The organism is Mesonia ostreae (genome assembly GCF_031845265.1).
In the GTDB taxonomy this organism is placed as follows: Bacteria; Bacteroidota; Bacteroidia; order Flavobacteriales; family Flavobacteriaceae; genus Mesonia; species Mesonia ostreae.
The window spans coordinates 1-221,087 of the sequence record NZ_JAVRBG010000005.1; the positions used below are offsets into that span (position 1 = coordinate 1).

Consider the following 221,087-nt stretch of genomic DNA (forward strand, 5'->3'; position numbering starts at 1 on the left):
GAAATAATCCCTTCTTTCCTTCTGAAAAATAATTATATTATTTCCGCTAAAAGTTGCGTTTATAGGTTGAATTCAAGTTTTAAATAGATAAAACCAATTTAATTTTGTAATGTCTTATAGAAAACGAAGTTGCCTTTTCGCTCTATGGCGCTGCGTTTGGTTTGCATAGCCACTCGTGCTGAGCCAAGTGGAAGTATAGCTATGGAAAATATGAGCAACCCATCCTACCGGCACGGGCGTGGGAAATAATCCCGAAGCTTCGGGAGGAAAATGAACGAGTTTAAATGCCATATGACATTGTTAATTTGTTTTAAACCCCTTCCCAAAAGCATAAGCTATTTAGAAAGGGGAAAAACTAACCAACCAAAACTAACATTTATCTTCTGCGGGTAGCAGAAGCATGTCTGTTTAATGTACGTGTTTTATGCGTATTTGGTTTTGTTCTACCGCGGTCATTTCGAGTAGAAACGCTTTGTTTTTGTGCAGTTGGAGCTTGTATTGCTCTTGATTGTTGCTTGTTTCTACTCGTAGAAACTGAATTTCTTTGTGAAGAAGTAGTGCTTCTATTGACACTTCTTTCGCTATTGCGGATTACTTCTCTATTTCCATTACGCGCATTCGCAGAATTTCTACGGGTACTATTTTGAGTCGACCTTCTCGTGGTTTGTGCATTAGAGTTTCTATTGTTTGCAGCATAGTTAGCATCTTTTCTAGTGCTATTACGTGCTAAACTTCTTCTTTTAGTACTGGTTTCTCCTCTTCTATAATGCGCAACATCTTGATTTGGGCTATAAAAATCCCTATGGGTTCGACGTACATAATGATTTCTATAGTACTCATAATTTACTCTATGCGGATGGTAATAAGCTCTGTAAGGCCTGGCATAGACGATGCAATGATTTGCTAACGGTATGGTGTAATACCTGTGCCAAGGTCTATATACATATGCTCTATTATATGGATTAATATATCCTCTAAAATGAGAGAAATGACCATAACTATCATAATAAACGTGCAAACCACCTACATTAACTAATCTTCCAGAATTATTATAATTAACATTTACATTTCCGGCTTGTATGATTCTTCCATAATAATCATAATAAATAGGAACATTTTCTATCTGAACAATCGCTCCATAATCATCATATTGAATATACGGATCATAATCGTAACCGCTGTTAAAGCTGATGTTAACATTAGAAGAATGAATATTGACGTTCGTCGTTGCTGGCTGATAATGAAAATCGAATTGCCCATCGGGATAAATGGCAAATTCTATATGATTCTCAGTAAAAATAATAGATTTACCATAATCATAATGTACAGCGCTATTCACTTTATTTTCTTTTGCGAAAACACTTGCAGTTACACATAGCAACAGCATTAGATTTAAAAACTTTTTCATGAGTATGGATTTAATAGTTATTCGCACTATAAAAACCAATTAATGTGCCAAACTCACTAACGTCTGTATATCAGATTTATAACTCCATAAAAAAGGGCTCTTTTTCAAGAACCCTTTAAACTAACTAACCAAAATTATGTTATTATGAAATACATAATCAGTTATAAATATTCAATAACTATACCATTAAAGCTTTTCAGCTAGATAAGAAGCCGTAAAAGATTTTTTATCCTTAGCGACTTCTTCAGGCGTTCCTTTAGCGATTAAATATCCGCCGTTTTTTCCTCCTTCTAATCCAAGATCAATAACATAATCGGCGCATTTTACGAGATCCATATTATGTTCTATCACCACAACCGAATGTCCTTTCTCTATCAAGGCCTGAAAAGATTTAAGTAATTTTTTAATATCATGAAAATGCAATCCTGTTGTAGGCTCGTCAAAAATAAATAAAGCCTTATCCTTTGTGGTAGCTTTGCCTAAAAACGATGCCAATTTAATACGCTGTGCTTCGCCTCCTGAAAGGGTAGAAGAGCTTTGTCCTAAAGTTACATAGCCTAAACCAACATCTTGTAGCGGTTGTAATTTTTTTACAATTTTGGCTTGTTTTTCTTCCGTAAAGAAAGCAATAGCATCATCAATAGTCATGGTTAAAATATCGTCAATATTTTTTCCTTCAAACTTTATTTCTAAAACTTCTTTCTTAAAGCGCTTTCCATTGCAGGTTTCACAAACCAGATGCACATCGGCCATAAATTGCATTTCAATAGTTACTTCGCCTTCGCCTTTGCAGGTTTCACAACGGCCACCATCTACATTAAAACTAAAATGTTTCGTTTTAAAATTTCTTACTTGTGCTAATTTTTGTGCCGCAAAAAGCGACCTAATCACATCGTAAGCCTTAATATAAGTCACAGGATTGGAGCGAGAAGACCTTCCTATAGGATTTTGATCTATAAACTCCACGTGTTTTACATTTCCATATTTCCCTTTAATGGTCGTCATTTCGCCCACCTTAGCACCGTAACCACCCGTTTCCTTTAAAATAGAAGGGTAAAGAAGTTTTCTTACCAAGGTACTTTTTCCACTTCCAGAAACTCCCGTAACTGCTGTAAAAACACCTAGTGGAAACCTAACATCTATATTTTTTAAGTTATTTTCTCTAGCACCAATGAGGTCTATATAATATTTATAATCTCTACGCTTTCGCGGAATTTCAATCTTATATTCTCCATTTAAGTATTTGGCAGTAAGCGAATCTGCTTTTAAAATTTCTTTATAATTTCCTACAGCTGAAACTTCTCCGCCCAAAGTACCAGCTTCAGGCCCAATATCTATAATTTCATCGGCGGCTTTCATCATGTCTTCATCGTGTTCTACCACAATGACCGTATTCCCCAAATCTCTTAAGTCTCTTAACACCTGAATTAGTTTCTCTGTATCTTTGGGATGTAAACCAATAGAAGGTTCATCTAGAATATACATAGAACCCACCAAACTAGAACCTAAAGAAGTTGCTAGATTTATACGTTGAGATTCCCCGCCAGAGAGACTGTTAGATTTTCTATTGAGCGTTAAATAATCTAAACCCACATTAGATAAAAACTGCAACCGACTATTAATTTCTTTTAAAAGTCTTTTCGCAATGGCTTCATCCTGAGTATCTAATTTTAAGTTTTTAAAGAAGTCTCTTAATTCTTGCAGAGGTAACTCTACTAGAGAAGTAATGGAATGATCATCAATTTTTACATATTCTGCTTCTTTTCGCAGTCGCTTACCTTTACAGGCTGTACATTTTGTTTTTCCGCGGTAACGAGAAAGCATCACTCTATTTTGTATTTTATAAGCTTTGGCTTCCATTTTTTCAAAAAAGGCAGTTAATCCTTTAAAATAGGAGTTTCCATCCCATAAAAGTTGCTTTTGATCTTCGGTTAACTCAAAGTACGGCTTGTGAATAGGGAAATCGAACTTATGAGAGTTATTCACCAATTGATCGCGATGAGAACTCATACTTTCTCCGCGCCATGGAAAAATAGCATTTTCGTAAACAGAAAGCGAAGTGTTAGGAAAAATTAAATCTTCGTCCAATCCAATTACATCTCCATAACCTTCACATTTAGGACAAGATCCATAAGGATTATTAAAACTAAATAAATGTACATTGGGCTCTAAGAATTTTATTCCGTCAAGCTCAAATTTATTACTGAAATGCTTCTGGTTTTCCTGAGTTAAGTTTTCTACAAAAAGCTCTCCTTTTCCTTCATAAAATGCGGTTTGGACGGCATCGGCTAAACGATTAAAGAAATCTTCATCGTCTTTTATTACAATACGATCTACCACCAAAAAAGTTTCTCCTTTAATATCTTTAGGCGCTTCTTCAATACGTAAAACTTGATCTTTCCATTTAATTCGGCTAAAACCTTGTTGTTGTAAAACCTTGAGTTTCTCTAATAAAGTTCTTCCTTCTTCTATATGAATAGGAGCGAGGAGGAGCAATTTCTCTTTTACAGCTAGGGATTTGAAATGAGAAACCACATCGGTTACCGTATCCTTTTTGACTTGATTTCCAGAAACGGGAGAAAATGTCTTTCCTATTCTGGCATATAATAATTTGAGGTAATCGTAAATCTCTGTAGACGTACCCACAGTAGAACGCGGATTGGTAGAATTCACTTTTTGCTCTATCGCAATCGCAGGCGCAATTCCCTTTATATAATCTACTTTAGGTTTGTCCAATCTTCCTAAAAATTGTCTCGCATAAGATGAAAGACTTTCTACATAGCGGCGTTGTCCTTCCGCGTAAAGCGTATCAAAAGCTAAACTGGATTTCCCCGAACCCGATAAACCAGTAATTACCACCAGTTTATTGCGAGGAATCACCACATCTATGTTTTTAAGATTGTGGAGTTTGGCTCCTTTTATAATAATATTTTGTTTGGGATTTATTTTTGAAAGGTCTCTTGTCATCACTGTTTATAATGCTTTGTCGCAAAGGTAATTAATAAACGCACGTTATAAAAGGATTGATTTGGCAGAAAATATGTTAAAATAATTAACTATTGTGTGGTTGTCTCAATTATATTTATATATTTACCCCCGAACAAAAAGATTTATACTGCCTATTGCATACTGTTACTCAAAAAATCCTAAATTTTTAATTTAGACATACCTATATCATTATTTGTGTGTTTAACTAAGTAACTTGTATGAAAAAAATCAAAACCCCTACAGACGCATATCTGGTTAGTTGCTATATGAAAGGCGACGAATTAGCTTTATCTAAATTAGTGAATCGCCACCAGCAGCGGCTATATAATTTTATCTATTCCAAAGTATTTGACCGTGATGTAACTGAAGATATCTTTCAGGATACTTTTATTAAGGTGATTAGAACCTTGAAAAAAGGGAAATACAATGAAGAAGGTAAGTTCTTACCTTGGGTGATGCGAATTGCTCATAATCTTGTGATTGATTACTTCAGAAAGAATAACCGCATGCCTAAATTTGACTGCAGCGGTGATTTTAATATTTTCGACGTTTTGAAAGATGATAGTTTAGATGCAGAACGTGTGATGGTGAAAGATCAAATAGAAAAAGACGTAAGAAATTTAATTGAGGAACTTCCAGAAGATCAAAAAGAAGTGCTTAAGATGCGAATCTATAAAGACATGAGCTTCAAGGAAATTGCAGAACGAACCGATGTGAGTATTAATACTGCTCTTGGAAGAATGCGTTATGCATTAATTAATTTAAGAAAGGTGATAGAAAAGCATAATATTGTTTTGATCAATTAATGCAATAAGTCCAATTTATTTCCGTTATTTTAAAGGACTAACTAAAATGACGGCTAAATGGCAAAACTATACGTAAATAAACCTTCTAAAAAAGAAGAATTGGGAAACCTACAACCTCGCAAAGAAACGATTGCTTTTTTGCTGAATTATTCTAAAACTTTAAGCATTATTAATTACAAAAATATGAAGTTTGAAACACTTCTTAACTAAATACTTTAGAACCCGTTGTAACTAACGGGTTCTTTTTTTTGTTTTAGCATACTCTTCAAGTACACTTTTTCTACCAATTGTTTTGGTGATGATATCTTTCTCTAAATCCCAGCCTCTAGCCGGAGAATATTGCCTTCCATACCAAATGATTTGTAAGTGTAATTCGTTCCAAATATTTTTAGGGAACAAGCGTTTTGCATCTTTTTCTGTTTGTTTTACGTTTTTTCCATTGGTTAGATTCCAACGATACATCAATCTATGAATATGCGTATCTACAGGAAATGCTGGTATTCCAAAAGCCTGAGAGACCACAACACTTGCCGTTTTATGTCCTACAGACGGGAAGGTTTCCAAGATTTCGATATCTTCTGGTACGATGCCGTGATGGTCTTCTATCAACATTTTAGACAAACCATAAATTCCTTTTGCCTTCATAGGCGATAAACCTACGGGCTTGATGATTTCTCTTATTTCCTCTACTGATAGTCGAACCATATCATAAGGATTATCTGCTCTTGCGAAAAGAATGGGCGTAATTTGATTTACTTTTTTATCTGTACTTTGCGCGGAAAGTAAAACAGCAATTAATAAAGTGTAAGGATCTTGATGGTCTAAAGGTACGGGAATCGTAGGATAGAGTTCCTTTAACGTATTTATAACGAAGCTTACTTTTTCTTGCTTGTTCATTTTGTGTATTTTTAAACAAAAATAACAATTATGACCACATTACAAGAAGGAGATCAAGCTCCAAATTTTTCGGCAAAAGATCAAGATGGAAACATGCATCAACTCAGCGACTATAAAGGTAAGAAACTAGTCGTTTTTTTCTATCCAAAAGCGAGTACTCCAGGCTGCACTACAGAAGCTTGTAACCTTAGAGATAATTGGGAGACATTTCAAAAAGAGGGTTATGAAATTTTGGGCGTTAGTGCAGATACTCCCAAAAGACAGCAAAACTTTAAAAACAAACACGAATTGCCCTATCCTTTATTAGCCGATGAAGAAAAGGAAGTTATCAACGCATTTGGCGTTTGGGGACCTAAAAAATTTATGGGGAAAGAATATGAAGGCATTCATAGAACCACTTTTGTGATCGATGAAAACGGAAAAATAGCAAATGTCATTTCTAAAGTAAAAACCAAAGCCCACGCAGAGCAAATTTTATAGTTACTCGATAATTGAGATTTAAATGCTCCGAGGTTTATCTCGAAATTAAGAGAGGCTTGTCTCGAAATTAAAATATGATTTCAATAATGCTTCGTGGGCTTGCTACCGAGGTGGTTTACTCACTATAAAACTGAAAGCTTTTTTCAATTAATTCATTAGAGACTTGGCAATCTATAATAGGTTCTCCTATGGCTGATAACAGAACAAAATTGATTTTACCATGACTGTTCTTTTTATCATATTTCATGAGTTCTATAATAGGAGCCAGGTCTTTTTTATGAAACTCAACCTTTGAAAAGGTTTTTAAAACAGTCTCTTTTATTTCTTTAGTTGGCAAGTCTCCTAAGCCTTTAAGCTGGTTAGAAAGGTATGCAGCGAGAATCATTCCTACAGCAACAGCTTCCCCGTGTAAAAGCGGTTTTTCTTTATGTTCTAAGAAATAACTTTCTATGGCATGTCCTAGCGTATGACCAAAGTTTAAGGTTTTTCTAATTCCGTCTTCGTTTAGGTCTTGGGTAACAATTTTGTTTTTAATGTGAATGGATTCATAAATTAACGCATCCAAATCTTCTAGCGTAAGTTGCGACAAATCACTCATTTTTTTCCAATAGGCGAGGTCATAAATAAGTCCGTGTTTAAGCATTTCTGCTAATCCGCTTCTCATTTCACTAGCACTTAAGGTATTTAAAAAGCTGGTATCTATAAGAACCATTTCGGCATTACTAATCACACCAACTTGATTCTTTAACTTCCCTAGATCTACTCCAGTTTTTCCGCCAATAGCTGCATCCACCATTCCTAATAAGCTAGTTGGTATATTAATATAAGCAATTCCTCTTTTAAAGGTAGAGGCAACAAATCCGCCAAGGTCAGTTACTACACCCCCTCCTAAATTGATACATAAAGACTTTCTATCGGCATCCAATTCAGATAAAGTTTCCCATATTCCATTGCAAGTAGTTATATTTTTCTCTTGTTCTCCAGGATCAATTTCAATAATCTCTATGCTGATATCTGTAACTAATAGTTGTAAAAACTGTGGTAAACAAAGCTCGTTGGTATGCGAATCTACCAATATAAAAATTTTGGAAGGCTGAGACTCTTGCAGATACGTATTTAAAGATTGGTATGCTGTTTCGCCAAAGTGTATACAATTGTTAACAGAAGCTATCGATTTCATTAAAGTTGGTGTTAAATGAGTGCCGAAATTAAATAGAAAAAAGAAAATAGTGTTACTTCGCAGCTTATATTTGTAAAAAAAAATAGCGTTAATGGTTACTAAGATTTTTAATAATACGAAGAGAGCTTTTGCTTTAAAAGATGATAGTGAGTTAAAAAAATCTTTATTTATCTTCGGAATGATGAATAAAGGATTTTTGGTTGCGATAGGAACTAGACTTACCAATCTTGCTCTTAAATTGCATTTGCCTGTAGAAGGACTTATCAAGAAAACTATTTTTAAAATGTTTTGTGGAGGAACATCTAAAGTAGATTGCTTGCCTATTATAGAAAAGATGCACGAAATGCACGTGCATAGTGTGCTAGATTTTTCTTCGGAAGGAAAAGAGGAAGAAGCGCAATTTGATAAAGCCTTAGAGGTAAAATCTGATTTGGTGGAGTTTGCAGATGAGCAAAAAGCAATTCCGTTTACGGTATTTAAACCCACAGGAATAGGAAGTTTTGCTATTTGGGAAAAGGTTTCTAGTAAGAAGGAACTAAATAAGAAAGAACAAGAGGAGTGGGAACGAGTTCGAAATCGTGTAGATGAAATTTGCAAATTAGCACATCAAATGAACGTGAGAATTTTGGCCGATGCCGAAGAATCTTGGATGCAAGATGCCTCTGATGATTTGTTGGAAGAAATGATGACCAAGTACAATAAAGAAAAAGTAATTGTCTACAATACATTACAATGTTACCGCTGGGACCGACTTCAATACGCAAAAGATCTTCATAAACGCTCTAAAAACGATGGTTTTAAAATAGGACTTAAAATTGTACGCGGGGCATACATGGAAAAAGAAAACGCCAGAGCAAAAAAGATGGGGTATCCTACTCCCATTTGTGAAGATAAAGAAGCTACTGATGTTAATTTTAACACGGTTATTTATTATGCAATGCAAAATTTAGAGGATATTTCACTTTATATAGGAACTCATAATGAAGTAAGTACCTACTTAACGATGCAATTAATGGATGAAAAAGGTATTAGTAAAGATGATGAAAGAATTTGGTTTAGTCAGCTTTTTGGAATGAGTGATCATATTTCTTTTAACTTAGGCCTTAACGGATATAATGCAGCAAAATTGGTTCCTTTTGGTCCCATTAGAGATGTAATCCCTTATTTGATTAGAAGAGCACAAGAAAATTCTTCTGTACAAGGACAAACAGGTAGAGAATATGCTTTATTATTAGAAGAAAAGCATCGTAGAGAAGGACAATTTACTAAAACCATAGCCTAATTTTTTTATTTTGAAAAGAAATTATTCATACTAATGAAAGAAAAACTACTAGTTCTCAAAAAAACTTATCAAAGTTGGATGAATAATGAGCCATTTGAGCACAGTGCTGTAGTGGCTTACTATACCCTCTTTTCATTGCCTTCTTTATTATTAATTATCACTTGGATTGCAGGATATTTTTTTAAACGCTCCAATGTTGAGGAAAAATTAATTGCTCAAATAAGTGACATTACGGGACCCGAAACGGCAAATTCCATTCAATCTATGATAGGAAGTGCTGCTATAGAAGAAGGAAGTTTTATAACCTTAATTATTAGCATAGGTGTTTTAGTTTTTGGTGCTACAGGAGCATTTTTTCAGCTTAAAAAAGCGATGAATAATATTTGGAGCGTTCGTCCTAAAAATGATAACATAATGGGAATTATTCTAGACAGAGCTATTAGTTTAGGAATGATTTTCGTGATTGGTTTTTTAATGCTCATTTCTTTAGTGATTTCCACATTAGTTTCTTATTTGAGCGATTACATCAGCGTTTATGCGCCCAAAATTACCTCTTATGGGGTAGGAGTACTTAATTTTATATTGAGCTATATATTTATAGGATTTTTATTTGCTAGTATAATTAGATTATTACCCGATATAAAAATTAAATGGAAAACTACTTTCATTGGGGCTTCTTTAACCACACTTTTGTTTTTAATTGGTAAGTATTTATTAGGATTTTATTTTAGTGAAAGTGATCCTGCCTCGGCTTATGGTGGAGCGTCATCTGTCGTTTTAATTTTATTATGGGTTTATTATTCTTGTCTTATTTTGTTTTTTGGAGCAGAATTTACCGTACAATATGCCTTGTATAAGAATGAAGATATTGTACCTAGTAATCTAGCAGAACCTGCCTATTATCAGGAGCTAGAAGAATTAGAAGAAAAGCGTCGAGAAATTGAACGTAATAAAAAAGACTTAGATAAACTTTCAGAACCTAGAGATTAATTTATCGTTATGATTTTTTAACGGATTGTGCATTAAAGTTTAAGCTTACTTTAGGAAAAAATAAGCATCTTCTTTTTAACTTAGTATAAAATAAAACACGAATTTAAAAAAGAATATTATGAAAAAGAAAGTAGCTATTTTAGCCACCAATGGATTTGAAGAAAGTGAATTAAATTCTCCTTTAGAAGCATTAAAGAATGAAGGTTTTGATGTAGATATAGTAAGTTTAAAAAGCGGAAGTATAAAAAGTTGGACAGATGGCGATTGGGGAAAAGATTTTAAGGTAGATAAAACCTTAAGTGAAGTTTCTTCTAAAAATTACAATGCTTTGGTATTGCCAGGCGGAGTGATTAATCCAGATAAATTAAGAATTGACGAAGATGCAATAACATTTATACAAGACTTCTTTAAAGAAGGTAAACCAGTTGCAGCTATATGCCACGGTGGTTGGCCACTTATTAACGCAGAAGTAGTTAAAGGCAGAACGATGACTTCTTTCAAATCTATTAGGAAAGATTTAGAAAATGCGGGAGCCAATTGGGTAGATAAAGAAGTAGTTGTAGATCAAGCTTTGGTAACGAGTAGAAATCCTGGCGATTTAAAAGCTTTTAATGCTAAAGTGATTGAAGAAATTCACGAAGGAAAACACGAACTACAACACGCGTAAAATGTAGAAATAGTTTAGATGTTTTCATCTATACAGAGAAGGTTTGACTTAATTGTCAGACCTTTTTTTGATTTAATTAGTAAATTTATTTATTCTCGAATCTCTTTTTTAGATTAAAGGTGATTTTTGTCATTAAATATTCTTTTATGAGTTCAATCATAAAATTATGACTTAATAAAAAATACTTTTGTTGCTGATTCTTTATAGACAAAATGAATCGAGCAAATGCTCTATTTTAAACTAAAAACGTTTAATGTCGTTATTTATGAAAAACAGTAAAATCTATTTTCTTTCCACCCTTATGTTCTTCCTTAACTTTATTGGAAACGCGCAAAACAGTCAAATGACTAAGGATTGGGAAACTAGTCCCGGTATTATTGGTACCGTTGTCCTTATAATAATTGTATTATTTGTTGCCGTGGTTATTTTTCTGGCCAAATTAAATGCGTATCTCGATAGGTTAAAACAAAGGAAGCTAGACCAGGAGCGTATGGCTTTTAGCGATGAGTTGGTTTCTTTAGATAATGAAGAAATTGATACTATTCTTGAAAACCGAAAGAAAGCATTAAAGTACAAGCTGAAAGGAGATGAACTGGGAAGCACAAATAGAGCAGTAGATAAAAAAGGATTGGTAAAACGTGTTCGAAAAGATCCTAACAACTCATTTTTTGATGAAAAGAAGAAAACACCACTTAGCATTGAAACTCCAAAAAAATTAAAAAAGATAGTGACCTATTATTTGGCAGCTGCTACATTTTGGTTAGTATTTGGAACTTTGGTTGGAGAATATCTAGGGCTTAAATTTATATGGCCAGAGTTAGACAAAATTTCTTGGCTTTCTTTTGGTAGACTTAGACCTGTACATACCAATACCGTTTTCTGGGGCTGGGCTTCTTTGGCTATGATTGGATTAGGTTATTTTGTAATTGCCAGAACCTCTAATACTAAGATTTATAGTTATGCCAAAGCAAAAATCGCTTGGATTCTTATCAACTCAACGGTATTATTAGGTAATCTAGCACTTATGGCTGGTATCAATAATGGAGGAGGAGAGTATAGAGAGTACATTTGGCCCATTATGCTTTTATTTGCCATTGGTTTAATTCTTACCTTATATAATTTTTATAAAACGGTAGCGACTAGAAAAATAAGTGAGATTTATATTTCTAATTGGTTTATTATAGCCTCTCTAGTTTGGACGATTGTACTTGCTATTATTGGCTATTTGCCTTTTTATCAAAATGGGATGGGAGAAACCGTTATTCAAGGATATTATATGCACCAAGGTGTAGGAATGTGGTTTATGACATTTACCTTGGGGCTAGTGTATTACTATCTTCCAGCTACCTTAAACAAGCCCATCTACTCTTATTCCTTAGGAGTATTAGCCTTCTGGACGCAAATGTTATTTTACACAATGATAGGAACGCATCACTTTGTCTTTAGTCCATTACCTTGGTGGCTACAAACTGTCGCTATTGTATTTAGTGCGGGAATGTTTATTCCAGTAATTGCAGGAACTACAAATTTCTTAATGACTATGCGTGGTGCTTGGAATCACATTTCAAAAAGTTATGTGTTACCGTTCTTTCTAGTAGGAGTTATATTTTATTTTGTAGGATCTAGCCAAGGAAGTTTTCAAGCCTTCCGATTTACCAATTTCGTTTGGCACTTTACAGATTTTAATGTAGCCCACTCTCATATGACGATGTACGGCATTATCTGTTTTTTACTATGGGGTTGTATTTATACGATTGTTCCGAAATTAAATGGAATAGAGCCATCTCAATTATTGGTTGGAGGTCACTTTTGGTTGGCATTTATAGGTCTTTTTGCGTATATGATATCATTGATGTATGGAGGTACTTTAAGAGGGTTAAGTTGGATGGAGGGTAACGCATTTATGGAATCGGTTACCTTGATGCAACCGTACTGGGTATGGAGAGCCGTAGGTGGAACCTTAATGTTTATTTCGCATATAGTTTTTGCTTATAACTTCTATTATATGGTTAAAAAAGAACGAGAAAAGCCTATCAAAAGAAGTAAAAAATCAGAAATTATTAAAGGAGAATCGGTAACCGTTTAAAAAATAAATATGTTAGATTTTAATACAAATCATAAAGCTTTACTGCTTACCGTTTTTGGCGTGTTTGCAGTACTTAGTATAGGAGTTGCGATTATACCTGCTTTTCAAATGGAAGGGTATGAACCACTACCAGAGCAAGAAGAATTAACAGATACAGAACTTAAGGGTTTAAACGTTTACATAAGCGAAGGCTGTGTAGCCTGTCATACGCAACAAGTAAGAAATATTGAAATGGATGCGATGTGGGGAGATCGTCCTTCTATTCCAGAAGATTATGTGTATAGTAAACAACGTTTAGACATTTGGCGCCAATCGGCTTCTTTACTAGGTAGTGAGCGTACGGGGCCAGATTTGACTAATGTTGGCGTAAGACAACCAGGAGCTGCTTGGCAAATGCTTCACCTATATAATCCAAGAGCGGTTTCAGAAAAATCTATTATGCCTAGTTTCCCTTGGTTATTTGAAGAGGTAGATAGTACTAGGGTAAGAGAAGATGATGTGGTCGTTGCCGTTCCTAGTCAGTTTTTAGACAATCCCAATAAAAAAATAGTTGCAAGTGAAGAAGCCAAGCAGCTCGTTGCCTATCTTCAAACCTTAAAACAACATAAAATGCCAGAGAACTCTGCGCCAGATTTTATTCCTTTTTCTAAAATAAAAGAAGCTACAGTTGGACGTTCTGCTTCTGCTTCAAAAGGTTTAGATGGGAAAAAACTATTTAAGAATAATTGTGCTGCTTGCCACCAAGATAATGGTAAAGGTGTTCCGGGAGCATTTCCGCCTTTAGCGGGAAGTGAAACGGTAAATAATGAAGATTCAGAAAAAATGATTCGAATTATATTAGAAGGTTACAATGAAATGGAAGGTTATGGTCCTATGCAAGCTTTTGCAGATCAATTAACCGATGCAGAAATTGCAGCCATCATGAATTATGAAAGAAACAGCTGGGGTAATGAAGCCCCAGAAGTAACAGAAGAAGACGTTAGAAAAGTTAGGGATTCTAAATTATAGAACGAAATGAATAAACTTATGAGACATAAGAGTTTTTTAGTACTGCTTATCTTATTATTTACCACTCCCACATGGGCGCAATGGTATTGTGAACCTACAGCGGCAACAAATGGAGATCCTCTTGAGTCCAATGCCGTAGTGGATGCTGTAATTATTTGGGTAGCTGTAGCTATTGTTGTATTTACTTTATTCTTAAGTATTAAATTTTTAGTAAAACCAGAAGAAAAGAACCCTAACCACATTAAAAATATTATCAAAGATGAAGGACTCTCATAATATAGAAGACAATAGAATTATTAAGGTATTCTTAGATGAGGAGGTACAGCCTTTTGCTGAGTTTGCTCCGCCTGTAAAGTTTGTTTTAGACACTACAAAAATACCTGACGGGAAGCACCAACTCAAAATTATTGCCAAATCATCCAATCATATAGAGGGAATTAAACTTATTCCTTTTGAAGTTAAAAATGGTCCAGAAATTTCTGTGATAGGTTTAAAGGATAATGAGGTGATAGATACGCAAACTTCTATCACTATCAATGCCTATGGTAGTGAAACCAATGATAAGTTTATTATTAGAGGTTCAGAGAATCCAAGAGCCATTCCATCGTGGATTTGGGCTTTATTGATTGTTGTTTTTGCGTTTGGTCTATTCTACTTTGTAATGTATTTAAAGCAAGATTTATATGAGTCTTTCTTTTAACTAAAAAGGTATATTTTTTTTTGCTGAAATCTATCCAGAATTAAATAAATTTAAGGTAATTTTGAATCATTCTAAATAAGTAATTAATATTTTAAATTAAACATAGTATGAAAACTGCATCATTAACATCCAACCTAGAATACAACGAGAGTCGTCCAAATATAAAAGTTTTATTGGATACCGAACATGGAAAAGAAATAAGGATTGTCTTTAAGAAAGGACAAGTTATGAAAGAACATAAAACACCTTTTCCCATTGTAGTAGAAATTTTTGAAGGAGCTATAGACTTTGGTGTTCACGGCGAAATGCATACGTTAAACAAAGGAGAATTGCTAGCTTTAGAAGGTAATGTTCCTCACGATTTAACAGCGCAAGAAGATAGTATTGTTAGGCTTAGTTTAAACAAACAAGATACAGCGAAACGCGTGGAAGATGTAGCCAAAAAATCCTGATGAAAAATAAGAGGATAGATAGAGAGCAGAGGCATTGGATTTTGGCCAAAATGGGCAAAAAAGTATTGCGTCGAGGCGGAAAGGAACTCAGCTTAAAGATCATTGATGATTTACAAATTAGTACAGAAGATGCTATGGTAGAGTTTGCACCAGGAATTGGTTACACCGCAAATTTATTGCTTCGGAAAAACCTGAAAACCTTTACAGGAATTGAATTAAATGAGGAAGCTTTTCGTAAATTAACCCAAAAGATTGGCGGTATAAATCGCAAAATCATTCATACTAATGCAGCCAATACGGGTCTAAAAGAAGGCTATGCGAATAAACTCATTGGGAGAAGCGATGTTAACGATGCAAGCCGATCATCGAAAATCTGAAATAATTGCTGAGGCCTATCGTATTCTTAAAAAAGGAGGACTTTATGGAATTCACGAATTAAGTTTAATTCCAAGTGAAATCTCTAATGAAACCAAAGCTAGTATTCAACGCAAATTAGCCCAAAGCATGCGGGTGAATGCCAGACCTCTTATAAAAGTAGAGTGGTGTAAACTTTTGAAAAAAAAGGTTTTAAAATACGAGAAGTTTTTGAATCACCCATGCATCTTTTAAAACCAGACAGAGTGATAAAAGACGAAGGTTTTTTTAGAACTTTAAAAATAGGTTTTAATGTATTAACGCATCCTAAAGAACGTGCTCGCATCATCAAAATGAGAAATGTATTTAAAACGCACGAGTCACAAATAACTGCTTTTGGTATTATTGCTGAAAAATAATAATGAAAAAGCAAATTTCCTGAATAATATTTCAGGGAATAAGAATCTGAAAAAAAATATAAAAATTCGAGCTCAGCCTCGATAAATAACCCCTCTTTGAGGGAAAAACAAATACATATGAAACGTACAGCAACAGCCGTTTGGAACGGTTCTATAAAAGAAGGAGAAGGAAAAATCTCTACCCAGAGTAAAGCTTTAAACGAGGCGGCATATTGTTATACTTCTCGTTTTGAAAACGATAATAATACGAATCCAGATGAATTGCTGGCAGCTTCTCACGCAGGATGTTTTGCAATGGCTTTAACCTTAATTCTAGGAAAAGAAGGCTTTACGCCAGATTCTTTGGAAGTATCTGCTACAGTTACCATGAACCCAGATGCCTTAGAGCTTACAGAATCTCATTTAAAACTAAAAGCGAAAATACCACATATAGATAATGATAAGTTTATGGAGTGTGCCAACGCTGCAAAAGACAATTGTCCCGTGAGCAAAGCATTAGCTTTAAACATTAGCTTAGAAGCAGAATTAGCGTAATCAATGAAAAAACTAACTTTTGCTAAGAATAGTATACCATGCTCTTTGCCGTTTTGGCAAAGAGCATGGTAACTTTAGGATCAACTTCTAAAACCCATTAAAAATGTCTACTACTAAAAGAAAATATATATATACCATTGGACACTCAACTCATTCGTTAAAAGAGTTTCTAGCGATGTTAACCTCGGTTGGAGTAGAAGTGGTAGCAGATGTACGAAGCTTGCCTGGATCTAGAAAATTTCCGCAGTATAATCAAGATGCCTTAGCGGATTCTTTACGGAAGCATACAATTGAATATACCTATTTTGAAGATTTAGGCGGTAGAAGAAAAACAACCCCCGATTCAAAAAATAAGGTTTGGCGCAATGAATCTTTTAGAGGTTATGCCGATTATATGGAAACGGATAGCTTTAAAGCCGAATTAAAAAAGTTAGAAGAAGTTGCCAGCAGTAAAAAAGTAGCTGTTATGTGTGCAGAAGCAGTTTGGTGGCGTTGTCATCGCTCTATGATTGCCGATATTTTAAAAGCAGAATCTTGGGAAATTTTACATATTATGGGCAAAAATAAAACAACAGAACATCCCTATACCCAACCAGCGAAAGTAACGAAAGGTAAACTTACTTACGAAGAAGACTAATTTTCAGATAAAAGATTATGTATGCATATTCAAAATAAAATAGCCATCGTAACGGGCGCTAGTAGTGGATTAGGGAGAGCATTCTCAAAATCACTAATCGAAAAAGGCGCATTGGTGTACGGTCTTGCTAGAACAGAAAAAGTCTTACAAGAATTAAAACAAGACTTGAAAGAAAAATTTATTCCGGTGGTGTTGGATATTTCCGAAGAAAAAAAAGTAGAAGAATGGGTGACCACTACATTTTCTAAGGAGAATATTCCGCAGATATTGGTGAATAATGCCGGCTTAGGTTCCTTTCATAAAATCGAAGAGACTTCTTTTAAAGAATGGTCGGGAATGATCAATTCGAATTTAAACGGGATGTTTCTTATTACCGCCGCTATTGTTAAGCTTATGAAAACTACTGCGGAAGTAAAGCATATTGTAAATATAGGATCTGTTTTAGGGAAAGTTGGTCGACCAGAAAGCGTGGCCTATTGCACTACAAAATTTGGGGTGCAAGGATTTAGCGCTGCTTTACTCAAAGAATTGCGGGAAGATCATATTAAAGTAACATGTTTAAATCCGGGTTCTATTGCTACAGATTTCTTTAAAACTTCAGGAATTGAAGCGCATCAAAATATGCTTCAACCTAAATATTTAGCCCATACTTTAATGCATATTTTAGAAACTCCAGATAATATGCTAATAGACGAAATTACTGTGCGCCCTTTAAATCCGAAGAAACCAGAAGAAGAGTAAGTATTCGTCATAAAGAGCGAAACTGAGCAAAGCCAATTATTTTATCGTTGTGAAAGTTTAAAAATTCTACAAAAATCAGAAAAAAATCTAATTTTTTTCTTCAGATAAGAAACGTCCTAAACCCAAACGTCTCAACATTTTCTTCTCAAAACCCCAAAAGAATTTAAATTGGCCAAAAAGCCATCCGAAGCAAACCAATAAAACTTGGTAAATAGGAAATATAATGGCGATGCGCAGGATGTAATAGAGTAATCCGCCCCAAAAAAAAGCATCAGGAAATTGGTCACGACTTAAGTGAATAAAGCTTAATAAAGGTTTCGCTGCAAAAACGGCTGAAGAACCAGTAATTGAAAAAACGAAAAATATAATGACGAGCTGAAAGTTGGATTCAATTCCCCAACGTTCTTTCAGTTTCTTCATAGTAGATTTTTAAAGGGTTTGATTGTATTTTTCTTGAAAGTAGAGGAAGTAAGTATATAAAGAATAATTTACCTCTAAACCGTACTTTAAATTAGGATCATAATTAATCTCCCAAGGATAAAAATCTTGATTGTAATTTTTATTAGCAACTCTATCATTATAAGAAGAAGAGAACGAAGCATTTTTCTTTTCTAAGAAGTTTAAATGATACGTATTTTTAGGTTGCTGTTTGCTAAGCCAAGCATTATATCCCGGCTCACCAATAATTATTTCGTAGGCTAAATTGTTATTCGTAATTGTTAAAGTGCCCTTATTCTCATTAGAAGCTACTTCTGGATTGGATTCGCTAAGTTTTGCAGTACTACTACAGCTATACATTGCAAAAATTAGAACACATATATAGATAAAATTCTTCATAGAAATAAAAATTAATTATTGAAATTGAGAAAAGTCTACGATAAAGCTTCCTGGATACTGTTTAGAAATTTTATCTCTAAACTTTTCGGCTTTATCTCTCGCTTTAAATTTACCAACAACTAGCGTATACACTTTGATATCCTGAATTACTTTCACCTGCACGATAACATCCTTCTGATAACTAGCTTTTAGGTTATCTGCCAAACGAATTAAATTAGCAAGTTCTTGAAAACTTCCTATTTGTACGCCAAACCAATCTGGTTCAACCTTATTGATGTTTAATTCATAAAATTCTAAAGGCTCTACTTGCGCTACAGCAGCATCGGGATTAGAAGTTGCTGTCTCTTCATTATCTGCATCGGTGGGAGTAGAAACATCGGCAATAGCATCGTTATCACCCCCAATTACTTCAATAGCCACATCGGTGACACCCAAACCTATATAGCCCAATTTCTGGGCCGAGGACTTAGAAAGATCAATAATTCTCCCGCTTACAAAAGGTCCTCTGTCATTAATTTCTACCACAGTTGTTTTATTATTAGCCAAATTGGTAACTCTTACTTTGGTGCCAAAAGGAAGGTGGCGGTGTGCAGCGGTTGGTTTATTATGGTGATATTTTACTCCACTTGCAGTTCGTCTTCCTTCAAATTTATCTGCATAAAATGATGCTTTCCCGGTTTGAACTTGTGCAAAGCTAAACGCAGTTAAAAGTAAAAAGATACAAGCGAAGATGTATTTTTGCATAATAAACTCTATTAATTAATGTTTTGCGAATATATTAATTATTTGTTTACTAAGTTGAACTGCGCTCTTATCTTGAGCTTCTTGCGTAGAACCAGCAATATGCGGACTTAAGGAAATATCTGGATGCATGAGAATCTGAATTTCTGGATTAGGCTCCTTCTCGAAAACATCTAAACCGGCAAATGCTATTTTTTTATCGTTTAAAGCTTCCACCAAGGCAACTTCATCTATAACGCTGCCGTGAGAAGTGTTGATAATTCCTGCGGTGGGTTTCATAAGTTCTAGTTCTTCTTTTCTGACCAAGTATTGATTTTGCGCTGGCACATGAAGTGTAATAATGTCTGCCGTTTTTAATACTTCCTGCAAAGAAGCATAGGGAATAGCAAAAGAAACCTCTTGTCCGTCAAAAAATTGAAGCTTAATACTCATTTCTTCGGAAGCCTTACTATTCACAAGCACTTTCATTCCTAAACCTAACGCAATTTTGGCAACTTCCTTTCCTGTTCTTCCAAAACCAATAATTCCTAAAGTTTTTCCCTGCAATTCAGACGCATTGCTGTAACCGCTCTTAAGTTCCTTGAAACGAGAATCGCCTTCCAACGGCATATCTTGATTGGTGTTTTTTAAAAACCGAATGCTGCTAAAAATATGCGCAAAAACCATTTCGGCAACACTTTGGCAAGTTGCATTTGGTGTATGAATCACTTGAACATCTTTTTTTTCCGCGTAGACGAAATCTATATGATCTAATTCTGCGCTGCTACTACCAATAAGTTTGAGCTGCGGACATCCATCTATCAATTCTTTACGAATTTGTGTATTGCATTTCACTAGAATTATCTCAATAGCATTCTTGTTGATATAATTCGCTAATTGAGACTGCGCCACCTTAATTTGAAAGACCTTAAAATTTGCTTTCTCTAAGGCGGCTATTCCTGCGGAAGAGAATCCGTCGTTGATTAAAATATTCATCTTATGCTTTTCTTTCTAATTGGTTCATTACTTCTATCAAAATTTCTACACTTGAAATAGGTAAGGCGTTATACATAGAAGCTCGGTAACCACCAATACTTCGGTGACCGTTAATCCCGTTAATATTGGCTTCTTGGCACATATCATTAAATAGAGGTTCTAATTTTTTACTCTTTAAATTGAAGGTTGCATTCATAATTGAGCGGTCTTCTTTGGCTGCGTAACCGGTAAATAAAGAATTATTATCTATTGCTGAATACAAGAGTTGAGCCTTTTTATGATTTGCTTTTTCAATAGCCTTAATTCCGCCTAAAGATTGCAACCATCGTAGATTAAGCAAAGAAACGTAAACTGCATAAACCGCTGGAGTATTAAACATGCTCTCTTTTTCTATTTGAATTTGGTAATCGAATAGTGAAGGAATTTCTCGGCTTACTTTCCCTAGAATAGACTCTTTTACGACAACTAAAGTAGTTCCCGCAGGCCCCATATTTTTTTGAGCTCCGGCATAAATTAAATCGAAATTTTCAAAGTTCAATTCCCGTGAAAAAATGTCGCTACTCATATCACAAACCATCGGAATTTCTACGGAAGGAAACTCTTTTATTTGTGTACCATAAATGGTATTGTTGCTGGTACAATGAAAATAATCAAAAGATTGATCTACGGAATAATTTTTAGGTATACAATTGAACTGTTTATCTTTAGAAGACGCTACTTCAATTATTTCTCCAAACAGTTTTGCTTCCTTAATTGCTTTAGAAGACCAGGTTCCCGTATTTAAATAAGCTGCTTTTTTCTCTAGTAGATTGTAAGCAACACTTAAAAATTGCGTACTAGCGCCACCGTGTAAAAACAAGGCTTGATAGCCCTTATTTTGTAAACCTAAAAGGTCTAAAACCAAAGTTCTTGCTTCTTCAATGACACTAACAAAATCTTTGCTGCGGTGAGAGATTTCTAATATGGATAAGCCAGAATTATTAAAATCTAACACCGCTTGTGAAGCTTCTTTAAAAACCGAAGATGGCAAAATGCAAGGTCCTGCACTAAAATTATGCTTTTTCATCACTTTTAGTTTTAACTATAATTCTAATAAAAATTTCATAGTATTCACATTGTCGGCGTAATCATACAATCTTGGTTGCTGAGTTTTTCCGAAGGGAATATGCGAGGCGTCTAATCCATTAGAAACAATGCATTGTATATTTTCTTGCTCTTTTTCTAAGGTTAACTTTAAGGCTTCAAGGTCTTCATATTCTTCATAAAACAAAGAAGCGATAGGAGAGGAGAAGGATTCGTCTTTCTTCAGAATTAAAAATCCGTTGTCTAAGATTTTAAATTCGCTCATTAAATAAACTGCCTTGTTATAATCGTAATTATTAGCATATTTGTTAGAGTCAATAATAGGATGCCAATCATAAACCGCTTTAAAAAAGTAATCTAGCTTTTGTCCTTTAGGAACATATATTTTTGAAACATTACGACAACCTAATCCGTAGTAACGAAAAATATCTTCACCTAGAGGTTGTAATTCTTCTTTAGACTCATTCCCAGTCAAAATAGCCACAGAGTTTCTATTCTTTCTAATAATATGCGGCTTTTTAGAGAAATAATATTCAAAATAGCGGGCAGTATTATTGCTTCCCGTGGCGATCACGGCATCAAAGTCATTTAAGCGATCTTTAGAAAAGGCAATTCTTTCTTTAAAGCTTGGTTCAATTTCTTCTAAATACTGCGTAATCACAGGAAGAAGTTGATTGTCGTTAGAGGATTGCTTAATTAAAACCTTGTTTCCGCTAAGTAAAACACAAAGGAAATCGTGAAATCCTACTAGAGGAATGTTTCCGGCCATAATGATGGCAACCCTTAAATTTTTATCTTTGGGTTGCTTATAACTGGAGAGCCAATTCTCTAATTCCTTTTTTTCTAAAGCTTCACTCCATTGTTGCAAAGAGAAAAGAATATTTTCTTTTGTAAACCAAGCGTTGTAATGTATGGCATGATTTACTTTTTCTTCTAATAGGTTAAAAAAGTTTTCTTCGGAAGGAGAGGAGGCTTTTTCATGATTTAAAAATCGTTTTAACGAATTTCCTAGTAAATAAAAAGATTTGATACGTGCTTCTACATTCATATTATTTGGTTATCTACTTGAATGGCTTTATTTTTGTGCAAAGTTACATATATAAAAAGAATAAAATGGCTATAATTATAACAGACGAATGTATTAATTGCGGAGCTTGCGAACCAGAGTGTCCAAATACCGCCATTTATGAAGGTGCAGATGATTGGCGATATGCCGATGGAACCAACCTTAATGGTGATATTGCACTTCCCAATGGGAAAGAAGTAAACGCAGATGAGGCCCAAGAGCCAGTAAGTGATGAGTTTTACTTTATCGTAGCTGATAAATGTACAGAATGTAAAGGTTTTCATGATGAACCACAATGTGCTGCGGTATGTCCTGTAGATTGCTGTATACCAGATGATGATAATGTAGAAACAGAAGAAAAGCTCTTAGAGAAACAAGCATTCATGCACGATTTATAAACACTATAACAAAAAATCCCATTCGTTTTGAATGGGATTTTTTTAAAATATTAGTTTGTAAAATTATCTTGTGGGTCTATTAATTTTATACTTTTTTGAAACTACCCCATCAACTTTAGGATCATAGTTTCCAACTACAAAATTTCCTTCTTTATCAAAGTAACCAAAAGAATCATATTCTTTTGTATGTAGTATGTACATTTCTTTTTCTGGCATTTTTCTAATAACAGCGTATTCCTCTTTTTTATTTCCATTCATCTTATGTACAGTATAGCCTTTTCCATCTGGCATAATTAAGAAACTATCTTCTGCGGTCACAAATGAAGTAGAACTAGAAATTTGAGGCTTATATCTCATTACCGCTTGATTGGTTTCGCTATTGTTTTCTACCCCCAGCTGTTGTTGAGATTTTATATTTCTTTTTTTAATCGCTACTTTTTCACCTTTACTGTCTTTTACCGTAGTTTTTGTAGTAACAGTTTTCTCTAAGTTATCCTCTTGTGCATAGTTAGCCAAACCAAAAGTAAGACACAATGCTGTAATCACTAGTTTTTTCATCATTAGTTGTTTTTAAGTTTATAATACTTTCTAATTACTGTAAAAATAAGCTTATCATATGTTAATTTTTAATAAGACCTAGGTAATGTTTACTTAAAGAAAGATGAGCATTATACAATATCCCTTCTTTATTCATGCTTTATTAAACAAAATCATTCTGTATATTTGCCGCTTGAAAAATGTATTTTAAAAAAATATGAAAGCAGGAATAGTAGGATTGCCTAACGTTGGAAAATCAACCTTATTTAATTGTTTGTCAAATGCTAAAGCACAAAGCGCCAATTTCCCATTTTGTACTATAGAGCCTAATATAGGGGTAGTGAATGTACCTGACTCTAGATTGGAAAAATTGGAAGAATTGGTAAAACCAGAGCGAGTTTTACCAGCAACTGTAGATATAGTAGATATTGCAGGTTTAGTAAAAGGAGCCAGTAAAGGGGAAGGTCTAGGTAACCAATTTCTAGGAAACATTAGAGAAACCGATGCCATATTACACGTGCTTCGGTGTTTTGATAATGATAATATAGTTCACGTTGACGGTGATATAGATCCTATTCGTGATAAGGAAACTATAGATATAGAATTGCAATTAAAAGATTTAGAAACAGTTGAGAAGAAACTTGAAAAAGTAAAACGTGCTGCAAAAACTGGAAATAAAGAAGCGATAAAAGAACAGGATGCACTATTAAAACTTCAGAAGGGTTTAGAGTCTGGAATTTCTGTAAGAGCTATTCAATTAAATGAAGAAGAACGCAAAGATTTTGTAACTCCTTTACAGTTTATCACCGATAAGCCAGTACTTTACGTATGTAATGTAGATGAAGATGCTGCCGTTAACGGAAATGCATATGTTGAAAGAGTAAAAGAGGCGGTAAAAGACGAAAACGCAGAAGTTTTGGTATTGGCCGTTGGTACCGAGGCAGATATTACAGAGCTTGAAGATTATGAAGAGCGTAAAATGTTCTTAAATGATATAGGTTTAGAGGAAGCTGGTTCCGCTAAGTTAATTAGATCTGCTTATAAGTTATTGAAGCAACAAACATACTTCACGGCTGGAGTAAAAGAAGTGAGAGCTTGGACGATTCCTGTTGGAGCGACCGCTCCGCAAGCTGCAGGAGTTATCCATACTGATTTTGAGAAAGGTTTTATACGTGCTGAAGTAATTAAGTACGATGATTTTGTTTCTTATGGAAGTGAAGCTAAGGTTAAGGATGCAGGAAAACTAAGCGTAGAAGGCAAAGAATATGTAGTTTCAGATGGAGATGTTATGCACTTTAGGTTTAACGTGTAAAACGAAAATTAGAAGATATAAAAAAAGTCGAGAATTAATTTCTCGACTTTTTTGTTTTTATATGTAAAGAGCGTTTAGAACGTATATCTAAAAGCCATTCCGCTGTAACGATCGCCTGTAAAGTTATTGATACCCGAAGTAGGATACACATCAATATTATCGCCTTTTACTTTATGTAATTCTGGAACTAAAATACCAACACCAGCTCCTAAAGCATAACCTAGAAGAACATCGGTTAAAAAATGTTGACCAGCTTCCATTCTATAAAAACCTACTGCTGCTGGCAAGGCGGCTGCTCCAGCCCAAATAAATCCTTTTCCTTTAGTATCTGGATTAAAATCAAGGTATGCTTTTGCCGCAAAAAAAGTTGCGGTCGCGGTCGCTGCCACGTGTCCCGAATAAAACGAACGTTGTCCATTATTTTTGGTACGTCTATCCAATTCTGTATCCCCACTTTCATCATATACATATGGTCGTGATCTATTAACTAGGCCTGCCGTAACCGTATATAAAGATGCTGTTGTCGCTAAACTTTGTACATAAATACCTACATATTGTAAGGTATGATCGTTAATATCACCATCTAATAGTAATGCAAACGGAGCTGCAAAAGAAATTAAAAAAGGGATATCACTAATTTTATTCGCATTTTCAGAATGATTGCCAGCAACCCACTTGTCCATAAAATTAATGTCCTCTTTTTCGGACACAATGGTCGCGAGTTCTGCTTCGGTAATGTTATCTTTATCTGTAATTAAACTTAATCCAAAGGCACTAACGCCTAGACCAGCGCCTGTCCAGATACCATCTCTTACCCAATCCCACTTATAGGGAGAAACCGATTTTTGCGCTACGCTGGTCAAACTAAAAAAGGCTACCAGACTAAATATAATCATGTTTTTCATAGCGACAAATATATATGAATACTTAACTCTCAAAAAAAAAATTAACATTCTATTGGCAGAAATGTAAGCTAATAAAGGAATGTTCCTGTCTTGAATTAGCATAAAAATACGTTTCTATTCTAAAATTTTATGGTATATTAAAAAAGACTGATTTTGATTACCATCATTGAATAGCAGAAAGAGTCTATAAACACACTTTTGGTTATAAAATTTTAAAGTAAATATTTCTATTAATCTTTTAAACGTCCAATCCAATCGATAAATGGTTCTAAAATCAGCTATAGCTTCAATCCATAAGAATTCATTTTGTTTTGAAGTCGAAAGGCTTTTGCTGAAATTTTGATTGTACTGAAGCTGACCAGAAGTTAGTTTTGAGATGGTAAAAGAATACCCCATTCATACTTTTTTTCGATTAAAACATTGTCGAAAGTGAAAATTTTTATTCTTGTAACAGCCACGTATCAAATTTCCATAATCAGTAAATATTTGGTTTCTAGCCAATAAAATTATTTTTAATAGTTAATTTATGGTAAATTCAAAAAACTCTTAGTTTATTTTTAACAAAATAAATTCAAAAGTGTAAATTTACCGCCATAACGCTCGATTCTTGATTAAAATTATACTCTCCTTTTTTTTATGTTTTATAAGTTATATTTCTGTAGCACAAGAATCTTATGAAAAAGAAAACAATGTATTTCAGGAAATTCCCCATTTACAAAAATTACTTGATGATAGTATAGAGGAGTATTATGATTACGATTTTAATACTTCCAGGAAATTAGCTCTTCGTCTTTTAAAAGAATCTTTTGATACGAAACACGCGTATTATTCTGCGAACGCTTATAGTCTTATGGCGATGAATGATGAGGCTATAAGAGATTATCCTTCCGCCAAAGAAAAATACATAAAGTCTAATATGATATGCCTAGAAAATAATTTCGCAGAACTTCTTATGTTTAACTATAATGGTATAGGTAGTACGATTGTGTTAGAAAATCAAGATTATGAAAAATCAGAATCATTTTATAAAAAAGCATTACATATAGCAGATTCTTTAAGAGATCCATTTAAATACGATATTATCGTAAATATTGCTTGGAATCGTTTAGACAATAAGCAAGCCAAAAAAGTGACAAGATATGAAGAGGATTTAAAATTTAGCACCACTATAAATGTAGAAAAACATACTCACAATAGAACATTAGTTTCTACTTCCCACTTATTATTAGCTCGTTACTACGGACAAATGCAGAAATTTGCCTTGGCTGATTCTAATTTTAGAAAAGCTATTGAAGTGCTAAATGAGCAACCTTTATACGAGCAATTGAGCGAAATTTATCTGTATAAAAGTAACTATGAAAAAGCTAGAAGAAATTACGAGAAATCTTATGAATATCTAAATTATCATATCAAAAACAAAGAAAAGTTTATAGATGAAGACATTAGAAAAAGACTAATGATAGAGAATGCTCGCTACAAATTAAATGAATATGAGCGAGCCTTGGTGATGTCTAATCGGGAAAAAGTTCTTATGGAAGATTTGGCAGAATCTAAAACTAGAACTGTTTGGCTTTATTTTGTTATTTCCTTTATTTTATGCGTTGTGATTCTTATTATCTTCCGAAAAAATAAGGTTAAAAATAAATTAATTCGTACTTTAAATATAAGTAATGAAGAAATAAAAAAAGCTAAAAAAGAAGCGGAAATCGCTGCCGAAATTAAAGCAGAATTTATTTCTAATATTAGTCACGAAATAAGAACACCATTACACGGCGTGGTTGGAATTACATCCTTACTCTTAGAAGAAAGTGAAATTTCAAAAAAAAACAAAAAGCTTCTTGATTCTTTAAGGTTCTCGGGAAATTATCTACTTCATCTTATCAACAACATTCTGTTTTTAAACAAGATTGATAGAAATAAAATAAAAGTAAAAAATGAAGTCATAGATTTACCTTCTTTTTTAGATCATATTTTTGCCGCCGTTCAATTTTCAGCAAAAAAACATCAGTGCGAAGTAGTACTTAAAACAGATGCTAATCTTCCGCAGCAAATCATATCAGACAGTAGTATCTTATATGAAATCTTACTTAACTTAACGGAAAACGCTATAAAATTTAGTCAAGGTTCTGTTAGGGTAGAAGTAAATGCTATACAAGACACAAATCAAAATCCTAAATTACAATTTAAAGTGATAGATAACGGTGCGGGGATTCCAAAGGATAAACAAGAGATGATTTTTGATGATTTTTCTCAAATTTCTATGGATAAGAGTATTATGGAAGGTACGGGAATAGGCCTTTCTATTGTTAAAAAACTGCTTTCTTTAATGAATAGTGAAATACAATTAGAAAGTGAAGTAGGCAAAGGATCTATTTTCTTTTTTGAAATCGCATGTAAAGAGGACTTGATTAAAGAGATTGCTAAGAAAAAATCACTTCCCTTAAATTCACTTCCCTTAAACTCACTTAAAGGTATAGAAGTGATCCATATTGAAGACAATCGCATTAACCGTTTGGTCGTAGAAAAATTCTTAGCAACTGCAGAGGTGAACCTAAAAACTTTGGAAGACGGACAATTAGGCTTAGAAGCTTTGCAACATGACAATTGGGATATTGCATTAATAGATATTAATATTCCCAGTTTAAACGGTTATCAAATTGCAAAAGCAGTAAGAGAAATTTATCCTACAAAGCCTATGATTGCCGTAACCGCTTCTGAATTAAATGAAATTAAAGAAAAGGCCAAAGATGCTGGGATGACAGATGTTTTAATAAAACCTTTTAGCAAAGAATGCCTCCTAGAAATGATTCGTAAATATGTTTGATTATAACTTTCTATTTTTTGTTAATTAATTTACCTAGTATGGGTTTTATTTTTTGTTAAATCGTGGTATCTTAGCTACCCATCTATTTATCTATGACAGAAGAAACAAAGTATACTGAGGATAACATACGCTCATTAGACTGGAAGGAGCACATAAGAATGCGTCCAGGCATGTATATTGGGAAATTAGGTGACGGTTCTAGCGCAGATGATGGTATTTACATCTTATTAAAAGAAGTTCTCGACAATTCTATAGATGAATACGTTATGGGCGCTGGTAAAACTATTGAGGTCTCCATACAAGGACAAAAAGTAATCGTTAGGGATTATGGTAGAGGTATACCATTGGGAAAAGTGGTGGATGTAGTTTCCAAAATGAATACAGGAGGAAAATACGATAGCAAAGCCTTTAAGAAATCTGTAGGACTAAATGGGGTTGGTACCAAAGCCGTGAATGCACTTTCTGGATATTTTAGAGTAGAATCTACAAGAGATAATAAATCAGCTTCCGCGGAATTTGAGCAAGGAGAGCTAAAAGATGAAGAATTTTTAGAGGAAACTTCTAGAAGAAAAGGAACCAAGGTTTCTTTTGTCCCCGATGAAGTGATCTTTAAGAATTACAAGTATAGATCTGAATACGTAGAGAAAATGTTGAAAAACTACGTGTATCTTAATCCAGGTCTCACTATTATTTTTAACGGAGAGAAATTCTATTCAGAAGATGGATTAAAAGATTTACTTTCAGAAAGTATTTCAGAAGAAGATCGCTTATTTCCTATTATTCATTTAAAGGGAGAAGATATTGAAGTAGCAATTACTTACAGCAAAGCACAATATAGTGAAGAATATCACTCCTTTGTTAATGGCCAACATACGGTACAAGGAGGAACACACCATGCCGCTTTTAGAGAATCTATCGTTAAAACAGTAAGGGAGTTTTTTGGTAAGAATTATGAAGCCAGTGATGTTAGAAAATCCATTGTTTCTGCGATTAGTATTAAAGTGATGGAACCCGTTTTTGAGAGTCAAACCAAAACAAAATTAGGCTCTACGGATATGGGGGGAAAATTACCAACGGTACGAACCTACATTTTAGATTTTGTAAAACGTCAGTTGGACAATTACCTGCATAGAAATCCGGAAACGGCAGAAAAAATTCAGAAAAAAATCCTACAAGCCGAAAAGGAGCGAAAAGATTTATCTGGAATTAGAAAATTAGCTAAAGACAGAGCAAAAAAAGCAAGTCTTCACAATAAGAAATTAAGAGATTGTAGAATCCACTTAGGAGACGTTAAAAAAGAGCGCAACCTAGAAAGTACCTTGTTTATTACCGAGGGAGATTCTGCGAGTGGAAGTATAACCAAGTCTAGAGATGTAAATACGCAAGCAGTTTTTAGCCTTAAAGGTAAACCCTTAAATAGTTACGGTCTTACTAAGAAAATTGTATACGAAAATGAAGAGTTTAACCTTCTTCAGTCGGCATTAAATATAGAAGATTCTATGGAGGAGCTTCGTTACAACAATATTGTAATCGCTACAGATGCCGATGTAGATGGAATGCATATTAGATTACTTTTAATAACATTTTTCTTGCAATTTTTTCCAGAATTAATAAAGGAAGGTCACTTGTATATTCTCCAAACGCCCTTGTTTAGGGTTAGAAATAAAAAAGAAACCATGTATTGTTATTCGGAAACTGAAAAGAGAGATGCCATACAAAAACTTACAGGCAAACCAGAAATAACACGATTTAAAGGTTTAGGAGAAATTTCTCCAGATGAGTTTAAGTATTTTATTGGAGAAAATATTCGATTAGATCCTGTGATGTTAGACAAGGAAACTGGAATAGAAGAGTTGCTAAGTTTTTATATGGGAAAAAACACTTCAGACCGACAAGAATTTATCATTGAAAATTTAAAAGTAGAATTAGATATCTTAGAAGAAAAATAAAGTATGCGGTTTAATAATTCTCAAAATATTAAACTTATACCTATGGTTTATTTTTTTATTTTGATAGGCATAGGTTTATTCATTTTTTTAGGTATAGAATTGAAGCAGATTTATAGAAATCAATACTTATTTTTGTCTTTTATTATCCCTTTAATATGTTTGCTTGTATACATTTATAAAACTAGTAAATATTTTGAATATGATAGTGATGGGGAGACACTTTGCTTGACCAATAGAGGAGTTTTACTTTCTGAAAGGTACAATTACAGAGAACAAAAGGCAGAGTTTCCAAAATATAAATTAAAAAGTTTCGAGATTTCTAATTATTACTTTTTCAAATGTTTGAGTATAAAAATAAAGTCTAAAAACTCTAAAAAGTTTAAAATTATTAAGTTTAATATTACGTTTATCAGTAACAATAAGATTAAGATTTTAAAGAAATCATTACAAAAAATAGTGTACCAGAATAAGCATCGTTGAGGAAATGGATACAGAGAATGAAAATAATTTAGACGCTAAACAAGAACCAGAAGAACAACATCCTAAAGAAGTAATTACCAAGATTACAGGGATGTATAAAGACTGGTTTTTAGATTATGCGTCTTATGTAATTTTAGAAAGAGCCGTACCCGCGTTAGAAGATGGTTTTAAACCAGTACATCGCCGTATCATGCAGTCTATGAAAGATTTAGATGATGGGCGCTACAACAAGGTTGCAAATATTGTAGGTCATACCATGCAATATCATCCCCACGGTGACGCCAGTATTGGTGATGCTATGGTACAATTGGGTCAAAAAGAGTTGTTAATAGATACCCAAGGAAACTGGGGTAATATTTTAACAGGAGATAGAGCTGCAGCTTCTCGATATATAGAAGCGCGTATTTCTAAATTTGCATTAGATGTAGTTTATAATCCTAAAATTACTGAGTGGCAGGCTTCATATGATGGCCGGCGTAAAGAACCCGTTAATTTACCCGTAATGTTTCCTTTATTATTGGCCCAAGGTGCAGAAGGGATTGCGGTAGGATTAAGCACAAAAATTCTTCCCCATAATTTTATAGAGCTTATAGAAGCAACTATAAAACATTTGCAAGGCAAAAAATTTACTATTTATCCAGATTTTCCCACTTCTGGGGTTATGGATGTGAGCGATTACAATGACGGCTTACGAGGAGGAAAGTTAAGAGTAAGAGCAAAAATAAGTCAGCGAGATAAAAACACGCTGGTTATTAATGAAATACCTTATAGTACTACCACAACAACTTTAATAGAATCTATCATTAAAGCCAATGAAAAAGGTAAAATTAAGGTAAAACATATTGAAGACAACACGGCAGAAAATGTAGAGATACTTATTCATTTGCCTAATAATATTTCTCCAGACCGCACGATAGATGCTTTATATGCGTTTACCAATTGTGAGATTTCTATCTCTCCGTTGAGTTGTATTATTATGGATCATAAACCTCATTTTATTGGGGTTTCAGAAATACTTAGGTTAAGCACAGACCATACGGTAAAATTGCTTAAAAGTGAATTAGAAATTAAGCTGGATGAGTTTCAAGAGCAATGGCATTTTGCTTCCTTAGAGAGAATCTTTATTGAGAATAGAATTTACCGAGATATTGAAGAAGAAGAAACTTGGGAAGGTGTTATACAAGCTATAGATAAAGGTTTACAACCGCATATTGGTCATCTTAAAAGAGCTATTACTGAGGAAGATATTATTCGGTTAACCGAAATTAGAATTAAAAGAATTTCCAAATTTGATATTGATAAAGCACAACAAAAGATTGAAGCTTTAGAAGATGAAATTGCTCAAATAAAGCATCACTTAGAGCACCTTATTGAATACGCTATCAATTATTTTAAAAAGCTGAAGAAAAATCACGGCGAGGGCAGAGAGCGTAAGACAGAATTACGTCTGTTTGAAGATATTGAAGCCACAAAAGTAATTATACGAAATACCAAGCTTTACGTTAATAGAAAAGAAGGTTTCGTGGGAACCGCCTTAAAGAAAGATGAATACGTAACTGATTGTAGTGATATTGATGATATTATTTGCTTTACGGAAGACGGAACGATGAAAGTCACCAAAGTAGATGACAAAACCTATATTGGTAAAAACATCATTCACGTTGCAGTTTTCAAAAAGAAAGACAAAAGGACCATCTATAACCTAATTTATAAAGATGGTAAAAATGGTAATTCTCATGTAAAGCGTTTTGCGGTAACCTCTATAACTAGAGATAGAGAATACAGTGTAGGGAAAGGAAAACCAGGTACTAAAGTACATTATTTTTCGGCTAATCCTAATGGAGAAGCAGAGGTGGTGACAGTGTACCTGCGCCAAGTGGGAAGCATTAAAAAATTAAAATTTGAAATTGATTTTGCCGAAATTCTTATCAAAGGAAGAAACTCTAAAGGAAATATTGCCAGCAAGCATCCCATTAAAAAAGTAGAGTTGAAAGAAGAAGGAGTTTCCACTCTAAAGCCAAGAAAAATTTGGTTTGATGAAAGCGTTAAACGTTTAAATGTAGATGAAAGAGGAGATTTGTTAGGAGAGTTTAGAGGCGAAGATCGGATTTTATTAGTTACTCAAAATGGAATTCTTTCTACCATCGTTCCAGAGCTCACTACTCGTTTTGATCTGCCCTATATTGTGATGGAAAAGTGGCAACCCAAAAAACCCTTGACTGCTATTTACTGGGAAGGAGAGAAAGAACGTTATTATATTAAACGCTTTTTAGTCGAGAACCAAGACAAGGAAGAAAATATCATTTCAGATCATCCCAAATCCCAATTAGAATTGATTTCTACAGATCATATTCCCGTCCTAGAAATTGTATATAGAAAAGCGAGAGGAAAAGAGCAAAAACCTAATGATGAAATTAATTTAGAAGAATTTATTAGCATTAAAGGGATAAAAGCGCAAGGAAATCAACTTACTACCGAGTCGGTGAAACAATTAAATCTTTTAGAGCCTATCGCTTTCGAGGAAGATGAAAAAGAAGAGCCAATTGAAGAAACAAATCAATTGAAAGATTATACCCAAAATATAGAAAAGAGAGATGAGGATGACCAATCTCAAACTAAATTATTTGATGATTAATTAGTATGAAAAATAGTTTTTTAAAAGAGTTTAAAGAGTTTGCCGTTAAGGGTAACATGATTGATATTGCCATTGGAGTAATCGTAGGAGCGGCCTTTAATAAGGTGGTTGATGTACTTGTAAAAAAAATAATTGCTCCTCCTTTATCATTATTAACTGGTGATCTCAATTTCGAAAATCAAAAAATGATTCTTCGGAATGCGATTACTACCAATGGAGAAATTGTAAAGGAAGAAGTGGCTATTGGTTACGGTGAGTTGATTACGGTCATGATTAATTTTCTTATCATATCTCTTACCGTTTTTATTATTGTAAGATTATTTAATAGACTGAGAGCAAATGCAGAAGATACTGGCAATAAGAAAGTTACTACGCCTAAAAATATTCAATTGTTAACAGATTTGAAAGAGATTATGCAAGAGCAAAACGAGTTGCTTAAAAATCAGAAGAAGTAAAGTTTATCTAATTGCGAGATTATTTTTTCTAGTATATCCGTTTAGGTTACCGTTACTCAAATACGAGTGGATAATTTCTCGTCAAGTGCTAGCCCATACGAAATCATTCTGGCGTGGAGTCGAGACGCTCTGTTTGAGCTTTCGAATAAAACATTCTTGAGCGGCAATGAATAGGTTCTTTTGATGCTTCGGAAGTTATAAGAACTAATTTGAAATAAATGCAGCTAAACAAACATTAGTCAATTCTCTTGGCAACTCCCTTCTGTTTTTTATCCTCTCCCACCACAGAAAATTCAAATGTGTAGGTGTTTCCTTCTGTAGTAAGAATTTTCATGTGCAAAGGTTTTTCTTCGGCCATATTCTTAGGATTCAGGTTGGTAAGAATGTATTCACAGTCATTGATCCAACGAACCGAAGAAGAATCTACATTATTTTTATAATAATCTACTTCTATCGAATCATTTCTTACAAAACGTGTTTTCTCCAACTCTCCGTTTAAGTACGATTCAAATACAAATGTGCCAGTTTTAAAGTCATTACAGTTTCTCTCTGGGTTGTAACAACTACATAAAAATAAGGTAAAAGCAATTAAAATAAGATTTCTCATTAATGAAGGAATTTTAAACAGTAAAAATAAACAATAAACCCTTATTAATAGCTTACATAGAACCAAATTCCTAAGATTTTAAAATAGAATTGTATTTGTGTTCAAAGCGCATTTTTTAGATTCAATTTAGTAATTCAACTAGCCAGATTTAATTATTAGTTCACCTATTTTATCCCATAATTTTAAAAGAACTCCCAGTTGGTATTTTCGATGTTTAGATATTTTGATTTTATTTTCATTACATAAATTAAGAACTTAACTAAAATAACTTGGAAACTCCCTCCAAGTGATTTTAAATTGCACATATCAATTGAACTTAGAAAAGTTTAATGAACTATATCTTTTAATTATCTTTCTAAAAATTTACATTTGTTGAAAATCACTCATGGCAGGAAATTCTTTCGGAAATTTATTTAAACTCACCAGCTTTGGAGAATCCCACGGGGAAGCCTTAGGCGGTATAATTGATGGTTGTCCCTCTGGAATTGCAATCGACTTTGATTTTATACAACAAGAATTAAAACGAAGGAAGCCGGGCCAATCTAAAATTGTCACGCAACGAAAAGAAGCCGATGAAGTGAAATTCTATTCGGGTATTTTTAAAGGCAGAACTACAGGAACTCCCATAGGTTTTGTGATTAAAAATACCAATCAAAAGTCTAAAGATTACGACCATATTAAAGACGTCTATAGACCCAGTCACGCAGACTTTACTTACGACGAAAAGTATGAGAATCGCGATTATAGAGGAGGAGGTAGGTCTAGCGCGCGAGAAACCGTTTGTCGCGTTGTAGCAGGTGCTATCGCTAAGCTATTTTTAAAAAACATCAAAATTACAGCCTATACCAGTAGCGTTGGAAATATTCAGCTAAGGAAAGACGATCAAATTGATTATAAAGAAATCGAGCAGAATGTAGTGAGATGCCCCAATGCAGAGGTGGCATCAAAAATGGAAACCTTAATCACTTCCGTAAAGAAAGAAGGAGATAGCCTTGGCGGAATTATTTCTTGTGTCATAGAAAATGTTCCCACAGGATTAGGAGAACCCGTTTTTGATAAACTTCACGCCAATTTAGGAAAAGCCATGCTATCTATTAATGCTGTAAAAGGTTTTGAATATGGAAGTGGCTTTGAAGGTACAAAATTGAGAGGTAGCGTACATAACGACATTTTTGATACCCACAAAAAGACAAAAACCAATTATAGTGGAGGCATTCAAGGAGGTATTTCTAATGGAATGCCTATTTACTTTAAAGTCGCTTTTAAACCCGTAGCTACGATAATTCAGAAGCAAAATACAATCAATACAAAGGGCGAAGAAATAGAAATGCAAGGCAAAGGAAGACACGATCCTTGTGTTGTTCCTAGAGCTGTACCAATAGTAGAAGCAATGGCAGCTCTGGTTTTGGCAGATTTTATATTGTTACAACGAAGATTCAATTCAACTCAATAAAAGTATCACATGAAGAAATTAGCATTACACTGGCAGATATTAATAGGAATGGCTTTAGGGGTTGTTTTTGCATTGATATTAAGCAATTTTGAATGGGGAGCCGACTTTATTGGAGATTGGATAAAACCCTTCGGAACTATTTTTATCAATTCTTTAAAATTGATTGCCGTCCCATTAATCCTGGCTTCTTTAATTAAAGGAGTTTCCGATTTAAAAGATATTTCAAAGCTATCGCAAATGGGCGTTAGAACTATTGGAACCTATGTGATAACTACTATTATTGCTGTATCTATAGGATTAACAGTAGTAAATGTAGTAAAACCTGGAAGTACAATTTCAGAAGAAACCCGAGAAGAACTGGTAGCAAATTACGGCGGGGAAGCCGATTTAAAACGACAAGATGCCGAAAAGCAAAAAAATGCAGGTCCGCTGCAGGCTTTGGTAGACATCGTTCCTAGTAATATTGTGGGAGCTTCGTCTAATAACGCCAATATGTTACAGGTAATTTTCTTTGCTATTTTCTTCGGAATTGGACTTATTCTTATTCCTGAAAAAACGGCTGAACCGGTAAAAGCATTTTTTGATGGCTTTAACGAAGTTATACTTAAAATGATAGATATAATCATGCTTGCGGCTCCCTATGGAGTATTTGCTTTATTGGCAGCACTGGTCGTCGAATCTCCAAGCGCCGATTTATTTGCGGCTTTAGCTATGTACGCTTTATGCGTAATTTCAGGATTATTATTGATGATAGGTGTGTATATATTGATCGTATGGATTTTTACTAAAAGATCACCTAAGTTTTTTTTGAACGGAATCTCGCCAGCACAATTATTAGCCTTCTCGACCAGTTCGAGCGCAGCAACTTTACCCGTAACGATGGAGCGCGTAGAGGAGCATTTAGGAGTGGAAAGGGAAGTTTCTAGTTTTGTGCTGCCTATTGGAGCAACGATTAATATGGACGGAACTAGTTTGTACCAAGCAGTAGCAGCTGTATTTATCGCACAAGCATTTGGGATGGATCTTTCTTTTGCCACCCAATTGGGAATTATTGCAACAGCAACATTAGCTTCTATAGGTTCTGCAGCAGTTCCTGGCGCGGGAATGGTGATGTTAGTAATTGTTCTAGCACAAGCCGGAATTCCTGAAGCAGGATTAGCCTTAATTTTTGCCATAGATAGACCTTTAGATATGTGCAGAACGACCGTAAATGTTACGGGAGATGCATCGGTATCTATGTTGGTGGCTAAAGCCGTAGGAAAATTAAGAGATCAACCTTTAGTGAAAAATTGGGATGATAATTATAAAAAGTAATTTAAAAGTTTAGGTTTAAAAGTAGAAAAGAAGCTTGCACTTTATCGGAATTAAATTATATTTAAGCGTAATTATTTGTAAATAAAGTATTTAATTTATTGAAATGAAAGTTATTTAGAGATTTTTAATTATATTAAATCTTAAATAACTCTCTATGAAACTTTTTAAACCCTCACTATTCTTTATTCTACTTTTAAGCAAGGTTTGTTTTTCTCAAGTTGGAATTAATACAGTTAATCCCAGCAACGCTTCGGTGTTAGATGTTAAAAGTTCTTCAAATAATATAACTTTTGGAGGATTCTTACCTCCAAGAGTCACTTTATCTCAACGAAATGATATTCCCGCGTCAAGCTCGGATGACGGAATGATTATCTTCTTAACAGAACCTGGTTTGCGCTGCTTGCAAATTTATAATGCACAGGAAGCCCAATGGGAAGATGTATATTGTATGCAAAACGATACGTTCGCTACTGTGTTGCAAGATTTTGATGGTAATACAGATTGGACTTATACGAATACTCCGGCATTTTATAATGCAGGCAATGATGTTTGGGACATTGTAAACAACCTTATCCATATCAATAATTTTGGAGGTAACTTTTTAGGATGTAGAGATTTAAATAATACTAGTGGAGGAGGAGGTTTTGCTCATCGTATTTTATTTGAAAATGTAGATATTACTGGGCAGACGAACATAAAGCTAGCTTTTGATTACAATATTTACCAGTTTGATAATGCTGACGATGTAACATATGAAGTCTTTTATGATGATGTTTCTCAAGGGGAAATTATATTACTAGAAGGAAATGCTAATTTAAGCAGCAGCGGTACTGTTACTTTGAATATTCCAGATAACGTAAATTTTGTGAAGCTTACCTTAAGTATTTCACAAAATGGAGATGATGACCAAGCTGGGTTTGATAATTTTAGAGTATTTCGAGAGTAATTTTTAAAAATACTTATTCTATAAACTTTGCCTTCTCTTCAGGCGTAGGCATTCTACAAGTTTCTTTTTTTCCAAACCATTGGTAACGGTTTCTAGCAATGAGATCATAAACGCTGTCTCTAAAACCTTCTGGCAAGGGTAAAAAAATCCGCGAAAGCGAAACCACTCCACTTAAACGTTTAAAGATTTGTAATGCCGCTGTAGACTTGATGTAATAGGCTTCTCCCGGAATAATTAGGATCATCGAATCTATTTGAGACGTGTCAATTCCTCGTTCTGCCGTCAGCTTTTTACCGATATCACTTTGCAGAGAAGCAAAGACAAACTGATCTTTTTGATCTTTTTTGATAATATAATCGATGGCGTTATTGCATAAGGTACACACACCATCAAAGAGAATTATTTTTTTATCCTTTGGGAGATTCTTCATTATTTTTTAGCTCTTTGTACCAATTCTACTTGTTCTAGCGGAACCGATGATGTAAACATTCCATAATTTATAATAGCTTTGCCTTTTTCGATTTTATCAATCGTACCTACAGATCTACTTCCTTCTAAGCGCACACGATCATCAATTTTAAAAGAAACTATTTTCTTTTCTGCGGCTTCTTTTTCCACTTTTTCCTGCTTTACCTTTTCCTCTTTCTTTTTTTGTCTAATTACTTTAATCTTGTTTACAGCCTCCTTTTGAATGGCTTCATCTTTTTTCTTTTTTTCTTGAGCTTTCTTTTTACTTTCCTTTTTTTTCTTTGAATTCTCTATCGCAACCAGCTTTAAAAACTCAGCAATAAGATCTTTCTTTTTATTATTTCTGAAGAATTTATCGGCCAAATCATCAAACTTTTGTCCTAGATAAATATGCTTTTGATTGGCATCATACAGTTCTTGAAAGCCTTCTAATTTTTGCTGAACTCGGGTATTGATCTCGTCTAGTTTTTGCTGCTCTTCAGAAGCTTTTAACTCCTTTTCTTTTAAACTGGATGTAGTTTTTGCCAACTTAGAGCGTTCTTGTTGTAGTTTGGCTATACTTTTATCAAATCTAATTTTTCCGCGTTCCACCTTCTTTTTAGACCGATTGATTAAACTATACGGAATTCCATTTTTTTGAGCGACCTCAAAAGTAAACGAGCTTCCGGCCTCGCCAAGATGTAACTTAAATAAAGGTTCTAATGTTTGTGAATCAAACAACATATTGGCGTTGCTAATGGCTTCGGTTTCTTGCGCCATTTTTTTAAGGTTGGCATAATGGGTAGTAATAATTCCGAAGGATTCTTTTTCAAAGAAAACCTCTAAAAATGTTTCGGCCAATGCTCCGCCCAATTCTGGATCACTGCCCGTACCAAATTCATCAATTAAAAAGAGGGTTTTGTCATCACATTTCCTTAAGAAATACTTCATATTTTTCAATCGGTATGAATAAGTACTTAGATGATTTTCAATACTTTGATTGTCACCAATATCGGTTAAAATCTTATCAAAGAAACAAACTCTAGAGTATTCGTGCACAGGAATAAGTAAACCAGACTGCAGCATAACTTGCAATAATCCCACAGTTTTTAAAGTAATACTCTTACCACCAGCATTGGGACCCGAGATGACAATAATGCGATTGTCTTTTGCCAGTTTAATGCTTTGCGGATATGTTTTTTGATTCTTTTTTTTATTGTTTAAATAAAGTAGTGGGTGGTAGGCATCTCTTAAATCTACTTCTCTATCGTTGCTAAGTTTTGGCAACACCGCATTCATAGATTTCCCGTATTTTGTCTTAGCCGAAATAAGATCAATATCACTTAAAAGATTTTGATAATCTATTAATAATTCCCGGTAAGGCCTAATGATTTCGGTGAGTTTTTTGAGAATGCGATTTATTTCTTCCTTTTCTTCATATTCTAAATTGTTGAGCTCACGGGCATATCTTAACGTGTTCTCGGGTTGCATGTAAATAATACTCCCAGTTTTTGACGTTCCTAGAATTGAACCTTTAACTTTTTTTCGATACATCGCATTCACCGCCAAAACACGTATATTATCTACAACAGATTCTTTGATGTCATCTAAATAGCCATAACCTTGATATTTAGATAAATCGCTAATAAAACTAGAGTTTATTTGTGAACGAACACTATTAATGGAACGCCGAACACTTTTTAATAGGGGAGAGGCATTGTCTTTAATCTCCCCAAATTTATCGATGACCAACTCAATATTCTCTGTAATTTCCTTTGTGAATTCTACTTCCTGTGTAGTTTTATACAAACTAGGATAGATTTCTTTATATTTCTTAAAAAATAAAATATGGGAATTTGCAGTTTGAGAAATAGAAGAAATTCGTCTAAATCCCAAGAGCTCCAAAGTGGTATTTTCTATGGCTAGAAGTTTAATTTCAGTGGCAATAGGATCAAAACCGTGGTTGGGAATTTTAGCTTCCTGCAAGTCAGAAGAAAGATATTCTTGGGTTTGATACAAGGAAAATATAGCTTCTTGTTGGGAAGAAAAAGGTTTTAAATGCAAGGCTTTCTTTTTACCCAAGTTGGTGAGGCAATATTCCTCAACTTGTCTACAAACCGTAGTAAATTCTAAATCTTTTAAGGTCTTTTCTGTAATTTTTATCATAGCAATTTTCTACTTTCGTAGTTGTGCAAATTTAATGATAATTTTATGAACGTAAATATACCTAAGGCTTGGAAAGATAAATTAAATGAAGAATTTGATAAAGATTATTTTATAGACTTAGTTGCGTTTGTTAAAACAGCCTATAAAAACCATACCTGTTACCCAAAAGGAAAAGCTATTTTTGCCGCTTTTGAATACTGTGATTTTGAAGATTTAAAAGTAGTGATAATAGGACAAGACCCGTATCATGGCGCAAATCAGGCTAATGGTTTGTGTTTTTCGGTACAAGATGATATCGCTATCCCACCTTCTTTAATCAATATCTTTAAAGAAATAGAACAAGATTTAAAACTTCCTTTTCCCAAAACTGGAAATTTAGAACGATGGGCTAAACAAGGAGTTTTATTATTAAATGCAACCTTAACGGTGCAGGCACACGAAGCGGGAAGTCATCAAAAGCAAGGCTGGGAAAAATTTACAGATCAGGTGATTTCTACGATTTCAGAAAATAAAGAGGGAGTTGTTTTCTTACTTTGGGGCGGATTCGCTAAAAAGAAAATAAAATTAATTGATACCTCTAAGCATTATGTTTTAACCTCTGGACATCCATCGCCATTAAGTGCAAATAGAGGATATTGGTTTGGAAATAAACACTTTAGTGAAACCAATAAACTTTTAGAAAGCTTAGGTAAAACACCAATCGACTGGTGATTACTTTACTTCATATTTATCGGTATCTACCACATCTGTTTTATTTCTGCTGAATAGAAATAAGGCTAGATTGATAATAAGGAGACTTAATAAAACAATTAAAAATACAAACATAACTATGCTCTTTATTCTGTAGATGTAAAAAAACCGCAAAGGTTGCGTCTATTTCATTAATTTTCTTTAGAATGTATGATTATTTTGCTGATGTTTATCTTTTTTTCTTCAGAGGAAGCGCTATTCACCTTATCCCATCTTGTAGCAGGTTCTACAAGTATGGTTAGTTACAATTAGCTTACAGACTGACAAATATCTTCATAATCAGATTTTTGCGCAATCAAACCCAAATCATACAATTGGTTTTGAACGGTTAACACTTCTTCTGGCTTAATTTGTTTTTGACTCCATTCCGTTAAGTCTAACCATTTCAAAATATCTTCTTCGTTTTGCTGATATCTCTCCGCAAGAAGCCGACTAATTCTAGGAATTTCTTTAAAATCTTTAGAAACGCCATTGATTACTTCTAGCATTTCTTTTAATTCCGTAGAATTTTTAGCTATAAATTGCTCTGTACTTACGATCATAAAACAAGGCCATGGCGTAGGACAATCTGCAATTCTTCTAAACGTACCATTATCAACCAAAGGTTTGGTGGTAAAATGTTCCCACATAAAATATTGAGCCTCATCTTTTGGTAAAGCTTCTACAGCACCATCTAGATTATTTACTACTTCAAACTTTAAATTTTTAGGATCCCATTGCTGATATTTTGCATTAACGTAGGTCATAAGATGCGAACCAGAGCCATATCTACTAATTGCAGAAGTGGTTTTTTCCAAATCATTCATATGTTGATAGCTAGAATTTGCTGCCACATGAATTCCCCAGATAAGGGGAGAGGCGATATATTCTTGTATTATTTTAAACGGAGAACCATCTTCTATTTCTTTAATAATTCCTTCCGTTAAGACTAAGGCTACATCAATTTCTTTAGCGTGCAAAGCTCTGCATAATTCTCCCGTGCCGCCGTCAAAATCTGTCCAAGTGACATCTAAATTTTGTTCTTTTAATAAACCTTTTTCTAAACAAATATGCCACGGAAAATTAAAATGTTCTGGTACTCCACCAACTTTTATTGATTTCATGCGGTATGCTTTTCTTTTAAATATTGATAAATTTTATACTGAGATCTAATTTTTTCTTCCCCAGGCTTAACTTTTACATACCTGTTTTCTTCGGAAGCATCTTGTATTCTTGCTTTTTGATTATCGTTTAACTGTATGTAGAGAATATCTTTAAACTCTTTAAAAACGTGCTCTTGCATTACAGGAGCCAAAACTTCAATTCTTCTGTCTAAATTTCTGGTCATCCAATCTGCGCTACCAAAATACATTTTTTCTTCCCCCTTATTATGAAACAGGTAGATACGACCGTGTTCTAGAAAACGATCAATAATACTAGTAATATAAATATTCTCACTTATTTCTGGCATTCCCGCAGTTAAGCAAGTAAATCCTCTAACAATCAACCTTACTTTTACACCACTTTGACTTGCTTTATATAAGAGGTTGATGATTTCTGGATCTTCAAGACTGTTCATTTTGGCCGTAATCTTGGCTTCTAAACCTTCTTTCGCATAATCTATTTCTTGCAAAATTAATTTGGTAAAATCTCTACGGGTATTAAAGGGAGAAATTAATAAGTTTTTGGCTCTTGGAATAATCAAATCACCCTCTAAAACTTTAAACACGCGTTCTAGTTCTTTAGTAATTTTCTTATTTGCGGTAAATAAACCGTGATCACAGTAAATTTTACTGGTTTCGCTATTAAAATTCCCTGTACCTATATACGCATACCTGAGTTTTTCTCCTTTCTCTATGCGTTCTACGAAAAATACTTTGGAGTGTACCTTAATTTTAGGATAACTGTAAATAACTTTTGCACCGTTTTCTTCAAATTTTCTTCCCCAAGTGATATTATTTTCTTCATCAAACCGTGCTTTAGCTTCAATAAAAACAGTAACTTCTTTTCCGTTTTTTAAAGCTTTGAGTAGGGAAGTGGTTAAATTGGATTCATCTGCTACGCGATAAAAAGAGATTTTAATGCCGGTTACATCATCATCGTTAGCCGCCATTTCTATAAATTTTTCTACGTAAGAAAAAGACATATATGGAAAATGTACCAACATATCTTTCTCCTTAATCGAGTCAAAATAATTATCAGATTTTTCTAATTCTTTATGAGGAATAGGTTCTAAATCTTCATAGACTAAATCTTTAATATTTGTGGGATTTGGAAAACTGAAAAAATCACTAAAATTATGATACCTTCCTCCAGGCATCATATCTATTTTTCCTAAGCCTAAATGTTTTCTCAATTTCTTCTGAAAGTCTTTAGGCATATCCGCATCATAAAGGAGTCGCGTAGGTTGACCGTCTGTTCTTTGCGCAAGCGAATCGTATATTTTTTCAGCTAGAACTCCGTCGTACTGATCATCAATATAAAGCTCTGCATCTCGAGACATTTTTATTTCATAAATTCCTGTAATTTCTTCTTCAGAAAAAACAGAAGGCATTTTATAGCGAATAATATCATCTATAAACGTAATGTAAAATTCTCCTGAAGATGAAAAAGTATAAAAACGACCGTGATCGTTTAATGGAATATTCACAAAGGCAACTTTTTCGCTTCCTTTAAAAGTAACGAAATAATATATGGTATTATTTTCAATAAAAATACGTTTCTCTTTTGCGAAGTCCACGATTTGAGGCTGAAGAGAATTTTCTACATTTTTGCGATAAAACTCCTCTACTTCGTTTTGCTGTTGCTGTGTAAAATCCTCATGAGTAATAAGGTAAATTTTATTCTTTGCTAATTCTGGAATAATTTGATCATGAAAGATCGTTCCAAACTCATGCTGCTGCTTAGAAACTTCATGAAGAATTTCTTTCACTTTCTTAGAAGGCTTTAACGCCAATTTTTTACGAAGGCTCTTCTTGATTCTCTTAATTTGTCTAAGCTGCGATACTCTAACTCTAAAATATTCATCTAAATTGGAAGAGAAAATAGCCAAGAATTTTAATCTTTCGTAAACCGGATTTTCACTATCATCCGCTTCTTGTAAAACACGTTTATTAAAGTTTAACCAATCAAGGTCTCTGTGTTTTAAGTGATTAAATTCTGGGTCTAGCATGAAATATAATTTTGTTAAAACTACAAATTACAAAAAGCTTGATCGGCTAAAATTCTGTTAAATAAAAGACTTATAAAGTGATTATTTTGTCTAGCGTGTAAAGAATAAGATGTTCAACAGCCTTTAAAGAATCTTTGCTAAAATCTCCAGTTTCTCTATTGGCAATAATTGCATTCATAGAAACGGCTTTGTGTCCTAAAAGTTTTGATAAACCATAAATAGCACTAGTTTCCATCTCTAGATTGGTGATTCTATAGTCTTGGAATTTAAAGGTCGTTAACTGATCTATAAAATTAGGATCTTGTAAACCGGCTCTTAGTACACGTCCTTGAGGCGCATAAAAACCCACATTGGTTCCTGTAACTCCTTTAAAAACGCGTCCATCTTGAGAAAAATGATCTACTAAATCTTGATCTGCACTCACTACATAAGGTCTTGCTTTATGCGGATGCAAATCTAAATATTCATGAAGATGTTCTGCAAACTCTTTTTCCAAGAAAGCATCACTTTGATAGTAATAGAGAAGCCCATCAAAACCAACGGCTTTTTCTGAAGCTAAAAATGCGTCTACAGGAATTTCTTTTTGTATAGAACCCGAAGTACCAATTCTTATAATGGTAAGCTGCTGCTGCTCTTCTTTAAATTCTCTGGTTTTTAAATTAATATTAGCCAAAGCATCAAGTTCATTGAGAACAATATCAATATTATCGGTTCCTATTCCTGTAGAAACTACGGTTATTCTCTTATTTTTGTAGGTTCCCGTTTGGGTTTGAAACTCTCTTTTTTGTGTTTTAAATTCAACCGAATCAAAATGTTTGGTAATGCTGTCTATGCGATCTGGATCGCCAACTGTAATTATAAGGTTAGCTATATTTTCTGGTTTTAAATTTAAATGGTAAACGCTACCATCTGCATTTAAAATAAGCTCTGATTCTTTAATCATGTATTATAATTTTAAAAGTTTGTGAGATTCTTTATCGTAAAGAAAATCGTATTTATAAGCCGCCCCATAAACCGTATCATCTTTCATCTCCCTATAAAAATTTTCACTTTTTTCTATCACAGCTTTTCCCTTTTCATTTAGAATAAGCCTATGCTTTTCTAAAGTTGTAAAAAAGCTAAGTTTATGTATAAACTTTTGCATTTGGATATCGCCATATCCATAATATCCTTGATATTGTAAACCGTAGCCCAACCATTGATTGATGCTTGTAATATGATTGTTTTCTATTAAATGCAATAGGTTTTCTTCTAAGACATTTAATCCTGTTTCTGAATTTGGAAAGCGTTTTAAATGCGCTCTTAGGCAATTGGATAAATACTCAAAATTTGAGCTTTTGCTTATATAGGGAACTAATCTCTTAGGATTTTTCTCATTGTAAAGCGTCCAAATATCTTGGGCAAGTTGCATATCATCTTCTTGGAGGAGAACACGATTCTCATATGCGGTTTTAAATTCTTGCGGAGTTAATTCAGCTAGACCTTTTAATTTACTTTCTCCTTTAAATCTTCCGCTACAAATTAAGCAAATTGGTACGTTTATTTTTAATTCTGCTAAAAATTGAATAGCAGCCAACATATTAATATGGCAGAATAAATCATATTCAAACCATAGGTATACTTCAGAAAACTGTTGTTCTTCAAAAATAGAAAACTGAGCTAAAAACTTATTTTCGTATTCTTGAAGCGGAATATCATAATAATCAGATAAAAACTTAGTTCGTATTTCTTTAAACGAAAAGGAATTAACGTATTTGTAGGTAGGACCATCGCAAAGCATCTCCCGCCAAACGAATATTTTTCCGCCAAGATTCAAATTCTTCAATGGTGCCAACGCACTATCTCCATTTATGATATGTAAAGTCTCGCGCTTATCCACCTACGCGCTTTACTTGAAAGCCTTTTTCTTTAAGAATCTTCATAATCTCTGGACGGTAATCGCCCTGAATAATAATTTGGTCGTTTTTAGTAGATCCTCCAACTCCCAATGTGGTTTTCAATTCTTTGGCTAAGATTTTAAAATCACTATCGGCACCTGTATAGCCTTCAATAATGGTATTGGCTTTTCCTTTTCTTTTCTCATACTTACATATAAGAGGGTCATCTTGTAACCAAATGTCTTGATTTTCTTCCTCAGTGGTTTCTAACTCACTAGGCTCATGGTCTGGAAATAAATTTTTTAATTGATCTTTTAAGTCCATAGGTGTTAAGCTTTATCTTCTTTAATTAAACCAATTTCAACTAGACGTTGGTGTAAAAACTCACCTGCCGTAATATCTTCGTACTGTTTTGGATTATCTTCATCAATACATTCTTCCAAACAATTTAACTTCATTTCGCTTCGTGGATGCAGGAAAAACGGAATAGAATAACGAGGATTACCCCATTGTTCTTTTGGCGGATTTGCGACACGGTGTATGGTAGACTTTAATTTATTATTGGTAAGTCTTTCTAACATATCACCCACATTAATCACCAATTCGTCTTCTGCCGGGATGGCATCAATCCACTCTCCGTCTTTTCTCAATACTTGCAAACCTCCAGAAGAAGCACCCATTAATAAAGTAATCAAATTAATATCGCCATGAGCTCCAGCTCTTACAGCACCTTTTGGTTCTTCAGTAATAGGAGGATAGTGAATAGGTCTTAAAATACTATTTCCATTACTTGCCCAATGGTCAAAATAATGTTCTTCTAAGCCAATGTATAAAGCTAGAGCTCTAAGTACGTAAATACCAGTCTTCTCTATCATTCTGTAGGCTTCCATTCCCGTTTTGTTGAAATCTATTAGCTCTTCTACCTGAACATTTTCTGGATATTCTTCTGTTAAATTTGCATTTTCTTCAGGTTCTTGTCCAAAATGCCAAAATTCTTTTAAATCTCCTTCCTTCTTTCCCTTGGCATGTTCTTTTCCGAAGGAAATATAACCTCTTTGTCCGCCCAATCCTTCTATTTCATACTTTTCTTTTTCTTCTATAGAGAGACCAAAGAAAGCTTTTACTTCCTTATAAAGCTCATTTACAAGATCATCGTTTAAAAAATGGTTTTTTAAAGAGACAAAACCTATTTCTTCGTAAGCTCCTCCAATTTCTTTAACAAATTTTTCTTTGCGTTTGGCGTCTTTAGATAAAAAATCTGAAAGGTCTACACTGGGTATATTCTTGGACATAGTATGATTTACATTCTGGTTATCTAACAAAGTTAATTAATTTCTTTCAGTTTAAGATAAGAGTTCACAGCCTAAAAATAAGCTTTACGGAATTTTTCTTCGGAAAAAATTAGATTTCATAGAACAATCCATAGAAAGGAAAATTATAATTGAATAAAGCGCACTAGCTAAGTAAATCTTTTTAAATTTGGGTTATCTTAAAAAGTAATTATTCAACTATGCTTCCCGAAATTAATTATAAGTCAACTACTTTAGACTCCAATCAACTTAGCCAACTTTTCTTTAAAATGCTCAAACCGAGACTTATTGAAGAAAAAATGCTCATTCTTCTTCGTCAAGGACGTATTTCTAAATGGTTTAGCGGGATTGGCCAAGAAGCCATTTCTGTAGGAGTAACCAGTTGCTTGCAAAAGGATGAGTATGTGCTTCCTATGCACAGAAACCTTGGAGTTTTTACCACTAAGGAAGTTCCTTTATATAGATTGTTTTCACAATGGCAAGGAAAAAAATCTGGGTTTACCAAAGGTCGTGATCGTAGTTTCCACTTTGGAACTCAAGAATATAAAATTATAGGAATGATTTCGCATCTAGGTCCGCAATTAGGAGTTGCAGATGGGATTGCATTGGCACATCAATTCCGTAAAGAAAAGAAAATTACTGCCGTTTTTACAGGAGAAGGAGGAACCAGTGAAGGAGATTTTCACGAAGCTTTAAATATCGCTTCTGTATGGGATTTACCGGTATTATTTTGTGTAGAGAATAACGGTTACGGCTTGTCGACACCCACAAGAGAGCAATATAATTGTGAAAATATAGCCGATAGAGGTAAAGGCTACGGAATGGAGTCTCATATTATTGATGGAAACAATATTATTGAAGTGTACAGCAAAGTGAGCGAGATTGCCGAGAGCATGAGAGAGAATCCGCGTCCTGTGTTAATAGAATTCAAAACTTTTAGAATGCGCGGGCACGAAGAGGCCAGTGGAACTAAATATGTGCCTGAAGAGCTCATGGATTTTTGGGAGAAAAAAGACCCTATTGAAAATTTTAAAAAGTATCTATTATCGGAAGGGATCCTTACCGAAGAAAAAATTGCAGAGCAAGAAGAACTTATTAAAGCCGAAATTAGCGAACATCTAAAAATGGCCGATGAAGAGGAAGCAACTTCTTCTAGTTTAGAGAATGAGTTAAAAGATGTGTACAAAGAATTTGAATACGAAGAAATTTTACCAGAAACTTCTGAAAAAGAAGAAGTACGGTTTATAGATGCGATTTCTCAAGGCTTGCGCCAAGGAATGCAACGCAACGAGAACCTTATTTTAATGGGACAAGATGTGGCAGACTATGGAGGTGTTTTCAAAATCACCGAAGGTTTCTTGGAAGAATTTGGAAAAGAACGTATTAAAAATACACCCATATGTGAGTCTGGAATCATCAGTACAGCGATGGGACTTTCTATTAACGGAGTCAAATCTGTGGTAGAACTTCAGTTTAGCGATTTTGTGTCTTCTGGTTTTAATCCCATTGTAAATTATTTGGCAAAAGTGCATTATCGCTGGAATCAAAACGCCGATGTGGTGTTAAGAATGCCTTGCGGAGCAGGAGTAGGAGCTGGTCCTTTTCATAGTCAAACCAATGAGGCTTGGTTTACCAAAACCCCTGGATTAAAAGTGATTTATCCTGCGTTTCCTTACGATGCAAAAGGTTTAATGTCTACCGCAATAGAAGACCCTAATCCAGTCTTGTTTTTTGAGCATAAAGCCTTATATAGAAGCATTCGCCAAGAAGTTCCTAAAGATTATTATACGCTTCCTTTTGGAAAAGCATCTCTTATTAAAGAAGGCGAGGAGGTAAGTATAATTACGTATGGCGCTGGAGTTCATTGGGCGATAGAAGTTTTAAATGAGAATGCAAATATAAAAGCCGACTTGCTAGATTTGCGAAGTTTGCAACCTTTAGATAGGGAAGCCATTTTTAATTCCGTAAAGAAAACAGGAAAAGTAATTATTTTACAAGAGGATAGTTTATTTGGAGGAATTGCCTCAGATATTTCTGCAATGATTTCTGAAGAATGTTTTGAATATTTGGATGCTCCGATTAAGAGAGTGGCGAGTAAAGAAACTCCAATACCTTTTTCAAAAAATTTAGAAGATCAGTATCTCGCTAAAGCGGAATTTGCTACGGAACTAGAATTGCTAGTTGCTTATTAGAATTACTCCTATTTTTAGCGGTTTTTTAACAAAAATTAGTTAATATTTCTTAATTAAGAATTTTGATGTCTTTTTCGTAATTACTTTTGGCTCTATTAACAACCAAAATACTATTATGAAAAAGACAATTTTATTGCTTTTAGTGGCTATTGTCGCAGTTTCCTGCGGAACTACTAAAATAGAAAGACAAGCAGAACGTACGTTTAAAGGAGATTGGACGCTTACAAAAGTTTCTTATCCCAATAATTCTGGTTTTGTAGATGTTACCTTGTTTCAAGATGCAGCAACCAAATGTTTCTCCAATTCTAGTTGGAATTTTGTTTCTAACAACAATAAAGGAAATTATATGTTAAATGGCTCTGGATGTGATACTTCAATGAGAAGTTTTGTATGGTCAGTTCAAGAAATCGATCAAACCACAGGACTTTATAATTTTACCCTTAAAGTAGTGGATGAAGGTGAAAATGCCAGAAAAGTGGATACAGGATACAGATTAAAATTAGCGAGTCTTTCAGAAAATAATATGACATGGGAACAAACTGTTTCTTATGAAGGAAAGCCTTTTTTAATTAGAATGGATTTTATAAAAAGTTATTAATCAATTATAAATATTAAAAGAAAACAAAGATGAGATACGTAAATAGACCCTTAGCATTAATCTTAGTTCTTGCATTTTTAATGACAGGATGTGAGGCAATAAAAAATTCAAATAACACTCAAAAAGGAGCTGCAGGTGGAGCTGCTGGAGGAGCTGTTATTGGTGGAGTAATTGGTAACAACGTAGGAGACGGTAATAACACTGCTTTAGGTGCAATTATTGGTGGAGTTGTTGGTGGTGCCGCTGGTGCTTACATAGGGAATAGAATGGATAAGCAAGCGCAACAAATTGAAAATGAAATTCCAGGTGCAGAAGTAACAAGAGTAGGGGAAGGGATTAGCGTAACATTTGATGAGAATAGTGGTGTATATTTTGCGACTAACAAATCTGATGTGAATGCAAAATCTCAAGAAACTTTAAATACCCTTATCGGAATTTTTAAAGAATATCCAGATACCAATGTTTTGGTAGAAGGGCATACAGATAGTACAGGAAACGCAGATTATAATTATACACTTTCAGAAAAAAGAGCAAGATCTGTAACCAATTATTTAACTGCTAGCGGACTTTCTTCTGGAAGATTTACTACAAAATGGTACGGACAAACTCAAGCAAAATATGACAACAGTACTGTTGAAGGTAGAGCAAAAAATAGAAGAGTTGAGTTGGCTATTGTTGCAAGTGAAGACTTAAAAGAAGAAGCGCAACAAAACACGAATAACTAAAAAAATAGAATGCCTTTTAAAGGTAACTATTTTATTTTTTAAAAAGCCTAGTGATTTTTCACTAGGTTTTTTTTTGTGGATGTAATGTAATAAGGTGAGATGATCATATTTCAATAGGGCTCATTAACCAATATTAAAATATTTCTTAAAAGATACTACGCCTCTGTTTTGGAGTTGGTTTTTTTTATACCTTTAGTAACGTGAAGAAACCTAGAGTCATTATTATTGGCGGCGGACTGGCAGGCTTAACGGCAGCCATACACTTATCTAAAGAAAATTTTGAGGTGTTACTTTTTGAAAAAGATGCCTATCCTAAACATAAAGTTTGTGGAGAATATATTTCTGCGGAAATAATTCCGTATATGAACAACTTAGGAATAGATTTAGAAGATTTGAAACCCAAAGAGATTCATCAACTTCTATTTTCTACGCAAAGCGGAAAAAAAACAAGAGCTACACTTCCCTTAGGAGGTTTAGGGATTAGTCGGTTTGCTTTAGATCATTTTTTAGTACAAAAAGCCATTCAAAATGGAGTGGAAGTTATTCAAGAACAAGTTTCTTCTGGTGAATTTATAGAACAAGAATTTCAGGTAGAAACTCAGTCAGGTGAGAAATATCTGGCAGATTTAGTTCTGGGAGCTTTTGGCAAACGTTCTATACTCGATAAAGAACTGAATCGTGATTTTATACAGCAAAAATCTTCATGGCTTGCCGTAAAAGCACATTATCAAAATGATCATTTTCCAAAAAATCTTGTAGCTTTACATAATTTTAAAGGAGGTTATTGTGGTCTTTCTGCCACCGAAAATGGAGCCATAAATGTTTGCTATTTAAGTACCTACCAAAGTTTTAAAGCGCACAAGAATTCAGAAGATTTTAAAGAAAATATACTCAGGCAAAATCCGTGTTTAGATCTATTTTTTAAAGAAAGTAAAGCTTTATTCGAAAAAGATTTAAGCATTGCCCAAATCTCTTTTCAACCCAAACCTCAAATAGAAAATCACATGTTGATGTTGGGCGACGCCGCAGGACTTATTCATCCGCTTTGTGGAAACGGTATGGCGATGGCTATTCATAGTGCAAAATTAGCATCAGAAGCAATTATTACTTCCGTAGAAAAAAACAAGTTGAATCGGAAAATGATGAAAACCGAATATCAAAATAATTGGGACCTGCACTTTAAGAGTAGAAATTTAATGGGTAGAAGATTACAGCGGGTTTGATTAAGTCCCAATTTGGCATCAGCGTCTCAAAAAATAGTTCATTATTTTCCTAGCGTACTTCCCAAAATAATAGCTAAAACCCACGGGCAACCTATTTTATGAAGAAATTGAATACAAAAGAACGTTCTAAAGAAGTTGAAATCATGGATGATTTTGACTTAAAAGGGAAACAATTGGAAAGAACGCTTCGGGATTTAGAGCATATAAATGCGTGGTTGGGAGGCAACCAAATTACAATTCAAGGTTTAGCCAAACATTTAAAAAACCAGCCTAAAGACAAAGAAATTAGTATCGCCGATATTGGCTGTGGCAACGGAGCTATGCTTCGAGAAATTGCAGTTTGGGCAAAAAAAAATAAGTATAGATTAAAACTAATTGGGGTAGACGCAAATACCCACGGAATAGAAATCGCAGATAAATTAGCAAAAAATTTTCCCGAAATTGAATTTTTAGCTTTAAATCTATTTAGTGAAGATTTTAAACAGATAAAGTTTGATGTTATTTTATGTACCTTAACACTTCATCATTTTAAAAATGAAGAAATCATAAATATTTTGAAACTGTATACGCAGCAAGCTCGCTTGGGAGTAATTGTAAATGATTTGCAGCGAAGTAAAATAGCTTACCGCTTGTTTAAGGCTTTTTGTGGAATCTTTATTAACAATGAAATCGCAAGAAAGGATGGTTTAATTTCAATTTTAAGAGGATTTAAAAAAGAAGAATTGATAGCTTTTTCAAAACAATTACCAGCCCAAAAGCATTCGATTAATTGGAAGTGGGCATTCCGTTACCAATGGATAATTCAAAACTAAATGAGCGTACATATTACTTGTGTAGAAAAACAATTACCTCCTTATTCTAAGGAGACTAAAGATATTTTGCCACTGGTGGAAACTTGGCTTTCGGGACAAGAAACACGTTTTCAGCGAAAAATTGCTAAAATATTTGAAGGCGCCCAAGTAGATAAACGTTATTCCATTATGAATCCTGAAGAGGTTTTTGTAGCAACTTCCTTTGAAGATAAAAATAATATTTACGTCAGAGAAGTAAAAAAACTAGGAAGCGCTGTTTTACAAATAAGCTTGAAAAAAGCGGCTTGGAAGCCAGAATCACTAGACTTTATCATCACGGTAAGTTGTACGGGAATTATGATTCCGTCGCTCGACGCGTATTTAATCAATAAACTGAATTTAAAACAAGACATCGTTCGGCTTCCCGTAACCGAAATGGGTTGCGCCGCAGGAATTTCGGGAATTATTTACGCTCAGAATTTCCTAAAAGCTAATCCCGGCAAACGTGCTGCGGTAATCGCGGTAGAAAGTCCTACCGCCACTTTTCAACTTCAAGATTTTAGTATGGCCAATATGGTGAGTGCTGCTATTTTTGGTGATGGCGCTGCTTGCGTTTTACTTTCTTCGGAAGAAAATGCAAAAGGTCCTAAAATTATAGGAGAAGGAATGTACCATTTTTATGATACACCCAATATGATGGGTTTCGACCTGACCAATGAAGGCCTAAGAATGATTTTAGATCCTGCAGTACCAGAAACGATTGCAGAACATTTTCCGAAAATAATACACCCATTTTTGAAAGAACACGGGAGCTCCATTGAAAAACTGAATCATCTTATCTTTCATCCCGGCGGAAAAAAAATTGTAGAAACTGTAGAAAGTTTATTTAGTGAAATGGATAAAAATATAAACGACACCAAAGAAGTTTTAAGGCTTTACGGAAATATGAGTAGCGCAACCGTTTTATACGTTTTACAACGCTTTATGGAAAAAGAAATGAGTAAAGGAGAACAAGGCTTAATGCTGAGTTTTGGGCCGGGGTTTTCTGCACAACAAATTTTATTAGAATGGTAAAAGAATTTAAAGATAAAAACCAGTGGGCAGTAATTCTTGGCGGAAGTAGTGGTTTGGGCTTAGCAAGTGCCAAAAAATTAGCATCACACGGAATGAATCTTATCATTTTGCATAGAGACCGTAAAACTAATTTAGCTGCTATTGAAAGAGAATTTGAAGTTTGTAAGAAAGAAGGAATTCAGTTGAAAAGCTTTAATATAGATGCGACCAATTCAGAAAAAATTCAAGAAAATTTATCAGAGATTAAAAGTTTACTTTCAGATAAAGGAAAAATAAAAATTTTACTGCACAGCATTGCCAAAGGAAATTTAAAACCTATGCTAGGTGAAAAAACCACCTTATCGTCAGTAGACTTTCAAATTACAATCCAAGCAATGGCGCTTAGTTTATACGATTGGGTAAAAGCCATTTTTACGGAAGAACTTTTTCATCAAGATTCGCGCATCATCGCATTTACCAGCGAAGGAAACTCAAAAGCTTGGAAAAATTATGCCGCGGTTTCTGCCGCTAAAGTTGCGTTGGAAGCGATTACTAGAAATATAGCCTTGGAGTTTGCTGCTTACGGTATAAAAGCAAATTGCATACAAGCAGGAATGACGGATACGTTCTCTTTTAGACAAATCTCTGGAAGCGAGCAATTAAAGAAATATGCGCTTATGCGTAACCCAAATCAGCGTTTAACTACCGCTGAAGATGTAGCAAACGTGGTTTATTTATTAAGTAAAGATGAAGCCAAATGGATTACAGGAACAACTATTCCAGTAGATGGAGGAGAACATTTGTCTTAAAACATGGAGACTCTTTCTCAAAAGCAATGTGAAATTTTAATATGGAAGAAGTTTATAATTTAGGCTGTAGTTTAAAACTACATTGATAATTTGAAATTTTACACTCACTTTCCTCTGGAAAGGGTTGGGGATAGGATGAGTTATAATATTTATTCTCTCATCCCTTCCTAAATCCTCCCCTGAGGGGAGGACTTAAAAACACCCTTCCATTAAAACTAGGAGAGCCTTAATGAGCATTAATCAAAACAAAATTTAAATTAAAACTTCGATGAATAAATTTGAAGATATCATTGCCCAACTTCCCTACACAGAGCCTTTTCTTTTTGTAAATGAAATAGAATGGGTCAATGAGGAAGAGATTAATGGAAGTTATCGCTTTCCTAAGGATTCTTATTTCTATAAAGGTCATTTTAAAGAGCATCCGGTGACACCCGGAGTTATTTTAACCGAATGCGCTACACAAATTGGAGTGGTTTGTTTGGGTATTTTTCTAATCTCAAAAGAAGAAACTCCATTTGAAAAAGAAAAATTTCAAATAGCATTAACCTCTACCGCAATGGATTTTTTTCTTCCTGTATATCCAGGAGAAAAAGTAAGGGTTCATGCCAAAAAAATGTATTTGAGGTTTAATAAACTTAAATGCGAAGTAAAAATGTACAATGAAGCAGAAAAGTTAATTTGCAAAGGAGAAATTGCTGGAATGATGAATCTTAAGCCATGAAAAAACGTGTTGTAATTACTGGAATGGGCGTGGTAGCACCAAATGCGGTTGGAGTAACTAACTTTAATCAAGCCATAAAAGAAGGGAAAAGCGGCATTCGTTTTTTCCAAGAATTGGCAGATTTAAATTTTAGTTGTCAGATAGGAGGAAAGCCAGAAATTACGGATACTTTATTAGGTGAATACTTTACATCTTTACAATTGCGCGGTTTAAAAGCCAGCGGAATAAAGTATGGAGTAATAGCAGGAGTAGATGCTTGGAAAGATGCAGGTTTACCAATTTTTGAAGACGCTGCTCCAGATTATGAAAGCGGAATTATTTTTGGAACTGGTATTTTGGGTGTAGATAAATTTAGAGAAGCCGTTCATTTGATTGATGAAGGAAAAACCCGCAGATTGGGAAGTACCAGTGTAATTCAAACCATGGCCAGTGGAATTAGTGCTTATTTGGGCGGAATATTAGGTTGTGGAAATCAAGTGACTACCAATTCTTCGGCATGTTCAACAGGAACTGAAGCTTTAATTATGGGTGCAGAACGCATTCAGCAAGGAAAAGCAAAACGTATGTTGGTAGGAAGTTGCGGCGATCACGGTCCGTATGTTTGGGGTGGCTTTGATGCGATGCGTATTTTACCGAGTAAATTTAATTCAGATCCAGAAAACGCATCTCGGCCTATGAGCGTCAATGCCACGGGTTTTGTGCCCGGAAGTGGGGCAGGAGCATTACTTTTAGAAAATTATCAAACCGCCAAAGCTAGAGGAGCAAAAATTTATGCGGAAGTAATGGGAGGTGCTATAAATAGCGGCGGACAACGCTTGGGAGGAAGCATGACAGCAGCCAATAATGAAGCTGTGCAACGTTGTATTAAATGTGCGATGGAAGAAGCGCAACTTCATTCCGAAGAAATAGATACCGTAAACGGACATTTAACAGCGACCACCAGAGATGCTGTAGAGATAGAAAACTGGACGAAAGCTTTGCAAAGAAAATCAAAAGATTTTCCCTATATCAATTCTTTAAAAGGGATGACGGGACATTGTTTAAGTGCCTCTGGAAGTATAGAATTGGTGGCGAGCGTGCTTCAGTTAAAAGAACAATTTATATTTGGGAATGTAAATTGTGAAGAAATTCACTCAGAAATTACAGAGTTGATTTCCGAAGATAAAATTCCGCGGAAAACCATTTCAAAGGAAATTAATATTTTGGCTAAAGCTAGTTTTGGTTTTGGAGATGTAAATGCAGTGGTGATGTTAAAAAAGTTTAGTGAATAATTGAAAACTCTTAATTAAGGAGTGATTAAAAATATAAAAAATGATAGAAAAAGAACTTGTAGAAAAGATTAAAAGCATTGTAAAACCCTATGTACAAAGAGAAGATGGTTTAAAAGATTTTTCTAAAGAAACAGAATTTATTAAAGATCTAGAAATTAATTCGGCTAATTTGGTAGATGTAATTTTAGATGTAGAAGATGAATTTGATATTGAAATAGACAATGATTCTATGGAAGGAATGAAAAGTGTGGGCGATGCTATAGCGATTGTAAAGAAAAAATAAAAGATGATAGGAAACGATGTGGTAGATCTTCATATGACTAAACAAGAAAGCAATTGGCAGCGCCCAAGATTTCTTGAAAAAATTTTTACAAAAGGGGAACAAGCCAAAATTATTTCTGATAAAGATCCAAATTTCTTAGTTTGGTTGTTTTGGAGTATGAAAGAATCGGCTTATAAAGCCAATCAGCGTATAGAAAATTTAGCGCCTTAATTTAATCCTTGGGAATTGGAGTGTTCTGTTCTAGGTATTGCAGCAAAAAATATTAAAGGTATAGTTAGTTTGGGAGCAGCTCAGTTTTATACATTTTCAACTTTTAGTGACAATTGTATATATACTTGGTGTACTTCAGAAAAACATAAACAAGTCATTCATCGAAAAATAGTCTGTAAACATGTAAAAGAAGCTTTACTGAAAAGCATTTCAGAAAAAGAGCAAATTCCATGGAAGGATTTAAGTATTGTCAAAGATCAAAATCAAATTCCGCAGTTATATCTATTGAAAAAGCCATTAGGTATATCTTTTTCCATTTCTCACCATGGCGATAAGGCAGCTTTTGCATTTTAAAATAAAAAAGCCGCTTATAATAAAATAAGCGACTTTTCAAATTTACATATACTCTTATTACATATGAGTACTCATTTTTTCTTTTCTTTTTTGAAGTTGTGTTTTTAAATCATTTACACATTTACTAATTGCAGCATCAAAATTTTCTTCATTAGCACCTGCAAATATCTGTGGGCCCGGTAGACTTAATTTTATTTCGCAAAGTCGTCCTTCTTCATTTGTAGAAGATTTTTCTGTTTTAAAATAAACTTCGGCTGCTACCAAAAAGTCAAACCTGGTTTTAAGTTTATCCATTTTTTCTTTTACAAGCTCTTCTAAACGTGGACTTGCTTTTACGTGTACATAATTAAAATTAGTATCCATAGTTAAGTTTTTTGTTGCTTCTAAGATACGTCCATTAGAGGATTTTTCCTAGAAAATTGTCAATATATTAATGTTCTTAATGTTTAAAAAAAACCTTTAGTTTTTCTCAATCTCACCAGTATCAAAACTAAAGAGTTTTGTGATGTCTGCAGTTTTACTCGCTTGTAAAGCTCTGTTACCACGTATGGCTATGGGAAAATATAAAACCTGAGGATTATTTTCTAAAACTCTTATGGCATCATCCTCGTCTAAGCTAACTTTTTCGGTACCAAATTTTTCCTTAAAGGCGGGATGATCTTGTTGAATAAGATCAAAGACATCTTTTCCTAACATTTTGGCAATTTCTGCCCATTCTGTACCTGTTAGTTTTGTCTTTTTTAAATCTATAGTTAATGTATCTGCTTCAGAAGCTTGTGCTGTTGCTTTACATTGTTTTCCTAATTCACTATCTGAATGAAAAATAACCAATAGTTGTCTTTCACTTTTAGCTAATACGCCCATAATTATCATTTTATATTTATCTACAAGAACGTTGAATTCTACTTTTTTTCCTAATCATTTATAAAACTATTAAGAATTTAATTGTCTTAAGTTGATTCAATAACTTCAAGACGGTATGAACTATATGATTAAATGCGATATTTATGATAAAGTAAGATTCAGCTTGAGTTTTTAACTATTAAACGCTTTTGTGAAAACATTTGGTTTAACTTTGCAAAAAAAAGAAATGAGCACATTTTTAGAATTAGGAGTAGAGGCCAACATTATAAAGGGTCTAAACGAATTAAAAATTTTTACCCCAACCGAAATTCAAGAAGAAGCAATTCCATTATTGCTAAATAATGAAACCGATTTTGTTGGGTTAGCTCAAACTGGAACTGGAAAAACTGCAGCTTATGGTTTACCTGTTCTTCATAAAATAGATGCAGAAAAACCTCAAATACAAGCTTTAATTCTCTCTCCTACAAGAGAATTGGTGCTTCAAATAAAAAAACAACTCTTTAAGTTTACCAAATATAGCGAAGATAAAATCTTTACGGAAGCCGTCTATGGCGGAGAAAAAATAGATATTCAAATTAAAAATTTGAAACGTCCCACACATATTGTTGTTGCTACGCCTGGGAGACTCGTAGATTTAATGGAACGCGGAGATATTAAGCTTACCAGTGTGACAACCTTAATTCTTGATGAAGCCGATGAAATGCTTAGTATGGGCTTCAAAGACGATTTAACCAAAATCATAAGAGAAACAGGAAGACAAAAATCTACTTGGTTGTTTTCTGCGACGATGCCTGAAGGAATTCAGCAAATCGTTAAAAAATATATGTCTCCTAAGGCGCCACGAGTAGAAACCAATAGGAAGTCGCTCATTAATGAGAATATCACGCATCAATTTATACGAGTTACTAGATCGAATAAAGAAGCAATTCTTGTCAACCTTCTTGACTCTAAGAAAGAAGAACGCGGAATCATATTTACTAGAACTAAAGCCAACGCACAGCAAGTCACTAAACTGTTAAAAGAAGAAGGTTTTTCTGTGGAAGCTTTAGAAGGGAATATGCAGCAAAAAGAACGCGAAAAAGCGATGCGAGCTTTTAAGAAGGAAAACATTCAGTTTATGGTTTCTACAGATGTTTCTGCACGAGGAATAGACGTTCAAGATTTAGGTTTTGTAATTCACTACCAATTACCAGAACAGTTGGAATATTACACGCACCGAAGTGGAAGAACTGCAAGAGCAGGTAAAACTGGTTTCTCTATCGCATTGGTCTTACCACACGAAATTGAATTGATGAAGGATATTAGTAAAAAACTAGAAATTCAATTTATAGAAAGAAAGTAACGAGATGCTTTAATGTTAATACTTAGGAAAAATCAAATAATTTGAAAAATAAGGTCGTAAAATATTATTGGATTTTAGAAGGAGTAATATTTGGAATTATTATGCTTTTTTTCTCAAGCATTTTTTTGACTTGAGTATTGATGAATCTTTCTTTGATGGTTTTCGGAAAAAAATTCTAATATGGCTGATTGGAGGTTTAATATTTGGATTAGTAGTGAAATATATTAGAAGTAATAAAGTTTCAAAGTAACTAAAAAATCTACAACCTCTTTAAGTTTATGGAATCTAAAAGTATTTTATATTGCAATTCTTACTTTCCGAAAATTATTTCATTAAGAGCAGAAGTTTATTTTAAACTGCTGGCGTTTCTCAATTAGTTAAAATTAAGTCTTGTTTCTTGATTCTATCAGCGCCCGCCCGATCAGGAATGGGCGGGTAGCGATTTTGGTTCAATCTTAACTCCTATCAATCACCGCTAAGGCCAATCTTATGCTGTGGTACGAAACTTTTTCATCAAAAAACTCGAAATATTCTTTAAGTCCGTCCGGGGAATTTAGTTTTGTTTTGGCTAGTTTCACCCGATTTACTTCTTCAGAACTCACATAATTATGAATAGGAATTTCTTTACCATCACCATAAAGTTTAGCGATATGCGAATAAATAGTGGTAGCGCTTAATCCTCTTTCTTTGGCAATATTTTCTACTGATTTCTCTTCTTGTAATAAGCTAAGCGTTTTAAGGTAAGTATTGCCTTTCTTTTTTTTGGGTGCAGGCTTAGATTATAAAAAATCTCTAATTTCTGCAATAAACTCATCACCATAAACTTCTAGTTTGCGTTGCCCTACACCGCTAATTTTTAAAAATTCTTGTTCACTTAGCGGACGCTCTCTTTCAATTTCTTTTAACGTAGCATCGTTAAAGACGAGGTAAGCAGGAATGTCTTCTTCTTTAGAAATTTTATACCTCAGCTTTCTTAATTGCTCAAATAAACTATTGGTTACAGGTTTTCCTGCTTCTTTAGCCACTTTTTTCTGCTGTGCTTTTTGTTCTTTTAAGGTTGTTGGTTTCGTCAAAAATACTTTTTGATTTTCAAATAATACCTTCTTAGAAAATGGGGTAAGTTGTAAGCTGTTATGGAGATGAAATGCGATTTCGCAATACCCCTGATTGATTAACTGCGTTAAGTAATGTTGCCAATCTCTCCAAGAAATGTTGTTTCCAATCCCGTAAGTTTTTAAATTCTGATAACCTTTATCTAATATCGTTTGATTTTGAGCTCCACGCAATACATCAATTACCGTTCCGGCTGCAGCGGTTCCTTTTAAGCGAGCGATACAAGACAATAATTTTTGAGCGATTACAGTTCCCTCAAAAAATTCAGGAGGATTTTTACATACATCGCAATTCCCACAATTTTCTTCCAATAACTCTCCAAAATAGCCTAATAAAATTTTTCTTCGGCAATCGGTAGCTTCAGAAAATTGTGTCATTCGGTCTAATTTTGCATTTTGAAACTCTTCATTACTGGCGCCTTCCGTAAAGCGTCTTAACTGAATCACATCTGCATAGGTATGAAAAAGTAAAGCGTTGGAAGGAAGTCCGTCTCGGCCCGCTCTTCCAATTTCTTGATAGTATCCTTCCAGGTTTTTGGGCATATTGTAATGAATCACAAACCTAACATTAGATTTATCTATTCCCATTCCAAAAGCGACGGTGGCACAAACCACTTTGGTTCTGTCAAATATAAAATCTTCCTGTACTTTAGAACGCTCTTCAAAACTTAATCCTGCATGGTAGGCGGTTGCTTCAATTCCTTTATTTTTTAATTTTTCAGCAATACTTTCGGTACCTTTTCTGCTTAAACAATAAATAATGCCCGACTCTCCTTCTCGTTTTTGAACAAAATCTAAAATTTGAGAAACCCTATTGGTAGCAGGTCTCACTTCCAATTCTATATTTTTTCGATCAAAAGAGCTTATAAATTGCTTGGCATGCGGAATGTTTAATTGGTCTACAATGTCTTTTCTTGTGGCTTTATCTGCGGTAGCGGTAAGGGCGATAATAGGCGTGTCTGGAAAAGTTTTCTTTAAAAAACCCAATTGCTGATAAGAAGGCCTAAAATCGTGTCCCCAAGAAGAAATACAATGAGCTTCATCTATGGCAAGGCAGTGAAAATATTGAGGTTTCAAAATATCGCTCAAGGCGGAAAGACTCTCGGGAGCTACATATAATAGTTTTAATTTTTGCTGATAAACCTGCTTGATAATTTCTTGTTGCTCGCCACTACTTTGACTGCTATTGAAATAGGCAGCAGCAATTCCGTTCGCCTTTAAACCATCTACCTGATCTTTCATTAACGCAATAAGTGGCGAAATTACTAAAGTTGTGCCGTCAAATAATAATGCGGGCAGTTGAAAACAAATAGATTTTCCTCCCCCCGTAGGCATAATCACCAATGCATCTTGATGGTTGAGAACACTTTCAATAATCTCTTCTTGCTGGGGTCTAAACGTGTCGTAACCAAAATACCTTTTTAGCGTAGGGTAGAGTTTTGTTTGGTAGTTTTCGGCAATCATGAAGTGAGTCATTTAAGCAGCAAAGTTAACGAAAACAAATTTCTTATCTATAAAAAAAGCAACTCGTAAAGGTTGCTTTAATGGTGGTAATATGTGATTTGTATAAAAATTTTTAGTTCTTGTCATTGACTCCGCTATGATCTTCTTCTAAATCATTATTATTTCCTCCTTGGCTATACAAGCCATTCTCTTCGTCTTTTAAGCCTTCTGGACCGTGGTCTTTTTTTGCCGTATTTCTACCAGGAATATCTAAATCTTTCCCTTCGAAATCGGTTTTACGCTTCCTATCTCTCAGCATCTCATCGTCACCGTTATCATCATGTACGTTTTCAGTATTAAGACGCTCTTTTTCTCTCTCTGTCACATCGCTATTATACAAAGGCTTATTTTTCTCTTTCTCTTGATCTTTCATAATTTTTTTCTTTTAAATTAATTATATTTTGACTTTAAGCGATTAGCTTTAACTTCTTTTAACAACCATATCTTAAAATAAGTTTACAAAAATTGCTCGTTAGGTTTAGCTTAAAACCTTTAATTTTGTGTTCTAAAATTTGACGAATTTCTTCTATGGCTAAAAATGATCCTTATGCTGCGTTGCGTTATAAAGAATTTAATATTTTTTTACTGGTAGGATTTGCCATGGTTTTTGCGTGGTCTATGCAGTTTATTGTTATCGAGTGGGAAGTCTACAGCCTGACTAAGAATCCGCTTTCTTTGGGAATCATCGGACTTATGGAAGTGATTCCGGCAGTTTCTATGGCGCTTTTCGCCGGTCATATTGTAGACCAAAAAGAAAAGAAAGCTTTATTGTTTAAGTGCCTACTAGGTTTTTCGGTGATTAGTATAGGTTTGTTTCTATTAACTTGGCCTAGAATAGTTTCTGGTTACCAACAAAATCATATTTTATATTCAATTTATGGGTTGGTTTTCCTTGGCGGAATTGTTCGCGCTTTTATGGGACCTACGATTTTTTCTCTATTTTCATTAATTGTTCCTAAAAAAGTATACCCCAACGCAGCTACTTGGAGTAGTTCGGTTTGGCAAATGGGGGCAGTTCTAGGTCCGGCATTAGCAGGTTTCTCTATACATTGGATAGGCGTTCATTGGTCGATGTGTCTTATTTTTGGATTTTCGTTAGTGGCATTAATCGGTTTATCTCAAATCTCAACAAAACCTATTTTAAATCCTAATATTGGAGAAAATGTATTTAAAAGTCTTCGAGAGGGAGTAAAGTTTGTTTTTAATACTAAAATAATTTTAGGGGCTTTAACCTTAGATATGATTGCCGTTCTTTTTGGAGGAGCAGTAGCTTTATTACCCGTTTTTGCGCAAGATATTCTAAAAGTCGGACCCGAAGGTTTTGGAGTTTTACGAGCAGCTCCAGCGGTAGGTGCATTACTCACTATGTTTACATCGGCTTATTTTCCTTTAAATAAAAATGCAGGATTAAAACTCTTATTAGCCGTATTTTTATTTGGAGCAAGTATTGTTACTTTTGGAATGTCTAATATTTTCTGGATTTCTGTAATGGCTTTATTTTTTAGTGGTATTACTGACGGGATTTCTATGGTAATTCGCCAAACCATACTTCAATTGAAGACACCAGACCATATGCGAGGAAGAGTGGCGTCAGTCAATTCTATGTTCATCGGTTCTTCTAATGAATTAGGTGCTTTTGAAAGTGGCTTAACTGCAAAACTTATGGGAACGGTAACCGCAGTGGTGTTTGGAGGAACCATGACTATGATAACTGTAGTAAGTACAGGAGTTTTCTTTCCTAAATTAAGAAAATTAGATTTACAAAAAGAAATGGAGGATCATAATAAAAACAATATGTAAATGAGTAAAATAATATCTCATGTAGAAAAAATAATATCCCTTTCCGATAAGGAAAAAGAAGAATTTCTTAGCATTTTACAACACCTTAGCTTAAAAAAGAAAACACTTCTAATCAGTCCTGGAGAAAAAGTAGAACACGAATATTATATCTTAAAAGGAAGTTTAATCGCTTATTATCTAGACCAAAACGATAACCAACATATCATTCAATTCTCTATAGAAGACTGGTGGATTAGTGATTTTGAAGCTTTCTTTAAAGAAGAACCTGCAAAGTTATATGTACAGGCAAATGAAGATTGTGAACTTCTAGCCATTCATAAAGAAGCTTTAGAAACCCTATACCAACGCATACCCTCGTTCGAAAGATTTTTTAGAATAAAAACTACAGGTGCGTTTGTATCCTTAAGACAACGTATTTTATCTTCTTTACAAAAAAACGGTAAAGAGCGCTATGTAGAATTTTGTAAACAGTATCCCACTATGGAAAAACGTTTCGCAAACTATCACATTGCTAACTATTTAGGTATTAAAGCAGAAAGTTTAAGTCGCATTCGTAAAGAATTAGTATAGATTAACATTTTTTAACGCTATCACCTAACTTAAGTCAACCTCAAAAACAGGTTATTCTTCCTAAATTTGTCTAAAAAAAAATTGACTATGAAAAAGATTTTATTTGTACTTACAAGCAACGATAAATTAGGAGATACTGGGAATAAAACTGGTTTTTGGATTGAAGAATTTGCAGCTCCATATTACATGTTAAAAGATGCAGGTTATGAGGTAACTTTATCATCACCTAAAGGAGGACAACCTCCAATAGATCCAAGCAGTGAATCTGAAGATGCCCAAACAGAAAGCACAAAACGTTTTTATAATGATAAAGAGACGCAAGAAACTCTTTCTTCTACACTTCAACTTTCAGAGGTAGATCAAAAAGATTACGATGCTCTATTTTATCCAGGCGGACACGGAGTTTTATGGGACTTAGTAGAAGATAAAGATTCTAAAGAAATTATAGAAAGTTTTTACAACAACGACAAGCCTGTGTCTTTTGTATGTCATGCTCCAGCGGTTTTAAAAAACATTAAAAATTCTAATGGTGAGCCCTTAGTAAAAGGTAAAAAAGTAACTGGGTTTACGAATCAAGAAGAAGATGCGGTTCAGCTTACTAACGTTGTTCCTTTCCTTTTAGAAGATATGCTAATTGAAAATGGGGGAGAATATAGTAAAATTGAAGATTGGCAACCTTATGCCGTTCAAGACGGATTGTTGATTACAGGTCAAAATCCTGCATCTTCTGAAAAAGTAGCCGATTTACTTATGAAAACTTTAAGCTAAATGAACAAACAAGCATTATTACAAGATTACAACCTTAACGGATTAAAACTACCCAATAGAATAGCTATGGCTCCCATGACAAGGAGTAGAGCTACTAATCCTGAAAAAAAAGCTACGGCAGATTTACAAGGTGAATATTATAAGCAGCGATTCTCTGCTGGGTTGTTAATTACTGAAGGATCTCAAGTCTCAGAAGAAGCTGTAGGCTATGTAAATACGCCTGGTATTTATTCTAAAGAGCAAGTAGAAGGTTGGAAAGAGGTGACGCAAATGGTACACGAAGCCAATGGAAGAATTTTTATTCAACTTTGGCACGTAGGTAGAATGTCTCACCCAGATTTTCATAATGGTAAAAAGCCCTTATCTTCTTCAGCAATTAATCCCAACTCGCAATCATACACTCCAGATGGTTTTAAAGATACGGTAACACCTAAGGAAATGAGCTTAGAAGATATTAAAAGAACTATTAAAGATTTTGCAAACGCAGGAAAAAATGCGATGGATGCAGGCTTTGATGGGGTAGAAATTCATTCTTCTAACGGATATTTATTTCACCAATTTTTTAATGCCACTTCCAACACGCGAGAAGATGAATATGGAGGAAGTATCGAGAAAAGAGCTAAATTTTTATTTGATGTCATCGATGCGATGAAGGAGGTAATGCCAGAGCAAAAAATAGGATTACGTCTAAATCCCTCTTTACACGGTATTTTTGGAATAGAAATGGACGAGGAAACCATCCCAACTTTTGATTATATTGTTTCTAAACTTAACGATTACGATTTAGCGTATTTGCATTTATCAGAACCTTTTAATGATGTTTCTGATGTTCCTTACGCGGTAGAAGAAATCGCTAAACATTACCGTCCGCTTTATAACGGAACCTTGATAATTAACACAAAGTTTGATCAAGAAAATGGGAATAAAGTTATTGAGGACGGCTACGCTGACTTGGTAGCTTACGGCAAGCCTTACATTTCTAATCCAGATTTGGTAGAGCGTTTTGAAAAAGGAATCACCTTATCAGATTGGGATGAAGATACTTTCTATGTACCTGGTAAAAAAGGCTATTTAGATTATGAAGTGAAAGCGAGAAACTCTTAAGAAGACTAAAAGCTCTCCTAAGCGTTAAGATATATACAAATTAAAGGCTTTAAAAGATAGTTCTCTTTAAAAGCCTTTAATTTTACCATTAGGCAACATAAAAATGGCTTTATGGAAAAGAAAAACTACAAAATATCTATTGTTGGTGCAGGAATAAGTGGGTTGATTGCTGCTCAAATACTTGAGAATTTTGGTTATCATCCCACGATTATAGAAAAGACCGATGCCGTGGGAGGTAGGGTTAAAACTGAAGTGGTGAACGGTCATCGATTGGATGTAGGGTTTCAGGTTTTATTGGAAGCTTATCCCAAAGCAAAAGAATATCTTGAGTTGGAGAAATTAAACTTGCAAGCTTATAAACCCGGAGCAAGCATTTATCTCGATTGTAAGTGGCAAAATATTGGAGACCCCTTAAGAAGTTTCGACTTATTAATTCCTACGCTTTTCAATACAGGTGGTTCTATTTCAGACAAATGGAAGGTGTTTCAGCTTAGCAGTCACTTAAAGTCAAAATCTATTGAGACTATTTTTCAGCAAGAAGAATTAACCACGTATGATTATTTAATAAAGTACGGTTTTTCTGAAAAGATCATTCAGTGCTTTTTTCAGCCTTTTTTTTCGGGAATATTTTTAGAAGATAAGTTAGAGACCAGCAGTAGAATGTTTCAGTTTATTTATAAAATGTTTTCAGAAGGAAAAACAAGTGTTCCTAAAGATGGAATTGGAGCAATTCCGCTTCAGCTAAAAGAAAATTTAAAGCATACGCAGTTTAAATTTAATACTTCCGTAAAGTCAGTTGAAGAGCAAAAAATCACCTTAGAGAACGGAGAGGTTATCGAAAGTCATTTCACCATTATCGCGACAGAAGCGAGTGATTTGGTTTCTAATTTAAACAACCAAGCTACTGAATGGAGAAGTTGTGATAACCTTTATTTCTTAACGGATGAAAACCTTTTAAGTACCGATTTAATAGGTCTTTTACCACATCAAGATACATTGATCAACAATTTTGTCTTTGTAGAAGATGCTAAAGCCAAAGAATTGGGGAAACATTTATTGTCGGTTACCGTGGTGAAAAAACATGACCTTTCCCCAGAAGATTTGGTGAAACGCATTCAGAAAGAGTTGAAGAATTATTTAAGCATTCAAAAAGCCAGTTTCTTAAAGCATTATTACATTCCGCGTTCTTTACCTAAGCTCACACATACGGCTTATGAAATTATGGATACTGAAACTCAACTTACGCCCTCCATTTATTTAGCAGGCGACCAGTTGCTTAACGGATCTTTAAATGCGGCGATGATGAGCGGAGAAAGAGCTGCCTTGGGTGTCATTAAAACCTTAGAAGATGGGTTGGTGGTGAACGAACTCACTTCAGAATACAGATAAATTAAAATAAATTAAACTAAAACAAACATTTATGAGCAATATAAAAGCATACGGAGCAAAAGATAAAGATGCAGATTTAAAACAAATCGACATTGAGCGCCGAGAAGTAAAAGATAAAGATGTAAAAATACAAATCACGTATTGCGGAGTTTGTCATAGCGACATTCATACGGTTAGAAACGATTGGGGCGGCGGAAAATATCCTGTGGTTCCTGGACACGAGATTGTTGGGAAAGTAATGGAAGTAGGAAGCAAAGTGTCCAACTTTAAAGAAGGTGACTTAGTAGGCGTAGGTTGTATGGTTGATTCTTGCCGAGAGTGTGATCCTTGTAAAAAAGACTTGGAGCAATTCTGCGAAAACGGAATGGTGGGAACCTATAATGGAAAAGACAAGCATTTAGGCGGACATACCTTTGGAGGTTATTCTGAAATGATTGTAGTTGAAGAGCATTTTGTATTGTCTATTCCAGAAAATTTAGATGCAAAAGCTGTAGCGCCATTGCTTTGTGCAGGAATTACTACCTATTCTCCCTTACGTCATTGGAATGTGAAGGAAGGTGATAAAGTGGGAGTAATTGGACTAGGAGGTCTAGGACATATGGGAATTAAATTAGCGCACGCAATGGGAGCTAAAGTAGTGATGATTACTACTTCTCCGGATAAAGCCGAGGATGCTAAACGTTTAGGCGCCGATGAGGTATTGATTTCTAAGGATCAAGAGGAGATGAAGAAGCATAAGAATTCTTTCGATTTATTACTGAATACCGTACCGGTAAGCCATGATATTAATCCGTATTTAGCTTTATTAAAAATAGATTCTACTATGGTGATGGTTGGAGCCATTGAACCTTTAGAACCCATGCACGGCGGAAGCTTAATTATGGGAAGAAAACGTGTTGCTGGTTCGTTGATCGGCGGAATTAAAGAAACACAAGAGATGCTTGATTTCTGCGGAAAGCATAATGTGGTTAGTGATGTAGAGATGATTGACATTCAAAACATTAACACGGCGTATGAACGTGTAGTCAACTCTGATGTAAAATACCGTTTTGTCATTGATATGGAATCTTTGAGAACGGCATAGATTATTTGATTACAAGTAAAGATAATTATAACGGAGCGAGATTTATACTCGCTCCGTTTTTTTATACACACAATTTCAGCAGAACCCCTGAAAAATACCATATTTTTCGTAATTTTATGCTAAAATCAAAAGATGCATATTCATCACCTTTTAGACGGAAACTCAGTTGCAAATACCTTTATTAGCGAATTACGAAATGTAGATATTCAGAAGGATCAAATGCGCTTTCGCAGAAATATTGAACGCTTAGGAGAAATTTTAGGTTACGAGCTGAGTAAGAAACTGTCCTATCAACCGCAAACGATGACCACTCCGCTAGGAAAATCTACTCACCAAACCATTCAAAATGAATTGGTGGTCTGTTCTATTTTAAGAGCAGGATTACCATTGCATCAAGGATTGCTCAATTATTTTGATAAAGCAGAGAACTCTTTCATTTCGGCGTATAGACATCATCCAAATCCTCAAAATGATGCTGATTTTCAGATTAAAGTGGAATATTTGGCCTCCCCATCTTTAGAGGGGAAAACCTTAATTTTAGCAGATCCTATGTTAGCCACAGGCCGTTCTTTTGTAAATGTATATAAAGCATTAGAAAATATGGGAAAACCGAAAGAAATTCATTTGGTAGCTGTGATTGGGGCGGAAGAAGGAATTGAACTTTTAAAACAAGAATTTCCAGAAGATACTCATTTATGGATTGCTACTATCGATCCTAGTTTGAACGAAAGAGGTTACATAGTTCCCGGTCTCGGAGATGCAGGCGATTTATGCTACGGAAGTAAAATGCAACATTAAATGGATTATTACCACATAAAAAGTGAACGTCTAAACTTTAGAAAATTAACCGAACAAGACATTCCTAGTTGGGCAGAATTTTTTGTGAATAATGCTGGATTACAATATTTCAATTTTGATCTTTCAAAAAGTAAGGAAGCCTTGGCGGAAGAGTGGATTCAAATTCAGTTAAAGCGTTATCAAAACAATAATTACGGTCATTTGGCAGCAGAACTTAAAACCGACGGAACTTTTATTGGAATCGCGGGATTATTACCTAAACAACTGAAAGGAAAACAAGAATATGAAGTTGCTTATTCTTTAAAACCCGCTTATTGGGGAAAAGGTTACGGTACAGAAATGGCTACCCGCATGAAAAATTTCGGATTGAAAAATATGGATGTTAAACGTTTAATTTCGATGATTTCTTTTGGAAATGAGGCTTCTATTAGCGTGGCCAAAAAGAATGGAATGAAATTTCTTTTTGATACAGAATTTGATGGTGAACTTTTACACATTTTTGGAATTACGAGGTAGAATTGTGGTTGTAAGGATGTTTTGAAGGTTGGAGGTAAAGCTACGCTTAAAGTGTTTCCAACCTTTCCATCCGCTAAAGCGGCCACCTTCCCTTGCTAAGGTAAGGAGCTTTTAAGTTGTTGTCTTGATTAAACGAAGCTCTAAATAAATCATTATTTTAAAAGCACGATAGTCGATCGAATCCTCACCGATTGGTCTATCCTCTAGGTTATAACAGCTCAGCGGTCTTATGTCTTACGTCTTGTTTCTAACAGCGCAGCGGTCTTGATTCTTGATCAGATAATTATAAAATTAACTTTAACTTCTATTATCTAAAAGCACCAGATTATTTTCAAAAAGATTACTTTTGCAAAAAATTGATTGAATGAGTTCTTTTGAAGATTTAAAATTATCTAAGCAATTAGGCTACGCCATTGAAGATTTGGGCTTTTCCCAACCTACGCCTATACAAGAGGAAGCTTTTCCTGTGATTAGATCTGGGAGAGATGTGGTTGGAATCGCACAAACTGGTACCGGAAAAACTTTGGCTTATATGTTGCCATTGCTACAAGATTTAAAATTTTCTAAGCAAATAAATCCGCGTGTTTTAGTTATGGTTCCCACGCGAGAACTTGTGATCCAAGTGGTAGATGAGATCAATAAATTTGCGAAATACCTCAATTTACGTGTTTTAGGAATTTATGGGGGCGTCAATATGAATCCGCAAAAAGAAATTCTTCTACAAGGTTGTGATATTGTGGTGGCCACACCCGGTAGACTTTATGATCTCGCTTTAGGAAGAGCAATTCAGTTTAAATCGATTAAGAAATTAGTGATTGATGAGGTCGATGTGATGCTCGATTTAGGTTTTAGATTTCAGCTAAAAAATATATTTGAGTTGCTACCCGTAAAAAGACAAAACATCATGTTTTCGGCGACTATGACTGAAGATGTCGATGCACTTATGGATGATTATTTTGTGAGTCCGCATCGTATTGCCATCGCTTTAAGTGGAACACCGCTAGATAATATTTCACAAACGGTGTATGCTGTACCTAATTTCTACACCAAACTTAATTTACTCACGCAGCTATTAGAGGACAAGGAAAATTTTCAAAAAGTATTGATTTTTGTTCCTAATAAGAAGAGTGCAGATAGAGCTTATGATGCCTTAAAAGAAGTCTTTCCAGATGAGGTTTGTGTCATTCATTCCAACAAAACTCAAAATTACAGGATACGATCTATTCGTCAATTTGATGAAGGCGACAATCGTATTTTGGTCACTACCGATGTGATGGCACGCGGACTCGATTTAAACGAGATTTCGCACGTTATTAATATCGATACCCCAAAATATGCCGAAAATTATATGCACCGTATCGGAAGAACGGGTAGGGCAGAGAAAGAGGGACGTTCTATTTTATTGTTTACGGAGAAAGAAAAAGATAACAAAGAGGCGATTGAAACTTTAATGGATTATCAAATCCCTGTGGAAACACTTCCGGACACGGTAGAAATTAGTAAACAGCTTATTCCTGAAGAAAGACCTGTTATTAAAGAACATAACAATCCTCATAAAATTTCTGAAGGAGACGAACCTGGCGCTAGTTTTCACGAAAAAAAGGAGAAAAATAAAAAAACCAATCAAGGAGGTTCTTATAAAAGAGAGATTGCCAAAAAGTATAAAAAACCCAAAACGAGAGGAGATAAAAATTACAATAAACACAACAAAAATAAACGTAAGTAATGGAATCACAGCCTAACAATCCGTTGCATGGCGTAAAATTAGCCGAAATTGTAGAATTCTTAGTCGATCATTATGGCTGGGAAGAATTATGGAGACGAATTCGCATCAATTGTTTTCAATCGAATCCTTCGGTAAAATCTAGTCTTAAATTTTTACGACGTACGCCTTGGGCTCGTGAAAAAGTGGAATATCTATACTTAAAGACTATCAAGAAAACTTCCAAAAAGTAAAAAAATCCGCGGAAGCGAAATCAACCTATTTCGTCTTCTTCATAAAATCTAGAATCTCATCATACCGCTTACTCCAAGGCCAGAAATATTGAATGACCATTGGTACGTGTTTTTTGTTTAAAACAATAGGTTTTAGCTGTGGCTGAAATGCTTTTAGCTTTGTATAAAAATTTTGATTCGCTTTGATGATAGAAGCGTAAGATTTGCTTCCCCAATACATCAAAACCAGAGGTGTTTTTCATCAATATAAGTAATGGGTGATGCTTTTTTCCAAGTATCAGGATTTTTCGTCCAAGTGCTTAGGTAATGATTTTCGCTCGTTGGCGGAAATTTTTGCAGGTACGAATACATATCTAGGCCCGCAGCATCATTTAGAATAATTCCGGCGATATCTTTTTTATCAATTCCGTGACTAGAATCCATTGTCGCCAAAGCGACGAGATGTCCGCCAGCGGAATGCCCCTTCACATAGATTTGCTGGGGATCTCCACCATAATTCTTTATATTATTCTTGATCCATAAAATGCTTTTCGCTATGTCTTGCGTCATCTGTCTATAATCAGCTTCTGGACTCAAGGTATACTCTGAAATTACTGTCACCACTCCTTTCTTGGCAAAATTTCTTCCTAGAAAACCATAAGTTTCTTTTTTCCCGCTGTCCCAATTTCCGCCGTGAACAAATAGGAGTACAGGCAGAGGTTTCGTTTTCTTCTTGGGAACAAAAATATTGGAGGTTAGCTCTTTGGGAGCAGTGGTGTAGGGAATGTCTTTGTGTTTTTTCACCGCACAACTAGAAAATAAAAGTGAAATACTTAGGAGAATAAGAAATATGCGCATCGATGAAAGTTGATGTTAGAAAGTTAAAATTCTAATAGGTAAATATAGGATAAAAGCGTATCTTTTTTCTCTACGAAAAATTAAAGTATGTCCGTACTTTCCAAAATAGCACTCGGCGGAGGTTGCCATTGGTGTACTGAAGCCGTATTCCAATCCTTAAAAGGGGTAGAGGAAGTAAAACAAGGTTTTGTCGCTTCAGAAGCAGAACATAGTAGCTTTTCTGAAGCCGTAATTGTTCATTTCTATCCTAGAGAAATTTCATTATTCCAATTAATCGAAGTGCATTTAATGACGCATCAAAGTAGTTCATTACATAGTATGCGTTATAAATATAGGTCTGCAATTTATACATTTGATGCCCTGCAAGAAGAACGTGCAAAACTCTACTTGACTGAATTTAAAAAAGGGAATTCTAAGATTATTACAGAGGTATTGGCGTTTAAAGAATTTAAGGCCAGCCGAGAAGAAATACAAAATTACTATTTAAAAGGTTCTCAAAAACCATTTTGCACACGCTATATTTCTCCTAAACTAAAAAGTTTAGAAAAGAATTTTAAAGATTTATTAGCTTAGAAGATTCTTGTTTTTTTTGGATCAAAACTTTCGTTATATTCATTTCATCCTAACCTATGTACAACTCAGCAGTTTTAATTCTTTACGGAAAGCTTTTTTACTGAATTTTGAATGAATACTTAAAATTTCATTCAGATGGAAAAAACAATACAAATCTTAATTTACATCCATGCCGCTTTTGGAGGAATTGCTTTACTGGCAGGAGGTATTTCCTTGTTAGCTGAAAAAGGAAAGACGGTTCATAAAAAATCGGGTTTATTATTTTACTACGCAATGATGATTTCGGGATTACTCGCTATGTTTGTCGCGGTATTGCCCAATCATGAAAGTCCGTTTCTATTTTCGGTAGGAATTTATAGCTTATATTTTGTAATTATGGGCAAAAGAGCCGTGAGTTATAAAACCAATCAATCTAATCTTAGCTTAGACCGGTTCATTTCTCTCATAATGATATTTACAGGTTTCCTCATGATATTCTTAGGACCTCTACTTAACAATACGATAAATCCCGTCTTAGTGGTTTTTGGAAGCTTAGGTATTATACTCTCTACGAAAGATATGATCGTATTTAGAAAACCCAATGCATTAAAAAAAGTATGGTTAAAGCTACATTTAAGTAAAATGTTGGGAGGTTATATTTCGGCTACGACCGCATTTGTAGTTGTAAATGAGTATTTTCCTAATGTATATGCTTGGTTTGTTCCCAGTATTGTTGGTGGATTTATAATTGCGTATTGGATTCGGAAGATCAATAATAAGACGCAGACTAGTAAAATAATGTAGCAAAGTTTACTTGATATGCATTTATTACAACTTTCAAATAAGTACTGTATACTTAACGCACTTCACAAAAAGCCGTGAATTAATAAGAATCAAGTTATAGACTGGATTTTTTATTTAGTATGCCATCAAAACAAGTAGAAGTTCGGGTCTTTTTTAATAGTTTTCTAGTGAAAAAAGTTTCTTTTCGTTCTAAAGCTAGATTTTTTCGTAGCAAAACCTGATTAACTTAAAAACATTTTTAAAACGTAAAAACTCCTGTTTATAGGACTTAAGATAAATTAATGTCTTTTTTTAACGGATGGATTAAAATTTTGTTTAAAATAATTGATCCTAATGGTAGGATTACTAAAAATTAAACTTATATTTGTCGATAATAAATAACAATTTTTTAATTACATTACAATGAATAAAGGAACAGTAAAATTCTTCAACGACACTAAAGGTTTTGGATTTATCACAGAAGAAGGTGCAGACAAAGATCATTTTGTACACGTATCAGGATTAATCGATGAAATTCGTGAAGGTGACGAAGTAGAATTTGATTTACAAGAAGGAAATAAAGGTTTAAATGCAGTAAACGTAAGAGTTCTGTAATATATATCTCTTTAAGACACAAGTAAGGCCTATCTTTTTTAAGATAGGCTTTTTTCATTTTAATTTCAAATCAACTAAAACCTATTCTTTCCTCAAAAATTTAACTTCACAACCCTTACTTTCTGTCCATTTATGTTCCATTTCACTCTAAACTAGAAATCCTGATGAAATCACTCTTGGTATTGCTGAATGCAATAACCCAGCAGAATAAAAATAAGAGCAAATATTTTATAAAGCCTGATGAAATTTTTCTTTTTGCCTTAATTTTTACTAGTATATTTGCGTCCTGTACATTCGAATTTTCTTAAGAGATGGAATGTACTTAGCTTCATTAATTATTTTTCAATTTTTCCTATGTATGAAATTTAACAACTGTTTTACTACCTTCTTCTTTAGCGTCTTTTTCTCAGTAGTAATATTTTCCTCTTCGGTTTCTGCACAGAAGGCATTTACCAGACAGGAAATCAATGATTCTATTCAAGAATTACCTTATTTTTCTAATCATTTAGATAATTATTTTATTACTGGAGTTCCTACTAACCAATCTATTGATCGTGCTTCTGCAAATGCCAAATACCAAATCAGTTTTAAGCAAATATTGTCTAAAGAATCATTGCCTTATGATACGTATTTGATCCTTACCTATACTCAAAAAGCCTTTTGGAATATTTATGAAGATTCTTTTCCTTTTAGAGATCTTAACTTTCATCCTACCATTAGTTTGGGGAAGTTTGTTTATAAGAAAAATGATGAACTCGCAGGAATTGCGACATTATCTTTTGAACATGAATCGAATGGACGAGACAGTATTTTCTCAAGAAGTTGGAACCGCTTAAGCTTAGGCTATACTACTAATATTTTTAAAAATACGACTGCCAGCTTTAAAGCTTGGCTTCCTTTCGCTTATGAAGAAGGAAATCCAGATTTGTTAGATTATGTAGGATTGGCAGAAATAAAGATTTCTCATGAGCTCATTCATGATAAATTGAGCTTTGCCGTAATGGCGCGCAAAGGATTAAATTTTAAAAACGGAGCTTTACGCTCTCGAATTTATTACAATCCATTTAAACGAAATATCGCTAATCAATACATTATGTTGGAATGGTATCTAGGACAAGCCGAAAGCTTGCTTGATTACCAACAATCTCAAAGTATGATCAGGATAGGTTATGTCATCAAAAGTAATGAATTTAACTGGTTTAGAGGAAAAAAATAGAATGTTGTAGCTAGAGACCCAACTTAATAACCAAAAACGAGCTTAAAGTAACTTCCTCGTACTATATTATATAATGTGTTTTGATTTTGATAAGGCTCAAGATGAATTTATACTTTAAAAAAAAACCGCTCTTGGTGCTTGACTGTTTTATAAAAAGTATCCTCTTAGATCTAATTCAGTTTTCTTAGAAACACTTCTATCTTATATCTGATTAATATTAGTAAGAACAAACCTATTTCATAGTATTTGCGGTAAAAGTGTGGTTATCTTTGCACAAAATAAAAAATATGTCCAAACAGTTTTCAGCATTAGGAATTAAGGAAGAAATTCAGAAGAGCTTAGCCGAATTACAAATTTCTGTACCTACAGATATTCAGAAAAAAACAATTCCCCTAGTTTTAAATCAGAAAGAAGACCTGGTTGTCTTAGCAAAAACAGGAACAGGAAAAACGGCCGCTTTTGGATTGCCTTTAATTCAATTGATAGATGTTGAAAATACGAGTTTACAAGGATTAATATTAGCTCCTACAAGAGAATTAGGTCAGCAAATTTATGAGAACTTAGTTTCTTTTTCTTCTACAAGTCCGCAAATACAAATCGCATCTGTATGTGGCGGAATTCCTATAAAACCACAAATAGAACGTTTAAAAAACACTACACATATCGTGGTCGCTACTCCAGGTCGTCTCATTGATTTGATAAAACGCAATGCGATAAATATAAAAAGTCTAGACTATTTCGTGCTAGATGAAGCTGATGAAATGCTGAGTGCTTTAAAGGAAGAAGTAGAGCTAATCATTAAAGAGATTCCGAAATCAAGAAGAACCTTTTTGTTTACTGCAACGCTGCCAGGATATATTAAACAATTGGTTCAAAATTATATGTCCAAACATGTGGTGCATATAGAAGCCGATATGCAAACGCTAGGTCACCAAGGAATAGATCATAGATACGTAGTCGTAGATCCTATAGAAAAGCTAGAGGTTTTACTTCATTTTTTAAGTACTAAAGAGGGAGAACGCGGCATTATATTCTGTAAAACTAAAGCTGCGGTGAATAAATTAGCCAAAAAGTTAGCGATCAACAAGTTTTCTTCGGGAGCCATCCATGGAAGTTTAGCACAACCTATTCGAGACCGAATTATGGGACAGTTTAGGGAAGGTCATATAGATATTTTGGTAGCTACAGATTTAGCTGCTAGAGGTATTGATGTGAAAGAAATTTCTTATGTGGTTAATTATCATCTGCCAGATACTTATGAGGCTTACGTTCATAGAAGTGGAAGAACGGCTAGGGCAGGAGCAAAGGGATTTTCATTAAGTATTATTCAAGACGAAGAAATAGAAGATATTCCTGAGTTTGAGAATGAGTTGGGACTGGTTTTTAAAGAATTTAAGAAAGCAGATCCACAAAGCATCGAAGAAAATAATGCTTTGTTATGGGCTAAGAAAATTTTTAAAACCAAACCTAATCGCGAGGTTTCTGAAGATTTTAAAGAAAAGATAAAGACCGTCTTTCATCATTTAACCAAAGACGAACTCGTAGAAAAAGTATTGGCGAATTATTTGGCACAAACCAAAACTTCAATTTCCACTTCAGAAGAATCTAAAAAGAAAAAAAAGAACTTTTAGTATGGCAAATTATATGAAAACTCAGCAGGAAATTTTAGAAAAATTAAATATTCATGAATTAAACTCTATGCAAGAAGAAGCGGTTTCTGTGATTGAAACCACAAAGAATACTATTTTATTATCTCCCACAGGAACAGGAAAAACCTTGGCTTTTTTGTTGCCTTTAATCAATACTTTAGATCCTGAATCTACAGAAATACAAGCTTTAATTTTGGTACCTTCAAGAGAATTGGCCATTCAAATTGAGCAAGTAATACGCTCTATGGGTTCTGGTTATAAGGTTAATGCCGTTTATGGTGGCAGACCTATGTCTAAAGATAAAATAGAACTCAAGCACAATCCAGCAATTTTAATAGGAACACCCGGAAGAATTTTAGATCACTTTAATAGTGATCGCTTTTCAAAAGCGACTATTAAAACACTTATTCTAGATGAATTTGATAAATCTCTAGAAGATGGTTTTGAGGATGAAATGAAGGGGATTATAAATGAATTGCCAAGTCTTAAAAAACGTATTCTTACTTCGGCAACTCACGGAGTGACTGTTCCAAAATTTGTGCAATTGGACAAACCAAAAACTATCAACTATTTAAAAGAAAAAATAAGTTCTAAATTAGCGCTTAAAACTGTGATTTCTCCAGATAAAAATAAGTTGGAAACTTTGTTAGAATTGCTTCAGCATATAGGTCGTGAGCCTGGAATTATTTTTTGTAACTTAAAAGAAAGCATCTCTCAAGTAAGCTCTTTTCTTCAACGAAATAAAGTGAATCATGAGTGTTTTTTTGGCGGGATGGAGCAAAAAGATAGAGAGCGAGCTTTAATTAAATTTAGAAACGGAACTTGCCAAGTATTAATAGCTACAGATTTGGCTGCAAGAGGTATTGATATTCCTGAAATGAAGTATATTATTCATTACGAATTGCCACGACTCGAAGAAGAATTTACTCATAGAAACGGAAGAACAGCAAGAGTAAATTCAAAAGGAACTGCTTATGTTCTAAAATGGAAAGACCAAGCATTGCCCGAATTTATTAAAGGCAGTGCCCAAATTAACATTTCTAAGAAAGCACCTCAAAAAGCTCAGTACTGGGAAACTTTATTTATTTCTGGCGGAAGAAAAGATAAAATTTCTAAGGGAGATGTTGCGGGTTTATTCTTTAAACAAGGCGGACTTCATAAAGATCAATTAGGCACTATTGAGCTAAAGCAAGATTGTACGTTTGTAGCTGTTCCTCTAAATATTGCTGAGGAGTTGATAGAGAAACTCAACAATACAAGATTAAAGAAAAAGAAAGTTAGAATTTCTATTCTTTAAGAATCCTTGGTTGTCTGGATTGTAAATTGAGAAGTTTTTAGTATAACAATTGTTCTTAGTATAAGATTTCTTTCGCTTCGCTTCGAAAATTTCACTCTGGCCGAGATTTAAATGAGGGTATCTCTCTTGTTAAATTTCAGAAAAACCTAAAGCTAATACTATTTATGTATATCCGTTATAATTTCTAAAATTGATTTTTCTCTTATTGAACTTAATAAAAAAAAATGTATCTCGACTCTGCTCCATGTGACATCATAACTTAATTTAATCAAATTGCACATTAAACAGATATACAATAAGGTTTTCAACCTTCACTTAATTTCAGAAAAAAATCGTCTTGACAGAATATACTATCTTTTGAATAGAATAAGGGCTATATTCGCACTTTAAAATTTTATCTATGCAAGCCAGAAGTGAAGCGGAAGTGGAAATCCTTAGTCAGGAGCAAATTGACCAATGTATCGCTATATTAGAAACTCTGAATGCCGATACGGATCAGATATTTGAAATTCCGAAGAAAAAAAGAACTGCTTTAATCAAAGCTGCTGGATTATTTTCTAGACCCAATAGAGAAGAATTTCAGCGTAGAAAAAAAGATGCTAAGAAAGCTGCCAAGCGAAAACAAGCAGCCAGAGATAAAAACGCTCGTAAAGAAACAGGGATTCGAAGTGCTCGAGAAGCGCATATTTTTGTGGCTCCCAAGTTGCTTGCGGCGGCAGATTTAGAAAGTAAAGAAACCTTAGAATTAGCAACGCCAAGAAATTGTTATGTATGTAAAACGCTATTCACCAAATTGCATCATTTTTATGATACGATGTGTACTGAGTGCGGTGATTTTAATTACGCCAAGCGTTTTCAGACCGCAGATGTTAACGGGCAAGTAGCCGTAATCACAGGCTCAAGATTAAAAATAGGTTATCATATTACGCTAATGTTACTACGAGGAGGTGCTACGGTAATTGCGACGACCCGCTTTCCAGTAGATTCTGCCTCACGATTTTCTAAAGAAGAAGACTTTCACCAATGGAAAGATAGATTGCACATTCATGGCTTAGATTTAAGACATATTCCTAGTGTAGAAATTTTTTGTAATTATATAGAGCAAAAATACGATCGCTTAGATATTTTAATTAATAATGCGGCTCAAACCGTGAGAAGGCCTGCAGGATTTTATGCGCATTTAATGCCAAAAGAAGAACAAGCTATAGATGAGCTGCCACAAAATATTCAAGATTTATTAGCAGAACATTCAGATTGTTTAGGAGAATTAAAATCTTTTTCAAAAACAGCATCGCCAAATAAAAATATGCCGGTCACTTGGCACGGACCAGAACCGGGAATTGGATTAAGAGCTTCGGCAAAGTTATCGCAAATTCCTTATAGTTTTGACAATAGTCTTGTAGCACAAGAAATATTTCCAGAAGGAGAGTTAGATGCAGATTTACAGCAAGTAGATTTAAGAAAAACCAATTCTTGGCGATTAAAATTGGGCGCTATTGAAACTACGGAAATGATAGAAGTACAATTGGTAAATTCTGTAGCACCATTTGTATTATGTAATCGCTTAGCGGAATTAATGAAGAAAGAAAATACAGGTCAAAAACATATCATTAATGTAACTGCGATGGAAGGAAAATTTCATCGTTTTTTCAAAGAATCACGTCATCCGCATACGAATATGGCCAAAGCGGCCTTAAATATGTTAACGCATACAGCGGCTGGAGATTTAGCGAAAGACGGAATTTTCATGAATGCTGTAGATACCGGCTGGGTGACTGATGAAGACCCGGCAGAATTGGCTAAACGAAAAAAAGAGCTTCACGATTTTCAGCCTCCATTAGATATTGTAGATGGTGCTGCAAGAGTAATGGATCCTTTACTGGACGGAATCAATACTGGAAAACACTGGTGTGGCAAGTTTTTAAAAGACTACAGACCTATAGATTGGTAGAGAGGATTATCGAATCTAGACCGCTGACCGCCCTATCCGGAACGGGCGGGTAGCGGTATTGACTCTTTATGAGACATCAATGTTATTAAATTAATAATTAGTTACAAACAATCGTCTTTCGTTTCATTTTATCGCGTACTTTCGCGCCCTGAAATAAAATTTGAATATGAAGCGTATAAATGAATACAAGAAACTCTTTAGCGTAGAGAAAGAAATTGAGTTAAAAGCCTTAAAGAAAACCTACCGTGATTTGGTAAAAGAGTGGCATCCTGATAAATTTCAAGATAGTGACGCTGCGAAACAAGAAGCAGAGATCAAAAGTCGAAAAATTATTGATGGGTATCATTTTCTAGTGAGTATTTCTCCAGAAACCAAGGCAGCCAATTTAGAAGAGTATACAGAAACAATTACTAATTCTGGTATTGCAGATTACCAACATAAAGGATTATTACTAGAAATTACCTTTTTGGATGGATCTACATATGAATATTTTGGAGTTACCAAACCTGTTTATATAAAGATGGTGAATGCTAATAAGTTAAACCGTTTTGCTAAACGTTCTATTTATCCAAAATATATCTACAGAAAATCAAAACGCACGCTAGAAAACGCTTAAAGCTTTAATAATTTTTATGTGCTTATGTAAAAGCCTAAGCACATAAAAATTATTACAATTAAGCGGATTTATCCCCAAGTTATTACATTTACTTTTTAGCAAATAAGTTTTCTTTTTTCAACTTTTTGATAAATTTTTTAGTGTATAATCTTACTCCCGCCTGAACAAGATAATCGGTATCAAAGGCTTGTTTTAGTTCGATGGTATTTCTCCAAATTAAATCTTCTTCCAAATCTCTTTCGCATAAGCAGTATAAGTTAGAAGCCACCTGATGAATATAAAAGTCTTTGAATCCTTCTTCTTCAGAATATAAATTTTCATTCTTCATGACATCTTCTTCAAAGCTTGCAAAAATAGTATTGTAATAACGTACAATTCCAGAATTTGCTTTTCTACCTTCTACACCAACTATTTTAGTAACTAATACAGCATCAAAGTTATCAGATTTTAATTGATCAATAAGAGGTCTCCAGGCTTCTAAAGTTTTGGGAACTGTCAACAATTGATTGCCAAAAAATTCTATACTTCCTGTTGCATTAATTCCATTTTTATTTAAACTTTTAGACAGTTTATCTTCAAAAGTGGTTCTTACATCAACATCTTCACCCATACCAATCACTAAAACTTTATGGTATTGCTCATTTTGAGTATTGGCTTTACGCCAATTACTTAATTCTTTAGTAGAAGAGCAAGAGGCGAAAAAAATGCATAATGTAAGTAGGGATAGGTAAGAGAGGGTAGTTTTTATATTCATATTCTTATGTTTTGAGTTATGGAAAGTTCTGTCTTTTTCAAAAATAAGAATTAACCATCTAGTATTGTAATAAAAAAATGCTAATGTCTTCTGTGGTAAGATTATTATTTATCTATAAGGTGTACAGATGCTTTATGGTACATGTGATTGGTAATCTTGAAATTTAATTTTTGATCAGAATATAAGCATTTAAGGAAGTAGCAATTAGTAACCAAATAAGATACGGAGCTATTAATAAGGACTTTAGCTCTAAGTTGGACCAAAAATAAAACAGAAAAAATACTACAACCATGGTGAGTCCGCTAATTACAAATAATCCAGCGGTGAGCTTATGGTAATAAAAGAAAGTGGGGTTCCAAGCTAAATTGAGTACATATTGAAGAATTAATACGCCAAGAAGAAATTTTTTATTCTCTACGGAAGGCCATAAATAGCTTAGGTAAACGCTAAAACAAATCATAATTATTGTCCAAGAAAGACCAAAAACCCAGCCTGGTGGAGTCCAAGGTGCTTTATCTAGATTCGCATACCAATCTGATCGCGGACCTTTGCCGGCTAATAAACTGCCAGCACCAATAAGTGCAAAATTGAGTATTAGAAATACTATAAGTCGGTAAATCATTCTAGAATTTTATAGTCAATAGATAGTTTTCGAAGGGCTCTTAAAGCAGAACTTGAACTCTTGTCATCTACCTCAATGTCAACAGGATCACCTTCTAAAAGAAAACCTGTAAGTTCCATAGACCTAGGAGAATCACAATTTAATGAGATCTCTGTGATACAGTTGGCTATTTCCCTCTGATCGGGGCGTTGAGATTCACAAGACAATAAACTTAATTTCATAATTTTTATTTGTTCTTACAAGGTAGTATTTTAAAACTAGACTTGTTTAAATTGTGGAAATATCATTAAAAAAGAAGTGCAAATCCAATTAGTTAGAAACGTGGGTAAAGTTTGTGAATTGTTGGAGAGTCTATCGAAGTCATATACGATTAATTTACAAGTCAAAAATCATGCAAAAACATCCATTAGATCACTTAAAACTATGACGTTGTTCATCAATTACAGATGCGTTTAATAATTGATTATAGGTTCTTATCACATTAAAATTGCGTGTAATTTCGTCAGCTACTGCAAGTCCAGAAATACCGATTTCCAAAATATCTTTCACATCTTCTGTAGTGATACCGCCAAAGCCAATAATGGGAGTTTCTGTATTTAAAGTTTCAGCAATAGCGGTGAATCCATTTAAACCTAAAATAGAATTACTTATATCCGCGCAGTTTATCAATCTAAACGGACCTAATTCAATATAATCGACTTCTTTCTCTAGAAAATATTCACAATCTTGTAAAGTATTTGCTGCGCCACCAATAATTTGCCAAGAGTAACTATGTTTTCTTACAATATTAGGGCAGGAGTCGGTTTTTTCTAAAAATACACCGTCTGCTTTAATTTCTTTAGCTATTTTATATTTCGACTTTAAGATTAATCGAGTCTGAAATTGAGACGTAATTTCTCTAGCTTCTTGCGCAAATTTTAAAAACTTCTTTTCCGAAGAAATAGCTAAGCCCAATTGAACCAATTCTATCCCAGCAGTACAAGCTTGCTGAATATTTTCTAAGTGTTCTTTAGGCGAATTCCCTTGGGAAATATAATGTAGTTTAGGAATCATAATGTCTAGTTTGGAATTTTTATTTAAATCATTATTGTTGGTAAAGATACAAGACCGCTTCGCTTTTAGAACCAAGAATCAAGACTTGATTGTAACTAATACCAAAATAGCAATATAATGTCGGATTAAAACTCGTTCATTTTTCGTTCTATTATCTTGTAGCGCCAGCCCGAAAGAATTCATTCTGGCGGGAAGCAGTCTTATTTCCTAATCGAACATTACTAATTTTACATAGAAACTGTCTTCGAGTATTCCATAAAGTAATTCTCAAAACGTTTTAATTTTGGAGTCATTTTTTCCGCGTAAAGCACATACTGACATTTTTTAATGCTTTGTGTAATCGACAATATTGCGGCATAATCCGATTGCTGAGATAGAAATTCGGCATCATCTATACTAAAAATCTTAAGTTCAGCAGTACTTACTCCGTTCAATAAAAATAACTTATTCATATTCTTTGGTGTAGAAATAAGAATATCTAATCCTTCCAAGATTTCTGATTTTTGCAGATCGATATGCATCTTTTCGTAGGCTACATAAACGCGCAATGAATTATATTTCGTGTACGCTAAGAACTGATCATAAAGTGCTAAGGCTTTTTCTTTATTCTCTACAAGAACTACTGCTCTTGGGGCATCACCAACCGCCTCACATTTTAATGTTTGCAAAGTGGTAAGAATAAGTGTAGTTGTTTTACCGCTTTCTTTTGGAGCAGTGCAAAAAAGATTAGATCCGCTTTTTATAATTGGAATACTATCACTTTGAACCGGAGTAGGAGTCGTGATTTCTAGAGATTCCAATTTCTCTAAAATGTTAAGATGTAATTTCTTAAATGGCTTGGGAAACATAAAGGTAATCGTTTAAGGCAGTAGGTATTCTACAAGCAACAAATATACAACCTGAAAACGATTTATAGAGGCGTAATCCCGTTTTCTATTGAAATAGAAGAGGAAGAAAAAGACTTAAGACCGCTGCGCTGATAGAATATAGAATATAGACTTGATGGAGAATAGCCGATGAAGAATATCTTAATTAGCGTATTAAATTTCAACTGAAAACGCATTAATAAGTTTTAAAAACGGCAATATTGAACAATAAGCAATTAAGAATTTAAATTTTATTATATTTTCTATGCTAAGTAAAGACTTTAGACCGCTCTGCTTATAGATTATGGAATATAGACTTGATGGTGACTAGCCGATGAAGAATATCTTGATAAGCATATTTCATCTCAACTCAAAACCCAGAAAAACCTTAAAAAATGATTGTAAGGATGTAAGAGAGAGTAAAACTATTTCGATTTATGCTGTTGAAACCTGATTCTTAGTTTCAGAAATAAAAATTCTTCATAAAAGTTAAGATTTTTTATCAATTACGGTGGAAAGCACTTCCCATACATTATGTGCTACTATTTTATGTCCCTTTGCGGTGGGATGAATACCATCATTCTGATTTAATTCTTTAACTCCGCCTACACCTTCTAAAATAAACGGAATAAAAGCAAGTTGGTTTTCTTCGGCTAAATCATGGAAAATTGCTTTAAAATTAGAAGTGTATTCCTGTCCCATATTGGGAGGCATTTGCATACCTGCCAAAATAATTTCAGTACCTGGGCTTTTAGCTTTTACAGCATCGATAATGGCTTGTAGATTGGTTTTGGTTTCAGATAAAGCAACGCCACGTAAACCATCGTTAGCACCAAGTTCTAAAACAAAAATATCTATATCTTGTTTGAGAACCCATTCAATCCTACTTTTTCCGCCAGCGGTAGTTTCTCCGCTTAAACCAGAATTAATCACTTCGTAATCTAATCCTAAAGAGTCAATTTTTGCTTGAATTAACCCCGGGAAAGCTTCATTGGTATCGTCTAAACCATAACCCGCAGTGATGCTATCCCCAAAAAACAAGATGGTTTTACTGGTCTTCTCTTGCGAAATTTCACTTTCAGTAGTAACTGTACTATCTTGTTCTTGCTCTTTAGAGTTCGTTGTATCGCCACAAGAAATCATCACTAATGCAGTGAAGAAATAACAAAACTTTAATAGGTTTCGATGCGTAGAAATCACACTTTTAAAAAGCGATTGTGTAGTTTTGAGCTTCAGCATAAGTTCTATAATGATTACGAAAAATTAGATGGCAAAGATATTAAAGATTAACGGGTTAGAAAAGACTTATACGAGTGGTTCTAAACAATTAACAGTGCTCCAAAATATTTCTTTTGAAGTGGAAAAAGGTCAGACTTTTTCTATTGTGGGACCTTCTGGAAGCGGAAAAACCACTTTATTGGGATTATGTGCAGGGCTTGATGAGCCTAACTCGGGAGTTATAGAATTATGCGGTTATACTTTGAGCAATCTTAATGAGGATGAGTGTGCAGAATTACGTAACAAAGAAGTAGGTTTTATTTTTCAAAATTTTCAATTGCTTCCCACCTTAACGGCTTTGGAGAACGTAAGCGTTCCTTTAGAATTACAGGGAGCGAAAGACGCTGCTAGCAGAGCTAAGGAATTGTTAGAGAAAGTAGGCTTGGGAAATCGCACGCAGCATTATCCTTCACAATTATCTGGAGGAGAGCAACAGCGCGTCGCATTGGCGAGAGCTTTTTCCAATAGACCTTCTATTTTATTTGCCGATGAACCAACGGGGAATTTAGATGAAGAAACCGGTGAAAAAGTAATTCAATTACTTCTTGAACTCAATAAAGATGCAGGAACTACTCTAGTCATTATTACGCACGATTTAGATTTGGCGGCAAGAACACAGCAGATATTGCGTTTAAAAGGCGGTCAGATTTTAACCAATGAAACAACGCCAAACTCTTGAAGAACTCCCCTTTAAAATCAAAAAATAATCTTGTTTGGCTTTTTAAAATGGCTTGGCGCGATGCAAAAGCAAGTCGCGTTCGTTTATTGCTTTTTATGGCTTCCATCATTTTAGGAATTGCTGCGGTAGTTTCTATTCAATTATTTGGTGATAATCTTAAGAATAATATTCAGTTGCAATCCAAATCTTTGATGGGTGCCGATTATATTATTGATACAAAACAAGTGCCTACGCAACGAGCACAAGAAATTATAGATTCTTTACAACCTGATGCTTCCGAAGTGAATTTTGTATCCATGGCTAGTTTTCCCAATAACGAGGGGACAAAATTAGTCCGAATACGAGGTTTACAGGGAAAATTTCCATTTTATGGAGAGTTAGAAACGCAGCCTATTGAAGCGGCATCGCAATATCAATCTTCTGGCGGAGCTTTGGTAGATGCCACTTTACTATTGCAATACAATATTAAACCTGGAGATTCTATAAAAATAGGTGAGATCAGTTTACCAATAACGGGCGCTTTAAAAGCAATCCCTGGCAATACAGCAATTTCAACTTCGGTAGCACCATTGGTAATTATTCCGCAGCGATTTATAGAAGATACCAAACTCTTACAATTTGGAAGCCGAAGAGAATATCAGTTTTATTATCATCAGCCTCAAGTCGATTTAGTGCGTTTAGAAGCGCAATTGCAGCCTTTGTTAGCTGTAGAAGAAGCCGACTTAGATACGCATACCAGCACGAGCAGTAGGCTTGGACGCCGCTATGATAATGTAGGCTCATTTTTAAACCTCACAGCATTTATAGCCTTATTATTGGGTTGCGTGGGGATTGCCAGTTCTGTAAATATTTATATCAAAGAAAAAATAAAAGCCATCGCCATCCTAAAATGTTTGGGAGCTTCCAGAAAGCAAAGTTTTTTAATTTTTTTAATTCAGATTGCGGGGATAGGAATTTTAGGAGGTTTTATTGGAGCGGCTTTAGGAGTAGGACTTCAAGAGCTTTTCCCATATATATTGAAAGAATTTTTACCTTTTGATTTACAACTAAGTATCAGTCCGCAACCTATACTTATGGGTGTTTTTCTAGGTTTGGTGATGTCGGTATTATTTGCGTTGGTTCCTTTATTGCGCACTTGGTACGTCTCGCCATTAGAAGTTTTGCGCTTTAGTGGAGATACCTTAACAGAATCAAAAAATGCACGTCGCATTGCCATTGGCATCATCCTAGTATTTTTATATGGTTTTTCTTTTTGGTTGCTTAAAGATTGGCTGTTTGCACTTGCTTTTATGCTTGGTGTTTTAGTAAGTTTTGCGTTGCTGGCGGGCACGGCAATTCTTACGATAAAACTAGTTAAAAACTTTTTTCCGAAAACTGCACAATTTACCACAAGGCAGAGTTTACTTAACTTATCTCGCCCTAACAATCAGACTGTAGTATTATTGGTAGCGATTGGTTTAGGTACTTTTCTAATTAGTACGCTCTATTTTACCAAAGATATTTTACTCGATAAAACCGAAATAGATACAAGTTCTAAAAGTGCGAATCTCATCATTTTAGATGTGCAACCAGACCAAATAGGGGAGGTGGCGGAAACATTTAAGTCGAATGATTTGCCCGTCCTAGACAATATTCCCCTGGTCACGATGCGGATGCACAGCATAAAAAATAAGCTGGTAAATAAATTACGAACCGATAGCACAACACAAGTAAAAGAATGGATTTTAAATCACGAGTTTAGAACTACTTATCGCAGCGAACTTATTGCTTCTGAAGAAATCGCGGAAGGCGAGTGGGTGGCGTCGCAAAGTGAAAGTGATTTCGTTCAAATCTCGATTTCAGATAATCTTGCCAAAGATGCGCATCTAAGTCTTGGTGATTCTATTGTTTTTAATGTACAAGGAGTACTTATGGAAACGGTGGTAAAAAGCATCAGAAAAGTAGACTGGGCAAATCTTCAACTCAATTTTACGATTGTATTTCCAGAAGGAGTTTTAGAAAAAGCACCACAATTTAATGTCTTAACGACCTATGCCGCCACCGAAGAAACCTCGGCAGTATTGCAAAGAGATTTGGTTAAAAAATTCCCGAATGTATCTGTGATCGATTTAAGACAAGTCTACACAGTCGTAGAAGATATTTTAGACAAGGTATCGTGGATCATCAATTTTATGGCATTTTTTAGCATTTTTACGGGAATTATTGTTTTGATAGGTTCTGTACGAACTAGTAAATACCAGCGCATAAAAGAAAGCGTTTTACTGCGGACATTGGGCGCAAAAAATAAACAAATATTAACGATTACCGCACTCGAGTATTTATTCTTGGGAGTTTTAGGAAGCTTAATAGGAATTCTTTTGGCGCTAGTAAGTAGCTTTTTATTAGCCTTCTTTGTTTTTAAAGAGTCTTTTGTTCCATCGTTAGTTCCGTTTTTGGTATTTCTACCTGGCATTTCGCTTTTGGTAGTTGTCATAGGTCTTAGCAATATTCGGGAAGTTTTAAAAAGCTCGCCTTTGGAAGTTTTGAGGAAGAGTGCTTGATGTGGATTAAAATAAAAGACCGCTTCGCTGTAAGATTTAGGACGTAGGATAAAAGACTAAATTTATATGAGCCTAATCAACAAGGTAATAATGATAAACAGTTGTTTTATTAAAATTCATGGGAGCCAATTAATTCATCTAAAACTCTTGAATCCTTCTGTATGTCTAAAATCTAATAAAATTTAAGATCGGCTCCTTGCTATTTGAAAATCGATTTAATCGAAAATTTGAAGTTTTTTTCACATTAAACATATTCTGTTTATCAGGTAGTTAGCATTAAGTCTTTCTTCTTATTTTTTGCTTCTATAAGCGTAGCGATATTTATTCCTTATTCTCTGCTTTTTATTCTTTGTTCTTGCTTCTAGCATCTCGTTTCTTGTCTATTTGCTTCTCACTTCTAACAATCTCTTTAAGTACAATACATAGAGATTACTTAATTTTGTACTTTATAAAAGCTGAAAAATTTTAAGATTTGTTACAGAAAAGACATCAATTACCTCAAGAACACTATAGCGAAACAGAGTATTTTATCTATTGTTTAGAAGCGGTAGATGACGCTGAAGCGGAAAATAATACCGAAACACAACAAAATTTAGAACAACTTTCCTTGCAATACGGAGTAGCCAGTATTTACAAAACCTGCGACAGCATTGAAGAGCTAGAAAATAGTTTAAACACGTTGATTCTGGATGACCATAATTTTAAGGATTATGAAATTATCTATATGGTGTTTACAGGCGAAGCAAATAGTATTTGTTTACACGGATATTTATATAGCTTACAGGAAATTGCTGAAATTTTTGAAGGAAGATTAACCGGAAAAATAGTGCATTTTTCCAATGCAAAAGTATTGGATTTAGATGCTGAAGAAGCTCAATATTTCTTAGACATTACTGGCGCAAGAGGTGTTTCTGGGTACGGAAATGAATATGCAGCCATCACCAGTTCAAACCTTGATAAAGCCTTCTTTAATTTGTTTAAGGAAGATGACGATATGTTTGAAGTTGTAGAAGAATTGCACAAAAAACACTATAACCTCTGTAAACTACTCGACTTTAGACTCTACTATTAAAAACTATTCCCCAATCCATTGACTTTATAAATTTAACACTAAATCCCATCCATCAAACTGAAAAATCAATTCTTAGAAGAAGCCAAACGCGAACTTATATATGGATATTCAAAAAAGAGGCATCCGTTTCATTATTTTGTTTTGGCTACTATAGAAAACGGCGTACCACGACAACGTACTGTCGTTCTACGCAAAACATTGGCAGATTTGAGTATCGTATTTTACACAGATAAACGAACTCAAAAATTAAATGATATCCAACAGAATCCAATGTGTAGCGCCTTATTTTACTGTCCTAAAAAATTGTTGCAAGTTCGCATTAACGGCAAGGCTTCGTTAATTAACAATAAGGATGAGATTGCAACTTACTGGCAAGGCATACAACAAGCTGCTAAAAACGATTACACCACTAAGTTAGCAAGTACACCAATAAAAAATCCTGATGATATAAGTTACAATGCTGAAAAAGATTTTTTCTGTGCCCTAAAGATTGTCCCAGATACCATAGAATATTTACGATTAAAACGACCCAACCACTTGAGAGTTTTATTTTCTAAAATCGATTCGGACTGGTCTGGAGAATTTTGGTGCCTTAATTTTAAATATAAATTATTGATACAGCCTAATTCAAGAAGTTAAAAAAATCTTCTTTAGAAGTACTGCGGAAAATGTTTTGGTTATAGTGGAGTAGAAGAGGAGGTTGTTTTTTATTTCACATTTTGAAATAAGCAAGGAGGTGACTGAGTGAAATTCTGAAAAGAATTTGTATCGAACCCATGAGCCACGATTTCGATATACGTGCTAACGCAAGCAACCCATCTCCTTTATTTCCATACATTTTAGAATTTAAATTCTTAATTTTAAAATATGTAAAAGCGGCGGAAAAGTGAATTTTCAAGAGAAAATTATATCGAAGCTTCAGTTCATTACTGAGTAAGACAAACTCTACACTTTTTGCCAAATTTGATCGGCGTTAAGGTAAAAACTACCAAGAGAATTAAAATTGCATTGTTCCGGTGAAATAAGAGAGAGAAAAGATTCTCCGTTTTCTCGTTTATACAAATGATAAACTTCTCCTATAATTGGCTCAAAAGAAAACTTCGCATTAAAAATAAGTCGGTTGTACTCAAACTCCTGCATGAGTTGGTCGTATTCTTTTTTTAATTCCTGAATCTTGGTTTCTACCTTTTGATTTACTTTATGAATGCTTCTATTTTTCCACGCTACCGTATCGTTGGTGGTAATTACTGGTGCGCTTACGTTGGTAGCGTAAGACTTTAGCGCTGCATCATATTTTTGGGTTTCAGGATTAAAAACTACTTGATCTGGCTTTTTCTCTTTGCTCATCTTTTAAGATTTAACTAAGTTTTTCCAATTTTTTCATCACTTCCTCTGCTTCATAAGCTTTTTGATCACTCATTTTTCTGTTGGTCGTGGATAAGCTGTGTGATTCTTTAAGTAACTTTTCATACTCACTCTGCAACTTTTCTTTTTCTGATTTCTTCTTAAATAGTCCGAACATGTTTTATATTTTAATTGATGCGATATAACATCTGAAAGACACAAAATGTTTAACGATTTATAGTTTTAATTAAACAAAATATCACAAACCTGATTTTATACTATGGACAATAGATAGATTTTTAGAAAATACTGAACACTCAGAACTAAATACTCAATTTTGAATAAACTTGACTAAATAGGCGGCTGAGTGAATTCCTGAAAGGAATTTGTACCGAAGCCCCAGTGAAGAATCGCAATACCTTTGAAAAAATAACTCAATTTTCTTCTTCTCGCTTGTTCTGATCCTATTATTGATGCTTAGTCTATTTCTGTTTGTAACTATTTTAGAATGATAGAGAGCAAAAATAAACTTGCAGCTTAACTTTTATTTTTGTAATGTAAATAACGCTGTTCCAAAACAATAGAACAACTTCATTATCTCTTTCGTATCTCTGCAGTACGCATTAAAAACTGCTCCCAAATCTTTATAAAATATGAACATACACACATCTAAAAGACAAACAAGCTTAACACTTTTAATTACAGCAGCCATCAAAACCATGCATCTACCTAGCATAAAAAAGCATTTGAGCGCACTTGATTTAGAACACAGAGATGACATTAAAGAATTGCTAAATTACTTAAAACCTATTTTTAAGGCTTGGCAAAAAGAAGATCAAAATTCTAAATTAATAGCGGAGGTATTAACCGGAGAGAGTAGGTGTGTAGCTTGTATGTTTGGTAAACAAATTATTCGGTTTGATTTTAGTTACAAGCATAGATCAGCTCCTGCTCCAGAAAATCAAATTGTTTATACCCAGAGTTTTGGAGTACGCATCGAAGTAGAAGACGATCAACTACAACATATTCAGGTTTGCAATGCCTTTCTTAATAAAATAGAAATGGAAAAATTTAGAAATTAGAGGGTGAAGTAATTTAATTGGCTGAGTGGACTTCTGGAAGAAATTTTTATTGAAGTCTTAGTATAGAATTGCAATGCTTTGAAAAAATTTATTCTTAAAGTTTCTTTTAGGAGGTGATGAATCACTTTTTATGCGATGACGTAAGAGGGAAGCGTAATATGTGTGGAATGGTTTTTTAAAAAGCAAATGACAATTTGGCATTGAATCATCTTTCAAAGCAAAATATGCATAATTATTGACGATTGTGTTAAATGGTATAGATATTGACACAATAATTGCTTTATAATTAACAGTTTAGAACATGAAATATATTACTTCAACAGACATAAAACATTGGGCAGATACTCTTGAATGCAAAAGTACTTTGCCTTTATTGATTAGAAAATTAATACTTGCTGGAGTAGAAATTGAGCATATAAAAAAAATTGAATTTCCATTTGGAGATGATGTTCAAACTGGCGGTTATGATGGTGATTTAGAAACTAAAAAAGGAAATCCATTTATTCCTTTAGGGAATTCAGTTTGGGAGTTCGGAGTAACAGAAAGAAAGAGAGGAAAGGCTGATGAAGATTATGAAAAAAGAAAAAAGAATACATTAGGAAAGGTGCCTAAAGACACTACATATGTAAGTGTTACAGCCAAAAAATGGACAAAAACTAAATCTTGGGCAGCTGCCAGAAATAAAGAAGGATTTTGGGCTGAAGTAAGATGCTATGACGCCGTAGATTTAGAGCATTGGCTAGAATTAGCTCCTTCAGTAGAAATATGGTTAGCAAAACATTTAGGAAAACCAGTAAAAGGTGTTTTTTCAGCTGATGATTATTGGAAAGATTGGGCAACAAAAGGTCCGATGAAATTTCCAGCAAGTCTTTTGGTTGATTCTAGAGAGTTACAAGCCAAAAGCCTAAAAGAAGCTGTTTTAAGTAATAGTCCAACAATAAATTATATCCAATCTAATACAAAAGAAGGTTCTCTAGCTTTTATTTTAGCTTCTATTCAAAATCTGGATGAAAATATTAGAGATAGTATTCAATCTAGAACTTTAGTTGTAGAAAATAGAGATAGTTTCACTCAATTAATAGAAAATAAACAGCCTTTAATACTCTTACCAAAATTCGATGAAGAATATCTTGATTTGAATAAAGCAATAACAAATGGACATACTGTTATAGTTCCTGTAAGTAATAGTTTTTCAACTAATAAAAATAACTTAATTAGACTGCCAATACTTGAGCAAGAATCAATAGTAAATTTCCTGAATCAAATGGGAATTGATAAAGAAAAAGCTCGACTTTTATCTAAAAATACAGGTAGAAATATTTCTGTTTTGAGAAGAAGTTTAGAATACACTTCAAAAAAACCAGGTTGGTTAGATAATCCAGATTATTTAAAATTCATTCCTTTTTTATTATTAGCAAGATTTAACTCTTATTCAGAAGAAGATAAAAAGTTAATTGAAGATATTTCTGGAGTAAATTATTCTGACTACGAAAAATTTCTAAAAAAATTAGAATATAGTGATGAAAGCCCTATTTATAATATTGGCGAAAATTGGAGACTAATTTCACATTCGGACACTTGGGTATATTTAGCTAAATATATTTCTAGAGAGGATTTAGAAAAATTTAAAACAATATGCATTCAGATATTAACTGAAGAACATCCAAAATATAAGCTTACAACAGGTAAACGTTATATGGCATCTTTTTATAACGCAACACCAAAATATTCTAATGAAATTAAAAAAGGTGTATCAGAGACTCTAATTATTTTATCTGTTTTTGGTAAAAAATATGGGATAACTGCATTAGATAATCCGAAGGCTTTTGTAGACCAAATTGTGAATTCAATATTGAATAATGCTAATGGTGAGTTATATAGGTCTTTAGGGTATAATCTAATGTTATTAGCTGAAGCAGCTCCAGAAGTATTTTTAAATCAAGTACAATCTATTATTGATGATAAACGAGTTATGGCATTTTTTGAGGAAGAAGGAGGCATTATGGGTTCTTCCAATGATTTACCTTTTCTCTTGTGGTCTTTGGAAAGCATTGCTTGGATACCAGAACTGTTAACAAAAACTAGTTCCATACTCTGTCAATTAGTTGAGCTTGCTCCAAAAAAATTACCAACATCAAATACTCCATATAATACCCTTAAGAGTATTTTTAAAACTTGGCACCCGCAAACTAACGCAACTTTTGAAGAAAGAAAGCAGGTGCTTGAAGTTATTGCTCAAAAACATTCTACAGTTGGATTTCAATTATTAAATAGTCTAATATTCGGAAGAAATGATCACGCAATGCCAACTCATAAAATGCAATGGAGATTATTTGAAGAAGCTAGGGCAGTTTCTATAACAAATCTAGAAGTTTTTGAAACAGAGAATTTTGCGGTAGATAAAATGTTAGAAATAATAAATCAAAGTAATGACATCAATCAAATATTATCTTTAATAACGAAGTTTGATTCATTAAGAAAGAACAATATTGATAAATTTTTAGATTGCCTGAAAAAATTAGATAAATCTGAAATAGAAGACAGCTCTAAAATATATCATGCCTTTAGAGAGATTATTGGAAGGCATCGTACTCATTCGGTTCAAAAATGGGCTATTCCCGAAAATATATTATCTGAAACACAAAAAGTTGCTGACTTATTTGAACCCGAAGATTTAATTTTAGCTAATGAATATTTATTTGGTCATCATCCTATTCCAATGGAAGGAAATGACAGTAAACTTAATTTTGAAGATAGAGCGAAAGAGTTAAATAATAAACGAAAAGAGTTTATTGAAAAATTAATAAATGAACATTCTATAGAAAAAGTAATAGAAATTGCAAATAATCTAGAAACACCTGGATTTGTTGGACACGCTTTGGCTGGAATAACATTATCTGAAGAAAATGAGAACAAATTATATGAACTTCTAAAATCAGATAAAAACGAAGATATAAGTCTTATTCAAAGCTATATCTATCCTAAAGATTTTAAACTAGGGCAAGAAAAAACATTAGAAACATTTAATAGACTATTAAATGATGGAAGTTTTAATAATGAAAGTTTAGCAAAGTATCTTTTAGCTTTAAGATTTGATGTTAAACTTTGGAAGTATATTGAAGGTATTGACAACCCAGAAATTGAAAAATATTACTGGGAAAATTTTAATCCACAATACGTAGGTGAAATTGATCAAATAGAATTTAGTATTAATAAATTAATTCAGTACAAACGTACAATAGCAGTATTAAATCTTCTCGGTCAGATTACTGAAATTAAAAAATTAGATAGTGAATTCGTTATGACAACTTTAGAAAAGTTATCCTTAACAGATTATGTTGAGCACTCAAAGCGTAATCTGGACCATTATGGATTAACATATGTTTTTGATAATTTGTCCTCTAGAGACGATATAGATTCCGATAGGATGGCCAAAATAGAGTTTAAATATCTTTTTGTTTTTGACTCAACTGGTCATGGAATTTTACCGAAATTTTTGTTCACTGCAATATCGAAAGACCCAGTTTTATTCATGGACTTAATCCAAAATGTCTATAAACCCGAGAATAGAGAATTCACAGAAGAAGAGGAAGACAAACTGAAGGATCCAAACCAAAAAGTATTTATTGAGTATTCAAATACTTTACTGTGGAATTTCAATCTAATTCCAGGACTATCTGCTGATGGCAATATTGATTCAGATGAATTAAATAATTGGGTCGACAAGGTTCGTGAAATATCAAAAGAATGCGATAGAGTAGGAAGTACTGACGAAAAAATTGGTCAAATATTGGCAAGATATCCTAATAAGGAACAGGATATTTTTTTTCCTGATGAAATATGTGATACTATAGAACGAATTAATAGCAAAGACGTTTATCTAGGGTTTAGAATCCAAATATCAAATAGACTTGGATTCACATCAAGAGCTGCTGGAGCTGGAGGAGACATAGAAAGAGCTAGAGCAAAGCATTTTCATAGTCTTGCAGAAAAGAGGAAAATTTCTCATCCAAATGTAGCTTCAGTTTACCGTTACATAGCTGAAAATTATGAAAGAGATGGAGAAAGAATGGATAATAGAGCAATACAAGATAGTTTAAGTTAATAAATGATATGGAAAATAAGGTATGGGTATTTGCTTATGGGTCATTAATTTGGAATAATGAATCTTTTCAACCTTTAGACACAATAAAAACAACATTGAAAGGAGCAAAGAGAAGTTTTAATAAAAAATCAATTAAATCTAGAGGAACTAAAAGTAAACCAGGGTTGGCTTTAGGTCTTGAATTAGGTGGGGAATGTTTAGGAGCTGCAATACAGATATATGAAAAGCATTTGCCAGAATTAAAAAAAAGAGAAGGAGGTTACTTACCAATTGAAACTCCTAATAAATCACTTGAAGTAATTGATGATGAAGGGAAGTCTTTAAAATGTTTGGTCTTTTTTCCTGATAGTAAAGGCAAAAATTATTTGAGCAAAGATGTAAATATTGAGGAAAAGGCAAAAATAATTAAAGAAGGTGAAGAAGGAGATAATGGCAATGCTAGAGATTATTTAAAAGAGATTCATGGTTTTTTGCAAGAATATGATATTGAGGATGAAAACATTAATCAATTGTACAAATTAGTTTTTGGATAATATTATGTAAAATAGAATCATGATGTTAACCTTGGCCTCATAAAATTTTGGTTAAAACAATAGGAGAAATGAGCGTCCATATTTTAGGGGGTTTAGTAATACAGTTTCTTAAGAGTTTCAATTATACAAGGGATTTCCAAACAATGTTAACCAATTACAATATTTCCTAAAATATAGCGAATGAGCCGTCAATTGTTTCCAAAATTATATGCAGCCTTGAATTTTTGTTTCTTTTGTTTCAAGACAAAAGATAATGAAACATTAAAAAAAGATTAATAGAAGTTCAAAATATAACAAGTGCATAGAATTTTATTTTTACTCACTTATTTAATTATTTGCAGAAACTTCAAATGTGTTCGTGAATCTCCTAAAAAGTCGATTTCTTAAAATTTATGCTCTTGTGGCAAGCTTACGAGAATTGTCTAAAATTTTTTTTGACGTACATTTTATCGAATACGCGATTTTTAATAACAGCAAAAAGGTTAGTTTTTATTTTGGCGTTGGCAAGCGTTGGATAATTGTGTGTAAAATAAATTGCCAGAGCAATTTAATTTTATAAAACAATCGAGCGTATGGCAGCGGCTATTTTACATAACGGCTAATTATAGCTATCAAATGGATAAACCACTCTTGTTAACTAAACAATACATTTGTACTATAATTTATATTATGTAAAATAGAATAATTGATGACCTACTTCCACATTTCCGTCATCAATTAGAATCTTTTTCAAATCGTACTTTAGTCTATTCTATTCCTTCTTTCTGTAATCGTATATAGAAAAATAAAATACTTACAATTTTCTGTTACAAGAAACGCAACCTACTTTATTCAATTAAAAATCTCACCAAATGGTATACAACTTGGTGAGATTCTAAAATCAACTTATGCACAAAAATCTATTTTCTAAGAGCGTATTCTTGTGTGTTTTTAAAAATCACTTCTACTTTTCGTCAGATAAAAGATCGTCTAGCGTGTCATCAATTTTCTTCTTTTCGGCTTTCTTTTTCATTTCTTTGTCTTTTTCCGCTTTAAGTTGGCCATCGCCTTTTACATTAAGTTCGTCTTCTTTATCTGCTCTTGTTTTGCCAAGATTAGAATCTCTTCTATATCCATCTTGAAAATCTGCATGTTTCTTTTTTTTACTCATAATTTTATTTTTATTTAGTTTGAAAATTTCCGTTAAAAGCAAATTCCTCTTGTGATTTCCTTTCTCGGGTTTCTTTTACTTCTTGTTTCTCTAAATCTTCAGATAATTCCTCTGGCTCGCCACCAAAATAACCAAAAGCTACCGCCGTGGCAACGTGATACTCTTCGGGAAACTGAAATTCTTTTTGCGCTTTTTTAAAGTCTATTCCGGCCATTTGGTGTACTGCCATTTCCATACTGTTCGCTTGATGAATCACATTTCCCATAAATAAACCTAAATCGTGAAGCGCATGAAAATTCTCTTGCTCTCCATTATTCATCGTTTTTTTAAAGGCATTAAGCCATAACATTTGCGAATTTCCTGCCCAACTTTGATTAAATTCATCTAAGCAGTTAAATATGCGATCGTAGATTGGAGTTCCTTTTATTCCCCAAATTACTCGCCAAGGTTGAATGTTAGACGCACTTGGTGCCCACCTACCCGCTTCTAATAATATTTTGGCATCTTTCTCTGAAATTGGTTTTTCGGCAAAGACTCTTGGACTCCATCTTTTTTTTATGCTACCTAATATGGAATAATCTACTGGAGTTTCCTTTTTAATATCTGATTTTTTTTTCATTTTTTCTTTTAAAAGTAAGCCGATTTTATTGCAATTAAAAATTCTAGGACACTAAAAATAATGGAATTTACTTTTATACTAGCGCAGAATTTATTTCAGGAATTATTTTTTATAGAGATCACATACTTTTTCTGTTGAAAAACATTTAATATGTCTGGTTGAGCCTGCCTGAGTCAAAGAAAGAAGCAGTCAAAACCTAATTTGAGCTGACGATTAGTTCTCGACTGCGCGCGAACAGACAATAACATACCATAGGAATACCTCTATGTACATAAGCAAAATTTATAAGGATATGGATGTGAATTTAACTACTTACCTCTACTCTTTTAATTCCATTTGGGAGTTTGCCGCATGTTGTTTCATGGATTTTGAAACTTAAGGTATACGGAGCTTTAAAATCTAGAGCAAGAAAACATGATAAAAACTAAAAGCAAATTCGCGTAAGCGAAATACTTATTCTTTTAATTTTTTAGCTTTTCCATTATAGCTAATTCCGTCGCGTTGAGAGCTGTTAATGAGTACTTGTACGTTTTTGGTTGGGTAGATTTCAATTTGTATTTGAAAGACTTCGCTAGATTTTTTTTGAGAGATTTCAAAAGCAATATGATGTATTAGCGTTTTGGGATCTAAATGTTCGCTGTAATTTTTTGGAATGTCATGAAAATTAATACTTCCGTTTTCTCCTAATCTTCCAGCGGTTTGACGGGTGCCATAATACGGTAAATAGCCTTGAATACTATCTTGGTGAATCTTAATAAAGCTTTTACTGCTGGAAAGATTGATCACATTAGAGGTATTTCCGGGAGCTAAAAGTCCGTTATCTGCTAATTTCTGTAAAGCGGAATTACTTCTAGGATATGCCGTATTTAGATCAATATGTACTTTTTGGAGATCTAACCAAAGGGCAATCTCTTTAGTATTGTTCTCTTTTTGTACGCTAGAAAGGGAAGAACAACTCCAAACGCCCAAACTTAAGAGGCTCACACATAAAATTTTATAGACGAAATGCTTTCTCACTCTTCTTCTTTTTCTTTTACAATAATCATAGAAGCTTTGAATCCTGTGGCTAGATTCCAGATATTTTTAGCGATTAAATCGCCCATATCGTCATACACCTTAAATTCGGCGGTATTTGGACCAGACATTCCTTGATTTAACGCCAAGACTTCTATTTTATTGAAACCTTCTTCTAAATTGATATACACATTAGTATAACTGCCTTGTAGAGATATTTTTGAAACTTGAACTTTTCCGTTTACAACAACCTGCACCATATCGCCGTCTACCGCCATATGATCTCTACAAAGTATTTTGACAAATTTTCCGTTGCTTTTAAAATCTCCGAAGTATTGATTCTTTTTAAATTCTTCTGGTGTCTTATCCCCTTCCTTCTTCGCTAAGTATTTGGGATCAAACTTTTTTGTAGGATCTAGAAACTCTTCTTGATCTGTTATATCTAAACTTTCCTCTTTTGGCGAAAGTCGGTCTTTGTTCTTACCTGCATAAAAAGAATTATTCGGTTTGCTAAGTCCGGGAGTAGATCGTGTAAATCCGCCGCTATTTATTGTATTTCCGCCAAGGCGACCTCCTGTAGTTGTGGTAGTAGGATTATCTAATTGGGCGTGAGAAATTCCGCAAACGGCAAAAATTCCGACAAGACTAGCTATATATTTCATATTTTTTTCTTTTTTATAGCCCTACATTATATTATCAAAATTAAAGAGCTGTTTTTTAAGTATTTAATATCAAATCTAATTTTTTTCTAAAAGCTGTAGCGTACGAACATCTTTATCTATTACAAAGATATTGTAAGTAATTGTGATACAATAATCAAACCAAAGCATTAAGAATTTATAAACTATTTTTAACAAAACTATAGTAAGACAAAGATAACAAAACCAAAAACAAGGGGTTAATATTGACATCACCAAAATCTAAACAAATTATGAAAAAGGTATTATTGTTAAGCGTAATTTCTGCGACACTATTTACTTCTTGTGTGTCTAAGAAAAAGTACACCGAATTAGAGACGGAATTGGATGACACGAAGAGTGTTCTTATGAAAACTCGGGTAGATAAAGAAGATTGCGAAGAGAAATACGCAAAAATTGAAGAGCGGGTATCTAACTATTATGCAAAAATTAATAGGTTGCAAGACGAAAACGATGATAAGTTAGAGATGGTAGATAATATCGCTGCGATGTCTAACAAAAATAAAAAGTCGATGCGTAGAACTCTTAAAAACGTGGATCCTACTTTAGTTGCAGGAGCAAAAACTTTAGGAGATTCTATAGATTTAGCGGTATCACATAATTTAAAGAAATCACTTTCTGGAGACGATGAAGGAATTGAAATTGATGTAAACCAAACGGTAGTCCAAATTACCGTATCTGATAAACTATTATTTAAAAGTGGTAGCTATTGGGTAAGTCCTAGAGCTCATAAGCTTTTAGGTAGAATTGCAGAGGTAGTTAATTCTGAGTCTGCTATGGAAGTCATGGTAGAAGGACATACCGATAATCAAACCATTAAAAAAGAATCTTACTTAGAAGACAACTGGGATTTGAGTGTGCGTAGAGCAACTTCTATCGTTCGTTTGTTACAAGATAAATATAATGTAGATGGGAAACAGTTAATTGCTGCGGGAAGAAGTAGTTTTTCACCGATAGCCGATAATGATTCTGCAGATGGTCGTGAAAGTAACCGTAGAACAAGAATTATTATCTTACCTAACTTGGATAAATTTTTATCTATGTTGGAAGAGTCTTAGAACTAAATAAAATATTTTAAGTGTAAAAGGAGCTGAATGATCAGCTCCTTTTTTAGGTCTTAATTCTTAAGCAATATCAATTAGTTTTTAAATTAGGGTATTAAAAGTAATATGGATTTTATGTGGTTTTGATTATTTTTGGGTTTCAAAACCATTCAAAGTAAAGTCCAGATAAGATTACTCCAAGAATTAATACAATTAAGAAAACAATAATAATGCCTGCACCAATTTTGGTTTTTGCATTGTCTTTTAGAATATATTCTTCGTTATTCTGGTTTTTTTTAGGATCCTGAGCCATGATTATTTATCTTTTGATGGGTTAGAAAATACAATATAGCTAAAGATAATGTAGCGTTTTTCTTAAATTTTGTTAAGCTTTCTTTAAATACAAGAGATTAATAGTCTAAACTCTTGGGATTCAATAGAATTCTTATAATTTTGCAAGTTCTAAGATGAAAGTGAATCTACAAATTTCATTTTCAATAATTAATAAATTAGAAAAAACAATTTTATGAGTCAAGTTAAAAAGAATGACACGGTAAAAGTACATTACACAGGAAAGTTAGAAGACGGTCAAGTATTTGATAGTTCGTTAGAAAGAGAGCCTATCGAATTTACATTAGGACAAGGTCAAATAATTCCTGGATTTGAAGATGGCCTTATCGATATGAAAGTGAATGATAAGAAGACGGTTCAAATTCCACATACAGAAGCTTACGGAGAAGTACAAAAAGAACTTTTTCAAGAAGTTCCAAAAAGTCAGTTGCCTCAAGAAATTGAGCCACAAGTTGGAATGGGATTAGTTTCTAAAAACCCTGACGGAACAGAAAGACAATTGAGAGTTGCAGAAGTAAAAGATGAGTCTATAATCATTGATGCAAACCATCCTTTGGCTGGTAAAGATCTTACTTTTGATTTAGAAGTAATGGAGATTAAGTAATTTCCTTTATAGTAAAACGACTAAAAACGCAGGTTATTGAAGCAATAATCTGCGTTTTTTATGGTTTATACAAAATTACATTCTAATTAGCTTGTTTTATTGACTTAATTGTCGTATAATAAAACTTATTACAAATCACAAACATAAGTAGAGATATATGAGGCAGCTTAAAATTACCAAACAGGTTACTAATCGAGAATCAAAATCGTTAGATAAGTACTTACAGGATATTAGTAAAGTAGATCTAATTACTGCGGAAGAAGAAGTAGAATTAGCACAACGTATTAGAGAAGGTGACCAAATTGCATTAGAAAAATTGGTGAATGCTAACTTGAGATTTGTTGTTTCAGTAGCAAAACAATATCAAAATCAAGGTTTAAAACTTCCAGATTTAATTAATGAAGGAAATGTGGGCTTAGTGAAAGCAGCCAAGCGTTTTGATGAAACTCGAGGATTTAAATTTATTTCCTATGCCGTTTGGTGGATAAGACAGTCTATCCTACAAGCATTAGCAGAACAATCTCGTGTAGTTCGTTTACCGCTAAATAAAATTGGAGTAATTAATAAAATAAACAAAACTTTTTCTCATTTAGAGCAAGGTTTACAACGTCCACCTTCTGCAGAAGAAATAGCAAAAGAATTGGATATGCCTACAGCTCAGGTAAAAATTGCGTTGAAAAACTCTGGCAGGCATTTATCTATGGATGCTCCATTTAAGGAAGGAGAAAATGACTCTAACTTATATGATGTATTAAGTTCTGGCGAGTCCCCTACTCCAGATGATAATTTGATGAGAGATTCTTTAAGCATAGAGATCAGTAGAGCTTTAGATACACTCTCTACAAGGGAAGCAGATGTAATTCGTTTGAATTACGGAATAGGAAACCAACCCGCAATGACTTTGCAAGAAATTGGAGATACGTTTGATTTAAGTAGAGAACGCGTGAGACAAATTAGAGAAAAAGGAATTAGAAGATTGAAACACCAATCTAAAAATAAAATTCTTAAAAAATATTTAGGTTAAGATAACCTGCTTATTATGGAAAAGGCTGCCAGATAATTCTAGCAGCCTTTTTTTGTTGATAACACCATATATACGCTATGATTGTCAAAAATTAAAGTTTACTTACTTCGTCCAAACGCCTCATTTCTTCAGCGTTAAGTTGTATTTCCATAGCTTCGGTAAAACTTTCTAAATGTTTAGATTTTGTAGCACTCGCAATTGGTGCAGTGACCACATTTTGCTGCATAAGCCAACGCAGAGCAACAGCGGCATTATCTACTTGATGATTTTCAGATATTTCATCTAAAGCATCTAAGACTTGCAATCCAGTTCTATTCAAGTATTTTTGCACAAAATCCTTTCTGGAAGAACCTTCCATATCCTTTTCGCTGCGGTATTTTCCTGTAAGAAATCCGCTAGCGAGAGAAAAATACGGAGTAACTCCCAATTGATGTCTTTTACAAATGGGCTTTATTTTTTCTTCAAACTCCTTTCTAGACATCAAATTGTATTCGGGTTGAAAAACTTGATACTTAGGTAAATTGCTTCCGGTAGAAGCTTGTAAAGATTCGCTTAAGCGTTTGGAAGATAAGTTAGAAGCGCCTACAACATTCACTTTTCCTTGCTGAATAAGTTGTTGGTAAGCCTCCAAGGTTTCTTCTACTGGAGTTTCTTCATCATCCCAATGCGTGAAATACAAATCTATATGGTCTGTTTGCAATCTTTTTAAAGAATCCTCTACCCGCTCTAATATGTACTTTTTAGAAATATTTCTAGACCCTTTTCCCATATCGGCACCTACCTTGGTGGCCAGAGTAATTTGATTTCTGTTTTTCCTATCTTTAAACCATTTTCCTATAATCCTTTCAGATTCTCCGCCTTCATTACCATCTACCCACCGCGAATACACATCGGCAGTATCAATCATGGTAATGCCACGATCTAGCATTTCATCTAATATTTTAAAGGATTCTTTTTCGTTGAGCGTCCATCCAAAAACATTCCCTCCAAAAATAATGGGGGATGATTTTAAAGAAGATGTTCCTAATTGTAAAGATTTCATAACTTACTTTTTTGGAGGTTGTGAGGGTCTAATTTCCACTTTACTTGGTAAACTTCGTTTGTTCATTTTAAATAAATCTACCACTAGTTCTCCAATATCCTCTTTTTGAATCTTCCAAGACTCTTTATTTTCATTTTGATCTGGATCGTTGCCATTAAAATGCGTAGAAACTGATCCTGGCATAATGGTAGAAACACTTATTCCATCCTCTCTCAAATCGAGCATCATCGCCTGTGTAAATCCAGTTACTCCAAATTTACTAGCGTTGTAAGCCGCTCCTCCTGCAAAAAAGTTGGTACCTGCTAAACTAGAAATACTTATAAAATATCCTTTAGATTTCTTTAAAGCTTCAATGCTCGCTTTCGCGGAATAAAAAACACCTGTAAGGTTGGTGTCAATAGTTTCACGCCAATCGTGATCTGTAAGTTCAGCTATATTTCCATAATGTCCAATTCCTGCATTTGCAATCACATAATCCAACTGTCCAAATTTTTCGATCGTATGCCGCACTGCTTCCTCTTGGTCTATCAAATTTCTTACATCGGCTTTTATTCCCAAAGCTTTTCCACCTGTCTTTTTTTCTAAGTCTTCCGCAGCGGTTTCTGCATTGGTTAAAGATCTACTAGTAATTGCCACATGCACTCCAGCTTTCATCAATGCTTCGGCAACACCAAAACCTATTCCTTTACTTCCGCCAGTAATTAGCGCTATTTTATTGTCTAATTTTTCCATAGTTTTATTTTTTAGTGCTTAAATATAAGTAGAAACAAAAGGTTTCGTAAACTATTTCATAGGTTTTAGAACACTTTAACGCATAAAATAAACTCCTGTTAATCTTAACCTAAATAATCTATCTTTTTCTTTTTATGAATTTATATTTAAAAAAAATGAAATGAAGAAAGAATACAAAATGATTGCTAAGGTTGGTACATTCTCTAAAGGAGTAACCTACTTTTTAAGTGGAATATTGACCTTAATGGCGGCAATGCATTTGGGGGGATCTACCTCTGGAAAAAGTCAAGTGTTTGATTTTATCAACAAACAGCCTTTTGGGAAAGTTTTATTAATTGCAATTGCATTAGGATTAATTTGTTATGCCTGCTGGAGATTTATACAATGTTTTATTAATCCTGAAGAAATAAAAGACGATTGGAAAGGTAAAGCAAAACGTGTGGTTTTTTTCTTCGGTGGCATTATTTATTTAGGGATTGCATTTTTAGCAGCTAGAAATTTATGGAGCTCGTCTTCTAGTGGCGGCGGTGGTTTATCTAGTTTTTTAAGTCCGACGCTTATGAGCATTCTTTTCTTCATTATCGGAATTTTTTTAGTTCTTATTGCAGGATATTACATCAAGCAAGCTTATCAAAAAGAGTTTATGAAAAAGTTTAGTATAGATGATAGAAGTTGGCACAAAGCGGCTAAGAATGCGGGCTATTTCGGGTTTTATGCTCGCGCTTTTGTGATACTCATTTTAGCATATATTTTTATTAGAGCCGCCATGTATTCTGGAACCAATGAAGTGAAGGGAACCAAAGAAGCATTTTTCTTTTTACAAGATTCGGCGTATGGAAGTATTTTAATGGGAGTTGCTGCAGCAGGATTAGCCGCTTACGGTTTATTTGTTATGCTATTGGCAAGATATAGAAGGTTTGATGGTTAAAATACTTTTATTTCATTTACAAAACCATTCATACGCGTGATTAGAGTTGAAAACGTTATAAATAAATTAAAATCAGCGCTTCTCGCCCAACTTATTCGTTAATTTGTGCTCTTTATTTTTATATAATTTATGAGTTACAGGGCCTTTTTAAACAAAAAGTGGGTGAAGTGGACGCTTTATACAGCTTCTACTCTATTGCTTCTACTATTTCTTTTTTATGGTAGTATTTATTTTGGGATGTGGGGAAAAGTCCCAAATAAAAAGCAGTTGGCTAGTCTTAAACAAAGTCAGGCGACTCAAGTATTGGACAAAAATGCCGATTTGATAGGTAAATTTTATATTTACGATAGACAATCTATTAAATTTGAAGGATTTCCGCAGCACCTTATCGACGCTTTAATCGCTACGGAAGATTCCAGATTTTATGAACATGATGGAGTAGATAATAAAAGTTTGCTACGTGTATTTTTTAAGACCATTTTAATGTCTGACGAATCTTCTGGTGGCGGAAGTACCATAACCCTTCAATTGGCTAAAAATCTTTACGGAAGAGAGGATTACGGCTATTTAAGTATCGTTGTAAATAAAGTACGTGAAAGTATTGTAGCAGAGCGTATTGAAGACATTTATTCTAAGCAAGATATTCTAACCCTTTACTTAAACACAGTTCCGTTTCCAGACAACACCTATGGTATTGAAAGTGCCTCTCAGAAATTCTTTAATTCAACTACACAGAAGCTAAGTTTAGCACAATCGGCTACCCTAATCGGTTCTTTAAAAGCGAATCATAGTTACAATCCTAGGCTTTTTGCAGAGCGTTCTCAATTGCGACGCGATGTGGTGATTAATCAGATGTTAAAGTATGATTATATTAATTTGAAGCAGGCCAATAAAGCGAAGCAAAATAAAATTGAGTTAGATTATCAGTATTACGCTCCCAATCAAGGTCTAGCACCTTATTTTAGAGCGCATATCAAAAAACAATTGGATACTTTACTTCAGCAAGAGAAATTTAAAAAACCAAACGGAGAAGTTTACGACATCTACCGAGACGGATTAAAAGTCTACACTACCTTAGACAATACGCTGCAAAAATATGCAGAAGAGGCCATGCGAGAGCATATGACTAACTTGCAGAAACAATTTGAAAAAGCTTACGGAGAAAATGCACCTTGGTTAAAAAACAAAAAAACATTTCTTGCGGCAAAACAACGTTTAAAGATTTATAAAAAATATGTGTCTCAAGGTCTTTCCGCGGAAGCGATAGAAGATTCTTTAAACCAAAAAAAAGAAACCGAATTGTTCTCTTGGGATGCAACCGAAGTGAAATCTATGTCCGTATTGGATAGCTTAGAATACTACTCTAAATTTTTGAATGCAGGAATGGTGTCTTTAGAACCGTCTAGCGGAGCAGTTTTAGCCTACGTAGGCGGAATTGATTATAGATACTTTCAATATGATCACGTATCGCAGAGTAAACGTCAGGTAGGTTCTACCTTTAAACCTTTCGTGTACACGGCAGCTTTAGAAAGTGGAATGGATCCTTGTACCTATTTTCCATTAGAAGCAGTCACCTACACCGATGTGGATAATTGGAGGCCCACCAATGCTTCTAAAATAGAAGATAGTGAGAATGTTAATTTTTCCTTAGAGAAAGCTCTAAGCAACTCTGTAAATACCATTGCGGTAAAAGTGCTTTATGAAACGGGTGTAAATAGCGTGGTAGAGCAAGCGCACGCTATGGGAATTGAGAGTGATATTCCAAGGGTACCATCTATAGCTTTAGGATCTTCCAACGTAAAACTGATAGAAATGGCTACAGCATACACCAGTTATGTGAATCACAGTGTTCCCTCCTCTCCTATTTTTATATCCAAAATAGAAGATAAAGATGGCAATGTAGTGGCTTCATTTGAAGATTTGCATCCTTCCTTAAAAAATGATAGACAAAAAGCTTTTAGCGACGACACAAGACAAGTAATGTTAGAGTTTATGAAGGCTACCGTAAATGAAGGGACAGCAACGCGATTACGCTCTACCTATGGCTTATCTAATGAGATTGCAGGAAAAACGGGAACTACACAAGATAATAAAGATGGCTGGTTTGTTGGCATTACGCCAAATCTAGTGACACTAACTTGGGTAGGAAACGACAATCAACAAATTGGTTTTAGCAGTACTGCAATAGGACAAGGCGCCAACTCAGCTCTCCCTATTTTTGCAAAATACTATCAAAAAATTAGCGCAGACGATGACTATAAAGATATTGCAAATGCACATTTTGAAAAAGCTTCTTCTGAAGTTTTATCATCTTTAGATTGTGAGGTCATTAAAAAAGACGGCTTTTTTAAACGTCTCTTTGGCAGCAATAAAACGGAAAAGAAATTCGATAAAAAAGAAAAGAAAAAGAAGAAAGGGATTTTTGGTTGGTTAAAAAAAGATAAATAATCCTACACCTAAATTTGTGAGGAAGGGTCATCTATAAATTCATCTAAATTACCGTTTTTATTACTGTTTTCGCTAGATTGCTTTTTACTAGTTTTCTTTTCCTCCAAGCTAACGTGTAAAATATTAGAAGATTTTAGATCTCCTTCGTTGGCAATAAACATATCTCCATTGGTATTGAAACTAAGTCCTTCAGGTTGCAAAAATATTTCGGGATCGAGTACCAAAAGCTCTTGTGCCTCCCAGTTTTTATTCAGAATTAAGATTTTAGGAATAGCTCCATCGAGTAAATAGATATCTTTGGTTTTGGGATGAATAGCAATTTCTGAAGTTCTAAACAGCTTTTCATCCTTATCTTCCTCAAAATTATCAAAAATAGGATTATCATACGTTAGTTTATAAATAGGTTCTTTTCCAACTTGTTTCGTTTTTAAATCGAATGCATAAATAGATTTAAAATTACCACGATGATCTGGGTTATCTTTGCAAGCCAATAACAATCTATTCTTGGTTTTATCCAAACATAAACCTTCTACATTGTGATCCTCTGTCAAAAAATTTTCATAAATGATCACTTCAAAATCTTCTTGTTTAAAATTTCTAATTTCAAAAAGTTTACCTGCACTATTCACAACATAAGCACTTTCACTAACGATAGCAATGCCTTCGTAATCATCCTGTTCTCCAAAATTGATTTCTCTTTCTACCCCTTCATTTTCTAAATTGTAGAGAAAGATAATTCCCTCTTCATCTTGCACGCAAGCAATAATATTATCATTAACGTGAGAAATTCCCGAAACTTCTTCTAATGCACGCGGTAAAGGCCATTTCTTATTAACCACCACTTGTGAAGGATTGTCATAATCTAATACATACTTATCTTTAAAGTTAAAATACATAAAGGTGACAAACGCCATGATGATTAAAGTAATATAAAATGGCGGACTTTTAAAATACGAGGTCATACTTTTCTACTTTTGGCTACATTTTTTAAATTTAAGGAAATCTCATAAAGCCATTTTAATTGCTCTGAAATAAGTTGCACTTCTTTGCGATGCGCCTGCAATTTCTCTTGTTGCTCTGGATTTTCCTTTTGTAAATATTGCAAATTTAATCGAATCGTTTCATTTTCTAAAAAAGTAGAAGCTCTTTTTAGATCTTCTTTAGAAACTGGATGCATCTCTACATTTTTCTTTTCTATCTTGTATATACATTTATATAGATTTGCTTCAATATGTTCCATATACGTACCAAACGCATTGGATGCTTGCGTGGTTGTGTTATTTCTAATAAAAGTTCCTAAACTAGCTAAGGAGGATAAAAACGTATAGTTAAGTGCATTATACTCGTACAGTCTTCTATATGATTTTCGTTTAGATTTTGGCTCTTGTGCCATACGTTGAAAGGTTTCACTTAAATTCCCCATAGCGATAAAAGCCTTTTTTCTAGCTACTTTATAACTGTTAGGTAAATTTCCTTTTTTCTGATAAAAACGATCTATCTCTTTTAGGTAATTGATATTTGCTTGTAAAGCGTCTACCACATTATTCTTATAAAATGAAGACTCCCAAGAAGGCCAAAGAATAAAATTACCAAAAAAAGCCAAGCCAGAACCTATTATGGTATCAATTACGCGGTATTGAATTACATCTAAAATATTTGGCTGCATGAGCGCATAAATAAAAACGACGTTCAGCGTGATAAAAGCAGCGGCGCCCACATAGTTTTTTTGAATCATGGAGAAGGCAAGAATCAAACATACAATTCCTAAAATCATAAACACCAATTGGCTTTGTACAAACAAAACGATGATAAAAGCCACCGCCCCACCAATAAAAGTCCCCAAAATTCTTTTTTTAGATCTTTCTTTAGTTAGGCCGTAACTAGGTCTAAGAATTACAATTAAGGTAAGTAAAATCCAATAGGCGTTTTGTACTTGAAAATAATGGCCTATAAAAACGCCAATTACCATAAGGAAAGCCAGCCTTAACGCATGTCTAAAAGTGGGTGAACTTAAGCTAAGCTGTTGTGTTAGGTTTCTAAAACTATAGTCTATAGGCGTTAAAAACTGCTGAATCTCTTCTTTAGACTGAATTTTAAGCTTATTTCTTTTATTGATATTCTTTAAAACACGTTCTATAGAATTGATTTTTTCAATTTGCTTCAATTCAAAATCAAAAATATTTTGTAAGAATAAAAACTGAGGCTCATCCAATACCGCCGACTTCTCCTCCATCAATAAAGCTTCAATTTCTTTGAAAGATTTAGACATATTAAGGGAAGAACTCACTTTAGTGTTGTCTATAAATACTTCAGAAATATGAAACATCTGTTTGCTCATTTCAAAAATAAGCTCTTGGTATTTAGCAATAATTGAAGGCTCCTTCTCACCTATTTCGTCAATATATTTATAGTTGATAGGATGCGCCATAATAAGCTCTAAGAGATCTACCAAATCAATAAAAATAAGTAGCTTTCTACGGGAAGAATTAGAAACTCCAGATGCTTTTCTAGAGCTCAATAAGGCCTCCCTTAAATCTTCGTGCTTCTCATTCATACTTACTTGCAGCTTTAACTGTTGGTCTTGTAGAAGTTCACGATTGTTTTCTTTAAAAAGTAATTTTCCTCTTAAAATTAAAAAGTCTCCCGTAAGCTGAGCGGTTTCTCCTAGAAGTAATTCTGTATGTTTATTGGGTCTCAAGTAAAGAAATAGTGAACTTAAAAGAATATACCATAAACTTCCCAAAGCAATATAAACCGTGTGTAACCAAATCGCTATATCACCAAAATTTGCATAAGATAAAACGATAGCAATTAATCCTGTAAAAATAACCAAAGAAGCTCTAAAACCATATACAGCGAGCAACGAAATCGTAAATACGAAGACAAAAACAACGATAAGATTGAGCCAGAAGATTTCTTGAGAATAACCTCCTAGTAGAGTTCCTAATACCCCCAAAACTATAGCAGAAAGCATTCCTAATAGTCGGTGTTTTAAATTTCCAGGAACATCACTGGGAGCCACCATTAAAACTCCCAACGTCATAGCGATTCCAATATCTAAAATATCGAATATGTTGGTGATATACAGCGGAAGTACCATCGCCAATGCCAATACATAGCCTTTGGCAAAATCTAAGCCTGTTATATACCTAAGCGTATTCTTTTTTATGTTCTCTAGATTATTCAATTGCTAGCTTAAATTTGAGACAAAGATAATTTTTCTACAAAGTTTATGAGCAGCTTTAAGAATAGTTTTGGGATTTAGAATCAAAAAGACAATTTAGATTTTGTTTAAGCAACGAATCCCTGTACTTTTGCAGAAAACCTAAGGGATGAGCACCACCAAAATTACACATAGTTTTTATCGTCTTTTTAAAGATTGGGGATGGCAGAATAACCTGGCTGTATACGGGAATCTCATCGCTAATTTTATAATTCTTATCCTCTTGGTTTATATCTTTGATTTTATTCTTAGAAATACGCTAAGAGAGTTTATAAAACGACTTACAGAGAAAACAAAAACCGAGTTTGATGATCTTCTATTTAAAAATAAAGGGATTTATCACTTTTCACATTTACTAACTTTATTTTTGGTGAGGTGGCTAACTCCTTTGGCCTTAGTAGATTTTAAAGGCTATAGCAATGATGCAGAAAACCTGATAGATGTTCTTAGCATTATCGTCATTATTCTATTCATTAGAAGTATTATTCGCACGTGCAGAGATTTTATTAGAACCCTAGATGGTTTTAAAGATAAGCCTATAGATAGCTACGTACAAGTATTTACAATCTTCACATGGTTTTTTGGCTTTATGATTATTTTCTCGCTACTTACCGGTAAAGATGTGTGGACCTTTTTAACCGCTTTAGGAGCACTTTCCGCAGTAATTTTGTTGATTTTTAAGGATACTATACTGGGTTTTGTTGCTAGCATACAAGTTTCTGTAAACGATATGGTGCGCATTGGAGATTGGATTACGATGGAAAAATATGCAGCCGATGGGGATGTTTACGAGATTAATCTAGCCTCTGTAAAAGTTAGAAATTTTGATAATACCATCACTACCATTCCTACCTATTATTTAATTTCTGATTCCTTTAAAAACTGGCGAGGAATGAGTGCTTCTGGAGGTCGAAGAATTAAAAGAGCTATCTTGATTAAATCCTCCAGTATTCATTTTTTATCAGATACGGAATTCGAAGAACTTAAGAATGTTCAATTGATTAAAGAGTATTTAAATACCCGTCAAGCGGAAATAGATACGTATAACCAAAAAAATCAAGTGGATAAATCTACTTTGCTTAACGGAAGAAATCAAACTAATTTTGGCGTTTTTAGAAAATATATAGATGCTTACTTAAATCAACATTTGGCAATAAATAAAGAAATGATGATTATGACGCGTCAATTAGAGCCTACCTCTAAAGGAATTCCTTTAGAAATATATGCATTTTCGAAAGATAAAGTTTGGAAAAATTACGAACACATTATCGCCGATATTTTTGATCACGTTCTTGCTGCGGTTCCTTATTTTAATTTAGAAATTTTCGAAATTCCTTCAGGAGATAACTTTAATGTCTCTGTAGAAAATAGAGATATAAAGCTGAATGATACAGATAATACAAGTTCAAAAGCTAAGAATTAGGCATTTCTCATACTTTGAAAATATTAACTATATCTTACAGGAATAGACTTGTACACCGTGTGGAAAGCACTTAAATTTGCAACTTTTAATACTAGGATGGCACAAAAAAATAAATCTAATAAAAAACCGAGGTGGAAATTGCTCCACCAATATTACTCGTATACAGGTTTTTATTCGTTTGTAGGTAAGAGTTTGATCAAAGCAGCTTTACCTATCGTTATTTTTATTATCGCATTAATTTGCGTGCACTTTTTTGTGATAGATATCAATGATATTTTGACTTATGTAACCGATAATTTTCCTCCAATTGGTGTATTAGCGGTATTTTTTGCTTCCGAATCTATTTTAGGACTTATTCCGCCAGAAATTTTTATCGCTTGGTCCGGTAAAACGGCACATCCCAATTTATACTTAACAGCTATCGCCTTTCTTTCTTATTTTGGAGGAATTGTTTCTTATTTCGCTGGCCGTGGTATTGCAAGTATTCCTTCTGTATTTGTTTACCTCGAAGTAAAAATGGCTAAGCATATTAAAAACATGCGCAAATGGGGAGGTTTTTTAATTGTGGTAGGAGCACTTCTCCCAGTTCCTTTTGCTATTTCTAGTATTGCCGCAGGAGTTATTAAGTTTCCGTTTGGAAGTTATTTGCTTTTTGGGTTATTGCGTTTCTTACGTTTTTTCCTTTACGGAGTTATGATTTTTGGGGCGTTGAATTAAAGATTATACCCTATGCTAAACAATAAAATTCTTGGTAAAATATAGGTTCTTGAGTCTGCTATAATATAAGATGTAAAGGTGTTTTGATTTTTGAACTGAACATCAAATAAGTTTTGAGCTTCTACTTTAAAACTCCAAGCACTACTTTCTTTTTGATAAAACAAAGAGGTATTGGCAATTTCGTAACTGTTTCTCTGGTCTAAAGTTTTATTTTTGTAGGTATAAGAGATAAAATCGGCTGAAAAGATAAATCCATCTAGAAAGTCGTAATCAAGATTCACAAAAGGCTCTAGAGTTACAAAATTCGTGGTGTTGTTGCTCAATTTAAAATTACCAAAGCTTTGCCTCCAACCCACTTCTAGAATTGGCAAATTGTCGAAAATTGTCTTTGCTGAAAAATTGTAGGAAGTGTTGATGTTTTGGTTTTCAAACGAAAGATCATTAACAAATTGCAAATAGGTTCTATGATTGTAGCGGAATCCTGTTTGAAAGTTAATTTCACTAATTTTTTTACTCAAACGACCGTTTAAACTCCAAGTTTCTGAAGAATTGTCAACAAACAAAGGTGAAATAATTTGATTCGTGTCTTCGTAGTTTATTTGATTTGTGATTCCCTTTATTTGTTTAGAATAGTTGGCGGTGGCATAAATTCCAAAACCCCGGTATCCCTTAGATTTTGTAAAACGTAAATTAAAATGATGCTTTAAGGTATTTTCTAAAGTTGTATTTCCTCTAAAAATGCTATTATAACTCTGCAAATAAAACCTATTCGCAAATTGAGAAGCATCAGCGAAAGAAGATTTTAATTCATAATTAAATCGCAAATTTTTACTTCTATTAAATTCCGCTTTAGCGGTTAAGTTTGGTAAGAGAACCAACTTTTTCTGAATTTTTGTGGATTTTTGATTAGGATTCCATCGGTAATGATGTACAAACGCTCCTTGATCAAAAGTAAAAATACCCGTTCTAAATTTATAAAAAATACCTGCAAAGGCATCATTCAGTCTAAAATTAAAATCATTATTAAAACCTGCTTCGCTAAAATTATTTACACTTCCGTCATGTAGCTTTTGTGCGTCATCCGTAAAAAAAGTCTGATTCAAATTAATATTTCCTAGAGTTGAATAGATATGATTGTTTCTATTGAGCACCCAATAATGTTTAAAAATAGCTTTAACTTGATTTTTCTCTGTTTCTTTAAATTGATGTATTCTTATGTTTGACTCCTCTATAATAGGAATAAGTCCCATTAAAATAGCATCGTTAGTCTCCCAAATGCTCTTGGGGGTTAATTTATTGTAAGTGTAATCTACAGCCGCAGAAAAAGAATGTTCTTTAGACTGTTTTCTATGCCATTCTATAGCTTGATTAAAAAAAGTTTGCTTACCAAAACGATTGTTCAAAATAGCATTAAAAGCAGTATCAATTTCAGAATTAATTCTGTTATAATACTTATCATTCGCCTTTTTAAACTGAGAGTTAACATGCCATTGATCAGTATAATTTGGAAGATAAATAGCATTGAGACTTCCCATAGCCAATTGGTTATTGGTCGCTGTGCTTATAGCGTTTTCTTCTGTAAATGTGTTATACCTATTTGTAGATTCTATCAAAGTGCTCTCTTTTGTTTTAGAAAAAATCCCGTAGCCCGTAATATTTAATTTATGATTGACTTGTTGCGTAAAATTTATAGCTCCAAATTCACGTACACTTTTAACGACATCTTCTTTTTCTAAAAAATCTGAAAAATCGTGATAAGAATCTTCAAAGCTTGTACTTCCTTTATTAAATATTGAATTTATTCCATTTTGAAAATTAAAATATTGATCATAAGTAAAAACACGTTCTCTTATATTGTTTAGATTTCCGATTGCATTGAGTGTGGTTTTTGGACTGTAATAAAAGAGGTTGCTATGGGCATTATAAAACTAATCGTTACCCAAACCAGCAACTATATCTCCAAAAATAAAATTTTTTTTATCGTCCTCCAGTTTAATGTTCATAGCCATCTCTTCACTTTCCTGAAAGTCTTTTAGCATAGCTATTTCGTTATAATTGTCTAAAACCACAACTTGTTTTACTGCATCTGCAGGTATATTATCTACTGCTAAATTGGTGCCTCCGTTAAAAAATTTTTTATTTTCAACAAGCATTGTGGTTACCTTTTTACCGTTAATGGTAATTCCACCATCTTTATCTACTTCAACACCAGGAAGTTTTTTAAGCACATCTTTAAGTTTGCGCTCTTCCCTTGTGATAAGTTTATTGACATTATAAATTATAGTATCTTTTTTTACCACCATAGGCATTTCTAAAACAACTTCTTCTAGGCTTTCTGCCTTTTCTTGTAAAACAATGTTTTTAACCAGATCTTTATGTAGTTTTATATTGAATTTTTTTTTAGCGTAGCCCAAGTAATTAACTGTAACGGTATAAGGCATAGACTTTAAACTTAAATGATACCTCCCTTTTTGATCAGTGATAGAAAATTTAACTTCCTGTAAAGAGTCTTTGGGCACAGCCAAAAGGTTTGCAGAAGTAAGTGGTTTATCCAAGCTATCGGTTATTACACCGCTTAAAATCTTTTGAGCATAAGATTGAGAGTTAAAAAAAATAAAAAGTAAAATGAAAAATTGGTAAGGTTTACGCATAAAAACTTAGTTTTTCTTGCGGTCTTTCATCATTTCTGCAATTTTCTTATAGGATTCTTTTTGCGAGGTTATTTTCTCATCTTTATCTACACATTTAATTTTTAACCTATCTTCATTAGGGTTTAAATTGATTTTGGTAGCAGTAATGGTAAACTCTTTTCGTTCTACCTCGAGTACCAAACCTGGGAGACCACTGTAATTGCTGGGTCCAAATTCTACTGGATACTCTGGTGCAAACCAAGCCACGATATTTCTATCGTAAAAATTACCTTGTCTGCTATATAGTGTTTCTGTAGTTGTGGCCTTAAAACAGGCTACATCACCTATGTTTTTTTGCTCATTGGTAATTTTCCAGTCTAAGGGTTCGTGAGAAATAAAACTGAATATACGGTTATCTTCAATAATAACATTAGTATATGTATTAGTGTAAAATGGCATTTGACCAGCTTTACTCCCCATTGTATAGCCCTCTTCTTTTTTTAGTGATTCATCTTTAAAGTAATAAGACTCACTTTCATTAAAGTGCAATTCAAAATAGTCTGGTTCTGCATTTTTATAAAGATCTATTACCTGTTGTTTCACGCTCATCGTTACCTTTTCATCTTTTTTCAACTCTTCTATAAACTCTTTTTGGTGCTGAAGATTCATTTGAGCAGTATAATTAATTATACCGCTTTGGGCATAAGAAAATAAGGAGGAACTTATACATAATAATAAAATAATTTTTTTCATAATAAAAACATTAACCCTTACTTAAAGATAAGTAAGGGTGTTTAATAATTAACCTAAAAGAGCACAACCATTATTAATCATACATTGATCAAATTGTGTAAAATTATGTGGGAATGCACGATCACACACAGTAAAAACAGTATTGCAGTCTACTTTTTTACGCATCTCTGCGTCTTTTGCTGTATTCGAGGTCGCAGCAATTGATACTGACCCTATTGAAAATAAAAATATTGCTCCTAAAAAGGAAGTTTTAAATAATTTCATAATTTAATTTTTTTTGAACAAAAGAATTTTTGTCCGATTAAACATAAGTTTTAAATAACAACCTATAAATCCAATTTACTTTATAAGTTGTCAAAAACAGTACTGCTAGCGTTGCAACGCTATGTAATAAATACACCTAAATTGGAAAGGTCATTAATTTACACTAGTAAGCTAAAAAAAAAACGGTTGCGAGAATGGAAAATAAAAATTAACAACATTTTAACTAAGAGAAGTAAAAATACAATTGTCTCTTGTGGCGTTACCAAGATTTTCTAAAAGCTCCATTAACTGTAGTTCTTAATAATGTTAGGCTCTAAACAACAAAAACCCCCAATAATTTAAAATATTGAGGGTTTTATATTTATCTGCGTATTAGTGCTAAAACCTACTCTTGGAATAATTCATTAATTTTAGAGCGTAATTTGCGATTGTAATCTTCAAACAGCCAATCACGGTAATTTTTGGTGTTGTTAATAATACAATAAGAATATCTTTTTATACGATCTCTTATATCCTCTTTTAGCTCTCTAGCCAAGATTCTTGCATCAAAGACATCTTCGCTATTCTCTACACACATCTGAGCGTGTTGCGCGATTGATTCGTCTAAGACGGCTTTAGATTTTTGACCATTATTCACCGTTTTGTTATAAGCTTCCTTTACATCAAAATCTATATTTTCTGAATTTTTAAAAAGCTCTCTAACTTCATCAGGCATTTTATATTTAAACTCGCGCTCGATATCTTCATCTCCCGTAATATTTTCTAAGAAATAATCTGGATTTTTAAAGATTTGCTGCCAGTCTACGGGAGCATCCCAAAGTCCAAAACGCGCTGCATTATTTCCTAAATCAATCACGGTGAAAATATCTTTTTGAGGTAGTTTTCTAGATCCTCTACCAATCATTTGATAATAAAGTGTCAAAGATTTAGTCGCTCGGTTAAGGATAATATTTTCTACCGTAGGTTCATCAAAACCTGTAGTTAAAATACTTACTGAAGTAAGAATAGCATCCGGTTTATTTTTAAACCATTTTAAAATTTCTTTTCTTTCTTTCTTGCTATGTGTATTGTCTAAGTGCCTAATCTCGTACCCAGCATCTTTAAAGGTTTGGTATACGTACCAAGAGGTATTGATACCATTATTAAAGATAAGCGTCTTCTTGCCCTTACAACGTTCTTCATAGGCCTGCACCAATTTCTCTTGCATCGACATATTGGTATATAAATCTTCGGAAGATTTTACAGTGTAATCTCCATTAATCCCTATTTGTAACGAAGTTAATCCCACATCATAGCTATAGGTTTCCGCTTTAGCGAGAAAACCTTTTCCTATTAAAGACGGAATAGAATTTCCTACAATAAGCTCTTGGTAGTTATCCTTCATAGGTAACTTGATGTTAGAACTTAAAGGCGTAGCAGTTACTCCCAGAATAAAGGAGTCTTCAAAATACTTAAAAAGTTTGGTAAACGAGTTGTAGTGTGCTTCATCAATAATCACTAAGCCTACATTATCTACTTCTAGCTTTTCATCGTTAAGACGATTGTTAAGCGTTTCTACCATCGCCACAAAACACTGATATTCGTCTTGATCTGGTAATTCTTTTACTTTACTGTTTACAATCTTATTGCGTACCCCAAAACCATCCAGCATTTTAGAAGTCTGCTTGCACAATTCTATACGGTGGGTTAAAATAACAACCTTCTTATTGGTTTGTTCAATATATCTTCTTACAATTTCAGAAAAAACCACAGTTTTACCTCCACCTGTAGGCAGTTGATACAACAAATTAAAGTTGTCTGGAGCATCGTTTAAATAAGAAAAGATTTTTTCTAAATCTTTTTCTTGATAGTCGTATAATTCTTTTTCAATTACTTTTTCACTCATAAAGCTTGGTATCCTCCTTCTAAAAATTTTCAACTTAAAACCCTGCAAAATTACGCAGTTTAAAGGGTTTATTGAAATTATTTGCTATAAAATAATAATTAATTTATTCTTTTGTTACTCAATCCTTTAAAATGAGTGAACTAGCAGTTTAATTTTTTATGCAATCTTTATGTGATTTTTTTCAAATAAGTAGGTATAGTTAGGATTGAAAAAATTATTTTTGCAGTGAACGTTAATTAAAAAACTATCCATTTTGAATAACTCCAAAGCCCAAAAAATTATAAAAAAAATTCTTCAAGACTTAGAGCACGCAGGAATTATCACCAATACGCTTGTAGCCGATTTAAAAGAATTAAGACCCTACGCCGTAGAAGAAAAGAGACCTGTGATTGCCAAAGCAATTAGGCTTACTTATGAACATATTGAAGAGTATTATACTTTTGATATTCCCATTCCTGAAGATGATCCTGTTGACGAAGAGGATACAATTGTAGATGAAGACGGAGAAATGGAAGAGGTTGAACAAGAAGAGACCGAAAAAAGAGAGTTTAATGCTGATGAAAGCTTGATCTACTTCATTAATCTAATCAAAGATGCAGATAATAAGCATAATATTGAAGAGATAAGAGAATACAATAAAGCGCTTAGCGATTATGAGTTTTAAGTAGCAAAACGCTCTAATAAAAAAAGAGGGATTTTAGAAAATCCCTCTTTTTTTATCTTCTCCTGTCACATTTAATCTGCCAGAATTGAATTTCATAGGTTGTTTTTTTAAAATAATTTTATCCAGAGTGAGGGCATATTTTTATTTTAAAACACTACTGTTTCTTAACGAGTTACAATTAAGTCTTGGTTCTTGTTTCTAAAAGCGCCCGCCCAATCCAGAACGGGCGGGTAGCGGTCTTGGCTCTTTACAAAACCACAATGATTTTATATTACTCCTGTTTCAATTGCCATTCCCAGGCGCTTTTTAAAGAATCTTCTAAGCTTAATTCTGCTTTCCAACCTAGGACGCTGTTTGCTTTTTGAGTATCGGCGTAAGCTGCAGTAATATCTCCTTCTCTTCTATCTACAATCTTATAAGCTAACTTTTGCTGACTCACTTTTTCAAAAGCTCTTATAACTTCTAGCACGCTATTTCCTTTCCCCGTTCCTAGATTAAAAACTTCGTAGTTTTCTATATTCTTAGAATTGATAAGTCTTTCTAAAGCTACGATATGCGCTTTGGCTAAATCTACTACGTGAATATAATCTCTAATTGCAGTCCCATCTGGAGTAGGATAGTCATCGCCAAAAACAGAAAGTTCTTTTCTCTTGCCTGCTGCAGTTTGCGTGATAAACGGAATTAAATTTTGAGGTAAACCAATAGGTAATTCTCCAATTTCGGTAGATTTATGAGCGCCAATAGGATTAAAATAACGCAACGAAATTGCACTAAACTGCGGATTTGTTTTTGCGTATTCTTGAATGATCTCCTCTCCTATTTGTTTGGTATTTCCATAGGGAGATTCTGCTTTTTTAACGGGAGCTTCCTCTGTAATTGGTAATTCATCGGCTTGACCGTAAACTGTACATGAAGAACTAAAAATAAAATTACTAAGCTCTCTTCTTCGCATTTCTTGCAATACTAAAATCAAAGTATTAATATTGTTTTCATAATACAAAAGAGGCTTCTCCACACTTTCTCCCACTGCTTTCGAAGCCGCAAAATGAATAATTCCGTCAAGGTCATCGTTTTCTTCAAAAAACTCACTTAATTTAAGTTTATCTTTTAAATCTAATTTATGAAACTGAGGTGATTTTTGTGTGATGGATGTAATCCCCTCCAAGACAGAAATGCTTGAATTAGAAAGATCGTCTAGAATGACTACTTCATAGTTTTTATGAAGCAGTTCTACCACGGTATGAGAACCAATAAAACCAAGCCCTCCCGTTACTAATATTTTCATGATTTAGAAATTGATGAGCAACAAATTTAGAAAATTATGAGGAGATAGGATTCATTTAAAATTTAATTTTAAGAAGTAAATGAGTCTAAATGTTAAAAAAAATAATATTAAAAATAACGTCGCTGTCACTGCTAAATAGGGTATAATAAGACTTAATTTACTGCACTATCTTGTTCTGTATCTTAAAGATTAAAGTATCTTCGCAAAAACTTTATTTCATGGATAATTCAATCAAAGTCTTTAGACTTATTAGTGTTTTAGAAGCCATTTCTTTTTTGGTTTTACTCCTAATTGCAATGCCTTTAAAATACATTTGGGATATGCCAGAAATGGTAAGAATTGTGGGTATGGCACACGGTGTTTTATTTGTTCTTTATGTAATAGGTGCGTATTGGATGTATGAAAAATTAAACTGGTCTTTTAAAGTTTTAATGATTGTTGTGCTTTGTTCTATCTTACCATTAGGACCTTTTTATGCAGATAATAAATACTTACCAAAAAATTGAAACTCAAAAATTTTTTAATAGGATTTGGAGTAATTGCCATTATTTTAACCTTAATTCCTCTATTTTCAGGTAAATATTGGTGGATTAGAATGTTTGACTATCCACACGTGCAATTAACTATTTTAACCTTTACGGCATTTATTTGCTATTTTATTCGGTTTGATATAAAGAAATGGAGTGATTATGTTTTTGTTGTAGCTATTTGTGCTTGCCTCGTCTTTCAGTTTTATAAAATCTATCCTTATACAGCTTTTGCTGAAACTCAGGTAAAAACAATTAAAAGTTTTGAGCAAAACAAAAATTTAAAAATTTTTGTTTCTAACGCATTGCAAACCAATAAGAAAAAAGATTTATTGCTGAAAGAAATTAAGGTTTATAATCCAGATCTAGTGATGCTTTTAGAAACAGATCAAGATTGGTATAAGGCCACGAAACATCTTCAAAAAGAATTTAAATATACCGTTATAAAACCATTACCAAATACCTATGGGATGATTTTATATTCTAAAAAAGAGCTTATTGAGCCTAAAGTAAATTTTTTAGTAGCAGATTCTATTCCTTCAATAGAAACTCGATTAAAGCTTAATAATCAAGACACGATTCAAGTTTATGTAATTCACCCAACCCCACCTATGCCACAACATAACCCTAAATCTACAGATAGAGATAAGGAGATGATGATGGTTGGTAAAATGGCAAGAGAATCTAAATTACCCACCTTGGTTATGGGAGATTTTAATGACGTTGCATGGTCGCATACTACATTAAAATTTCAGAGGTTAAGTAAGTTGTTAGACCCTAGAATAGGTAGAGGTTTTTACACTACATATAATGCGAATAGTTTTCTCTTTAGGTGGCCTTTAGACCATGTTTTTATGTCGAAAGATTTTCTGGTCGATGATATAGGAAAAGGAAACAATATCAATTCTGATCATTTTCCTATGTATATAAGCATCGTACTTGATAAGAATAACAATAGGAATAATAAAGTGCAAGAGCTTACCGAGCAGGCAATGGAAAGAATTAATAAAACTTTAAATGAGAATTGAAAAAAAAATGTTTATCCGCTTTCATTCCTCTAAGTAGTTTTTGTCACCTTGAGCGGAGTCGAATGGTTAAACAAAAGCGTCTCGACTCCACTCGACCTGATATTAAAACTATCATTTGATTATACTGGAAACTAAACGAATATGCAGAAAAAAAATTAGTTTTCTAAACGGTCTTTAACAAATTCTATTTTAGTTTTTCCGTGAGGTTTTACTTTACCTTCCGAGTCTAAGCTTACCATAACAATTTTTTCGATGCTAATAATGGTCTCACGAGTCATCTTATTTCTTACTTCACATTTTAAAGTAAGAGAAGCGTTTCCAAATTTTATCACTTCTATTCCTATTTCTACAATGTCTCCCTGTTTGGCCGAGCTTTTAAAGTCAATTTCGCTCATAAATTTGGTCACCGTTTTGGGGTTTTCCAACTGAATAATTGCATATAAAGCGGCTTCTTCGTCTATCCACTCCAATAATCTTCCTCCAAATAAAGTTCCGTTAGGATTTAAATCTTGGGGTTTAATCCATTTTCTAGTATGAAATCTCATCGTTTTTTGTTTTACTGAAATATAACTCAATTCGTTTAAAATTCCGTTAAGGAATCATCGAGTATTATGATAAGGTTATGTGCAAAAGCTTTGCAGCGTCTTTAATAATTTGCAAATGATCAAATGCTAACTTGGGCAATTTTTTTACTGGAAACCACTCCGCTTCTTCTGCATCATCTTTTGCTTTCACTGCCGTGGAATTCTTTACGGAAGCTGTAAAAGCCACCGAAATCATTCTTCCCCGAGGATCGCGATCTACAGAATCATAAACTCCTACTTGCTGAAGAGAATCCACCTTTAAAGAAGTTTCTTCCTCCAATTCTCGTTTACAGCCATCGATCAATACTTCGTCTTCTTCTAAAAATCCGCCAGGCAAAGCCCATAGTCCTTTAAAAGGTTTATTTTTTCTTTTGATAAGTAAGATTTGATATTTTTTTTCTTCCGAAGAGAAAATAACAGCATCTGTAGTTAAAGCAATTTTGGGTTTCGACATTATAGGGTTTTTGGAATTCTGATTTCCGTAGAAAAACGTTCGTTAAACTTTTCAATAAAATAAGCAGAAAGTAAAGGTGAAGACTCTTCGATATTTTGATGAATAAAAAAGTATAGATTTTTTAAGCCGTGTGTATACCAATTTTCAATACGATCCAGCCAATCATCCAATCGATCATAATCTGAACTATGGTTCGCGCCGTTATAACGAATAAAAGCCGTTTGGTTGGTAAGACGCATATGGAGTAAATCTCGTCTTCCTGCGCTATCCGTAATAAGATTACTGACGTTATATTTTAATAAAATGGAATTAAAATCATCTTCTACGGCTTTATCTTTAAACCAGTTTTCATTTCTAACTTCTATAGATAGCGGAATTTCCTTAGGCCATTTTTCAAAAAACGGTGCCAATCGATCCATATCTTTAGGAAGAAAATTATCTGGCATTTGTAGAAATACCATTCCTAATTTATGCTCCAAACCGGTAAGATTTGCGGTAAAATCTGTGACTAAATCATCACAATCTTGCAATCGCTTTAAGTGACTTATAAGCCGCGGTACTTTAGGGAAAAACTTAAAGTCTTCTACAGTCTTTCCTTTCCACTTTTCAAACTGCTCAAAAGGCCACATTCTGTAAAATGAAGCGTTGAGTTCTATGCTGTTAAACTGAGTGGAATAATAGGTTAGTTCTTCTTTGGTTCCCCTAGGATAAAAACCTTTTAAGTCTTTCTTATTCCATTTGGCACAACCTATTCTCACATCATTCCAAGTATTAGGTTCAAACTTATGTAGAATATTATGCGTTTGCTCATGATCTTTTGGTAAACAAAAATCAATGTCTTCGGGATGGTCTACTTTTCCAAATTTCATAGCGTAGATTTATTCTGGATATTCAATTCTTAAGTGGTATATGTTTTTAAGTTTTCTCTTTAAAATCTTTTTAATATTCTGTATTTCTTTAAACGTAATATTAGCGTTTAAAAACTGGCCTTCATCCATTTGCTTATTGATAATCTTCTCTACAAAACTATCAATTAATGTTGCCGTAGGTTCCTTTAAGCTCTTACTCGCCGCCTCTACGCTATCGCTCATCATTAAAATAGCGGTTTCTTTACTAAAAGGAGTTGGGCCGGGATATCTAAAATCTTCCATATTTACCCCTTCGTCGTTTTCTTGCGCCTTTTTGTAGAAATAAAACACCACACTGGTGCCATGATGGGTTCTAATAAAGTCTATTAAACGATCTGGCAAGTTATTTCTCTTAGCCATTTCAATTCCATAAATCACGTGGTTAATAATTATTTCGGCACTTTCTTTAGGCTCTAATTCATCATGTGGATTCACCGAAGTGGTTTGATTCTCCGTAAAAAAAGTAGGATTCGCCATTTTCCCAATATCGTGATACAGTGCTCCTACCCTAACCAGCATAGCATTTGCTCCAATTTCATTTGCGGCAGCTTCTGCTAAATTCGCGACATTTAAACTGTGGTGAAAAGTTCCTGGTGCTTTATTAGAAAGTTCTTTAAGAAGTTTAGAATTGGTATCAGAAAGTTCTAGTAAAGACATATCAGACACCAAACCAAATAACTTCTCATAAGCATAAATAAGTGGTTGTACAAAAAGAGTAGCAAATCCGCCAAGGAGAAACATAACCATAGTTTGGTAATCAATCATACTTACATCTCCTTCTTGAATGATGGTAAATGAAAAATAAGCAAAAATGTAAACCGCAGTAATTTGTCCTACGGAAATAAATAAATTAGCGCGTTTGTAAAGTTCAGAAATGGTTAATATGGTCACAATTCCTGCGATGATCTGCAAGAACATATACTCATAACTATTAGGAACAATAACGCCAAGAATAAGCACAGTAACGACATGAGTAAACAATCCTAGTCTTGCATCAAAGAAAGCTTTTAGCGTAAGCGGAAGAATACAAAGCGGTACCACATACAAATAATCTACATTAATTTTCATCACCGTCGTGGTTAAGAAAACCGTGAGCAAGATGTTAAAAAAGATAAATGTTACCTTGGTATTGTTTTCAAAAATATCATTTCTATATTTATGAATAAACAAGAATAACATTAATAAAGCCAAAGAAACCAGAAGTAAATAACCCGCAACCACGACATAATAACTAGATTCTGACCAAACTTTGGTTTCATATTCTGTCTTTAAGGAAATGAGAATGCGGTACTTATTATTGTTGATAACCTCTCCTCTCTCTACAATTCTACTTCCTTTAGAAATACTTCCTCGCGTGTAAGAAATAGAATTCAGTTTAAGTTGTAGGTCTTTTTCGGTTAACTCTTCGTTGAGCTTTACATTGGGCTTTAGAATATTAAAGAAAAGTTCTTTTAATTCATTTTGATACCCAGAAACCCACGACTGACTAATTCTTTTATCTAAATAATTTCCTAAATTATCTTGCTGTATAATATTGTTAAATATCACCTCTTGGGCCTCGTTTCCCTTTTTAAGGTAAACTATACTATTTTCATTAAATCGATTGGTTTCAATTAAAATACCCGTTTTATAGATTTCATCTAAAGTCTTTTGCGTAAATTTTATCAATCTAACTCCGCGTAAAGCCATTATACTATCTCCAAAAACAGCTCTAGCTTGCTTATCTAAATTGGCCTTTATTTGTTTAGGAATTGCTGTATTATAATCATAATAAGGCGTATGATTTTCCCTTATTTGCTCTTTTTCATCTGCAATTTCATCGTTGGTTTTTAGGATTGCAAAGTCAAAAGGGGAGTAGAGGTTCTCATATTGCCAAGGTTTCCCTTTAGAAAAATCGTATTTAAACTTGCTTCCTTTGGGAAAAAGGTAAACAATGATGGCCGTGGTAAGTAGATATAAAAATATCTTATAAATTAAGGCCTGGTTTTTATAAATTCCGTTTACAAATTTGCTCATACGTATTACTTGACATTCAAATGTACTAAAAAAACCATCGTAAGTTCATAAAGCTTTGGTCTGTTCTTTATAAATTAGTTAAATTCGCAGAAACGGATATAAAATAAGAAACCATGAGTAAAGAAGTAGTTATAGTTAGTGCGGCAAGGACTCCTATTGGAAGTTTTTTAGGAAGCTTATCCAGTGTTCCCGCTCCAAAATTAGGATCCATTGCAATAAAAGGCGCTTTAGATAAAATAAACTTAGACCCTAAATTAGTACAAGAAGTATTAATGGGAAACGTAGTACAAGCAGGTGTAGGACAGGCTCCAGCACGACAAGCCGCTTTAGGGGCAGGCATTTCAGATAGTGTTCCTTGTACCACCATTAATAAAGTTTGTGCCAGCGGAATGAAGGCCGTAATGCAAGCTGCACAATCTATTGCTTTAGGCGATGCTGATATAATCGTTGCCGGAGGAATGGAAAATATGAGTCTAATTCCTCACTATATGCATTTAAGAAACGGACAAAAATTTGGTCCTAAACAAATGGAAGATGGGATGCAAAAAGACGGATTAGTAGATGCTTACGACCATAATGCTATGGGAACTTGTGCAGATTTATGTGCAGAGGAATATGAATTCTCTAGAGAAGACCAAGATGCTTTTGCGATAAAATCTTATGAGCGTTCTAAAAAAGCTTGGGCAGAAGGAAAATTTGATGAAGAAGTAGTACCTGTAGAAGTTCCGCAAAGAAGAGGTGAGCCCGTAATCTTTAAAGAAGATGAGGAGTTTAAAAATGTAAAAATGGATAAGATCACTTCATTACGTCCTGCATTTTCTAAAGGTGGGACTGTTACTGCTGCCAATGCCTCCACCATTAATGATGGCGCCGGAGCTGTTGTATTGATGAGTAAAGAAAAAGCAGAAGAATTAGGATTAACTCCATTAGCGACTATAAAAGGTTTTGCTGATGCTGCACAAGAGCCTAAATGGTTTACCACAGCACCATCTAAGGCCTTACCAAAAGCTTTAGCGAAGGCAGGAGTTGCACAAGATAAAATAGATTTCTTTGAATTTAATGAAGCTTTTTCTGTAGTTGGTTTAGCAAATATGAAAATATTAGGCTTAACAGACGAGAATGTGAATGTAAATGGAGGAGCCGTTTCTTTAGGTCACCCTTTAGGATGTTCTGGAGTGAGAATTATCATCACGCTTTTAAACGTATTGAAGCAAAACGACGCTAAACTAGGTGCTGCTGCAATATGTAATGGTGGCGGTGGTGCTTCGGCCATGATTCTTGAAAGAAATTAATATTTTTCTTAAATACTTATAATGCATTACGGATTTTGTAACCTCAATATAGTTCCTGTACGATGGGAACCTGCTGATTCAAGTGAAATGGTCACACAACTTTTATTTGGTGACCATTTTAAAGTATTAGAAAAAAGAAAAAAATGGAGCAAAATCCGTATTGCTTTTGATCAATATGAAGGTTGGATTGATAATAAGCAATTTTTAGAAATTACTGAAGATCAATATACCGAAATAGACCAAACTCCAAATGAATTAACAGGTGATATGATTGATTTTCTTCAAGGAAAGCAAAATCAACTAATTCCTATTTCCTTGGGCGCCAATATTAATAAGGTTGGTTTAGGTGGATATACCTATGAAGGTAGAAGATTTCAAGGAAAAAAACCTAAAGAACAATTTTTAGAAACGGCTTTTCTTTATCTTAACGCACCTTATCTCTGGGGAGGAAAAACTCCTTTTGGGATTGATTGTAGCGGATTTACTCAAATGGTATACAAGCTAAACGGATATCAATTATTTAGGGATGCTTCTCAACAATCTAAACAAGGAGAAGCTTTAAGTTTTATTGAAGAAAGTGAACCTGGTGATTTAGCTTTTTTTGACAATCAAGAAGGCGAAATTATTCACGTGGGCATTATTATGAAAGATAATTATGTTATTCACGCACACGGAAAAGTGAGAATAGACCGATTGGATCATAGCGGAATATTTAATGTAGATACCAAGCAATATTCTCATAACTTAAGAGTAATCAAAAAAATAATTTAAACTACGTAGAAAAATAATTAATTGTACCTGTCTATCTGGTTTAATTGTTATAAGGTATCTAAGTTTCAATTTTCTTAAAACGAAGTTTGCTTACACTACCTTAATGTAGCACTTCATATCACTGTTTTTTTTTAATTAGTTACAATTAAGTCTTGATTTTTGATTCTAAAAGCGAAGCGGTCTTGTTTCTAGATTCTTTATGGAAAAACGCAATTTTTAACCTCTACAAAATTAAAAAAGCTTCCAAAATGGAAGCTTTTTAAGTATTATATAAAGATTTACTTAGTCTTTTAAAGCATTTGCTTTTTCAGTTTCTCCTAGCATACTGTAAATTTGAGATAGAATTTGCGCAGATTGCTTATACTCTGCAGACTCTTTCGATTTTTTCTGAACAACTTTTTCTAAATATGGAACAGCTTCTTTATAAAGATCATTTCTTTCTTTTTGAAGTTCTTCATACCGCTTATTATCTGCATTAGACATACCCAAATCATTCATCTCATCAATAAGCGCCTGCTCCTTATTTAAAATAGCAGAAGCAATATTAATATTAGCATTCAACATTTCAGGATCAATTTTAATCGCTTTTTTGTAATATTCAATCGCCTTTTCTGGATCTCCCATTTTACTAGTAGTTACTCCCAAGTTATAATAGAGAGTAGCATTGTTAGGATCTGTCTCAATCACCTTTTCTACCAATTGAGAATACTTATCCATCTTCCCAAGATTGTAGTAAATATCGGCTTCAGTAAGCATTAATCCAGTATCTTCTGGACTTTCTTTTCTTGCCTGCTGAATCGCTTTCATCGCTTTTTCTTTTTCATCTTTTTGTAGATAAATTAAAGCGATATTTTTAACGATATCTGGTCTTTTAGAGTCTTCTTTTATAGTTGAAGGTTTAATATGACTTCCAGCTTTAACATAGATGTCTCTTTTATTTTCATCTGCTCCAAATTCCTCTACGTCTCCCGTTTCTTTGTTCACAGCAGTATAAATAGTTCCTCTACCTGTATAACCTAAATCTCTAAGCTCTTCATAATATCCTAGAGCAGCGTCATAATCTTTAGCTACAGAAGATACAGATGCTGCATGATAAAGATATAGAGTATCTTTCTTACTCAAGTTATAGGCTGCATAAGCTTTCTTAGCAGATTCTGAGAATTTTTGTTGGGTCTGATCTTCCGAAGCCGCAGTAATTAAAACTCTTTTTACTTCTGCCATTCCTGCCTTACCTTCCTCTTCTTCTCCCAAGTCAATTGCTTTTTGAAAAGATTTTCCAGCGGTAATCAAGTCTTCTATATTCACTTCTGATTGATCTTTAGCTGCTAAAAATGCATTTCCTTTTGCAAGGTAAAAATCTGCTTGGGTTCTTTCTTTTTCATTAGAAATAATCCCTTCTACAGAGGTTAAAAGTGATTTTGCTTCCTTATAATCTCCAGACTCTATCGCATTACCAGCTTTTCTAATTTCTTTTTTCTGAGCAATCGCCACAATTCCGATAAGGGAAAGTCCAATAGTTAGAACTTTAGTTTTCATAGTTGCTATTTTTTAAATTTTATTCTTCCTCGTTGCTAGGTTCAATAGTTGTGCCATTTTCACTTGTAGGAGTATCTAAAGAACCATCTTCATTTTCTTGTAGATCTTCTACATTTTCTTCTTCATCGTCTTCATTGGCAACTTTGGCTACTGCTGCAATAGAGTCATTACCTTTTAAATTAATTAAACGAACTCCTTGTGTTGCACGGCCCATCGTACGTAAACTTGATACGGCTATTCTAATAGCAATACCAGATTTATTGATAATCATTAAATCATCTATATCTGTTACGCTTCTAATGGTTACTAATTCGCCAGTTTTCTCTGTAATAGATATGGTTTTCACCCCTTTTCCACCACGGTTGGTAATTCTGTAGATTTCTTCTCCAGTTTCAGGATCATCAATAAAGGTACGTTTACCATATCCGTTTTCAGAAACAACCAATACGGTTTCTTCTTTAGGATCTTCTACGGCAATCATTCCTACTACTTCATCTTTATCGTGCGCCAATCTAATTCCTCTTACTCCAGAAGCATTTCTACCCATTGGTCTTGTTTTGCTTTCTTCAAAACGAATACATTTTCCGCTTTTAAGCGCTAACATTACTTGGCTATCGCCTGTAGTAAGTTTTGCTGAAAGTAACTCATCTCCATCTTTAATGGTAATAGCATTAATCCCATTGGTTCTTGGTCTAGAATACTGCTCTAAAGAAGTTTTCTTCACCTGACCTTTTTTGGTTGCCATGATCACATAATAACTATTGATGTATTCCTCATTCTTCAAGTCTTGCGTACATATAAAAGCATTCACTCGATCTTCAGGATCAATATTAATTAAGTTTTGAATAGCTCTTCCCTTAGATGTTTTACTCCCTTCTGGGATTTCATACACTCGCATCCAGAAACATTTTCCGTTTTGGGTAAAGAAAATCATGTATTGGTGGTTGGTACCTACAAATAGATACTCTAAGAAATCTTCATTTCTTGTAGTCGATCCTTTAGAACCAACTCCTCCTCTATTTTGTTTTTTATATTCAGAAAGGGGAGTCCTTTTAATATAACCCGCGTGAGAAATAGAAATTACTACTTGCTCATCAGGAATCATATCTTCCATACTTAAATCTCCTCCCGCGTAATTAATTTCTGAACGTCTTTCATCACCGTACTTATCTCTTATCTCTAAAAGTTCTTCTTTGATGATGGTCATTCTTCGTTCTTTACTCGCAAGAATATCTTTTAAGTCTTGAATGGTAATCATTAACTCTTCATGCTCTGTACGTAGCTTATCTTGTTCAAGACCTGTTAACTGTCTTAAACGCATTTCTACGATGGCTTTTGCCTGAATTTCGCTTAACTCGAACCGCTCAATTAATTTATTACGCGCTTCTTCTGTATTGCTAGAAGAACGAATCAAGGCAATCACTTCGTCAATATTATCTGAAGCTATGATTAAACCTTCTAGTATATGCGCTCTATCTTCAGCTTTCTTTAATTCAAATTCGGTTCTTCTTACTACAACTTCGTGGCGGTGTTCCACAAAATATTGAATCATATCCTTTAGATTCAACATTTGAGGTCTTCCTTTTACCAAAGCAATGTTATTCACACTAAAAGAAGATTGTAATGCGGTGTGCTTAAATAAGGTATTTAGAACTATATTAGGAACAGCATCTCTTTTTAAGATATATACGATACGCATTCCGTTTCTATCAGACTCATCTCTGATTAAGGAAATACCTTCAATTTTCTTATCGTTAACTAAGTCGGCGGTTTTCTTAATCATATCCGCCTTATTGACTTGATATGGAATTTCAGTCACCACAATACACTCTCTACCTTTCACTTCTTCGTGAGTAGCTTTGGCTCTCATCACCACTCTACCTCTACCGGTTTTAAAAGCTTCGCGAACACCTTCATATCCATAAATAACTCCTCCCGTAGGGAAATCTGGTGCTTTTATGTATTCTATAAGCTGATCAATTTCAATGTCACGATCATCGATATAAGCAATGATACCATCAACTACTTCCGTTAAGTTATGAGGAGGCATATTGGTTGCCATCCCAACAGCAATACCACTAGCTCCATTCACCAAAAGGTTAGGAACACGCGTTGGTAAAACAGTAGGTTCTTTTAACGTATCATCAAAGTTAAGAGAATGATCTACCGTATCTTTATCGATATCGGCTAGCATATCTTCACTTATCTTACGCATCCTAGCCTCGGTATATCGCATAGCTGCAGGGCTATCGCCATCTACAGAACCAAAGTTACCTTGTCCATCAACCAACATATAACGAAGACTCCATTCTTGAGCCATTCTTACCATGGCATCATATACAGAGGTATCTCCGTGTGGGTGATACTTACCAAGTACCTCTCCAACTATTCTTGCTGATTTTTTATGTGCTCTGTTGGAAAATACACCTAATTCGTACATTCCAAATAATACTCTACGGTGAACTGGTTTTAAACCGTCACGAACGTCTGGCAGTGCACGTGACACAATGACTGACATTGAATAATCAATGTAAGCCGATTTCATTTCATCTTCAATGTTGATAGGAATTAACTTCTCTCCTTCAGCCATAAAATTTTATTTAGTTAATAATCTTTATTCTAACGTGGCAATTTAATCATTTTCCCTATTATATAAAGCGTTTATAGAAGATTTTCCACCTATTTTATTAACAAATATTTATTCCTTGTTGGTTATAATTAAATGTTACTATGCTTTGATTTTACACTATATTTTTGTCTATTAGCGTAGTTACCTTTAATGAGGTACGGTTTTTGAATTTATGTGTTAAAATTAATTAGAGGAGATAAGAACATGGACGATAATTTTTCACCCAGAGTAAAAGATGTTATAACATATAGTAAGGAAGAGGCTTTACGCTTAGGCCACGATTTTATTGGGACAGAGCATTTGGTTTTAGGTTTGCTGCGTGATGGTAATGGAAAGGCTATTGATATATTAGAATCTTTAAATGTAGATTTAGATCATTTAAGACGAAAAGTAGAGATTTTAAGTCCGCTTAATGCGGATAGCGCTACGCTTTCTAACGAAAAGAAGAACCTTCATTTAACAAGACAGGCAGAAAGGGCCCTAAAAACTACGTTTTTGGAAGCAAAGCTTTTTCAAAGTTCGTCAATTAATACAGCACATTTATTATTATGTATTTTAAGAAATGAAAATGATCCTACTACCAAGCTTATAAATAAGCTTAAGGTGGATTATGATAACGTTAAAGACGAGTTTAAATCTATGATCACACAAGATAACGATTATATAGAAGGCCCTACTTCAGAATCTTTTTCAGATGATAGTCCTGCTGCTGATGATAATCCGAAGAATAATCCATTTGGATCAAATAGCCCTAAAACAGGAAAAGTGAATAAAAAGTCTAAGACTCCTGTGTTAGATAACTTTGGAAGAGATCTTACGGAAATGGCAGATGATGGCAAACTAGATCCTGTAGTTGGTCGAGAAAAAGAAATTGAGCGCGTTTCTCAAATCTTGAGTAGGAGAAAGAAAAATAATCCACTCCTTATTGGAGAACCAGGAGTTGGTAAAAGTGCCATTGCAGAAGGTCTAGCCTTGCGAATTGTACAACGAAAAGTTTCACGTATTTTATTTGATAAACGCGTGGTTACTTTAGATTTAGCGAGCATCGTTGCGGGCACAAAATATAGAGGACAGTTTGAAGAGCGTATGAAAGCCGTGATGAACGAGCTCGAAAAAAACGATGACATCATTTTATTTATTGATGAAATTCATACTATTGTAGGTGCTGGGGGTGCCACTGGAAGTTTAGATGCAAGTAATATGTTTAAACCTGCTCTAGCGAGAGGGGAATTACAATGTATTGGTGCAACTACTTTAGATGAGTATAGACAACATATCGAAAAAGATGGTGCTTTAGAGAGAAGGTTTCAAAAGGTAATTATTGAGCCAACATCGGTAGAGGAAACCATAGAAATTCTGGACAATATTAAATCTAAATACGAGTCTCACCACAATGTAAATTATACAGATGAAGCTATACAAGCTTGTGTAAAACTAACGAATAGGTATATGACAGATCGTTTTTTACCAGACAAAGCGATTGATGCCTTAGATGAAGCTGGTTCTCGTGTACATATTACCAATATTGAAGTGCCTAAAAAGATTTTGGATCTAGAGCGACAGCTGGATGAAGTTAGAGAGACGAAAAATACGGTAGTCAAAAAGCAAAAATATGAAGAAGCTGCCAAATTAAGGGACGACGAAAAAAAGATAGAAAAAGAGTTAGAAATCGCTCAAGAACGTTGGGAAGAGGAATCTAAACAACATAAAGAGACCGTAACCGATGAACACGTAGCTGATGTGATTTCTATGATGACCGGGATTCCTGTGAATAGAATTGCACAGACTGAAAGCAATAAATTGGCTGAGTTGCCCAACCTGATTAAGGGGAAGGTAATTGGTCAAGATGAAGCGGTTAATAAAGTGGTAAAAGCGATTCAGCGAAATAGAGCTGGTTTAAAAGATCCCAACAAACCCATTGGATCGTTTATATTTTTAGGTCAAACAGGTGTTGGTAAAACACAATTGGCAAAGGTTTTAGCGAAAGAATTATTCGACAATGAAGACACGCTTATCAGGATTGATATGAGTGAATATATGGAGAAATTTGCCGTTTCTAGATTAATTGGTGCACCTCCAGGATACGTTGGGTATGAAGAAGGCGGACAGTTAACCGAGAAAGTAAGACGTAAGCCTTATGCAGTGATATTATTGGATGAAGTGGAAAAAGCCCACCCAGATGTATTTAATATGATGCTGCAGGTGTTGGATGATGGATACTTAACGGATAGCTTAGGTCGAAAAATTGACTTTAGAAATACCATTATCATTATGACTTCCAATATTGGAGCTCGTAAATTAAAGGATTTTGGTCAAGGTGTTGGATTCGGAACTCAGGCGCAAAAAAGTCAAACCGACGAAAATACGAGAGGAATTATCGAAAATGCGTTAAAGAAAGCCTTTGCTCCAGAGTTTTTGAACAGAATTGATGATGTAGTTATTTTTAACTCTCTAGAAAGAGAACACATTCACAAAATTATCGATATTGAGTTGGCTAAGTTATTCCATAGAATCGAAGATTTAGGATATAATCTAGAACTTTCTGATGCTGCAAAAGATTTTATTGCTGAAAAAGGATTCGATAAACAATATGGAGCGAGACCTTTAAATAGAGCCATTCAAAAATATGTAGAAGATGCCTTAGCGGAAGAAATTATCACTTCCAAAATGGCAGAAGGAGATAAAGTAAAAATGGATCTCAACAAAGAGAAAACAGAATTGGTCATCGAAATCAAGAAAGCCAAAAAGAAAAAAGAAGAATCAGAGTAAATAATCGTTGAATGCAAAAAAAAGCCTCACATCTTAATGGATGTGAGGCTTTTTTATTAGATATAAGGATGAAATTATTCTAGAAAAGTCCTACTTAAAATGTTTTTTTTCAGAAGAACTATGCTAGGTGCAATAGGATAAGGAAAGGTTTGCTATAAATATACGCATCACATCCACCCCTTTTTCAGAAGTTGAAAGCTCCCCTCCTTTTTTAAGGGGGGGGCTTTAAAATTATTGTGAGTTATAAAAAATACCTTAATTGCAAAACATCAAATCTTTATCAATATTAAATTGATGTAGAAAACACTTGGCGTTGGCTATTTCTGTAGCCATCACTTTATCTTGTTTTACAATGGGCACTTCTTCTCTAAATCCGCTTACCAATTGCTCTATAAAAGAAGATGACTTTAAAGGTTCCCTGTAATACAAAGCTTGAGAAGCATTAAACAATTCTATAGCCAAAACCGTTTTTAAGTTCTCCACCACTTTTATAAGTTTTGTAGCAGAATTAGCTCCCATACTTACGTGATCTTCTTGTCCGTTAGAAGAAACAATAGAATCTATACTTGCCGGGGTACAGTATTGTTTATTCTGACTTACGATACTAGCCGCAGTATATTGCGGAATCATAAATCCATTATTTAATCCTGGATCATCTACTAAAAACATAGGCAGCCCTCGTAATCCCGAAACCAGCTGATAAATTCTTCTTTCAGAGATATTCCCTAATTCCGCGACAGCGATCGCCAAATAATCCATTGCTAAAGCAAGAGGCTGACCGTGAAAGTTTCCGCCAGAGATAATTTTATCTTGTTCTACAAACAGATTAGGATTATCGGTAACGCTATTAATTTCAGTTTTTACCGTTTGGTGCACAAAACGAATGGTATCTTTGGAAGCTCCGTGAACTTGTGGAATACATCGAAATGAATAAGGATCTTGAACGCTTTCCTTCGTTTTGTGAGCAATTTCACTTCCTTCTAAAAAACTTAAGATCCGCTCAGCTGTTTTTACTTGTCCGCGGTGAGGTCTAACCTCGTGAACCAGTGGATCAAATGGGGATAAATTGCAATCAAAACCTTCTACAGAAACCGCGCTAATCGCATCGGCTAAATAAGATAATTTATAGGTTTCAATTAAAGAAAATACAGCGTGAGCACTCATAAATTGAGTTCCGTTAAGCAAAGCCAAGCCTTCTTTAGATTTTAATTCTAAAGCTTTCCAACTATTAGATTTTAATACTTTTTCTGAAGGCTGCACTTTTCCTTTATAAGTCACTTCTCCCTTACCTAAAAGCGGTAAAGACATATGTGCCAAAGGCGATAAGTCTCCCGAAGCTCCTAAGGAACCTTGTTCATAAATTACAGGGATAATATCCTTATTAAAAAACTCGATGAGACGCTCTACCGTTTCTAAAGCGATGCCTGAATGACCGTAACTTAACGACTGTATCTTAAGCAACATCATGATTTTCACAATTTGATCATTTACACGATCTCCAGTTCCACAGGCGTGAGAAATTACTAAATTTTCTTGCAGCTGAACTAACTTATCCTTAGAAATTTTTACATTACACAAAGAACCAAATCCAGTATTAATTCCGTAGAAAGGCTCTACAGAATTATCAATTTTTTCATCTAAATATTTCCTAGATTTTTGAATGTCTAATTTAGCTTCGTCGCTAAGTTCTAATTGAATATTTTCATCAATTATTTTTTGAATATGGTGGATATCTAAAATATCTCTACTTATATAATGTATTTCTTTCATTCTGAATTTTAATAAATAGGTTAGTCAGTTCTCAAAATTAAGCTTTTGTTTCAGGTTTTTCAAATAAACTCCTAATGGCTTTACCTAAATAGGCCGTAATATCACTAGCGATTAAGGCATCTGGCACAGTATCGACCACAACCAAATCTCCAGCTTTGCCGTGTATAAAAACACCAAAGACAGCTGCAATCGCAGGATCATACCCTTGCGCTAGTAAACCTGCAATTACTCCAGAAAGTACATCTCCGCTGCCAGCAGTTGCCATCCCGGGATTTCCATTAGTGTTGATATACATATTGTCACTGGAAACTGTCATCGTGTACGCTCCTTTAATGACCACAGTAACTTTATGTGCATCAGAAAATTTCTGAACTTTGTCTAATTTTTCAAAGTCGTTTTTCCAGCTTCCAATTAAGCGTTCTAATTCTTTGGGATGTGGTGTTAAAATAGATTTCTCCGGAATTAATTCCAACAACTCTGGATATTTACTCAACATATTAAGTCCATCGGCATCAATAAGCATGGGAGTTTTTACTTGATTTAATAGGGTTGTTAAAAGTTCTATAGATTTTTCGTTGGTTCCTGCACCCATTCCGAAAGCCACAATATCTTCATCTTCTAACTCCAATTTCATGTCTGACAAATGCATGTCGTGTGGCGCAACTTCTACCATTGCTTCTGGTACGCTAGTTTGCAAAATACCATAACCACATTGCGGTATTACTGCCGTTACTTTTCCTACGCCAATTCGCAACGCTGCTTTGCTCGATAACACCATACTTCCCATCATTCCGTAGCTTCCTCCAACCATATAGACATTCCCGTAATTTCCTTTATGGGTAAATTTGGACCTGGGTTGGTATAAGCTTGCGGCTTGCTCCTCTTCTATTAATACTGCTTTCGCTGGATTTTCAGCAAGATATTGTCCGTCAATTCCTATATCTATAATTTGAACATTTCCGGCAAACGGAGCGGTTTCTGGAAGGAAAAATGCCAGTTTCGGAGCTTGAAATGTAAGGGTATAATTCGCCTTTACAATTGGTTGATCTGCAATAATATCATCTGCTAACATTCCTGAAGGCATATCTATCGCTACTTTAAAAGCTTCAGATTCGTTGATGCGAACAATCAATTTTTGCACCCAATCTACTAAAGGTCGGTTGAGTCCAATTCCAAAAATGGCATCAATTACAAAATCACTAGAATTTATTTCAGGAAAATCATCTTCAGATTTTAATAATACAGGCCAATTTTTAGTGTCTTCTTTTAGGGTTCTGTAGTTTTCTAGAAAACCTTCAGATCTTTTGTCGCTATAATTCACCACGTAGACATCTACGTGATAGCCTTCTCGCACTAACTTTCTAGCCACTACAAGTCCGTCACCGCCATTGTTTCCTATTCCGCAGAAAACTTTAATTTTTATTTTGGCGCCATTAAGTCTATTATTAATTTCCTCAAAAATGCGTGAAGAAGCCCTTTCCATAAGCTCTAAGGAGGTTATTTTTTGCTTTTCTTGGGTAATTTTATCGGCTTCGTGAAGTTGTTGAGCGCTAAATATTTTCATGAGTTCGGTTTTACACAAAGATAACAATCTTTAAAAACTAGCTTGGAATAAACTATAATTTGATTGTTGGTAAAACACCTACAATACTTTACCTTTGCACAAAATTTTTATACGATGAAGACAACACAACTTACACATATACATGAAGCCTTAGGAGCCAAAATGGTTCCGTATGCAGGTTATAATATGCCTGTTTCTTATGAAGGCGTAAATGCCGAGCATGAAACCGTTCGTAAGGGAGTGGGTATTTTTGATGTTTCTCATATGGGAGAATTTTTGGTATCTGGACCTAAAGCATTAGAGTTAATTCAGAAAATAACGACCAACGATGCTTCTAAATTAAAAGATGGAAAAGCGCAATATACCTGTATGCCTAATCTTACAGGAGGAGTTGTAGATGATTTGATCATTTACAGAATGAACGAGGAGAAATACCTTTTGGTAGTGAATGCTTCTAATATTGATAAGGATTGGAATTGGATTGCCGAAAATAATACCATGGATGCCGATGTAAAGGATCTTTCTGATGAATATTGTTTGCTTGCTATTCAAGGGCCTAAAGCGATTGAAGCCATGCAGCCTTTGTCTTCTACGGATTTGTCTGCCATTAAATTTTATAATTTTGAAGTCACAGATTTTGCAGGAGAAGATCAAATTATCATTTCTGCAACGGGCTATACAGGAAGTGGCGGATTCGAAATTTACTGTAAAAATCATAATGCAGAAGCAATTTGGAATGCTGTTTTAAAAGCAGGAGAAGAATACGGAATTAAGCCTATTGGTCTTGCTGCAAGAGATACTTTAAGATTAGAGATGGGATTTTGTCTTTACGGAAACGATATCGACGAGACTACCTCTCCTATTGAAGCTGGGTTAGGATGGATTACCAAGTTCACTAAAGATTTTGTCAATTCAGAAAACCTAAAGAAAGAAAAAGAAGAAGGTCCTAAAAGAAGGTTGATTGCTTTTGAAATGTTAGAAAGAGGAATTCCTAGAAAAGATTACCCAATTTTAGATGAAAACGGAAATGAAATAGGACACGTTACTTCGGGTACACAATCTCCTTCTACAGGAAAAGCAATAGGAATGGGCTACGTAAAAACCGAATTTAAAGCGGTAGATACGCCTATTCAAATCCAGATTAGAAAGAAAACCATTCCGGCAGTTATTGTAAAACCACCTTTTTATAAAGCGTAATTTTCCATTTTAATCTATATAAGAACTAGTATTCAAGAAAACTAAACTTTTTTTGAACACTAGTTTTTTTAATTTGAATAGGCATCAAATTTTAGTCAGCATTTATAATTTAATTTTGAATCCAATATACCTAATTATACAACGTTTTTAAAAGAAAGATTTCAGATTAAAAATTCAAAAAAAATACTAATCCTCGGCGGAAGTGGATTCTTAGGGCAAGCGCTTTACAAAGAGCTCCTGCCCTATTTTAGCGTACACGGCACGTATAGAACTCCAAATAAAAATTGGGAAAATAATCATCAGTTTCATTGGTGGGATGCCGAGACCGAGAGTGTGAGCTTTTTATTGGAATCTTTACAACCAGATGTGGTGATTTGCGCTTTACGCGGAAATTTTAACGCGCAAATTTACGCTCATTTTGAAGCGATAGAATATGTGATGAAAACCAATTCTAAGATTATTTTTCTCTCCTCTTCTAACGTGTTTGATGCTTTTACCAATTTCCCTTCTTACGAATATGACAAAACACTTTCTATGAGTGTATATGGGCGTTTTAAAATTAAAATAGAAAATGCGTTGTTGCGCTTGCCTGTAGAGAACTATGTGATTACCAGAATTCCTATGATTTATGGCGCCAATTCTCCGCGTTTAGAAGAGTTAAAAACCTTTCATAAAATTGAGGAATCTATAGAAGTATTTCCTAATGTGGTGATGAATGCTACAAGCGTTAACCGGTTCACACAACAAATGCATTATATCATCAATCAAGATTTAGGTGGTGTTTTTCATTTAGGAAGCAAAGACCTCATTCATCATAAAGATTTAGTGATGGAGATTTGTAAGAAAATAGAACTCAAAGACACGGTACTAAAAAATGTATACGACTCTAATGAAGATCGATATATTGCAGTCTTACCTAAAAACAATTTACTCCCCAATAATTTACAATTTACGGTAGAAGATGTGGTAGAAGATTCTGTTGCATTTCCGTAGACTTTAGTATCTTTAAGCAGAACTAAAAACAATAGAAAATGAAAAAGTTAAGCGATAAAGAAATAAAGGATAAACTAAAAGATTTTGAGGGGTGGGAATTTCACGAGGATAGCCTTCAAACCAAATTTGAGTTTCGAGATTTTAAAGAAACCTTTTCTATTATGACCCGCATCGCTTTTGAAGCAGAATCCCAACAACATCATCCTGAGTGGACCAATGTTTATAATACCTTAAGCATTTCTCTATCTACCCATGATGCTGGCGGAGTTACAGAAAAAGATTTCAAAATGATAGAAGCGATAGAAAACATTATCGTAGTAGATTAACAGCGGTATTTTTATTAAATTTGTTCATCTTAAAATCAATATAAAAAATTATGGGAAGAGCTTTTGAATTCCGTAAAGCGCGAAAAATGAAACGATGGTCTGCCATGTCTAAGGCCTTTACTCGTATTGGTAAAGACATTGTTATGGCTGTAAAAGAAGGTGGTCCAGATCCTGACACCAATTCAAAATTACGAGCGGTAATTCAAAACGCGAAGAGCGTAAATATGCCCAAAGACAATATTGAGCGCGCGATTAAACGGGCGAGCGATAAAAGTTTAGGTGATTACAAAGAGGTTTTATTTGAAGGTTATGCACCACACGGGATTGCTATTTTGGTAGAAACTGCTACCGATAATAATACGAGAACCGTAGCTAATATACGTTCTTATTTTAATAAATGTGACGGGAATTTAGGAACTTCTGGCTCGGTTGAATTTATGTTTGACCATACGTGTAACTTCAAAATTCCTGCGGAAGATCTTGATGCCGAAGAATTAGAACTAGAATTTATTGATTTTGGCGCCGAAGAAGTTTTTGAAGATGAAGATGGCATTCTTATTTACGCTCCGTTTGAAAGCTTTGGTGCGATTCAAAAAGAATTAGAAGACAGAGAAATTGAAATTATTTCTTCTGGTTTTGAACGTATTCCTACCGTAACCAAAGAAATTTCTAAAGAAGATCAGGAAGATGTAGAGAAATTACTAGAAAAAATTGAAGAAGACGATGATGTGCAAAATGTATATCATACCATGAAAGAAACAGAAGATTAGGTATCTATAAAAAAAGACCCCAAAAATTAGAATAAACTTTTGGGGTCTTCTTTTTAAACTTCAGATTGTTATTAATCCTCTATTTCACTAAGAACTTTTCCGTTTTTATCTACGGTAATTTCCAGTTCTTTCGTAAAAGTTTCTAAATCAATCTCATAGGTGATGTCATTCCCTTTTTTAATCATATCTACATCATCAATGCTAAAATCTGCATAATTCTTTTTTATGACATTACTTACTGCGCTTGGCAATTCAGAAGAGGAAATTTCTACTTTTCGCTTGACCTCCTGTCCATTTGTAGCGTACCATACATCATAATCTTTACGGTCTACTTCAAATTCTACTTTATAATTTTCCATATCTTTCTCCCATTCCACATCATTTACGTTGGTAAACTCTTTTTGGAAAGTAGAAATTAGGCTGGCAGGTACTTCATCCATTCTTAAGTCTTGCGCTTGTACAGCAATACTTGCGAAAAGAAACAATAAACTTGTTTTTAAAATTTTCATAGCTTTTGTTTTTTTTATTTGATGTAAAGAAAAGCACTAAAACTGTAAACAATTAGGAATTTTAATTTAAAACTTTATTTAATGAAGTATTTATTTTGAATATTTAATATGAGAACTTAGTACAAGAGACCTCACAGGTTTTCAAAACCTGTGAGGTCTGCTAAAGATTATAAAACTATAAAGAGTAGATTATCGGTTTGTCCTAACGCCTAAAACGCTTCCGTTTTCATCAAAAGTTATTATTTTTTCTAAATTTTCTTTCTCTATTTCTACTCTATACAATGTTTTTTTGCTAGCTCTCTTTATCATTTTTGCATCGCCGGTTTTGTAGGCTGCATATTTCTTATTTAGCGTCTTAGTAACTGCCTTTGGTAATTGAGATTTTAATAATTCTACCTCACGCTTCACTTCTTTTTCAGTTGAAGAATACCAAACCTCATAATCCATTTGGTTCCTCTTAAACGCGACCTTATAGTTGTTCTTATCTTTTTCCCATGCTACATCGTTTGCTTTTAAAAACTCTTTTTCAAAAGTTGAAACTACCTTGGCAGGCACTTCATCCATTTTTAAATCTTGGGCGTAAACAGTAATGCTTCCGAAGAAAAATAATAGAGCTATTTTTAAAATTTTCATCTTATTTAGATTGATAGATTTAAAGTAAAATTTTGGACTGAAACTATAACTCATTAGATTTATTTATCCGTCAAGCGGAATTATCCCAATTTATTATAGAATTCAATTGTAAATTTACAAATAATGCTGAATTCGACTTAAGAAAAAGTTTCAATTCAAAAAAAATATAAGGTAATTTTATATCAAAATAGGTTTGATGCTTATCAAATAACCTTTTTGATTGTTAATTAAAGATTATGAAAATACTCATTATTGAAGACGAAGTAGATATGCTTCAAAATATGAAGCAAACTTTTGAAAAAGAAGGTTTTTTAATAGAAAGCGCGAAAGACCAAGAAACCGCCTTGCAAAAAATTGGGATTTATAAATACGATTGCATTTTACTGGATATTGGTTTACCCGATGGTAGCGGATTAGCGATTTTAAAAATTTTAAAAGAGAAAAATATTAACGACGGAGTGATTATTGTTTCTGCCAAAGACTCTTTAGATGACAAACTAAAAGGACTTAATTTGGGAGCAGATGATTATTTACCTAAGCCTTTTCACATGGCAGAACTCAATGCGAGAGTAAAAGCTTTACTTAGAAGAAGAAACTTTGAAGGAAACAAAAATATAGAGTTAGGAAATTTAATCATTAATCCTGAAGAGCGAAGCGTTTTTGTGAACCAAACAGCAGTTGAGCTAAATAGAAAAGAGCTCGATATTCTTTTATATTTAGTAACAAATAAGGGTAGATTAGTAAATAAAACTGCTTTGGCAGAGCACGTTTGGGGAGATCACATCGACCAAGCCGATAATTTTGAGTTTATCTATTCACAGATTAAAAACCTAAGAAAAAAACTAACCACGCATCAAGCAGAAGTAGAAATAAAATCGATTTACGGTATGGGTTATAAATTAGAACTTTTATGAAGCTTTTAAATTATACGAGTAGGTACTTTGTCATTATATTACTGTTTATTATTTTTATTTGGGGCGCTTTTTTTTATTACAATATGCTAGATGAGATCTATGATAGCATGGATGATAGTTTAGAAAACCAAAAAGAGCTGGTGCAACAAAAGGTATTAGATCATCCAGAGTTTCTTAAGCAAGACCAATTTGAAAATGGCTATTATACGATTCAGCAATTAAAAGATAAGCCCAAAAAAATAGACGAAGATCAGTATAGAGATACGTTAATGTTTATGCAAAATGAAGGAGAATTTGAGCCTGTGCGTCTTTTAGAGACTTCGTTTTATCAAGATGAGCATTATTATAAATTAAAAGTAATTACTTCTATGGTAGAAGAAGATGATCTGGTAGAAACGCTTTTTTGGTCTATTTTGATATTGTATTTAGGTTTAATTTTAAGCATTTTAGTACTTAACAATTATTTTTTAAAAAACACTTGGAAACCATTTTACAGCTTATTAGATAAATTAAAAAATTACTCTATAGAATCTGGACAGAAATTATCTTTTGAAGACACTAACATTGAAGAGTTTGCACTTCTAAATAAAAATATTGAAACTTTACTTTACAAATCTCAAGAAAGCTTTCAACAGCAAAAACATTTTATAGAGAATGCTTCTCATGAGCTTCAAACTCCTATCGCTATAAGCATCAATAAGCTGGAGCTTTTATTGGAGAAAAGCCATCTAAATGAAGACCAAGCAGAAACTTTTAGCAGTGTTTTACAAAATTTAGAACGCCTTAAACGTCTTAACAAATCTCTTTTACTTCTAACTAAAATTGAAAATAATCAATTTGTGGAAGAAGAAGATATTAACCTTAATTTGCTTTTGAAGGAGCTTATAGAAGATTTTTCAGATTTCTTAAGGTATAAGAATTTAGAACTAAAATTTATTCAGCAAGAACAATTATCTATACGCATGAATAAAGATTTAGCTATGATTTTATTTACGAACCTTATTCAAAATGCGATTAAGCACGGCAAAAAAAGTTCTATCATATCTATTAAAATTTATGACAATGCGGTAACTATTCAGAATGAATCAGAAAAAAATATTCCGCTTGACGGAGAAAAAATTTTCTCCAGATTTTATAAAGCAACTGCTTTGCAAAACTCGACAGGTTTAGGTTTATCCATAGCTCTAGCCATTACTCAAAAGTATAAATATAAACTAAGTTATACCTACAAGAATTTGCATTGTATTGAAGTTAACTTCCGTAAGCCTTAAAATTATAATAACACTATGCAAACGATATATAAATTTTACCTTAATAGATTAGATTTCCAGATTGTTTTCAGATTTTAAGTATACATTTTCTTTATATATCTAAAAAGATACTGCTATGAAATTAAAAAAAATTGAAATATCCATTATTCTCGGTGTTATTATAGTCATTTCTGGAATTAGTTTGGCTTTTAATTATTCGCCAAAATCAAAAGAGATAGTCGCTGAGGAAGAAAGTACGCTCTATAAAGAATATAATATTCTTGAAACTTGGGAACTACCTAAAGAACTAATAGAAATTTCTGGAATTAGTTGGATGGGAGATTACAGAATGGCTTGCATCCAAGATGAAGAAGGAATTATTTATATCTACAACTTAAAAACTTCCCGCATAGAAAAAACGATTGAGTTTGGTGAGAAAGGAGATTATGAAGGCTTAGTGGTAATTGAAAAAAATGCATATGCACTGCGCAGCGATGGGACTATTTTTGAGATTAAAAATTACAACAGTCCAGATTTTAAAACCCATAGCTATAATACTTTTTTGAAAGGAAAAAACAACACCGAGAGTCTTGCTTTAGATCCAGAAAACGATCGCTTATTGATGGCCGCTAAAGATAAAGATCCTTTTAGCAAAACCAGCAAAGGAGTTTTTGAGTTTGACTTAAAATCTAAAACATTAGCTAAAAAGCCTCTATATGAGTTACATTTTCACGATAATATTTTTGATAAAATAAGAGAGAAGAAAATTGAAAAAACCTTTAGTCCTTCAGAAATAGCAATACATCCGCAAAGCAAAGAAATTTTTGTTTTAGAAGGAAAAAAACCAAAATTGTTGATTTTAAATCCTAATGGAAGCACTAAGCGCCTTTTTGAATTAGATAAAAATGATTTTAGACAACCGGAAGGAATTGCAATTACTCCCAACGGAGATATATACATTTCTAATGAAGGAAAAAAAGATAAGGCTACTATCTTAAAAGTCGAATTAAAATAGACTTTTACAAGACGAAAAAAAGGGGAAGATTTTAAAAATCTTCCCCTTTTTTTGTACTAATATAATTCTTACAATTCCTTAAAGATGGAATGCATTAAACGTTTTTTATCGTTTAAGCTTTCTTCCAAAGAAATCATAGTTTCTGTTCTATACACTCCTTCAATATCATCCAATTCAAATATAATTTGCTTTGCGTGCTCTGTATCTTTCGCTCTAATCTTACAGAAAATATTAAATTTCCCAGTAGTAACGTGGGCTACCGTAACAAAAGGTATTTCATTAATTCGTTCTAACACAAATTTGGTTTGAGATGTTTTCTGTAAAAACACACCTACGTAAGCGATAAAAGCATACCCTAATTTTTTGTAATCTAAGCTTAAAGAAGATCCTACGATTATTCCAGCCTCTTCCATTTTTTTCACTCTCACATGTACTGTACCCGCAGAAATTTGTAATTTTTTTGCGATATCTGTAAACGGAGTTCTTGTATTGTCGATTAAAATATCTAAAATTTGATGATCTATTTCATCTAATCTAAACTTTGCCATTTGTAATTTTGTTTTTTTAAATATTATGCAAAAATAATACAATTATCCTGATAAATAATCCGTAATATTTAAGCTTTTGTTAAATTTACTAAGCATTCCTTACCGTCCACACTCAATTCTTGAATCTCAGTAATTTCGCTCCATTCTTCTTTTCTATTTATGATGACTTTTTTACCAGAAACATCCATTTCTTTATGTCCAACATAAGCTTTTAAGCATCCTAATGTCTCTAGAAACGGCACAAAAATAATTTTATTGCGCTTTAAAGTCTCTTTATATTGTATGGCAAGATCTATGTTTTGTCTCCCTACATTTCTTAGAATAACATCATAAAAGCATTTTTTATTTTCTGGAATTGTAAAATAATCTTTATAATTTATATGTTTATGGGTTTTGTTAGAGAGTCCCCAGGATCCTTTTAGTAAAGCAATCAAAATAAGTTTTCTTGTTTCTTCCCTCTCATAATCGTCTTCAAAATGTCCTGCCTCAAATAAAATCGTTGGGATTCCTAAATTTTGTAAGGTATCACCAACACAATTCAGGTTGAAGCCATCATCATATCTTCCCACTTGATTTGGGATGATTTGCTGCAAACTTTTATTCATGTAAGCAATAAGTTGCATTCCTGCTATTCTATTTTCATTAACGCCTCTATCTTCATTAAATGCTGGGGATAAAAAAGAAATCGTTGCGGGTTTGGCTGGTTCTCCCACGCCAAATATTGTTCGCTGATCGTGTAAATTAAAACAATAATCTGGCTGAAACTCCATATAAAGCTTTTTAAAGGCTCTGCTCTCGGGTTGTGAACAAAGTTGAGCATCTCTATTCAAATCTATCTCATTTAGGTTGCTACGCGTATAGATTTTTGCGCCGTCTGGATTTAATAGTACAACAAAGCTGAAAGAGATTTTGCTTAAGATTTCTTTCGCTTCCGCGGAATTGCTTTGTAAAAAACCAATAAAGTCAATTAATGCTTTAGTGGTTGTGGTTTCATTTCCATGCATTTGTGACCACATCAAAACTTTGATAGATCCTCCTCCTAAATGCAATTCATAAATAGGCAAACCTAAAACAGATTTCCCTATCACTCTATTTTGATCTTCAGAAAATTTGGCTATAAAATTATTAACATCTTCTACAGGAATATACCTTCCAGAAAAGGATTCATTTTTATACTGCGTTGCTAGCTCTAATAATCTTTCTTTCTCCATAGTTTACAAAAGTAAACAATCCTTTTTTTACAAATGTAAACAGGTGCGGTAAACATACTTGTTACATTTGTAAACGAAAGTGTTTGCAGTTGTACAAACCAATACGGAAAAACTCCTACCGAATATTTTATCTGAATATAATATCTGTTTTTCAATGCTATATGTAATATTATCTAAACTTTTACTTAAACTTAAATAGTGCTTGTAAGCAGGGTTTTGCTATTCTATTTTAATAGTTTACATTTGTAAAATACAAAATTATCTAAAATAGTTTACAATGGTAAACAGTAAAGAATTTACAAATCGGCTCGCTAAGATTATGACGTTTTACGAGTTAAGTGCCACCTCATTTGCAGATAAAATTCAGGTGGGTCGCTCCTCTATTTCTCATATTATATCGGGAAGAAATAAGCCTAGTTTAGATTTTGTAATGAAAGTAGTACAAACTTTTCCAGAGGTCGAATTGTATTGGTTTTTAAACGGAAAAGGAAGTTTTCCTCCTACTACATCTTCTGAAATTGTTTCAAAAAAAGAAAAAAAAGCTTCTACTATTACTTCCAAAGAAGATGCAATTCCGAAAAGAAATCAGAATAAAACTTCCAAAGAAATTGAAAAGGTAATTCTCTTTTACACCGATGGTACTTTTGATACGTATAACCCCTAATTCACTAAGTACAAAAGATACTATTAAATTAACCTAGTACAGTAGCATTCCTACAGATTCAATTAGTACAAGAATTCAGCTACGAACATTATTAAATTAAAAAATAATATCTTTGGAAAAATAATATTCTCATGAAATTACGTATTTTAAGTTTAGCTTTAGTAATGACAAGCCTTATTTCTTGCTCTTCAGATGATACATCAATTAACGACACCAACAACGCTACTTATTTTCCCTTATCTGTAGGAAATAAATGGAATTACATCAATAGTTCTACTGCAGAAGGAGAAGTTGAAAATACCAACGAAGAAACTCTTACACTTACTGCCGAAAATAATAATGCCTATTCTTTTAGTAGTTCGGCAAATATGCTAGAAAGAGGAGTTATTACAGGAATCTTGGTAAATGGAAATCTAACCAAACAAAATGAAAAACTAATTTACAACGGTCAGTATGAAGTAGAACTTAGTTCTTTTGGTATCGAGAATTTAAGTATTCCTATCGATAATTTGGTAGTTTATGATGTAAATGCTTCCGCTGGTGATGCGCTTTCTACAATTAGCAATACGATTAATCAAACCTTAAATCTACAAGGACAAGATATTCCACTTTCTATGACTTACGCATTACATACGGTACAAAATGAAATCCTAGAGAGTTATACCGTGAATAACACTTCTTATGAAAATGTTTTGAAGGCAAATGTCTCTTTAAATTTAGCGGTAGATGCTAGTCTTGTAATTGTTACAGTTCCCTTATTGGAAGAGCAAGAAGTCTTGACTTCTTCTAATTATTATGCGGCTGATATCGGACTTATTTACAGTGAGAATTCGGCCTCTTATAATTTTGAAGATCTATCTCAATTTGGTATTCCAAATATAGATTCTGTAAATGTAGATTCATCTCAGTCTATTGATACATACACCATTCAATAATTTAAGCTAAACCTTAACTTTAATCAATGCATTCTTTAAAATACTTATAGGGTGCATTGATTTTTTTTGTGTTCCGTCGTAAATTTGATGTCTACAACTCGTTCCGTTGGCTGCAATAATGGTTGCATTCGCAGCTCTTCTAACTGCTGGAAAAAGGCTATGATTTCCTATTTGCATACTCACTTCATAATGTTCCTTTTCATAACCAAAACTCCCTGCCATTCCGCAGCAGCCAGAAGAAATCACGGTAACTTTGTAATTTTCTGGAATGTTTAAAATATCAAACGTTGGCTTTATAGAACTCATCGCTTTTTGATGACAATGTGCGTGAATTTTAATTGTTTGAGATGCTTTCTCAAATTGCTCTGAAGTTATATTTCCTTTTTTAATTTCTTCGGATAAAAATTCTTCTATTAAAAATACATGTTTTGCAAGTTTTTTAGCTTTTTCTGGAGCATTGGCTAAACGGAAATATTCATCCCGAAAGGATAAAATAGCGCTGGGCTCTATGCCAATAAGCGGACTTTCTTCTGAAACCAAATCTTTGAAAATTTCTATATTTTTATTCGCTAGTTGCTTAGCCTTCAGCAAGAAACCTTTAGATATTTGCGCTCTACCACTTTCTTCATGTGCCACCACCTCTATTTTGTAGCCTAAATGCGTCAAGACTTCCAAGGCATCCAAACCTATAGAAGTGTCTAATTGATCTGTAAATTCGTCAATAAACAAGTACACTTTCTTGATCTGTTTCGCTTTCGCGGAAAGTAAATCGGGATTTTCCTGTATACTTTTCCGTAAAGATTTTTTTGAAAGCTGCGGTAAACTCCGCTCTGGAGCAATCCCTAAACTTCTCTTGATCAGTTTAGAGCTTAAACTATTCTCAAACAAAGCATTGGTAAACGAAGTGCTGAATCTTCCTCTCTTATTCCACGTATAGTTTTCTGAAAAAAGTTGATCTCTAAAGCTGTGAGAATTATGTTGATGGTATTGGTATAAAAACTCGGCTTTATATGCTGCCATATCTATATTAGAAGGACATTCGCTCTTGCAACCTTTACAACTAATGCATAAATCCAATACTTCTTTGGTGGCCTTATCATTAAATCGATTTTCAGAGTGCGGCTGACTCATTAATTCTCGCAACATATTAGCTCGCCCCCTTGTCGTATCTTTTTCATTTTTTGTGGCTCGATAACTGGGACACATAGTTCCGCCAGCAGCGACACTTTTGCGACAATCTCCGCTCCCATTGCAATTTTCTACGGCACGTAGAAAACCTTGGGTATCCTCAAAATTCATCACGGTTTTTACATGTGGCTCTTTTCGGTCTATTTCGTAGCGTAAATCGGTTTCCATAGGAAGTGCTTCCACAATTTTCCCAGGATTAAAGATGTTTTGAGGATCAAAAATACTCTTGGTCTGTTTAAAAAGTTGATAGTTTCTAACGCCCACCAACATTTCAATAAAGGAAGCCCTCACTCTACCGTCACCGTGTTCTCCGCTAAAAGAACCTTTATATTTTTTAACCAACAAAGCTACCTGATGCGTGATTTCTTTAAAAAGCGCTACATCTTCGCTCTTTTTTAAGTTTAAAATAGGTCGGAGATGAAGTTCGCCCGCACCGGCGTGCGCATAATACACCGCTTTTTGGTCAAAACTTTTCATCAATTGGGTAAACTCATGAATATAACTCGACAAATCTTTTAAGGCAACCGCAGTGTCTTCAATACAAGCCACGGCTTTTTTATCTCCTTTTAAATTCCCTAATAATCCTAAACCTGCTTTTCTCAATTCTAGCGCAAGATGAATTTCTTCTCCGTATAAAATTTTATTGGCGTAAGATTTTGATTCAGTTTGTAAAATATGTTCTAAAGACTTTATTTTTTGCTGCAAGGCTTCGGGTTGATTTGCTTTTAATTCTAGCATTAGAATTCCGATAGGGTCTCCTTTAATAAAAAATCTATTTTCTTTATATTTTATACTGTCTTTGGTGCAATCTAAAATGATTTTATCCATCATTTCGCAAGTAAACAAATCTTCTTGCATGACCGGTTCTACTGCTTCCAAACAGTCTTCAATACTATAAAAATGAGCCGCAATCATCGCTGATTTTTTAGGAGGTAATGGGTCTAATTGCAATTTAATCTTGGTGGTAAATGCTAAAGTGCCTTCGCTTCCGCATAATAATTTACAGAAATTAAAAGTTTTCTTTGCGGAAGAAAAAACTTCTGTATCAATTAAAGTATCTAAGGCATAACCTGTATTTCTTCGGTGTATCTCTGGCAGCGGAAATTGCTTTCTTATTTCATTTTGTACTTCTTTTGGAAGCAACATCTGGTAAAATTTCTTGTAAATTTCGCCTTCAAAATCTTCCTGTTCTAGCTTTCGCTGAAATTCTTCCGCGTTAAGTGAACCAAAGGTCACTAAACTTCCATCAGAAAGAATGACTTCCATTTCCAACACCTTATCTCTGGTCACTCCATATTGAATGGAGGTGGTTCCGCTAGAATTGTTGCCTGCCATTCCACCAAGAGTACAGCGATTAGAAGTAGACGTATTAGGACCAAAAAACAAATCATATGGTTCTAAATAGCGATTTAATTCATCTCGAATAATTCCTGGTTCTACTGTCACGCTACGTTGACTTTCATTAAATTCAATCACCGAATTCAAATACTTTGAAATGTCTACAACCAAGCCTTCTCCCACACATTGCCCCGCCAATGAAGTTCCCGCAGCTCGAGGAACAAGTTCTATAGAATGTTTAGCTGCAAATACTACAATATCCTGAAGATCACCTAAGCTTTTGGGAATTACTACGCCCAATGGCATTTTCCGGTAAACGGAAGCATCTGTAGCATATAATTTTTTATAGGTGTCGTCTATAAAAAGTTCGCCCTGTATGTGGTGCTTTAAAGATTCGATTAAGGATAAATTCAATGCTCTTAACAGTTTTTAAGTAAGATTAACAAAAGATTGCCTGACAATAATCGTAAGGTATTAAAATTGAAAATATATTTGAGGTTAATTAAAAAAAAAATGAAATGAAAAAGATTTTTTTGACCCTCAGTCTTGTTTTGGGAGCATTATTGACCATGAATGCTCAAGAAATTTCTAATAATGCTATTGGTCTTCGTTTGGGAGGTGGAGACGGTTTTGGAGCTGAAGTATCTTATCAACGTGCGCTTGGAAGCGACAACAATAGATTAGAGCTAGATTTAGGATGGAGAAATGATAAGCATTTTGATGCTTTTAAGCTAGCTGGATTATACCAATGGGTTTGGAATATTGATGGCGGATTTAATTGGTATGCGGGTGCTGGTGCCGGTATTGGTAGTGTAGATGACAATAGACACTATAGAGATGATTTTGAACATAAGGATGGTGCATTCCTTTTTGTTGCAGGTAACATAGGTATAGAATACAACTTTGATATCCCTTTATTAGTATCACTAGATTTTAGACCAGAAATTGGTTTTTCCGACTATGATGTAATTGATGATTTTGCTCCAGATATTGCTATTGGGGTACGTTACCAATTCTAAAAAAAGATTTTATTTACTTAGTCTTGGCATTAAGATTTGAGGCGGCTTTCTTATAAATTTCTTCATACATAGGAATTACAGAGTCGGTATCAAATTTTAATGCCATTTCTTTTGCATTCAATTTAAACTGATTTAAACGCTGGTCATCACTCAAAATATGAATTGCATTTTTGGCCATACTTTCCACATCTCCCACATCGCTTAAGTATCCAGAGAAATTTTGTTTATTTACTTCGGGCAAACCGCCTGTATTAGAAGAAATTACGGGTACACCATTTACCATAGCTTCTAGTGCTGCCAATCCAAAACTTTCTTTTTCTGAAGGCAATAAAAACAAATCTGAAAAGCATAAAATTTTATCTACATCATTGCTTTCTCCTAAAAAAATTATTTTACCTGAAATTCCCAATTCCTCTGCTAAGTCCTTTGCGGGTTGCACCTCTGGCCCTTCCCCAACCATAATTAACTTCGACTTTACCTCTTTCTGAATTTGATTAAAAATCTTTACCACATCTCCAATACGCTTTACTTTTCTAAAGTTGCTTACGTGAGTGACAATCTTTTCATCATCTTCAGCCATCAATTCACGTTGGCAATCTGTAAATTGACTCGTTCCTACTTTCGTATCTATAAAATTTGGAATTACACAAATAGGAGATTTTACATTAAATAAGCGTAACGTGTCGTCTTTCAAACTTTGTGAAACTGACGTTACATAATCACTTTTATTGATGCTAAAAGTTACCGCCGGCTTATAAAAAGGATGGTTTCCTACTAAAGTGATATCGGTTCCATGAAGTGTGGTCACCATGGGGATATAGATTCCTTCTTCCTCCAACATTTTCTTTGCCATATAGCCAGCATAGGCGTGAGGAATCGCATAATGTACGTGCAACAATTCTATTTCATGCAATAAAACCATGTCTACCAATTTACTAGATAAGGCAAGTTCATAGGGTTGGTAATGAAATAAGGGATATTCGGGGACGTTAACCTCGTGGTAATGGATATTTTTAGAAAGTTGTTCTAAACGAACGGGTTGTTTATAGGTTATAAAATGAATTTCGTGACCCCGTTTTGCTAATCCCATTCCCAATTCGGTGGCGACTACTCCACTTCCTCCAAAAGTGGGATAACATACAATTCCTATTTTCATATTTTTTGGTTTAAAGGTAACGCATTTGACAAAAAAAGACTGCTTTAATAAATAATTGAATCATAAATTAGTTGCTGAATTTGGGTTCTTATGTCTTCACTTATTAACTTTCTATTGGTGGCATCTGGAAAAGTTCTATTCGAAAGAAATATATAGACAATTTCTTCTTCGGGATCTGCCCATGCGTAAGTTCCTGTAAAACCACTGTGCCCAAAACTTTTCATAGAAATACAGCCGCAAGTAGGTCCTAGAGTTCCCAACTGAGGTTTATCAAACCCAACGCCTCTTCTTACATCTTCTTCACAATAATAACATTCGTTAAATGCTCCTAAAGTTTCTTGCATAAAAAAACGTTTTCCACCGTAGTAGCCGTCATTCAAATACATTTGCATAATTTTTGCCACATCATTACTATTACTAAAAAGACCTGCATGGCCTCCTACTCCGCCCTGCATAGCAGCTCCTTGATCGTGAACATAACCTTGCACCTTTTGTTTTCTCCAATAATCGTCAATTTCTGTAGGCGGAATTTGATCTGCGTTAAATCTATCTAATGGAAGATATCCCAAAAAATTCGCACCTAAATCTTTATATACTTTTTCTTGGGTAAGTTGGTCTAAAGACTTACCGTAATAGCTCTCTAAGAACTTTTTTAAAATATAATAGGGTAAATCACTATATTTGTATTGCTTTCTTTTTCGCAAATCACTATCTACAATTTGCTTAAAAATGGAGTCATTGATGTCCCTACGCATATAGAAATCATCAGCGACTTTTACATTAAACACTTCATCGGGTTGCGGTCTAAAATACTTTACGGAAGCTTTTTTAGTTTCTGCGTCAAGCGTACCGATGTAAAAAGGAATCCAAGCTTGAAGCTGCGCATAATGACTTAACATTTTCTTCAAGGTAATATTGGCCTTGTTGGTTCCTTTTAATTCAGGTAAAATTTCTTTTAGTTTTGTATCTAGCTGTAGTACTCCTTTTTCTTTTAATTCCATGACTAGCGGCAAACTTGCCAATATCTTGGTTAAAGATGCCAAATCATAAATAGTACTATCGCTTACAGGAATTTTATTTTCATAGGTGTGGTATCCAAAATTCTGTTGATAAATCACTTTTCCTTTTCTAGCTACCAATAACTGCAATCCAGGTGCCATTTTTTCGTCTATAACGCGTTGCGCTAATGCGCTTATCTTATTTAAATTAGCAGAATTTATTCCGACTGTTTCGGGTAAACCGTAGGACAAACGTTTTAGTGGCTTAGTAATATATTTTGTTCCTTCAGGAAAATCATCTCCTACCGTCACTGGTAATCGACCTTCGGCTCCAATAGCTCCAAAAAGCATTTGCGCTACTTTCTCTTGCGCAATTTTGCTGTTTTGATATCCTAATACAATTCCCTCCAAATTGGTAGTCGTTTTTAAATCTAGAATAGAGTAAGGCCTAGCGAATGAAGCGAGTACAGTGGTATTTAAACGAGAGATTTCGTACAACCAAACCATTTCTTTTTGCGTAAGCTTATAGGATTTCCAAGGATTATCATTAGAAGTATGGTGACCAATAATTACGTAATTGTAATTTTTTAAAGTTCCCAATAACGAACCCAGATGTTCATCTTTAACGTGATCTATTTCGGTGTATCTTTGAAGTTGATTAAAAAAATCGGCTCCATTGGCATCACCAAGATTTACATATGCAATTTTCTTAGATTTTAAATCTTTGATGGGCATAATTGCCTTATCATTCTTGATCACGGTGATTGCTTTCTCCATCACTTCTTCGTACAATACGTCATCGTGAATCGTATTTAATTCTTCTACCAAATATGCAGTTTCAACGGGTTGGTAATGGTTTAATCCTACCTTATATTTAGATTGTAAAATTTTCTTTACGGAAAATGCCAAACGTTCTTCTGTTATCGTGCCTTCTTGATATGCTGCGACAAGTTTATCATGCGCTTTAGGAATATCTTCTGAAATCAATAAAATATCATTTCCAGCAAGAAAGGCAGCTAAATCTATTTCTCCCCCTTCATCAAAATCTGCCACTCCTCGCATATTTAAAGCATCGGTAAACACCAATCCTTTATACTGAAGGCTGTCTCGCAGAAGTTCTGTAATAATTTTTTTTGATAAAGAAGAAGGTAAATTATTTTTAGGTTCTAAAGCAGGTACATTTAGATGCCCTACCATAATACTAGAAACCCCTTCTTGAATCATTTTATAATAAGGATATAACTCCAGACTATCTAGGCGCTTTTTAGTAAAATTGAGCGTAGGCAAGGCTTTATGAGAATCGGTATCTGTATCTCCATGGCCTGGGAAATGCTTGGCACTACTCAACACATTTTCTTTGTGCATCCCTTTCATAAAAGCAAGCGCTTTTTGGGTTACACGTTGTTTATTTTCACCAAAAGAACGATTTCCAATAATGGGGTTTTCAGGATTGATATTGATATCTACTACGGGTGCAAAATTAATATGAACTCCTAAGCGTTTAGAGTGTTTTGCTATTCGCTGGCCTACTCTTTCTATCAATTGATTGTCTTCTACAGCTCCTAAAGTCATGTTCCAAGGAAAAGCATAAGTAGAATCTAAGCGCATTGCCAATCCCCATTCTGCATCCATTCCTATAAGTAAAGGAACTTTAGAAAGCTCTTGAAACTCATTATTCATCTTAGCTTGTTGCAGAGGGCCTCCTTTAGAAAAAATTACTCCTCCTAGATGATAATCATCAATGAGTTTTTTAATTTTATCCGCGGCAGCGTCACCTTTGCTTGAAAAAATATCGACCATAAATAACTGACCCACTTTCTCTTCTAAACTCATATTTAGGTAAATACTATCTACCCATTTTTTTTGATTTGCAGCATCATCTGTCATCAACGGACTCACTTTTTGAGCGAATGTGCTGGGAATTACCACCAATATAAAAAGGATTTTAATTAAAGAATTCATGGATGTGGCCGAATTAAAAACAGAAGATTACAGAAAAGAATATTCAAAAAGTATGCTACAAAAATCTCTTGTGCCAACTTTCTTCTATCGGAATCTCCCAATCGTGTAAATATTCCTCTTTCGTATTTACCAAGTTATTGAATACGATAGTTTTAGGAGAAACTGATCTGTTTTTAACAATCTTTTTAAAATCTATAAGTGTTTTATAAGCGATAAATTCACCTTGCTTAAAGGTCACATTCATTTTATCTAACAGGTCGACTTCGTATTTTTTCTCTAAATCCTGAATAAAATGTACAGAAGCATCTATAGAACATCCTGAAGCTCCTTGAAGAGATTGGTCTAAACCAATTATGATAAACCGTCTGTATCTTATTTCAAAACCAGCTTTAAGATTTGAGCCGTGAGCTGCCCATTGAACAAGAAATTCAGCAACTTCTTGTTCCAATTCTTGAATTTCTTCTGGTGTAAAAGGTCTATTGGATTGGTAAATCCAAATTTTGGATTCTAAGGGTAATTCTTTAAAATCTACATGCATATCAAAACTACATCTTCAGTATTAAACTTATAATTCATCTGCTTGCGCAATCATTTCAGCAACATCCATAACTTCAATTTCTCCCTCTTTGTTTTTACTCTTAACACCATCTGTCATCATGGTATTACAAAAAGGGCAACCTGCCGCAATCATATCTGGCTTGGTTTCCATCGCTTGCTCGGTACGCAATATATTTACATCTTTATTACCAGCTTCTGGCTCTTTAAACATTTGTCCACCTCCAGCGCCACAACAAAGACCGTTTTTCTTACAATTTTTCATCTCCACCAATTCTACTTCTAACTTCCGAAGTAAATCTCTTGGCGCTTCATATTCATTATTTGCTCGTCCCAAATAACAAGGATCATGAAAAGTAATTCTCTTTCCCTTAAATTTTCCTCCCTCTACTTTCAATTTCCCTTCTTCTAAAAGAGACTTTAAAAATTGGGTATGGTGCATGACTTTATAATTTCCGCCAAGCTCGGGATACTCGTTCTTAATCGTATTAAAACAATGCGGACAAGCGGTGACGATCTTCTCTATTTCATAGGCATTCATCACTTCTATGTTCTGTGCAGCTTGCATCTGAAATAAAAATTCATTTCCTGCTCTTTTTGCTGGATCTCCTGTACAACTTTCTTCGGTTCCTAAAACGGCAAAATCTACACCAGCATTTGTGAGTAGTTTTACTAAAGCTTTAGTTACTTTTTTTGCTCTATCGTCGAAGCTTCCCATACAACCTACCCAAAATAAAACTTCCGGTTTTTTACCTTCTGCCATATATTCAGCCATTGTTGGCACTTTAATCGCCTCTTCCATAATCTGTATATCTTTTTCTCTTTTACTTAGAGTAATTCTTAAAATTTATTTTTCTTCTGCCCAATTTAAACGATCCATTTGATTGTAAGGCCAAGGCGCACCATTGTTTTCTATATTACCCATAGCAATATTTAATTCGTTTGGGGCAGCACTTTCTTCCATCACCAAATATCTTCTCATTTCTACAATGATAGATAAAGGATCTATTCCTATGGGACAAGCCTCTACACATGCATTACACGTAGTACAAGCCCAAAGTTCTTCTCTACTTATATAATCATCTAAAAGTTGTTTTCCGTCGTCTTTAAATTCTCCTTTATTCGTATCTATATTGGCTCCTACTTCTTCCAAACGATCTCTCGTATCCATCATAATCTTACGCGGAGAAAGTTTTTTCCCGGTCTGATTTGCAGGACATTCAGAAGTACAGCGTCCACATTCGGTACACGTATACGAGTTAAGCAATTGTACCCAGTTTAAATCTTTAACGTCACTCGCACCAAATTTTTCTGGTTCTTCTGTTTCTTCGGAAGGATCTGGTGCTGCAAAAGGATCTGCATCTGGATCCATCATTAAATCCACTTCCTTTTTTACAGATTCCAAATTATCAAATTCTCCCTGCGGAGTTAATTTTGCGAAATATGTATTAGGGAATGCTAAAAGAATATGTAAGTGTTTTGAATAATATAAATAGTTTAGGAAGAATAATATTCCTAAAATATGCAACCACCAAGCAGCTCTTTCTACAATAATTAAAGAAGAAATACTTAGGCCATCAATTAGCGGAACTAAAAACTGACTCACGGGAAAAGAGCCTACAATGCCTGCTTCATTAGCATAATGTTCTGCTCCTAAGGTTTGTAATTGAGAATCGGCTGCATTCATTAACAAAAATAAAGCCATCAAAATTAATTCAAAATACAAAATATTATTGGCATCACTTTTAGGCCACCCTTTCATTTCATTCGCCCAAAATCGTTTTAATTTTAAAACATTTCTTCTGGTCCAGAAGAATATAATACCAATAAAAACCAATAAAGCTAAGATTTCAAAAGAGCCAATAAGTAAATTATAAGTGGCACCTAAAAATGAAAATATTCTATGCGTTCCAAAAATACCATCAATAATAATTTCTAAAACTTCTATATTTATAATGACAAAACCTACATAAACTACAATATGTAAAAAACCTGCGATAGGTCTTTTCACCATTTTAGATTGCCCCAAAGCAACTCTAGCCATATTGGCAAAGCGCTCATTAGGTTGGTCTTTTCTATCTATCTCTTTCCCTAAGCGTATATTTCTTACTAACTTCTTTACGTTTCTAGCAAAAAAGCCTAAACCAAAAAGTAAAGCGATAACAAATAAAACTTGTCCTAATAATGCCATAGTTGAATATAATTATTTAAGAGAGTCTTTTGGTTCCTTGTATTTACCTGCATTTTTTCCGAAGACAGAGAAATGAACATAACGTTTTGGATTAAGCTTTATGTCTTGCAGCAATTCTTCTAACTGCTTGGTCGCTCTGTCCATATTGTCATAGACTTTATCATCTTTTAATAGTTTACCCGCAGTACCTTTTCCATCGTTTAAATCGTTGGATATTTTCTGAAAATCTGCAATGACACCTTCAAAATCAGCGACCATTTTATTCAAATCAATTTTAGCTATAGAATCAGAAAACTTATTAAAGTTACCAGATATCTCATCTAAATTGGTAAAAGTTCTATTTAATTTCTGTTCATTATTCCCAAGAATATTGTTCACATTTCCAAGAACATTATTGGCATTATCTGCTACTCCATTAAAAGACTCTACGGTAGTATTAAGATTGGCAAACGTCTTTTTAAGATTGTCTCGCGTTTCTTTATCCAATACGTCATTAATCGCAAATAACAAGGAATCTGCACTTACAATCGCACTTTCTACTTTTTTCTGAAGCGGGGTTAGACGATCATTCACCAACTCTAAGAGACCTTCTTCTATATCACCCACCAAAGTATCTCCAGATTTTGCTCTATCTCCATTATAATGGGGAATAATCGCCATGGTTTTTCCACCAATTAAGCTTCCCCCATAAATTCTAGCGACACTTTCTGTGGTAAATTCAAAATCATCTTCTATACTCATGGTTACTAAAACTCTTCCCTTTTTATTTAAAAAAGAGATATCAGTAACTGAACCCACTTTAATTCCGTTAATAGTTACGGCAGATGATTTAGCTAAACCTTCTACTTCATTATATGTAGCATAAAATGTTCTGTCGCTTTTAAGTAAGTTATTGCCTTTTAGAAAACTATATCCAAAAATTAATAATGCAATCGCTACTATAGCTAATAAAGCTGTTTTTACTTCTTTAGTAATCTTCAAATGAATATGTTTTTTAGGTTAGCAAATTTAAGGATTAAATATAGAAAAGTCCATCTATTTCTTCGGACTTTTTAACGCCTCATTAACGCTAATTTTCTTTCCCTCTTTAAAAGCAACCAAATAGCCGCTTTTATAGCCCTTCTCTTGAGCCTGTACAAGCAAATCTTTTGCCTTTTTATAACTAGAAGTTTTTCCGTAGTAATACTTGTAAAACTTACCTTCTTTAGTTCGCTCTATATCTTTTAGCCCCTTAAAATTATAAGAGGCAGTTTCTATTGCCGTAGAACCAGCAGCGATTTGCACCTTAAATAAAACCCCATCATAGTTATCTCCATATTCTCTTTCTTCGATAGGTTTTGGATCTAGTAGCGCTGGAGTTTCAGAAAAATGAAGATTAATGCTGTTTTTATAATCAACAATTCCCGTTTTTATAGAGTTGGCCACCTTATTTTTTGCTGCAGTAGAATTTAAATAAGTTCCTTCAGTTTTATTGGTAAGAAAACCTACTTCCGTAAGAACACTAGGCATATAAGTTTCTCTTAATACTAAAAGCCCTGCTTGCTTTACCCCTCTATCTTTTCTTTTTAAAGTATTTGTGTATTCTCTTTGAATAAAATCTGCCAATAAAATGCTTTGGTCCAAATATTCTTCTTGCATTAACGTCATACCTATATAAGAGGAAGGATCCTTAGGATCAAAACCATCATAAGTGACTTCATAATTTTCCTCTAGATAGATTACTGAGTTCTCTTTCATTGCTATTTCCAGGTTAGCTTTATTGTTATGCAGTCCCAGTACAAATGTTTCAGTTCCGTGAGCGCTAGAACTACTGGCAGCATTACAATGTACAGACACAAATAAATCAGCTTCTGCATCATTTGCTATATCGGCACGTTTATGAAGGGGAACAAAAACATCGGTTTTGCGTGTATAAATTACTTTAATGTCTTTGTTATCTTCTAAAAGCTTTCCTACTTGTAAAACAATATCTAATGCAATATGTTTCTCATAAAATCCGTTCCCACGATTTCCAGGATCTTTTCCTCCGTGTCCTGCATCTAACACCACTACAAAAGGTTTGGGAGGGTTTTTTTCATTGGAATAACTTTGAATACCAAAGAAGAAACAAATTAAGAGAATATAAACACAGTTGTTTTTCATAATGAGGGAGTTAGTTTTTTAAAATTAACACTTGGTTTTTAATTTTTAAAAATTCTACATATACCTTTAAAAAATATATGTAATTTTGAACTTTCAAAAAGCAAGCCAAAATCACACAAAAATAGCACTCTAAGCATTGCAAACAAACTTACTTTACATACTTTTCACGTGTTTTTTTGTGTTTCTAGGTTCTACAGCAACTGTGGCCCAAGAAATTGACAGCATTACAAAAGTAAATATTCCTGCGGAAAGAGAAGCTGTTTTTTCCTTAAGTGATAGTCTTACCCCAAAACCGCCCACTTTAATGGACACCGTTAAGGTAGATACCATTAAACCCAAAGAGGATTCTTTTTTGACAGCAAACATTGTAGCCACCGCAAAAGACTATATGCGTTACGATCGTAAAAACGGAAAAGCTTATTTATATAACGAAGCTAAGATTGTATATGGAGATCTAGTTATTGAAGCCGGTCTAATTATTCTAGACAATAAAAAGAATGAAATATATGCGTACGGGATCAAAGATTCTACAGACACATACACGCAAAGTCCTGTTTTTACTCAAGCAGAAAGCGTAATACAACCAGATAGTATTCGGTTTAATACCGTGAGCAAAAAAGCATTGGTACACAATTCTAGAACCAAGCAAGGAGAATTTAATGTAATAGGAGAAACGACCAAACGCGAGAATGATTCAGTGTATTTTATGAAGAATGTAAAATTTACTACTTCTAAGGATATTGAAAATCCCGATTATTACTTTTACGCACGAAAAATTAAACTGGTACCTGAACAAAAAATCGTCACCGGCCTTGTGAATATGTATATCGCCGATGTTCCTACTCCCTTGGGTTTACCTTTCGGATATTTTCCCTTAACAGATGAAAGAGCATCGGGATTTATTATTCCATCGTTTGGAGACAATCAAAATAGAGGTTACTTTTTGCAAAACGGAGGGTATTATTTTAATATTAGTGATTATGTAGATTTAGCCGTTTTAGGAGATTATTATACCAACGGAAGTTATGGTTTTCGCTTAGAGTCTAATTATGCAATGCGGTATCGCTACAACGGAAATGTAAGTTTCCGGTATGAGAAATTATTAAATAGTGAACGCGGTTTCCCGGATTTCTCTGAAAGTACTATTTATAATTTACGTTGGAATCATACTCAGGATCAAAAAGCAAGTCCGTCGAGTAGATTCCAAGCCTCAGTCAATTTTGGAAGTAGTAAATATTACCAAGAAACCATCAACCAAACCAATACAGGAAACTTTTTAAATAACAACTTAAGTTCTTCGGTCTCCTACTCCAAAACTTTTGATGGAAAACCTCAAGTAAATCTAAGTGCCGCCGTAACGCATAATCAAAATACGAATACGCAAGAGGTTAATATGACTTTGCCTACCGTGCAGGCGAGTATGGCTAGGATTTATCCTTTTGAACCTAAAAACGGAACCAAAAAAGGAATTTTTCAAAATATAAATTTTCAATATAACCTAAGAGGAGAAAATAGAATTAGAACCACAGATTCACTATTCTTTAAACCTCAAATGTTCAAGAATATGCAGTCGGGAATTCAACATACGGTTCCTGTGAGTACTAATTTTAAACTCTTTAATTATTTTAGTGTTAGTGCCGGTACTTCTTTACAAGAAAATTGGGTTTTTAAAACCATAGATCGTTCGTATAATCAAAGTCTGCAAAAAGTAGTGACAGATACCGTAAATGGTTTTGATGCGTATAGAACCTATAACTTCTCTTCTAGTATAGGAACTACCATTTATGGATTATTCAAATTTAAAAAAGAAGGTAAAATACAAGCCATTAGACACGTGGTGCGACCTTCTTTGAGCTACAGTATTAATCCTGCGTTTAATGAATTTTATGATACCTATTTGGTTCCAGAAACTTCTGGTTTACCTGAAGAAATAGTAGAATACTCTAGGTTTGAAGGTGGTCTTTTTGGAGCTCCAGGAAATACCTACGGGAGCAATATAGGGTTTTCCCTTACCAACGATTTTGAAGCAAAAGTACGCTCTAAAGATACCACTGCCACCGAACCTATAAAGCGTAAATTACTAAGTAATTTATCTCTTTCTACCTCTTACAATTTGGCAGCAGATTCTTTACAATTTCAGCCTGTGACGGTAAGAGGGGTTTTGCCAATTATAGAAAATAAGTTAGACATCAACTTTAATGGTGCGCTAGATCCTTATGCACTTAACAGTAATAATCAACGTATAGATACGTATAATATTAACAACGGCGGAAGTTTATTTAGACTTACCAGAGCCAACGTAAGTTTTGGGTACAGTCTTTCTAATAAAGATTTTGAAAGAGGCGAAAAAGATACCGATAAGCTGGACAATGAAACGTTTAGAAACGGAGGAAGACCAGACGATTTGTTTGGTACATCTACCAGTTTAGATGGTCGGCTTTATGGAGAAGACGAAGAAAAGGAAGAAAAAGTTGTAGAAAACGAAACCCAAAGATATCGTTATGCCATTCCTTGGAAAATTAGATTCGCCTACACGGCAACCTACAATAATTTAAGACGCGAAGATGAAATCTCCTCCCATTCTCTAATGTTTTCTGGAGATGTAGAGCTTTCACCAAGATGGACTGTTGGTGCATCTTCTGGATTCGATTTTAAAAATCCCGGCTTTACCTTTACCCAACTCCGCTTTCAGCGCGATTTAGAAAGCTGGAGACTTTCTTTTAACTGGACTCCCTTCGGAAATCGAGAATCTTGGTATTTCTTTATTGGTATTAAAGCCAATGTGTTGAGCGATATCAAATACGATAAGAATAGAGAACGAGACAGAAATTTATAAACTATGAAGAAAATTATTAAAACCCCACACGCTCCTGCTCCTATTGGACCTTATAATCAGGCTGTTTTGACAGGAAATACATTATACACGAGCGGTCAAATTGCCATAGATCCTAAAACCAATGATTTGGTAACAGACGATTTAGAGAAAGAAACGCATTTGGTAATGCAAAATCTAAAAGCAGTTTTAGAAGCAGCAGAAATGACTTTTGAAAACGTCATTAAAACTTCCATCTTTATAAGTGATATGAATAACTTTCAGCAAATCAATAATGTCTATGCCACGTATTTTGACGAAGAAACAGCCCCAGCGCGAGAAACCGTAGAAGTAGCTAATCTTCCTAAATTCGTGAACGTAGAAATAAGTGCCATTGCAGTAAAATAAATTGGTTGCAAGCAAAAAACATTTCTAATCTTCCTTGACGGAAAAAATGATTTTTTTAAGTAGATTTATTTTTCAGTAAACATCATCCCATGGTATTATCTACATTAGATTGGCTGCTTATCATTTCCTTTTTTGTCATCAGTCTTTTGGTGGGCGTTCTCGTCTATAGAAAAAGTAGTAAAAATGTAGATAGTTTTTTCCTTAGCGGAAGAAATATGCCGTGGTGGCTTTTAGGAGTTTCCATGGTTGCTACTACTTTTGCTGCAGACACTCCTGGTCTTGTTGCTGGAATCGTTCGAAAAGATGGCGTTTACGGAAACTGGATTTGGTGGTCTTTTCTCCTTACCGGAATGCTTACCGTCTTCTTTTACGCTAAACTTTGGCGCCGAAGTAACATCACCACAGATTTAGAATTTTATGAAATCCGCTACAGCGGAAGAAGTGCTGCTTTGCTACGAGGATTTAGAGCTCTTTATTTAGGTGTATTTTTTAATATAGTTATTATGGCAACCGTTTGTTTGGCAGCCATTAAAATAGGACACGTTTTATTTGGTTTTTCTGAAGTACAAACTTTAGTCATCGCCTCATTAGTGACCGTATTCTATTCACTGCTTGGCGGCTTAAAAGGCGTTCTCATTACAGATTTTATTCAGTTTTTTATTGCGATGGTAGGAAGCATTTGGGCTAGCTATTACATCATTAACCTCCCACAAATTGGCGGACTAGAAAATTTATTAACTCACGAATTAGTTCAAGATAAAACACCATTTTTTCCAGACTTTTCTCAGCCAGAAATTATTATCCCGCTGTTGATTATTCCACTTTCTGTACAATGGTGGAGTGTTTGGTATCCTGGTTCTGAACCAGGCGGCGGTGGTTATATTGCCCAGAGAATGTTGGCGGCAAAAGATGAAAAAAATGCCGTGTTGGCTACCTTATTTTTCAATATAGCTCATTATGCATTGCGCCCTTGGCCTTGGATTCTTATAGGTTTGGCTTCGCTAATTATTTATCCAGATTTAGAAAGCTTACAAACCGCTTTCCCAGATTTAGGTGCTTCTTTTGTAAAAGATGATTTATCGTATTCTGCCATGTTGGTCTTTTTACCTTCTGGCTTATTAGGAATTGTAATTACCTCTCTCATCGCTGCTTTTATGAGTACCATTTCTACGCACCTCAATTGGGGAAGCAGCTATGTGGTAAACGATTTTTACGCTCGCTTTGTCAACAAAAATGCTTCAGAAAAAGCCAAAGTAAGAGTCGGGAGAATTTCTACCATAAGCATGATGATTTTTGCGGGCTTACTTTCTCTCATTTTGGAGGAAGCCAGAGATGCTTTTAATTTATTGCTACAAATTGGCGCAGGAACTGGTTTATTGTTCATTCTGCGGTGGTTCTGGTACAAAATCAATCCGTATAGTGAAATTGCGGCGATGTTATCTTCATTTCTTATCGCTATTATTTTCTTTGTGAATAGTAAGTTAGAATCGCCTTGGTTGGAGATTGCTTCGCATTGGCAGTTGGTCATTGGCGTAGTGATTACTACCATAGCTTGGGTAAGTGTAACTTTATTAACCCAACCTAGCGATCAAAAAACTTTAGATAGATTTGATGCTTTGGTATTTGGTGAAGGAAAGTTTAAACACATCAACTACAAAATTGGTGCTTTCCTTTTAGGAACACTCGGCGTTTATGCAAGTCTCTTTGGAACGGGATTTATCATATACGGAGATTTTCTAGAAGCAGGAATCTCTTTTGTAGTCGCCCTCATTGGCTTTCTTTATCTCGTTAAAAACTGGAGTAAGATTGTTTAAATTTTATTATTTTCTGATAGAGAATCAAGACCCGCCCATACTGAAACATTACTTTTGAGCGGGCCATTTCGTTGTTAGAGTTAAGAATCAAGACTAAAGTTTTAAAGCAAGTTTAATGATAATTGCCTACTCTAGAAATCGGTTAATCTATTCCGGGAAATTGAATATAATCTGGCGCTAGAGATTTAGGATTTTCTTCTACTTCTTCTGGGATTTTCTTCTCTTTTTCTGTCTCTTGATTCAGCATTTTTCGAATCAATTCTTTAAACGTATCAAAATCTACCGAATAAGAAAGTCCCACGCCTTGTGTATATCCCAATTGTTCCCCTATATATTGTATGTTATTTTCTCTATTAAAAAGCTTAGCTCTAAGCGTTCCATCTTCATTCAGCAATAAATCTATCTCTACATTTCCTACCACTACAGATTCTGTAACTCCACCAACAGGAACTCCCACTCTTCCGTTAAGCAAAATTCGCTTGCTAATTTGTGTACTAAGTGTTATTCCAAAACGGTCTGCTACATCTTGATCTTGAGTTCGCGCGCCTTGAACATAATTAATTCCTACTTTAAACTTTCCATCTTCATCACTAAAAATATCATCAAATAACCCAGAAGCTCTTTCTATTAATAAATTGCCTGGAGCTGCATTTTGTCCCGGTGCATTCTGACTGTAAAAACTACCTTGAGTAATTAAGGATAAGGCTTGCAACTCTGTACTTTGCCTGTCGCTAATTCTATATTCCAATTCAGATTTTACCACGGAACTCAGATTGGGGTATTCAATGTCAAAGCTTAAATCGGCTTCTGTTAATTCTCCTTCTAAATTGATAAAAACTTCTACAGGAATATTTCTATTTATCGTTGGATTTTCTAGTAAAATAGCGGGATTTGCAGAAGTTTCATACATAGCTCTCACATTAAGATTAGCTCGAGTTGGGCTCCCATCCCAAGTAAGGTTTCCGCCAGAAACTACCTGAAATTCCTTTTGTACCAAACCACCATACTTGAAATTATATACGCCTTCATAGGCGACGAAATCTCCCCACATATTAAACTTTCCGTTGGTATTGATCTCTATCAATATAGTTCCTGCCCCGCGGCCACGCAGAGAACTTCCACTATTTTGATCTACCACAATCTCCACTTCGGCATCATTGGTCACATCCAAATCAAACACCAACTCTAAACCTTTTACAGGTTTGGTCTCAATTTCTTTCCCCTGTTCTCGAGCTATTTTTTCTTCCCTAGTTAGAAAGTAGATAAACGAATTATCTCCAATAGTTTCTGTATCATTCAACGGGATTTTAAATATAGTTCCTTTCTCTGTTTTTGCATTTACCGTTATCTTTAATTCATCTGTGGGACCTTTTATAGAAGCGCTTCCATTGATAAAACCAGTTCCGTAATAAAGGGATTCCTCTGTTGCTTCCGTATCTAAAACAAGTAATCTATCTGGTGCATTAATGCTTAAATCTAGTTCCCATTTAGAAAATTTTTGATGAGAAATAGTTCCGTTAAGAACTCCTTTTGTTTTATACTTCACATCGGTAACATCAATTTTATTAAACAAAAACTCTTGGTTTGAAAGATCTACAATAGCATTTTGCTCAAAATCTAGATCTACGTTTAAGTACGGAATTTTAGCGCCGGCTTTCTCTAGCGTTAATCGCCCAGAAATATCTGGGTTACTATAATCTCCAGAGATTTTTGCTTGCCCTGAGGCTTCTCCCCTAATATTAGAAATTACATCGCCACCTAAAGCACTAAAAGCATCTAATTTAAACTTGTCTAGATCTACAACTAAATCTATATTGGAGTCTTCTGCGCTTACATTAATTCCGCCTTTGGCTTTTAAAAATTCATACTCCTCATTTTTCAATATGACATCAATTTGATACGAAGTAAGCGATTTATTTCCTTCTATAGAAAGGTCTAAGTTTCCATAATCTGTATCATTAATCGATACATTTTTTATGTTTAGAGAACTACTGGGGTAATAAACTCCTTTCTTCTGAAGAAAATTAAGCTCTCCGTTAACGATTCCGCCAAGATCTAGACTGTCTAAATATGGCGTAATCTTCTTTAAGTCTACTTGAGAAAAATCTGCGTGAAAGTTTTTATAGGTAGAATCTGTAAGTTCTCCACTGAATTTAATTAATTCATTTTTGTGAGAAATTAGCAAGGTATCCAACTCAAACGTCTTGAATTCATTATCAAATACTAACTTTTGATTTTTAAGATTTTTCTGATTCAAATACCATTTGGCTTCTTTAAACTTAAAATTTGATTTTCTAAATCCAACTACAGATTTATTATCTTCATTAATCGTATGGTAAAAACTCAAGTTAAAATCGTCATCATTATTTTCACCGCCCTTAAATTCTGTACGCACAAATAAAGTATCGCGTAAGGTTACATTAATCAGGTTAAACTTAGAAGCATTATAAAATTTGGTAGAAATACTATCTACTTCTACATAAGCGTTAAATAACGGATTAGAATTGTCTATTTGAACATTAATCTCTTCCAATTTATTTTTAAAGATTTCCATTTCTGGCGACTTAAACGTTAGTTTAAATTCATCTTCTTCAGATTCTACGCTTCCGCGGATAAAAGTATTTGACGAAAGTTTTACATCTGGTGAAACCACTTCTACAATTTTATTATAGATATCAAAATTGAAATCTAAATATTGATTGGATTCAATAGGAATAGGCTCATAATTGGCATATAAATTACCTATGGAGTTTTTAAACAATGCAGGCACCTCCCTTAAGTTAAATTTCCCCACTACTTCCCCACTAATAATATCTGGAGAATTTATGGTAATTTTCCTCACCTCTTCTTTAAAACTAGAGGTTACAATAAATTCTTCAAAATTATAGACCGTATTTTGATTTTTATAGGAAGCTCCTTTGAGTAAAATTTCACCTTCGGCGTCATCTATGGTGGTTCCGCGCATATTCATTTCCACATTTCCTTTAAAGATGGCAAGTGTATCGCGATTTACAAAATTAAGTCGGTACAAATCCGCGTAAGCCACATGAGCATTAAAATCATACACGTTTTGCTCCTCGGAAACATCAATTAAACCATTAAAATCAAATTGCAAATTGGGATCATCGATGACTAAATTTCCATTAAAATATGGATTTTTCAAAGTACCTGATACCTTTATATTTTTATAGGTATATGCATTAAAGCGCAATTTTTCAATGTTTCCGTTAAGTTTAGTATTTAAGGTATTTGGATTAAATCCTGTGCCGTCTACTTTTAAGTTGAAGCTGGTTTTTCCTAATTCGTCATACCCTAGAAGTCTTCCTAAATTAAAATCTTTAAAAACAACATTGCCTTTATAAGTAGCAAAATCGGGGTCATTTAAAGCTCCTAAATCTACTTTTAAAATGGCATTTCCCAATTGGCTGTTCACTCTAGAATTGGTAGAGATTGTAGTGGGAGTCGCTTTTATATATCCGCTAAGGTTAATATTTCCTATTTCTATAAGTTCCCTGGGCAGCGTGTTTCCCAATACTCGCGGCAGCAAGTTGACCAAATCATAATAATTGGTCGATAACTGATTAAAATCTCCTTCTAACACAAAGTTACTAGGATCCTGTGCCAGCATATTTTTTAGATTCAGGTTTCCATCTATAACGCTACGATCCATGCCCCGCATGTGCCAGTTTTCTAAATTAAGATCGTTTAAAGTTCCAGAAATATTTCCTTCAAATGTAAATGTTTTTTCCTTCCCAAACTCTTCATAGAACACTGTTAAATCATTGGTACTTATGGAGGACGTCTGCAATTTAGCTTCTAGCTGCACCTCATTTTCAAAATCACTAAAATCTTCGGGATCCTTATACTTAAATTTTAAATCTCCTACAATCGACGATTCTTCTGTCTTTAAAGAAAGGTCTTTTAGACGCATTAGCTTGGACGTATAGGAAAATTTGGTTTGAAGATTTTTGATAGGAATTCCTCTTGCTTCCATTCCGTTTAAACTATTTATATCTACATACACATCACTATTATCTACCAGTAAATTATACGCATTGATGTTGAGATTATTTAAATGAACTAAATTAGGAATATCATTATTCTCGTCTACAAAAGTAAAGGTTCCATCCAGCACTTGAATGTGATCAATGGTTAAGGAAAAATCGCTGGTTTTAGGTTTTCCGCTATTAAATTTTTCTGAAAAAATATTGAGATTATCTCTCTCTTCTCCTTTGTATCGTTTAACATGGAGCTTGAGTTGGTTTACTTCCGCATTAGCGAAATCTAAATCATATCCTGTGAGTAGTCCTGGAATATTCAGTAACGAAGTTTTCAATTCTTTGGCGCTAATCAAAGTGTCTTGATGGTGATCTGCGATAAAAACTTGGTCTAAAACTACCCTCCCATCGTAAGAAATACTTACATTCTCGACGTCTATTTTGGCATCGTATTTTTCATAAAGAATTTGCGTCACCTTATTCGCCGTAAAAGTTTGCACACTAGGAATGGAAAATACCAATATCAACAACAAGAACAGCAACAAAATTGCCACGATGACCCGTCCTAATATTTTGAAAAATTTTTTAATGGAGTTTCTGATTGAATTGGTTTACATGAAAAAGAATAATCCTAAATTTGTTTGCTTTTACCCAAGCTCGTAACTTCGTAAGTATACGATTACAAAAATAGGTAGCTTTAGCAACAATATTAACAATTTTTGTGCCTAATATTTCATAATGAACACACAAAATATCTATATTCTTGGCATTGAGTCTTCTTGCGATGATACCGCCGCAGCGGTACTACACAATGCTAGTATTCTTAGCAATGTAGTTGCCACGCAAGAAGTGCATCAAAAATATGGTGGCGTAGTGCCAGAGTTAGCGTCTAGAGCGCATCAACAAAATATTGTGCCCGTTATTGATCAGGCTATAAAAGAGGCTGGAATTACAAAAGATCAAATTTCTGCGATTGCGTTTACACGAGGCCCTGGTTTAATGGGCTCTTTATTAGTAGGAACTTCCTTTGCTAAATCTATGGCGATGGCTTTGCAAATTCCGTTGATTGAAGTCAACCATATGCAAGCGCATATTTTGGCTCACTTTATAGACGATGCTAGCGAGCGCAAACCAAATTTTCCGTTTTTAGGACTAACTATTAGTGGCGGCCATACGCAAATTGTTAAGGTAGAGGATTACTTTAAGATGTCTGTAATTGGCGAAACTCTAGATGATGCCGTAGGAGAAGCATACGATAAATGCGGAAAAATGTTAGGTCTTCCCTATCCTGGCGGTCCTCTCATTGATAAATATGCGCACGAAGGAAACCCTAAAGCTTTTGCGTTTACAAAACCAAAAGTAGACGGACTTAATTTTAGCTTTAGCGGATTAAAAACTGCGGTGTTATATTTTTTACAACGAGAAGAAAAGAAAAATCCGCATTTTATTGAAGAGAATCTAAAAGATATTTGTGCTTCTTTTCAACATACGGTGGTGAATATTTTACTCGACAAGCTTAAAAAAGCGGTAAATGAAACCAAAATTAAAGAAATCGCTATTGGCGGAGGTGTTTCTGCGAATAAAGGAATTAGAGCGATGCTAAAAGAACAAGAGCAAAAAAGAAATTGGATTGCTCACATTCCCAAATTTGAATATACGACAGATAATGCCGCTATGATCGCCATTGTTGGACATTACAAATTTTTACAAAAAGATTTTACAGATTCTTCCATATCTGCAAAAGCAAGGTACAGTATTTAATATGCAGTTATTCTATCAAGAACATATTCAGCCAGTAGACAAAAACATCGTTTTTACTAAAGAGGAAAGCAGGCATATTGCTAAAGTGCTTCGTAAGAAAGAAGGCGATATATTGCACGTTACCAACGGAAAAGGTTCTCTTTTTATTTCCAAAATTCTTCAGGCAAACCCGAGTCAATGTCTGGCTAGCATTAAAGAAGTAAAGCAAGATACGCCCAGACCTTATGGTTTACATTTGGCAGTAGCACCTACCAAAATGAACGATAGATTTGAGTGGTTTTTAGAAAAATCCACCGAAATTGGTATTGATAGCATCACGCCTATTTTATGTGATCACAGTGAACGTAAAAGAATAAAACCAGAGCGTTACGAACGGGTTTTACAAAGCGCTATGAAACAATCCCTTCATTATCGTTTACCTCAATTGAATCCGTTAATTTCTTTTTCTGAATTTGTCCAAAAAAATGCGAACGGAAACTGTTTTATTGCTCATTGCGAAGAAACAAATAAGAAATTGTTATCTAAATCCATTCCGCTTCAGCAAAATTATACGCTTTTAATTGGTCCTGAAGGAGATTTTTCTATTTCAGAAATTGAATTGGCATTAGAAAATAATTTTCTTCCCGTAAGCTTAGGAAATACACGTTTAAGAACAGAAACTGCTGCTATTGTTGCGACACATACGTTTGCGATAGTACACGAATTATAAAATAATTTCTATCTTTAAAATATAAATCTTTTTATGCGTTATCTTCTTGTCTTTGTTATTTTATTTTCTGGAAACCTTACTGCACAAAGTGTAGCGGTTTTAAAATACAATGGCGGTGGCGATTGGTATGGGAATCCCACTTCCTTGCCCAATTTGGTGAAATTTTGCAATACAAATATCCAAACCAAAATAAGTACGCAAATCCCAAATGTAGAACCTTCTTCTCCAGAACTTTTTGACTATCCTTTTATTCATATGACTGGTCATGGAAATGTTTATTTTAACGCCGAAGAAGCGCAGAATTTAAGAAATTATCTACTTAGCGGAGGCTTTTTGCATATCGATGATAACTACGGAATGAATCAATACCTAAGAAAAGAATTGGTGAAAATTTTCCCCGATAAAGAGTTGCAAGAAATTCCGGCTACACATCCTATTTTTTCTATAGTTTTCCCTTTCCCTGACGGCTTACCAAAAATTCATGAACATGATGGAAACCGACCTCAAGCTTTTGGACTTTTTGAAGATAACCGACTCGTATTGTTATTTACGTATGAAAGTGATTTAGGAAATGGCTGGGAAAACCCAGAGATTCATAACGATCCCGAAGAAGTGCGATTAAAAGCCTTAAAAATGGGTGCTAATATCGTAACATACGCCTTTCAAAATTAATATGTCTAGACAACTTACACATACCGAAATAGATTTTGAAAAAGAGAAATTTCCTATTGTTCTGATTACAGATCGTATTTCGAGTCCAGCAAATTTGGGGAGTTTATTAAGAATAGCTGATGCGTTTCATATCGAAAAAATTATGGTACTCGATTCGGTCATCGATCTCAACAGCAATCGTCTTAAAAGAACGGCGAGATCTACCGAAAAAATAGTAGATATTAATTTTTATGATAATTTGGAAGAAATTCTGCAAGAAATTAATAAAGAAGATTACCAATGGATTAGTTTAGAAATTACAGAAGATAGTTTTCCAGTTTCTGAATTAAAATTAGATTTTACCAAAAAAATAGCATTGATTGTAGGCGAAGAACGTAGTGGCGTTCACGAAGATTTATTGGCGTTGAGCAAAAACATCGTACATATTCCTATGTTTGGCAACAATAGCAGTATGAATGTAGCACAGGCTGCTGGGATTTGTTTGTATGAGATGACAAAAAAAATAATCGACAATCGCAATTAAATAATATATTTACGCTATGAGAGCAAAAACAATTACGGTTGGTATTTTAAGAGCATTAGGAGTTATTGTTGCTATTCTTTTGTTTTGCGTATTTATTTATATGATTCAATCGGTAATTGTATATATCGCCATTGCGGCTGTAATTTCCTTAGTAGGAAGGCCAATTGTTCGTTTTCTTAAATACCGATTAAAAATACCTAATAAACTTGCCGTTATAATTGTATTACTTATGGTTTCTGCCATTTTTGTAGGAATTATCGCGCTTTTTATACCAATTGTCGTTCAGCAAAGTGAGAATTTAGGGCAAATTGATTTTAATGCCTTTAAAAACGATTTAAACGAATTAAATATCCAAATAAAAGAATATTTAGGAGTTCAGCAAATAGATATTATACAAGGTCTTCAACAAACTAGTTTTGTTCAAAATTTTGATTTAAAGGTAATTCCTAATTTTATGAACCTCATTTTTGGAGGTTTAGGAACTGCCTTAATTGGAATTTTTTCAATAATTTTTATCTCCTTTTTCTTGCTAAAAGACAGTAAACTAATGCTCAACAGTATTTTAGTTTTTGCAAATCGTGGAGACGAAGGAAGGTTTAAAAGAGTTTTCGAGAAAATTAAAGCACTGCTCTCGCGCTATTTTGTAGGTCTTGTTCTACAAATATTTGTTTTATTCATTCTCTACTCTTCTTTATTAATGATTTATGACGTAGACAATCCCATAGCTATTGCTTTTATTTGCGCGTTTTTAAATATTGTTCCTTATTTAGGACCTTTGGTTGCAGGAGTTCTTATGATGCTCTTTGTAATTTCTAGTAATTTAGGAGCAGATTTCTCTTCCGTGATTCTTCCCAAATTAGCTTACGTTATGTCGGGTTACGCAATAGCACAACTCATTGATAATTTTATCAATCAACCTTTAATTTTTGGGAAAAGTGTGAAGTCACATCCATTAGAAATCTTTTTAGCCATTCTTATTGCAGGTCTTTTATTTAATATAATAGGGATGATTGTTGCCATTCCACTTTACACCGCTCTTAAAGTAATTGCTAAAGAAGCATTTAGCGAATACAAAATCGTGAGAAACCTTACCAAAGACTTATAATTCTATGAATTTTACTGTCTTGGAACCTAAAGTGCAAGATTATATTCGTAAAAACGAGAATGCCAACACTACACAACTTATTTTAAAAGGAAGTCCGTTTGCCGGAATTACTCCTGCTGAAATTGCGCAACAAATAGAAGCTAGAAAGAAAGCCAAAAGGAAACTTCCCACTTGGTATGCTGCTAAACAAATTTATTTCCCTCCCGGCCTTAATCTAGAACAAACCTCTTCTGAAATTACTGCCAAATACAAAGCTTCCTTAGTTAAAGGTAAAAAGCTTATAGATTTAACTGGTGGTTTTGGGATAGATAGTTTTTCCTTTGCTGAAGTAATAGAACAAGTTATTCATGTAGAACAAAACAAAGAATTATCCCAGATTGCACAGCATAACTTTAAGCAACTTTCTACCCAAGATAATACCACATTTATCTGCGGAGATAGCATAGCGCATCTTGCCAATTCTACTCAACATTACGATACTATTTTTATAGATCCTGCAAGAAGAGATGAACTTGGCGGAAAGGTTTTTCGGTTACAAGATTGCGAACCCGATGTGCTTTCAAATTTGAATCTTCTTACAGAAAAGTCTGATTTAGTATTAATTAAAACCGCTCCTCTGCTCGATATTCAGTTGGGATTAAAAGAATTGGGCTCGGTAAAAGAAATACATATTGTTGCGGTAAATAATGAAGTAAAGGAATTGCTTTGGCTAATTGATAAAAATTCTTCTTTTCAAGTCAAGCTGATTTGTAAAAACTTCGCGAAAGATAATACTGAAACTTTTGAAGCTTTTATAGAAGAAGAAAATCAAGCTAAAGCGGAATATGCTCAGCCTTTACAATTTCTATATGAACCCAATGCAACACTTTTAAAAGCTGGTTTTTTTCAACTTTTAGCAGAAAAATTTCAAGTGAAGAAAATCGCTCAGCATAGTCACCTCTATACTTCAGAAGAACTTATTTCTTTTCCTGGAAGGCGTTTTAAGGTTATAGGCAGCATTCCGTTTTCAAAAAAGACAATGAAATCTTGGAGCAATAAAAAAGCCAATATTACCACCCGAAACTTTCCCATTTCTGTAGAAACTATTAGAAAAAAGTATAAAATTAAAGATGGCGGCGTAGACTACTTATTTTTTACTACCACGCAAGATGGAGAAAAAATAGCATTTCATACGCAAAAAGTCTAAGCTTTTCTTAGGTCTAGAAAACGCACGGGTTTTCTGCTTCCTTCAGGAAAAATGCTCGCTTTTAGCTCATCCAATGGGAGTAATTTTAATAATGGAGTTACTCTTAAATTCGCTTTTAGAATTTCTTTTAATTGATGTTGTAAACTTTCTGAAGCTTCTTCTGGAATCACAATGCTGAGCTTATCCGTATCCAATTCATTGGAAGTTACTTGTATTTGATATTCTTGCAATTCTGGCAAGTTGATCATTAATTGTACAATTTGCTGCGGATAAATACTGGTTCCCTTGTATTTAATCAATTGCTGTTTTCTTCCCAATACCGAAGAAATTAAAGCCGAACTGCTCTCACAATCACAGGTAATCTTCAATTTCTTAACCAAATCTCCAGTTGCATACCTTACCAAAGGCAAGGTCTCTACACCCAAAGTGGTGATGACCAACTCTCCTATTTCTCCTGGTTGTACTTCTTCTCCATTCTCATTTAAAATTTCAGTAAAAATTAAATTTTCAGGAACGTGTAAACCTTTATGTTTTTTACATTCGGTAAAAGCGGTACACATTTCGGTACTGGCATAGCTAGAAAAAAGTTCTATATCCCAAAGAGATTTAATCTTCTTCCCTAGCGTGTTTAATTCATGTTTTTCATCCCGTAAAGCTTCACCAATACAAATGGCGCCTTTAATAGAAGAGGTATTGATATCAATATCATTGGCTTCTGCATACTTTGCTAGTTGAATTAAGAAAGAAGGCACCACTATTAAATAACTAGGTTTAAAACGCTGTATAGAATCCCACTGCAATGCGGGAGAACCTGCTCCCACCCTAACAATGCCAGCTCCAATTTTTCTAAGACCCAAAAAATAGGCCAGTCCAGCAATAAAGCGTTTATCTAAGGTAGTGGTAATTTGTACCACATCGTTTTCACCTACTCCAATCAATTGAAAAGATTGCGCTTCATTGAGCGCAAGGCGTTGTAAATCATTCTCGTTTAAAGCAAAAGTTACTGGGTCTCCTAAGGTCCCAGAGGTAGTTACGTACTCAATAATTTCTCGAGGTTTTACAGCTATAAAATCATCATTAAACTTGGCTAAATCTTGTTTACGAGTATATGGTAAATTCAAAAAGTCTGAAGTATTGGCTTGATGCGAATCAAATCCTTGTTCTTTAAATAAACGCTGATAATAAACAGAGTTTTCTTGAACGTAACGCAGCTGCTGGATTAATTTTTCCCAGGCTTCGTTTGTGATATGTGATACATTTTCTTGCATTAAGATTTACGCTTGCTTTTTTTAATGAGTTTTTTAAGCTCCTCCTTATCAGGAACGGTGGTTACTTCTAGCTGTAATGCCTTTTGAAAATAAGGCAAAGCTAAAGCATATTTTTTTTGTTTGTAATAATACAATCCCACGCGTTGATAAGCTTGCCAATATTTAGGATTTAAAGCTACAAATTTTTCTAATTCTTCAGCTGTTTTTGTAAAGTTCTCTTGCGTTATGGCTGTTTCTAGATTTCGTTCTTCAATTCGGTACGTTTCATAATTTTTATAGGCTTCGGTTTCTAAAAAAGGATCGGCTTCTACTTGTAAGCTATCAATTCCTTTTAAGGAGAAATCTCCTTGCTCAAATTCCGCGAAAGCCTTATGAAGATCATACGCCACAAAAGCTCCCAGTTGATATGGATTAGAAGAAACCCAAACCAAATTTTTTTCGGGTTGAAAAACAATTCCGTGATGGGCTAAAAGCTGATTGATCGCCATTTCATTCCCAAAACCCAAAGCAGAATTATCAACTCCTTTCTTGTCTCGCAAGATTTCTATCGCTTTACGCGGATTAATTTGTTCCTCCTGTTGAAGCAGTTGGGTCATCCTATCAAATCTAGCTTGGGTATGGCTGTTTTCTATGGCTTTTATATTTCTTTTATCTTTCTTATAAGCCTCACTTTGAAAGTGATTGGAACACACCAATTGAGACGAATTTTTGACATCATAAACGCCAAGATTACTTGGAGAAACTTCAATCAAAATCGCTTTCTTTTCTTTGGCACTACCCACCATAATTGATTCTGAAACAAATACTTCTCTACTTTTAGCAATTTCTATCGCCTCTTCTGTGGTGCTGGCATATTGCAAAATCTCTCTGGTAAGCAATGCGATAGGTGTTTTAGCCACTAACGGAATTTTAGATTTTCCAGCATTAATAGTTACCGTAATTCCGCTAGCGTTCATTCCACTCACCACACCGATAAAGCCTGGCCAAGTGTACATCATAAATTTTTGTCCATTAGCTGGATTGATAAATGCAATTATTTTTTCTTCGGCAAACTCATCACCTGCATAAAAATCGAAGTTTCTACCCAAGAGCAACTCTCCGTCACTCGTATGATCTCCCCAAGTGGCAAAAGAAGTACAACCCACCAACATTAAATCTTTAAGGGCGTGCCCAATATCATGAGCGCCGTGTAAATACAGATTTAAAATATAAGGATCTGCAAAGGAGTTATAGTTTTGAGGGCTATATCTAGAGATTCCATAAATTTCTTCTTTGTATTCTTCTTTTACGTGTTTATAAAGCTTTCTATTGTACCAAGCCACCACATTACTCAAAAATTTAAAATAAGAAGGAGAATCTACCATAGCTTCAATCTTACTCATAAAAACTTTTTCTTGCTTAGCCATAAGTTCTTTGGTAAGGCTGCCTATAGCCACGCCGCGTTCTAGCGCGTCACCTTCTACATAAATTTCCCAAAGGCCTTCTTTATTTTTGCGTAAAGAATTATTTCCTAAACTATAAAAATTAGGAGCTTGTTGTATACGAAGCGTATCTATGGAAGAAATATCGGTTCTTATTGGTCTATCCGATAAAGATTTTTTAGTTCCGCAAGAAACCAAAAGCGTGAGCGTTAATATAAGAAAGCAGAATTTTCTCATAAATTATCTTCCTCTTTAGGTACTATATGAGCCTGAATTTTGTCCATGACATATTCCAAGCCTAAAATTTCTGAAACTGTAAGTACCGCACCAATCGTTACTCCTAAAATTCCGTGCATATGAACGCTTTGTCCTGTCAATAACAGGTTAGGAATTTTTGTTCGTGGAGCTAAAAAAGATTTCATAGGTTGTGCGGCATCTTTTACATAGCCATACATCGATCCGCCTTCGCAACCTATATAATCTCTATAAGATAAAGGCGTTGTGGTATGAATGGAGTAAATAGAATCTCTTACATTAGGAAACTTCCTTTCTAGCTCGTCTAAATATGCTTCTATTTTTTTTGCTTTAAAAGCCTCGTAACTTTCTCCACGATTCTGCTCTTCTGCAACCGTATTAAATGTTTCTTCCCAAGCTTTCACTTCATCAAAATGCATATAAGCAATAGAGGTTAAACTCTCTGCAAAACCTTTATTTTTTTGATCTTCTACCATGCCTACCATATAATTTTCTGGCCAAGAATCTTCGGTATAATTTTGTCCGTCCCAAACCTTCTCTATAGACTCACTATAATAAGTATTGTAATTTTGGTAAGGAATAGTTTTTTCTTTAAACACCAAAAAAATACTAAAGGAAGAAATGATGTTTTCCTGAGCTTTAATGCGTTTGTAGTAAGCTTTCCGCAAATTATCTTTCCCAATAAGGTCTACCGTAGTTTTAGGCTCTATATTGGAGATAAAATACTTCGCTTTAAAGGTTTCGCCTGAGACCGTTGAAACTGACTCCAATTGCTTTTCTTCTGAAATATGAAACTGATTCACTTCGTGGTATTTAAGCACCTTACCGCCATGGTTTCTAATCTCTTTAACCAAATGCTTCGCAATCTGACTACCACCTCTAATGCAACGCCAAGCACTTTGCATATACGAGTTGACTGAAAGCGCGTGTACATAAAGCGGCGAGTTTTCACTGCCTGCATATAAAAAATTGGTGCCCGCTAAAACGGCTTGTAATTTTTTATTTTTTGTGATAGATTCTATATATTCTTTGGCATTTACCGAGAGTAATTCGGGTGTATTCGCATAAGGCTTCCCTACCTTTAATTTATACATAGGGAAGTTTTCACACACCTCTTGAAGCTTTTTAGTATAGGCAATTAAAGCTTCTTTTTCTTCAGGGAAATAAATTGATAATTGCTTCACAAAATTATCATAACCTTGTGCGTGAGGGTAGTTTATCTCATCGTTACCTATACAAACTGTATCGTAGTGATCTTTATCCAAACGTTTAATTTGAAGCTTATCCATAATCCCTAAATATTTAAAATAGGTATATAAATTCTCGCCCTTAGCCAAGCCTCCAATATAATGAACACCGGTATCTAATATTTTTTTATCCCGAACAAAGGTTTGTAAATTTCCTCCAAACTGATTGTTTTTTTCGAGCACGCATACGTTATAACCTTCTTTGGCTAAAATAGTTGCTGAAACCAATCCACCGAGACCACTTCCCATCACCACTACATCGTAGGTATTATTCTTCATCGCTTGCATTTTCTCTCGTCAAAATTAAAAATCCTTCTTCGCTTTTTTGATGAATAAAGCCGTTTAAACCTTCAAAATTGTTAGGCAACTCCTCTCCTATTACATAAATGCACTCTACATCTTTCAAGCTGAAATCATTTAACAAATTCAAATCGTTTTGGTTTAACATCAAATGAGCCGATTTGTTGATGGCAGCTTCCGTAAAGGGATTTAAACTTAGATTGAGGTGTTTTACTGAAAACCTAGTTTCAGTTTTATCTTTGTCTAATTCATCTAAAAATAAAGCATTTACTTTTAAAAACGGACGTCTAATTTGATGATAAAAAGACCACATTCCATAAGAAGTATCTATAATGTTTACTGATTTCTCTTCTTTTAGATACTGTGATATCTTGAGATGGGCTTCAATACAAGTGGTATATTCCGATTTAATTTCAGTAAAATAAGAAGTATAACGGTAATTAGAAAGCAAATACGTTTTAAAATAGTCTTCCTGCTCTATTCTATCTTTTAATTCTTGATATTCTTTACGGAAATAAGTACTTATTGTTTTTGTTCGCGCTCGGTAACCTACACCAAAAGCCTCTGAATCTGACTGAATTTGAGGTAAACATTTTAAGGTGATTTTTCCATCATGAATCACAAAATCTCCTTTAGGTAGTACTTCAGAATTACCATGAATTAAAATGGGCGTAATGGGAATATTTAGTTTTTCCGCCAAATAAAAAGCGCCTTTATGAAAGCGTTTCATTTTATTATTTGTAGTTCTGCTGCCTTCAGGGAAAGCAATTAATGAGTAACCTTCCTCTACTTTTTGCTGCAAATGTTCTACGCCGTCATCAATTCCGTTACTTACAGGAAAAAATCCAGCTAATCGAACTGCTTTTCCAAAAATTGGAGAATGGTACACCCAATCATTTACCAAGAAAATCATTTTGGGATGTAATTTTCCTAATGATAGAATATCTAAAAAAGAAGTATGATTGGCAATGAGAATGCTAGGTTGCTTCCAAATTTCATTAGAAAAATGAAGCTGTCTTTTCTTTACAAAAGGGTTACTAGTTAACACAGAGCTCATTAAAGAAGCCACCACTTTATGAAAACCTAACATCTTTTTTTCTTTACGGAATGGCAGAATAGGAATTAATATCACACTCAACACGCTTATTAAAAACGCACCTACGCCAAAATAGATAAAACTGAAAACAGCCATATTAAAACTTTTCCATTGCAACGGTCTAAGTCCGTTTTTAGCTCTGTGCGTTATGGTTAAACGAAACAACCAAGGCTGGATGGTAAATGAAACCAAAGCCGCAGTAAGTACGCCAATAATAGAAACCGTAGCGATAGAAGTTAAAGCGGGATGTTTGGCAAATACAAGTACGCCCATTCCCAATAAAGTAGTGATTACCGACAATACTATCGAGCTTCTATAGGTATCGAGTTTATCTCTACGCTCTTCATATTGTTTTTGTAGACCGTGGGTGATAAAAATGCTGTAATCAATCCCTAGTCCAAAAATAAACGTAGAAATAATGATATTGAGAATGTTAAACTGAATCCCTAACAAATACATACAAAAAAGGGCGATTACCCAAGTAATTGCAATGGGTAAAAGTGTTATAAATACCAATTCAATTTGTCTAAAAGAGAACCACAAAATGAGAAAAATAGCGATAAAAGAATAACTAATCAACTGACTAAAATCTGATTGTAAGCTTCCTAATAAAGATTCATTCAGCGCTTTTCTATCAATGGTTAAAACATTTTTTTCTTGTTCTATAAAATTTCTAAATTCTTCTTGCTGAGCATCTGTGACTTCAACCATAGACATCACGGTACTCCACTTTTCTTGATTAGAAGTGGTTAAAAATTCATCTAAAAACAAATTAGAAACCTTTTTGTATTGATTTAAGTAAATGGTTTTAAAATCCTTATCTACAAGAGAATAAAATGTATTAAAAGTAGAAATTTTAAAGCCAATTTCTTTTCCTTCAGTTTTGAGATTCTCAATTAAAGTGTCTTTTCTTTCTGTATTCCAAAAACTTTTCCAAGCCTTAATTTTTTGTTGTTGGTCTTCTTCAGAAATTACAATTCCGCCTAAACTACTAAAGTGTTTAATTTTTTGATGGGATTCTAAAGTTTCTAATTTTTTAAATAAAGAATGATTGGTTTTTAAAGCTTCATCTATTCCTTCTCCGTAAGAAATCACATAAAGCGAAGCTACTGAAGATTGCGTAGTTTCTTCTAACGCTTTTTCTGCTTTTAGCAATTCTTGAGGTTGATAGTTTAAGTTAGATAAATCATCATCAAAACCTACTTTTTGAAAGAAAAATAATCCGATGACAAAAAAAACCAGCACGCTACCTACTAAACATGTATGCTTTTCTAAAGAAATAGCTGAAAACCGATCCAACCAATTCGACTTTAAATTTTCTTTGGTGTTAGGTTTGTACAACTGCGGAATAATAACAAGTGCTGCCATCGCTGATATAAGTACACTTATGGCTGCAAAAACACCCAAATCTTTTAAGGCTTCACTTTTCACAAAAAGCAGACAGAAAAAAGCGGTAGCCGTGGTGGCGCTACTCATTAAAATAGAAGAAGAAATCTCTTTGTATAATCCTTTGGTATGGCCGTGTTTGCGGGCATGAGTAAGTATATGCAAGGCATAATCTAAGGTGATTCCCAGTAAAATAGAGCCAATGCCTAGAGAAATGAGTGAAATTTCGGTTTTGAAGAGGCTCAAAATCCCAATAGCTAGCGTTCCTCCAATGAATGTGGGTACAAATAAAATAAGGGGAATGTATAATTTTTTATAAAAAGAGATTAAAATTACCAACAGTAAAACTAAAGCAAAACCAATGGTGTATTGTATATCTTTTTTAATTTGTTGGGCATTGGCAACGGCATAGAGCATAGAACCAAAAAGACTCGCACTGATTTCCTCGTGCGTATCATTTAGCTTTTGGGTCAGCTTATATAAATTTTCTGCCAAGACTTTACTTTTATCGGAATTAGCTGCCGTAAAATTGGGCGTAATAAATAGAAGTATATTTTTTCTATGGTTGGTGAGCAAATAGCCTTTGTAAATACTAAAATCGTCTCCTATTTGCAGGCGTTTTAATTTTTCTAAGCCTATTGAAGTCAATCCTAAAGGATCTTTGACTATGTATTTTTTGGTAATAATTCCCGCAGGAGAAAGCAAACTTTTATAACTAGCATTTAAGGTTTCCCGAATGGAATCTTGATGTAATTTTTGCTCTATAATTTGATAATCCTTTTGATCTAAAAACAGCGGAAGATTCTCATATATAAAGTCATAGGTTTGTAGCAAATCCTCATCGGCTACTTTTCCTTGTATTTTTTTTACATCAAAAGCCGTTGAATCTTGAAGATGTTCTAAAAATTCTTCCGCGTAAGCGATTAATTTCTCCTCTTTTGCTTCATCATCTACACTGATATTTACGATAATCTTATCCGTAAAATCTACCGTATTGAGTACCTTTTGAGTGATTAAAGATTGGTCATTTTTAGGAATAAGCTGGGTAATGTCTTCTTTAAATTCAACTTTAGAAATTGAGAAGATACTCAAGCCCAAAAGACACAAAATTCCTAGCCACAGCAACCAAGGTTGTCGTTTAAAAAACTGATAAATATGGATGAAGTAATTAGACATTTAGGCTTTTGCAGCTTGCTTATTTTGACGGATCGAAAATATAAAATAAAATACAATTCCCACCAAAAGACTGCTGGCAGTTGCTAATACAAAAGCTCCAATTACATATTGCTTCATCCCGTTAACCATATCTAAGGCATTTTTTATCTCAAAAATCTCTAAACCTGTATCCAATTCATTCCCTAATATAAAGCCTCCTGTTTGGTAACTCAGGTAAATAATAAATGGAATAAATGGAGGGAAACTTATATTTGAAGCTAAAAAAGCAAGTACTTTATTAAGTTGAGTGATTTGCGCCAAAAAAAGAACTAATAAGGTATGAAACCCCCAAAACGGAGCTATTCCAATAAAAATGCCTAGAGAAATGGCCAAAGCTTTTTTATGCGGCGGTTCATTTACTTTTAAAATTTTCTCTCTCCAAATTTGGTAAAGCTCTTTTCTATTGGTGTTTTTTAATTCATGAAAACTTCGCTTAGGAAGGTAATATACTAAAGTTGCAGCCACCAAAAACGTATTTAAAATACTAATACGCGTAAAGTCTTGAAAAGGCCTAAAATGGCTCACCCGTTCACTAGGATCGTATAAAACTTGTACTGGCACATTTTTTACTTCTATATGGCGCCAAGCTGCTTTTACAATTACCTCAATTTCGAACTCAAATTTATTGGTGAATAAATACATTTTATTGATTTGCTGAAGCGGATATAATCTGTAACCACATTGCGTATCAGTAAGTTTGGTGCCTGTTTCTATCCAGAACCAAAAATTAGAAAACTTATTTCCGAAACTACTTTTTGAAGGAATCTCGGGTCCAGTCATGGTTCTAGAGCCAATCAAGAGTATTTCTTTATTGGGTTCTTTTTCTAATTCTTCTAAAAAAATGGGTAAATCTTCTGCAAAATGCTGTCCGTCTGAATCTATGCTAATTCCGTACTCATAGCCTAATTCTTCGGCTTTATGAAAGGCTTGACGCAGTGCAAATCCCTTTCCTTTGTTTTTAAAAAGGTGAATTTGAGTCAGAAAATCATAATCTTTAAGTAAGTTGGCGGTGTTATCTGTAGAACCGTCATTAACAATAATGACGTTAGTTGTATAACGCAAAACAGCATCAATCACTCGGGTTAAAGTGCGTTCATTATTATACGTAGGAATCATCACTACGCATTTAAGCAACTGAAATCGAGCTTGTAATGAGGCTAATGCCATATTTTATACCTCTTTTAAAATCAACTTAAGCTTGAGAACAATCTCATTATTTTGCAGCGCTTTCCCCGTTAAATGAAAACAATCTTCTTTTTTAGAAAAAACCGACTGCAATTCTAATTCATTATTTAAATCAGGATTTACAACAGCAAGAAATTTTATCTGGGTTGTTTTTTCAATCCTCAAAGTGTTGCCTAAAAAACGCTCTGCCTCTTCTTTAAACAACTGAATTAATAACACCCCAGGAGTTACAGATTGCTCTGGAAAATGACCTTGAAAAACTTCATGATTTTCATTAATATGAAGTATTGAAGTAAGCGTATCTTCTTCTTTTTTTTCTGAAATAATAGTGGTAAAATTCTTTAAAAGCATCTCGGTTTAATCTATGGGTCTAAGCTGAATATGTAAGTCTATATCTTCATGAGCTAAGTTAATTAAATTTAACTGCCCCACTTCATCCTGTGAAAATTGAATCTTTAATTTTTCAGAATTTTTAGTAGTTTTTACAATTTCTTCCAATTGATTATCGCTAAAAAAAAAATACACCTGAAACTTATTTAAATTGGCCATCAGCACTTCTTTTTCTCCTTGACGGAAGGCTTTTTGGGTCTTTAGGTGGTTTGCGGTTAAAGTCCGAATGTCTTTTGCCAAGGTTCTTAAAATAATTTTTTTGTCTAATTTATTGATGGCAAAATGTTTTTCATAACTGTTTTGAGTTATCGTCATATCTAAAAGCGTATTTCCAAATTCTGTAGTAAATGCAACACGGCTAGAGGTGTCAGATAGTTTTTTTATGACTAAGATTCCGCTTAAATCATGGTTATAAATAGAAATTGAGCTTTTAAAAAGGTAAGAATCTAACTCCTTAAAATAAGGATTCTCAATACTCTTGGGAGCATTTATTAAGCCTGTCTCCTCTAAATTTTTTAACAAAGGCAATCCGCAAGAAACCAATAAGAAACAAGTACTAATGAGTAAAAACCGACGCATCTAAAGAAGGGTTTTGTTGTAAATTTTGAAGTTCAATCAGCGTAAAATCGCCAGATTGTTCAATTAATTTTACTTTTCCTACTAGGAAAGAATTTTCATTAAAATGAAGCTCGATGGCTTTAAAAAATTCGGCCAGTTGCTTTTGCTGCGGAATTAATCTTGCCATTATTTCTCCGTTATTTTTAAAGAAGCTGGTAGAGAAATCGGTATCGGTAAGCATTTTTCCGTTCATACTATTGGCGATTAAATCGCTTAATTTTTCAAATAATTTGTTGGAAGCTAAATCTACATCTTGTTTTTTGCCATTGTCATTAATTAGCAGACTTCCGTTTTTAAAAATAACGCTATACAAATAAGGCTCTTTGTATTCCCACTTTACCAAATTAGGCGTTTGATAATAAAAATCACCAGTACTTTCTATACGCTTCTCTAAAAAGCTAAGTTGCTTGGTTTGCAGAAACGTTCCTTTTAAGGTTTTTGTAAGCTCAGAAGTCTCTCTTACTTGCTTTAAAAAATCGAGCTCTTCTTTTTTAGAAAGCGGCTGTTGTGACCAGCTTAAAAAACAAGTGAAAAATAACACGAAGAAGGTAAATTTAAGAATAGGCATGGCTTTTAAATAATTGATCTATAGTGACCAAGTTGTAATTTTTTTCTTTCAAGGATAGCAATAACCGCTCCAAAACTTCTTGTGTTTGCACGCGATCATCGTGTAAAAGAATTACATCACCAGATTTCACCTGGCGAATAATGTTTTTATAAATAAGTTCTTTAGAAGTAAGTAAAGCATCGAAAGAACGAACACTCCACCCCACTGGTTGCATCTCTGTAATTTCTAGTGCTTTTTTTATTTTAGGATTGGTAATTCCAAATGGAGGTCTATACAAACGCGGAGTTTTCCCAGTAGCCGCCGCAATAGCACGATTGCAAGATTCTATTTCGCCTTGCATTCTTTTATTGCTAAAAAAACCCAAATTTTTAGCGTGAGAATACGTGTGATTACCAATGGTATGGCCTTCTTCAATTATTTTCTTTGCGATAGCTGGGTGCTCATCTACCCGATGTCCTATGCAAAAAAAAGAAGCTTTTGCTTGATGTTTTTTTAATATCTCTAAGATTTGCAGCGTGTTATGCGTAGGTCCATCATCAAACGTAAGCGCAATTTGATTGGAAGTATTTTCTTGAGACTGCCACGAAGTAAAAAAGTAATTCATTTTGATATTCGTGGATGCTATAAACGTCACCAATAACCACGCTCCCAATACAATTAAAATTGCATATATAGGAAGAATAGCGTTTACAATTCCCATTAAAACAAGGATTGCCACCAAGAAAAAAACAAAATTGACGATTTTAAACTTTAGCATGATTCTAGCAAGATAAGGCTATGATCTCTACCTCTATATTGATTATAGAGAAGAATTTTCTTCATTTTTTGAGGCTGTATATTATTTAATAAACATACTGAAGGAATTTTTTGGAGTTTCAAAATTTTACACGCTAACCAAAAACCAAATCCGCTTGCGGTATAAAATTCTCCTACCAAATGTTTATAGTAAGCCTGAGCAGTTTTTTTTAAAAGACCTTCTTGTAAAATATGGTAGTAGTTATCAAAACTCACATCTCCGTTATTTCCCAAAACAATCACATCAATTTCTTCCGAAGTAATTTTATTTCGTTTTAAAAAAGAGTGTATGATAGACTCTAATTCTTCTTCTTTTAACTGATTGTAAAGCTGAATATCTCTCACCAAAGCGTAAGAAGAATCTGTTTTTTGAGAAGAAGTAACAAAAAAAGAAGTTCCCTCCCCAAGAATACTTCCTGGAGTTGTATATTCTAAAAGTTGCAAATTATGTATCTCTACCTCTTCTTTTAACTGTGCATCCAACACGTGCAATTCATTGGTATGAATCGAAATTTCATCCACTCCTCCCACTAGAAAATTTTTGCTCTTCGCCGAGGCAACTTGTAAAAATGAATCTAACAAAGCACTCTCAAAAGAAGCTGAACCTTGTACAAAAGTCATATTATACGCTTTGCATTGCAATTGTAACGCAATCTGGCCAGCCACCGTATTGTGCGTAGATTGTATAAATTTTGTGGGTGACAATAAGCCTTCATCACTTTCTAATAGCGCTTCCAAAAACACATCTGAGTCGGTTTTACATCCCATTCCCGTCCCCGTTATAATGGCATCTGGCTGGCTAAGATTTGCATCTTCTAAAGCTTGCAAGCTGGCTACTACGCCCATTCTTATTGACGAAGACATTCTTCGCATGGCAGAAGGTTTAATGTAGGTCTTAAAATCAGAGAAATAAAGCTGTAGATTTCTAGTGTTATAGGTTTTAATTTCTTCAAAAAACGCGTCTTGTTTTAAGGAAATAGCTTGAGCATTAAGGCTAGAAATTCCGTTGATAAACATAAACTAAGCTTTAGAAAAAATTAAACTAGAGCAATTTCCTCCAAAACCAAAAGAATTAGAAAGTACATACTCTACTTTTTGCTCTTTAAACGTAGTTTGTGGAGAAAATTTTAAATCTGCCATCTGTTCCTTAAAATTTAAATTTGGAAAAACACATTGATGTTGCAAGCCCAAAATAGAATAAACCGCTTCTATCGCACCCGCAGCAGCTAAGGTATGCCCTGTAAAAGCTTTGGTGCTACTTATTGGCGGAATTTTATCAAAAAGGCGTTGAATTGCTATCCCTTCAGAAAGGTCATTGTTTGGCGTTGCCGTTCCGTGCGCGTTAATGTAGTCTATTTGCTTCGGAAGTAGTTCTGCTTCTTGTAATGCATTTTGCATCGCTAGAAAAGAACCTTCTCCCGTTGCCGAAGATGCCGTTTGATGATAGGCATCATTTGCATTGGCATAACCTTCTAAATAAGCCAAAATAGGCTGTCCTCTTCTCTGTGCTTCCTCTTCGGTTTCTATAACCAAATACGCCGCAGCTTCTCCTAGATTTAAACCATTTCGGTATTCATCAAAAGGCTTACAAAGTTCCGAAGATAAAATTCTTAAGGAATGAAATCCGTTTAAGGTAAATTTAGAAAGGCAGTCCGTTGCGCCTACCACTACTTGTTTTAACCGGTTTTGCTTTAAAAGTCTTGCGCCCATCATCATAGCATTTGCACCTGATGAACAAGCGGTACTTATGGTAGAAACCGTACCATTAATTCCCAAATAATTTGCTATTTCATTGGTGGTAAAACCTGGATGTTGCGCCTTGATAAAAGGGAAATTTTCGGATTTATTTTTAAATTTTGAATACAGTTTTTCGGTGGTATCCATTCCACCAACGCTAGTTCCATTTATAAATCCTACCTGCTTGAAATCGGTTGTTAGATTAGCTTGTTGTAGGGCTTGTTTCGCCGCGTAGGCTCCTAGTAAAGCAGCGCGTGTAAAATAATGAATTTTAGGAAGGTCTAAGAAATCAGCAAGCTCTACGTTGCTCCATTTAATCTCTCCCCCAGGAAAATCTTTCCTATGAAGCGTATCTAAAAATTCTATTTCTCCAATTCCAGATTTTGATTGTGTTAAGGCATTAAAATTTTCTTCCACATTTTTTCCAATAGCAGAGAGCATTCCCATTCCTGTAACCACAATCTTACGTGAACTCATTTAAGCGTTCTTTTCAATAAATTGAGCCATCGTTTCTACACTCTCAAACACCTCTTTGCCTTGCGCAGGATCTGTTAGTTTAATTCCATAATCTTTTTCTAACAACACAATTAATTCTAACGCATCTATAGAATCTAAGCCTATTTCGTCTCCAAACAATAGGTCTTCATTATTTATATCTTCTACACTTAAATCTTCTAGATTTAGCTGTTCTATAATTTTCTCTTTTAGTTGTAAACGTAAATTACTCATCGCAAAAATTTTTCTGATAGCATTGCAGCGGAAAAAATATCTTCTCCGCGCGGCTCAATATAATTTAAAAAAACGTGATAATCATCTAAATTGGCTTCTAACCAACCGCACATGGCTGCCGAAGCCTTTTTTTGATCTAATAAAGACTCTGTGTACAAATGTATAAATTGCGGCTGAAATTCTTCCGCTATAAAAAATGCATTTTCACTATGCAATTGGTGTTTTATACTTATTTCTCCCATCACAATATTAGGCAAGGTGTACACAAAATTTGCTGGTGAAGGAAAATCTTGAATGTTTTTTTGATGTTGCACGTCACTCACCTCACTTCCAGATGCATTTTGAAAAACCAAAGCCGTATCATTTGGGTAATCTTCTTTTAACACGCAACTCGCAATTATTCCCAATTTACACAAAACATCCATTTTATGAAATTTAGGATAATTGATTTCTAGAAAACGATAGGCTTCTTTTAAAAAATCTTGCGTAGAAATATGAGGTTCCGTTTTAAAAAGAAGCGCATCATTTTTAAAAATTTGATGATTTTTTAGCTTTACGGAAGAAGTAATGTACCCATTTTTTTTCATTCCGTTTCCTTTTTTAGCAGTATAGCAAAATTACAGCCTCCAAAACCTGAAGCGGTTTTTAAAGCGATTTGTAAAGGTTGATGCGCTGTTTTGGTAATCATATTCAGGGTTTTACTTGTACCCTGACTTGTATAACCTAAAGACTTAAAAACCATGTTTTCTTGCAAACTTACATGACTAAAAATGAGTTCTAACAATGCCGAAGCACCCAAAGTATGTCCGTAGTAAGCTTTAAAACTATTCAGTGGAGTATTTTGTAAGCCTAAGCGGTGAAAAGCTATAGACTCCATTTCATCATTAAAAAGGGTGGCTGTACCGTGAGCCGAAATATAATCAATCTCACTCGTTAGAATATTGGCTTCTTGCAGCGCCTTTTCTACGCTTAAAAATAAACCTTCTCCGGTTCTTGACGGACCAGAAATATGGTTAGCATCATTAGCAGTGGCCTCTCCTATAATCTGAATGGGTTTTTCTTTTGGCTTTACGGAAGTTACCCAAACTGCCGCCGCGGCTTCACCAATATTGATTCCTGTTCTTTCTTTTGAAAAAGGCTGACAAATATTTTTTGCCAAGGCTTGGAAAGAATGAAATCCCGTTAAGGTAAATTCGCTAACTAAATCTCCTCCCACCACAACTGCGTGGTCATAGGTTTTATTTTGAATTAGTTTTTTAGCAACACTTACCGCAAGTCCGCCAGAAATACAGGCATTTGACACTAGAATCGGGGGTGTTGAAAAACCAAAGTATTGCTGAAGTGTTTTTGCAAGTTGAGAAAGTTTTGCTCTTTTTTTTGAAAACGGATTTTCTTCCGCTAAGGCATCTATATTTCCTTTGGTGGTGGCAATGATGAAAGCTATTTTTTCTTTCTTAATTTCTTGATGGGATTGAAGCACTTCGGCAACTGCCAAAATCATCATCTTTTCTAACTTAGTGTACGCCTCATTTTTAGCTAAAGGTTTAAAGTGCTCTTGAAGGTTCTTTTCTAAAATTTTTCCTGCTATATACGCTCCAATAATCGGAGAAGTGTAATTTTGCATAGCAGATTTTCCTTGTTTTACAGCGTCTATATTTTCTTTTGATGAAAAACCTAACGGAGATATGATTTGGTGATTTCCTAAATAAACCTTTCTCATTCTAAGCCGTATTTTTCTTTCCACCTTTTAAAAAAATCGGGGATATTTAACGAGAGCTGACCTTCTTTATCGGTAAACACCTGAATGGTTTCTCCTATACACACCAATTCTTTATGCTGATTGAAAACTTCATATTTAAAATGAATTTTAGCTGCTGGAGTATTGTAAAAAGTAGTTTTAACCGTGGCCACATCTTCGTACCGTAAAAATAATTTATGCTCACAGTAAGATTTTACCACAGGTGTTGCAAATCCTTCTCCGTACATTTTCATATAAGGGATTCCATACGAACGATTAAAGGCTTCTCGCCCATCTTCAAAATAAGTGATGTAATTTCCATGCCAAACCACCTGCAAAGGATCGCAGTCGTTAAAACGAACACGTACTTGGTATTCGTTTACCAATTGAGTAGCTTCAGATTTAATTCTTTCTTTCCTCATGTAGAAGGTGCTATGGCTGTTTTTATTTCCGCGGAAGCGATTATATTTTCTTGAGCATCTAACACTTCAGCTTTAGACAATTGAATATCCATAAACTCTTGTATTAAACTTACTTTTGTATAAATTTCTTCTCCTATTTTGGGCATACGGTAAAATTGAGCTGTTTTTATAGCTCCAATAAAACCTATTTTTACCTTTCTCTCGTTTGCTAAATAATTAAGATATCCCATTTTCAAGGCAATACTTTGCGCCATATTTTCTAGTAAACCAGCTTCAGAAAAATGATTTTTTTGATTTAGAATATTATCTTCTTCTATCTTCAATCCGGTTACTACAATTTCTTGATTAACTTCATACAATACACTTAGCATCACAAAAGGTTTTTTTTGCGGAATAAGTTGTTGCAACAAAGCCGGTTCTATTAGAGACTTTTTTGACATCATTAATTTTCTTTCCAAAAATCGTAAAAATTAAACCATTGCGCAGGGTATTTTCTTACCATTTTTTCTAAATACGCTGTATAGCCCATTAATATGTCTTGAGCGGCATATTTTGAAGGCTCAAATCGTCTCGCATAAAAGTGATAATGAAAATTTTTCTCTCGCATAATATAAGCAAATAATATGGGTAACTTCTTTTGAGCTGCTAACTTAAAAGGTCCTTGAAAAAACTGGGTTTCTTTACCTAGAAAATCTGCTTTTAAGTGTTTTCCTTCTCCACTTCTATCTGACGCAAAAACCAATAACTCGTTATTTTGTAGGGCATCATTAATTTTAAATATATGCGACATATCTTCTTTAACGACAATAAGTTTTAGCTGAGTTTCTCCAGTTACAGAGTTAAGGTAATTTTTAATTTGTTTATGCTCTGTATCTGTAACCACCATATTTACTTGGATGGGTTCCTTAGAAACTTCCGTAAAGAAAGATTTAGAAATATTAAAATTACCAATATGTGCGGTAAAAATAATACCTCCTTTACCCTCTTTTACCAAGCTCTTAATATGCTGAACGCCATCAAACTCAAAACTAAATTTATTTTTAAATCCTACCGTAACCGCTACCCGATCTATTAAGCTTTTACCCAATTGCACATAGGAATTAAAAATACCTGTTAAGGATTTTATTTTAGAAAATCTTAAGCGGTTGTGATAGTAAGTGTAGATGTTTTTACTTGTAGAGTAAGAAGAAAAAAAATAGTAGAAAGCAACAAAATATAATAAACCATAAGTGGCTCTTAAACCAAAATATTTAATAAAAAATATAAAAATTTTATAGCCAAGAACACTACCTTTAGATTGTCCTTTCCAATCTGCCATGGTGATTACTGCTTAAGCTTGCTATCGATAAGACTATAAAAGTCTTCAAAGGTATGTGTATTTGCAAAGTCTTCTGCTACCAGTTTTATTCCAAAACTAGACTCAACGGCAACTACTAAATCTACATAATCTAAACTATCTAAATCTAGAGTTTCTTTTAAATTTGCGGTTTCTGAAATTTCACTTTGCTCTACCTCAAACTCCTCCACTAAAAAATCATCTATTTTTGAAATGATTTCATCTCTTTTCATTGATTAAGATTTTACGGTTATTGCTTTATTTTTTGGATAATCAAAGCCGAATTGGTTCCTCCAAACCCAAATGAATTGCTCAAAAATACATCAATTTTTGTGTCTAACGTTTTCTTAACTAAATTTAATTTAGCCGAATCTTCGTCGGGCTCTTCTAAATTGATATTGGGTGCTATAAAATCGTTATGCATCATTAATAAAGAATACACCACTTCGCTAGCACCAGCCATCCAACATTCATGTCCCGTCATAGATTTTGTAGAACTTACAAAAGGTTTTCCGTTTTTAAAAACTTCGTGAATTGCTTTGGCTTCATTCGTATCACCTATGGGCGTAGAAGTTGCGTGCGCATTGACATAATTGATTTTTTCTGGTGAAATTTTTGCCATTTCTAACGCGCGTTTCATCGCTCTTGCTGGTCCTTCTTGATTAGGAGTAGAAATATGATCGCCATTGGAAGAAAAACCATAGCCCGTAATTTCACCTAAAATAGTAGCACCTCTATTTATAGCCGATTCATAACTTTCTAAAAACAAAGCAGCACTTCCACCGCTAGGCACTAATCCGTCTCTATCTTTATCAAATGGTCTACTCGCTTTATGAGGTTCATTTTCTCGGAGTGAGAAAACGCCCAACCCATCAAAACTTCCCATAGCGTATTTGTTGATTTCTTGAGCTCCTCCACAAAGAATATAATCTTGTAAACCTTGTTTAATGAGCAAATAAGCCATTCCTATACTGTGAGATCCACTGGCGCAAGCAGCGCTTATGGTAAAGTTTATTCCTTTAAGTTTAAAAATAGTGGCCAAATTCATACTGCAAGTAGAATTCATCGATTTAAAAACGCTTCCAGAACCTACCAATGTAGTGTCTTTTTTTTCTCTAATTTTATCGGTAGATTCTACAACAGAATTTGCCGTACTATCGTTCCCAAAAAGAATTCCTATTTCTTGAGTATCTAAAAAATGTTGATCTACTCCTGCTTGTTCAAAAGCCTGTTGAGAAGCTACGTACGCATACTCTGTCTCTGCTCCTATACTAATGCGCTGCCTTCTGGTGAGTTCTTTCTTTAAATTTAATGGAGAAACCATGCCTGTTAACGCAGACCTATAACCAAAATCTTTTCGCTTTTCGTCAAATATAATTCCAGATTTACCAGCTCTTAAAGAAGACGTAACTTCTTCTCGATTGCTTCCTATGCAAGAATAAATTCCCATACCTGTAATAACTACTCTACGCATAAATTATGAATAAATTCCTCCGTTTATATGAATGACTTCTCCCGTAATGTAAGAAGATTTTCTGGAAGCCAAAAAACTTACCAAATCGGCTACTTCTTGTGCTTCTCCAAACCTATTAGCAGGAATCAGTTTTTTTAATTCTTTTTCATCTAAATCTTTAGTCATATCTGAATGGATAAAACCTGGCGCTACCGCATTCACAGTCACTTTTCTTTTAGCTATTTCTTGTGCTAAAGCTTTGGTAGCAGCAATCACCGCGCCTTTTGCAGCAGAATAATTGGTTTGTCCTGGTGTTCCTTTAGCACCAGAAACAGAAACCATATTAATAATTCTTCCGTAGCGTTGCCTTAATAAAGATTTCAAAAAATATTGAGTTACATTATAAAAACCTTGTAAACTGGTTTGGATGACGCTATTCCAGTCTTCTTCTGGCATCCACAAAAAGAGTCCGTCTTTAGTGATTCCTGCATTATTCACCACTACTTCTATCTGTGCATCGGGATTTTCTTTCGTCCACCTATCAAAAGCTTCTTGGGTTTCTTCTTTATTTGCCACATCAAATTGAAGTGCCTCACATGCTACTCCGCACGCCTCTATTTCCGCTTTAGCGTGATGAGCCGCGTCTTGATTAGATTTAAACGTAAAAAGAATATGGTAATTTAAATCTTTTGCTAGTTGCAAAGCGATGGCTTTTCCTAAACCTCTAGAACCGCCAGTAATTATTGCGTATTTCATGCTATTATTGTTTATCTTGATAAGCGTCGTTTTTTAGTAAAAACTCTTTCACCTTTTTTATGTACGGATAAATGGGCTCGTCCATTTTAAAAGGAGGAATGAGTTTTTTTAGCTGCTGAAGAATAGAACCTGAAGCTGTAGAAAATTTCTTTTTTTCTTCTGAAAAATAAACTGCTTGGGTTAATGCAATCAACTGAATAGCAACCACCTCGTATGCATTATCGATAACCGTTTTAGTCATATTTGCCGCATTGGTTCCCATACTAACCACATCTTGATTGTCGTTATTATTAGGAATGCTATGAATATACATGGAATTAGATAGCGCCTGATTTTCTGCCGTGGTAGAAACTGCCGTAAACTGCATTCCTTGAACTCCAAAATTGAGTCCTAATGTTCCTAAATTCATAAATGGCGGAAAAAGCTCATTCAGCTTTGCGTTGAGTAAATAATTAAGTTGTCGCTCTGCTAGCATACTCAACTTAGTGATGCTTAATTTTAGTTTGTCCATTTCTAAAGCGACGTAATCCCCATGAAAATTTCCGCCGTGATAAATTTGCTGTGAAGCCACATCTACAATGGGATTATCGTTAGCAGAATTTACTTCTTCCATTAAAATAGATTCTGTATTTCTAATTGTATCTCTTATCGGTCCCAAAATTTGAGGCACACAACGCAAACTGTAATATTCTTGTACTTTTTCTTTAAATACTTTTTCTTCTTTAGGATTATACAAATGCTGAACCCTACTTTTTATTCGGTCGCTATCCTTTAAGTGGTCTCGCATTAAAGCGGCAATTTCTTGCTGTCCACGATGCTTTTTTGCGGCATTAAGCTGTTCAGAAAAATGGTCATCATAAGCTTCTACCAACTCATTAATTAAAGAACTAGCAAAAACCGACCAGTTTAAAAGACGTTTGGCATATATGGTGTTTACAATGCCAATTCCCGTCATAGCGGAAGTGCCGTTCATAAGACCCAGTCCTTCTCTACCTTTCACTTGTATGGGATTAATCCCTTCTTGTTTAAAAACTTCTTGTGTGTTGCAGCGTTTTCCTTTATAAAAAACCTCTCCTTCGCCAATAAGCACCAAGGCCAAGTGTGCTAATTGCACTAAATCTCCGCTTGCTCCTACGCCACCATGTTCAAAAATTAAAGGTGTAATCTCTTTATTTAAAAGCTGAGTCATCACTTTTATTACACTTTGATGAACACCAGATTTTCCTAAACTCAAGGTATTTAAACGCGCCAGCATCAAAGATTTTACATACAATGACTGCATAATTTTTCCTGTGCCAGAAGCATGACTTCTTATAAGATTATATTGCAATGCAGTTAAATCTTGCTTTTCTATTTGATACTGAGCCATAGGGCCAAAACCAGTATTCACTCCATAGATAATTTTATCTTGGGCAAAATTTTGTAAAAAAGTAAAACTTTCTTCTACTCTATTTTGTATAGAAGAATCCCAAGAAATTTTTTTATGCTCAAACAAAACCTGATAAAAATCTTGGAATGTAATCTCTTCTTTTATTGCTAACATAATATGTGAAAGTGTGTTAAAATCTTTCTAGTTTCGCAAATGTAGTATATTTACCAAGCAAACAAAATAGAATGAAAAAAGAAAAAGTAGACGTCGCTATTATTGGTGCTGGTCCTTCTGGCGCTGTTTCGGCATCATACTTATGTCAATACGGGATTAAGGTAAAAGTGATTGAAAAGTCAAAATTTCCTCGGTATAGCATCGGCGAAAGCCTTATTCCGCGCTGTATGGATAATTTTGAAGAGGCTGGTTTATTGGATTGTTTAAAAGCTCAAAACTACCAAGTTAAAACTGGTGCTCGCTTTATTAAAGATGGTTTGGAGAGTAATTTTGATTTCAGCAAAAAGTTTGGCGAAGGTTGGGATTGGACGTGGCAAGTGCCTAGAGATCATTTTGACCATGTTTTGGCAAAAGAATGCATGCGTAAAGGCGTAGACATTGAGTTTGAATCTCAAGTCACTGATGTTTGCTTTACGGAAGAAAATGCTACGCTATCCATTGAAAATAAAAATAAAGAAACTTACCTACTAGAAGCTAAATTTGTGATTGATTCTAGTGGCTTTGCGAGAGTTTTAGCAAAGCTTCTAAATTTGGAAGCAGCTCCTAGAATTCCGCAACACTCTTCTATTTTTGCTCAAGTGAAAGATGTTAGAAGACCCGAAGGTTTTGAAGGAAAACGCATCACTTTTGATATTATAGAGCAAGAAGTGTGGTTTTGGTACATTCCTTTTTCTAATGGAAACACGAGCATTGGTTTTGTAGCCACCAATGATTGGTTGCCCCAGTTTAAAGGAACTCCCGCACAAATATTTACTGAAATGCTTTCTTTAACGGAAAAATACTATCCACAATTTAAAGAGCTTCCGTTTTTATTTGAACCGAAAATTGTCAAAAATATTGCAAAGAATGTGACTCAACTCTATGGAAACCGATTTGTACTTACGGGCAATAGCGCCGAGTTTTTAGATCCTGTCTTCTCCTCTGGAGTTTCTTTTGCCACAGAGTCTGGTCTTTTGGCTGCCAAACTCATCCTTAAAGAATTAAAAGGAGAAAAAGTGGACTGGCAAAAAGAATATGTAGCTTATATGCAAGAAGGAGTAGCTGTTTTTTCTACCTACGTAAAAGAATGGTACAATGGCAATTTGCAGAAGATCATTATGAGTCAAAATCAAAACTTAAAAATAAAAGAACAAGTTTGTGCAGTTTTAGCTGGTTATGTTTGGAATAAAGAAAATCCGTTTGTAAAAAAACACAATCGCTTGGTAAAAAACATCGCGCATTTAATAGATATGGAAGATAACTTTAAAAAAAATAATCTCTAAAATTCTCATAGTTAGAACACTAAAAATTACTTCTAGAAAAAGTATAAAGTTTTACCTAAAAAGCTTGCCGAGAAGATAAAGACGTCTTATATTTGCAACCGCAATACGAAAGCGAAAGTTCATTAAAATAACGGAGAGGTGCCAGAGTGGTAATGGAGCAGATTGCTAATCTGTCGACGGGAAACTGTCGCCAGGGTTCGAGTCCCTGTCTCTCCGCAACTTTCCAATATTCATACACCTCGGGGTGTAGCGTAGCCCGGTCATCGCGCCTGCTTTGGGAGCAGGAGGTCGCAGGTTCGAATCCTGCCACCCCGACAAATTATAGTATCAATCTATAACAAAAACCTGTTAATCGTATGATTTTCAGGTTTTTCTGTTTTTAAGAATATCATAAGAATTGATATGTTTTGATTAAAAATGTCAACAAATCGGATAACAAATTAAAATTTCAAAAAGTGTTGACCAGATTTATGACCAACGGTCTGCTAATCAATAAATAAATGTATCTTTATAAGTGATTTGACTTTCGTCTGATAACAACGAATTATTGTTAACTAAAAGACGAAATAATGAAAACATCTACCACCTTCAGTATTTTGTTCTGGGCGGACTTCTCCAGGGCAAAAAATGACCAAGCATCTATTTACGCAAGAATTACGGTAAATGGCAAGCGAGCTACCATCAGTCTAAAACGAAAAGTTTTAGTGTCTGATTGGGATGTCCATAAAAACAGAGCTCGGGGAACAAATCAGAAATCAAGAATTCTAAACAGTTATTTAGATGAAACTTACAATCATCTGTTTAAATGTTATCGCGATTTAATGAATGAGCATAAATTGATTACCGCACAGGTCGTTAAGGCTCGATATTTCGGTAATGACGAAAATAATCGTTCCATTACAGATATTATCAATTACCATAATGAAGATATGGTAAACAAATTAAAGTGGGGAACACAAAAAAATTATTACACTACACAGAGTTATATCTCCAAATTTTTATCGAAATCCTATAAGACCACAGACCTTTATTTACGGGAACTTGATTATCACTTTATCATAAAGTTTGAGAAATATCTCCGGGACTACATACCAGAAGACCATCAAAAGCCAATGGGCAACAATACCGTAATGAAGCATATCGAGCGTTTTAGAAAGATGATAAATTTATCGTTTAAATTGGGTTGGATTCAACGCGACCCATTTATCAATTTCAAATCTAAATTCATTAAAAACGAAAGAGGCTTTTTAAGTCTCGAAGAGCTTCAAGAGATAGAAAATAAACAATTTAGCATTCCAAGATTGGAATTGGTAAAGGATTTGTTTGTTTTTAGTTGCTATACCAGTTTAAGTTATATCGATGTCATCCATTTAACTGCGGATAATATCTGTATTGGCATCGATGGCGAACTTTGGATTTATTACAAACGGGAAAAGACGACAAAGCCCATACGAATACCTTTGTTGCCAAAGGCGATGCAAATTGTTGAAAAATACAAGAGCAACCGTAAATCAATATCACAAGGAAGTATATTTCCTAAAATCTCAAATCAAAAACTAAATTCTTATTTAAAGGAAATTGCTGATGTTTGTGGTATTAAAAAGAACCTTACTTTCCACATTGCCCGACATACATTTGCTACAACGGTTACATTAAGTAATGGTATGCCCATTGAGACGGTTTCAAAATTGTTGGGTCACTCCCGAATATCTACAACCCAAATTTATGCTAAAGTCATTGAACGTAAAGTAAGTGATGATATGCAAAAATTAAGGGCTCAATTCAATGAGATAGAAAATGAATCTATCTCTAAAGTGGTTTCTCAAAATTCATAATTCCAGTTAATTAAAAATACAATGGAACTATCTATAATAAAAAATAAAATCCATAATATTCAAGGAAACAAAGTTATTCTTGATTTTGACCTTGCTGAACTCTATGAAGTAGAAACTAGAGTACTAAAACAAGCGGTTAGACGTAATCTTAAACGTTTCCCCGATGATTTTATGTTTCAGCTTTCAAAAGATGAGTGGAAAGAGGTTATCACAAATTGTGACAACCTTCCAGAGAACATTAAATTTAGTCCTGCCACTCCGTTTGCCTTTACCGAACAGGGCGTGGCAATGCTTTCTAGCGTACTTAACAGCGACAAGGCCATTGACGTAAATATATCTATTATGCGTGCATTTGTAGCGTTACGGCAGCATCTTACAGATTATAGCAACCTTAAAGAACATATAGCCCAACTTGAAAAAGAAATGAATATCAAATTTAAGGACATTCATCAGGCTTTGAATTATTTACTGCAAAAGGACAAGGTACAGATTGAACAGCATAACAGGGAACGAATTGGTTTTAAAACGGATAGGAAAGATTAGTAACTTTTCTTTGCTTATCAGAATAGACAATTTTTATGAATATATTGCTTTTATTAATTCGGTTCAATATGAATTAGTATGTGTCCTAAATTCGGTATTTCTTTTTGTAAATGGTCTTTTAACTTATGAGCAATGTCGTGACCAGATTTTACCGAAATTTCATTATTCACAATTGCGTGTAAATCCACGTGGAATTTCATTCCGGATTTTCTAATAAAACATTTCTCTGTTCCTAAAACACCTTGAACTTCTGTTGATTTTTCTCTAATTTCAATTATCAGTTCGTCATAAAGTTGTTCGTCCATAACTTCTCCTAAAGCTGGACGTAATATTAAATAACTATTATATAAAATGAATCCAGAAGCGAATAAGGCAGCCCAATCATCTGCTGTTTCATAACCTTTTCCATATATGATTGCTATCGAAATACCGATAAAGGCCATTACCGAAGTTATGGCATCACTTCTATGATGCCAAGCATCTGCTTTTAATGATGAACTATTTGTTTGTTTACTTTTTTTAATTACAATTTGAAATGAGATTTCTTTCCAAGCTATTATTAGACCTAGCACAATCAAAGTCCAAGATTTCGGGATTTTATGAGGTGTTTGAATGTTTTGAATACTTTCATAGGCGATTATTGTGGCAGAAACAACAAGGAATGTAACAACTCCAAAGGTAATTAATGGCTCAATTTTGCCGTGTCCATAGGGATGATTTTCGTCCGCTGGTCGTTTTGCATATTTAAAACCTAATAAAACTAAAAATGAAGCAAAAATATCCGTTGTCGATTCAATCGCATCTGCAATTAAAGCATAAGAATTTCCAAAAAATCCCGCAAGTCCTTTAATTAAGGCTAAAGCAGTATTCCCAATTATGCTGAAATAAGTTGTTCGTATTGCGGTTTGTTCGTTATTCATTCTAATTTTAGTTGTCAATAAATTTGTTATATTTATAACAAAGATACTTTTTTAATCACAAAAAAAAGAGGTGATAAACACCTCTTAAATTTTGGTTTCCAAAATCATTTTTCTGCTCCCTTTTAGCTCCTTCAGCTCCAGCATTAACTTTTCGTTGTCGCCTAAAACAAACTTTGGAACTACATACACAAAGCATTGACTTTCTCCATCAGTAATGGAATATGGCATTTTGTGTTTGTAAATAACTTCTTGTTGTAATCTTTGGTAAGAGGCTTTACGCTTTTTGTTTCCGTTGGTTCTATAAACTTTAATGTAGTCAATTTCAAAATCGATTCCAGACCTGTTCTTGACCTCTATAACCAAATACACTTCAGAAGCATCATACGCTATTTTTTGTAATTGGACTTTAATTCCTTTTTTGCGTTTGGTTTCAATACGCTCAAAGTTGGATTTTAATAAATACTCGCTGAATTTTTGAAAATGTGTTATTCTATTTGCATATTCGTTCAACGGTTTAACTTCTGGCTTCTGCTTAATCTTTTCCGGAAGTTCACTGCCAATGCTTTCATTTTCATTGATAAAATAATTCAGTTCTGGAAGTTTTTCAGAATATTTCAAAATATAAGAATAAACGCGACCATCACTTGTAACGGTCAATAGGTTGCTTTCTGTTCCAGGCTTCGCCTGTAACAAACCGAAATACTGCTCTTTCTCACGATTATAGGTGAATACAAAATTGGAAGCTCCTGTAATTCCTTGTCGAATAGGGTTTGGAAAAAACAGGGCAACGTTTTTCTGGTCGTTGGCGTAAATAGTGTCAAGGGGTTGCTGTGCTGAAATTGACATTGAACAAATCAATAACAGTAATGTGATATATGTTTTCATCAGAGTGAGTTTATTAATTGCCCATTATGGGCTTTCCTTGATATTTTGTTTTAGGAAGTCTTAAAATGAGTTTGTAATTATCGGTTATCGTAACCTTTACGTTTTTATGGTTACGTTGGAATATTTTCTTGAAACCGCTTACTTGCGGAACACCAGTAATATTAATGTCGTCCACCATATCGCCAACAATTTCATTGGTAACTTCTGCTCTAAAACTGTTTTCAACATAAATGCCTTCGCTACCATCCTGAAAATCATAGGCTTTCAATTTTACTGGTTGATGATTGATATTCTCAATGTCTATGATGGTGCGATTGGGTTTAAAATTGACAAATCCATAAATAGGCGTATTCTTGGAATAGCGTTGTCCATAAATGGTAGCATCTTTTATCAACCGCATTTGTAAGCGATAATTGGTTTTAACTGTTTGTGTGCCATCTACTCGTACATAAATGAAATCATCGGTATTTTTTGAATTCAAATCCTCATTTTCAATAGGATGCGAAGCAAAAAAGAGTTGATGCTCCAAAGCACGTTCTTTGGCTTCCACGTTCGTTTCTTGCTCTTCAATAGCATCCGTTGTGTCTTTTTCCTTCTTAACAGGTGGTTTTGGTGGATAGTATCTTGGATTAATATTTTCAAACGTTCTATCTGAATATCGAATCTGCCCTTGTTGGTAAATGCTATCTACCATCTGCATTTTTTTCTTGTCCAATAAATCAGGGTCATATACGCCTGTGGAATCCAACAGCCGTTCATCATAAATGCTGGGTGCGTTGGTTTCCCTAACTTCCTTTAAGTCGTTTAGGGCATCCAATTTGGAATCGTATTCCTTTTGGTCGTCTTCCAGTTCCGGTACAGGAATCTGGTTGTTCTCAATGGTCGGTTCTTCGTCCTCGCCCAATATAAGCATTGCATAGCCACCTATAAAAAGCAGGATGCATACCAACACGATGGCAAAGACTATTTTATTTTTTTCTACTTTCATAATTTTCTAATTTTCGTAATGTGCTTTCAAAAAAGTTGGTAATTAGCAGTCCGTGGGTATTGTTTGGAAAGTTTCTATCTACGTGAATCAAATTTCCAATAGTGGTCAACTCATAAGTATCTGTGATAGTACCTCTATTGATTTCAAAAATGGTTTTCGTTTCAAACTTGTAGGGTTCGTTTTGAATATCAACTTTGGATTCGATATTCAATACTTTTTGAACCAACGAGTATTGCAACAAACGGTTATAAACTCCATCGGCTTTTTTCTGTCGGTACAGAGCATCTACAGAACTATTACCCAACCAAAGGGCTTTCTCCAAGTTCTTTTCGTAATTGCTGGCATCAATGTTATAGAAATAAGTGTGAAACAACTCCAATTGTGCCAAGACTTCTACTTTTAAATTTTCTTGTTGAGATACCAGTTTCAAGGGAATAACACTTCCGTCCGAATTGACTACAAAAGCATTATTAACTGTTTCTTTATGCAGCTTTATGACCATCAAAACGGAAATGACGCACGTGAGCACAGCTCCAATAACGACGGTCAATACTATAAAGCGATTGAGCTTTAAGATGTTGTAAATATTCTTATATGGTGTTTTCATCTGTAAATTATTATTGCTTTATCAGCCTGTAAAGAGTTTAAAAGTGAACGAGGTCGCTCGTTTATATAATTTGAATTTCAGCAATACAATAAATCCGATAGACCCTAACTGTAAAAGCGGTGCGAAAAAATTACTCCCCCAATCCGTACCAAATAAGTCGCTCCAGAAATTTGTATTGATTTCGGTATAAAGATTATTCACGAAAACATTGACCAGAAAGAAGGCAGGAACTAACATATATACGCCAGCGTAAAGCTTAAAAAAGTTGTATGCCAACGACCTGAACTTTTCAAAAACCGCCAAGCTGATGACCAAAGGGAAAAAGGCTTGCATTATGCCCAGCAAAAAGAATCGTTCTGCAAGGAATAAGGGGTAAATAAACAAATCCAATAGCCAGAGAAATATTCCGGCAATAAAGGATAGTATTTTTAAGCCGTATAAAGGTGTTACTAATGCTTCATAAAGCATTGCCATTGCTTTTTTGGTGGCATCCCAAGCACTTACATCCTGTTCGATGTCAATATCTTGCATCTGTAAAGGAAGAAGTGCGGGTGCCGTGTCCCGATATTGGTTTTCAATGGCCACCAAAATGGTGTCGAAAACACTTAATACCTGTGTGGAAAAAATGACTAAAATCACTATTGCAAAGTTTTTGGCCAGTTCCGCAGGGGTCAATCCCCACGTATAACCCTCATTATTGGCTACACCTTCATTGTACTTTTTTAGGATGTTGATGAGAAAAAACAAGAGGGCGAGTGTCTTCATTCCTACAATAGTGTATTGTGAGAAATCACTATTTTTTATCGTTTGAAAAATAGTGTCCACAAACTCTAACCCTATGCCTAAAAAAATACCTGACATTAGTAATCGGTTTCTCGGTTATTGATTTTGTACTGCATTTCTCGAAATTGAATAATCTCTCGATAGCGTCTGGTTTTTGCCTCAATTTCCGCTACCATTTCCTTGGATTCCAGCTCTTTTTCTTTAAGGACTTCGGCACGTTCGGCATCGGTCATTTTCAGATTGTCGCTGGACAATATTTGGTCGATATATTCCATACCAGCCATAGAGTTCTGAAGGATGGCATCAAAGGAATCTGAAATGCGTGTAACTTCATTTGGTTTAATAAAAGGGGAATTGAGGATTTCCCTCAAATCATCCTGTACAACATCAAACAATCGTTGGTTGTTTCTTGCCAGTTCCCTGACTGCTTGAAGTTGTTTGATGACATTGTTTACCTTATCGATATTCTCTTTTTGGGTTTTAAGGAATTTTACCGTCTTCATTAAATTGGCGGTTTGTTTACCTGATTCCAATAATGATTTTACAAAAGAGATAAAGTTTGTGTTGTCATACACAGGCATCCCCTGGGCCGAAGCCTTACTTCCAATTAGCACTACAAATAGTGCGGATAACATTAGATTTCTGATAGTGTGTCTCATAATTTTTATTTTTAAGAATTAATAAATATTTTAATGGCTTTCTCCATATTTTGGTGTTCTTCAAAATGTTTCATAATGTCTTCGTTTTCTTTGCCATCCGTGAGGTAAGCAGCAAAGACTTCGGGCGGTACTTCCAATCGGAAAATGTTGCTTTCCTTTCCGATTTTGATGAACATTTCGGTATATTTTCGTGTTCCTGTAAGGTTGTTACGAATGGATTTTAACTGGTTTAAATCGTGACTGGTAAGGTTGAGCCTGTTTTTTAATTCGGCATAGCCTTTTTCATTACGAAGGCTGTAAATTACTTGGGTGTTTTCAAGAATACTCGCCGATGTGGAATTGTTGGGCAATTGGTTAATGGATTGCAGTATAATCCCAATCGCTCCATTTTGTTTTCTAATGGCTTGATAATAGAATTCTACACTTTCGAGTACATTTCCAAATTTGAGCTGTTTGGCAAACTCGTCGAATAGGATGATTCCCCTCTCGGCTTTATTTCTCCAAATGGTTCTTTGAATGGCAGATTTAATCAGCTTCAACATTACGGAAAGGATTTCCTTATTGTCCTTTACTTCATCAAGTTCAAAAACAATCAGTCTTTTATCCTCAATTTTATAGGTCTGGTCTTCACTTACATTGAACAGGAAGCTGTACAAGCCATCATCCACATATTCAGAGAGAATGTGCAGAAAATCGTAGATGTTGAAATGTTGCTCTTGAATATGTAGTTCTTCTAAAAAGGTGTCTTTTTTTGTATCAACGAACTGGTATAAATTTTCCAAAGAATGTGTACCACCCACATTTTGTAGATAGTAGTACCGAAGTACTTTTTTGACCGCCACTTCTTCAGCTTTAGTCGTTGCTTTGCCCGAAGCCAAGAGCTCTAAAAGGAAGATTGCCAAATCTTCCAATCGCTCTGGTGTCAAATCATTGACATCAGAGATATAGAATGGATTGATACCCAAATTTTTTCCCTGTTCATAGCGAAGGATGATATGGTCGTCTGGATAGAGCTTGGCAAATTTTGAATATGAACCACCTAAATCAATAATGACCAATCGAACATTTTGTTCAAAATATTGGCGTAGAATATTGTTTGCCAAAAAAGATTTTCCCTCTCCAGTAGGTGCGAAAATGGCAAAGTTCCTTGCCTTGATGCGTTTCTTCTTTTCATCCCAGACATCTTTAAGTACAGGAATGTTATGTTGTCTGTCATTAAAGATGACACCTGTGGCATCTGACTGATAGTTGGTATTGTTAATGTACAGGCAAAGAGCGTGTTTTAAATCGGTTACGTATAAATCCTCATTAGAAAAATTGGAAGTAAAACAGCAATATGAGTTTAAGAAATATTGCTTGCGTTCTTCGCCTTTTGGATAATAAGGCACTATATCCAATTCTTTGAATTCGGTTTTTATTTTGGAAGCAATTCTTTCTAATTGTGCTTCATCTTTATCCCAGAATATAATATTTAGATGACCCCTAATAATTCTTGAACTATCGTCCTCATTGATTTTGGTAACAATGTCTTCAATCTTCTTTAAGATGACTTTGTTCTGTGTTCCAAAATTGGAACTCTTTTTGAGTTCTTCAATTTTCTTGTCCAACAGCTTTCGCCATTTGTGCTTATCATCCAAATAAATGATTTGGTTGACAATATGATTTTCATTGAGATTCAACCCTAATCCGTCAATAAATCCTTGGTGGAATACAAAGTCGTCCGAAGTAAATTTATCATTGGTCTTGCTACTCTGAACCACATCGCCATAACACAATTCGCTATTGATGGCCAGCACATCAAAATGATGGTCGCCAATTTCAATATTCGCTTTTTTCAATAGAATGTCGGTATCAAATCCTTCGTTGAATCCATTAAAATAAGCATTGGTCAATGACAAGACTTTATCGATACCCAAAGGTATCAATGACACTTTCCGGCTGTTATTTACAAAGGAAACGGCATCGTTAACAGAAGCAATAAATTCCTGAACGTTATGGTCCATTTGCTTATGAATACCCTTTTCGACCTTGCGGAATGGGTTGGTAAACTTCGGTGCGTTCAAAGCTTTGTTGTGCGGAAGTATAAAGAATAGGTAAGAAGAATGTTTAATGAATTCCCGACCTTTAAAATAATCGTGTGTGGCACGTTGCAAAAAGCTTTTGTTCGGAAGTTCTTCCGCCAAATATTCAGCTTTCTGATAGATGTCCTGTTTGTGGATAACCGTGGCAATAGGCAATGATTTAAACGCTTGAAACCACGAACCGTGAATATCCTCAAAATCTTTTTCCGCGAGGGAATAGATTTCAGGATTGTCCACTTGATAGCCCAATACCACATTGCCGTTATTAGCGAACACGATATGGTCTTGAATATCCAAAATAGGATGATATGCCGATAGGTTAATTTTCTTCATAGTACAGACGACTTCCTTTTTTGTTACTAATTGTTTGTGGGAATACCTTTTTGATGTGCATCAATGCAGGGTTTTTGGTAATGTGAGTCAATACGATATACAGTGCACCGTTCAATAGAAATACTGAAATGATAACAGTAAAGCTGAACGAAAAGATGATGAACAGCAATGAACCGATAACAACGGTCATCATTAAAGCGAACAATGATATGGGCAGACCCATAATCACGGCTCGCTTGCGTATGTTTTTATAGACCTCGAATCGTTTCATTACACTACGATGCTAATGAGGTACGTAAAGATGCCCACGACTGCTCCCGCAATCAATACAAAGACCAGTACGCGGGTAATCCCTTTTTTTAAATCGGCATTTTCGCCAAAGAAATGTCCAGCATTAAATAGGAATCCAATTAAAAAGATAACGCCCAAAATAATGGGGAAAATGGTTCGGATAGTATCAGAAACATCGTTTACGGAATCTTCGATACCTCCAATTTGTGCAAAAGTTGTACTTGAAATAAGTAATGATAAGATGGTTACATAATGTGATTTTTTCATAATCAAAGTGATTTAGATTTTACGTCAATTTTGATATTTGAAAAATAGTGTATATTGCAATACAAAGAACTGATAATCAGTAAATTGTGAATAAAATAAGTTTTGATGTCAATTGTTTTTATTTGATGCGAATTGGTATCAAATTTTATGAAAATTGAAAAGTGCGATGTTGATAACTCTAAAATTTTGGAAGTGGGTAACGCCCAAAAACGTCAGTTTTGTGATTTTGATGCTACAATTCTGTGTGATTTTCGGTCAACAAAAAGTCATTATCATCGACCCTGGACACGGTGGAAAAGATACTGGTGCAATCGGTACAAATAGTATTCAAGAAAAGGATGTATCGTTAAGTATTGCCAAAGAGATTATAAGGCTAAATGAAACCCTCTTAAATAACGAGTTTGATATGTATTCGACCAGATATATGGACACTTTAATTTCTTTATCCGATAGAAGTCGATTAGCTGAAAGCTTAAAGGCTGATGTGTTTGTATCGTTACATTGCAATGCCTCTAACACATCGGCAAAAGGAATGGACATTTACGTGCATAATACCAACGATGAAGAAGTACTTATAAAGAAATCTATCGGAATGGGATTGTCCATTTTGGAAGAAAGCACTCTGAAATTGGACTTTAAAAAACGAGCAGTTCGATTCGCAAATTTTCAAGTGCTACGTGAAAATATCGAAATTCGCCCTGCTATACTCATCGAAATGGGCTTTATTTCGAGCACCGATGAAGCAGATTATTTTTTAAAGCCCAAAAATATAAGAGCAATGGCATTGGCCATTTTAATGGGATTGTATAACTATTTAAATGTTGGGTTATGAAGGAAATATTTATGGAAATTGTAAAAAGCATTAGAAAGATTATTATAACTATCTTCAAAGAGATAATTAAAACTAAAAATCCTCAATCCTAAATTTTAGTTTTTTGTCAAAATATAACTTGTCAAAATAATTTTGTAGGGTTGGGTCAGTAAAAACAACATATTCACTTTCACATATTTCTTTGAAGTTCTTTGGGTCTTTTAGGAACATAGCACATACATCCAATTCATCATTGGTTATTAATCTTCCGTGTAGTAATTCTCTATGCTCCAAAAAGTTAAAAATCTTTCTGGATGGATTACTGAAACTATTGTAAAGCACTTTCAAAAAAGTTTCTAAATCATCGACATATATTGACCAAGGGTAAGGGTCTTCATTATTTTTCCTTTTAAGCATTAATCCTAAATCGGTTTGTATGGAAGCAAATCTTTCTGAAGTAACTACAATGCAAAAAATCTCGTGAATTTCATTCGTGATAATTACCTCCGATTTATTTTTCAAGCTAACAATAACCTTTTCATTGTTTAACAATTCCTGTTCAACCTGATAGCATTGGTCATAACCTTTTTGAATACAGTCGTTAAAGTCAGATTTAATTCTTTGGTATGCTTGTTCCGTAACCCTTCGTGGTTCTCTATATCTTGAAGCCTTACATTCAATGATATAGGCGTTATTATCCACAAGGATTAATATATCTTTTTCTTCTGGCTCGTTGTTTATGTAATAGTTGGTGAAAATTTTAATCCTTTTTGATTTTTTGAAGAATTTTTTAAATATATCCAAAGTATGGCTTTCCAAAACAACTTTTCCTCTACGGAAATTTACTTGTTCTTTTTCCTTTTTTGTTTGAGTAAGCGTGGTATAAAGTAAATCATATAGAGCTGAAGGCAATTGTTTTTGATATACGTTTAAATACTGATTATCACTAATTCTTATAATCGGTTTATTTTCTAAAGGATTTTGTTGGGAATAAAATAAATTACTATGATTATCTTTAATATCAATTGAAAATAAGCCACAGAAAATATCAATATGTTTTTCTTCAAAAGAGAGGTGAAAATCTTGTTTGGCAAAAAGTAAACATTGGTGGGGTTTCTCAAAAAAATTCAAAAAACTTTCTTGGGTCTCATTCGAAAGTTCTAACAGCTTATCTGTAAACTCATTCTCTGCTAATAATCCATTTGCAGATTGTCGAGCCAGTTTGTCAAAGCCTTTGTCTAAAATAAATGACTTTGAATTTATTGACTTTGCACGATAAATTAATTCAGAATGATTGCATAAATTAATTAAGGTTTTTAAATCGATTTCTAATCTTTCCTGTATTTTATCTTGATAAGGTTTAAACATCCTAATAACCTTATTTACCTCTTGTTCTCTATAATTTAATATTCCGTTTTGAAAGTAATTTTTGAATGCTAATTCGTGAACAAGTAATTTTTGTCTTTTATCAGAAATCTCATCAAATTCATTTCCCTCATAATTTTCTGATAAATAGAAACTAACTATCTCTAAAAGAATGTCAGCAACTTGCTGAAGTACTAAATCATTTTTTTCTGAATAATGAAGTTCTTCCTTGCCTGCCAATGGTGTAGAGAGTCTTAACATTATCAGATATAAAGAATCTTTTAATTTTGACTTGAATTTTTTTGAAAATCCAATATTGCTTCTTTCTGGATGGTGTCTAATAAAATCAGCAAAAAAACATACAAAGCTCTCTTTTGTATAACGAGAGATTATTTTTTGAATTTCTAATGATTTTTTCTCTAAATCTATTTTCTTCATTTTATCCTAAAAACACTATCCTTAATTTTTCAAATCGTTACAAATGGATTACAACATTTTTTATATTTCATCAAATTCAAAATTAAGATTTTGCAATTCTGGGGTAATCTCTAACGGGTTTCCTTTTTTGGTTTGTCTGCCAGTTTCTGATATCAAGTGTAAATTGGTTTTGGCTCTTGAACAGATAACATAAAGTAGTTTTTTTGAAGCGGCAACAGGGTCTCCAGTAAAAATGTCATTCCAATGTGGGATATACCCATTTAGCAAACCATAAGCAATAACGGTTTCAAATTCTTCTCCTTTAACACCAACGCAAGTATTGATGACGACGCCTGACATTTCTCTATAAAAACTCATAAATGATGCTATGTCACTTGGAACTTGAAACGTTGGGTCTTCAAGACGGCTCTTTATTACATCGAAAAAGGTCTTCCTATTTATAAGAAGTTGTGCGTAAATAGTTTGGTCAATCCCAACAGCCTCTAAAAACTGGTCAAAACAATCATTAAGATAATCGATACCTTCAGTTTCATTGGATGTTATCGAGTTAATCAATTTCAATACATTTCGCTCTGTTTGATATTGTTCGCTGAATTCAGTATTGGTATGTTCTTTAAAGTTTTCAATTACTTCAGAACACCATTTGTATCGCAATGAATATATTTTTGGTTGTGGCTGCGTTAAGAACAACCTCGATAACTTATACCAAATGTTATTTCGATTTTTTGACATTGGTGCTAAACCTGAAGCATCAAAATTTACATCTGGTAGTTTAGCTCTCAACTGTTTTGTGATAGTAGTTATTAACCACCATTGCGGAACCAATACGCATATTTCATCTTCTGGAATTCCATTATCTAAACTATGCTCTATAAGTCGTCCAATTTCATCTACTAAATATCCTTTGTCAATGGTGTTATTGTACGTTATTATACTATCAACGTCTTTATTAGTACCAATAGCTTCAATTTTAATTGGGTTTGTCTGGAATATAGAGTAAAAGTCGATAATTCTTTGTGTGGACCTATAATTTCCAGAAAGCGTAAGTTGCTCAATAGGTAAAGTGTTTAACTCTTCCTGTATTTCTTCCAAACTTTTGGCAATGCCACCCAAAGATGCATAAATTGCTTGGTCTGTATCTCCTACTAAAAATAGATTTGAGCTACCTTCCCCAGTTGTTACAATCGACGAAATAATTGCGTAAAGCAAATCTTGCGTGTCTTGATATTCATCAACACATATAAGGCTAAAAATGTTCGATAACGTTTTTTTTATTTTAGGATGCTTGGTTAAGAGTTTGTATGAATAGTATAGTAGAAGCTCAAAATCAATTAACTTCTCTGTTTGTAGCCTTTCGTGATAATCCTTAAGGACTCTTTTTTGAATTGTTTTTGGTTCGGCAAATGTGCCGTCCCTATTGAATCTGAAATTAATCGGGTCAATAGGTTTTAACTTATGCTTTTCTTTAAGTTCACTTATGATATCCGAGGCATAAGTTTCATCGGCAATTAAATAGCCGTTTTCAAGTTCAGGTAAATAACAGGAATAGGGTTTTATAATCCATTCGAGACAAAATGAATGCAAAGTGCCAGACCAAACCCGATTACTATTAATTCCCATTGCGTTTAATCTGCGATATATTTCTTCGGAAGCCCTTACGGTAAAAGTTAGAGCGACAATCCTTTGTTTACTGTTTACATCAATATTTTTTAGAGCATAAGCGAGTTTATGAATAATCACTCGTGTTTTTCCACTTCCTGGGCAAGCTGTAAGAAGTACATTTCCATCTTTAACAACGGCATCTTTTTGTTGGTCGCTTAAAGTATCTAAAATCATATAAACGATAAAAATTTAGTAAATTGGTCATTAGGAAAGTTGGCTATATAGTCATCAATAACCTGTTGGTCTTCTTTATCCTTAAAACTAATTTTTGTTGCTACATCGTAATAACTATCATTTTTACTACGACTAATTTTTCGTAACCTGTATTTAGCGGTTTTAGCTTTAGAGGCATTATTTAAATGCGAAGATGCAAAAGCAACGGCTTTCAAAATATATTCAGGAATATAAGTATTGTAAACTAAATTATCTGCAACAACCAACGCCAGCCAACCTTTGCCTTTTTTATCAGCCAATCGTAAAACTTCTACACCTGCAATCGAAACTGATTTTTCTTCTAACTTTTTCTTTGAAGAATCAATAGCTGCTTGTTGTTTGAAAATTTCAGGAAGTGATTGTACGTATTCGTGGCTATTCCCATTCAAAAGGAAATCAACTTCAAAGGTGTATTTAGAGTAAAAAGGAATCAAGAAGTCGTTTTTGTCACAAAATTTATCCAATTCCTTTTTTCTTTCAGCTCCACTAATTTGCGATGCCCTACAATGTTTTTCATAAGCAGAATCATCAACTTCATTTGCAGGTAAATTGACAATACTGGCATCCAAGTCAGTTAGTATGGCACAGTTTTTCTGAATTCTATCCTTATGGAAAAGCCTTGCAACATTTTTAAAACCTGTACTTCCAATGTTTACGAGACTTATCCCAATTTCATCGAGCGAAATTCCAAAGACTTTTTTAAACATTTGAGGAATGAGAATCTGTTCTGCATCGCCTTCAACCAAAACAACGCCTTTCGCGAAAAGCAAGTTGCTTCTTATGGCGTCCAAGTACCTTTCGGCTCTTGTTATATAATCATCATCAAGATTGTTAGATGGTTGATATACCAAAGTCTGCATATTTCCTCGGCTTAAAATATTTACTGAACTTATTCGGCTTACAGATGAAATGTGAGTAGAATGCGTTGAAATAATAACCTGTGTTTTATTGGTTTGCACATTATCAAAAAGGGTTTTTTGAATATGCGTATGAATATGTGCTTCTGGTTCTTCTATTAAAAGAAAATTTGCAATTCTATCCGTTCTGATTTTTTCATACTCCAATAGCTTTAGTGATAGGTAAATCATATTTGCACCTCCCAAACTCAACTCCCATATTTTACCCATATAACCTTCTTCATCTGGGTCGCCAACCCATAGTTTGAGTGATTGCAGTAGTTTTTCCATATCATTTGGAAGTTCTGATTTGACATCTATATTAGGGCCGTAAGTAGTACCCACAGCTTCCTTAATACTTTTGTCAATTCCATCTTTCACATCCTTTACTTCTTTGAGAGAACTAATTTGGTCGTTAAGTTTGTTAACGCTATCAATGATGTCCGTTTGTTTTGAAACTTCAATAGTTTTTTCCTTTCCTCGTAATAAATTAATCAATGGATTAGTAGAATAGGAACGTAAGTCGCTTTCGACATCTCGAAGTGCTTTAATGAACGTACAAGAAACCTCGTTGTGCACACTTATTTCCCTCGGCAGAAACGTTCCAAAAATCAATTCTTCTTTATCATCTGGGTTTGGGAATTCAACAGCATCAAAATCGCCAACATACTTTTTATAGGTAGTGTCATCACTAAAATCTCCAGAGCCTCTGCATAAGTAAGACGTTTCATAATCATCAATCGTAAGTTTATCAAAAAAAAGCTGAAGCCCTGCTACACTTTTACCTGCGGTTTGTGAATAATCATATAATTCTTTTCTAAACTGATATTTTGGTCTAAAGTACACCGAGTAACTTCCAGTCTTTTTGCTGCCTTCCATATCTCCCGAAGATTGTACTGCCAGTACCTGTGCTTCTTCACTCGCATCCAGTTCGTCAAAAGTAACCGATAAAATTATCCAATGTCCAGCCCATTTACCCAGACCTCGGTTAAAGTCAGACTCATTAAATCTTATATATCTTGGAAGTTTATCATCAATTAAAACTCGTAAAGCAAAAAAGAGATTGGTTTTACCTGAACCGTTTTCTCCTAAAATAGTATTTATACCTTTTTTAAAAATGAATTTTGATTTATAGAAATTTCTAAAATTCCTAATGGATAGTGAACTTATATGCATAATAATTATTTTGAAACAATAAAAAAGCCAATGATTTCCCATTAGCTTTTTAAACATTAATATTTTAAGCGTAATCGCCTATAAATATACTGAAATGTCTTTTTAAATTCTTACGGTTTCCTACAAATTGTTAAAATTTTATTAAGAATATATCTTTACTTCTGGAAGTCAAAATTTTGGTTTTTTTTCGTAAATTAAGCCTAATTAGAGTGTTATAAACTCTAGTGCAAATAAAATGAGAGCAATTGCAATTTTCTTTTTGAACGTACTTCAAAATACTTTGGGGATGACTTTTGGATGGTTGTTTAAACCAAAAACCAAACGAAATTCATTTAAGGCCTTATCTGATGTTGAAATGGTAAAATATCTTGAAAAAAGAAGGCAATACAAAGGCTATAAAAAACAATGGCTGTATTACAGGTGTAGAGAAGAAGGTTTATTAGAAACCTATTACAAATTGTTCGATACTGAAGTTGAGGGACAAGATTCTGGAACGAAATTTAGTTTCGGTAAATATAGAGGGGAATATGTTGAAGCTATTTGGGAATCTGATAAAGAGTATATCAATTGGCTTTCCCAACAAGAATGGTTGGCTCAATATTTGGATGAAAGCGATATGATACACGAACTACTTCTTTTAGAGGAAGAAAACCAAAATTAGATTTAATCCCTTTTATCACGACTGCTTTTATCAAAGGCAATTAAATTGAACAGTTGTCGCATCCTTGAACGTACCCTATTCCCATAACGTTCCTCCAGTTCTTTAGCATTGAGGTTTGTAGTTGCGTGTGTTTTAGTTTTATGACTTAAAAATAAATCATAACGTGAAAGTAAGATTTCGCCCATTACATTACAATCTTTTCCAAAATGCCTTCCGGTGGGTTCTACACCCAAATCATCAAAACAATAAAACTTTTTGTCGCCGTAATTTTCAATGATGGTGTACCCAATATTATTAAAGGCAAAGGCAATGTTTCGTGTGGGTATAACCTCATACGATTTCTGATGTGGCACAATATGGCGTAACAGTTTCATTAAACTGGTTTTTCCACAACCAACAGGACCAGAAAGCAAAATCCCTTTATCGCGGTCGATGTCTAATTTTTTGCAATTAGCTTCATCCCTGATAAAATAATTACAGAGCTTGAATATAATATCACGGTCTTCTTCAAAAATTTTGAATTTCTTGCCAAAAAGTAGTTTTCCTTTGGCATTGAGATAAATTAGCATTTTATCAAAATCATAAAGCATTTGATTGTCTTTCAGTTCTCCCAAGGTGTATTGAACGCTACCCTCGGTAATGATATGTGGTTTGTGGGGATTCATAATGGTTCATTATAATTTTTGTTGGAACTTGTCTTTAGGTTGTCCGTATTTTGGCTAACTGCAACCATTGTTTTTTCTTCTTTTAGCTCTTCGGCCTTTATCATCCAGTTTCGAGCTGTGGCGTGCCAATCGACAATTTTTGTTTTTCCACCTACTTTCCAACCGATGCCTTGGTAGTGGTTGTAAAATTTTTTGGCTTCCAATTCTGGCCAATTTTCCTTTTCAAAAAAATCAATGACTTCATTTTCATTTTTTGGCTTGTCAAGTTTAGTATCATTTGCTTTGTTTTTTCCTGTTTGTATATGTTTGTTTATAGATACCACCGCTTGTCCATTGCTTGTCCCGATATTGGTAGGGTTTGGGTACAGAGCTTGTCCATCACTTGTCCCAAAATTGAACATCTTGATTCTGCTGCCTTTAAATGGATTATGTGAGGGTTCGTATAATAGGTATTTCCAATGATGTAGTTCTTTGATGCAGCGATGGTAGGTAGTTTTTGAACCAATCTTGGAAAACCGCATCGCTTCTTCTCGATTGATATAGAATTCTGTCGGAAAGTGATAGTTGTTCCATAATTGAAACAATGCCACGTACAAACTTATGTGCGTGGGATTTAAACGGCTATCCTTTGAGAATTGTAAGAATACAGCGTTTAGGTGCTTAATGTAATTGACCTGCTCCAAAACGATTTAGAATTTGTTATGAACTTTATTATTTTCCATTACGCTAATTATTTCTTCGTAATCGTAATAGAGTACACCCCCTACTTTGGTGTAGGGCAATGTGCCATTAATTCTTAAATTCTGTAACGTGCCAGAAGAGATTCCCAAAAGCTTTTTTACTTCAGGGGATTTTAGCCACCTTTTGGTAATATGACCAGATTGGCTATTGAGTAGTTCCTTGATATCATCGAGCAGTTCCATTTTGAATTCTCGAAGGTCGTCTGTGGTAATAATACTTGTGGGCATAATAGAACGGAATAAACTACCTCGGGGCAAGCCCACGAGGTATTAAAATAATTTGAGCTGTCCAGAATAGATTTTCTTATAATCTT

At 34.2% G+C, this 221,087-nt stretch carries 205 protein-coding genes, 2 tRNA genes and 1 pseudogene; 103 read left to right on the forward strand and 105 right to left on the reverse strand.

What is annotated here, in order from left to right; all coding sequences use genetic code 11:
* Positions 1-376: 376 nt before the first annotated feature.
* Both RLT85_RS06120 and uvrA read right to left on the reverse strand, forming a co-directional pair.
* Complete coding sequence (locus tag RLT85_RS06120; protein WP_311401157.1) at positions 377-1,408, reverse strand: hypothetical protein; 1,032 nt, start codon at positions 1,406-1,408, stop codon at positions 377-379.
* A gap of 186 nt (positions 1,409-1,594) precedes the next feature.
* Positions 1,595-4,375, reverse strand: a complete 2,781-nt coding sequence (uvrA, locus tag RLT85_RS06125) for an excinuclease ABC subunit UvrA (RefSeq protein WP_311401158.1) — start codon at positions 4,373-4,375, stop codon at positions 1,595-1,597.
* 239 nt (positions 4,376-4,614) lie between these two features.
* On the opposite strand from uvrA, the gene RLT85_RS06130 reads away from it, so the two are divergent.
* Positions 4,615-5,202 carry an RNA polymerase sigma factor gene (locus RLT85_RS06130; protein ID WP_311401159.1) on the forward strand — a complete coding sequence of 196 codons (588 nt, stop codon included), beginning with the start codon at positions 4,615-4,617 and terminating at the stop codon, positions 5,200-5,202.
* A 57-nt stretch (positions 5,203-5,259) separates the two neighbouring features.
* Positions 5,260-5,412 carry a hypothetical protein gene (locus RLT85_RS06135; protein WP_311401160.1) on the forward strand — a complete coding sequence of 51 codons (153 nt, stop codon included), beginning with the start codon at positions 5,260-5,262 and terminating at the stop codon, positions 5,410-5,412.
* 21 nt (positions 5,413-5,433) lie between these two features.
* Here RLT85_RS06135 and RLT85_RS06140 read toward each other — a convergent pair whose 3' ends face one another.
* The gene (locus RLT85_RS06140) at positions 5,434-6,099 is read right to left on the reverse strand and encodes an endonuclease III domain-containing protein (protein ID WP_311401162.1); all 666 of its coding nucleotides are present in this window, start codon (positions 6,097-6,099) and stop codon (positions 5,434-5,436) included.
* Between the two features lie 30 nt (positions 6,100-6,129).
* On the opposite strand from RLT85_RS06140, the gene bcp reads away from it, so the two are divergent.
* Positions 6,130-6,579 carry a thioredoxin-dependent thiol peroxidase gene (gene bcp / locus RLT85_RS06145; RefSeq protein WP_311401163.1) on the forward strand — a complete coding sequence of 150 codons (450 nt, stop codon included), beginning with the start codon at positions 6,130-6,132 and terminating at the stop codon, positions 6,577-6,579.
* Between the two features lie 115 nt (positions 6,580-6,694).
* Here the strand turns inward: bcp and aroB are convergent, their stop codons facing one another.
* Positions 6,695-7,759, reverse strand: a complete 1,065-nt coding sequence (gene aroB, locus RLT85_RS06150; protein ID WP_311401164.1) for a 3-dehydroquinate synthase — start codon at positions 7,757-7,759, stop codon at positions 6,695-6,697.
* Positions 7,760-7,850: 91 nt separating this feature from the next.
* Here aroB and RLT85_RS06155 point away from each other — a divergent pair, with 91 nt between their 5' ends.
* The 13 genes from RLT85_RS06155 (at position 7,851) to RLT85_RS06215 (ending at position 17,629) form a co-directional block, all read left to right on the forward strand.
* Complete coding sequence (locus tag RLT85_RS06155) at positions 7,851-9,041, forward strand: proline dehydrogenase family protein (protein WP_311401165.1); 1,191 nt, start codon at positions 7,851-7,853, stop codon at positions 9,039-9,041.
* Between the two features lie 33 nt (positions 9,042-9,074).
* A complete protein-coding gene (locus tag RLT85_RS06160) occupies positions 9,075-10,031 on the forward strand; it encodes a YihY/virulence factor BrkB family protein (RefSeq protein WP_311401166.1) in 957 nt (318 codons plus the stop codon).
* A 118-nt stretch (positions 10,032-10,149) separates the two neighbouring features.
* A complete protein-coding gene (locus tag RLT85_RS06165; protein WP_308865498.1) occupies positions 10,150-10,698 on the forward strand; it encodes a type 1 glutamine amidotransferase domain-containing protein in 549 nt (182 codons plus the stop codon).
* Between the two features lie 265 nt (positions 10,699-10,963).
* Complete coding sequence (locus RLT85_RS06170) at positions 10,964-12,784, forward strand: cbb3-type cytochrome c oxidase subunit I (protein WP_311401167.1); 1,821 nt, start codon at positions 10,964-10,966, stop codon at positions 12,782-12,784.
* A 9-nt stretch (positions 12,785-12,793) separates the two neighbouring features.
* Positions 12,794-13,792, forward strand: coding sequence for a cbb3-type cytochrome c oxidase subunit II (locus RLT85_RS06175; RefSeq protein ID WP_311401168.1), 999 nt, complete (start codon positions 12,794-12,796; stop codon positions 13,790-13,792).
* A gap of 18 nt (positions 13,793-13,810) precedes the next feature.
* A complete protein-coding gene (locus RLT85_RS06180) occupies positions 13,811-14,068 on the forward strand; it encodes a hypothetical protein (RefSeq protein WP_311401170.1) in 258 nt (85 codons plus the stop codon).
* The gene (locus RLT85_RS06185) at positions 14,052-14,492 is read left to right on the forward strand and encodes a cytochrome C (RefSeq protein ID WP_311401171.1); all 441 of its coding nucleotides are present in this window, start codon (positions 14,052-14,054) and stop codon (positions 14,490-14,492) included. Before RLT85_RS06180 ends, RLT85_RS06185 begins: the two co-directional genes overlap by 17 nt.
* A gap of 107 nt (positions 14,493-14,599) precedes the next feature.
* Positions 14,600-14,944, forward strand: a complete 345-nt coding sequence (locus RLT85_RS06190; protein ID WP_311401172.1) for a cupin domain-containing protein — start codon at positions 14,600-14,602, stop codon at positions 14,942-14,944.
* Positions 14,944-15,321: an rRNA adenine N-6-methyltransferase family protein gene (locus RLT85_RS06195; protein WP_311401173.1), complete on the forward strand. Its 378-nt coding sequence runs from the start codon at positions 14,944-14,946 to the stop codon at positions 15,319-15,321. The genes RLT85_RS06190 and RLT85_RS06195 overlap by 1 nt, the downstream gene beginning before the upstream one ends.
* A 243-nt stretch (positions 15,322-15,564) precedes the next feature.
* Complete coding sequence (locus RLT85_RS06200) at positions 15,565-15,717, forward strand: hypothetical protein (RefSeq protein WP_311401174.1); 153 nt, start codon at positions 15,565-15,567, stop codon at positions 15,715-15,717.
* Between the two features lie 117 nt (positions 15,718-15,834).
* Positions 15,835-16,251: an OsmC family protein gene (locus RLT85_RS06205; RefSeq protein WP_311401175.1), complete on the forward strand. Its 417-nt coding sequence runs from the start codon at positions 15,835-15,837 to the stop codon at positions 16,249-16,251.
* A gap of 103 nt (positions 16,252-16,354) precedes the next feature.
* Complete coding sequence (locus tag RLT85_RS06210; RefSeq protein WP_311401176.1) at positions 16,355-16,888, forward strand: DUF488 domain-containing protein; 534 nt, start codon at positions 16,355-16,357, stop codon at positions 16,886-16,888.
* Between the two features lie 21 nt (positions 16,889-16,909).
* Positions 16,910-17,629 (forward strand): SDR family oxidoreductase, encoded by a 720-nt coding sequence (locus tag RLT85_RS06215; RefSeq protein ID WP_311401177.1) that lies wholly within the window; start codon positions 16,910-16,912, stop codon positions 17,627-17,629.
* Between the two features lie 87 nt (positions 17,630-17,716).
* On the opposite strand, the gene RLT85_RS06220 is transcribed toward RLT85_RS06215, so the two are convergent.
* From RLT85_RS06220 to RLT85_RS06245, 6 genes are read right to left on the reverse strand one after another with little or no spacing between them, the layout of a single operon-like run.
* Positions 17,717-18,049, reverse strand: coding sequence for a DUF6787 family protein (locus RLT85_RS06220; RefSeq protein WP_311401178.1), 333 nt, complete (start codon positions 18,047-18,049; stop codon positions 17,717-17,719).
* A 9-nt stretch (positions 18,050-18,058) separates the two neighbouring features.
* A complete protein-coding gene (locus RLT85_RS06225) occupies positions 18,059-18,466 on the reverse strand; it encodes a DUF6146 family protein (protein WP_311401179.1) in 408 nt (135 codons plus the stop codon).
* A gap of 15 nt (positions 18,467-18,481) precedes the next feature.
* On the reverse strand, positions 18,482-19,210 hold the full coding sequence (locus RLT85_RS06230) for a septal ring lytic transglycosylase RlpA family protein (RefSeq protein WP_311401180.1): 729 nt from the start codon (positions 19,208-19,210) through the stop codon (positions 18,482-18,484).
* A 15-nt stretch (positions 19,211-19,225) separates the two neighbouring features.
* Positions 19,226-20,182 carry an NAD(P)-dependent oxidoreductase gene (locus tag RLT85_RS06235; protein ID WP_311401181.1) on the reverse strand — a complete coding sequence of 319 codons (957 nt, stop codon included), beginning with the start codon at positions 20,180-20,182 and terminating at the stop codon, positions 19,226-19,228.
* Between the two features lies 1 nt (position 20,183).
* Positions 20,184-21,248: a 3-phosphoserine/phosphohydroxythreonine transaminase gene (gene serC, locus RLT85_RS06240; RefSeq protein ID WP_311401182.1), complete on the reverse strand. Its 1,065-nt coding sequence runs from the start codon at positions 21,246-21,248 to the stop codon at positions 20,184-20,186.
* Positions 21,249-21,263: 15 nt separating this feature from the next.
* The gene (locus RLT85_RS06245) at positions 21,264-22,313 is read right to left on the reverse strand and encodes an acyl-CoA reductase (RefSeq protein WP_311401183.1); all 1,050 of its coding nucleotides are present in this window, start codon (positions 22,311-22,313) and stop codon (positions 21,264-21,266) included.
* Positions 22,314-22,378: 65 nt separating this feature from the next.
* Here RLT85_RS06245 and RLT85_RS06250 point away from each other — a divergent pair, with 65 nt between their 5' ends.
* A complete protein-coding gene (locus RLT85_RS06250; RefSeq protein ID WP_311401184.1) occupies positions 22,379-22,729 on the forward strand; it encodes a 4Fe-4S dicluster domain-containing protein in 351 nt (116 codons plus the stop codon).
* A 63-nt stretch (positions 22,730-22,792) separates the two neighbouring features.
* Here RLT85_RS06250 and RLT85_RS06255 read toward each other — a convergent pair whose 3' ends face one another.
* Positions 22,793-23,290, reverse strand: coding sequence for a hypothetical protein (locus tag RLT85_RS06255; RefSeq protein ID WP_311401185.1), 498 nt, complete (start codon positions 23,288-23,290; stop codon positions 22,793-22,795).
* 193 nt (positions 23,291-23,483) lie between these two features.
* Between RLT85_RS06255 and ychF the strand changes: the two genes are divergently transcribed.
* On the forward strand, positions 23,484-24,578 hold the full coding sequence (gene ychF / locus RLT85_RS06260) for a redox-regulated ATPase YchF (RefSeq protein WP_311401186.1): 1,095 nt from the start codon (positions 23,484-23,486) through the stop codon (positions 24,576-24,578).
* Positions 24,579-24,652: 74 nt separating this feature from the next.
* On the opposite strand, the gene RLT85_RS06265 is transcribed toward ychF, so the two are convergent.
* Positions 24,653-25,474 (reverse strand): phosphatase PAP2 family protein, encoded by an 822-nt coding sequence (locus tag RLT85_RS06265; RefSeq protein WP_311401187.1) that lies wholly within the window; start codon positions 25,472-25,474, stop codon positions 24,653-24,655.
* A 616-nt stretch (positions 25,475-26,090) separates the two neighbouring features.
* On the opposite strand from RLT85_RS06265, the gene RLT85_RS06270 reads away from it, so the two are divergent.
* The 4 genes from RLT85_RS06270 to mscL all read left to right on the forward strand — a co-directional run bounded on the left by RLT85_RS06270 (position 26,091) and on the right by mscL (position 33,826).
* The gene (locus RLT85_RS06270) at positions 26,091-28,307 is read left to right on the forward strand and encodes an ATP-binding protein (protein ID WP_311401188.1); all 2,217 of its coding nucleotides are present in this window, start codon (positions 26,091-26,093) and stop codon (positions 28,305-28,307) included.
* Between the two features lie 92 nt (positions 28,308-28,399).
* On the forward strand, positions 28,400-30,256 hold the full coding sequence (locus tag RLT85_RS06275) for a DNA topoisomerase IV subunit B (RefSeq protein ID WP_311401189.1): 1,857 nt from the start codon (positions 28,400-28,402) through the stop codon (positions 30,254-30,256).
* Between the two features lie 484 nt (positions 30,257-30,740).
* Positions 30,741-33,371: a DNA gyrase/topoisomerase IV subunit A gene (locus RLT85_RS06280; RefSeq protein ID WP_311401190.1), complete on the forward strand. Its 2,631-nt coding sequence runs from the start codon at positions 30,741-30,743 to the stop codon at positions 33,369-33,371.
* A 5-nt stretch (positions 33,372-33,376) separates the two neighbouring features.
* The gene (gene mscL, locus RLT85_RS06285) at positions 33,377-33,826 is read left to right on the forward strand and encodes a large conductance mechanosensitive channel protein MscL (RefSeq protein WP_311401191.1); all 450 of its coding nucleotides are present in this window, start codon (positions 33,377-33,379) and stop codon (positions 33,824-33,826) included.
* A gap of 235 nt (positions 33,827-34,061) precedes the next feature.
* Here mscL and RLT85_RS06290 read toward each other — a convergent pair whose 3' ends face one another.
* Positions 34,062-34,433, reverse strand: a complete 372-nt coding sequence (locus tag RLT85_RS06290) for a DNA topoisomerase IV (RefSeq protein ID WP_311401192.1) — start codon at positions 34,431-34,433, stop codon at positions 34,062-34,064.
* 385 nt (positions 34,434-34,818) lie between these two features.
* On the opposite strand from RLT85_RS06290, the gene aroC reads away from it, so the two are divergent.
* The 3 genes from aroC (at position 34,819) to RLT85_RS06305 (ending at position 38,146) form a co-directional block, all read left to right on the forward strand.
* The gene (gene aroC, locus RLT85_RS06295) at positions 34,819-35,886 is read left to right on the forward strand and encodes a chorismate synthase (protein ID WP_311401193.1); all 1,068 of its coding nucleotides are present in this window, start codon (positions 34,819-34,821) and stop codon (positions 35,884-35,886) included.
* Positions 35,887-35,895: 9 nt separating this feature from the next.
* Positions 35,896-37,200, forward strand: a complete 1,305-nt coding sequence (locus RLT85_RS06300) for a dicarboxylate/amino acid:cation symporter (RefSeq protein ID WP_311401194.1) — start codon at positions 35,896-35,898, stop codon at positions 37,198-37,200.
* A 154-nt stretch (positions 37,201-37,354) separates the two neighbouring features.
* On the forward strand, positions 37,355-38,146 hold the full coding sequence (locus RLT85_RS06305; RefSeq protein WP_311401195.1) for a phage tail-like protein: 792 nt from the start codon (positions 37,355-37,357) through the stop codon (positions 38,144-38,146).
* A 13-nt stretch (positions 38,147-38,159) separates the two neighbouring features.
* Here the strand turns inward: RLT85_RS06305 and RLT85_RS06310 are convergent, their stop codons facing one another.
* A complete protein-coding gene (locus RLT85_RS06310; RefSeq protein ID WP_311401196.1) occupies positions 38,160-38,576 on the reverse strand; it encodes a thiol-disulfide oxidoreductase DCC family protein in 417 nt (138 codons plus the stop codon).
* Positions 38,576-40,759 (reverse strand): endonuclease MutS2, encoded by a 2,184-nt coding sequence (locus RLT85_RS06315; protein WP_311401197.1) that lies wholly within the window; start codon positions 40,757-40,759, stop codon positions 38,576-38,578. Before RLT85_RS06315 ends, RLT85_RS06310 begins: the two co-directional genes overlap by 1 nt.
* A 45-nt stretch (positions 40,760-40,804) precedes the next feature.
* Here RLT85_RS06315 and ung point away from each other — a divergent pair, with 45 nt between their 5' ends.
* Positions 40,805-41,470, forward strand: a complete 666-nt coding sequence (ung, locus tag RLT85_RS06320; RefSeq protein WP_311401198.1) for a uracil-DNA glycosylase — start codon at positions 40,805-40,807, stop codon at positions 41,468-41,470.
* A gap of 287 nt (positions 41,471-41,757) precedes the next feature.
* On the opposite strand, the gene RLT85_RS06325 is transcribed toward ung, so the two are convergent.
* The 6 genes from RLT85_RS06325 to RLT85_RS06350 form a co-directional block, all read right to left on the reverse strand.
* Positions 41,758-42,612, reverse strand: a complete 855-nt coding sequence (locus tag RLT85_RS06325) for a substrate-binding domain-containing protein (RefSeq protein WP_311401199.1) — start codon at positions 42,610-42,612, stop codon at positions 41,758-41,760.
* Entirely contained in the window at positions 42,609-44,660 is a 2,052-nt protein-coding gene (gene ppk1, locus RLT85_RS06330) for a polyphosphate kinase 1 (protein WP_311401200.1), read from the reverse strand. Before ppk1 ends, RLT85_RS06325 begins: the two co-directional genes overlap by 4 nt.
* Positions 44,661-44,730: 70 nt before the next feature.
* Positions 44,731-45,603: a nucleoside phosphorylase gene (locus RLT85_RS06335; protein WP_311401201.1), complete on the reverse strand. Its 873-nt coding sequence runs from the start codon at positions 45,601-45,603 to the stop codon at positions 44,731-44,733.
* Between the two features lie 3 nt (positions 45,604-45,606).
* Entirely contained in the window at positions 45,607-46,539 is a 933-nt protein-coding gene (locus tag RLT85_RS06340) for a DUF1835 domain-containing protein (protein ID WP_311401202.1), read from the reverse strand.
* Positions 46,532-46,861, reverse strand: coding sequence for a translation initiation factor (locus RLT85_RS06345; RefSeq protein WP_311401203.1), 330 nt, complete (start codon positions 46,859-46,861; stop codon positions 46,532-46,534). The genes RLT85_RS06340 and RLT85_RS06345 overlap by 8 nt, the downstream gene beginning before the upstream one ends.
* 5 nt (positions 46,862-46,866) lie before the next feature.
* Complete coding sequence (locus RLT85_RS06350) at positions 46,867-47,829, reverse strand: isopenicillin N synthase family dioxygenase (RefSeq protein WP_311401204.1); 963 nt, start codon at positions 47,827-47,829, stop codon at positions 46,867-46,869.
* 218 nt (positions 47,830-48,047) lie between these two features.
* On the opposite strand from RLT85_RS06350, the gene RLT85_RS06355 reads away from it, so the two are divergent.
* From RLT85_RS06355 to RLT85_RS06410, 12 genes are all read left to right on the forward strand, one after another.
* Positions 48,048-50,039: an alpha-ketoacid dehydrogenase subunit alpha/beta gene (locus RLT85_RS06355; protein ID WP_311401205.1), complete on the forward strand. Its 1,992-nt coding sequence runs from the start codon at positions 48,048-48,050 to the stop codon at positions 50,037-50,039.
* Between the two features lie 115 nt (positions 50,040-50,154).
* The gene (locus RLT85_RS06360; protein WP_311401206.1) at positions 50,155-50,637 is read left to right on the forward strand and encodes a lipocalin family protein; all 483 of its coding nucleotides are present in this window, start codon (positions 50,155-50,157) and stop codon (positions 50,635-50,637) included.
* Positions 50,638-50,666: 29 nt separating this feature from the next.
* Positions 50,667-51,362 (forward strand): YiaD family glycine zipper/OmpA-like lipoprotein, encoded by a 696-nt coding sequence (locus RLT85_RS06365; RefSeq protein ID WP_311401207.1) that lies wholly within the window; start codon positions 50,667-50,669, stop codon positions 51,360-51,362.
* Between the two features lie 200 nt (positions 51,363-51,562).
* On the forward strand, positions 51,563-52,585 hold the full coding sequence (locus RLT85_RS06370; RefSeq protein WP_311401208.1) for an NAD(P)/FAD-dependent oxidoreductase: 1,023 nt from the start codon (positions 51,563-51,565) through the stop codon (positions 52,583-52,585).
* Positions 52,586-52,683: 98 nt separating this feature from the next.
* Entirely contained in the window at positions 52,684-53,397 is a 714-nt protein-coding gene (locus RLT85_RS06375) for a methyltransferase domain-containing protein (RefSeq protein ID WP_311401209.1), read from the forward strand.
* Positions 53,398-54,450, forward strand: a complete 1,053-nt coding sequence (locus tag RLT85_RS06380; protein ID WP_311401210.1) for a type III polyketide synthase — start codon at positions 53,398-53,400, stop codon at positions 54,448-54,450.
* On the forward strand, positions 54,444-55,238 hold the full coding sequence (locus RLT85_RS06385; protein WP_311401211.1) for an enoyl-ACP reductase FabI: 795 nt from the start codon (positions 54,444-54,446) through the stop codon (positions 55,236-55,238). Before RLT85_RS06380 ends, RLT85_RS06385 begins: the two co-directional genes overlap by 7 nt.
* Before the next feature lie 268 nt (positions 55,239-55,506).
* Positions 55,507-55,959, forward strand: coding sequence for a 3-hydroxyacyl-ACP dehydratase FabZ family protein (locus tag RLT85_RS06390; RefSeq protein WP_311401212.1), 453 nt, complete (start codon positions 55,507-55,509; stop codon positions 55,957-55,959).
* The gene (locus tag RLT85_RS06395; RefSeq protein ID WP_311401213.1) at positions 55,956-57,230 is read left to right on the forward strand and encodes a beta-ketoacyl-[acyl-carrier-protein] synthase family protein; all 1,275 of its coding nucleotides are present in this window, start codon (positions 55,956-55,958) and stop codon (positions 57,228-57,230) included. The genes RLT85_RS06390 and RLT85_RS06395 overlap by 4 nt, the downstream gene beginning before the upstream one ends.
* Before the next feature lie 40 nt (positions 57,231-57,270).
* Positions 57,271-57,513: an acyl carrier protein gene (locus RLT85_RS06400; RefSeq protein ID WP_311401214.1), complete on the forward strand. Its 243-nt coding sequence runs from the start codon at positions 57,271-57,273 to the stop codon at positions 57,511-57,513.
* A 3-nt stretch (positions 57,514-57,516) separates the two neighbouring features.
* The gene (locus RLT85_RS06405; protein WP_311401215.1) at positions 57,517-57,723 is read left to right on the forward strand and encodes a 4'-phosphopantetheinyl transferase family protein; all 207 of its coding nucleotides are present in this window, start codon (positions 57,517-57,519) and stop codon (positions 57,721-57,723) included.
* Between the two features lie 15 nt (positions 57,724-57,738).
* On the forward strand, positions 57,739-58,077 hold the full coding sequence (locus tag RLT85_RS06410) for a 4'-phosphopantetheinyl transferase family protein (protein WP_311401216.1): 339 nt from the start codon (positions 57,739-57,741) through the stop codon (positions 58,075-58,077).
* A gap of 57 nt (positions 58,078-58,134) precedes the next feature.
* Here RLT85_RS06410 and hpf read toward each other — a convergent pair whose 3' ends face one another.
* Together hpf and RLT85_RS06420 are read right to left on the reverse strand one after the other, a co-directional pair.
* The gene (gene hpf / locus RLT85_RS06415) at positions 58,135-58,440 is read right to left on the reverse strand and encodes a ribosome hibernation-promoting factor, HPF/YfiA family (RefSeq protein ID WP_311401217.1); all 306 of its coding nucleotides are present in this window, start codon (positions 58,438-58,440) and stop codon (positions 58,135-58,137) included.
* 96 nt (positions 58,441-58,536) lie between these two features.
* A complete protein-coding gene (locus RLT85_RS06420; protein ID WP_311401218.1) occupies positions 58,537-58,941 on the reverse strand; it encodes an arsenate reductase family protein in 405 nt (134 codons plus the stop codon).
* A 226-nt stretch (positions 58,942-59,167) separates the two neighbouring features.
* On the opposite strand from RLT85_RS06420, the gene RLT85_RS06425 reads away from it, so the two are divergent.
* Complete coding sequence (locus RLT85_RS06425) at positions 59,168-60,283, forward strand: DEAD/DEAH box helicase (RefSeq protein WP_311401219.1); 1,116 nt, start codon at positions 59,168-59,170, stop codon at positions 60,281-60,283.
* 455 nt (positions 60,284-60,738) lie between these two features.
* Here the strand turns inward: RLT85_RS06425 and recQ are convergent.
* Together recQ and RLT85_RS06435 are read right to left on the reverse strand one after the other, a co-directional pair.
* A pseudogene (gene recQ, locus RLT85_RS06430) lies at positions 60,739-62,859 on the reverse strand (DNA helicase RecQ).
* A 112-nt stretch (positions 62,860-62,971) separates the two neighbouring features.
* Positions 62,972-63,271 (reverse strand): hypothetical protein, encoded by a 300-nt coding sequence (locus RLT85_RS06435; RefSeq protein ID WP_311401220.1) that lies wholly within the window; start codon positions 63,269-63,271, stop codon positions 62,972-62,974.
* A 155-nt stretch (positions 63,272-63,426) separates the two neighbouring features.
* On the opposite strand from RLT85_RS06435, the gene RLT85_RS06440 reads away from it, so the two are divergent.
* From RLT85_RS06440 to RLT85_RS06485, 10 genes are all read left to right on the forward strand, one after another.
* Positions 63,427-64,698, forward strand: a complete 1,272-nt coding sequence (locus RLT85_RS06440) for an MFS transporter (protein ID WP_311401221.1) — start codon at positions 63,427-63,429, stop codon at positions 64,696-64,698.
* Complete coding sequence (locus RLT85_RS06445) at positions 64,699-65,268, forward strand: Crp/Fnr family transcriptional regulator (protein ID WP_311401222.1); 570 nt, start codon at positions 64,699-64,701, stop codon at positions 65,266-65,268. It begins immediately after the preceding gene.
* 87 nt (positions 65,269-65,355) lie between these two features.
* The gene (locus RLT85_RS06450) at positions 65,356-66,036 is read left to right on the forward strand and encodes a type 1 glutamine amidotransferase domain-containing protein (RefSeq protein ID WP_311401223.1); all 681 of its coding nucleotides are present in this window, start codon (positions 65,356-65,358) and stop codon (positions 66,034-66,036) included.
* Complete coding sequence (locus RLT85_RS06455) at positions 66,037-67,140, forward strand: alkene reductase (protein ID WP_311401224.1); 1,104 nt, start codon at positions 66,037-66,039, stop codon at positions 67,138-67,140. It begins immediately after the preceding gene.
* A 111-nt stretch (positions 67,141-67,251) separates the two neighbouring features.
* Positions 67,252-68,529, forward strand: a complete 1,278-nt coding sequence (locus RLT85_RS06460; RefSeq protein WP_311401225.1) for a protoporphyrinogen/coproporphyrinogen oxidase — start codon at positions 67,252-67,254, stop codon at positions 68,527-68,529.
* Between the two features lie 31 nt (positions 68,530-68,560).
* Positions 68,561-69,613, forward strand: coding sequence for an NAD(P)-dependent alcohol dehydrogenase (locus RLT85_RS06465; protein WP_311401226.1), 1,053 nt, complete (start codon positions 68,561-68,563; stop codon positions 69,611-69,613).
* A 132-nt stretch (positions 69,614-69,745) separates the two neighbouring features.
* The gene (gene upp, locus RLT85_RS06470; RefSeq protein ID WP_311401227.1) at positions 69,746-70,411 is read left to right on the forward strand and encodes a uracil phosphoribosyltransferase; all 666 of its coding nucleotides are present in this window, start codon (positions 69,746-69,748) and stop codon (positions 70,409-70,411) included.
* Positions 70,412-70,927, forward strand: coding sequence for a GNAT family N-acetyltransferase (locus tag RLT85_RS06475; RefSeq protein ID WP_311401228.1), 516 nt, complete (start codon positions 70,412-70,414; stop codon positions 70,925-70,927).
* Positions 70,928-71,291: 364 nt separating this feature from the next.
* Complete coding sequence (locus tag RLT85_RS06480; protein ID WP_311401229.1) at positions 71,292-72,653, forward strand: DEAD/DEAH box helicase; 1,362 nt, start codon at positions 71,292-71,294, stop codon at positions 72,651-72,653.
* Entirely contained in the window at positions 72,653-72,883 is a 231-nt protein-coding gene (locus RLT85_RS06485; RefSeq protein WP_311401230.1) for a VF530 family protein, read from the forward strand. The genes RLT85_RS06480 and RLT85_RS06485 overlap by 1 nt, the downstream gene beginning before the upstream one ends.
* Before the next feature lie 25 nt (positions 72,884-72,908).
* Here the strand turns inward: RLT85_RS06485 and RLT85_RS06490 are convergent, their stop codons facing one another.
* Together RLT85_RS06490 and RLT85_RS06495 are read right to left on the reverse strand one after the other, a co-directional pair.
* The gene (locus RLT85_RS06490; protein WP_311401231.1) at positions 72,909-73,106 is read right to left on the reverse strand and encodes a hypothetical protein; all 198 of its coding nucleotides are present in this window, start codon (positions 73,104-73,106) and stop codon (positions 72,909-72,911) included.
* Positions 73,103-73,720 carry an alpha/beta hydrolase gene (locus RLT85_RS06495; protein ID WP_311401232.1) on the reverse strand — a complete coding sequence of 206 codons (618 nt, stop codon included), beginning with the start codon at positions 73,718-73,720 and terminating at the stop codon, positions 73,103-73,105. Before RLT85_RS06495 ends, RLT85_RS06490 begins: the two co-directional genes overlap by 4 nt.
* An 87-nt stretch (positions 73,721-73,807) precedes the next feature.
* Between RLT85_RS06495 and RLT85_RS06500 the strand changes: the two genes are divergently transcribed.
* The 8 genes from RLT85_RS06500 (at position 73,808) to RLT85_RS06535 (ending at position 82,399) form a co-directional block, all read left to right on the forward strand.
* Positions 73,808-74,293: a peptide-methionine (S)-S-oxide reductase gene (locus RLT85_RS06500; protein WP_311401233.1), complete on the forward strand. Its 486-nt coding sequence runs from the start codon at positions 73,808-73,810 to the stop codon at positions 74,291-74,293.
* Between the two features lie 135 nt (positions 74,294-74,428).
* Positions 74,429-75,076, forward strand: a complete 648-nt coding sequence (locus RLT85_RS06505) for a DUF2306 domain-containing protein (RefSeq protein ID WP_311401234.1) — start codon at positions 74,429-74,431, stop codon at positions 75,074-75,076.
* A 402-nt stretch (positions 75,077-75,478) separates the two neighbouring features.
* Positions 75,479-75,670, forward strand: coding sequence for a cold-shock protein (locus RLT85_RS06510; protein WP_311401235.1), 192 nt, complete (start codon positions 75,479-75,481; stop codon positions 75,668-75,670).
* Between the two features lie 358 nt (positions 75,671-76,028).
* Positions 76,029-76,886 carry a phospholipase A gene (locus RLT85_RS06515; protein WP_311401236.1) on the forward strand — a complete coding sequence of 286 codons (858 nt, stop codon included), beginning with the start codon at positions 76,029-76,031 and terminating at the stop codon, positions 76,884-76,886.
* Positions 76,887-77,173: 287 nt separating this feature from the next.
* Complete coding sequence (locus RLT85_RS06520; protein ID WP_311401237.1) at positions 77,174-78,517, forward strand: DEAD/DEAH box helicase; 1,344 nt, start codon at positions 77,174-77,176, stop codon at positions 78,515-78,517.
* A 1-nt stretch (position 78,518) separates the two neighbouring features.
* A complete protein-coding gene (locus tag RLT85_RS06525) occupies positions 78,519-79,832 on the forward strand; it encodes a DEAD/DEAH box helicase (protein WP_311401238.1) in 1,314 nt (437 codons plus the stop codon).
* 400 nt (positions 79,833-80,232) lie between these two features.
* Positions 80,233-81,783, forward strand: a complete 1,551-nt coding sequence (locus tag RLT85_RS06530; protein ID WP_311401239.1) for an SDR family NAD(P)-dependent oxidoreductase — start codon at positions 80,233-80,235, stop codon at positions 81,781-81,783.
* 166 nt (positions 81,784-81,949) lie between these two features.
* On the forward strand, positions 81,950-82,399 hold the full coding sequence (locus RLT85_RS06535; protein ID WP_311401240.1) for a KTSC domain-containing protein: 450 nt from the start codon (positions 81,950-81,952) through the stop codon (positions 82,397-82,399).
* An 88-nt stretch (positions 82,400-82,487) separates the two neighbouring features.
* Here RLT85_RS06535 and RLT85_RS06540 read toward each other — a convergent pair whose 3' ends face one another.
* From RLT85_RS06540 to RLT85_RS06560, 5 genes are all read right to left on the reverse strand, one after another.
* Positions 82,488-83,153 (reverse strand): hypothetical protein, encoded by a 666-nt coding sequence (locus tag RLT85_RS06540; RefSeq protein WP_311401241.1) that lies wholly within the window; start codon positions 83,151-83,153, stop codon positions 82,488-82,490.
* Positions 83,154-83,316: 163 nt separating this feature from the next.
* Positions 83,317-83,775 carry a TspO/MBR family protein gene (locus tag RLT85_RS06545; protein ID WP_311401242.1) on the reverse strand — a complete coding sequence of 153 codons (459 nt, stop codon included), beginning with the start codon at positions 83,773-83,775 and terminating at the stop codon, positions 83,317-83,319.
* A 411-nt stretch (positions 83,776-84,186) separates the two neighbouring features.
* Positions 84,187-84,828 (reverse strand): thiamine phosphate synthase, encoded by a 642-nt coding sequence (locus RLT85_RS06550; protein ID WP_311401243.1) that lies wholly within the window; start codon positions 84,826-84,828, stop codon positions 84,187-84,189.
* A 227-nt stretch (positions 84,829-85,055) separates the two neighbouring features.
* Positions 85,056-85,676: a DEAD/DEAH box helicase gene (locus RLT85_RS06555; protein ID WP_311401244.1), complete on the reverse strand. Its 621-nt coding sequence runs from the start codon at positions 85,674-85,676 to the stop codon at positions 85,056-85,058.
* Between the two features lie 507 nt (positions 85,677-86,183).
* The gene (locus RLT85_RS06560; RefSeq protein ID WP_311401245.1) at positions 86,184-86,933 is read right to left on the reverse strand and encodes an arylesterase; all 750 of its coding nucleotides are present in this window, start codon (positions 86,931-86,933) and stop codon (positions 86,184-86,186) included.
* Between the two features lie 28 nt (positions 86,934-86,961).
* Between RLT85_RS06560 and RLT85_RS06565 the strand changes: the two genes are divergently transcribed.
* The 4 genes from RLT85_RS06565 (at position 86,962) to RLT85_RS06580 (ending at position 91,902) form a co-directional block, all read left to right on the forward strand.
* Positions 86,962-87,651, forward strand: coding sequence for an ABC transporter ATP-binding protein (locus tag RLT85_RS06565; protein ID WP_311401246.1), 690 nt, complete (start codon positions 86,962-86,964; stop codon positions 87,649-87,651).
* 47 nt (positions 87,652-87,698) lie between these two features.
* Positions 87,699-90,191, forward strand: coding sequence for an ABC transporter permease (locus RLT85_RS06570; RefSeq protein ID WP_311401342.1), 2,493 nt, complete (start codon positions 87,699-87,701; stop codon positions 90,189-90,191).
* Between the two features lie 472 nt (positions 90,192-90,663).
* Positions 90,664-91,263 carry a DUF6642 family protein gene (locus tag RLT85_RS06575; RefSeq protein WP_311401247.1) on the forward strand — a complete coding sequence of 200 codons (600 nt, stop codon included), beginning with the start codon at positions 90,664-90,666 and terminating at the stop codon, positions 91,261-91,263.
* Between the two features lie 96 nt (positions 91,264-91,359).
* Positions 91,360-91,902, forward strand: coding sequence for a pyridoxamine 5'-phosphate oxidase family protein (locus RLT85_RS06580; RefSeq protein WP_311401343.1), 543 nt, complete (start codon positions 91,360-91,362; stop codon positions 91,900-91,902).
* 306 nt (positions 91,903-92,208) lie between these two features.
* Here RLT85_RS06580 and RLT85_RS06585 read toward each other — a convergent pair whose 3' ends face one another.
* Positions 92,209-92,610: a DUF2452 domain-containing protein gene (locus tag RLT85_RS06585; RefSeq protein ID WP_311401248.1), complete on the reverse strand. Its 402-nt coding sequence runs from the start codon at positions 92,608-92,610 to the stop codon at positions 92,209-92,211.
* A gap of 10 nt (positions 92,611-92,620) precedes the next feature.
* On the reverse strand, positions 92,621-92,785 hold the full coding sequence (locus RLT85_RS06590; RefSeq protein WP_311401249.1) for a Lacal_2735 family protein: 165 nt from the start codon (positions 92,783-92,785) through the stop codon (positions 92,621-92,623).
* A 475-nt stretch (positions 92,786-93,260) separates the two neighbouring features.
* On the opposite strand from RLT85_RS06590, the gene RLT85_RS06595 reads away from it, so the two are divergent.
* The 3 genes from RLT85_RS06595 to RLT85_RS06605 all read left to right on the forward strand — a co-directional run bounded on the left by RLT85_RS06595 (position 93,261) and on the right by RLT85_RS06605 (position 98,327).
* Positions 93,261-93,689, forward strand: coding sequence for a hypothetical protein (locus RLT85_RS06595; RefSeq protein WP_311401250.1), 429 nt, complete (start codon positions 93,261-93,263; stop codon positions 93,687-93,689).
* Positions 93,690-93,990: 301 nt separating this feature from the next.
* Entirely contained in the window at positions 93,991-97,794 is a 3,804-nt protein-coding gene (locus RLT85_RS06600; RefSeq protein ID WP_311401251.1) for a hypothetical protein, read from the forward strand.
* Between the two features lie 8 nt (positions 97,795-97,802).
* The gene (locus RLT85_RS06605; RefSeq protein WP_311401252.1) at positions 97,803-98,327 is read left to right on the forward strand and encodes a gamma-glutamylcyclotransferase; all 525 of its coding nucleotides are present in this window, start codon (positions 97,803-97,805) and stop codon (positions 98,325-98,327) included.
* A 943-nt stretch (positions 98,328-99,270) separates the two neighbouring features.
* On the opposite strand, the gene RLT85_RS06610 is transcribed toward RLT85_RS06605, so the two are convergent.
* The 4 genes from RLT85_RS06610 to RLT85_RS06625 all read right to left on the reverse strand — a co-directional run bounded on the left by RLT85_RS06610 (position 99,271) and on the right by RLT85_RS06625 (position 101,772).
* Positions 99,271-99,477: a hypothetical protein gene (locus tag RLT85_RS06610; protein WP_311401253.1), complete on the reverse strand. Its 207-nt coding sequence runs from the start codon at positions 99,475-99,477 to the stop codon at positions 99,271-99,273.
* Between the two features lie 10 nt (positions 99,478-99,487).
* Complete coding sequence (locus RLT85_RS06615; RefSeq protein ID WP_311401254.1) at positions 99,488-100,096, reverse strand: nitroreductase family protein; 609 nt, start codon at positions 100,094-100,096, stop codon at positions 99,488-99,490.
* Between the two features lie 453 nt (positions 100,097-100,549).
* The gene (locus RLT85_RS06620) at positions 100,550-101,080 is read right to left on the reverse strand and encodes a DUF4251 domain-containing protein (RefSeq protein ID WP_311401255.1); all 531 of its coding nucleotides are present in this window, start codon (positions 101,078-101,080) and stop codon (positions 100,550-100,552) included.
* Between the two features lie 29 nt (positions 101,081-101,109).
* Positions 101,110-101,772, reverse strand: coding sequence for a hypothetical protein (locus tag RLT85_RS06625; protein WP_311401256.1), 663 nt, complete (start codon positions 101,770-101,772; stop codon positions 101,110-101,112).
* Positions 101,773-102,041: 269 nt separating this feature from the next.
* On the opposite strand from RLT85_RS06625, the gene RLT85_RS06630 reads away from it, so the two are divergent.
* Positions 102,042-102,866, forward strand: coding sequence for an OmpA/MotB family protein (locus RLT85_RS06630; RefSeq protein ID WP_311401257.1), 825 nt, complete (start codon positions 102,042-102,044; stop codon positions 102,864-102,866).
* 145 nt (positions 102,867-103,011) lie between these two features.
* On the opposite strand, the gene RLT85_RS06635 is transcribed toward RLT85_RS06630, so the two are convergent.
* Entirely contained in the window at positions 103,012-103,164 is a 153-nt protein-coding gene (locus RLT85_RS06635) for a hypothetical protein (RefSeq protein ID WP_311401258.1), read from the reverse strand.
* A gap of 213 nt (positions 103,165-103,377) precedes the next feature.
* Here RLT85_RS06635 and RLT85_RS06640 point away from each other — a divergent pair, with 213 nt between their 5' ends.
* Both RLT85_RS06640 and RLT85_RS06645 read left to right on the forward strand, forming a co-directional pair.
* Positions 103,378-103,806, forward strand: a complete 429-nt coding sequence (locus RLT85_RS06640; protein ID WP_311401259.1) for an FKBP-type peptidyl-prolyl cis-trans isomerase — start codon at positions 103,378-103,380, stop codon at positions 103,804-103,806.
* 157 nt (positions 103,807-103,963) lie between these two features.
* Positions 103,964-104,830 carry a sigma-70 family RNA polymerase sigma factor gene (locus RLT85_RS06645; RefSeq protein WP_311401260.1) on the forward strand — a complete coding sequence of 289 codons (867 nt, stop codon included), beginning with the start codon at positions 103,964-103,966 and terminating at the stop codon, positions 104,828-104,830.
* A gap of 91 nt (positions 104,831-104,921) precedes the next feature.
* On the opposite strand, the gene RLT85_RS06650 is transcribed toward RLT85_RS06645, so the two are convergent.
* Entirely contained in the window at positions 104,922-105,872 is a 951-nt protein-coding gene (locus RLT85_RS06650) for an aldo/keto reductase (protein WP_311401261.1), read from the reverse strand.
* A 3-nt stretch (positions 105,873-105,875) separates the two neighbouring features.
* Positions 105,876-106,604, reverse strand: a complete 729-nt coding sequence (locus tag RLT85_RS06655) for an SDR family oxidoreductase (protein WP_311401262.1) — start codon at positions 106,602-106,604, stop codon at positions 105,876-105,878.
* Between the two features lie 160 nt (positions 106,605-106,764).
* On the opposite strand from RLT85_RS06655, the gene RLT85_RS06660 reads away from it, so the two are divergent.
* Both RLT85_RS06660 and RLT85_RS06665 read left to right on the forward strand, forming a co-directional pair.
* Positions 106,765-107,532, forward strand: a complete 768-nt coding sequence (locus tag RLT85_RS06660) for a DUF1206 domain-containing protein (RefSeq protein WP_311401263.1) — start codon at positions 106,765-106,767, stop codon at positions 107,530-107,532.
* Positions 107,533-107,694: 162 nt separating this feature from the next.
* The gene (locus RLT85_RS06665) at positions 107,695-109,980 is read left to right on the forward strand and encodes a transglycosylase domain-containing protein (protein ID WP_311401264.1); all 2,286 of its coding nucleotides are present in this window, start codon (positions 107,695-107,697) and stop codon (positions 109,978-109,980) included.
* An 8-nt stretch (positions 109,981-109,988) separates the two neighbouring features.
* On the opposite strand, the gene RLT85_RS06670 is transcribed toward RLT85_RS06665, so the two are convergent.
* Positions 109,989-110,942 (reverse strand): YjiK family protein, encoded by a 954-nt coding sequence (locus tag RLT85_RS06670; RefSeq protein ID WP_308864456.1) that lies wholly within the window; start codon positions 110,940-110,942, stop codon positions 109,989-109,991.
* Entirely contained in the window at positions 110,939-113,167 is a 2,229-nt protein-coding gene (locus RLT85_RS06675) for an FUSC family protein (RefSeq protein ID WP_311401265.1), read from the reverse strand. The genes RLT85_RS06670 and RLT85_RS06675 overlap by 4 nt, the downstream gene beginning before the upstream one ends.
* Before the next feature lie 145 nt (positions 113,168-113,312).
* Between RLT85_RS06675 and RLT85_RS06680 the strand changes: the two genes are divergently transcribed.
* A complete protein-coding gene (locus RLT85_RS06680) occupies positions 113,313-114,626 on the forward strand; it encodes a mechanosensitive ion channel family protein (RefSeq protein WP_311401266.1) in 1,314 nt (437 codons plus the stop codon).
* Positions 114,627-114,722: 96 nt separating this feature from the next.
* Positions 114,723-115,343: a YqaA family protein gene (locus RLT85_RS06685; protein ID WP_311401267.1), complete on the forward strand. Its 621-nt coding sequence runs from the start codon at positions 114,723-114,725 to the stop codon at positions 115,341-115,343.
* Here the strand turns inward: RLT85_RS06685 and RLT85_RS06690 are convergent.
* From RLT85_RS06690 to RLT85_RS06710, 5 genes are all read right to left on the reverse strand, one after another.
* Complete coding sequence (locus tag RLT85_RS06690) at positions 115,340-116,956, reverse strand: hypothetical protein (RefSeq protein WP_311401268.1); 1,617 nt, start codon at positions 116,954-116,956, stop codon at positions 115,340-115,342. The genes RLT85_RS06685 and RLT85_RS06690 overlap by 4 nt on opposite strands.
* 315 nt (positions 116,957-117,271) lie before the next feature.
* On the reverse strand, positions 117,272-117,994 hold the full coding sequence (locus RLT85_RS06695) for a carboxypeptidase-like regulatory domain-containing protein (RefSeq protein WP_311401269.1): 723 nt from the start codon (positions 117,992-117,994) through the stop codon (positions 117,272-117,274).
* Between the two features lie 6 nt (positions 117,995-118,000).
* On the reverse strand, positions 118,001-118,726 hold the full coding sequence (locus RLT85_RS06700) for a GLPGLI family protein (RefSeq protein ID WP_311401270.1): 726 nt from the start codon (positions 118,724-118,726) through the stop codon (positions 118,001-118,003).
* A 48-nt stretch (positions 118,727-118,774) separates the two neighbouring features.
* Positions 118,775-118,990 (reverse strand): hypothetical protein, encoded by a 216-nt coding sequence (locus tag RLT85_RS06705; protein WP_311401271.1) that lies wholly within the window; start codon positions 118,988-118,990, stop codon positions 118,775-118,777.
* A gap of 385 nt (positions 118,991-119,375) precedes the next feature.
* Positions 119,376-120,875, reverse strand: coding sequence for a DEAD/DEAH box helicase (locus RLT85_RS06710; RefSeq protein WP_311401272.1), 1,500 nt, complete (start codon positions 120,873-120,875; stop codon positions 119,376-119,378).
* A 253-nt stretch (positions 120,876-121,128) separates the two neighbouring features.
* Between RLT85_RS06710 and RLT85_RS06715 the strand changes: the two genes are divergently transcribed.
* Complete coding sequence (locus RLT85_RS06715) at positions 121,129-121,539, forward strand: hypothetical protein (RefSeq protein ID WP_311401273.1); 411 nt, start codon at positions 121,129-121,131, stop codon at positions 121,537-121,539.
* Between the two features lie 271 nt (positions 121,540-121,810).
* Here RLT85_RS06715 and galE read toward each other — a convergent pair whose 3' ends face one another.
* The gene (gene galE, locus RLT85_RS06720) at positions 121,811-122,824 is read right to left on the reverse strand and encodes a UDP-glucose 4-epimerase GalE (RefSeq protein WP_311401274.1); all 1,014 of its coding nucleotides are present in this window, start codon (positions 122,822-122,824) and stop codon (positions 121,811-121,813) included.
* 218 nt (positions 122,825-123,042) lie between these two features.
* On the opposite strand from galE, the gene RLT85_RS06725 reads away from it, so the two are divergent.
* Both RLT85_RS06725 and RLT85_RS06730 read left to right on the forward strand, forming a co-directional pair.
* A complete protein-coding gene (locus tag RLT85_RS06725) occupies positions 123,043-123,330 on the forward strand; it encodes a DUF3817 domain-containing protein (protein ID WP_311401275.1) in 288 nt (95 codons plus the stop codon).
* Positions 123,327-124,379, forward strand: a complete 1,053-nt coding sequence (locus tag RLT85_RS06730) for an endonuclease/exonuclease/phosphatase family protein (RefSeq protein ID WP_311401276.1) — start codon at positions 123,327-123,329, stop codon at positions 124,377-124,379. Before RLT85_RS06725 ends, RLT85_RS06730 begins: the two co-directional genes overlap by 4 nt.
* A 155-nt stretch (positions 124,380-124,534) precedes the next feature.
* Here the strand turns inward: RLT85_RS06730 and RLT85_RS06735 are convergent, their stop codons facing one another.
* The 4 genes from RLT85_RS06735 to RLT85_RS06750 all read right to left on the reverse strand — a co-directional run bounded on the left by RLT85_RS06735 (position 124,535) and on the right by RLT85_RS06750 (position 128,341).
* On the reverse strand, positions 124,535-124,924 hold the full coding sequence (locus RLT85_RS06735) for an acyl-CoA thioesterase (RefSeq protein WP_311401277.1): 390 nt from the start codon (positions 124,922-124,924) through the stop codon (positions 124,535-124,537).
* A gap of 64 nt (positions 124,925-124,988) precedes the next feature.
* A complete protein-coding gene (locus RLT85_RS06740) occupies positions 124,989-125,417 on the reverse strand; it encodes an NUDIX domain-containing protein (protein WP_311401278.1) in 429 nt (142 codons plus the stop codon).
* A complete protein-coding gene (locus RLT85_RS06745) occupies positions 125,417-126,286 on the reverse strand; it encodes a DUF72 domain-containing protein (RefSeq protein WP_311401279.1) in 870 nt (289 codons plus the stop codon). The genes RLT85_RS06740 and RLT85_RS06745 overlap by 1 nt, the downstream gene beginning before the upstream one ends.
* 9 nt (positions 126,287-126,295) lie before the next feature.
* Positions 126,296-128,341 carry an HD family phosphohydrolase gene (locus RLT85_RS06750; protein WP_311401280.1) on the reverse strand — a complete coding sequence of 682 codons (2,046 nt, stop codon included), beginning with the start codon at positions 128,339-128,341 and terminating at the stop codon, positions 126,296-126,298.
* 113 nt (positions 128,342-128,454) lie between these two features.
* Between RLT85_RS06750 and RLT85_RS06755 the strand changes: the two genes are divergently transcribed.
* A complete protein-coding gene (locus tag RLT85_RS06755) occupies positions 128,455-129,633 on the forward strand; it encodes an acetyl-CoA C-acyltransferase (RefSeq protein WP_311401281.1) in 1,179 nt (392 codons plus the stop codon).
* A gap of 21 nt (positions 129,634-129,654) precedes the next feature.
* The gene (locus RLT85_RS06760) at positions 129,655-130,404 is read left to right on the forward strand and encodes a C40 family peptidase (protein WP_311401282.1); all 750 of its coding nucleotides are present in this window, start codon (positions 129,655-129,657) and stop codon (positions 130,402-130,404) included.
* 282 nt (positions 130,405-130,686) lie between these two features.
* Here RLT85_RS06760 and RLT85_RS06765 read toward each other — a convergent pair whose 3' ends face one another.
* The gene (locus RLT85_RS06765; RefSeq protein ID WP_311401283.1) at positions 130,687-131,940 is read right to left on the reverse strand and encodes a tetratricopeptide repeat protein; all 1,254 of its coding nucleotides are present in this window, start codon (positions 131,938-131,940) and stop codon (positions 130,687-130,689) included.
* Positions 131,941-131,959: 19 nt separating this feature from the next.
* Positions 131,960-134,530, reverse strand: coding sequence for a DNA gyrase subunit A (gyrA, locus tag RLT85_RS06770; RefSeq protein ID WP_311401284.1), 2,571 nt, complete (start codon positions 134,528-134,530; stop codon positions 131,960-131,962).
* 243 nt (positions 134,531-134,773) lie between these two features.
* Here gyrA and RLT85_RS06775 point away from each other — a divergent pair, with 243 nt between their 5' ends.
* Complete coding sequence (locus tag RLT85_RS06775) at positions 134,774-137,338, forward strand: ATP-dependent Clp protease ATP-binding subunit (protein WP_311401285.1); 2,565 nt, start codon at positions 134,774-134,776, stop codon at positions 137,336-137,338.
* Positions 137,339-137,593: 255 nt separating this feature from the next.
* Here the strand turns inward: RLT85_RS06775 and hutH are convergent, their stop codons facing one another.
* Together hutH and RLT85_RS06785 are read right to left on the reverse strand one after the other, a co-directional pair.
* Positions 137,594-139,108 (reverse strand): histidine ammonia-lyase, encoded by a 1,515-nt coding sequence (gene hutH, locus RLT85_RS06780; RefSeq protein WP_311401286.1) that lies wholly within the window; start codon positions 139,106-139,108, stop codon positions 137,594-137,596.
* 37 nt (positions 139,109-139,145) lie between these two features.
* Positions 139,146-140,672, reverse strand: coding sequence for an NAD(P)H-hydrate dehydratase (locus tag RLT85_RS06785; RefSeq protein WP_311401287.1), 1,527 nt, complete (start codon positions 140,670-140,672; stop codon positions 139,146-139,148).
* A 114-nt stretch (positions 140,673-140,786) separates the two neighbouring features.
* Between RLT85_RS06785 and gcvT the strand changes: the two genes are divergently transcribed.
* The 4 genes from gcvT (at position 140,787) to RLT85_RS06805 (ending at position 143,958) form a co-directional block, all read left to right on the forward strand.
* Positions 140,787-141,869, forward strand: coding sequence for a glycine cleavage system aminomethyltransferase GcvT (gcvT, locus tag RLT85_RS06790; protein WP_311401288.1), 1,083 nt, complete (start codon positions 140,787-140,789; stop codon positions 141,867-141,869).
* Positions 141,870-142,058: 189 nt separating this feature from the next.
* Positions 142,059-142,862, forward strand: a complete 804-nt coding sequence (locus RLT85_RS06795; RefSeq protein WP_311401344.1) for a sugar nucleotide-binding protein — start codon at positions 142,059-142,061, stop codon at positions 142,860-142,862.
* 38 nt (positions 142,863-142,900) lie between these two features.
* Positions 142,901-143,188, forward strand: coding sequence for a 4a-hydroxytetrahydrobiopterin dehydratase (locus tag RLT85_RS06800; RefSeq protein WP_311401289.1), 288 nt, complete (start codon positions 142,901-142,903; stop codon positions 143,186-143,188).
* A gap of 50 nt (positions 143,189-143,238) precedes the next feature.
* Positions 143,239-143,958 (forward strand): YebC/PmpR family DNA-binding transcriptional regulator, encoded by a 720-nt coding sequence (locus RLT85_RS06805; RefSeq protein ID WP_311401290.1) that lies wholly within the window; start codon positions 143,239-143,241, stop codon positions 143,956-143,958.
* Positions 143,959-144,029: 71 nt separating this feature from the next.
* Here the strand turns inward: RLT85_RS06805 and RLT85_RS06810 are convergent, their stop codons facing one another.
* A complete protein-coding gene (locus RLT85_RS06810) occupies positions 144,030-144,467 on the reverse strand; it encodes a PepSY-like domain-containing protein (RefSeq protein ID WP_311401291.1) in 438 nt (145 codons plus the stop codon).
* Between the two features lie 189 nt (positions 144,468-144,656).
* On the reverse strand, positions 144,657-145,100 hold the full coding sequence (locus RLT85_RS06815) for a PepSY-like domain-containing protein (RefSeq protein WP_311401292.1): 444 nt from the start codon (positions 145,098-145,100) through the stop codon (positions 144,657-144,659).
* Positions 145,101-145,336: 236 nt separating this feature from the next.
* Here RLT85_RS06815 and RLT85_RS06820 point away from each other — a divergent pair, with 236 nt between their 5' ends.
* The 3 genes from RLT85_RS06820 (at position 145,337) to RLT85_RS06830 (ending at position 148,279) form a co-directional block, all read left to right on the forward strand.
* Entirely contained in the window at positions 145,337-146,014 is a 678-nt protein-coding gene (locus tag RLT85_RS06820; RefSeq protein WP_311401293.1) for a response regulator transcription factor, read from the forward strand.
* A complete protein-coding gene (locus RLT85_RS06825) occupies positions 146,011-147,285 on the forward strand; it encodes a sensor histidine kinase (protein WP_311401294.1) in 1,275 nt (424 codons plus the stop codon). Before RLT85_RS06820 ends, RLT85_RS06825 begins: the two co-directional genes overlap by 4 nt.
* Before the next feature lie 115 nt (positions 147,286-147,400).
* Positions 147,401-148,279, forward strand: coding sequence for an SdiA-regulated domain-containing protein (locus RLT85_RS06830; protein WP_311401295.1), 879 nt, complete (start codon positions 147,401-147,403; stop codon positions 148,277-148,279).
* Positions 148,280-148,347: 68 nt separating this feature from the next.
* Here RLT85_RS06830 and RLT85_RS06835 read toward each other — a convergent pair whose 3' ends face one another.
* Positions 148,348-148,827, reverse strand: coding sequence for an Lrp/AsnC family transcriptional regulator (locus RLT85_RS06835; protein ID WP_311401296.1), 480 nt, complete (start codon positions 148,825-148,827; stop codon positions 148,348-148,350).
* A 68-nt stretch (positions 148,828-148,895) separates the two neighbouring features.
* Positions 148,896-150,038 (reverse strand): M14 family zinc carboxypeptidase, encoded by a 1,143-nt coding sequence (locus tag RLT85_RS06840; protein WP_311401297.1) that lies wholly within the window; start codon positions 150,036-150,038, stop codon positions 148,896-148,898.
* A 277-nt stretch (positions 150,039-150,315) separates the two neighbouring features.
* On the opposite strand from RLT85_RS06840, the gene RLT85_RS06845 reads away from it, so the two are divergent.
* On the forward strand, positions 150,316-150,702 hold the full coding sequence (locus RLT85_RS06845; protein ID WP_311401298.1) for a helix-turn-helix domain-containing protein: 387 nt from the start codon (positions 150,316-150,318) through the stop codon (positions 150,700-150,702).
* Positions 150,703-150,833: 131 nt separating this feature from the next.
* Positions 150,834-151,637 (forward strand): hypothetical protein, encoded by an 804-nt coding sequence (locus tag RLT85_RS06850; protein ID WP_311401299.1) that lies wholly within the window; start codon positions 150,834-150,836, stop codon positions 151,635-151,637.
* A 6-nt stretch (positions 151,638-151,643) separates the two neighbouring features.
* Here the strand turns inward: RLT85_RS06850 and RLT85_RS06855 are convergent, their stop codons facing one another.
* Positions 151,644-154,577 carry an FAD-binding and (Fe-S)-binding domain-containing protein gene (locus tag RLT85_RS06855; protein ID WP_311401300.1) on the reverse strand — a complete coding sequence of 978 codons (2,934 nt, stop codon included), beginning with the start codon at positions 154,575-154,577 and terminating at the stop codon, positions 151,644-151,646.
* A 104-nt stretch (positions 154,578-154,681) separates the two neighbouring features.
* On the opposite strand from RLT85_RS06855, the gene RLT85_RS06860 reads away from it, so the two are divergent.
* The gene (locus tag RLT85_RS06860) at positions 154,682-155,182 is read left to right on the forward strand and encodes a hypothetical protein (RefSeq protein ID WP_311401301.1); all 501 of its coding nucleotides are present in this window, start codon (positions 154,682-154,684) and stop codon (positions 155,180-155,182) included.
* A 13-nt stretch (positions 155,183-155,195) separates the two neighbouring features.
* On the opposite strand, the gene bshA is transcribed toward RLT85_RS06860, so the two are convergent.
* From bshA to RLT85_RS06895, 7 genes are read right to left on the reverse strand one after another with little or no spacing between them, the layout of a single operon-like run.
* Positions 155,196-156,338: an N-acetyl-alpha-D-glucosaminyl L-malate synthase BshA gene (bshA, locus tag RLT85_RS06865; protein WP_311401302.1), complete on the reverse strand. Its 1,143-nt coding sequence runs from the start codon at positions 156,336-156,338 to the stop codon at positions 155,196-155,198.
* Between the two features lie 44 nt (positions 156,339-156,382).
* Positions 156,383-159,298, reverse strand: coding sequence for a serine hydrolase domain-containing protein (locus RLT85_RS06870; protein WP_311401303.1), 2,916 nt, complete (start codon positions 159,296-159,298; stop codon positions 156,383-156,385).
* Positions 159,299-159,353: 55 nt separating this feature from the next.
* Positions 159,354-159,836, reverse strand: coding sequence for an ABC transporter ATPase (locus tag RLT85_RS06875; protein ID WP_311401304.1), 483 nt, complete (start codon positions 159,834-159,836; stop codon positions 159,354-159,356).
* 27 nt (positions 159,837-159,863) lie between these two features.
* Positions 159,864-160,655 carry a (Fe-S)-binding protein gene (locus RLT85_RS06880; RefSeq protein WP_311401305.1) on the reverse strand — a complete coding sequence of 264 codons (792 nt, stop codon included), beginning with the start codon at positions 160,653-160,655 and terminating at the stop codon, positions 159,864-159,866.
* Between the two features lie 45 nt (positions 160,656-160,700).
* Positions 160,701-162,044, reverse strand: a complete 1,344-nt coding sequence (locus RLT85_RS06885; protein WP_311401306.1) for a 4Fe-4S dicluster domain-containing protein — start codon at positions 162,042-162,044, stop codon at positions 160,701-160,703.
* Between the two features lie 12 nt (positions 162,045-162,056).
* Positions 162,057-163,025 carry an MlaD family protein gene (locus tag RLT85_RS06890; RefSeq protein ID WP_311401307.1) on the reverse strand — a complete coding sequence of 323 codons (969 nt, stop codon included), beginning with the start codon at positions 163,023-163,025 and terminating at the stop codon, positions 162,057-162,059.
* Between the two features lie 54 nt (positions 163,026-163,079).
* Entirely contained in the window at positions 163,080-164,186 is a 1,107-nt protein-coding gene (locus tag RLT85_RS06895; protein ID WP_311401308.1) for an N-acetylmuramoyl-L-alanine amidase family protein, read from the reverse strand.
* A 136-nt stretch (positions 164,187-164,322) separates the two neighbouring features.
* Here RLT85_RS06895 and RLT85_RS06900 point away from each other — a divergent pair, with 136 nt between their 5' ends.
* The 3 genes from RLT85_RS06900 (at position 164,323) to RLT85_RS06910 (ending at position 169,220) form a co-directional block, all read left to right on the forward strand.
* A complete protein-coding gene (locus RLT85_RS06900) occupies positions 164,323-167,022 on the forward strand; it encodes a putative LPS assembly protein LptD (RefSeq protein ID WP_311401309.1) in 2,700 nt (899 codons plus the stop codon).
* 3 nt (positions 167,023-167,025) lie between these two features.
* Positions 167,026-167,406, forward strand: coding sequence for a RidA family protein (locus tag RLT85_RS06905; protein ID WP_311401310.1), 381 nt, complete (start codon positions 167,026-167,028; stop codon positions 167,404-167,406).
* Between the two features lie 89 nt (positions 167,407-167,495).
* Complete coding sequence (locus tag RLT85_RS06910) at positions 167,496-169,220, forward strand: sodium:solute symporter family protein (RefSeq protein ID WP_311401311.1); 1,725 nt, start codon at positions 167,496-167,498, stop codon at positions 169,218-169,220.
* A gap of 142 nt (positions 169,221-169,362) precedes the next feature.
* Here RLT85_RS06910 and RLT85_RS06915 read toward each other — a convergent pair whose 3' ends face one another.
* On the reverse strand, positions 169,363-173,772 hold the full coding sequence (locus tag RLT85_RS06915) for a translocation/assembly module TamB domain-containing protein (protein WP_311401312.1): 4,410 nt from the start codon (positions 173,770-173,772) through the stop codon (positions 169,363-169,365).
* 184 nt (positions 173,773-173,956) lie between these two features.
* Between RLT85_RS06915 and tsaD the strand changes: the two genes are divergently transcribed.
* From tsaD to RLT85_RS06945, 6 genes are read left to right on the forward strand one after another with little or no spacing between them, the layout of a single operon-like run.
* Positions 173,957-174,979 carry a tRNA (adenosine(37)-N6)-threonylcarbamoyltransferase complex transferase subunit TsaD gene (gene tsaD / locus RLT85_RS06920; RefSeq protein WP_311401313.1) on the forward strand — a complete coding sequence of 341 codons (1,023 nt, stop codon included), beginning with the start codon at positions 173,957-173,959 and terminating at the stop codon, positions 174,977-174,979.
* Position 174,980: 1 nt separating this feature from the next.
* Positions 174,981-175,688: a 16S rRNA (uracil(1498)-N(3))-methyltransferase gene (locus tag RLT85_RS06925; RefSeq protein ID WP_311401314.1), complete on the forward strand. Its 708-nt coding sequence runs from the start codon at positions 174,981-174,983 to the stop codon at positions 175,686-175,688.
* Positions 175,689-175,721: 33 nt separating this feature from the next.
* On the forward strand, positions 175,722-176,360 hold the full coding sequence (locus RLT85_RS06930; protein WP_311401315.1) for a DUF4159 domain-containing protein: 639 nt from the start codon (positions 175,722-175,724) through the stop codon (positions 176,358-176,360).
* A 1-nt stretch (position 176,361) separates the two neighbouring features.
* Positions 176,362-176,883, forward strand: a complete 522-nt coding sequence (locus tag RLT85_RS06935; protein ID WP_311401316.1) for a TrmH family RNA methyltransferase — start codon at positions 176,362-176,364, stop codon at positions 176,881-176,883.
* A 16-nt stretch (positions 176,884-176,899) separates the two neighbouring features.
* Complete coding sequence (locus tag RLT85_RS06940) at positions 176,900-177,988, forward strand: AI-2E family transporter (protein WP_311401317.1); 1,089 nt, start codon at positions 176,900-176,902, stop codon at positions 177,986-177,988.
* A 4-nt stretch (positions 177,989-177,992) separates the two neighbouring features.
* On the forward strand, positions 177,993-179,174 hold the full coding sequence (locus tag RLT85_RS06945) for a class I SAM-dependent methyltransferase (protein ID WP_311401318.1): 1,182 nt from the start codon (positions 177,993-177,995) through the stop codon (positions 179,172-179,174).
* Here the strand turns inward: RLT85_RS06945 and flxY are convergent.
* Genes flxY through flxA form a run of 21 tightly spaced genes read right to left on the reverse strand, consistent with a single transcriptional unit; the run spans position 179,171 to position 200,632 of the window.
* Positions 179,171-180,442, reverse strand: a complete 1,272-nt coding sequence (flxY, locus tag RLT85_RS06950; RefSeq protein ID WP_311401319.1) for a flexirubin biosynthesis putative acyl-CoA ligase FlxY — start codon at positions 180,440-180,442, stop codon at positions 179,171-179,173. The genes RLT85_RS06945 and flxY overlap by 4 nt on opposite strands.
* Positions 180,442-182,100, reverse strand: a complete 1,659-nt coding sequence (locus RLT85_RS06955) for a C45 family autoproteolytic acyltransferase/hydrolase (protein ID WP_311401320.1) — start codon at positions 182,098-182,100, stop codon at positions 180,442-180,444. Before RLT85_RS06955 ends, flxY begins: the two co-directional genes overlap by 1 nt.
* A complete protein-coding gene (locus RLT85_RS06960; protein ID WP_311401321.1) occupies positions 182,097-183,644 on the reverse strand; it encodes a phytoene desaturase family protein in 1,548 nt (515 codons plus the stop codon). The genes RLT85_RS06955 and RLT85_RS06960 overlap by 4 nt, the downstream gene beginning before the upstream one ends.
* Positions 183,634-187,323 carry an MMPL family transporter gene (locus RLT85_RS06965; protein ID WP_311401322.1) on the reverse strand — a complete coding sequence of 1,230 codons (3,690 nt, stop codon included), beginning with the start codon at positions 187,321-187,323 and terminating at the stop codon, positions 183,634-183,636. Before RLT85_RS06965 ends, RLT85_RS06960 begins: the two co-directional genes overlap by 11 nt.
* A complete protein-coding gene (locus RLT85_RS06970) occupies positions 187,324-188,529 on the reverse strand; it encodes a DUF2062 domain-containing protein (RefSeq protein WP_311401323.1) in 1,206 nt (401 codons plus the stop codon).
* A 3-nt stretch (positions 188,530-188,532) separates the two neighbouring features.
* A complete protein-coding gene (locus RLT85_RS06975; RefSeq protein ID WP_311401324.1) occupies positions 188,533-188,898 on the reverse strand; it encodes an ApeI family dehydratase in 366 nt (121 codons plus the stop codon).
* A 6-nt stretch (positions 188,899-188,904) separates the two neighbouring features.
* The gene (lolB2, locus tag RLT85_RS06980) at positions 188,905-189,516 is read right to left on the reverse strand and encodes a flexirubin biosynthesis protein LolB2 (protein ID WP_311401325.1); all 612 of its coding nucleotides are present in this window, start codon (positions 189,514-189,516) and stop codon (positions 188,905-188,907) included.
* Positions 189,494-190,123, reverse strand: coding sequence for a flexirubin biosynthesis/transport protein LolA2 (gene lolA2, locus RLT85_RS06985; protein ID WP_311401326.1), 630 nt, complete (start codon positions 190,121-190,123; stop codon positions 189,494-189,496). The genes lolB2 and lolA2 overlap by 23 nt, the downstream gene beginning before the upstream one ends.
* A complete protein-coding gene (locus RLT85_RS06990) occupies positions 190,110-190,823 on the reverse strand; it encodes a polysaccharide deacetylase family protein (protein ID WP_311401327.1) in 714 nt (237 codons plus the stop codon). Before RLT85_RS06990 ends, lolA2 begins: the two co-directional genes overlap by 14 nt.
* Before the next feature lie 50 nt (positions 190,824-190,873).
* The gene (locus RLT85_RS06995; protein WP_311401328.1) at positions 190,874-191,935 is read right to left on the reverse strand and encodes a beta-ketoacyl synthase N-terminal-like domain-containing protein; all 1,062 of its coding nucleotides are present in this window, start codon (positions 191,933-191,935) and stop codon (positions 190,874-190,876) included.
* 3 nt (positions 191,936-191,938) lie between these two features.
* Positions 191,939-193,132, reverse strand: coding sequence for a beta-ketoacyl-[acyl-carrier-protein] synthase family protein (locus RLT85_RS07000; RefSeq protein WP_311401329.1), 1,194 nt, complete (start codon positions 193,130-193,132; stop codon positions 191,939-191,941).
* The gene (locus RLT85_RS07005) at positions 193,133-193,384 is read right to left on the reverse strand and encodes a phosphopantetheine-binding protein (RefSeq protein ID WP_311401330.1); all 252 of its coding nucleotides are present in this window, start codon (positions 193,382-193,384) and stop codon (positions 193,133-193,135) included. It abuts the gene before it with no gap.
* The gene (locus tag RLT85_RS07010) at positions 193,381-193,971 is read right to left on the reverse strand and encodes a hypothetical protein (protein ID WP_311401331.1); all 591 of its coding nucleotides are present in this window, start codon (positions 193,969-193,971) and stop codon (positions 193,381-193,383) included. The genes RLT85_RS07005 and RLT85_RS07010 overlap by 4 nt, the downstream gene beginning before the upstream one ends.
* Positions 193,968-195,104 carry a beta-ketoacyl synthase N-terminal-like domain-containing protein gene (locus RLT85_RS07015; protein ID WP_311401332.1) on the reverse strand — a complete coding sequence of 379 codons (1,137 nt, stop codon included), beginning with the start codon at positions 195,102-195,104 and terminating at the stop codon, positions 193,968-193,970. The genes RLT85_RS07010 and RLT85_RS07015 overlap by 4 nt, the downstream gene beginning before the upstream one ends.
* A complete protein-coding gene (locus RLT85_RS07020) occupies positions 195,101-195,544 on the reverse strand; it encodes an acyl-CoA thioesterase (protein ID WP_311401333.1) in 444 nt (147 codons plus the stop codon). The genes RLT85_RS07015 and RLT85_RS07020 overlap by 4 nt, the downstream gene beginning before the upstream one ends.
* Positions 195,541-195,987, reverse strand: a complete 447-nt coding sequence (locus RLT85_RS07025; RefSeq protein ID WP_311401334.1) for a hotdog family protein — start codon at positions 195,985-195,987, stop codon at positions 195,541-195,543. Before RLT85_RS07025 ends, RLT85_RS07020 begins: the two co-directional genes overlap by 4 nt.
* Positions 195,987-196,862, reverse strand: a complete 876-nt coding sequence (locus tag RLT85_RS07030) for a lysophospholipid acyltransferase family protein (RefSeq protein ID WP_311401335.1) — start codon at positions 196,860-196,862, stop codon at positions 195,987-195,989. Before RLT85_RS07030 ends, RLT85_RS07025 begins: the two co-directional genes overlap by 1 nt.
* Positions 196,863-196,867: 5 nt before the next feature.
* Positions 196,868-197,113 (reverse strand): phosphopantetheine-binding protein, encoded by a 246-nt coding sequence (locus RLT85_RS07035; RefSeq protein ID WP_311401336.1) that lies wholly within the window; start codon positions 197,111-197,113, stop codon positions 196,868-196,870.
* 17 nt (positions 197,114-197,130) lie between these two features.
* On the reverse strand, positions 197,131-198,354 hold the full coding sequence (locus RLT85_RS07040) for a beta-ketoacyl-[acyl-carrier-protein] synthase family protein (RefSeq protein WP_311401337.1): 1,224 nt from the start codon (positions 198,352-198,354) through the stop codon (positions 197,131-197,133).
* Positions 198,355-198,357: 3 nt separating this feature from the next.
* Complete coding sequence (flxB, locus tag RLT85_RS07045; RefSeq protein ID WP_311401338.1) at positions 198,358-199,089, reverse strand: flexirubin biosynthesis SDR family reductase FlxB; 732 nt, start codon at positions 199,087-199,089, stop codon at positions 198,358-198,360.
* A 4-nt stretch (positions 199,090-199,093) separates the two neighbouring features.
* Entirely contained in the window at positions 199,094-200,632 is a 1,539-nt protein-coding gene (gene flxA / locus RLT85_RS07050; RefSeq protein ID WP_311401339.1) for a flexirubin biosynthesis tyrosine ammonia-lyase FlxA, read from the reverse strand.
* Positions 200,633-200,703: 71 nt separating this feature from the next.
* Here flxA and RLT85_RS07055 point away from each other — a divergent pair, with 71 nt between their 5' ends.
* From RLT85_RS07055 to RLT85_RS07075, 5 genes are all read left to right on the forward strand, one after another.
* Positions 200,704-201,954, forward strand: a complete 1,251-nt coding sequence (locus RLT85_RS07055; RefSeq protein ID WP_311401340.1) for an NAD(P)/FAD-dependent oxidoreductase — start codon at positions 200,704-200,706, stop codon at positions 201,952-201,954.
* 132 nt (positions 201,955-202,086) lie between these two features.
* Positions 202,087-202,170, forward strand: a tRNA-Ser gene (locus RLT85_RS07060).
* Positions 202,171-202,194: 24 nt separating this feature from the next.
* Positions 202,195-202,269 (forward strand) — tRNA-Pro (locus tag RLT85_RS07065).
* A 254-nt stretch (positions 202,270-202,523) separates the two neighbouring features.
* Entirely contained in the window at positions 202,524-203,789 is a 1,266-nt protein-coding gene (locus RLT85_RS07070) for a site-specific integrase (protein WP_025743357.1), read from the forward strand.
* A gap of 21 nt (positions 203,790-203,810) precedes the next feature.
* The gene (locus tag RLT85_RS07075) at positions 203,811-204,332 is read left to right on the forward strand and encodes an ORF6N domain-containing protein (protein ID WP_025743358.1); all 522 of its coding nucleotides are present in this window, start codon (positions 203,811-203,813) and stop codon (positions 204,330-204,332) included.
* A 53-nt stretch (positions 204,333-204,385) separates the two neighbouring features.
* On the opposite strand, the gene RLT85_RS07080 is transcribed toward RLT85_RS07075, so the two are convergent.
* From RLT85_RS07080 to RLT85_RS07115, 8 genes are all read right to left on the reverse strand, one after another.
* Complete coding sequence (locus RLT85_RS07080; RefSeq protein WP_025743359.1) at positions 204,386-205,252, reverse strand: cation diffusion facilitator family transporter; 867 nt, start codon at positions 205,250-205,252, stop codon at positions 204,386-204,388.
* An 84-nt stretch (positions 205,253-205,336) separates the two neighbouring features.
* Positions 205,337-206,137 carry a DUF4138 domain-containing protein gene (locus RLT85_RS07085; protein WP_027126729.1) on the reverse strand — a complete coding sequence of 267 codons (801 nt, stop codon included), beginning with the start codon at positions 206,135-206,137 and terminating at the stop codon, positions 205,337-205,339.
* Between the two features lie 13 nt (positions 206,138-206,150).
* Positions 206,151-207,125, reverse strand: coding sequence for a conjugative transposon protein TraM (gene traM, locus RLT85_RS07090; protein ID WP_025743361.1), 975 nt, complete (start codon positions 207,123-207,125; stop codon positions 206,151-206,153).
* The gene (locus RLT85_RS07095; RefSeq protein WP_025743362.1) at positions 207,106-207,732 is read right to left on the reverse strand and encodes a conjugal transfer protein TraK; all 627 of its coding nucleotides are present in this window, start codon (positions 207,730-207,732) and stop codon (positions 207,106-207,108) included. Before RLT85_RS07095 ends, traM begins: the two co-directional genes overlap by 20 nt.
* Positions 207,733-207,753: 21 nt before the next feature.
* Positions 207,754-208,593: a hypothetical protein gene (locus RLT85_RS07100; protein ID WP_034230060.1), complete on the reverse strand. Its 840-nt coding sequence runs from the start codon at positions 208,591-208,593 to the stop codon at positions 207,754-207,756.
* Positions 208,593-209,150 carry a conjugal transfer protein gene (locus RLT85_RS07105; protein ID WP_339917541.1) on the reverse strand — a complete coding sequence of 186 codons (558 nt, stop codon included), beginning with the start codon at positions 209,148-209,150 and terminating at the stop codon, positions 208,593-208,595. The genes RLT85_RS07100 and RLT85_RS07105 overlap by 1 nt, the downstream gene beginning before the upstream one ends.
* Positions 209,151-209,185: 35 nt before the next feature.
* Positions 209,186-211,588 (reverse strand): TraG family conjugative transposon ATPase, encoded by a 2,403-nt coding sequence (locus RLT85_RS07110; protein WP_025743365.1) that lies wholly within the window; start codon positions 211,586-211,588, stop codon positions 209,186-209,188.
* A gap of 270 nt (positions 211,589-211,858) precedes the next feature.
* Positions 211,859-212,146 carry a hypothetical protein gene (locus RLT85_RS07115; protein WP_025743366.1) on the reverse strand — a complete coding sequence of 96 codons (288 nt, stop codon included), beginning with the start codon at positions 212,144-212,146 and terminating at the stop codon, positions 211,859-211,861.
* A gap of 166 nt (positions 212,147-212,312) precedes the next feature.
* On the opposite strand from RLT85_RS07115, the gene RLT85_RS07120 reads away from it, so the two are divergent.
* Positions 212,313-212,978 (forward strand): N-acetylmuramoyl-L-alanine amidase family protein, encoded by a 666-nt coding sequence (locus tag RLT85_RS07120; RefSeq protein ID WP_035479736.1) that lies wholly within the window; start codon positions 212,313-212,315, stop codon positions 212,976-212,978.
* A gap of 72 nt (positions 212,979-213,050) precedes the next feature.
* Here the strand turns inward: RLT85_RS07120 and RLT85_RS07125 are convergent, their stop codons facing one another.
* From RLT85_RS07125 to RLT85_RS07135, 3 genes are read right to left on the reverse strand one after another with little or no spacing between them, the layout of a single operon-like run.
* Positions 213,051-214,760, reverse strand: coding sequence for a hypothetical protein (locus tag RLT85_RS07125; protein WP_027126734.1), 1,710 nt, complete (start codon positions 214,758-214,760; stop codon positions 213,051-213,053).
* 60 nt (positions 214,761-214,820) lie between these two features.
* Positions 214,821-216,596: an ATP-dependent helicase gene (locus RLT85_RS07130; protein ID WP_027126735.1), complete on the reverse strand. Its 1,776-nt coding sequence runs from the start codon at positions 216,594-216,596 to the stop codon at positions 214,821-214,823.
* Positions 216,593-218,764: an ATP-dependent nuclease gene (locus RLT85_RS07135; protein WP_311401341.1), complete on the reverse strand. Its 2,172-nt coding sequence runs from the start codon at positions 218,762-218,764 to the stop codon at positions 216,593-216,595. Before RLT85_RS07135 ends, RLT85_RS07130 begins: the two co-directional genes overlap by 4 nt.
* A 178-nt stretch (positions 218,765-218,942) precedes the next feature.
* On the opposite strand from RLT85_RS07135, the gene RLT85_RS07140 reads away from it, so the two are divergent.
* A complete protein-coding gene (locus tag RLT85_RS07140; protein WP_027126737.1) occupies positions 218,943-219,368 on the forward strand; it encodes an exodeoxyribonuclease X C-terminal domain-containing protein in 426 nt (141 codons plus the stop codon).
* A 2-nt stretch (positions 219,369-219,370) separates the two neighbouring features.
* Here RLT85_RS07140 and RLT85_RS07145 read toward each other — a convergent pair whose 3' ends face one another.
* The 3 genes from RLT85_RS07145 to RLT85_RS07155 are packed head-to-tail and all read right to left on the reverse strand — an operon-like array spanning position 219,371 to position 221,001.
* Positions 219,371-220,033: a P-loop NTPase family protein gene (locus RLT85_RS07145; RefSeq protein ID WP_110355858.1), complete on the reverse strand. Its 663-nt coding sequence runs from the start codon at positions 220,031-220,033 to the stop codon at positions 219,371-219,373.
* Positions 220,030-220,716, reverse strand: coding sequence for a hypothetical protein (locus RLT85_RS07150; RefSeq protein ID WP_025743374.1), 687 nt, complete (start codon positions 220,714-220,716; stop codon positions 220,030-220,032). Before RLT85_RS07150 ends, RLT85_RS07145 begins: the two co-directional genes overlap by 4 nt.
* A gap of 6 nt (positions 220,717-220,722) precedes the next feature.
* Entirely contained in the window at positions 220,723-221,001 is a 279-nt protein-coding gene (locus RLT85_RS07155; RefSeq protein ID WP_025743375.1) for a helix-turn-helix domain-containing protein, read from the reverse strand.
* Positions 221,002-221,087 lie beyond the last annotated feature (86 nt).

Bases quoted from the DNA above. Each gene is read 5' to 3' on its own strand.
- RLT85_RS06120 (WP_311401157.1), bottom strand. From the start codon at position 1,408: ATGAAAAAGTTTTTAAATCTAATGCTGTTGCTATGTGTAACTGCAAGT.
- uvrA (WP_311401158.1), bottom strand. From the start codon at position 4,375: ATGACAAGAGACCTTTCAAAAATAAATCCCAAACAAAATATTATTATA.
- RLT85_RS06130 (WP_311401159.1), top strand. From the start codon at position 4,615: ATGAAAAAAATCAAAACCCCTACAGACGCATATCTGGTTAGTTGCTAT.
- RLT85_RS06135 (WP_311401160.1), top strand. From the start codon at position 5,260: ATGGCAAAACTATACGTAAATAAACCTTCTAAAAAAGAAGAATTGGGA.
- RLT85_RS06140 (WP_311401162.1), bottom strand. From the start codon at position 6,099: ATGAACAAGCAAGAAAAAGTAAGCTTCGTTATAAATACGTTAAAGGAA.
- bcp (WP_311401163.1), top strand. From the start codon at position 6,130: ATGACCACATTACAAGAAGGAGATCAAGCTCCAAATTTTTCGGCAAAA.
- aroB (WP_311401164.1), bottom strand. From the start codon at position 7,759: ATGAAATCGATAGCTTCTGTTAACAATTGTATACACTTTGGCGAAACA.
- RLT85_RS06155 (WP_311401165.1), top strand. From the start codon at position 7,851: ATGGTTACTAAGATTTTTAATAATACGAAGAGAGCTTTTGCTTTAAAA.
- RLT85_RS06160 (WP_311401166.1), top strand. From the start codon at position 9,075: ATGAAAGAAAAACTACTAGTTCTCAAAAAAACTTATCAAAGTTGGATG.
- RLT85_RS06165 (WP_308865498.1), top strand. From the start codon at position 10,150: ATGAAAAAGAAAGTAGCTATTTTAGCCACCAATGGATTTGAAGAAAGT.
- RLT85_RS06170 (WP_311401167.1), top strand. From the start codon at position 10,964: ATGAAAAACAGTAAAATCTATTTTCTTTCCACCCTTATGTTCTTCCTT.
- RLT85_RS06175 (WP_311401168.1), top strand. From the start codon at position 12,794: ATGTTAGATTTTAATACAAATCATAAAGCTTTACTGCTTACCGTTTTT.
- RLT85_RS06180 (WP_311401170.1), top strand. From the start codon at position 13,811: ATGAGACATAAGAGTTTTTTAGTACTGCTTATCTTATTATTTACCACT.
- RLT85_RS06185 (WP_311401171.1), top strand. From the start codon at position 14,052: ATGAAGGACTCTCATAATATAGAAGACAATAGAATTATTAAGGTATTC.
- RLT85_RS06190 (WP_311401172.1), top strand. From the start codon at position 14,600: ATGAAAACTGCATCATTAACATCCAACCTAGAATACAACGAGAGTCGT.
- RLT85_RS06195 (WP_311401173.1), top strand. From the start codon at position 14,944: ATGAAAAATAAGAGGATAGATAGAGAGCAGAGGCATTGGATTTTGGCC.
- RLT85_RS06205 (WP_311401175.1), top strand. From the start codon at position 15,835: ATGAAACGTACAGCAACAGCCGTTTGGAACGGTTCTATAAAAGAAGGA.
- RLT85_RS06210 (WP_311401176.1), top strand. From the start codon at position 16,355: ATGTCTACTACTAAAAGAAAATATATATATACCATTGGACACTCAACT.
- RLT85_RS06215 (WP_311401177.1), top strand. From the start codon at position 16,910: ATGCATATTCAAAATAAAATAGCCATCGTAACGGGCGCTAGTAGTGGA.
- RLT85_RS06220 (WP_311401178.1), bottom strand. From the start codon at position 18,049: ATGAAGAAACTGAAAGAACGTTGGGGAATTGAATCCAACTTTCAGCTC.
- RLT85_RS06225 (WP_311401179.1), bottom strand. From the start codon at position 18,466: ATGAAGAATTTTATCTATATATGTGTTCTAATTTTTGCAATGTATAGC.
- RLT85_RS06230 (WP_311401180.1), bottom strand. From the start codon at position 19,210: ATGCAAAAATACATCTTCGCTTGTATCTTTTTACTTTTAACTGCGTTT.
- RLT85_RS06235 (WP_311401181.1), bottom strand. From the start codon at position 20,182: ATGAATATTTTAATCAACGACGGATTCTCTTCCGCAGGAATAGCCGCC.
- serC (WP_311401182.1), bottom strand. From the start codon at position 21,248: ATGAAAAAGCATAATTTTAGTGCAGGACCTTGCATTTTGCCATCTTCG.
- RLT85_RS06245 (WP_311401183.1), bottom strand. From the start codon at position 22,313: ATGAATGTAGAAGCACGTATCAAATCTTTTTATTTACTAGGAAATTCG.
- RLT85_RS06250 (WP_311401184.1), top strand. From the start codon at position 22,379: ATGGCTATAATTATAACAGACGAATGTATTAATTGCGGAGCTTGCGAA.
- RLT85_RS06255 (WP_311401185.1), bottom strand. From the start codon at position 23,290: ATGATGAAAAAACTAGTGATTACAGCATTGTGTCTTACTTTTGGTTTG.
- ychF (WP_311401186.1), top strand. From the start codon at position 23,484: ATGAAAGCAGGAATAGTAGGATTGCCTAACGTTGGAAAATCAACCTTA.
- RLT85_RS06265 (WP_311401187.1), bottom strand. From the start codon at position 25,474: ATGATTATATTTAGTCTGGTAGCCTTTTTTAGTTTGACCAGCGTAGCG.
- RLT85_RS06275 (WP_311401189.1), top strand. From the start codon at position 28,400: ATGACAGAAGAAACAAAGTATACTGAGGATAACATACGCTCATTAGAC.
- RLT85_RS06280 (WP_311401190.1), top strand. From the start codon at position 30,741: ATGGATACAGAGAATGAAAATAATTTAGACGCTAAACAAGAACCAGAA.
- mscL (WP_311401191.1), top strand. From the start codon at position 33,377: ATGAAAAATAGTTTTTTAAAAGAGTTTAAAGAGTTTGCCGTTAAGGGT.
- RLT85_RS06290 (WP_311401192.1), bottom strand. From the start codon at position 34,433: ATGAGAAATCTTATTTTAATTGCTTTTACCTTATTTTTATGTAGTTGT.
- aroC (WP_311401193.1), top strand. From the start codon at position 34,819: ATGGCAGGAAATTCTTTCGGAAATTTATTTAAACTCACCAGCTTTGGA.
- RLT85_RS06300 (WP_311401194.1), top strand. From the start codon at position 35,896: ATGAAGAAATTAGCATTACACTGGCAGATATTAATAGGAATGGCTTTA.
- RLT85_RS06305 (WP_311401195.1), top strand. From the start codon at position 37,355: ATGAAACTTTTTAAACCCTCACTATTCTTTATTCTACTTTTAAGCAAG.
- RLT85_RS06310 (WP_311401196.1), bottom strand. From the start codon at position 38,576: ATGAAGAATCTCCCAAAGGATAAAAAAATAATTCTCTTTGATGGTGTG.
- RLT85_RS06315 (WP_311401197.1), bottom strand. From the start codon at position 40,759: ATGATAAAAATTACAGAAAAGACCTTAAAAGATTTAGAATTTACTACG.
- ung (WP_311401198.1), top strand. From the start codon at position 40,805: ATGAACGTAAATATACCTAAGGCTTGGAAAGATAAATTAAATGAAGAA.
- RLT85_RS06325 (WP_311401199.1), bottom strand. From the start codon at position 42,612: ATGAAATCAATAAAAGTTGGTGGAGTACCAGAACATTTTAATTTTCCG.
- ppk1 (WP_311401200.1), bottom strand. From the start codon at position 44,660: ATGCTAGACCCAGAATTTAATCACTTAAAACACAGAGACCTTGATTGG.
- RLT85_RS06335 (WP_311401201.1), bottom strand. From the start codon at position 45,603: ATGATTAAAGAATCAGAGCTTATTTTAAATGCAGATGGTAGCGTTTAC.
- RLT85_RS06345 (WP_311401203.1), bottom strand. From the start codon at position 46,861: ATGGACTTAAAAGATCAATTAAAAAATTTATTTCCAGACCATGAGCCT.
- RLT85_RS06350 (WP_311401204.1), bottom strand. From the start codon at position 47,829: ATGTCCAAGAATATACCCAGTGTAGACCTTTCAGATTTTTTATCTAAA.
- RLT85_RS06355 (WP_311401205.1), top strand. From the start codon at position 48,048: ATGCTTCCCGAAATTAATTATAAGTCAACTACTTTAGACTCCAATCAA.
- RLT85_RS06360 (WP_311401206.1), top strand. From the start codon at position 50,155: ATGAAAAAGACAATTTTATTGCTTTTAGTGGCTATTGTCGCAGTTTCC.
- RLT85_RS06365 (WP_311401207.1), top strand. From the start codon at position 50,667: ATGAGATACGTAAATAGACCCTTAGCATTAATCTTAGTTCTTGCATTT.
- RLT85_RS06375 (WP_311401209.1), top strand. From the start codon at position 52,684: ATGAAGAAATTGAATACAAAAGAACGTTCTAAAGAAGTTGAAATCATG.
- RLT85_RS06380 (WP_311401210.1), top strand. From the start codon at position 53,398: ATGAGCGTACATATTACTTGTGTAGAAAAACAATTACCTCCTTATTCT.
- RLT85_RS06385 (WP_311401211.1), top strand. From the start codon at position 54,444: ATGGTAAAAGAATTTAAAGATAAAAACCAGTGGGCAGTAATTCTTGGC.
- RLT85_RS06390 (WP_311401212.1), top strand. From the start codon at position 55,507: ATGAATAAATTTGAAGATATCATTGCCCAACTTCCCTACACAGAGCCT.
- RLT85_RS06395 (WP_311401213.1), top strand. From the start codon at position 55,956: ATGAAAAAACGTGTTGTAATTACTGGAATGGGCGTGGTAGCACCAAAT.
- RLT85_RS06400 (WP_311401214.1), top strand. From the start codon at position 57,271: ATGATAGAAAAAGAACTTGTAGAAAAGATTAAAAGCATTGTAAAACCC.
- RLT85_RS06405 (WP_311401215.1), top strand. From the start codon at position 57,517: ATGATAGGAAACGATGTGGTAGATCTTCATATGACTAAACAAGAAAGC.
- hpf (WP_311401217.1), bottom strand. From the start codon at position 58,440: ATGGATACTAATTTTAATTATGTACACGTAAAAGCAAGTCCACGTTTA.
- RLT85_RS06420 (WP_311401218.1), bottom strand. From the start codon at position 58,941: ATGGGCGTATTAGCTAAAAGTGAAAGACAACTATTGGTTATTTTTCAT.
- RLT85_RS06425 (WP_311401219.1), top strand. From the start codon at position 59,168: ATGAGCACATTTTTAGAATTAGGAGTAGAGGCCAACATTATAAAGGGT.
- RLT85_RS06435 (WP_311401220.1), bottom strand. From the start codon at position 63,271: ATGAAAGATCAAGAGAAAGAGAAAAATAAGCCTTTGTATAATAGCGAT.
- RLT85_RS06440 (WP_311401221.1), top strand. From the start codon at position 63,427: ATGGCTAAAAATGATCCTTATGCTGCGTTGCGTTATAAAGAATTTAAT.
- RLT85_RS06445 (WP_311401222.1), top strand. From the start codon at position 64,699: ATGAGTAAAATAATATCTCATGTAGAAAAAATAATATCCCTTTCCGAT.
- RLT85_RS06450 (WP_311401223.1), top strand. From the start codon at position 65,356: ATGAAAAAGATTTTATTTGTACTTACAAGCAACGATAAATTAGGAGAT.
- RLT85_RS06455 (WP_311401224.1), top strand. From the start codon at position 66,037: ATGAACAAACAAGCATTATTACAAGATTACAACCTTAACGGATTAAAA.
- RLT85_RS06460 (WP_311401225.1), top strand. From the start codon at position 67,252: ATGGAAAAGAAAAACTACAAAATATCTATTGTTGGTGCAGGAATAAGT.
- RLT85_RS06465 (WP_311401226.1), top strand. From the start codon at position 68,561: ATGAGCAATATAAAAGCATACGGAGCAAAAGATAAAGATGCAGATTTA.
- upp (WP_311401227.1), top strand. From the start codon at position 69,746: ATGCATATTCATCACCTTTTAGACGGAAACTCAGTTGCAAATACCTTT.
- RLT85_RS06475 (WP_311401228.1), top strand. From the start codon at position 70,412: ATGGATTATTACCACATAAAAAGTGAACGTCTAAACTTTAGAAAATTA.
- RLT85_RS06480 (WP_311401229.1), top strand. From the start codon at position 71,292: ATGAGTTCTTTTGAAGATTTAAAATTATCTAAGCAATTAGGCTACGCC.
- RLT85_RS06485 (WP_311401230.1), top strand. From the start codon at position 72,653: ATGGAATCACAGCCTAACAATCCGTTGCATGGCGTAAAATTAGCCGAA.
- RLT85_RS06495 (WP_311401232.1), bottom strand. From the start codon at position 73,720: ATGCGCATATTTCTTATTCTCCTAAGTATTTCACTTTTATTTTCTAGT.
- RLT85_RS06500 (WP_311401233.1), top strand. From the start codon at position 73,808: ATGTCCGTACTTTCCAAAATAGCACTCGGCGGAGGTTGCCATTGGTGT.
- RLT85_RS06505 (WP_311401234.1), top strand. From the start codon at position 74,429: ATGGAAAAAACAATACAAATCTTAATTTACATCCATGCCGCTTTTGGA.
- RLT85_RS06510 (WP_311401235.1), top strand. From the start codon at position 75,479: ATGAATAAAGGAACAGTAAAATTCTTCAACGACACTAAAGGTTTTGGA.
- RLT85_RS06515 (WP_311401236.1), top strand. From the start codon at position 76,029: ATGAAATTTAACAACTGTTTTACTACCTTCTTCTTTAGCGTCTTTTTC.
- RLT85_RS06520 (WP_311401237.1), top strand. From the start codon at position 77,174: ATGTCCAAACAGTTTTCAGCATTAGGAATTAAGGAAGAAATTCAGAAG.
- RLT85_RS06525 (WP_311401238.1), top strand. From the start codon at position 78,519: ATGGCAAATTATATGAAAACTCAGCAGGAAATTTTAGAAAAATTAAAT.
- RLT85_RS06530 (WP_311401239.1), top strand. From the start codon at position 80,233: ATGCAAGCCAGAAGTGAAGCGGAAGTGGAAATCCTTAGTCAGGAGCAA.
- RLT85_RS06535 (WP_311401240.1), top strand. From the start codon at position 81,950: ATGAAGCGTATAAATGAATACAAGAAACTCTTTAGCGTAGAGAAAGAA.
- RLT85_RS06540 (WP_311401241.1), bottom strand. From the start codon at position 83,153: ATGAATATAAAAACTACCCTCTCTTACCTATCCCTACTTACATTATGC.
- RLT85_RS06545 (WP_311401242.1), bottom strand. From the start codon at position 83,775: ATGATTTACCGACTTATAGTATTTCTAATACTCAATTTTGCACTTATT.
- RLT85_RS06550 (WP_311401243.1), bottom strand. From the start codon at position 84,828: ATGATTCCTAAACTACATTATATTTCCCAAGGGAATTCGCCTAAAGAA.
- RLT85_RS06555 (WP_311401244.1), bottom strand. From the start codon at position 85,676: ATGTTTCCCAAGCCATTTAAGAAATTACATCTTAACATTTTAGAGAAA.
- RLT85_RS06560 (WP_311401245.1), bottom strand. From the start codon at position 86,933: ATGCTGAAGCTCAAAACTACACAATCGCTTTTTAAAAGTGTGATTTCT.
- RLT85_RS06565 (WP_311401246.1), top strand. From the start codon at position 86,962: ATGGCAAAGATATTAAAGATTAACGGGTTAGAAAAGACTTATACGAGT.
- RLT85_RS06570 (WP_311401342.1), top strand. From the start codon at position 87,699: ATGGCTTGGCGCGATGCAAAAGCAAGTCGCGTTCGTTTATTGCTTTTT.
- RLT85_RS06585 (WP_311401248.1), bottom strand. From the start codon at position 92,610: ATGAGCAAAGAGAAAAAGCCAGATCAAGTAGTTTTTAATCCTGAAACC.
- RLT85_RS06590 (WP_311401249.1), bottom strand. From the start codon at position 92,785: ATGTTCGGACTATTTAAGAAGAAATCAGAAAAAGAAAAGTTGCAGAGT.
- RLT85_RS06595 (WP_311401250.1), top strand. From the start codon at position 93,261: ATGAACATACACACATCTAAAAGACAAACAAGCTTAACACTTTTAATT.
- RLT85_RS06600 (WP_311401251.1), top strand. From the start codon at position 93,991: ATGAAATATATTACTTCAACAGACATAAAACATTGGGCAGATACTCTT.
- RLT85_RS06605 (WP_311401252.1), top strand. From the start codon at position 97,803: ATGGAAAATAAGGTATGGGTATTTGCTTATGGGTCATTAATTTGGAAT.
- RLT85_RS06610 (WP_311401253.1), bottom strand. From the start codon at position 99,477: ATGAGTAAAAAAAAGAAACATGCAGATTTTCAAGATGGATATAGAAGA.
- RLT85_RS06615 (WP_311401254.1), bottom strand. From the start codon at position 100,096: ATGAAAAAAAAATCAGATATTAAAAAGGAAACTCCAGTAGATTATTCC.
- RLT85_RS06625 (WP_311401256.1), bottom strand. From the start codon at position 101,772: ATGAAATATATAGCTAGTCTTGTCGGAATTTTTGCCGTTTGCGGAATT.
- RLT85_RS06630 (WP_311401257.1), top strand. From the start codon at position 102,042: ATGAAAAAGGTATTATTGTTAAGCGTAATTTCTGCGACACTATTTACT.
- RLT85_RS06635 (WP_311401258.1), bottom strand. From the start codon at position 103,164: ATGGCTCAGGATCCTAAAAAAAACCAGAATAACGAAGAATATATTCTA.
- RLT85_RS06640 (WP_311401259.1), top strand. From the start codon at position 103,378: ATGAGTCAAGTTAAAAAGAATGACACGGTAAAAGTACATTACACAGGA.
- RLT85_RS06645 (WP_311401260.1), top strand. From the start codon at position 103,964: ATGAGGCAGCTTAAAATTACCAAACAGGTTACTAATCGAGAATCAAAA.
- RLT85_RS06650 (WP_311401261.1), bottom strand. From the start codon at position 105,872: ATGAAATCTTTACAATTAGGAACATCTTCTTTAAAATCATCCCCCATT.
- RLT85_RS06655 (WP_311401262.1), bottom strand. From the start codon at position 106,604: ATGGAAAAATTAGACAATAAAATAGCGCTAATTACTGGCGGAAGTAAA.
- RLT85_RS06660 (WP_311401263.1), top strand. From the start codon at position 106,765: ATGAAGAAAGAATACAAAATGATTGCTAAGGTTGGTACATTCTCTAAA.
- RLT85_RS06670 (WP_308864456.1), bottom strand. From the start codon at position 110,942: ATGACCTCGTATTTTAAAAGTCCGCCATTTTATATTACTTTAATCATC.
- RLT85_RS06680 (WP_311401266.1), top strand. From the start codon at position 113,313: ATGAGCACCACCAAAATTACACATAGTTTTTATCGTCTTTTTAAAGAT.
- RLT85_RS06685 (WP_311401267.1), top strand. From the start codon at position 114,723: ATGGCACAAAAAAATAAATCTAATAAAAAACCGAGGTGGAAATTGCTC.
- RLT85_RS06695 (WP_311401269.1), bottom strand. From the start codon at position 117,994: ATGCGTAAACCTTACCAATTTTTCATTTTACTTTTTATTTTTTTTAAC.
- RLT85_RS06700 (WP_311401270.1), bottom strand. From the start codon at position 118,726: ATGAAAAAAATTATTTTATTATTATGTATAAGTTCCTCCTTATTTTCT.
- RLT85_RS06705 (WP_311401271.1), bottom strand. From the start codon at position 118,990: ATGAAATTATTTAAAACTTCCTTTTTAGGAGCAATATTTTTATTTTCA.
- RLT85_RS06710 (WP_311401272.1), bottom strand. From the start codon at position 120,875: ATGAGTGAAAAAGTAATTGAAAAAGAATTATACGACTATCAAGAAAAA.
- galE (WP_311401274.1), bottom strand. From the start codon at position 122,824: ATGAAAATATTAGTAACGGGAGGGCTTGGTTTTATTGGTTCTCATACC.
- RLT85_RS06725 (WP_311401275.1), top strand. From the start codon at position 123,043: ATGGATAATTCAATCAAAGTCTTTAGACTTATTAGTGTTTTAGAAGCC.
- RLT85_RS06735 (WP_311401277.1), bottom strand. From the start codon at position 124,924: ATGAGATTTCATACTAGAAAATGGATTAAACCCCAAGATTTAAATCCT.
- RLT85_RS06740 (WP_311401278.1), bottom strand. From the start codon at position 125,417: ATGTCGAAACCCAAAATTGCTTTAACTACAGATGCTGTTATTTTCTCT.
- RLT85_RS06745 (WP_311401279.1), bottom strand. From the start codon at position 126,286: ATGAAATTTGGAAAAGTAGACCATCCCGAAGACATTGATTTTTGTTTA.
- RLT85_RS06750 (WP_311401280.1), bottom strand. From the start codon at position 128,341: ATGAGCAAATTTGTAAACGGAATTTATAAAAACCAGGCCTTAATTTAT.
- RLT85_RS06755 (WP_311401281.1), top strand. From the start codon at position 128,455: ATGAGTAAAGAAGTAGTTATAGTTAGTGCGGCAAGGACTCCTATTGGA.
- RLT85_RS06760 (WP_311401282.1), top strand. From the start codon at position 129,655: ATGCATTACGGATTTTGTAACCTCAATATAGTTCCTGTACGATGGGAA.
- RLT85_RS06765 (WP_311401283.1), bottom strand. From the start codon at position 131,940: ATGAAAACTAAAGTTCTAACTATTGGACTTTCCCTTATCGGAATTGTG.
- gyrA (WP_311401284.1), bottom strand. From the start codon at position 134,530: ATGGCTGAAGGAGAGAAGTTAATTCCTATCAACATTGAAGATGAAATG.
- RLT85_RS06775 (WP_311401285.1), top strand. From the start codon at position 134,774: ATGGACGATAATTTTTCACCCAGAGTAAAAGATGTTATAACATATAGT.
- hutH (WP_311401286.1), bottom strand. From the start codon at position 139,108: ATGAAAGAAATACATTATATAAGTAGAGATATTTTAGATATCCACCAT.
- RLT85_RS06785 (WP_311401287.1), bottom strand. From the start codon at position 140,672: ATGAAAATATTTAGCGCTCAACAACTTCACGAAGCCGATAAAATTACC.
- gcvT (WP_311401288.1), top strand. From the start codon at position 140,787: ATGAAGACAACACAACTTACACATATACATGAAGCCTTAGGAGCCAAA.
- RLT85_RS06800 (WP_311401289.1), top strand. From the start codon at position 142,901: ATGAAAAAGTTAAGCGATAAAGAAATAAAGGATAAACTAAAAGATTTT.
- RLT85_RS06805 (WP_311401290.1), top strand. From the start codon at position 143,239: ATGGGAAGAGCTTTTGAATTCCGTAAAGCGCGAAAAATGAAACGATGG.
- RLT85_RS06810 (WP_311401291.1), bottom strand. From the start codon at position 144,467: ATGAAAATTTTAAAAACAAGTTTATTGTTTCTTTTCGCAAGTATTGCT.
- RLT85_RS06815 (WP_311401292.1), bottom strand. From the start codon at position 145,100: ATGAAAATTTTAAAAATAGCTCTATTATTTTTCTTCGGAAGCATTACT.
- RLT85_RS06820 (WP_311401293.1), top strand. From the start codon at position 145,337: ATGAAAATACTCATTATTGAAGACGAAGTAGATATGCTTCAAAATATG.
- RLT85_RS06825 (WP_311401294.1), top strand. From the start codon at position 146,011: ATGAAGCTTTTAAATTATACGAGTAGGTACTTTGTCATTATATTACTG.
- RLT85_RS06830 (WP_311401295.1), top strand. From the start codon at position 147,401: ATGAAATTAAAAAAAATTGAAATATCCATTATTCTCGGTGTTATTATA.
- RLT85_RS06835 (WP_311401296.1), bottom strand. From the start codon at position 148,827: ATGGCAAAGTTTAGATTAGATGAAATAGATCATCAAATTTTAGATATT.
- RLT85_RS06840 (WP_311401297.1), bottom strand. From the start codon at position 150,038: ATGGAGAAAGAAAGATTATTAGAGCTAGCAACGCAGTATAAAAATGAA.
- RLT85_RS06845 (WP_311401298.1), top strand. From the start codon at position 150,316: ATGGTAAACAGTAAAGAATTTACAAATCGGCTCGCTAAGATTATGACG.
- RLT85_RS06850 (WP_311401299.1), top strand. From the start codon at position 150,834: ATGAAATTACGTATTTTAAGTTTAGCTTTAGTAATGACAAGCCTTATT.
- RLT85_RS06860 (WP_311401301.1), top strand. From the start codon at position 154,682: ATGAAAAAGATTTTTTTGACCCTCAGTCTTGTTTTGGGAGCATTATTG.
- bshA (WP_311401302.1), bottom strand. From the start codon at position 156,338: ATGAAAATAGGAATTGTATGTTATCCCACTTTTGGAGGAAGTGGAGTA.
- RLT85_RS06870 (WP_311401303.1), bottom strand. From the start codon at position 159,298: ATGAATTCTTTAATTAAAATCCTTTTTATATTGGTGGTAATTCCCAGC.
- RLT85_RS06875 (WP_311401304.1), bottom strand. From the start codon at position 159,836: ATGCATGTAGATTTTAAAGAATTACCCTTAGAATCCAAAATTTGGATT.
- RLT85_RS06880 (WP_311401305.1), bottom strand. From the start codon at position 160,655: ATGGAAGAGGCGATTAAAGTGCCAACAATGGCTGAATATATGGCAGAA.
- RLT85_RS06885 (WP_311401306.1), bottom strand. From the start codon at position 162,044: ATGGCATTATTAGGACAAGTTTTATTTGTTATCGCTTTACTTTTTGGT.
- RLT85_RS06895 (WP_311401308.1), bottom strand. From the start codon at position 164,186: ATGAAAAACAACTGTGTTTATATTCTCTTAATTTGTTTCTTCTTTGGT.
- RLT85_RS06905 (WP_311401310.1), top strand. From the start codon at position 167,026: ATGAAGAAAATTATTAAAACCCCACACGCTCCTGCTCCTATTGGACCT.
- RLT85_RS06910 (WP_311401311.1), top strand. From the start codon at position 167,496: ATGGTATTATCTACATTAGATTGGCTGCTTATCATTTCCTTTTTTGTC.
- tsaD (WP_311401313.1), top strand. From the start codon at position 173,957: ATGAACACACAAAATATCTATATTCTTGGCATTGAGTCTTCTTGCGAT.
- RLT85_RS06925 (WP_311401314.1), top strand. From the start codon at position 174,981: ATGCAGTTATTCTATCAAGAACATATTCAGCCAGTAGACAAAAACATC.
- RLT85_RS06930 (WP_311401315.1), top strand. From the start codon at position 175,722: ATGCGTTATCTTCTTGTCTTTGTTATTTTATTTTCTGGAAACCTTACT.
- RLT85_RS06935 (WP_311401316.1), top strand. From the start codon at position 176,362: ATGTCTAGACAACTTACACATACCGAAATAGATTTTGAAAAAGAGAAA.
- RLT85_RS06940 (WP_311401317.1), top strand. From the start codon at position 176,900: ATGAGAGCAAAAACAATTACGGTTGGTATTTTAAGAGCATTAGGAGTT.
- RLT85_RS06945 (WP_311401318.1), top strand. From the start codon at position 177,993: ATGAATTTTACTGTCTTGGAACCTAAAGTGCAAGATTATATTCGTAAA.
- flxY (WP_311401319.1), bottom strand. From the start codon at position 180,442: ATGCAAGAAAATGTATCACATATCACAAACGAAGCCTGGGAAAAATTA.
- RLT85_RS06955 (WP_311401320.1), bottom strand. From the start codon at position 182,100: ATGAGAAAATTCTGCTTTCTTATATTAACGCTCACGCTTTTGGTTTCT.
- RLT85_RS06960 (WP_311401321.1), bottom strand. From the start codon at position 183,644: ATGAAGAATAATACCTACGATGTAGTGGTGATGGGAAGTGGTCTCGGT.
- RLT85_RS06965 (WP_311401322.1), bottom strand. From the start codon at position 187,323: ATGTCTAATTACTTCATCCATATTTATCAGTTTTTTAAACGACAACCT.
- RLT85_RS06970 (WP_311401323.1), bottom strand. From the start codon at position 188,529: ATGGCATTAGCCTCATTACAAGCTCGATTTCAGTTGCTTAAATGCGTA.
- RLT85_RS06975 (WP_311401324.1), bottom strand. From the start codon at position 188,898: ATGCTTTTAAAGAATTTTACCACTATTATTTCAGAAAAAAAAGAAGAA.
- lolB2 (WP_311401325.1), bottom strand. From the start codon at position 189,516: ATGCGTCGGTTTTTACTCATTAGTACTTGTTTCTTATTGGTTTCTTGC.
- lolA2 (WP_311401326.1), bottom strand. From the start codon at position 190,123: ATGCCTATTCTTAAATTTACCTTCTTCGTGTTATTTTTCACTTGTTTT.
- RLT85_RS06990 (WP_311401327.1), bottom strand. From the start codon at position 190,823: ATGGGAATTGTAAACGCTATTCTTCCTATATATGCAATTTTAATTGTA.
- RLT85_RS06995 (WP_311401328.1), bottom strand. From the start codon at position 191,935: ATGTTTATCAACGGAATTTCTAGCCTTAATGCTCAAGCTATTTCCTTA.
- RLT85_RS07000 (WP_311401329.1), bottom strand. From the start codon at position 193,132: ATGAGTTCACGTAAGATTGTGGTTACAGGAATGGGAATGCTCTCTGCT.
- RLT85_RS07005 (WP_311401330.1), bottom strand. From the start codon at position 193,384: ATGAGTAATTTACGTTTACAACTAAAAGAGAAAATTATAGAACAGCTA.
- RLT85_RS07010 (WP_311401331.1), bottom strand. From the start codon at position 193,971: ATGAAAAAAAATGGGTACATTACTTCTTCCGTAAAGCTAAAAAATCAT.
- RLT85_RS07015 (WP_311401332.1), bottom strand. From the start codon at position 195,104: ATGAGAAAGGTTTATTTAGGAAATCACCAAATCATATCTCCGTTAGGT.
- RLT85_RS07020 (WP_311401333.1), bottom strand. From the start codon at position 195,544: ATGAGGAAAGAAAGAATTAAATCTGAAGCTACTCAATTGGTAAACGAA.
- RLT85_RS07025 (WP_311401334.1), bottom strand. From the start codon at position 195,987: ATGATGTCAAAAAAGTCTCTAATAGAACCGGCTTTGTTGCAACAACTT.
- RLT85_RS07030 (WP_311401335.1), bottom strand. From the start codon at position 196,862: ATGGCAGATTGGAAAGGACAATCTAAAGGTAGTGTTCTTGGCTATAAA.
- RLT85_RS07035 (WP_311401336.1), bottom strand. From the start codon at position 197,113: ATGAAAAGAGATGAAATCATTTCAAAAATAGATGATTTTTTAGTGGAG.
- RLT85_RS07040 (WP_311401337.1), bottom strand. From the start codon at position 198,354: ATGCGTAGAGTAGTTATTACAGGTATGGGAATTTATTCTTGCATAGGA.
- flxB (WP_311401338.1), bottom strand. From the start codon at position 199,089: ATGAAATACGCAATAATTACTGGCGGTTCTAGAGGTTTAGGAAAAGCC.
- flxA (WP_311401339.1), bottom strand. From the start codon at position 200,632: ATGTTAGCAATAAAAGAAGAGATTACATTCCAAGATTTTTATCAGGTT.
- RLT85_RS07055 (WP_311401340.1), top strand. From the start codon at position 200,704: ATGAAAAAAGAAAAAGTAGACGTCGCTATTATTGGTGCTGGTCCTTCT.
- RLT85_RS07070 (WP_025743357.1), top strand. From the start codon at position 202,524: ATGAAAACATCTACCACCTTCAGTATTTTGTTCTGGGCGGACTTCTCC.
- RLT85_RS07075 (WP_025743358.1), top strand. From the start codon at position 203,811: ATGGAACTATCTATAATAAAAAATAAAATCCATAATATTCAAGGAAAC.
- RLT85_RS07080 (WP_025743359.1), bottom strand. From the start codon at position 205,252: ATGAATAACGAACAAACCGCAATACGAACAACTTATTTCAGCATAATT.
- RLT85_RS07085 (WP_027126729.1), bottom strand. From the start codon at position 206,137: ATGAAAACATATATCACATTACTGTTATTGATTTGTTCAATGTCAATT.
- traM (WP_025743361.1), bottom strand. From the start codon at position 207,125: ATGAAAGTAGAAAAAAATAAAATAGTCTTTGCCATCGTGTTGGTATGC.
- RLT85_RS07095 (WP_025743362.1), bottom strand. From the start codon at position 207,732: ATGAAAACACCATATAAGAATATTTACAACATCTTAAAGCTCAATCGC.
- RLT85_RS07100 (WP_034230060.1), bottom strand. From the start codon at position 208,593: ATGTCAGGTATTTTTTTAGGCATAGGGTTAGAGTTTGTGGACACTATT.
- RLT85_RS07105 (WP_339917541.1), bottom strand. From the start codon at position 209,150: ATGTTATCCGCACTATTTGTAGTGCTAATTGGAAGTAAGGCTTCGGCC.
- RLT85_RS07110 (WP_025743365.1), bottom strand. From the start codon at position 211,588: ATGAAGAAAATTAACCTATCGGCATATCATCCTATTTTGGATATTCAA.
- RLT85_RS07115 (WP_025743366.1), bottom strand. From the start codon at position 212,146: ATGAAAAAATCACATTATGTAACCATCTTATCATTACTTATTTCAAGT.
- RLT85_RS07120 (WP_035479736.1), top strand. From the start codon at position 212,313: ATGTTGATAACTCTAAAATTTTGGAAGTGGGTAACGCCCAAAAACGTC.
- RLT85_RS07125 (WP_027126734.1), bottom strand. From the start codon at position 214,760: ATGAAGAAAATAGATTTAGAGAAAAAATCATTAGAAATTCAAAAAATA.
- RLT85_RS07130 (WP_027126735.1), bottom strand. From the start codon at position 216,596: ATGATTTTAGATACTTTAAGCGACCAACAAAAAGATGCCGTTGTTAAA.
- RLT85_RS07135 (WP_311401341.1), bottom strand. From the start codon at position 218,764: ATGTTTAAAAAGCTAATGGGAAATCATTGGCTTTTTTATTGTTTCAAA.
- RLT85_RS07140 (WP_027126737.1), top strand. From the start codon at position 218,943: ATGAGAGCAATTGCAATTTTCTTTTTGAACGTACTTCAAAATACTTTG.
- RLT85_RS07145 (WP_110355858.1), bottom strand. From the start codon at position 220,033: ATGAATCCCCACAAACCACATATCATTACCGAGGGTAGCGTTCAATAC.
- RLT85_RS07155 (WP_025743375.1), bottom strand. From the start codon at position 221,001: ATGCCCACAAGTATTATTACCACAGACGACCTTCGAGAATTCAAAATG.